The 176,133-nt window shown below is 64.1% G+C and carries 160 protein-coding genes, 1 other RNA gene and 1 pseudogene; 63 read left to right on the top strand and 99 right to left on the bottom strand.

All coding sequences use genetic code 11. From position 1 onward, the window contains the following. Nucleotides 1-324 precede the first annotated feature (324 nt). From ccoG to hemN, 6 genes are all read left to right on the top strand, one after another. Entirely contained in the window at nt 325-1,740 is a 1,416-nt protein-coding gene (gene ccoG / locus DN388_RS22455; protein WP_054915577.1) for a cytochrome c oxidase accessory protein CcoG, read from the top strand. Nucleotides 1,741-1,752: 12 nt separating this feature from the next. Further along, nucleotides 1,753-2,289 (top strand): FixH family protein, encoded by a 537-nt coding sequence (locus DN388_RS22450; protein WP_043862382.1) that lies wholly within the window; start codon nt 1,753-1,755, stop codon nt 2,287-2,289. A gap of 113 nt (nt 2,290-2,402) precedes the next feature. Then, nucleotides 2,403-4,856, top strand: a complete 2,454-nt coding sequence (locus tag DN388_RS22445; protein ID WP_054915578.1) for a heavy metal translocating P-type ATPase — start codon at nt 2,403-2,405, stop codon at nt 4,854-4,856. A gap of 12 nt (nt 4,857-4,868) precedes the next feature. Continuing rightward, nucleotides 4,869-5,084 (top strand): cbb3-type cytochrome oxidase assembly protein CcoS, encoded by a 216-nt coding sequence (gene ccoS / locus DN388_RS22440; RefSeq protein ID WP_054915579.1) that lies wholly within the window; start codon nt 4,869-4,871, stop codon nt 5,082-5,084. Continuing rightward, nucleotides 5,077-5,760, top strand: coding sequence for a sulfite exporter TauE/SafE family protein (locus tag DN388_RS22435; protein ID WP_043862379.1), 684 nt, complete (start codon nt 5,077-5,079; stop codon nt 5,758-5,760). The genes ccoS and DN388_RS22435 overlap by 8 nt, the downstream gene beginning before the upstream one ends. 82 nt (nt 5,761-5,842) lie before the next feature. Further along, the gene (gene hemN, locus DN388_RS22430; RefSeq protein WP_058542025.1) at nt 5,843-7,225 is read left to right on the top strand and encodes an oxygen-independent coproporphyrinogen III oxidase; all 1,383 of its coding nucleotides are present in this window, start codon (nt 5,843-5,845) and stop codon (nt 7,223-7,225) included. 1 nt (nt 7,226) lies between these two features. Here hemN and DN388_RS22425 read toward each other — a convergent pair whose 3' ends face one another. Beyond that, a complete protein-coding gene (locus DN388_RS22425; protein WP_043862377.1) occupies nt 7,227-7,691 on the bottom strand; it encodes a hypothetical protein in 465 nt (154 codons plus the stop codon). A gap of 159 nt (nt 7,692-7,850) precedes the next feature. Between DN388_RS22425 and fnrA the strand changes: the two genes are divergently transcribed. Continuing rightward, on the top strand, nt 7,851-8,585 hold the full coding sequence (gene fnrA / locus DN388_RS22420; RefSeq protein WP_043862376.1) for a Crp/Fnr family transcriptional regulator FnrA: 735 nt from the start codon (nt 7,851-7,853) through the stop codon (nt 8,583-8,585). A gap of 54 nt (nt 8,586-8,639) precedes the next feature. Next, nucleotides 8,640-9,188, top strand: a complete 549-nt coding sequence (locus DN388_RS22415; protein ID WP_054915581.1) for an adenine phosphoribosyltransferase — start codon at nt 8,640-8,642, stop codon at nt 9,186-9,188. Between the two features lie 98 nt (nt 9,189-9,286). Here DN388_RS22415 and recR read toward each other — a convergent pair whose 3' ends face one another. The 3 genes from recR to dnaX form a co-directional block, all read right to left on the bottom strand. Continuing rightward, the gene (gene recR, locus DN388_RS22410; protein ID WP_255002104.1) at nt 9,287-9,889 is read right to left on the bottom strand and encodes a recombination mediator RecR; all 603 of its coding nucleotides are present in this window, start codon (nt 9,887-9,889) and stop codon (nt 9,287-9,289) included. A gap of 98 nt (nt 9,890-9,987) precedes the next feature. Next, entirely contained in the window at nt 9,988-10,314 is a 327-nt protein-coding gene (locus DN388_RS22405; RefSeq protein ID WP_010226011.1) for a YbaB/EbfC family nucleoid-associated protein, read from the bottom strand. Nucleotides 10,315-10,379: 65 nt separating this feature from the next. Then, nucleotides 10,380-12,443 (bottom strand): DNA polymerase III subunit gamma/tau, encoded by a 2,064-nt coding sequence (gene dnaX / locus DN388_RS22400; protein ID WP_236176422.1) that lies wholly within the window; start codon nt 12,441-12,443, stop codon nt 10,380-10,382. 158 nt (nt 12,444-12,601) lie between these two features. Between dnaX and wecB the strand changes: the two genes are divergently transcribed. The 11 genes and pseudogenes from wecB (at nt 12,602) to DN388_RS22345 (ending at nt 28,141) form a co-directional block, all read left to right on the top strand. Then, nucleotides 12,602-13,765, top strand: coding sequence for a non-hydrolyzing UDP-N-acetylglucosamine 2-epimerase (gene wecB, locus DN388_RS22395; protein WP_303627177.1), 1,164 nt, complete (start codon nt 12,602-12,604; stop codon nt 13,763-13,765). 358 nt (nt 13,766-14,123) lie between these two features. Further along, complete coding sequence (locus DN388_RS22390) at nt 14,124-16,334, top strand: hypothetical protein (protein ID WP_255002098.1); 2,211 nt, start codon at nt 14,124-14,126, stop codon at nt 16,332-16,334. 18 nt (nt 16,335-16,352) lie between these two features. After that, nucleotides 16,353-17,999, top strand: a pseudogene (locus DN388_RS22385) (glycosyl transferase family protein); the annotation flags it as partial. A 53-nt stretch (nt 18,000-18,052) separates the two neighbouring features. After that, the gene (locus tag DN388_RS22380) at nt 18,053-20,863 is read left to right on the top strand and encodes a hypothetical protein (protein WP_255002097.1); all 2,811 of its coding nucleotides are present in this window, start codon (nt 18,053-18,055) and stop codon (nt 20,861-20,863) included. Between the two features lie 25 nt (nt 20,864-20,888). Next, nucleotides 20,889-21,884: a twin-arginine translocation pathway signal gene (locus DN388_RS22375; protein WP_123753599.1), complete on the top strand. Its 996-nt coding sequence runs from the start codon at nt 20,889-20,891 to the stop codon at nt 21,882-21,884. A 3-nt stretch (nt 21,885-21,887) separates the two neighbouring features. Then, entirely contained in the window at nt 21,888-23,003 is a 1,116-nt protein-coding gene (locus DN388_RS22370) for a hypothetical protein (RefSeq protein ID WP_255002096.1), read from the top strand. Next, nucleotides 22,993-24,573 (top strand): MBOAT family protein, encoded by a 1,581-nt coding sequence (locus DN388_RS22365; RefSeq protein WP_255002095.1) that lies wholly within the window; start codon nt 22,993-22,995, stop codon nt 24,571-24,573. The genes DN388_RS22370 and DN388_RS22365 overlap by 11 nt, the downstream gene beginning before the upstream one ends. A gap of 25 nt (nt 24,574-24,598) precedes the next feature. Then, nucleotides 24,599-24,838, top strand: a complete 240-nt coding sequence (locus DN388_RS22360; RefSeq protein WP_123753596.1) for an acyl carrier protein — start codon at nt 24,599-24,601, stop codon at nt 24,836-24,838. 35 nt (nt 24,839-24,873) lie between these two features. Continuing rightward, nucleotides 24,874-26,346 (top strand): AMP-binding protein, encoded by a 1,473-nt coding sequence (locus DN388_RS22355; protein WP_255002094.1) that lies wholly within the window; start codon nt 24,874-24,876, stop codon nt 26,344-26,346. Next, entirely contained in the window at nt 26,343-27,005 is a 663-nt protein-coding gene (locus tag DN388_RS22350; protein WP_255002093.1) for an alginate O-acetyltransferase AlgF, read from the top strand. The genes DN388_RS22355 and DN388_RS22350 overlap by 4 nt, the downstream gene beginning before the upstream one ends. 2 nt (nt 27,006-27,007) lie before the next feature. Continuing rightward, nucleotides 27,008-28,141: an acyl-CoA dehydrogenase family protein gene (locus DN388_RS22345; RefSeq protein WP_236176450.1), complete on the top strand. Its 1,134-nt coding sequence runs from the start codon at nt 27,008-27,010 to the stop codon at nt 28,139-28,141. Nucleotides 28,142-28,154: 13 nt separating this feature from the next. Here the strand turns inward: DN388_RS22345 and DN388_RS22340 are convergent, their stop codons facing one another. Then, nucleotides 28,155-29,042 (bottom strand): DUF4434 domain-containing protein, encoded by an 888-nt coding sequence (locus DN388_RS22340; RefSeq protein ID WP_255002092.1) that lies wholly within the window; start codon nt 29,040-29,042, stop codon nt 28,155-28,157. Nucleotides 29,043-29,283: 241 nt separating this feature from the next. Beyond that, nucleotides 29,284-29,613: a hypothetical protein gene (locus DN388_RS22335; RefSeq protein ID WP_123753591.1), complete on the bottom strand. Its 330-nt coding sequence runs from the start codon at nt 29,611-29,613 to the stop codon at nt 29,284-29,286. Between the two features lie 362 nt (nt 29,614-29,975). Between DN388_RS22335 and DN388_RS22330 the strand changes: the two genes are divergently transcribed. Continuing rightward, complete coding sequence (locus DN388_RS22330) at nt 29,976-30,302, top strand: hypothetical protein (protein WP_255002091.1); 327 nt, start codon at nt 29,976-29,978, stop codon at nt 30,300-30,302. 156 nt (nt 30,303-30,458) lie between these two features. On the opposite strand, the gene ffs is transcribed toward DN388_RS22330, so the two are convergent. The 6 genes from ffs to DN388_RS22300 form a co-directional block, all read right to left on the bottom strand. Then, nucleotides 30,459-30,555: signal recognition particle sRNA small type (ffs, locus tag DN388_RS22325), an RNA gene on the bottom strand. 97 nt (nt 30,556-30,652) lie between these two features. Further along, a complete protein-coding gene (locus tag DN388_RS22320) occupies nt 30,653-31,810 on the bottom strand; it encodes a putative zinc-binding metallopeptidase (protein ID WP_078480252.1) in 1,158 nt (385 codons plus the stop codon). 159 nt (nt 31,811-31,969) lie between these two features. After that, on the bottom strand, nt 31,970-34,324 hold the full coding sequence (gene ligA / locus DN388_RS22315) for an NAD-dependent DNA ligase LigA (RefSeq protein WP_255002087.1): 2,355 nt from the start codon (nt 34,322-34,324) through the stop codon (nt 31,970-31,972). A 120-nt stretch (nt 34,325-34,444) separates the two neighbouring features. Continuing rightward, nucleotides 34,445-35,314, bottom strand: coding sequence for a cell division protein ZipA (gene zipA, locus DN388_RS22310; RefSeq protein ID WP_043862361.1), 870 nt, complete (start codon nt 35,312-35,314; stop codon nt 34,445-34,447). 203 nt (nt 35,315-35,517) lie between these two features. Then, the gene (smc, locus tag DN388_RS22305; RefSeq protein ID WP_054915591.1) at nt 35,518-39,006 is read right to left on the bottom strand and encodes a chromosome segregation protein SMC; all 3,489 of its coding nucleotides are present in this window, start codon (nt 39,004-39,006) and stop codon (nt 35,518-35,520) included. Nucleotides 39,007-39,008: 2 nt separating this feature from the next. Further along, nucleotides 39,009-39,668, bottom strand: a complete 660-nt coding sequence (locus DN388_RS22300; RefSeq protein WP_043862359.1) for a GntR family transcriptional regulator — start codon at nt 39,666-39,668, stop codon at nt 39,009-39,011. Nucleotides 39,669-39,947: 279 nt separating this feature from the next. Between DN388_RS22300 and xdhA the strand changes: the two genes are divergently transcribed. The 4 genes from xdhA to guaD all read left to right on the top strand — a co-directional run bounded on the left by xdhA (nt 39,948) and on the right by guaD (nt 46,058). Continuing rightward, nucleotides 39,948-41,402 carry a xanthine dehydrogenase small subunit gene (gene xdhA / locus DN388_RS22295; protein ID WP_043862358.1) on the top strand — a complete coding sequence of 485 codons (1,455 nt, stop codon included), beginning with the start codon at nt 39,948-39,950 and terminating at the stop codon, nt 41,400-41,402. After that, on the top strand, nt 41,395-43,794 hold the full coding sequence (gene xdhB, locus DN388_RS22290) for a xanthine dehydrogenase molybdopterin binding subunit (RefSeq protein WP_078480256.1): 2,400 nt from the start codon (nt 41,395-41,397) through the stop codon (nt 43,792-43,794). Before xdhA ends, xdhB begins: the two co-directional genes overlap by 8 nt. Nucleotides 43,795-43,897: 103 nt before the next feature. Beyond that, complete coding sequence (gene xdhC / locus DN388_RS22285) at nt 43,898-44,743, top strand: xanthine dehydrogenase accessory protein XdhC (RefSeq protein WP_054915594.1); 846 nt, start codon at nt 43,898-43,900, stop codon at nt 44,741-44,743. A gap of 10 nt (nt 44,744-44,753) precedes the next feature. Beyond that, entirely contained in the window at nt 44,754-46,058 is a 1,305-nt protein-coding gene (guaD, locus tag DN388_RS22280; protein WP_058542039.1) for a guanine deaminase, read from the top strand. Here guaD and aqpZ read toward each other — a convergent pair. Next, complete coding sequence (gene aqpZ / locus DN388_RS22275; protein ID WP_054915596.1) at nt 46,055-46,753, bottom strand: aquaporin Z; 699 nt, start codon at nt 46,751-46,753, stop codon at nt 46,055-46,057. The two genes, guaD and aqpZ, sit on opposite strands and share 4 nt — an antisense overlap. 204 nt (nt 46,754-46,957) lie before the next feature. Next, nucleotides 46,958-47,725: a GntR family transcriptional regulator gene (locus DN388_RS22270; RefSeq protein ID WP_043862353.1), complete on the bottom strand. Its 768-nt coding sequence runs from the start codon at nt 47,723-47,725 to the stop codon at nt 46,958-46,960. A gap of 383 nt (nt 47,726-48,108) precedes the next feature. On the opposite strand from DN388_RS22270, the gene DN388_RS22265 reads away from it, so the two are divergent. Next, nucleotides 48,109-49,428 carry an NCS2 family permease gene (locus DN388_RS22265; RefSeq protein WP_213085891.1) on the top strand — a complete coding sequence of 440 codons (1,320 nt, stop codon included), beginning with the start codon at nt 48,109-48,111 and terminating at the stop codon, nt 49,426-49,428. A gap of 162 nt (nt 49,429-49,590) precedes the next feature. Here DN388_RS22265 and uraH read toward each other — a convergent pair whose 3' ends face one another. Next, a complete protein-coding gene (gene uraH, locus DN388_RS22260; protein WP_043862351.1) occupies nt 49,591-49,944 on the bottom strand; it encodes a hydroxyisourate hydrolase in 354 nt (117 codons plus the stop codon). A gap of 383 nt (nt 49,945-50,327) precedes the next feature. Here uraH and puuE point away from each other — a divergent pair, with 383 nt between their 5' ends. The 7 genes from puuE to DN388_RS22225 all read left to right on the top strand — a co-directional run bounded on the left by puuE (nt 50,328) and on the right by DN388_RS22225 (nt 57,255). Further along, complete coding sequence (gene puuE, locus DN388_RS22255; RefSeq protein ID WP_043862350.1) at nt 50,328-51,257, top strand: allantoinase PuuE; 930 nt, start codon at nt 50,328-50,330, stop codon at nt 51,255-51,257. After that, on the top strand, nt 51,254-51,769 hold the full coding sequence (gene uraD / locus DN388_RS22250) for a 2-oxo-4-hydroxy-4-carboxy-5-ureidoimidazoline decarboxylase (protein WP_043862349.1): 516 nt from the start codon (nt 51,254-51,256) through the stop codon (nt 51,767-51,769). The genes puuE and uraD overlap by 4 nt, the downstream gene beginning before the upstream one ends. Nucleotides 51,770-51,844: 75 nt before the next feature. Continuing rightward, nucleotides 51,845-52,348: an ureidoglycolate lyase gene (locus DN388_RS22245; protein ID WP_043862348.1), complete on the top strand. Its 504-nt coding sequence runs from the start codon at nt 51,845-51,847 to the stop codon at nt 52,346-52,348. 47 nt (nt 52,349-52,395) lie between these two features. After that, nucleotides 52,396-53,721 (top strand): urate hydroxylase PuuD, encoded by a 1,326-nt coding sequence (locus DN388_RS22240; protein ID WP_043862347.1) that lies wholly within the window; start codon nt 52,396-52,398, stop codon nt 53,719-53,721. A gap of 117 nt (nt 53,722-53,838) precedes the next feature. Next, nucleotides 53,839-55,194: a nucleobase:cation symporter-2 family protein gene (locus tag DN388_RS22235; RefSeq protein WP_043862346.1), complete on the top strand. Its 1,356-nt coding sequence runs from the start codon at nt 53,839-53,841 to the stop codon at nt 55,192-55,194. Nucleotides 55,195-55,330: 136 nt separating this feature from the next. After that, on the top strand, nt 55,331-56,116 hold the full coding sequence (locus tag DN388_RS22230) for an outer membrane protein OmpK (RefSeq protein ID WP_043862345.1): 786 nt from the start codon (nt 55,331-55,333) through the stop codon (nt 56,114-56,116). 353 nt (nt 56,117-56,469) lie between these two features. Further along, nucleotides 56,470-57,255 carry an outer membrane protein OmpK gene (locus DN388_RS22225; protein WP_043862344.1) on the top strand — a complete coding sequence of 262 codons (786 nt, stop codon included), beginning with the start codon at nt 56,470-56,472 and terminating at the stop codon, nt 57,253-57,255. Between the two features lie 83 nt (nt 57,256-57,338). Here DN388_RS22225 and DN388_RS22220 read toward each other — a convergent pair whose 3' ends face one another. Continuing rightward, entirely contained in the window at nt 57,339-58,247 is a 909-nt protein-coding gene (locus DN388_RS22220) for a DUF808 domain-containing protein (protein ID WP_054915600.1), read from the bottom strand. 155 nt (nt 58,248-58,402) lie between these two features. Between DN388_RS22220 and DN388_RS22215 the strand changes: the two genes are divergently transcribed. Continuing rightward, nucleotides 58,403-59,011: a TetR/AcrR family transcriptional regulator gene (locus tag DN388_RS22215; RefSeq protein ID WP_043862341.1), complete on the top strand. Its 609-nt coding sequence runs from the start codon at nt 58,403-58,405 to the stop codon at nt 59,009-59,011. Between the two features lie 84 nt (nt 59,012-59,095). Here the strand turns inward: DN388_RS22215 and DN388_RS22210 are convergent, their stop codons facing one another. Next, nucleotides 59,096-59,536: a heme-binding protein gene (locus DN388_RS22210; protein ID WP_054915601.1), complete on the bottom strand. Its 441-nt coding sequence runs from the start codon at nt 59,534-59,536 to the stop codon at nt 59,096-59,098. A gap of 257 nt (nt 59,537-59,793) precedes the next feature. On the opposite strand from DN388_RS22210, the gene gcl reads away from it, so the two are divergent. The 12 genes from gcl to DN388_RS22150 all read left to right on the top strand — a co-directional run bounded on the left by gcl (nt 59,794) and on the right by DN388_RS22150 (nt 75,765). Continuing rightward, nucleotides 59,794-61,569, top strand: coding sequence for a glyoxylate carboligase (gene gcl / locus DN388_RS22205; protein ID WP_043859896.1), 1,776 nt, complete (start codon nt 59,794-59,796; stop codon nt 61,567-61,569). Nucleotides 61,570-61,626: 57 nt separating this feature from the next. Next, nucleotides 61,627-62,409, top strand: a complete 783-nt coding sequence (gene hyi, locus DN388_RS22200) for a hydroxypyruvate isomerase (RefSeq protein ID WP_054915603.1) — start codon at nt 61,627-61,629, stop codon at nt 62,407-62,409. 132 nt (nt 62,410-62,541) lie between these two features. Then, nucleotides 62,542-63,435: a 2-hydroxy-3-oxopropionate reductase gene (locus DN388_RS22195; protein WP_116053261.1), complete on the top strand. Its 894-nt coding sequence runs from the start codon at nt 62,542-62,544 to the stop codon at nt 63,433-63,435. A 183-nt stretch (nt 63,436-63,618) separates the two neighbouring features. After that, nucleotides 63,619-64,899, top strand: a complete 1,281-nt coding sequence (locus DN388_RS22190; RefSeq protein ID WP_054915605.1) for a glycerate kinase — start codon at nt 63,619-63,621, stop codon at nt 64,897-64,899. Beyond that, a complete protein-coding gene (gene pyk, locus DN388_RS22185; RefSeq protein ID WP_043859892.1) occupies nt 64,889-66,304 on the top strand; it encodes a pyruvate kinase in 1,416 nt (471 codons plus the stop codon). The genes DN388_RS22190 and pyk overlap by 11 nt, the downstream gene beginning before the upstream one ends. A gap of 169 nt (nt 66,305-66,473) precedes the next feature. Then, complete coding sequence (locus DN388_RS22180) at nt 66,474-67,352, top strand: urea transporter (protein ID WP_058542041.1); 879 nt, start codon at nt 66,474-66,476, stop codon at nt 67,350-67,352. A 31-nt stretch (nt 67,353-67,383) separates the two neighbouring features. Then, nucleotides 67,384-68,208, top strand: a complete 825-nt coding sequence (locus DN388_RS22175) for an ion transporter (RefSeq protein WP_043859890.1) — start codon at nt 67,384-67,386, stop codon at nt 68,206-68,208. Between the two features lie 92 nt (nt 68,209-68,300). Next, nucleotides 68,301-69,302, top strand: coding sequence for a sulfate ABC transporter substrate-binding protein (locus tag DN388_RS22170; protein WP_043859889.1), 1,002 nt, complete (start codon nt 68,301-68,303; stop codon nt 69,300-69,302). Nucleotides 69,303-69,540: 238 nt separating this feature from the next. Further along, complete coding sequence (locus DN388_RS22165) at nt 69,541-71,580, top strand: mechanosensitive ion channel family protein (RefSeq protein ID WP_043859888.1); 2,040 nt, start codon at nt 69,541-69,543, stop codon at nt 71,578-71,580. Nucleotides 71,581-71,634: 54 nt separating this feature from the next. Next, a complete protein-coding gene (locus tag DN388_RS22160; RefSeq protein WP_043859887.1) occupies nt 71,635-72,021 on the top strand; it encodes a DUF2946 domain-containing protein in 387 nt (128 codons plus the stop codon). A gap of 90 nt (nt 72,022-72,111) precedes the next feature. Further along, complete coding sequence (locus DN388_RS22155) at nt 72,112-74,265, top strand: TonB-dependent siderophore receptor (RefSeq protein WP_116053253.1); 2,154 nt, start codon at nt 72,112-72,114, stop codon at nt 74,263-74,265. Between the two features lie 48 nt (nt 74,266-74,313). Then, entirely contained in the window at nt 74,314-75,765 is a 1,452-nt protein-coding gene (locus DN388_RS22150) for a PepSY domain-containing protein (protein ID WP_116053250.1), read from the top strand. Nucleotides 75,766-75,867: 102 nt separating this feature from the next. On the opposite strand, the gene DN388_RS22145 is transcribed toward DN388_RS22150, so the two are convergent. Both DN388_RS22145 and DN388_RS22140 read right to left on the bottom strand, forming a co-directional pair. Further along, a complete protein-coding gene (locus DN388_RS22145) occupies nt 75,868-76,788 on the bottom strand; it encodes a class I SAM-dependent methyltransferase (protein ID WP_196932927.1) in 921 nt (306 codons plus the stop codon). Nucleotides 76,789-76,869: 81 nt separating this feature from the next. Continuing rightward, nucleotides 76,870-77,775: a DMT family transporter gene (locus DN388_RS22140; protein WP_054915609.1), complete on the bottom strand. Its 906-nt coding sequence runs from the start codon at nt 77,773-77,775 to the stop codon at nt 76,870-76,872. Nucleotides 77,776-77,906: 131 nt separating this feature from the next. Here DN388_RS22140 and DN388_RS22135 point away from each other — a divergent pair, with 131 nt between their 5' ends. From DN388_RS22135 to DN388_RS22125, 3 genes are all read left to right on the top strand, one after another. Continuing rightward, the gene (locus tag DN388_RS22135) at nt 77,907-78,344 is read left to right on the top strand and encodes an Lrp/AsnC family transcriptional regulator (RefSeq protein WP_043861856.1); all 438 of its coding nucleotides are present in this window, start codon (nt 77,907-77,909) and stop codon (nt 78,342-78,344) included. Between the two features lie 98 nt (nt 78,345-78,442). Next, nucleotides 78,443-79,339, top strand: a complete 897-nt coding sequence (locus DN388_RS22130) for a hypothetical protein (protein WP_157811456.1) — start codon at nt 78,443-78,445, stop codon at nt 79,337-79,339. Further along, complete coding sequence (locus DN388_RS22125) at nt 79,339-80,016, top strand: hypothetical protein (RefSeq protein ID WP_043861855.1); 678 nt, start codon at nt 79,339-79,341, stop codon at nt 80,014-80,016. Before DN388_RS22130 ends, DN388_RS22125 begins: the two co-directional genes overlap by 1 nt. A 3-nt stretch (nt 80,017-80,019) precedes the next feature. Here the strand turns inward: DN388_RS22125 and DN388_RS22120 are convergent, their stop codons facing one another. The 5 genes from DN388_RS22120 to DN388_RS22100 form a co-directional block, all read right to left on the bottom strand. Continuing rightward, complete coding sequence (locus DN388_RS22120) at nt 80,020-80,682, bottom strand: hypothetical protein (RefSeq protein ID WP_058542044.1); 663 nt, start codon at nt 80,680-80,682, stop codon at nt 80,020-80,022. A 205-nt stretch (nt 80,683-80,887) separates the two neighbouring features. Continuing rightward, nucleotides 80,888-81,475, bottom strand: a complete 588-nt coding sequence (locus DN388_RS22115) for a hypothetical protein (RefSeq protein ID WP_043861853.1) — start codon at nt 81,473-81,475, stop codon at nt 80,888-80,890. 13 nt (nt 81,476-81,488) lie between these two features. Next, a complete protein-coding gene (locus DN388_RS22110; protein ID WP_078480293.1) occupies nt 81,489-82,097 on the bottom strand; it encodes a hypothetical protein in 609 nt (202 codons plus the stop codon). Between the two features lie 83 nt (nt 82,098-82,180). Continuing rightward, nucleotides 82,181-82,519: an FKBP-type peptidyl-prolyl cis-trans isomerase gene (locus tag DN388_RS22105; protein ID WP_043861851.1), complete on the bottom strand. Its 339-nt coding sequence runs from the start codon at nt 82,517-82,519 to the stop codon at nt 82,181-82,183. Between the two features lie 91 nt (nt 82,520-82,610). Further along, nucleotides 82,611-83,543 (bottom strand): DMT family transporter, encoded by a 933-nt coding sequence (locus tag DN388_RS22100; RefSeq protein WP_123753585.1) that lies wholly within the window; start codon nt 83,541-83,543, stop codon nt 82,611-82,613. A gap of 156 nt (nt 83,544-83,699) precedes the next feature. Between DN388_RS22100 and DN388_RS22095 the strand changes: the two genes are divergently transcribed. Then, nucleotides 83,700-84,593: a LysR substrate-binding domain-containing protein gene (locus DN388_RS22095; RefSeq protein WP_054915613.1), complete on the top strand. Its 894-nt coding sequence runs from the start codon at nt 83,700-83,702 to the stop codon at nt 84,591-84,593. Here the strand turns inward: DN388_RS22095 and DN388_RS22090 are convergent. The 12 genes from DN388_RS22090 to ccmA form a co-directional block, all read right to left on the bottom strand. Then, a complete protein-coding gene (locus DN388_RS22090) occupies nt 84,586-84,999 on the bottom strand; it encodes a GFA family protein (RefSeq protein ID WP_043861848.1) in 414 nt (137 codons plus the stop codon). The genes DN388_RS22095 and DN388_RS22090 overlap by 8 nt on opposite strands. Nucleotides 85,000-85,090: 91 nt before the next feature. After that, nucleotides 85,091-86,029, bottom strand: a complete 939-nt coding sequence (locus DN388_RS22085) for a 2-hydroxyacid dehydrogenase (RefSeq protein ID WP_078480268.1) — start codon at nt 86,027-86,029, stop codon at nt 85,091-85,093. Between the two features lie 47 nt (nt 86,030-86,076). Beyond that, on the bottom strand, nt 86,077-86,487 hold the full coding sequence (locus DN388_RS22080; protein ID WP_043861846.1) for a hypothetical protein: 411 nt from the start codon (nt 86,485-86,487) through the stop codon (nt 86,077-86,079). 10 nt (nt 86,488-86,497) lie between these two features. After that, the gene (gene ccmI, locus DN388_RS22075) at nt 86,498-87,682 is read right to left on the bottom strand and encodes a c-type cytochrome biogenesis protein CcmI (protein ID WP_054915616.1); all 1,185 of its coding nucleotides are present in this window, start codon (nt 87,680-87,682) and stop codon (nt 86,498-86,500) included. Beyond that, entirely contained in the window at nt 87,675-88,151 is a 477-nt protein-coding gene (locus DN388_RS22070; RefSeq protein WP_043861844.1) for a cytochrome c-type biogenesis protein, read from the bottom strand. Before DN388_RS22070 ends, ccmI begins: the two co-directional genes overlap by 8 nt. Further along, nucleotides 88,148-88,684 carry a DsbE family thiol:disulfide interchange protein gene (locus tag DN388_RS22065; protein ID WP_043861843.1) on the bottom strand — a complete coding sequence of 179 codons (537 nt, stop codon included), beginning with the start codon at nt 88,682-88,684 and terminating at the stop codon, nt 88,148-88,150. Before DN388_RS22065 ends, DN388_RS22070 begins: the two co-directional genes overlap by 4 nt. Further along, nucleotides 88,681-90,654 (bottom strand): heme lyase CcmF/NrfE family subunit, encoded by a 1,974-nt coding sequence (locus DN388_RS22060; protein ID WP_167400228.1) that lies wholly within the window; start codon nt 90,652-90,654, stop codon nt 88,681-88,683. The genes DN388_RS22065 and DN388_RS22060 overlap by 4 nt, the downstream gene beginning before the upstream one ends. Nucleotides 90,655-90,665: 11 nt before the next feature. Beyond that, complete coding sequence (gene ccmE / locus DN388_RS22055) at nt 90,666-91,121, bottom strand: cytochrome c maturation protein CcmE (protein WP_058542048.1); 456 nt, start codon at nt 91,119-91,121, stop codon at nt 90,666-90,668. Continuing rightward, nucleotides 91,118-91,294 carry a heme exporter protein CcmD gene (gene ccmD / locus DN388_RS22050; protein ID WP_043861840.1) on the bottom strand — a complete coding sequence of 59 codons (177 nt, stop codon included), beginning with the start codon at nt 91,292-91,294 and terminating at the stop codon, nt 91,118-91,120. The genes ccmE and ccmD overlap by 4 nt, the downstream gene beginning before the upstream one ends. Further along, on the bottom strand, nt 91,291-92,067 hold the full coding sequence (locus tag DN388_RS22045) for a heme ABC transporter permease (protein ID WP_100634347.1): 777 nt from the start codon (nt 92,065-92,067) through the stop codon (nt 91,291-91,293). The genes ccmD and DN388_RS22045 overlap by 4 nt, the downstream gene beginning before the upstream one ends. Before the next feature lie 43 nt (nt 92,068-92,110). Further along, on the bottom strand, nt 92,111-92,779 hold the full coding sequence (gene ccmB, locus DN388_RS22040) for a heme exporter protein CcmB (RefSeq protein ID WP_255002083.1): 669 nt from the start codon (nt 92,777-92,779) through the stop codon (nt 92,111-92,113). Then, nucleotides 92,776-93,408: a cytochrome c biogenesis heme-transporting ATPase CcmA gene (ccmA, locus tag DN388_RS22035; RefSeq protein WP_255002082.1), complete on the bottom strand. Its 633-nt coding sequence runs from the start codon at nt 93,406-93,408 to the stop codon at nt 92,776-92,778. The genes ccmB and ccmA overlap by 4 nt, the downstream gene beginning before the upstream one ends. A 182-nt stretch (nt 93,409-93,590) precedes the next feature. Here ccmA and DN388_RS22030 point away from each other — a divergent pair, with 182 nt between their 5' ends. Continuing rightward, nucleotides 93,591-95,162, top strand: a complete 1,572-nt coding sequence (locus DN388_RS22030; RefSeq protein ID WP_255002081.1) for a flagellar hook-length control protein FliK — start codon at nt 93,591-93,593, stop codon at nt 95,160-95,162. Further along, nucleotides 95,159-95,494, top strand: coding sequence for an EscU/YscU/HrcU family type III secretion system export apparatus switch protein (locus tag DN388_RS22025; protein WP_043861835.1), 336 nt, complete (start codon nt 95,159-95,161; stop codon nt 95,492-95,494). The genes DN388_RS22030 and DN388_RS22025 overlap by 4 nt, the downstream gene beginning before the upstream one ends. A gap of 25 nt (nt 95,495-95,519) precedes the next feature. On the opposite strand, the gene DN388_RS22020 is transcribed toward DN388_RS22025, so the two are convergent. From DN388_RS22020 to fleQ, 35 genes are all read right to left on the bottom strand, one after another. Continuing rightward, nucleotides 95,520-95,912 carry a DUF2802 domain-containing protein gene (locus tag DN388_RS22020; protein WP_043861834.1) on the bottom strand — a complete coding sequence of 131 codons (393 nt, stop codon included), beginning with the start codon at nt 95,910-95,912 and terminating at the stop codon, nt 95,520-95,522. 1 nt (nt 95,913) lies between these two features. Beyond that, a complete protein-coding gene (locus DN388_RS22015) occupies nt 95,914-96,393 on the bottom strand; it encodes a chemotaxis protein CheW (RefSeq protein WP_043861833.1) in 480 nt (159 codons plus the stop codon). 64 nt (nt 96,394-96,457) lie between these two features. Beyond that, nucleotides 96,458-97,351 (bottom strand): CheW domain-containing protein, encoded by an 894-nt coding sequence (locus DN388_RS22010; RefSeq protein ID WP_255002080.1) that lies wholly within the window; start codon nt 97,349-97,351, stop codon nt 96,458-96,460. Then, the gene (locus tag DN388_RS22005) at nt 97,351-98,139 is read right to left on the bottom strand and encodes a ParA family protein (RefSeq protein WP_078480275.1); all 789 of its coding nucleotides are present in this window, start codon (nt 98,137-98,139) and stop codon (nt 97,351-97,353) included. Before DN388_RS22005 ends, DN388_RS22010 begins: the two co-directional genes overlap by 1 nt. A gap of 43 nt (nt 98,140-98,182) precedes the next feature. After that, nucleotides 98,183-99,070: a flagellar motor protein MotD gene (gene motD, locus DN388_RS22000; RefSeq protein ID WP_043861830.1), complete on the bottom strand. Its 888-nt coding sequence runs from the start codon at nt 99,068-99,070 to the stop codon at nt 98,183-98,185. A 3-nt stretch (nt 99,071-99,073) separates the two neighbouring features. Beyond that, on the bottom strand, nt 99,074-99,814 hold the full coding sequence (locus tag DN388_RS21995; RefSeq protein WP_043861829.1) for a flagellar motor protein: 741 nt from the start codon (nt 99,812-99,814) through the stop codon (nt 99,074-99,076). Then, a complete protein-coding gene (locus DN388_RS21990) occupies nt 99,814-100,935 on the bottom strand; it encodes a chemotaxis response regulator protein-glutamate methylesterase (protein ID WP_054915622.1) in 1,122 nt (373 codons plus the stop codon). The genes DN388_RS21995 and DN388_RS21990 overlap by 1 nt, the downstream gene beginning before the upstream one ends. Nucleotides 100,936-100,980: 45 nt before the next feature. Continuing rightward, nucleotides 100,981-103,209, bottom strand: a complete 2,229-nt coding sequence (locus DN388_RS21985) for a chemotaxis protein CheA (protein WP_210014308.1) — start codon at nt 103,207-103,209, stop codon at nt 100,981-100,983. A gap of 12 nt (nt 103,210-103,221) precedes the next feature. Then, the gene (locus tag DN388_RS21980; protein ID WP_043861826.1) at nt 103,222-104,010 is read right to left on the bottom strand and encodes a protein phosphatase CheZ; all 789 of its coding nucleotides are present in this window, start codon (nt 104,008-104,010) and stop codon (nt 103,222-103,224) included. 20 nt (nt 104,011-104,030) lie between these two features. Further along, nucleotides 104,031-104,405 (bottom strand): chemotaxis response regulator CheY, encoded by a 375-nt coding sequence (locus DN388_RS21975; protein ID WP_043861825.1) that lies wholly within the window; start codon nt 104,403-104,405, stop codon nt 104,031-104,033. A 104-nt stretch (nt 104,406-104,509) separates the two neighbouring features. After that, complete coding sequence (fliA, locus tag DN388_RS21970) at nt 104,510-105,250, bottom strand: RNA polymerase sigma factor FliA (protein ID WP_043861824.1); 741 nt, start codon at nt 105,248-105,250, stop codon at nt 104,510-104,512. After that, entirely contained in the window at nt 105,247-106,080 is an 834-nt protein-coding gene (gene fleN, locus DN388_RS21965; protein WP_054915624.1) for a flagellar synthesis regulator FleN, read from the bottom strand. Before fleN ends, fliA begins: the two co-directional genes overlap by 4 nt. A gap of 119 nt (nt 106,081-106,199) precedes the next feature. After that, nucleotides 106,200-107,510 (bottom strand): flagellar biosynthesis protein FlhF, encoded by a 1,311-nt coding sequence (gene flhF / locus DN388_RS21960; RefSeq protein ID WP_043861822.1) that lies wholly within the window; start codon nt 107,508-107,510, stop codon nt 106,200-106,202. Nucleotides 107,511-107,521: 11 nt separating this feature from the next. After that, nucleotides 107,522-109,651, bottom strand: coding sequence for a flagellar biosynthesis protein FlhA (gene flhA, locus DN388_RS21955; protein WP_043861821.1), 2,130 nt, complete (start codon nt 109,649-109,651; stop codon nt 107,522-107,524). 164 nt (nt 109,652-109,815) lie between these two features. Beyond that, a complete protein-coding gene (flhB, locus tag DN388_RS21950; protein ID WP_104572217.1) occupies nt 109,816-110,952 on the bottom strand; it encodes a flagellar biosynthesis protein FlhB in 1,137 nt (378 codons plus the stop codon). Nucleotides 110,953-110,954: 2 nt separating this feature from the next. Continuing rightward, on the bottom strand, nt 110,955-111,731 hold the full coding sequence (gene fliR / locus DN388_RS21945; RefSeq protein ID WP_054915627.1) for a flagellar biosynthetic protein FliR: 777 nt from the start codon (nt 111,729-111,731) through the stop codon (nt 110,955-110,957). 7 nt (nt 111,732-111,738) lie between these two features. Continuing rightward, complete coding sequence (gene fliQ / locus DN388_RS21940) at nt 111,739-112,008, bottom strand: flagellar biosynthesis protein FliQ (protein ID WP_043861818.1); 270 nt, start codon at nt 112,006-112,008, stop codon at nt 111,739-111,741. 18 nt (nt 112,009-112,026) lie between these two features. Next, nucleotides 112,027-112,779, bottom strand: a complete 753-nt coding sequence (gene fliP, locus DN388_RS21935; RefSeq protein ID WP_054915628.1) for a flagellar type III secretion system pore protein FliP — start codon at nt 112,777-112,779, stop codon at nt 112,027-112,029. Next, entirely contained in the window at nt 112,779-113,180 is a 402-nt protein-coding gene (fliO, locus tag DN388_RS21930) for a flagellar biosynthetic protein FliO (RefSeq protein WP_229590456.1), read from the bottom strand. Before fliO ends, fliP begins: the two co-directional genes overlap by 1 nt. 54 nt (nt 113,181-113,234) lie before the next feature. Continuing rightward, complete coding sequence (fliN, locus tag DN388_RS21925; RefSeq protein ID WP_043861815.1) at nt 113,235-113,705, bottom strand: flagellar motor switch protein FliN; 471 nt, start codon at nt 113,703-113,705, stop codon at nt 113,235-113,237. Nucleotides 113,706-113,753: 48 nt separating this feature from the next. Then, the gene (gene fliM, locus DN388_RS21920) at nt 113,754-114,722 is read right to left on the bottom strand and encodes a flagellar motor switch protein FliM (protein WP_043861814.1); all 969 of its coding nucleotides are present in this window, start codon (nt 114,720-114,722) and stop codon (nt 113,754-113,756) included. A gap of 9 nt (nt 114,723-114,731) precedes the next feature. Further along, on the bottom strand, nt 114,732-115,229 hold the full coding sequence (gene fliL, locus DN388_RS21915; RefSeq protein ID WP_054915630.1) for a flagellar basal body-associated protein FliL: 498 nt from the start codon (nt 115,227-115,229) through the stop codon (nt 114,732-114,734). Between the two features lie 174 nt (nt 115,230-115,403). Then, nucleotides 115,404-116,720 (bottom strand): flagellar hook-length control protein FliK, encoded by a 1,317-nt coding sequence (locus DN388_RS21910; RefSeq protein ID WP_088515602.1) that lies wholly within the window; start codon nt 116,718-116,720, stop codon nt 115,404-115,406. 71 nt (nt 116,721-116,791) lie between these two features. Next, entirely contained in the window at nt 116,792-117,157 is a 366-nt protein-coding gene (locus tag DN388_RS21905; RefSeq protein ID WP_255002078.1) for an Hpt domain-containing protein, read from the bottom strand. A 25-nt stretch (nt 117,158-117,182) separates the two neighbouring features. Further along, nucleotides 117,183-118,898 (bottom strand): fused response regulator/phosphatase, encoded by a 1,716-nt coding sequence (locus DN388_RS21900; RefSeq protein ID WP_255002077.1) that lies wholly within the window; start codon nt 118,896-118,898, stop codon nt 117,183-117,185. After that, nucleotides 118,895-119,200 (bottom strand): STAS domain-containing protein, encoded by a 306-nt coding sequence (locus DN388_RS21895; RefSeq protein WP_043861809.1) that lies wholly within the window; start codon nt 119,198-119,200, stop codon nt 118,895-118,897. The genes DN388_RS21900 and DN388_RS21895 overlap by 4 nt, the downstream gene beginning before the upstream one ends. 90 nt (nt 119,201-119,290) lie before the next feature. Beyond that, entirely contained in the window at nt 119,291-119,743 is a 453-nt protein-coding gene (gene fliJ / locus DN388_RS21890) for a flagellar export protein FliJ (RefSeq protein WP_043861808.1), read from the bottom strand. 6 nt (nt 119,744-119,749) lie between these two features. Then, the gene (gene fliI, locus DN388_RS21885) at nt 119,750-121,108 is read right to left on the bottom strand and encodes a flagellar protein export ATPase FliI (RefSeq protein ID WP_043861807.1); all 1,359 of its coding nucleotides are present in this window, start codon (nt 121,106-121,108) and stop codon (nt 119,750-119,752) included. Continuing rightward, nucleotides 121,098-121,880: a flagellar assembly protein FliH gene (fliH, locus tag DN388_RS21880; protein ID WP_088515600.1), complete on the bottom strand. Its 783-nt coding sequence runs from the start codon at nt 121,878-121,880 to the stop codon at nt 121,098-121,100. The genes fliI and fliH overlap by 11 nt, the downstream gene beginning before the upstream one ends. Before the next feature lie 131 nt (nt 121,881-122,011). Continuing rightward, nucleotides 122,012-123,031 (bottom strand): flagellar motor switch protein FliG, encoded by a 1,020-nt coding sequence (gene fliG / locus DN388_RS21875; RefSeq protein ID WP_043861805.1) that lies wholly within the window; start codon nt 123,029-123,031, stop codon nt 122,012-122,014. Continuing rightward, entirely contained in the window at nt 123,024-124,802 is a 1,779-nt protein-coding gene (gene fliF / locus DN388_RS21870) for a flagellar basal-body MS-ring/collar protein FliF (RefSeq protein WP_043861804.1), read from the bottom strand. The genes fliG and fliF overlap by 8 nt, the downstream gene beginning before the upstream one ends. 15 nt (nt 124,803-124,817) lie before the next feature. Beyond that, nucleotides 124,818-125,144: a flagellar hook-basal body complex protein FliE gene (gene fliE, locus DN388_RS21865; protein WP_043861803.1), complete on the bottom strand. Its 327-nt coding sequence runs from the start codon at nt 125,142-125,144 to the stop codon at nt 124,818-124,820. A 116-nt stretch (nt 125,145-125,260) separates the two neighbouring features. Beyond that, nucleotides 125,261-126,646, bottom strand: coding sequence for a sigma-54 dependent transcriptional regulator (locus DN388_RS21860; RefSeq protein WP_255002073.1), 1,386 nt, complete (start codon nt 126,644-126,646; stop codon nt 125,261-125,263). Beyond that, the gene (locus tag DN388_RS21855; RefSeq protein WP_054915635.1) at nt 126,643-127,851 is read right to left on the bottom strand and encodes a PAS domain-containing sensor histidine kinase; all 1,209 of its coding nucleotides are present in this window, start codon (nt 127,849-127,851) and stop codon (nt 126,643-126,645) included. The genes DN388_RS21860 and DN388_RS21855 overlap by 4 nt, the downstream gene beginning before the upstream one ends. Nucleotides 127,852-128,057: 206 nt before the next feature. Further along, the gene (gene fleQ / locus DN388_RS21850) at nt 128,058-129,476 is read right to left on the bottom strand and encodes a transcriptional regulator FleQ (protein WP_235384250.1); all 1,419 of its coding nucleotides are present in this window, start codon (nt 129,474-129,476) and stop codon (nt 128,058-128,060) included. Here fleQ and DN388_RS25440 point away from each other — a divergent pair. After that, nucleotides 129,423-129,611: a hypothetical protein gene (locus DN388_RS25440; RefSeq protein ID WP_229590459.1), complete on the top strand. Its 189-nt coding sequence runs from the start codon at nt 129,423-129,425 to the stop codon at nt 129,609-129,611. The genes fleQ and DN388_RS25440 overlap by 54 nt on opposite strands. Nucleotides 129,612-129,705: 94 nt before the next feature. On the opposite strand, the gene DN388_RS21840 is transcribed toward DN388_RS25440, so the two are convergent. From DN388_RS21840 to flgB, 22 genes are all read right to left on the bottom strand, one after another. Continuing rightward, a complete protein-coding gene (locus DN388_RS21840) occupies nt 129,706-130,002 on the bottom strand; it encodes a flagellar assembly protein FliT (protein ID WP_043861799.1) in 297 nt (98 codons plus the stop codon). Between the two features lie 9 nt (nt 130,003-130,011). After that, entirely contained in the window at nt 130,012-130,407 is a 396-nt protein-coding gene (fliS, locus tag DN388_RS21835; protein ID WP_043861798.1) for a flagellar export chaperone FliS, read from the bottom strand. A gap of 133 nt (nt 130,408-130,540) precedes the next feature. Then, nucleotides 130,541-131,950, bottom strand: a complete 1,410-nt coding sequence (gene fliD / locus DN388_RS21830; protein WP_255002071.1) for a flagellar filament capping protein FliD — start codon at nt 131,948-131,950, stop codon at nt 130,541-130,543. A gap of 72 nt (nt 131,951-132,022) precedes the next feature. Continuing rightward, a complete protein-coding gene (locus DN388_RS21825; RefSeq protein WP_043861796.1) occupies nt 132,023-132,388 on the bottom strand; it encodes a flagellar protein FlaG in 366 nt (121 codons plus the stop codon). 72 nt (nt 132,389-132,460) lie between these two features. After that, nucleotides 132,461-133,309 carry a flagellin domain-containing protein gene (locus tag DN388_RS21820; protein WP_054915638.1) on the bottom strand — a complete coding sequence of 283 codons (849 nt, stop codon included), beginning with the start codon at nt 133,307-133,309 and terminating at the stop codon, nt 132,461-132,463. 268 nt (nt 133,310-133,577) lie between these two features. Then, nucleotides 133,578-134,519 carry a ketoacyl-ACP synthase III gene (locus tag DN388_RS21815; protein WP_054915639.1) on the bottom strand — a complete coding sequence of 314 codons (942 nt, stop codon included), beginning with the start codon at nt 134,517-134,519 and terminating at the stop codon, nt 133,578-133,580. A 238-nt stretch (nt 134,520-134,757) separates the two neighbouring features. Next, nucleotides 134,758-138,333, bottom strand: coding sequence for a glycosyltransferase (locus DN388_RS21810; protein WP_255002069.1), 3,576 nt, complete (start codon nt 138,331-138,333; stop codon nt 134,758-134,760). Between the two features lie 37 nt (nt 138,334-138,370). Beyond that, the gene (gene rffA / locus DN388_RS21805; protein WP_058542058.1) at nt 138,371-139,534 is read right to left on the bottom strand and encodes a dTDP-4-amino-4,6-dideoxygalactose transaminase; all 1,164 of its coding nucleotides are present in this window, start codon (nt 139,532-139,534) and stop codon (nt 138,371-138,373) included. 219 nt (nt 139,535-139,753) lie between these two features. Continuing rightward, the gene (locus tag DN388_RS21800; protein WP_255002068.1) at nt 139,754-142,540 is read right to left on the bottom strand and encodes a glycosyltransferase; all 2,787 of its coding nucleotides are present in this window, start codon (nt 142,538-142,540) and stop codon (nt 139,754-139,756) included. A 57-nt stretch (nt 142,541-142,597) separates the two neighbouring features. After that, nucleotides 142,598-146,155 carry a glycosyltransferase gene (locus DN388_RS21795; protein ID WP_255002067.1) on the bottom strand — a complete coding sequence of 1,186 codons (3,558 nt, stop codon included), beginning with the start codon at nt 146,153-146,155 and terminating at the stop codon, nt 142,598-142,600. A gap of 70 nt (nt 146,156-146,225) precedes the next feature. Next, nucleotides 146,226-147,809, bottom strand: a complete 1,584-nt coding sequence (locus DN388_RS21790) for a flagellar hook-associated protein 3 (RefSeq protein ID WP_043861791.1) — start codon at nt 147,807-147,809, stop codon at nt 146,226-146,228. A gap of 13 nt (nt 147,810-147,822) precedes the next feature. Further along, the gene (flgK, locus tag DN388_RS21785; protein WP_054915644.1) at nt 147,823-149,862 is read right to left on the bottom strand and encodes a flagellar hook-associated protein FlgK; all 2,040 of its coding nucleotides are present in this window, start codon (nt 149,860-149,862) and stop codon (nt 147,823-147,825) included. 10 nt (nt 149,863-149,872) lie between these two features. Then, nucleotides 149,873-151,078: a flagellar assembly peptidoglycan hydrolase FlgJ gene (gene flgJ, locus DN388_RS21780; protein WP_043861789.1), complete on the bottom strand. Its 1,206-nt coding sequence runs from the start codon at nt 151,076-151,078 to the stop codon at nt 149,873-149,875. Nucleotides 151,079-151,088: 10 nt separating this feature from the next. Beyond that, a complete protein-coding gene (locus DN388_RS21775; RefSeq protein WP_054915656.1) occupies nt 151,089-152,198 on the bottom strand; it encodes a flagellar basal body P-ring protein FlgI in 1,110 nt (369 codons plus the stop codon). A gap of 12 nt (nt 152,199-152,210) precedes the next feature. Then, nucleotides 152,211-152,906 (bottom strand): flagellar basal body L-ring protein FlgH, encoded by a 696-nt coding sequence (flgH, locus tag DN388_RS21770; RefSeq protein WP_043861788.1) that lies wholly within the window; start codon nt 152,904-152,906, stop codon nt 152,211-152,213. A 53-nt stretch (nt 152,907-152,959) separates the two neighbouring features. Beyond that, complete coding sequence (gene flgG, locus DN388_RS21765; protein WP_043861787.1) at nt 152,960-153,745, bottom strand: flagellar basal-body rod protein FlgG; 786 nt, start codon at nt 153,743-153,745, stop codon at nt 152,960-152,962. A gap of 45 nt (nt 153,746-153,790) precedes the next feature. Further along, nucleotides 153,791-154,531: a flagellar basal body rod protein FlgF gene (locus tag DN388_RS21760; RefSeq protein WP_043861786.1), complete on the bottom strand. Its 741-nt coding sequence runs from the start codon at nt 154,529-154,531 to the stop codon at nt 153,791-153,793. 192 nt (nt 154,532-154,723) lie between these two features. Continuing rightward, nucleotides 154,724-154,966, bottom strand: a complete 243-nt coding sequence (locus tag DN388_RS21755) for a hypothetical protein (RefSeq protein WP_229590460.1) — start codon at nt 154,964-154,966, stop codon at nt 154,724-154,726. Nucleotides 154,967-154,987: 21 nt separating this feature from the next. Then, the gene (flgE, locus tag DN388_RS21750) at nt 154,988-156,349 is read right to left on the bottom strand and encodes a flagellar hook protein FlgE (RefSeq protein ID WP_043861784.1); all 1,362 of its coding nucleotides are present in this window, start codon (nt 156,347-156,349) and stop codon (nt 154,988-154,990) included. Between the two features lie 31 nt (nt 156,350-156,380). Next, nucleotides 156,381-157,085 (bottom strand): flagellar hook assembly protein FlgD, encoded by a 705-nt coding sequence (gene flgD, locus DN388_RS21745; protein ID WP_043861783.1) that lies wholly within the window; start codon nt 157,083-157,085, stop codon nt 156,381-156,383. A 15-nt stretch (nt 157,086-157,100) separates the two neighbouring features. Next, nucleotides 157,101-157,544 (bottom strand): flagellar basal body rod protein FlgC, encoded by a 444-nt coding sequence (gene flgC, locus DN388_RS21740; protein WP_043861782.1) that lies wholly within the window; start codon nt 157,542-157,544, stop codon nt 157,101-157,103. Between the two features lie 3 nt (nt 157,545-157,547). Then, nucleotides 157,548-157,955, bottom strand: a complete 408-nt coding sequence (gene flgB, locus DN388_RS21735; RefSeq protein WP_054915646.1) for a flagellar basal body rod protein FlgB — start codon at nt 157,953-157,955, stop codon at nt 157,548-157,550. Nucleotides 157,956-158,014: 59 nt separating this feature from the next. Here flgB and DN388_RS21730 point away from each other — a divergent pair, with 59 nt between their 5' ends. Both DN388_RS21730 and DN388_RS21725 read left to right on the top strand, forming a co-directional pair. Next, nucleotides 158,015-158,173 (top strand): hypothetical protein, encoded by a 159-nt coding sequence (locus DN388_RS21730; protein WP_156326233.1) that lies wholly within the window; start codon nt 158,015-158,017, stop codon nt 158,171-158,173. Between the two features lie 139 nt (nt 158,174-158,312). Continuing rightward, nucleotides 158,313-160,907: an autotransporter outer membrane beta-barrel domain-containing protein gene (locus tag DN388_RS21725; protein ID WP_255002124.1), complete on the top strand. Its 2,595-nt coding sequence runs from the start codon at nt 158,313-158,315 to the stop codon at nt 160,905-160,907. A 58-nt stretch (nt 160,908-160,965) separates the two neighbouring features. Here the strand turns inward: DN388_RS21725 and cheR are convergent, their stop codons facing one another. Both cheR and DN388_RS21715 read right to left on the bottom strand, forming a co-directional pair. Then, nucleotides 160,966-161,793, bottom strand: coding sequence for a protein-glutamate O-methyltransferase CheR (gene cheR / locus DN388_RS21720; RefSeq protein WP_043861780.1), 828 nt, complete (start codon nt 161,791-161,793; stop codon nt 160,966-160,968). A 49-nt stretch (nt 161,794-161,842) separates the two neighbouring features. Further along, nucleotides 161,843-162,772, bottom strand: coding sequence for a chemotaxis protein CheV (locus DN388_RS21715; protein WP_043861779.1), 930 nt, complete (start codon nt 162,770-162,772; stop codon nt 161,843-161,845). Nucleotides 162,773-162,840: 68 nt separating this feature from the next. Here DN388_RS21715 and flgA point away from each other — a divergent pair, with 68 nt between their 5' ends. From flgA to DN388_RS21695, 4 genes are all read left to right on the top strand, one after another. Then, nucleotides 162,841-163,593, top strand: coding sequence for a flagellar basal body P-ring formation chaperone FlgA (flgA, locus tag DN388_RS21710; protein WP_043861778.1), 753 nt, complete (start codon nt 162,841-162,843; stop codon nt 163,591-163,593). A 175-nt stretch (nt 163,594-163,768) separates the two neighbouring features. Beyond that, entirely contained in the window at nt 163,769-164,080 is a 312-nt protein-coding gene (gene flgM / locus DN388_RS21705) for a flagellar biosynthesis anti-sigma factor FlgM (protein ID WP_043861777.1), read from the top strand. 46 nt (nt 164,081-164,126) lie between these two features. Beyond that, nucleotides 164,127-164,594 (top strand): flagella synthesis protein FlgN, encoded by a 468-nt coding sequence (locus tag DN388_RS21700; protein WP_043861776.1) that lies wholly within the window; start codon nt 164,127-164,129, stop codon nt 164,592-164,594. An 80-nt stretch (nt 164,595-164,674) separates the two neighbouring features. Then, entirely contained in the window at nt 164,675-165,418 is a 744-nt protein-coding gene (locus tag DN388_RS21695; RefSeq protein WP_043861775.1) for a flagellar brake protein, read from the top strand. Between the two features lie 137 nt (nt 165,419-165,555). Here the strand turns inward: DN388_RS21695 and DN388_RS21690 are convergent, their stop codons facing one another. The 3 genes from DN388_RS21690 to bkdR all read right to left on the bottom strand — a co-directional run bounded on the left by DN388_RS21690 (nt 165,556) and on the right by bkdR (nt 169,038). After that, nucleotides 165,556-166,896, bottom strand: coding sequence for an MFS transporter (locus DN388_RS21690; RefSeq protein WP_043861774.1), 1,341 nt, complete (start codon nt 166,894-166,896; stop codon nt 165,556-165,558). 173 nt (nt 166,897-167,069) lie between these two features. Next, nucleotides 167,070-168,311 carry a glutamine synthetase family protein gene (locus DN388_RS21685; protein ID WP_177332976.1) on the bottom strand — a complete coding sequence of 414 codons (1,242 nt, stop codon included), beginning with the start codon at nt 168,309-168,311 and terminating at the stop codon, nt 167,070-167,072. Between the two features lie 235 nt (nt 168,312-168,546). Next, a complete protein-coding gene (bkdR, locus tag DN388_RS21680; RefSeq protein ID WP_043861772.1) occupies nt 168,547-169,038 on the bottom strand; it encodes a Bkd operon transcriptional regulator BkdR in 492 nt (163 codons plus the stop codon). 199 nt (nt 169,039-169,237) lie between these two features. On the opposite strand from bkdR, the gene DN388_RS21675 reads away from it, so the two are divergent. From DN388_RS21675 to lpdA, 4 genes are read left to right on the top strand one after another with little or no spacing between them, the layout of a single operon-like run. Then, on the top strand, nt 169,238-170,470 hold the full coding sequence (locus tag DN388_RS21675) for a 3-methyl-2-oxobutanoate dehydrogenase (2-methylpropanoyl-transferring) subunit alpha (protein ID WP_043861771.1): 1,233 nt from the start codon (nt 169,238-169,240) through the stop codon (nt 170,468-170,470). Nucleotide 170,471: 1 nt separating this feature from the next. Continuing rightward, the gene (locus DN388_RS21670) at nt 170,472-171,530 is read left to right on the top strand and encodes an alpha-ketoacid dehydrogenase subunit beta (RefSeq protein WP_043861770.1); all 1,059 of its coding nucleotides are present in this window, start codon (nt 170,472-170,474) and stop codon (nt 171,528-171,530) included. After that, nucleotides 171,531-172,826, top strand: a complete 1,296-nt coding sequence (locus DN388_RS21665; protein WP_236176446.1) for a dihydrolipoamide acetyltransferase family protein — start codon at nt 171,531-171,533, stop codon at nt 172,824-172,826. Nucleotides 172,827-172,828: 2 nt separating this feature from the next. Then, nucleotides 172,829-174,211, top strand: coding sequence for a dihydrolipoyl dehydrogenase (gene lpdA, locus DN388_RS21660; protein ID WP_104573122.1), 1,383 nt, complete (start codon nt 172,829-172,831; stop codon nt 174,209-174,211). A 37-nt stretch (nt 174,212-174,248) separates the two neighbouring features. On the opposite strand, the gene DN388_RS21655 is transcribed toward lpdA, so the two are convergent. Next, a complete protein-coding gene (locus DN388_RS21655; protein ID WP_236176448.1) occupies nt 174,249-175,253 on the bottom strand; it encodes a sensor domain-containing diguanylate cyclase in 1,005 nt (334 codons plus the stop codon). A gap of 318 nt (nt 175,254-175,571) precedes the next feature. Here DN388_RS21655 and DN388_RS21650 point away from each other — a divergent pair, with 318 nt between their 5' ends. Then, nucleotides 175,572-176,114: a hypothetical protein gene (locus tag DN388_RS21650; RefSeq protein ID WP_058542066.1), complete on the top strand. Its 543-nt coding sequence runs from the start codon at nt 175,572-175,574 to the stop codon at nt 176,112-176,114. Nucleotides 176,115-176,133: the final 19 nt, after the last annotated feature.

The raw sequence follows: 176,133 nt of genomic DNA, 5'->3' as shown, positions 1-176,133 counted from the left end.
CCAGCCAGAGAAAACCGCCGAAGCGCAGTGATCATGCCCCGGCTGTGAAAAGGCCCCGCCAGTGTTGCTGGCGGGGCCTTTTTATTGGCGCAGGCCCCTTCTGCCGGCAAGCCGGCCAAGGGGCCGGATCTGCCACCCACGTGACTCAGGTCAATTGACAAGCTCCACTACACTATCGCCCGCCACTAACCAACGCGACCAAAGGTCGCACTGCACCCTGTACCGCAATGACAGGCGTATCATGCGCCCTAGAGCAGCAACAACTTCTGACTGCGGTCGGCATGTACTGGCCGCGGCACTTTTCCACTGCCGTGGGACTCAATGATGAGCAAACAGATTCCAGTACATGACGTCACCCCACCTGCCAAGAAAGATGCCGGCGGCGTCGACCTCTATGCCGCACGGGAAAAGATCTACACCCGCGCCTTCACCGGCCTGTTCCGCAACCTGCGCATGGCCGGCGGGGCCCTCCTGTTTCTGCTGTACTTCGGTACCGTCTGGCTGAACTGGGGCGGGCACCAGGCCGTGTGGTGGAACCTGCCCGAGCGCAAGTTCTACATCTTCGGCACCACCATCTGGCCCCAGGACTTCATCCTGCTCTCGGGCATCCTGATCGTCGCGGCCTTCGGCCTGTTCTTCATCACCGTGTTCGCCGGGCGCGTGTGGTGCGGCTATACCTGCCCGCAAAGCGTGTGGACCTGGATCTTCATGTGGTGCGAGAAGGTCACCGAAGGCGACCGCAACCAGCGCATCAAGCTCGACAAGGCGCCCATGAGCGCCAACAAGCTGCTGCGCAAGCTGGCCAAGCACAGCCTGTGGCTGAGCATCGGCTTCGTCACCGGCATGACCTTCGTCGGCTACTTCAGCCCCATTCGCGAACTGAGCATCGAATTCTTCACCGGCCAGGCCGACGGCTGGGCCTACTTCTGGGTCGGCTTCTTCACCCTGGCCACCTACGGCAACGCCGGCTGGCTGCGTGAGCAGGTGTGCATCTACATGTGCCCGTATGCGCGCTTCCAGAGCGTGATGTTCGACAAGGACACGCTGATCGTGTCGTACGACCCGCGTCGCGGCGAAACCCGCGGCCCGCGCAAGAAGGACATGGACTACAAGGCCAAGGGCCTGGGCGACTGCATCGACTGCACCATGTGCGTGCAGGTGTGCCCGACCGGCATCGACATCCGCGACGGCCTGCAGATCGAGTGCATCGGCTGCGCCGCCTGCATCGATGCCTGCGACACCATCATGGACAAGATGGAGTACCCGCGCGGGCTGATCAGCTACACCACCGAGCACAACCTGTCGGGGCAGAAGACACACATGCTGCGCCCGCGCCTGATCGGCTACTTCGTGGTGCTGCTGGTGATGATCGGCCTGCTGGCCACCGCCTTCCTCATGCGCCCGCTGGTGGGCTTCGACGTGAGCAAGGACCGCGTGCTGTACCGCGAGAACGCCCAGGGCCGCATCGAGAACGTGTACAGCCTCAAGGTGATGAACAAGGACCAGCGCGACCACGTGTACGTGCTCGATGCCTCCGGCCTGCCGGACCTCAAGCTCGAAGGCGCGCGGGAGATCCGCGTGGCGGCCGGCGATATCGTCAGCCTGCCGGTACAACTGTCGATGGCACCGGAAGATCTGCCTTCAACTGCCAACGAAGTCACCTTCACCCTCAAGGACGCCGACGACAACGGCACCCAGGTCGAAGCCAAGAGCCGTTTCATCGGCCCCAACATTCGCTAAGAGAGTAGAGACATGCCTGCAAACGCCTCCAGCCCCTGGCACCACCACCTCTGGCCGTGGATCATCATCGGCGTGCTGGCCACGTCGGTGACCTTGAGCCTGACCATGGTGACCATCGCGGTGAACAACCCGGACAACCTGGTCAACGACAACTACTACGAGGCTGGCAAGGGCATCAACCGCTCGCTGGACCGCGAGCTGCTGGGGCAGAGCCTGAAGCTCAAGGCCAGCGTGCACCTGGACGAGCTGACCGGCGAAGTGGACCTGCGCCTGAGCGGTGACAGCCAGCCGCAGACCCTGGAGCTGAACCTGATCTCGCCGACCCAGCCGGAGAAGGACCGCAAGATCATGCTGACCCGCAGCGAAAGCGAGCCCGGGCGTTACCTGGGGCAGTTGAGCGACAAGGTCGAGGGCCGGCGTTTCGTCGAGCTGCTGGGTACCGAAAAGGGCCAGGTATGGCGCCTGTTCGAAGAAGAGCAAGTGGCGCACGACACCACGCTGATGCTGGGTGACGAGGCGCTGCAAGGGGCTGAACACCTCGAGAAATGAGTCGACTGCAATCGCGGGTCAAGCCCGCTCCCACAGGGTTTTCGGTGCTCAGACACCCTGTGGGAGCGGGCTTGACCCGCGACAAGGTCACCACCCATCTGCGATAGATAACAATGACCAGCCCCACGCCTTGCTACCACTGTGCCCTGCCCGTCCCGGCCGGCAGCCACTTCACCGCCGTGGTACTCGGCGAACCCCGTGCATTCTGCTGCCCCGGCTGCCAGGCCGTGGCCGAAGCCATCGTCGCCGGCAACCTGGAAAGCTACTACCAGCACCGCAGCGAAGCCAGCGCCAACCCCGACGCGCTGCCCGTGCAACTGGTCGACGAACTGGCCCTGTACGATCGCAGCGACGTGCAGAAGCCTTTTGTGCGCCACACCGGCGAACTCGCTGAAACCACCCTGATGATCGAAGGCATCAGCTGCGCCGCCTGCGGCTGGCTGATCGAAAAGCACCTGCGCAACCTGCCGGCGGTGGCCGAGGCGCGACTGAACCTGTCCAACCATCGCCTGCAGGTGCAATGGGCCGACAGCCAGCTGCCGCTCTCGCAACTGTTGGGTGAACTGCGCCATATCGGCTACGCCGCCCACCCCTACCAGGCCGACCGCGCCGCCGAGCAGCTGGCCAGCGAGAACCGCACCGCCCTGCGCCAGCTCGGCGTGGCCGGCCTGCTGTGGTTCCAGGCCATGATGGCAACCATGGCCACCTGGCCCGAGTTCAACATCGACCTGAGCCCGGAGCTGCACACCATCCTGCGCTGGGTGGCACTGTTTCTCACCACGCCCATCGTGTTCTACAGCTGCGCGCCGTTCTTCAAGGGCGCCGCCCGCGACCTGCGCACCCGCCACCTGACCATGGACGTCTCGGTGTCGCTGGCCATCGGCCTGGCCTACTTCGCCGGGATCTGGACCGCCATCACCGGCAGCGGCGAGCTGTATTTCGATGCAGTGGGCATGTTCGCGCTGTTCCTGCTGGCCGGGCGCTACCTGGAACGCCGTGCCCGCGAGCGCACCGCCGCAGCCACCGCGCAACTGGTCAACCTGCTGCCGGCCTCGTGCCTGCGCCTGGATGCCGACGGCAACAGCCAGCGCATCCTGCTGCGCGAGCTGCAGACCGGTGACCGGGTCCTGGTACACCCGGGCGCGGTGCTGCCCGCCGACGGGCGCATCATCGACGGCCAGTCGAGCGTCGACGAATCGCTGCTGACCGGCGAGTACCTGCCGCAACCGCGCCAGCGCGGCGATGCGGTGACGGCCGGCACGCTGAACATCGAGAGCGTACTGACCGTGCAGGTGCAGGCCCTGGGCCAGGACACCCGACTGTCGGCCATCGTGCGCCTGCTCGAACGCGCCCAGTCGGAAAAACCTCGCCTGGCCGAGATCGCCGACCGTGCCTCACAGTGGTTCCTGCTGTTCTCGCTGGTGGCCGCCGCGGCCATCGGCCTGCTGTGGTGGGAACTGGACCCCTCGCGGGCGTTCTGGATCGTGCTGGCCATGCTGGTCGCCACCTGCCCCTGCGCACTCTCGCTGGCCACCCCCACCGCGCTCACCGCGGCCACCGGCACGCTGCACAAGCTCGGCCTGCTGCTCACCCGCGGCCATGTGCTGGAGGGCCTGAACCAGATCGACACGGTGATTTTCGACAAGACCGGCACCCTCACCGAGGGGCGCCTGACATTGCGCGCCATCCGCCCGCTGGGGACGCTGGACGCCGACCAGTGCCTGACCCTCGCCGCCGCCCTCGAAAGCCGCTCCGAGCACCCGATCGCCCGCGCCTTCGGGCGCACCATCACGGTCGCCGACGACGTGCAGAGCACGCCGGGGCTGGGTCTTGAGGGGCAGGTGGAGAACCGCCGCCTGCGCATCGGCCAGGCCGACTTCGTGTGCGCCCTGAGCCACAGCGCAGTGCCGGCGATGCCCGACGAACCCGGGCAGTGGCTGCTGCTGGGCGACAGCCACGGGCCGCTGGCCTGGTTCGTGCTCGACGACCGCCTGCGCCACGACGCCGCCGACCTGCTGGCAGCCTGCCGTGCCCGCGGCTGGCAGACCCTGCTGCTGTCGGGCGACAGCTCGCCGATGGTGGCCAGCGTCGCCGCCGAGCTGCGCATCGACCAGGCCGTCGGCGGCCTGCGCCCGGACGACAAGCTGCAACGGCTCAAGGCCCTGCAGGCCAAGGGACACAAGGTGCTGATGCTGGGTGACGGGGTCAACGACGTGCCGGTGCTGGCCGCGGCCGACATCAGCATTGCCATGGGCTCGGCCACCGACCTGGCCAAGACCAGCGCCGATGCGGTGCTGTTGTCCAACCGCCTGGAGGCACTGGTGCAGGCTTTCGGCCTGGCGCGCCGCACGCGCCGGATAATCATCGAGAACCTGCTGTGGGCTGGCCTGTACAATGGCCTCATGCTGCCGTTCGCCGCACTGGGCTGGATCACTCCGATCTGGGCGGCGGTCGGCATGTCGGTCAGTTCGCTGATCGTGGTACTCAACGCCCTGCGCCTTACGCGCATCCGCGAGCTGCCTGCCACCGCCCCTATCGTCGACGCCGCACACCCCGCGACGGCCTGACCCGGAGACCCCATGCCCGCGCTCTACGTCATGATTCCCGCCGCGCTGCTGATCGTCGCGATCGCCGTGTACATCTTCTTCTGGGCCGTGGACAGCGGCCAGTACGACGACCTCGAAGGCCCGGCCCACAGTATCCTGTTCGACGACCAGGACCCCAAGCACCAGGCCGCCCTGGACCAGGCCGAGCCGCGCAAGCCCGACGACAGCGGCGCCCCGCCCCATGCTTGACCTGTTGCCGCTGCTGAGTTCGGCGCTGATCCTCGGCCTACTGGGGGGCGGCCACTGCCTGGGCATGTGCGGCGGCCTGATGGGCGCACTCACCCTGGCCATCCCCAAGGCGCAGCGCAGCCGGCGCTTTCAGCTGCTGCTGGCGTACAACCTGGGGCGCATCCTCAGCTATGCCGCTGCCGGCCTGCTGCTGGGCCTGGCCGGCTGGGCGGTGGCGGGCGGCCCGCTGGCCACCGGCATGCGCGTGCTCGCGGCGCTGCTGCTGATCAGCATGGGCCTGTACCTGGCCGGCTGGTGGAGCGGCCTGACCCGCATCGAAAGCCTGGGGCGCGGCCTGTGGCGGCACATACAGCCGGTGGCCAATCGCCTGCTGCCGGTGTCGAGCCTGCCGCGCGCGCTGCTGCTGGGCGCGCTGTGGGGCTGGTTGCCGTGCGGGCTGGTCTACAGCACCCTGCTGTGGGCCGCCAGCCAGGGCAACGCCACCCACAGCGCCCTGCTGATGCTGGCCTTCGGCCTGGGCACCTGGCCGGTGCTGCTGGCAACGGGGCTGGCTGCCGAGCGCACCAGCGCCCTGCTGCGCAAGCGCGGGGTACGCGTGACAGGGGGCCTGCTGGTGATCCTGTTCGGCCTGTGGACCCTGCCGGGGCCGCACCAGCACTGGCTCATGGGGCACTGAACACCCGTTGATACAAATCAACACGCCCTGACACAACGCTCCCTAGACTCCGGACACTGCCGCCATTCCAGGGACTGCCACCATGCTCGACGCCCTCCACTGGGACCCCGACCTTATTCGCCGTTACGATCTGGCGGGCCCGCGCTACACCTCCTACCCGACCGCCGTGCAACTGCACAGCCAGGTCGGCTCGTTCGACCTGTTGCACGCCCTGCGTGACAGCCGCCGCGCCGCGCGCCCGCTGTCGCTGTACGTGCACGTGCCGTTCTGCGCCAACATCTGCTACTACTGCGCCTGCAACAAGGTGATCACCAAGGACCGCGGTCGCGCCCAGCCCTACCTGCAGCGCCTGGAGCAGGAAATCCAGCTGATCGCCTGCCACCTGGACCCGCGCCAGACCGTGGAGCAGTTGCACCTGGGCGGCGGTACACCGACGTTCCTCAGCCACGCCGAACTGCGCCAGCTGATGACGCACCTGCGTCAGCACTTCAACCTGCTGGATGATGATTCGGGCGACTACGGCATCGAGATCGACCCGCGCGAGGCCGACTGGTCGACCATGGGGCTGCTGCGCGAACTGGGCTTCAACCGTGTCAGCCTGGGCGTGCAAGACCTCGACCCGGTGGTGCAACGGGCCATCAACCGTCCGCAAAGCCTGGAGCAGACCCGCGCGATCATCGAGGCCGCGCGCACCCTGCAGTTTCGCTCGATCAACCTCGACCTGATCTACGGCCTGCCCAAGCAGAGTACCGAAGGCTTTGCACGCACCGTCGAGGAAGTGATCAAGCTGCAGCCCGACCGCCTCTCGGTGTTCAACTATGCGCACCTGCCCGAGCGTTTCATGCCCCAGCGGCGCATCGACAGCAGCGACCTGCCGGCGCCTGCGCTGAAACTGGAAATGCTGCACAACACCATCGAGCAGCTGACCGAGGCAGGCTATCGCTACATCGGCATGGACCATTTCGCCCTGCCCGACGACGAACTGGCCATTGCCCAGGAAGAGTCGACCCTGCAGCGCAACTTCCAGGGCTACACCACCCACGGCCACTGCGACCTGATCGGCCTTGGCGTGTCGGCCATCAGCCAGATCGGCGACCTGTACTGCCAGAACAGCAGTGATCTGAACGAATACCAGAACACCCTCGGCGCCTCGCAGTTGCCCACCAGTCGCGGCCTGATCTGCAACGAGGACGACCGCATCCGCCGCGCGGTGATCCAGCAGCTGATCTGCCATTTCGAACTGGAGTTCGAGACCATCGAGCGCGCCTTCACCCTCGATTTTCGCGGTTACTTCAACGCGCAGTGGCCTGCCCTGCTGGGCATGGCCAAGGACGGCCTGATCAGCCTGGATGCCAACGGGATCAAGGTGTTGCCGGCGGGGCGCCTGCTGGTACGCTCGGTATGCATGGTGTTCGATGCCTACCTGGACCTGCACAACCGCCAGCGGTTTTCGCGGGTGATTTGAATCAGCCCATCAACTCGAACACCTTCGCGACCTGATCAAGGCTCAGGTTCTCCTGCTTCATGGCCTTGTTCAGGTTGGCGGTGGCGGTGGTGATTGCCCCCGTCAGCGTGGCGATCTCACCCTGCAGCGATGAGACCTTTTGCCGCATCTGCTCGGGGGTCAGGGAGTTGTCTCGCATGACGGCCTGCATCTGCTGCATCTTTTCAGCCAGTTGCTGCTGCAGCTTGCGGATGGTCTTGAGGGTCTGCTGGATGGTCTGGGGCAGACCGCTTTCCTCGATGTCCTTGTTGCCGCCGCTGCTTTTGGACGCCTGCAGGCCCGCCAGGGACAGGTTGACCCTGACCCCCTCCTTGGCAGGAGCCTCGGCCGGTTGGGCGCTCTGGGCACCGTCGACATTGGTCTTGGCGACAGGGGGTTTGAGCTGGGTTGCAGCGCTATTCAGAGGATTTGAATCGATAGAGAGCATGGACAGTCTTTCCTGTTAAGGACACTATTCCAGGTCATCGGCCAAACATCGCCGATCTTGAGCCCAGCACGCACCAAAAGCGCGCACGCTGGCCTGAACCCGGCCGTCTGAGTTACCCTTACGGCTTATGTGTGCTTTCCCCAGAAGGATCGAATGAAAATGTCCGAGCCAGTTAAACTGCGCCCTCACAACCAGGCCCATTGCAAGGATTGCAGCCTGGCGCCCTTGTGCCTGCCTCTTTCGCTGAATCTGGAAGACATGGACGCGCTGGACGAAATCGTCAAGCGCGGGCGTCCGTTGAAAAAAGGCGAGTTTCTGTTCCGCCAGGGCGACAACTTCGGCTCGGTTTACGCCGTGCGCTCCGGCGCCCTGAAGACCTTCAGCCTGAGCGACGCGGGCGAGGAGCAGATCACCGGCTTCCACCTGCCCAGCGAGCTGGTCGGGCTGTCGGGCATGGACACCGAGGCCTACCCGGTATCGGCGCAGGCCCAGGAAACCACTTCGGTGTGCGAGATCCCCTTCGAGCGCCTGGACGAGCTGTCGGTGCAACTGCCGCAGCTGCGTCGCCAACTGATGCGGGTGATGAGCCGCGAGATTCGCGACGACCAGCAGATGATGCTGCTGCTGTCCAAGAAGACTGCGGACGAGCGCATCGCCACCTTCCTGGTCAACCTGTCGGCGCGCTTTCGCGCACGCGGCTACTCGGCCAACCAGTTCCGCCTGAGCATGTCGCGCAACGAAATCGGCAACTACCTGGGCCTGGCGGTGGAAACCGTGTCACGGGTGTTCACGCGCTTCCAGCAGAACGGCCTGATCGAAGCCGAAGGCAAGGAAGTACGCATCATCGACCCGATCCAGCTGTGCGCCCTGGCGGGCGGCTCGCTGGACAGCTGACACCTGGCGCAGCAGGTATACTGGCTGGCGTTTGCCCTTCAGGATACCTGCCCCATGCCGACCGATGCGTTCGACCTCAAATCCCTGATCCGCCCGGTAACGGACTTTCCCAAGCCGGGGGTGATCTTTCGCGACATTACCCCGCTGTTCCAGTCCCCTCGGGGCCTGCGCCACGTTGCCGACCAATTCATCGAACGCTATGTCGAGGCTGACTTCAGCCATGTCGGGGCGCTGGATGCGCGCGGCTTCCTGATCGGCTCGATCATTGCCCACCAGCTCAACAAGCCGCTGATCCTGTTTCGCAAGCAGGGCAAGCTGCCGGCCGATGTGCTGGCCGAGGGTTACCAGACCGAATATGGCGAGGCGTTTCTGGAAGTGCATGCCGACAGCCTGTGCGAGGGCGATGCGGTGCTGATCATGGATGACCTGATCGCCACCGGCGGCACCCTGCTGGCAGCGGCCAGCCTGATACGGCGCATGGGGGCGGCCGTGTTCGAGGCGGCGGCGATCATCGACCTGCCGGAGCTGGGCGGCTCGCAGAAGCTGCAGGCGGCAGGGGTGCAGACGTTCTGCCTGACCGAGTTTTCGCTTAGCGAATATTGATGGGGCCGCTGCGCAGCCAATCGCGGGTCAAGCCCGCTCCCACAAGGTGTTACGCAACCCCTGTAGGAGCGGGCTTGACCCGCGATTGGCCGGCACGGTCACAGCGTGATCGGCTTGCGCCCCGCGAACGAATGCGCCAGCGTTCCGCCATCCACCAGTTCCAGCTCCCCGCCCAGCGGCACACCATGGGCGATGCGTGAAGCCACCAGCCCCTTGTCCGCCAGCAGCTGCGCGATGTAATGCGCCGTGGCCTCCCCTTCCACCGTGGGGTTGGTGGCCAGGATCACCTCGGTGAAGCTGCCCTGCTCCGCAATACGCGTCAGCAACTGCGGAATCCCGATGGCCTCCGGCCCCAGGCCGTCCAGTGGCGACAGATGCCCCTTGAGCACGAAGTAGCGGCCGCGATAACCGGTCTGCTCCACCGCGTACACGTCCATCGGCCCCTCCACCACGCACAGCAGGGTGTCGTCACGCCGTGGATCGGCGCACTGCGGGCACAGCTCCTGCTCGGTCAGGGTGCGGCACTGACGGCAATGCCCCACCCCCTCCATGGCCTGGCTCAACGCCTGGGCCAGGCGCACGCCGCCGCTGCGGTCACGTTCCAGCAGTTGCAGGGCCATGCGCTGGGCGGTTTTCTGACCCACACCCGGCAGCGTGCGCAAGGCGTCGATCAGTTGGCGAATCAAGGGGCTGAAGCTCATGGTAAAAGGCCTGGCAGATCATCGGTTGAACGGAAAAACGACGATGGGAGCGACAACCGACTGGCTGTGCTCCCACCGAGGGTCACGCAGGCAATGCCTCAGAACGGCATCTTGAAGCCCGGCGGCAGTTGCATGCCGGCGGTCATGCCACCCATCTTTTCCTGGCTGTTGGCCTCGACCTTGCGCACCGCATCGTTCACGGCCGCAGCGATCAGGTCTTCCAGCACTTCCTTGTCTTCCTGCATCAGGCTGTCGTCCAGGCTGATGCGCTTGACGTCATGGCGACCGGTCATCACCACGCTGACCAGGCCGGCGCCCGATTGGCCGGTCACTTCGGCGTTGGCCAGCTCTTCCTGCATCTTGGCCATTTTTTCCTGCATCTGCTGTGCCTGCTTCATCAGGCCGGCCATGCCACCTTTCATCATGGGAATCACCTCGGTATCAAGTTACTTGGCACACCGCGGCAGACCGCGGTGCTGGGGTAAACGGGTTATTCGCCCTGGGCCACCAGGGCGTCGACAGGTTCAATAGTATCGTGACGCACGGTGGCGCCGAACTGCTGGATCATCTGCTGGATGAACGGATCGTTCTCGATCGACGCCTCGGCCTCGCGCTGACGGTCGGCACGCTTGCGCGACGCGGCCTGGGCCGGGGTTTCCTGCTCGGGGCGGATCAGCTCGATGCTCAGGTTCAGGGTACGCCCAAGGTGCTGGTTGAGCGCATCGTTCAGGCGCCGCTGCTGGGTGGCGTTGAACAGGGCGCTGTGCGCCGGGTCCAGGTGCAGCAGCCAGTTGTCGCCGTCCATCGCGATCAGCGTGCAGTTGGCGGCGATGCTGGCGGTCATGCCCGAAATCGGCAGCAGCGGGAACATCTCCAGCCATTGCAACGCCAGGCCGGTGGCCGGTTGCGCAGCAGGCTCTGGCTCGGGCTCCGGTGCAGGCTCCGGCGCGGTCTCGCTGGCCAGCTCGTCCAGGTAGCTGTAGCCCACCGGGTCGATCTCGGCGTCGTAGTAATCTTCGTCCAGCGGTGGCTCGTCGTCGCGCTCCATGCCCGCCGGGCTATAGCTGGCGTGGTCGGCGATCGGTGGCTCATCGTGATGCGCGATGGCCGGCGCGGGCGCGGCTGGCACGGGCGCAGCAATCGCCTCGGGTTCAGGTTCGGGCTGCGGCTCGGGTTCCGGCTCGGGTTCAGGCGCCGCAGCAAGCTCGGGCGCAGGCGCGGCCGGCTCGTTCCAGGGCAGGTCGACCTCGGGCACGGGCGGCTCGGCAACCTGCGCTTGCAGCACTGGCGCAGCCTGCACCGGCGGCTCGGGTTCGGGCTGCGGGCGGGCAACAGGTTCGGCAACGGGCGTGGGCACGACCGGTGCAGCCACCACCGGCGCGGCGACCGCTGCCACCGCGGGTGGGGAGTCAGCTGTGGCCTGGCTGATCCCCGTCGACTTTAGCGTCGGTGTCGGCGCATCGACGGTGTCGGCCGGGCGGAACGCCAACATGCGCAACAGCACCATCTCGAAGCCGCCACGCGGGTCGGGGGCCAGCGGCAGATCGCGCCGGCCGATCAGGCCCATCTGGTAATAGAACTGCACATCTTCGGCCGGCAGAGCGCCGGCCAGCGCCAGCACGCGGTCACGATCACCCTGGCCGTTGTCCACCGCCTCGGGCAGCGCCTGGGCCACCGCCACGCGGTGCAGCACATTGAGCATTTCAGACAGCACGCCGTTCCAGTCCGGCCCCTGCTCGGCCAGGTGCCGCACGGCTTCGAGCAGGGCTCGTGCGTCCCCTTCGAGCAGGGCCTGGAGCACGCCATAGACCTGGCCGTGATCGAGGGTGCCGAGCATGGCGCGCACATCCGCCGCCAGCACCTTGCCTTCGCCAAAGGCGATGGCCTGGTCGGTGAGGCTCATGGCATCGCGCATCGAACCGTCGGCGGCGCGGCCCAGCAACCACAGGGCGTCGTCTTCGAACGGCACGTTCTCGACCCCGAGCACATGGCTCAGGTGCTCGACCACCCGCTCGGGGGTCATGTTCTTGAGCGAGAACTGCAGGCAGCGCGACAGGATGGTGGCGGGCAGCTTCTGCGGGTCGGTGGTGGCAAGAATGAACTTGACGTAGGGCGGCGGCTCTTCAAGCGTCTTGAGCAAGGCGTTGAACGAGTGGCTGGAGAGCATGTGCACTTCGTCGATCAGGTAGACCTTGAAGCGCCCGCGGCTTGGCGCGTACTGCACGTTGTCGAGCAGCTCGCGGGTATCCTCGACCTTGGTGCGGCTGGCGGCGTCGATCTCGATCAGGTCGACGAAGCGCCCCTCGTCGATCTCGCGGCACACCGAACAGGTGCCGCACGGTGTCGAGGTAATGCCGGTTTCACAGTTGACGCATTTGGCGATGATGCGCGCGATGGTGGTCTTGCCCACCCCGCGGGTGCCGGTGAACAGGTAGGCGTGGTGCAGCCGCTGGTTGTCCAGCGCGTTGATCAGGGCCTTGAGCACATGGGTCTGGCCGACCATTTCGCGGAACGAGCGCGGACGCCATTTACGTGCAAGAACCTGATAACTCATCGAAAACCGTCGGATAGATAGACCAAAGACCGCTAATCCTAGCGGAGCAGGGGCAAAAATGCATCCGCCGTACGCTGGCAAGCCGGCCCGGCGATCAGGTAGGCTGCGCGCACTCCCCCGCTTGCGGCCCATCCTCACGTCTGGCGAAACTGAAAATCATGAAAGTATTGTCCTTATTCGGCACCCGCCCCGAAGGCATCAAGATGGCGCCGCTGGTGCAGGCCTTGGCCGGCACCCCTGGGATTGAAAGTATTGTCTGCACCACTGGTCAGCACCGCCAGATGCTCGACCAGGTGATGAACCTGTTCGATATTCGGGCCCACCATGACCTCGACGTGATGCTCCCCGGCCAGCAACTCAACGGCCTGTTCGCACGCCTGATGACGCGGGTAGATGCCCTGCTCGAAGAGGTCCGCCCAGACTGCGTGCTGGTGCACGGTGATACCTCCACTGCCGCTGCCTGCAGCCTGGCGGCGTTCCACCGGCGCATAGCCATCGGTCACGTCGAGGCAGGCTTGCGCACAGGCGACCTGAGCCAGCCCTTCCCCGAGGAGATGAACCGTCGAGTAGTCGATGTGATGGGCAAGTGGCTGTTCGCGCCGACCGTGACTTCGCGCGACAACCTGCTGCAAGAAAACCTGCAAGGCACCATCTATGTCACGGGCAACACAGTCATCGATGCGCTGGAACTCAGCGTGCAGAAGCTTGACCACCGCTCGGACCTGCAGGCCGACCTGGCTGCACGCTACCCATGGCTCGATGCATCACGGCGCATGGTGCTGGTTACCGGTCACCGTCGGGAGAACTTCGGTGAAGGCTTCATGCAGATCTGTTCGGCACTCGCGCAATTGGCCAAGCGCGACGATGTACAAATCGTCTATCCGGTGCACCTCAACCCGCAGGTGCGCGACGTGGTGATGGCAACGCTGTCCAACCTGCCGAACATTCACCTGATCGAACCACTGGATTATCTGGACTTCGTGTGGTTCATGCGCCGCGCCTACGTAATCCTTACCGATTCGGGCGGCGTACAGGAAGAAGCCCCGCACCTGGGCAAACCGGTACTGGTGATGCGTGACACCACCGAGCGCCCCGAGGCGCTGATAGCTGGCACAGTAACCCTGGTTGGCACCCACAGCGAACGCATCGTGCGTGCGGTCAATCAGTTCCTTGATGATGCCGAACACTATCAACACGTTGCCCACAGCGTGAACCCGTATGGGGACGGGCATGCCAGCGCACGCATCATCGCGGCACTGAGCGGTCGCGAATTCGAGGAGTTCGACCCACAGCCCATCGAACAACTTATTTCCGTCAGTTAACTCAAATCACGAGTCAAAAAAATGGCGAAAAATCCTAAGGCGCGGCAAAAAGCCGCGCCAAAGGCTAAAATTACAACAAAATCTTGACACATGGCGTTGCAATACTACACAGTGCGCCTGCCTTTGTAGGACGGATCCTAAATCGACACCCCTTCGTACGCTATCGTTCACTTTTCGAGCTCATGCCGGCCCGTCTTTTGAAGGTCTATTGCTAGCCTCTTTCGAGGTTGAGCACCGTTACTGAGCCAAAACACATCGCCTGCACCCTGCTGCGCAAACACCGACCTCGCCTTCCGGTGCATGTGCGTGTATGGGACAGCCATGACCTTTACTTTGTCAGAGACCGCCGTTAACACGCATGAATACTCTTTTGAATTGCCTGCCCCGCGCCGCCCTGATCAAACGCATTCTGTTGGTTGCGCCCTTTGCCGTGCCGCTGTTCGCCATGGCCTCGCCTGGCAGTGAAGCCCTGCGAGCCCTGGCGCAAAACGACTGGGTAGAGCGCAGCGTTTCGCTGGCCGACCTGGGTATCACCAACCCGGTGGTGCTCGAGGAGAGCGACAACCGCCAGGCGTTCTTCCTGCCGGTTCCAAAAGGCGTGACGCTGGATTCGGCATCGATCAAGGTGCAAGGCAATTTCATCAAGGGCGAGACCGCCGACGCAGCACTCAAGTACTCCGTCGATGGCCTTCCTTTATATGCACGACGCGTGACCGACCGCGACGGCGACCTGACCCGAGTGCTGCCGGTAGAGGCGCGCCAGTATGAATCCGGCTTCGTAAACTTCACCATCGACTGGAGTTCGCCCAGTGGCCAGCGCCTGTGCGAGCCGACCCGCCAGACCAGCAACATTCTGACCCTGTCGCCGCAGACCGAGCTGAGCTACCGCTATTCGATGCAGGCCATGAATACCCTGGCCGATGCCTGGAGCACCCTGCCCGGCAAACCAGTGATTCTGATTGCCGCCGGCACCCTGGAGCAATCCAGCTTCGACAGTGCATGGCGTGTGGGCGTTGCCCTGGAGCGCGCCGCCAAGCGTGCCCGGGTTCGCGCGTTTCCGGCTGTGGGCGATGTGGTCGTAGTCGATGGTTTGAACATCCCAGCCGCGTTGACCGGCATGGCACCCTTCTCCAACCTGGTCGGCAAGGCCCGGCATACGATCGCCAACAGCGCAGAAATCGGTGCACTGATGGTGCTTGACGCCCCCGCCACGCGCGCCGATCTGGCGATTGCCGACACTGCCCTGACAGGACAGATCAATACCGCCCTGGATGCCTTGCGCACCCAGTTGCAGAGCGACAGTGATGCGGCCAAGGCCCTGGACGAATGGCGTGCACGCCATGCCACGCTGAGCCAGAGCCCACTGGAAAGCCAGCAGGTCAAGCTGGTCAGCCTGGGTCATCAGGCGGTCATTGCGGTGGCCTCCGATGCAGGCGCCGAGGCTGCGGGTGTGTTCGACTCGCACTGGCGCAATGTCCTGATCCGCCCGGACGCGGTAGTGCACGCGGTCGATGAGAACGACGGCGATGACGACCGTCACCTGCGTATCGCGTCGCTTGGCGGTTCCCAGACCGCCTTTGATGTAGTGACGCGCGGTGAATGGAATGCGGTGTTCCCGCTCAGCGCAGTAGCTGTCGATGGCCGCATGCCTGGCGAACTGGTTCTGGATGTAGCGGCTGCGCCGGGAGCTTCGAGCACCCTGCCGGTAGCCTCGGTACTGTGGAACGGCATTCTGCTCAATGCCAAGCAACTGACCGCAGATGGCACGCCGCAACGCCTGACCGCGCGAGTACCAGGCTATGCTCTAGGCGTGACCAACAACCTGCAGGTGCGCTTCCAGCGCCAGCCAGTATCGCCAAACTGCGCCGAGATTCCGCAGGGGTACCCTGTGGAGGTACTGCCGACCAGCTTCCTGCGCTCGTCCGAGGCTGAGCCGGACGGCACCTTCGTCGGCTTGCTGCCGCTGCTGGCCGGCGACGCCCAGGTAATCGTGCCCAACACCGCGCTGGCCGCACCCGCTGCCCATTTGCGTCAGGTGATTCGCCTGAGCACCGCCGCCTCGGTGTCGCCGGTCAATGCCGAGTTGAGCCTGGTCGATCCGGCGCAGGCATTCAAGCCGAGCAAGCCCTTTGTGTCGGTGGGCGTGAACCTGGCAGGCGCCAAGCCCCTGATCGAAGTCAAAGACCTGGAGCGCCTGCGCGCAGGCAACGACGACAATGCCTGGCTCGATATCCAAGGCCCGCAGCCATTGAGCGCGGTGTCGGTGGTCGACTCCAATAGCCAGCACGGCGTGGTCTGGTATGCCCTGGGCGAGCAGGTACTCACCCCGCGCGAAGCTTTCGTGCTCAACCGTGGCAATGCCGTGGTACTGGGTGAAGACGGCCCGCTGACCTGGGTCGACAGCACCGATCCGGAACTGAGCCAGAAACTGGGCCTGGCCGGCACACCGTTCCACCAGTGGCGCCAGTATCTGGCCTGGGCGCTACCGTTGTTTGCCGCGGCACTGCTGGGCATGTTGATCCTGGGTGTCATTGCCCGCCGCAGCCGCCTGAAAAACAAAGGCAAGTAACGACTACGGGAACAGACCATGTCCTCGCTCTATCTGCCCTACCTGCTGGCGGACTACTACCGCGTGCTGGAGATCGTGACGGTTATCGTCGGGATCATGATCATGCTATCCAGCCTCGATGACCTGTTCATCGACGGCTGGTACTGGGTGCGCCAGGTTTATCGCAAACTGTTGGTCAAGCGCCGCCGCTATGCGCCGCTGACCGCCGAGCAGTTGCGCGCCAAGCCCGAGCAGCCGCTGGCGATCATGATTCCGGCGTGGCTGGAGTACGACGTGATCGCGCCAATGCTGGAGAACATGGTCGGTTCGCTGGAATACAAGAACTACTACATCTTCGTCGGCACCTACTGCAACGACGCGCGCACCATCGAAGAGGTGGAGCGCATGCGGCGGCGCTACAAGCAGCTGATCCGCGTGGAGGTGCCCCACGACGGCCCCACCTGCAAGGCCGACTGCCTGAATTGGATCATCCAGGCGATCTTCGCCCAGGATGCACGCCAGCCCGAGCCGTTCGCCGGGGTCATCCTGCATGACAGCGAAGACGTGCTGCACCACCTGGAGCTGCACTACTTCAACTACCTGCTGCCGCGCATCGACTTCATCCAACTGCCTGTGACCTCGCTGGAACGGGACTGGTACGAACTGGTGGCCGGCACCTACATGGACGAATTCGCCGAATGGCACACCAAGGACCTGGTGGTGCGCGAAAGCATGTCCAAGATGGTGCCTTCGGCGGGCGTGGGCACCTGCTTCTCGCGCCGCGCACTGGTAGAGCTGTCGGCCGAGACCAACAATCAGCCGTTCAACACCGATACCCTGACCGAGGACTACGACATCGGCGCACGCCTGGCGCGTCGCGGCATGAAGCAGATCTTCGGCAAGTTCCCGGTTGACTACGTGGCCAAGCGAAGCACCTGGTTCGGCAACGGCCCGGAAAAGATGGTGGCCATCCACATGCCACTGGGCGTGCGCGAGTACTTCCCAGACACCTTCCGCACCGCCTACCGGCAAAAGGCGCGCTGGACCCTGGGCATCGGCCTTCAAGGCTGGAGCCAGGTGGGCTGGGCCGGTTCGCTGGCCACCAAATACCTGCTGTTCCGTGACCGCAAGGGCCTGCTGACCTCGTTCGTGGCGATCCTGGCCTACGTGCTGCTGTTCCAGCACCTGGCCTTCATGCTGATGGGCGCGATGGGCTGGTGGACGCTTTACTTTCCGTCCGCGTTCACCCCCAACAGCGGGCTGTTGAGCCTTATGTGGGTCAACAGCATCCTGCTCAGCCTGCGGATACTGCAGCGCGCGTACTTCGTTGGCCGTCTGTATGGCTGGGAGCACGCCATGCTGTCCGGGCCGCGGATGATCATCGGCAACTTCATCAATGCCATGGCCGCCGCCCGCGCCTGGCGCCTGTACCTGGGCCATCTGTTTCTGGGCAAGGCGCTGGTGTGGGACAAGACCATGCACGACTTCCCCTCATCCGACCAACTGGTGCAGCAGCGCCTGCGCCTGGGTGACCTGCTGATGTCTTGGCGCGCGATCGACGAGGCGTCGCTGGCCAAGGCACTGGAAGCCCAGGCCCAGGAGCACAAGCCACTGGGGCAGATTCTGCTGGAACACGGCTACCTGGATGAAGACACCCTGAACGAAGCAATCAACTTCCAGAAGGAAACGGGCGGGCCTGCGGCCCCCGGCACACCTGAACAACGGTCCCCTGAACTCTCATGACGCCGACTTCGCGCACCCTTCTGCTCACCGCGGCCCTGTGCTGCGGCGCAAGCCTCCTGCCGCTGCCAGCCCTGGCCGCGGCGTATGAAGCGCCGCTGGAAGGCGAAGCCTGGCAGCAGGCAGACCTTGCCTATAAAAGCTACCAGGCCGGCCGCTACCGCGACGCCCTGACCCAGGTGAACGCCGCGCTCAAACTGCGCCCCGACGTGGGCCGCCTTAACTTGCTGCAGGTGTACACCCTGCAAAAGCTTGGACGCATCAGCCAGGCTCGCCAGGCCGCCCAGGCGGCGCTCAAGCGCGGCGTGCAGGAACCTGGCCTGCGCACGGCACTGACCAATCTGCAAAACACCCCGGCGGCCACGGGCGCCAAGGCGCCGTCAGCGGCCTACCAGCGTGGCTTCCCGCTGGCCACCAAGGGTTATGCCGCCTATAACGCCGGCGACATGCCGAGTGCCGAGCGCGACGGCGAAAAGGCCTTTCGCATCGACCCAACCCAGGGCGCGTGGGCCATGCTCTGGCTCGACGCACTGGAGGCTCAGCAAAAGTGGGGCGAAGCCGAGCAGGCTGCCGGTAGCGCCATCACCCTGGGTGCACCGAATGCCAGCGACCTCAATGCTCGCCGCCAGACCCTCAAGCGGCGCATGGCCGTGCGCCCGGCCGAACAGGCCTACCAGGCGCTGATCGCCAACCGACCGGGCGATGCCGCAACGCTGGCCCACGAAGCCGTAAGCCTGGCGCCTGACATCGCCAGCCACCGGCTGCTGCTGGTGACTGCCCTGCTGCAGGACAACCAGCTCGGCGCTGCCGAACAGGCCGCCGACCAGGCGCTGGAACAAGATGACGAAAGCACCGTGATGCTGGTGATGCGCGCCTACCTGCGTCAGTTGCAGGGCAACGCTGCGGCAGCCCGCAGCGACTTCGACGCAGCCTTGGCGCAGGACTGGCTGGACGACGAACAGCGGCGCAACGTGCGCCTGATTGCCGCCGACGGCGCGTTGGCCGCCGGCGATCAAGCCCGTGCAGTGGCGCTGCTCGGCAGCCTGGAAGAAACCGACGAAGCCGCCCACAAGCGCCGCGAGCAGCTGGGTGAACGCGCCCCGGCCAGACTCACCGTGGCCAACTACCCGGCGCCGCTGCAGTCCTGCCAGGACACGCCTTACGGCACCCAGTGCGAGCTGTTGCCATCGGATGCCCAGGCCGGTCCCGCCGGCCCGGCCACCGATGCCTATGCCGCCTATGCGCGCCAGGACTATCAGGAAGCGATCCGCCAGGCCCGCACAGCCGTCGAACAGGCCCCCGACAACCTCGACTTCCAGCGCCTGCTGACCACCGCACTGGCCTCTGGCGACACCGTGCAGGCCGCCGAGGCCGAACAGCGACTGACAGATGCGATTGCCCGCACCCCCACCGATGCGCAACTGCTGATGCAGCGCGGCTACCTGCGCCAGCGCACCGGCCAGCCGGCGCGGGCTCGCCAGGATTTTCGCGCCGCGCGCCAGACGGGCAACGCGCCGCCCACCGCGATACTCGACGAGGCGTTCGCCACCTCAGCCATGGGCGACAACCCGGCCGCCGTGCGCCAGCTCAAGCACGCGATCGACATGGACGATGCCAAGACACTCGACCTCGACGAACAGCAGCGCTACAACACGCGCAACGCGATTGCCGGGCTGGACCGTGAATGGGGCGCGACAGTGTCGCTGGGTTACCGCGGCGCGCAACCGACCGTCAACGTCGACGGCGCCGGCCTGTCCACCTCCGGCGACTCGGTGTTCAGCACCGCCGAGCTGTATTGGCGGCCGACCCAGTTCAACAACCAGAACGGCATTCTCGAAGTCTATGGGCGCCTGACCAACACGCTGTACGACGAGGGCGGCAAGTTCAAATCCAGACAGATCGTCAACCCATGCGACGGCACCTCGGCGATCGACACCAGCGGGCGAACCAACGACTCGCGCTCGGTGACCGGCTTCCCGAGCACTATCGGCGCCCTGGGTGTGCGCTACATGTTGTCCGATACCGGCTTTACCTTTGGCCTGGAGCGACGCTTTTTCATCGGCTCAGCGACGCGTGAAGGCACGGCGTACCCGGCCTCCAATGCGGATCGCTGCGCAATCCAGGAGGCTGTTCGTGAGGCCAATCAGCTTCGCGCCCCGCAGAATCAGATCAATGGCGTGCTCACCAAGTACAAGCTGGGCAGCAGTGCCGGCGGCTGGCTGGCGTACACGACCTACGGCTTCTACAAAGGCACCGAGTTTCGCAACGACGTGACCGACTGGTTCACCCTGGATGCCTATTCGCAGTTGGGCTATGCACTGGATGACAACTCGGCCAAGTACACGGTTCACGATGTGACCACCGACGGCAAAGCGGCGCAGACACTGCTTGAAGCCAATGGCCGGCTGCGTCGCGAGCAACTGTTCCTGACCAATGAGCTGCGAATCGGGCGCAGCTTCCGCGTTCCCGCGCTGTCGCCTAACATCGTGGTGTTCCCGCATATCGTCGGGGCGGCGGACTGGATCTGGCAGAAAGATCAGGCCACCGACCTGAAAGTCACCAGCGACACGGGCGAGTTCAGCGATATCGTCAACGGCCTGCCCGACAAGAACTACTCCCTCACCAGCGATGCACGCTCGTGGTCGATGGGCGTGGGCCCCGGCGTGAACGTGCGCTACTGGTTCCGCGAAGACCACTACAATACGCCACGCTCCTATCTGAACTGGTCGATGCAGTACCGCTTCCCGATTGGCGGCGGCGCGACCGAACGAGCCAAGGGCCTGTTCATGAACCTCACACTGTCCTATTGAGACCGGCATTCACAAGGATTTACGCATGACGATTTCGCTGTTGCTCGCCCCTTCCTTCAAGCGCCTGGGCAGCGCTCTGCTTGGCGCGGCGCTGAGCATGTCGCTGGGCACCGCGCAGGCTGATGATTCGTCCATCGTGATCAATGGTGCCGATGGCTGGCTATTCCCCGGCTGGGGCAGCCTGACTGAAGTCGATACCAAGGGCATCGACGCCAACACCGCACTCATCAATGAAGCCCGACAGGCCCTGGCCGCGCGCAATGTGCAGTTGCAGGTGCTGGTGCTGCCGGACAAGACCCTGTTCTATCAGGACAAGCTGCCCGCCGGCAAAACCCTCAGCCCGCAGGTACAGCAGCGCTACCAGACCATCCTTGGCAAGCTCAAGCAGGCCGGGATTCCGGCGTTTGACGACTACGCCGTGCTCAAGAAACTCAAGGACAGCGGCCAGGAGGTGTTCTACCGCACCGACCAGCACTGGACGCAGGCCGCCGCCGATGCCACTGCCGTGGCCACTGCCGAGCAGATCAAGCGCGACGTGCCCAGCCTCAAGGGCAGCGCCGGCACCGGCATGGCGCTGGGCAGCGAGTTCAAGGAACGGCGTTTTGGCGACCTGGCCGAGCGCTTCCTGACCCCTGAGCAACGCAAGGCGACCGGCCGCGAAACCTTTACCGTGCGTCGCCAGGCTGCTGGCGGCGGGCTACTCGATGCCGCACCGGCACCGGTTCACGTGACCGGCCACAGCATGGTGCAGCCGTACTTCGGCTACCCGCAAAAACTTTCCAACACACTCGACCGCCCGGTTTCGGTGAACTGGAAGCCGGGCAACGTCGGTCACTGGATCATGCTGCTGGAGTACCTGGAGTCGGCCGACTTCAAGCAGAACCCACCGCAGGTGCTGGTGTGGCAGATGTTCGAGCCCACCTATGCCCAGGGCCCTCAGGCCACCGGCTTGTGGGACAACGCCTCGATCATGAGTGCCGATGCCTGGCGCAATCGCCTGCACGGTGCCCTGGGACGCTGATCGATGGCCACTGTGCAAAAACCGCCGTCGCACCGCCTGAGCGCCGCCGCGATCATCGCCTTGCTTGTGGTGGGCCAGGCCGTGGGTGTGGACATGCTCCTGCATGCCAAGCTCGAACCTTCCCAGCTCAAACCCTCGGCCTGGGCAGACGGCTCGGCCGGGCAAGTGCTGGGGCAGGCCTTGAAGCTGCCGCTGCAGGAAGATGCCGACACGCTCACCGCCGCAGTGCGCTACCGCTTTTTCGGCAACCTTGGTGCCCAGGTGGTGCAGGGCTGCCCGGGCTGGCTGTACTACCGCGACGGCTTGCGCGCGCAGCCCGGCGTGACAGGGGCCTATGAGGCGCGCCTGCGCCTGATGCGCCATTGGGTTGGTGAGTTGCGTGCCCAGGGCCTGCAGGTACTGGTGGTGGCAGTGCCAGACAAGTCGCGAATCCAGACCGAAGGCCTGTGCGGCCTGCAACAAAGCGCGCAACTGCAGGCGCGCCTGCAGCACTGGCAGGCCAGCCTGGCCGGGAACGGGGTGGCCTACGCCGACCTGTATCCGGCACTGGCCAAGGGTGACGAACCGCGGTTTTTCCACACCGACGTGCACATGACGGCCAGCGGTGCGCAAGCGGCCGCCGAGGCGGTCGGCGCACGTGCGCTGAGCCTGCTCGGGCACAAGGGCGCACAAACCTTCAGCAGCACAGAACCCGGTGCCGCAGTGGCGCGCATGGGCGACCTGATCAGCCTGGCGGGCCTGGAAAAAGCCCCACCCGCCTGGCGCCCGCCGCTGGATATCGAGCACCCGGTACACATCACGCCAATCCGAAGTGGCGGCCTGCTGGACGACACACCGCCCGTGGAAGTACTGCTGGCAGGCAGTTCCAATGGCCGACGCAGCGAATTTGCCGAACGCCTGGGCATCCAGCTCGGCCGGCAGGTGTGGAACCAGAGCATGGACGGCGGCCAGTTCTGCGGCGCCCTGCTCGCCACCCTGAAGAAACGCGACACGTGGCCCACCAGCCTGAAGCTGGTGATCTGGGAGTTTTCCGAGATGGCCCTGTCCCTGCCGCTGACGGCCGACGAACGCGCCGTGCTCGCCACATTGCCTGAGCAACAGGACGACCATGCTCTTTAACTCCTACCTCTTCCTCTTTCTGTTCCTGCCGCTGACCCTGGCTGCGCACTACCTGATCAGCGCGGTGAGCCTGCGCATGGCCGCCGTATGGCTGTGCATCACCTCATTGGTGTTCTACGGCTGGTGGAACCCGCAGTTCGTGCTGCTGCTGATCGGCTCCATCGCATTCAACTACCTCATCAGCCAGGTCATCCTCAGCACCAGCAGCCGCCCGCGCCTTCAGATGGCGGTGACCACGTTCGGGGTCGGGGCAGACATCGCCCTGCTGTTCCACTACAAGTACTTCGTTACCCTGGTCAACTTCGCGGCCGACTGGGGCCTGGGCAGCGGGCGCCTGGACGACATCATCCTGCCGCTGGGCATCTCGTTCTTCACCTTCACCCAGATCGGTTTTCTGCTGGATTGCCGCGCCGGCATCGTCAAGGAACGCAGCCTGCTCAGCTACGTGCTGTTCGTGACCTTCTTCCCACACCTGATCGCCGGCCCGATCCTGCACCACAAGGAAATGATGCCGCAGTTCGCCCAGCGCGATAACTACCGCTTCCGTGCCGAGAACCTCAGCGTGGGCGGCATGCTGTTCGTCATCGGCCTGGCCAAGAAGGTACTGTTGGCCGACCCGATCGCGGGCTATGCCGATGCCGGCTTCGCCCAGCCCGGCGAGTTGCAGTTCTGGGCCGCCTGGGGCACCGGGCTGGCCTATGCGCTGCAGCTGTACTTCGACTTTTCCGGTTATTCGGACATGGCCCTGGGCCTGGCCAAGATGTTTGGCATCCGCTTTCCGCTGAACTTCAACTCGCCGTACAAGGCCAGCAGCATCATCGACTTCTGGGCGCGCTGGCACATGACGCTGACGCGCTACCTGACCGCCTACCTGTACTATCCGGTGGCCATGGCGGTATCGCGCTACCGTACCAAGCATAATTTGCCCGTAGGCACGCAGGGGGTGTCCAGCCCCGGCGGCTTCGCGGCCACGATCATCCTGCCCACGGCCTTCACCATGGGCCTGGCGGGTATATGGCACGGCGCGGGCCTGCAATACCTGATCTTCGGCCTGTTGCATGCGGCGTACCTGTCGATCAACCATGCCTGGCGCATTTTCGTGGTCGGGCGCAAGCCGCTGGCCCAGCGCACCAGCAGCCGTTTGAAAAAGGCCGGCTACGTACTGCTGACCTTCGCCGCCGTGATCATCGCGCAGGCGTTTTTCCGCGCCGCCGATACTCAGGATGCGCTGCTGCTGGTAGAAGGCATGCTAGGGTTGCGGGGTTTTGACAGCCTGCCTGTGGTGCAGTACCCGGCCGAAGTTGCGCTTGGCGATGCCTGGCGGATGTTCATGGGCCGCCATCTGGAGATCTTCCATGTGCTGGCAGCACTGGCCGTGGTCTGGTGCCTGCCCAATTCGCATCAGATCATGGGCGTGTTTTCCCCTGCGCTGGCCAAGCCGCAACCCACCGGCCCCGTGTTCCTGCGCTGGCAGCCAACGTTCAAGTGGCTGGTGATTCTGGCCGCGCTGCTGTTGCTGTGCCTGATGAACCTGCACAAGGAAGCGCGCTTCCTTTACTTCCAGTTTTAATGATTGATTACCGGAGCATTGCATCGTGACCAACCAAGCCCTCATCGCCGAGCTGAGCGAAATCGTCGGCAACGTCATCCAGACAACGGTCGAACCTGACGATCTGCTGATCGAGTCCGGTCTGGTCGACTCGCTGACGGCCGTGGATATCGTGCTGGCCGTACAGAGCAAGTTCGGCTGCAAGATCCCGCCGACCGAGATCGAGGAACACCTGGAGTCGGTAAATGCGCTGGCCGATTTCGTCGAAGCGCATCAGGCGGCCTGACGCACACCGCTGTTCTGTGAGACTGAGGGGCCTGCATGTATTTCGATTTCGATCGCTGTGAATTCGCCGAAACCGACCACGCCGACGACGCGCCCGCGCTGAGCGACGCCCAGCGCCAGATGAACTGGGGCGAGCTGTTGCACGCCACCAATGCGTGGCAGTTGCGCGCCCAGGCTGCCGGCGTGCTGCCGGGGCATGCGCTGGTGATCAGCGGGCACAAGCAGATCGACTTCGTGGTGGCCATGCTCGGCTGCCTGCGCATGGGCGTGACCTATGTGCCGGTAGACAGCATCAACCCGCCCGAGCGCCTGCAGCGCATCACCGAGCGGGTTGGCGCAGCGCAGCGCTACAACGCCGCGCTGGACTGCTTCGAGGCCGGCGCCGCAAGCCCAGCACCGCTGGATGAAGCAGGTCTGGCGTACATCATGTTCACCTCCGGCAGCACCGGCGAGCCCAAGGGCGTGCAGATCGGCCGCGAAAGCGTGGCGCTGTTCGCTGGCTGGATCCGCGATTGCCTGGCGCTGGGCCCCCGCCCGGCGTTCATGAACCAGATGCTGTTCAGTTTCGACTTCTCGCTGTTCGACCTGTGCGGCGCGCTGGCGCTGGGCGGCACCTGCGTGCTGTGCCCGCGTGAGACCATCGCCGACCCCGAGGCATTCGTGCACTACCTGGCAGACACCCGGGTGCAGGTATGGGCCTCGACCCCGGCGTTCGTGCGCCAGCAGTTTCTCAATGACACATTCGACCAGGCGCACCTGCCGTCGCTGGGTGTATTCGTGTTCGGCGCCGAGTCGCTGACCACGGTAATGGCCGAACAACTCTGGGCACGCTTTCCGGACGCAAGGATCATCAACTCCTACGGCCCCACCGAAGCCACCTGTTCGACAACCTGGGTGGAAATCGTGCGGCCACTGGACGGTGCACGCAATCCGTTGTCCATCGGCCGCGCCAAGCCGTACGCCGAGCTGTTTCTGGAAGACGGCGAGCTGTGCATCGCCGGCGATCACGTGATGCGCGGCTACCTGGGGCGCCCGGACCTGACCGCCAAAAGCCTGTTTCTGCACAAGGGCAAACGCACTTACCGCAGCGGTGACCTGGCAGAGATCGACGCGCAGGGCCTGGTGTATTTCCATGGCCGGCGCGACGATCAGATCAAGCTCAACGGCTACCGCATCGAGCTGGGCGAAATCGACGCGGCGCTTGGCCGATTGCCTGGCGTGCAGGCGGCAGCCACCGTGGCACTGCGCCGTCCGGACGGCAGCCTGGTCCGCATGATCGGCTTCGTCTCCACCCCGCACACCCTGGCGCCGGGGCTCATCGGCCCGCTGCCCGACGCGCTGGGCCAGTGGAAGGCGCAGCTGGCCGAACACCTGCCGCCCTACATGATCCCTTCGGAGCTGGTGGCCTGCGGCCTGTTCCCCACCACAAGCTCGGACAAGATCGACCGCAAGCGCCTGGAGTCCCAGTACCTGGACGCGCGCCTCAAACGAACCAAGGAGAAAGCATGAAACAGCGCTCCCCTGCCCTGCGCGCCGCCCTGTTGCTGGGCGCCTGTCTGAGCGGATCGGCCCAGGCCGAAGGCGTCCTGGCGCAACTGTATGCCCCGCGCCCGGCCGCTGGCTCGGCATTCGTGCGGGTAGTCAACCCGGGCACCCAGCCGCTCCAGGTGCAGGTAGCCCGCAGCAGCGTGCAGACACTTGGCCCTGCCCAGGTGGCGGGCAGCTATGCCATCGTCAAGGGCGGCGAAGACTTCACCGTCACTGTCAACGGCAAACCGGCCGGCACACTCAAGGTTGCACCCGACAGCTTCAATACGCTGGTGCCTCACAAAGGCACGTGGAAGGTGGTGGATGACGTCGCCAGCAGCGATGATGCGCTCAAGGCCGAGCTGCGCTTCTACAACCTGGCCGACGATTGTGCCAAGGGCACGCTGAGCGTTGCCGACGGCCCCACACTGTTCGAGGACGTGCCGGCGCAAACAAGCACGGCGCGGGCCATCAACCCGGTGACGGCGCTGCTGACCGCCGGGTGCGGCGAAGCGTTGGCCGAGCGCTGGCCATTGCCGCAACTCAACCCCGGTGATCACTACGCGCTGTTCCTCACCGGCGATTCGAAGAAACCGGTGTTGCGCGGCCAGCTCAGCAGCACCGACACCTACGCCCAATAGGCCTGACGATGCGTACGATCTTTCGCGACGACCACCTGATGTTTCGCGACCAGGTGCAGCGTTTCATTGCCGAGCGCATCCTGCCCCGCTACGACGAGTGGGAAGCCGTCGGCCTGACCCCGCGCGAGCTGTGGCGCGAGGCCGGCGCACAGGGCCTGCTCAACTCGGCGCTGCCGGCTCCCTACGGCGCTGGCGGCGACTTCGGCCATGCGGTGGTGGTGATCGAGGAATTGGCACGGGCCAACTGCCTGGGCATCGGCTTCTCGATCCATTCGGACATGGTCGCGCCCTATATCCTCGGCCTTGGCACCCAGGCCCAGAAGGACCGTTGGTTGCCGGGCATGGCGGCCGGTGAAATCATCGGCGCCATCGCCATGACCGAGCCCGGTGCAGGCAGCGACCTCAAGGCCATCCGCACCCGCGCAACCCGCGAGGGTGAACATTTCGTGCTCAATGGGCAGAAAACCTTCATCACCAACGGGGTCAACGCCGGGCTGGTGATCGTGGTGGCCAGCACCGAGCCGGACCTTGGCGCGCGCGGGCTGTCGCTGTTCTGTGTGGAGGAAGGCCTGGCCGGGTTCGACAAGGGCCCGGCCATGCGCAAGATCGGCCAGCATGCCCAGGACACCTGCGAGCTGTTTTTCAACGATGTGCGCGTACCCGCCGACTGTTTGCTGGGCGAGCTCAATGCCGGCTTCGAGTACCTGAGCCGCGAGCTGGCCCGCGAGCGGCTGGCAATTGCCCTGCGTGCTGCGGCGTCCACCGAAGGCATGCTGGAAGAGACCAAGGCGTACACCCGCGGGCGCAAGGTGTTCGGCAAGCGCGTGATCGATCACCAGAGCAACCGCTTCATCCTGGCCGACGCGCAGTCGCGCCTGACCATGCTGCGGGTGTTTCTCGATGACTGCGTATTGAAACTGATGGCCGAACAACTGGACCCGACGGTGGCGGCGATGGCAAAGCTCAATGCCACCGAGATGCAGGGGCAGATTCTCGATCAGTTGCTGCAACTGCATGGTGGTTACGGCTACAGCAGCGAGTACGGGATCGGCCGCGCCTGGGCCGATGCACGAGCGCTACGCATATTCGGCGGCACCACCGAGGTCATGCGCGAGATCATCGGGCGCTCGCTCTGAGCGCCCGCCCCATTCAGGAACGTGAGCGAAGCCACTGGCGCCGCAGGCCCTGGGCCTGCGGGTCGCTCCCCAGTGCCCACGGGTCCACGGCGAACGCCACGACATGCTCGGCCCCGGTGGTTTCGGCCCATTCGAGCTGACGCTCTACCCGCGCATAGTCGGCCGAGCGCGCCTTGAAGTCGGTGCCGTCGTTGCGTTCGGACGGCAATTGCTCGAACAGCTCGACAATCACATCGAAGGTCACCTTGCGCTGGCGCAGGTACAACAGCAGCGGTTCGATGGCCTGGATGTTGGGCCAACCGGCCACGCCCACCCCGTCCTGCACCATGGGGCGCAGCTGGGCTCGATCGAGCAGCGACTGCCAGAGCTGCACCAGGCTGCCCTGGGTCGTCAACGTGCTGAAGTAGGTGGAAATGGCTGGCACACCATGCCCGGCCTGTTGCGAGACGCTGGACAAATCTGCCAGCCAGGTACCCAGGCGTTGCTGAGCAGGCGCCTCGGCCCAGTGGTACTGCTCGATTTCGTACGGGATGTACCACCCGGCAAACTGCCGGTGCCCGGACCAGGGCGACTCGCGCATGTAGCGCGTTGCGCCCTGCAGCGAGCGGTCGAAAAACGCCGCCTGTGCAGCTTCGTCCTTGGCCGAGAGGGCCTTCCACCAGCCGTTGTCGTAGGGCAGGCCGATGCGTACGCGCATACCATTGCTGCCGGCGGTATCGAGCACGGTCTGCATGACCGCGTCCGGCAACATCCAGTCGGGCTCGTCGCCCCCGTGCAAGCCCACCCACTGCAGCAGCAGCTCGTCACAACCAAATTCACGCATGCCTACCATGCGCGTCATCCACTCATCGCGGCTGAGCTGGAAGTGGCTTTTCCAGATTTGCAGGAACGTGGCGTCCAAGCGCGGCTTGTGGGTGCAACCGGCCAGGGGTGCGAGTAACGCAAGTGCCGGTGCATAGGCAGCCAGTCGCAACAGCTGCCGCCTTGCGACGCATGGGTTTTCAAGTGTCTTGGGCATTGGGCTTTTATCAACAGGAGCGGTGAAAGCAACTCGCAAGCGATCAGAGTGCCGGGCGCCCATCATAGCCTCTAAATAGAGCGCCCGCTGTGGCAAAGGGCTACGGCGGGCACTGATGGAACATTCAGGCAAGTTTCAGATCTGCTGCCGATTCGAACGTGGTGAAGTGGTAGATGCCGTGGATCTTCTCCAGCTGGCAACACCAGCCCTCCTGCTCGCCGGCTTGCACCACGAACCTCAGTTCTTCGATACCCGCCATATTGGCGGCAGCTTCGAGCAGGGTCTTGACGCGCTTTTCGACAAGGGCGTCGTAGGCCAGTTCGTATGACTTCTCCCAGGTGGCGTCGGCATTGCGAAATCGCTTCCAGTTATCGTCCTTGAGCACCTTGCAAAAGGCCACGCGCTGAACTTCGCCGGTATTGGACAGGTCGAGGGACAACAGGCAGAGGGTCATGGTGGGCTCCCATAAGCAGTGAAATTCCCTTGCAACCTAGTCACTCGCTTTTCATCCATCAATGCTAAATGGCCATCACCTGAGAGTTAAAATAATTCAAGAATTTACCAAAAAACAGCAACTAAACAACTTAACCAAGACCATGTAGGAAAGTTACTACGCAAAGAAACACGAGCTATAAAGTCTTTTTATGGAACAAAGGGCTTTCAGGTACTTTAAAATAAACAGAAACATTCAAAGGCGTGCCGTTTCTGCGCAATTACAGCGTCTTGAAGCGAGCGCTGCGCTTCTGCAATCATGCCCGCCGGGCGCTGCCAGCGGGCAGCGTCGTCCCTTAGCGCACCGCACAAAGGAATGACTCAATGATCAGGGTATTGCTTTCGCTGGACCTCACTAACAAGGAATCGGAACGAGACAACTTCAACAACTTCCTGGCAGAACAACAATGGAAGAAGTTGAAGGATGTGGATACCGTCTGGGCCATCGAGTACGACGATTTCAGCCAGACCAACGAGCAACATGTGACAAACGTCAAAAGAGACCTGTCCAAAGTGCTGCTCACCGCGGCACGGGAATTCAAACCGGACCGTATTACCTACGTTGCACAGATAGCCAACATTGAATGTATCGGGCGCTATATCTACCGGGAGGGTGGCGATTACAAGGCGCTCATTTACGAGCCCTGCTGATAGCGCTGAAGAGAGTGAGGTGTCTGCGACAGTGATAAGGTCGCAGGCATTTTTCGTGCGCGCGAAGGGAAAGCAGTGCACTGCATGCGTATTCGGGGGAAAGGGAACTGGATAGAGGCGGCCCCTGGCAGACAAGGGCTTGCGTTATGGAGGCAACCCCACCAGCCACACCCCGGCACACGATGTTCCCGCTGTGGCTGCTCCCTTCCGGGCCTGACCAGGTTTACGGGTAATCGTTGCGGGGGGACCGATGGGGTCACCATAACGATGCTCGCCTGGCAGCGAGCGGGGCCATTGTACCGGTCTGACGCGAAGTTACAACCTCTGTACCGTGAAAAAACCACTCTGGCTCAAGGACTTGTGACTGCCGCCGGGGCATCGCCCTGGATCACGCAGTGAATGAAGTGCAGCTTGGCCACCACCGGCGCACTCAGCACGAACGGGTAGAAGTCGGTCTGGCCCATGCTGCGTGACAGCTCGTTGAGCATCGCCGACAGCTCCACCCAGGCATTGATGAACGCCAGGAACGCAGGCGCCCCAGGGTGCTCGGGCTGGTACAAGCTGCGGGCATCGAACGGCGGATAGTCCAGGTCCATCACCGAGGCGTCCATGCCCAGCGCAAGGGCGGTGTCCACCGCATCGGTCATGTGCAGGTAGTGCGCCCAGGTTTCGGCCCAGTCCTCCCAGGGGTGCATGGTGGCATAGGCGCTGACGTGGGCGACGGCCCAGTCCAGCGGAGCACCTTGCTGGTAGTGGCGCTCCATGGCCTGGGCGTAGCTGGCGCGCTCGTCGCCGAACAGGCGGCGGAAGTCCTGCAGCCAGGCGCTGCTGGCCACCAGTCGGTCCCAGTAGTAATGCCCGATCTCGTGGCGCAGGTGGCCCAGCACGGTCCGGTAGGGCTCCTGAAGCTGCACGCGCACCTGCTCGCGCCAGTCGTCGTCGGCTTCGCGGATATCCAGGGTGATCAGGCCGCCAGCGTGGCCGGTGGTGGGGGGATTGCCGGCAATGTCGATGCCGATGAAGTCGAAGGCGATGCCCTCGCCGGCTGCGCCTTGCTTGGGCGTGACCGGCAACCCCAGGTGCAGCAGTTGCGCAATCAGGCGGCGCTTGGCGGTTTCCAGCTTGCGCCAGCGCAGGTGGTTTTCGGTGAACGACAGGTCGGGGATGGTGCGGTTGAGGCGACAGGCCAGGCAGAACACTTCGGGGTCGTCGACAGCCAGCAGCCAGTTGCAGCAAGCCGGGGTGTCGAGGTTGGCGCAACGCTTGAGCGGGCCGAGTTCTGGCTGGCCGTCCAGGTACCACTGGCCGTCCACAGCGGCCGGCAGCAAGGTACCGACATGGTGGGTATCGGGCCAGTAGCCCAGCGACGCCTGGCAGGCCAGGCATTGGCTGTTGCGAAAGAACACGGACTGTCCGCACTCGCATTGCCACACGCGCGTGCTGCGGCGTGCCTGGCTGACGAAGGGTGCGGCGATACGGGCGACGAGCTGTTCGAAGAATGGGTACATGGGGCCACCTCCTGGCTGGAGCCTAGCCTACACCATGTGCGTGACAGCGCTTGCGGTGTGCCTGACGCACCGTGCGCTCAGGTGTTGCGAGCGCTTCGCGCTCGATCGCGGGTCAAGCCCGCTCCCACGCCCTTCGGGCAGAAGCGGGCCGCGTGACCGCTACACCGCTATGCCCTGCTCCGACAGAAACGCCACGAACGCATCCTCATCCAACACCCTGAGCCCCAGCTCAGTGGCCTTGGCCAACTTGGAGCCTGCCCCCGGGCCCGCCACCACGCAGTGGGTCTTGGCCGAAACAGACCCCGCCACCTTGGCCCCCAGGCTCTCCAGCTTGTCCTTGGCGACATCCCGGCTCATGCGCTCCAGCGAACCGGTCAGCACCCAGGTCTGCCCCGCCAGCGGCAAGCCCTGGGCAACCTTCTTCTCGCTCTCCCAGTGCATGCCGAACTCGCGCAGTTGCGCCTCGACGCTGCGCGCCAGCGCCTGGTTGGCCTCGACCAGGAAGAACTCGCGCACCGCATCAGCCTGCTTGGCTGCCAGCGCCTGACGCAGGTCGATGCCGTCGGCGGCAATGATGCGCTCAAGGCTTTGCAGCTTGGCCACCAGCTTCTCGGCACCCGTCGGGCCGACAGAAGGGATGTCGAGCTTGGCGATCAACCCGGCCAGGGTCGTACTGGCCGCGAACTCGGCGGCCAGCTCGCCCTCCTCCTGCAACTGCAGGCCGTTCTCGAGCAGTTGCGCGATGACGCTGCGGTTATGTTCGTCCTCGAAGAAGTTGTGGATCTCGTACGCCACTTCCAGGCCGATATCCGGCAGGTAGGTCAGCACCTGCGGCAACGCCACCATCACGCGCTGCAACGAGCCCAGCGAGCGCGCCAGCACCTTGGCGGTCTCCTCGCCCACATCCGGGATGCCAAGGGCGTAGATGAAGCGTGCCAGGCTCGGGCGCTTGCTGTCGGCAATGGCAGCCAGCAGCTTGTTGCTGGACACCTCGGCAAAGCCTTCGAGGTCGACGATGTCTTCGAATTTCAAGCGGTACAGGTCTGCCGGCGAGGCAATCAGCCCTTCATCCACCAACTGCTCGACGCTCTTCTCGCCCAGGCCCTCGATGTCCATGGCGCGGCGCGACACGTAGTGGATGATCGCCTGCTTGAGCTGCGCGCGACAGGCCAGGCGGCCGACGCAGCGGTACACCGCGCCTTCGCTGACGGTTTCCTTGCCCTTGCTGCGCTTGACCAGCTGGGTGCGCTCGACCTGCGAGCCACACACCGGGCACTGGGTAGGGATGTGCACCGCACGCGCATCGGCCGGGCGACGCTCGGTGACCACCTGCATGACCTGCGGGATGACATCACCGGCACGGCGGATGATCACCGTATCGCCGATCATCACCCCCAGGCGCGCCACTTCGTCCATGTTGTGCAAGGTGGCATTGGCCACGGTCACGCCGGCCACCTTGACCGGCTTGAGCCGTGCGACGGGGGTTACCGCACCGGTGCGACCAACCTGGAACTCGACGTCGAGCACCTCGGTCAGCTCTTCCATGGCCGGGAACTTGTGCGCTATCGCCCAGCGCGGCTCACGGGCACGAAAGCCCAGTTCGCGTTGCGAGGCCAGGCTGTTGACCTTGAACACCACCCCGTCGATCTCGTAGGGCAGCGCGTTGCGCCGCTCGCCGATGTCACGGTAGTAGTCCAGGCATTCCTTGATGCCGGCGGCATGCCGCAGTTCGCGGCTGATGGGCATGCCCCAGCCCTTGAGCTTTTCGAGGGTGCCGATGTGGGTGTCGGCGATCGCCTCGGACACCTGGCCCACGCCATAGCAGCAGAACTCCAGGGGGCGGCTGGCGGTGATCTTCGAATCGAGCTGGCGCAGGCTGCCGGCGGCCGCGTTGCGCGGGTTGGCGAAGGTCTTGCCGCCGATCTCGGCCTGGGCTGCGTTCAGCCGTTCGAAGCCCTCCTTGCTCATGAACACTTCGCCGCGCACCTCGAGCACCGCCGGCCAGCCCTTGCCCTGCAGCTTGAGCGGCACGTTGCGGATGGTGCGCACGTTGACGCTGATGTCTTCGCCGGTGGTGCCGTCGCCACGGGTGGCACCCTGCACCAGCAGGCCGTCACGGTACAGCAGGCTGACCGCCAGGCCGTCGAGCTTGGGTTCGCAGCTGTAGTCCACCGCCGCCCCTGCGCCGAACAGGTCGCCGGTCGGCAGGTCGAGGCCTTCGACCACGCGCCGGTCGAACTCGCGCAGGTCATTTTCCTCGAAGGCGTTGCCCAGGCTCAGCATCGGCACCTCGTGACGCACCTGGGTGAAGGCCGAGAGCGCCGCGCCGCCCACCCGTTGGGTGGGGGAATCGGGGGTGACCAGCTCGGGGTGTTCGGCCTCCAGGGCCTGCAGCTCGCGGAACAGGCGATCGTATTCGGCGTCCGGGACGCTTGGCTCGTCGAGCACGTAGTAGCGGTAGTTGTGCTGGTCGAGTTCGGCGCGCAGTTCGAGGATGCGGGTTTGGGCGGTCATGTGTGTCGTCTCTTGCAAAGCAAAAGAGCAGCTCGGGGCTGCTCTTGGCGTTCAAATCGGTGGATCGGCGGGGCAGCTTTCGCCGGCAAGGCCAGCTCCTGCAGGGAGCGGCCATACCTGTCAGCGTTTCTGGGTCAGGGCGCGGCGCTCGAACTCGACGATGCGCTGGCGGTAGTGTTCGATGGTCTGCGCGGTCATCACGCTGCGCTGGTCATCCTTGAGCTCGCCGTTCAGTTCATGGGCCAGCTTGCGCGCCGCCGCCACCATCACGTCGAACGCCTGCTTGGGATGGCGCGGGCCCGGCAGGCCAAGGAAGAAGCTGACCGCACGGGTGCTGAAATGGTCGATGTCGTCCAGATCGAACACCCCAGGCTTGACCGCGTTGGCCATGGAGAACAGCACTTCGCCATTGCCGGCCATGCTTTCGTGACGGTGGAAGATGTCCATCTCGCCAAAGCGCAGGCCGCTTTCCAGGATGTTCTGCAGCAGTGCAGGGCCCTTGAAGCCGCTCTCGTCGCGGGCAATCACGCTGATCACCAGCACTTCCTCGACCGGCGGCAGGTCCTTGCCTTCGCTGGCACCGAAGCCGGTGCTCTTGGGGCTTTCGTCCGGGAAGTCGTCGTCGGCATTGCCGAACAGGTCAGGCTCGCGTGGCTCGGCCGCCAGGTTCAGGTCGCCCTGCTGCGGCTCGCTGGTACGTTTGGCGCGCTTGGACCCCTTGCCCACCTTCGGCTCGCGCTGCTCGCGCGCAGCCGTCATCGACGGCAGGTCGTGCTCGTCGAGCTGGGGCTCCTTGTGGTCGTCAAGCACCCGCGGCGGGCCCAGCACTTCGGCGCTGGTCTCTTCGTCCGGCAGGTTGGAGAAGCTGCGGTCCAGACGGAATTTCAACTTGCCCTTGCCGCCGCGCATGCGACGCCAGCCGTCAAAAAGAATACCGGCAATGACTATGATGCCGATGACGATCAGCCACTCGCGCAGACCGATTTCCATGTAATCCCGTGCCTCTGTGAAAAATGCTGAAAAATAAAGGGTTTAAACCCCTTTAAAACGTGGCGCCAACTCTATGTTCTGACAGGCGTTTTACCCACGCATAGAAAAATTTACATTAAGCTAGCACGACCAAAGATAACTTTACACCGTCTGTCGCAACTGACAGGGGCATTTGCTGCAAGTTCGTGCGTTATATCCGTTTTTCAGGCGTCGACCATGGCCATCGCCTCCTCCACGTCCACCGCCACCAGCCGCGAGCAACCGGGCTCGTGCATGGTCACCCCCATCAGTTGATCGGCCATTTCCATGGCGATCTTGTTGTGGGTGATATAGATGAACTGCACGGTCTGGCTCATCTCCTTGACCAGGCGCGCATAGCGTCCGACGTTGGCATCGTCCAGCGGCGCATCGACTTCGTCGAGCATGCAGAACGGTGCCGGGTTCAACTTGAAGATGGCAAACACCAGGGCCAGGGCCGTCAGCGCCTTCTCGCCGCCCGAGAGCAGATGGATGGTGCTGTTCTTCTTGCCCGGCGGGCGCGCCATGATCGTTACCCCTGTATCGAGTAGATCTTCGCCCGTCAGTTCCAGATAAGCGCTGCCACCACCGAAAACTTTTGGGAAAAGTGCCTGTAATCCGGCATTTATCTGATCAAAGGTATCCTTGAAGCGGTTGCGGGTTTCCTTGTCGATCTTGCGAATCACGTTTTCCAGGGTATCGAGGGCCTCGACCAGGTCGGCATCCTGGGCGTCGAGGTAGCGCTTGCGCTCGGACTGCTGCTGGTACTCGTCGATGGCCGCCAGGTTGATCGCGCCCAGGCGCTGGATGCGCGCATCGATGCGCTCCAGCTCAAGTTCAGCCTCCTGCTCGCTGGCCTCGGCCAGCAAGGTCGCCAACACGCCTTCCAGATCATAGCCGTCAGCCTGCAACTGTTCCTGCAGGGCCTTGCGCCGCACACTCAGCCCCTGCCATTCCATGCGGTGCTGTTCGAGCTGACCGCGCAGCAGCTGGGATTGCTGTTCGGCCTGGGTACGACGCTTTTCGGCCTCGCGCAGTTCGCGGTCGGCCTCGTCCATGTGCAGGCGCGCCTGACGCATTTCCTCGTCGACACTCATGCGCTTTTCCAGCAGCGCCTCAAGCATCATGCGCAGCTCTTCGAGGGGCGCCTCGCCCTCCTCCAGGTTCAGGCTCAGTTGTTCACGCTTTTCGTTCAGGCGCTCCGACTGCAGCTCCAGGCGCTCGAGGGCCTGGCGCGTGGAGTCGTGCTGGGCACGCAGCGAACCCAGGCGTACCGCCAACTGATGGGCGTGGTCCTTGTGCTGGCGGGCTTCCTGGCGCACGCGGTCGAGGCGTTCGCGCAGGTTGTCGCGCTGGGCCAGCAAGGCCTCGCGTTGTTCGGTGTCGTGGGCCATCAGGTCGAGGGCTTCCTGCAGGTGCAGGCGCGACTCGCCCAGGCTTTCGTGTTCGATGGCGCGCTGTTCCAGCAGCTCGGCCAGCTCTTCTTCAAGGCGCCGGCGGCGCAATGTCAGCTGCTCGGCGCGGGCCTTGCCGGCCGACAGACGGGCCTTGAGCTCACCTTGCTGGCGGGCTTCTTCCTGGGTGCGACGACGCAGTTGTTCACGGCTGTCTTCCTGCACGCGCTGCTGTTCACGCAGGGCCAGCAACTGCGCTTCGAGCTGCTCCAGGGCAGCTTCCTGCTCCAGACGCTCCAGGCCCAGCAGCTCAAGCTCCTGCCCGCGGGCCAGCACGCCGCCCTGGGCATCGTTGCCTCGGCTGACCCGCAGAAAGTGGCGCCCCACCCAGTAGCCGTCGCGGCTGATCAGGCTTTGGCCGTCGGCCAGCTGGCCGCGCAGGCTCAATGCCTGCTCGAGGCTCTCGACCGGCTTGACCTGGCCCAGCCAGGGGGCCAGGTCAACGCCGCCCTGTACTTTGTCCAGCAGGCTGCCGGCAAGGCGCTTGCCGGTGCCGGCGGCCTCCAGCAGACGCAACTCGCCCTGCTCGAAGCCCGTCAGGTCGAGCCCGGCCAGGTCGTCCACCAGTACCGCGTGCAGGTCGGCGCCCAGCACGGTTTCCACCGCCAGCTCCCAACCCGGCTCCACGCGCAGGCCTTCAGCCAGGCGTGGGCGTTGCTCCAGGCCCTGCGCGCGCAACCAGTCGAGGGTACCGCTGCCTGGGTCCAGCGCGGCCTGCTGCAAGGCTTCGAGCGATGCCAGCCGGCCACCCAGGCGCTGCAGTTCACCCTGGGCCTGCTGCTGCGCCTGGGCGGCCTGCTGCAATTGCTCGCGCAGCGCGTCGAGGCGCTCGATCACCTGCTGTTCTTCCAGGTGCAGGTCTTCGAGCAGCAATTCGCTGCTGGCCAGTTGTTCGTTCAGTTCCAGGATGGCCGCATCTTCAGGGTCGGCGCTCAACTGGTCGCGTTCTTCGCCCAGCTTGCGCTGGCGCTCCGAGACGCGCTCCAGGCTCTGCTCCAGCTGCTGGATGCGTGACTGCTGCACCTCGGCCTGGCGGCGCGGCTCGGCGGAGCGGGTGTTGAAGCTGTCCCACTGCTCCTGCCAGCCATGCATGGTGGTCTCGGCTTCCTCAAGGGTCGCGGCGGCCTCCTCGGCTGCCGCCAGCGACAGTTCCTGCTCGGGCTCGATCATCTCCAGCTCTTCGCCCAGGGTCGCCAGCAAGGTACGGTCGTGGCCCAGGTGCGATTCGGTTTCCAGACGCGCGCGTTCGGCTTCCTTGAAGTCATCCTGCAACTGGCGCAGGCGCTGCTGGCCATGCTGGATGTTCTGCTCGACCCGGGCGATGTCGCCGCCTACCGAATAGAAGCGCCCCTGGACCAGGTTGAAACGCTCCGACAGGTCGTGGTGACCGTCGCGCAGGCGCTCGATGCTCGCATCGGCATTGCGCTGCTCGGCCACCAGGGCCTCGAAGGCCACTTCCTGGTCGCCGATGATCGCCTCGCGCTGGCCCACCTGATCGTTCAGCGCACGCCAACGCAGGGCCGCCAGCTGGGCCTTGAGCTGACGCTCCTCGGCCTTGTATTCCTTGTATTTCTCCGCTGCCTGGGCCTGGCGGTGCAGGCGTTCGAGCTGACGCTCCAGCTCTTCGCGCAGGTCGGTCAGGCGTTCCAGGTTCTCGTGGGTGCGGCGGATGCGGTTTTCGGTTTCGCGGCGGCGCTCCTTGTACTTGGAGATGCCGGCGGCCTCTTCGATGAAGTTGCGCAACTCTTCGGGCTTGGCCTCGATCAGCTTGGAGATCATGCCCTGCTCGATGATCGAGTAGCTGCGCGGGCCCAGGCCGGTACCCAGGAAGATATCGGTGATGTCGCGCCGACGGCACTTGGTGCCGTTGAGGTAATAGGTGTTCTGCGCGTCGCGGGTCACCTTGCGCCGGATCGAGATCTCGGCATAGGCGGCATACTCGCCCACCAGGGTGTTGTCACTGTTGTCGAACACCAGTTCGATACTGGCCTGGCTGACCGGCTTGCGGCTGGTGGAGCCGTTGAAGATGACGTCGGTCATCGACTCGCCACGCAGGTTTTTCGCCGAGCTTTCGCCCATCACCCAGCGCACCGCATCGATGATGTTGGACTTGCCGCAGCCATTGGGGCCGACCACGGCCGCCATGTTGCTGGGGAAGTTGACGGTAGTCGGGTCGACGAACGACTTGAACCCCGCCAGGCGAATGCACTTGAGGCGCATGCTCAGCCAGCAACCAGCGAGGACAGCACCAGCGTGCAACTGCGCTCGCAGTACTGCGTCAGCACCTCGCGGATACGCGGCAGGTCGCCACCCACCACCGCTTCTAGCAGTTGGGCGAACAGCACCAGGAAGTCGTTCATGTTGGCCTTGCGCTGGTCCAGCGCCAGGTAATAGGTGCGGCTCATGGCCGGCTGCAGGTTCTCGACGGTTTCCTGCAGGTAGGGGTTGTTGGCGAACGGGTACGCGGCGCGCATCACCGCGAAGCTCTCTTCGACGAAGGCCTTGATGTCCTGGCGCGCACTGGCGGCGTGCAGACGCTGCTGGATGACCAGAAACGGTGCAAGTTCGGCTTCGCTGCGCGGCGCGCTGGCCACGGCATTGCCCAGCAGGATGTACAGCTCGCTCATCAGGGTGCAGAGGCTGCGCACGTTGTGCTCGTTGAGCGCCGTAACCTGCGCGCCACGGCGCGGCAGGATGGTCACCAGGTGCCGGCGCTCGAGTATAAGCAGTGCCTCGCGCACCGAGCCACGGCTGACATTGAGCGCCTGGGTGACCTTCTGTTCCTGGATGCGCTCGGCAGGTTTGAGCTCACCGCGGATGATCCGCTCGGCCAGGTAATGGGCAATTTGCTCGGAGAGGCTGTCCGGCGCCTTGAACGTCATGGTTTTCCTTCAAAATCATTGAACTGTGCACAAGCGCCGATTGTAGCGCACTTGCCTGCACCTCGCGCAGCGGCACAGGCACGCAGTTGGCACGATTGAAGCAAAACAATCGTCAACCCGGCCCCGGTTCTATGCTGAATACAGAGGCTATCGAGGATGACAGGATCAGCACGCACAAAAAGCTGACCTTGAAGTCAGAAAGCAGTTGACCGGCAAGTCAAGTCTGCCTACAGTCGACCCCGTCCACTCAACAACAATAATTCGCTTGTGAGGCCTTCCGTGATCCAGTTTCTACTCAACCAGGAGCTGCGCAGTGAGCATGCCCTGGACCCCAACCTGACGGTGCTCGAGTACCTGCGCGAGCACTTGGGCAAACCCGGTACCAAGGAAGGCTGCGCGAGCGGCGATTGCGGCGCCTGCACCGTCGTGGTCGGTGAACTGGCTGCAGATGAACACGGCCGGCAGCACCTGCGTTATCGCAGCCTCAATTCGTGCCTGACGTTCGTCTCGTCGCTGCATGGCAAGCAGCTGATCAGCGTCGAAGGGCTCAAGCACCAGGGCAAGCTGCACAGCGTGCAGCAGGCCATGGTCGACTGCCATGGCTCGCAATGCGGCTTCTGTACCCCGGGCTTCGTGATGTCGCTGTTCGCCCTGCAGAAGAACAGCGACGCCCCCGACCTGCACCGCGCCCAGGAGGCCCTGGCCGGCAACCTGTGCCGCTGCACCGGCTACCGGCCGATCCTGGCAGCCGCCGAGCAGGCTTGCTGCCAGGCCGCCCCCGACCAGTTCGACAGCGCCCAGGCACAGACCATCGCCCGGCTCCAGGCGATTGCGCCCAAGGAAACCGGCGAACTCAACAGCGGCGACAAGCGCTGCCTGGTGCCGCTGACCGTGGCCGACCTGGCCGAGCTGTACGGCTCGCACCCCGAAGCCCGCCTGCTGGCCGGCGGCACCGACCTGGCGCTGGAGGTCACGCAGTTCCACAAGACCCTGCCGGTGATGATCTACGTGGGTAACGTCGCCGAGATGAAGCGGGTCGAGGCCTTTGACGATCGCCTGGAAATCGGCGCCGCCACGTCACTCACCGACTGCTATGACGCGCTGAGCCGTGAATACCCCGACTTCGGCGAACTGCTGCACCGCTTCGCCTCGCTGCAGATCCGCAATCAGGGCACCCTGGGCGGCAACATCGGCAACGCCTCGCCGATCGGCGATTCGCCGCCCCTGCTGATCGCCCTGGGTGCGCAGATCGTGCTGCGCCGGGGTCAGGACACACGCACCCTGGCGCTGGAAGACTATTTCATCGACTACCGCATCACCGCACGCCAGGAAAGCGAGTTCATCGAGAAGATCATCGTGCCGCGGGCCAACCTGGCCTGGGCGTTCCGGGCCTACAAGGTGTCCAAGCGACTGGACGACGACATTTCGGCGGTGTGCGCCGCCTTCAACCTGCGCATAGACAACGGCGTGGTGGCCGAGGCACGTATCGCCTTCGGCGGCATGGCCGCCATCCCCAAGCGCGCCCGCGCCTGTGAAGCCGCCCTGCTCGGCAAGCCGTTCAACCAGGCCGGTATCGAGCGCGCCTGCCAGGCGCTGGGCGAAGACTTCACCCCGCTGTCGGACTTCAGGGCCAGCAAGGAATACCGCCTGCTCGGCGCGCAGAACCTGCTGCGCAAGTACTTCATCGAACTGCACACGCCGCACATCGAAACCCGGGTGACCGCCTATGTCTAACCATCCTCACGTGGCCAGGAGCCAGGCCGAACTGGCCGAGCTGTTCGCCCAGGGCCTGACCAGTGGCGTCGGGCGCAGCATCAAGCACGACAGCGCCGACAAGCATGTGTCCGGCGAGGCGGTGTATATCGATGACCGCCTCGAATTCCCCAACCAGTTGCATGTGTACGCTCGCTTGTCGGACCGCGCCCATGCACGGGTGCTGAGCATCGACACCCGCCCGTGCTACGCCATCGAGGGCGTGCGTATCGCCATCACCCACGAAGACATCCCGGGCCTGAAGGACATCGGCCCGCTGCTGCCGGGCGACCCGCTGCTGGCCATCGACACCGTCGAGTTCGTCGGCCAGCCGGTGCTGGCCGTGGCCGCCTGCGACCTGGACACCGCCCGCCGCGCAGCGATGGCCGCAATCATCGAATACGAAGACCTGGAGCCGGTGCTGGATGTGGTTCAGGCCCTGCGCAAGAAGCATTTCGTGCTCGACAGCCACACCCACCAGCGCGGCGATTCGGTCACCGCGCTGGCCAGCGCCCCGCATCGGGTGCAGGGCACCCTGCATATCGGCGGCCAGGAGCACTTCTACCTCGAAACCCAGATCTCCTCGGTGATGCCCACCGAGGATGGCGGCATGATCGTGTACTGCTCCACGCAGAACCCCACCGAGGTGCAGAAGCTGGTGGCCGAAGTGCTGGACGTGCCGATGAACAAGGTCGTGGTGGACATGCGCCGCATGGGCGGCGGCTTCGGCGGCAAGGAAACCCAGGCCGCCAGCCCCGCCTGCCTGTGCGCGGTGATCGCGCGCCTGACCGGGCAGCCGACCAAGATGCGCCTGCCACGGGTCGAGGACATGCTGATGACCGGCAAACGCCACCCCTTCTATATCGAATACGACGTGGGGTTCGACGACAGCGGCCGCCTGCATGGCATCAACCTGGAACTGGCCGGCAACTGCGGCTGCTCGCCGGACCTGTCGGCCTCGATCGTCGACCGTGCGATGTTCCACTCCGACAACGCCTACTACCTGGGCGACGCCACCATCAACGGCCACCGCTGCAAGACCAACACCGCCTCCAATACCGCCTACCGCGGCTTTGGCGGCCCGCAGGGCATGGTTGCCATCGAAGAGGTGATGGACCGCATCGCCCGCCACCTGGCACTGGACCCGCTGGCGGTACGCAAGGCCAACTACTACGGCAAGACCGAGCGCAACGTCACCCACTACTACCAGACAGTCGAGCACAACATGCTCGAGGAGATCACTGCCGAGCTCGAAGCCAGCAGCGACTACCAGCAGCGCCGCGAGTCGATCCGCCGCTTCAACGCCAACAGCCCGGTGCTGAAAAAGGGCCTGGCGCTGACCCCGGTGAAGTTCGGCATCTCGTTCACCGCCAGCTTTCTCAACCAGGCCGGTGCGCTGGTGCACATCTACACCGATGGCAGCATCCACCTCAACCACGGCGGCACCGAGATGGGCCAGGGCCTGAACACCAAGGTGGCCCAGGTGGTGGCCGAAGTGTTCCAGGTGGACTTCAGCCGCATACAGATCACCGCCACCAACACCGACAAGGTGCCCAACACCTCGCCCACGGCGGCGTCCAGCGGCGCCGACCTGAACGGCAAGGCGGCGCAGAACGCGGCCGAAATCCTCAAGCAGCGCCTGGTGGAGTTTGCCGCGCGCCAGTACAAGGTCAGTGAAGAAGACGTCGAGTTTCGCAACGGGCACGTGCGCGTGCGCGATGAAATCCTCACCTTCGAGAGCCTGGTGCAGCAGGCCTACTTTGCCCAGGTGTCGCTGTCGAGCACCGGCTTCTACAAGACCCCGAAGATCTACTACGACCGCAGCCAGGCGCGCGGGCGCCCGTTCTACTACTTCGCCTTCGGCGCGGCGTGCGCCGAGGTGATCGTCGACACCCTGACCGGCGAGTACAAGATGCTGCGCACCGACATCCTGCATGACGTGGGCGCCTCGCTGAACCCGGCCATCGACATTGGCCAGGTGGAGGGCGGGTTCATCCAGGGCATGGGGTGGCTGACCACCGAGGAACTGGTGTGGAACGCCAAGGGCAAGCTGATGACCAGCGGCCCGGCCAGCTACAAGATCCCGGCGGTGGCGGACATGCCGGTGGACCTGCGGGTGAAGCTGGTGGAGAACCGCAAGAACCCCGAGGACACGGTGTTCCATTCCAAGGCGGTGGGCGAGCCGCCGTTCATGCTGGGGATCGCGCCGTGGTGCGCGATCAAGGATGCAGTGGCCAGCCTGGCGGATTATCGCGAGCAACCGCAGATCGATGCCCCGGCCACCCCCGAGCGGGTGCTGTGGGGCTGCGAGCAGATGCGCAAGGTGGTGGCGGGCCGGCAGGCAGCTGCCGAGGTGGAAACCGTTACACCGTAGTGCGCCCTTCGCCGGCAAGGCCGGCTCCTACAGGGCGTGATTGCTGTAGGAGCCGGCCTTGCCGGCGAAGAGGCCCGATCAGGCACTGAAGAGGCAACCGACTATGCACACCTGGATCAACGCCCTGTCCGACCTGCACACCCGGGGCGAACCCTGCGTGCTGGTGACCATCATCGAAGAGCTGGGCTCCACCCCGCGCAATGCCGGCTCGAAGATGGTCGTCAGCGCGACCCAGCTGTTCGACACCATCGGCGGTGGGCACCTGGAATACAAGGCCATGCACATCGCCCGGCAGATGCTTGCCGAAGGCCGCGAAACCACCCACCTGGAGCGCTTCAGCCTCGGCGCCAGCCTTGGCCAGTGCTGCGGCGGCGCCACCGTGCTGCTGTTCGAGCCCATGGGCGGCGTGCAGGCGCAGATCGCGGTATTCGGCGCAGGCCATGTCGGCCGCGCTCTGGTACCCTTGCTCGCCGCGCTGCCCTGCCGGGTACGCTGGATCGATTCGCGCGAGCAGGAATTCCCCGACACCATCCCCACGGGGGTGAGCAAGGTCGTCAGCGAGGAACCGGTCGACGAGGTCGATGAACTGCCCGCCGGCAGCTATTGCATCGTCATGACCCACAACCATCAACTGGACCTGGAACTGACCGCCGCGATCCTCAAGCGCAACGATTTCACCTGGTTCGGCCTGATCGGCTCCAGGACCAAGCGCGTGAAGTTCGAGCACCGCCTGCGCGAGCGCGGCTTTGCCGCCGACAGCCTGGCACGCATGCGCTGCCCGATGGGCCTGGCCGAGGTCAAGGGTAAGCTGCCGATCGAGATCGCCGTGTCCATCGCCGCCGAAATCATCGCCACCTACAACGCGAACTTCGGCCAGCATACCGGCTCGGCCACCACCCAACCCATTGCCAAACTGCTGCCGCCGTCACGGCGCAGCCAAGCCATTTGACGAGAGCCACATGAGCGCAACCCGCAAAGCCTACCGTGCCGCCCTGCTGCACAGCCTCGCCGACCCTGCCGAGGTGGGCGTCGAAGCATCGTATGAATATTTCGAAGACGGCCTGCTGGTCATCGACCAGGGCAAGATCAGCGCCATCGGCCACGCCAGCGAACTGCTGCCAGGCCTGGACGCCGACATCGAAGTGGTGCACTACCAGGACGCATTGATCACCCCGGGGTTCATCGATACCCATATCCACTTCCCGCAGACCGGCATGATCGGCTCCTACGGCGAGCAGTTGCTGGACTGGCTGAACACCTACACCTTCCCGTGCGAGCGCCAGTTCGAAGACAAGGCTCACGCCGACAAGGTGGCCAAGCTGTTCCTCAAGGAGCTGCTGCGCAACGGCACCACCTCGGCGCTGGTGTTCGGCAGCGTGCACCCTGCCTCGGTCAACGCCCTGTTCGAGGAAGCCGAGCGCCTGGACCTGCGCCTGATCGCCGGCAAGGTGATGATGGACCGCAACGCCCCCGACTACCTGACCGACACCGCCGAGTCGGGCTACGCCGACAGCAAGGCGCTGATCCAGCGCTGGCACGGCAAGGGCCGCCTGCACTATGCGGTGACCCCGCGCTTTGCGCCCACCAGCACCCCGCAACAGCTGGCCCTGGCCGGCCAGTTGCTCAAGGAGTTCCCGGACCTGTACCTGCACACCCACCTGAGCGAAAACCTCAAGGAGATCGAGTGGGTCAAGGCGCTGTTCCCCGAGCGCAGCGGCTACCTGGATGTGTACGACCATTTCGAACTGCTGGGCGAGCGCTCGGTGTTCGCCCACGCCGTTCACCTGTGCGATGCCGAATGCCAGCGCCTGGCCGAGACCGGTTCGGCCGTGGCGTTCTGCCCGACCTCCAACCTGTTCCTGGGCAGCGGCCTGTTCAACCTGCCCCAGGCCGAGCAGCACAAGGTCAAGGTCGGCCTGGGCACCGACGTGGGCGCCGGCACCAGCTTCTCGCTGCTGTACACCCTGAACGAAGCCTACAAGGTCATGCAGTTGCAGGGCGCACGCCTGAGCCCGTTCAAGTCGCTGTACCTGGCCACCCTGGGCGGTGCGCGGGCATTGAACCTGGAGGAGCGCATCGGCACCCTGCAACCGGGCAGCGACGCCGACTTCATCGTGCTCGATTACAAGGCCACCCCGCTGCTGGACTACCGTCTCCAGCAGTCCGGCAGCATCGAGGAGACCCTGTTCGTGCTGACCACCCTGGGCGACGACCGTACCATTCGCGAAACCTTTGCCGCCGGGCGCAGCGTGCACCAGCGCTAAGGCGTTCGAAACAGGCCGCGGTACAACGCGCCGCCGATCACTGCCCCGATCAGCGGCGCCACCCAGAACAGCCACAGCTGATGCAGCGCCCAGCCACCGACGAACAGCGCCGGCCCGGTGCTGCGTGCCGGGTTCACCGACGTGTTGGTAACCGGTATCGACACCAGGTGGATCAGCGTCAGCGCCAGCCCGATGGCGATCGGCGCAAAGCCGGCCGGCGCCCGTGAATCGGTGGCGCCCATGATGATCAGAATGAACATCGCGGTCATCACCACCTCGCTGACAAAACCTGCCCCCAGCGAGTACTGCCCCGGCGAATGCTCGCCATAGCCGTTCGAGGCAAGCCCGTTCGACAGCTCGAAGCCGGCCTTGCCGCTGGCGATGAGGTAGATCACACCGGCAGCCAGGATGGCGCCCACCACCTGGGCGATCACGTACGGCACCAGGTCCTTGAGCGGAAACCGCCCGCCCACGACCAGGCCCAGCGATACCGCAGGGTTGAGGTGACAACCGGAGATATGACCGATGGCGAATGCCATGGTCAGCACAGTCAGCCCGAAGGCCATGGAGACACCGACCAGGCCAATGCCGATCGGAAAAGACGCAGCCAGTACCGCGCTGCCACAACCCCCCAACACCAACCAGAACGTCCCTATCAATTCAGCTCCCATGCGTTTGCTCATGGGCATCGACATCAGTCAGTCCTCAAGAAGTGGTACGCCTGAAGCGCAAGCCCAACTGCTTGATGAAGGTTTGCGGGAGTGCAACAGATAGAAATCTAGCAGAGGTTGGCTCAAGTGCCAGCAGCCCTGAAAGCATCGCGGGTCAAGCCCGCTCCCACAAGGACCGAGACAATCCTGTGGGAGCGGGCTCGACCCGCGATTGCAGGCGACGCGGTATCAGCCCTTTGCCGGCACCGAACTGCCGCGCTTCTTGGTTTGCAGCAGGTGCGAAAACACCGCGTGCAGGTCATCCGACGCACTCTCCTCGTCGAGGTTGAGCTTGCTGTCGATGTGGTCCATGTGGTGCATCATGAGGCTCACCGCCTGGGCCGCATCACGCGCCTCGATAGCGTCGATCAGTTGCATGTGCTCGTCATACGAGCAGTGCGAGCGGTTGCCGCTTTCGTACTGGGCAATGATCAGCGAAGTCTGCGATACCAGGCTGCGCTGGAAGCTGATCAGCGGTGCATTGCCCGCCGCTTCCGCCAGCTTGAGGTGAAACTCGCCAGACAGGCGAATGCCGGCACCCCGGTCGCCGCGCGAGAAGCTGTCGCGCTCGTCGCGCACCATCTGGCGCAGTTCGTTCAACTGCTCGGCGGTGGCGTGCTCCACTGCAAGTTCGGTGATGGCACGCTCGACCATGCGCCGCGAAAAGAACACCTGACGCGCCTCTTCGACGGTCGGGCTGGCCACTACCGCACCGCGATTGGGGCGCAGCAGCACCACGCTTTCGTGGGCCAGGCGCGACAGCGCACGCCGGATGATGGTGCGGCTGACGCCGAAGATCTCGCCCAGGGCTTCCTCACTCAACTTGGTACCCGGCGCCAGGCGTTGTTCGAGGATTGCCTCGAATATGTGCGCGTAAACGATATCGTCCTGGGTGCCGCTACGACCGGCCTTGCCGGTGCGCGTGGGTTTCTTGAGGGGTTGCAGCTGTTCGTTCATGGGCGCTCGAGCACGGAGATCCACCTATCGGACCCTGACTGTAATACCAGCCAGTAGGGCGATGGCAAGTCCTGGATAGAAAATTAGACGTTCATGGTATTGACGCATTGTACACAGGCTTGGCGATTTCTGCAGAGTGCCATCACGTTATAGCCGTGGCGACAATTTACCTGCACACACCGACAAAAACATTATTTGCATTATTTGTATACAAACGCATAATCCAGCCGTGCAACTTCCTGACCCGCAGGTCAACAACAGGTCCGGTCGCCATGCCCTCCCCCTCGCAGAGCCCCCAGTCAATGCGCAGGACAAGCTCTGAACAACAAGAAAAGACGTGAGGAGTACACGCTGTGGAAAGCCGCAAACCCCAAGCCCCTACGCTGGATCTTGCCCCACCGCTCGAAACGAGCTGGCTGGAGCGGATTTTCAAACTCAAGCTGCACGGCACCACTGTCAGGACCGAACTGATCGCGGGTGTAACCACCTTCATCACCATGGCCTACATCATTTTCGTCAACCCCAACATCATGGCCGACGCCGGCATCGACCACGGCGCCGCGTTCGTGGCCACCTGCATCGCGGCGGCGCTCGGCTGCCTGCTGATGGGCCTGTATGCCAACTGGCCGGTGGGCCTGGCACCCGGCATGGGGCTGAATGCCTTTTTCACCTACACCGTGGTCGGCACCATGGGCTACACCTGGGAGGCCGCGCTGGGTGCGGTGTTCGTATCGGGTGTGCTGTTCATGCTGCTGACGCTGTCGCGGGTGCGCGAATGGCTGCTCAACAGCATCCCGCTGAGCCTGCGTCACGCCATGGGCGCGGGTGTGGGGCTGTTTCTCGGGGTGATCGGTCTGAAGACGGCCGGCATCATCGTCGCCAGCCCAGCCACCCTGATCAAGCTCGGTTCGCTGCACGAGCCTGGCCCGCTGCTGGCGGCGGCGTGCTTCCTGATGATTGCCGTGCTCAGCTACCGCCGGGTGTTCGGCGCGATCCTGATCAGCATCATCGCCGTGACACTGGCCGGCTGGGCCCTGGGCCTGGTGGAATATGGCGGCGTGTTCTCGCTGCCGCCGAGCCTGGCGCCCACCTGGATGGCCATGGACGTGGCGGGCGTGTTCAACGTCAGCATGATCAGCGTGGTACTGGCATTTCTGTTCGTGCACATGTTCGACACCGCCGGCACGCTGATGGGCGTGGCCCAGCGCGCCAACCTGGTGAACGCCGAGGGGCGCATCGAAAACCTGTCACGGGCGCTTAAGGCCGACAGTGCATCGAGCGTGTTCGGTGCAGTGGTGGGTGTGCCGCCAGTAACCAGCTACGTGGAAAGTGCTGCAGGTGTGGCGGCCGGCGGGCGCACGGGGCTCACGGCCGTGGTGGTCGGCCTGCTGTTCGTCGCGGCGATGTTCTTTGCGCCGCTGGCGGGCATGATCCCGGCGTATGCCACCGCCGGCGCACTGATCTATGTGGCGATGTTGATGATGGGCAGCATGGCGCACATCAACTGGGATGAAGCCACCGATAGCATTCCGGCGATCGTCACGGCGATCATGATGCCGCTGACATTCTCGGTGGCGGACGGCATTGCGCTGGGCTTCATCACCTATGTGGTGCTCAAGGCCGGCACCGGGCGCTACAGGGAGATCTCGGCGAGCCTGTGGGTGCTGTGTGCGATCTTTGTGGCCAAGTTCGTGTTCCTGTAAGCACTGCGTCGGTTCAAGGAGCCTCGCCTTCGGGCGGGGCTTTTTGTTGCCTGTGCCGCTCTGCCAGCGAACAGCCCTGCAGGCACGCCCTCGAATCCGAGGCAAAAAAAAGCCCGCCAGTGAGAGCGGGCAAGGACCTACGAAGATTCATCTAGCGACCAACTAGCTTCCGCGATAGGTCGAGTAACTGTACGGCGAGATCAGCAACGGCACGTGGTAGTGATCCTGCTCGGCGCTGATGCCGAAACGCAGCACCACCACATCCAGGAACGCCGGCTCCGGCAACTGCACACCACGGGCACGATAATAGTCACCGGCACTGAACTGCAGCTGGTACACACCGCTGCGGTAATCCTCACCCTGCAGCAGTGGCGCATCGCAACGGCCATCGCTGTTGGTCAGCGCCGTGTTCACCAGCTCAAGCTGCTGGCCTTCGACCCGGTACAGCTCGACCTTGATCGAGCTGCCAGGGCAGCCATGTGCGGCATCCAGTACATGCGTGGTCAAACGTCCCATTGCGTGCGCCTCGTTTCAATCTATGGGCAAAAAATACCCGCACGGCACCGGGATGAAGCAGGGCAGCGTGCGGCTGTCGGATTATTAAGACATTTTCAGCTAAAATTGTACACAATAAATTCGACGATTTTGTTAGCCTGCCGAGCGTGCCCTGTAAATACGCCATCAGTCGCAAAGCCGCGCGCCTGGCGGACGCTATCGTCATTTACTGACCAATCAGGCAGGTTTCTTGCAACCTTTTTCAAGGCCAAATGGCGGAAGAAATGCGAAAAAACAGGCTTACAAATCGTCAATAAAGTTGTATACAATCACTCCATCGTTGTGGCCGATGACCTGACTCAGACACCACACCCCCGTTTTCACGTACAAGAAGGAAGGCTGCAGTGAGCGCTGATTATCCTCGCGACCTGATCGGTTACGGCAACAACCCACCCCATCCGCGCTGGCCGGGGAATGCCCGCATCGCTTTGTCTTTCGTGCTCAACTATGAAGAAGGTGGCGAACGCAACATTCTTCACGGGGATAAGGAATCCGAAGCCTTCCTTTCCGAGATGGTCTCGGCGCAGCCCCTGCAGGGCGCCCGCAACATGAGCATGGAATCGCTTTACGAGTATGGCAGCCGCGCCGGTGTGTGGCGCCTGCTCAAGCTGTTCGAAGACACCGGCGTGCCGCTCACCGTGTTTGCCGTGGCCATGGCCGCCCAGCGCCACCCCGACGTGATCCGCGCCATGGTCGCCGCCGGCCATGAGATCTGCAGCCACGGCTACCGCTGGATCGACTACCAGTACATGGACGAGAACCAGGAGCGCGAGCACATGCTCGAGGCCATCCGCATTCTCACCGACCTCACCGGCGAGCGCCCCCTGGGCTGGTACACCGGCCGTACCGGGCCCAACACCCGCCGCCTGGTGATGGAGGAAGGCGGCTTCCTCTACGACAGCGATACCTACGACGACGACCTGCCCTACTGGGAACCCAACAACCCCACCGGCAAGCCGCACCTGGTGATCCCCTACACCCTGGACACCAACGACATGCGCTTCACCCAGGTGCAGGGCTTCAATTGTGGCGAGCAGTTCTTCCAGTACCTCAAGGACGCCTTCGACGTGCTCTACGCCGAAGGTGCCGAGGCGCCGAAGATGCTCTCGATCGGCTTGCACTGCCGCCTGATCGGCCGCCCGGCACGCATCGCCGCGCTCAAGCGCTTCGTGGAGTACGCCAAGAGCCATGAGCAGGTGTGGTTCGCCCGGCGCGTGGACATCGCCCGCCACTGGCATGCCACCCACCCTTTCCAAGCCGAGAGCGCCAAATGACCGACTTCAAGACCCTCAAGCCTTCGACCCTGGACCGTGCCGCGTTCGTCGCCGCCTTCGCCGACATCTACGAGCACTCGCCGTGGGTCGCCGAAAAAGCCTACGACCTGGGCCAACTGCACGAGCTGGACCAGATCGAAGCCCTGCACCAGCGCATGAGCGACATCCTGCTCAGCGCCGATCACGCCAGCCAGCTGGCCCTGATCAATGCTCACCCGGACCTGGCCGGCAAAGCCGCCGTCCAGGGCGAACTGACCGAATCGAGCACCAACGAACAGGCTGGCGCCGGCATCCACCAGTGCACCGCCGAAGAGTTCGCCCGTTTCACCGAACTCAACGACGCCTACAAGGCCAGGTTCCAGTTCCCGTTCATCATGGCGGTAAAAGGCAGCAACCGGCACCAGATCCTCGCCTCGTTCGAGAAACGCATCCACAACTCGGTCGAGGCCGAGTTCAAGGAAGCCCTGGCGCAGATCAACCTGATCGCCCTGTTCCGCCTGCAGCAGCTGTAACCGGCGCGCCTTGGCAGGCACTGGCCTGCCGGCAATCGCCAAAGCCCCGACAACACATAATTAGAGAACACCCGCATGCGCACTTTAGTGATTGAGCCCCTGACCAAAGAAGCCTTCGCCCCTTTCGGTGACGTGATCGAAACCGACGGCAGCGACCACTTCATGATCAACAACGGTTCGACCATGCGCTTCCACAAGCTGGCCACGGTAGAAACCGCCCAGCCCGAGGACTCCGCCATCATCAGCATCTTCCGCGCCGACGCGCAGGACATGCCGCTGACCGTGCGCATGCTGGAGCGCCATCCGCTGGGCAGCCAGGCCTTCATCCCGCTGCTCGGCAATCCCTTTCTGATCGTGGTCGCGCCCGTTGGCGATGTACCTGTATCGGGTCTTGTCCGCGCCTTTGTCAGTAATGGCAGGCAGGGCATCAATTACCATCGCGGCGTCTGGCACCACCCGGTGCTGACGATCGAAAAGCGGGATGACTTCCTGGTGGTTGATCGCAGCGGTTCCGGCAACAACTGCGACGAACATTTCTTCAATGAGGATGAGCAACTGATCCTCGCACCCCACCAATAAGAGAAGGTCGGTCACTGGCCTGCGGTGACCGGCAAGAGGTAAAGACTGTGGAAGCACATCTGTTGGAATGGCTGAACCTGAGCGTGCGCTGGGTTCACATGATCACTGGCGTGGCCTGGATCGGCGCGTCGTTCTATTTCGTATGGCTGGAGAACAACCTCAACCGGGCCAACCCGCGCGACGGTCTGTCGGGCGACCTCTGGGCGATTCACGGTGGCGGTATCTACCACCTGGAAAAGTACAAGCTGGCCCCGCCGAAAATGCCGGAGAACCTGCACTGGTTCAAATGGGAAGCCTACTTCACCTGGATGTCGGGTATTGCCCTGCTGTGCCTGGTGTTCTACTGGAACCCCAGCGTCTACCTGCTGGCCCCCGGCAGCACCCTGAGCGGTGGTGAAGGCATCGCCATCGGCGTCGGTTCGCTGATCGCCGGCTGGTTCATCTACGACGTGCTGTGCGACTCGCCCCTGGGCAAGCGCCCCGGCCTGCTCGGCCTGGTGCTGTTCGTGCTGATCATTGCGGCCTGCTACGGCTTCAGCCAGGTGTTCAGCGGCCGTGGTGCGTACCTGCACACCGGCGCGATCATCGGCACCATCATGGTCGGCAACGTGTTCCGCATCATCATGCCGGCCCAGCGTGCACTGGTCGCCGCCATCGAGAAGAACGAAACCCCCGACCCGACCCTGCCGGCCAAGGGCCTGCTGCGTTCGCGCCACAACAACTACTTCACCCTGCCGGTGCTGTTCATCATGATCAGCAACCACTTCCCGAGCACCTACGGCAGCCAGTACAACTGGCTGATCCTGGCCGGGATCGCGATTGCAGCGGTGCTGGTGCGTCACTACTTCAACACCCGCCACGACAGCGCCAAGTACGCCTGGACCCTGCCCGTCGGCGCCCTGGCGATGATCTGCCTGGCCTACGTCACCGGCCCCAAGCCGATGCCGACCGCCCCTGAGCAGGCCGCTGCCAAGGTCCAGTACCAGCCGCTGCCGGAAACCGCACTGGGTGGCAAGACCGCTGCCGAGAAAGCCGCCGAACAGGCCGCCAACCCGGCACCTGCCGCCACCCCGGCCGAAGCGCCCGCCACTGCCACCGCTGCGGCGGACAGCGGCAACTTCGACAAGATCCACAGCGTCATCCAGGAACGCTGCACCGTGTGCCATTCGGCCAAGCCGACCAGCCCGCTGTTCAGTGCCGCCCCGGCCGGCGTGATGCTCGATACCCCGCAACAGATCCAGCAACTGGCCCCACGCATCCAGGCACAGGCCGTCGCCAGCCAGATCATGCCCCTGGGCAACATCACCCAGATGACCCAGCAGGAACGTGAACTGATTGGTGCATGGATCGCCAAGGGTGCTCCAACCAACTGATACAAGCTTCAAGCGGCAAGCTACAAGCTGCAAGCCAGGCGCGGCCTCCTGCTTCTTCGCAAGCAGGGCGCCTGAGCCTGCAGCTACCCAGAATAAAAACAAAACCTGAGGTGCTGCATGTCCGAGTCACGCAAGGCGTACATCCCCGTTGCGCCGCCACGACAGCCACTGCCCCTGCTGCAACTGATCCTGGTGGGTTTGCAACATGTTCTGCTGATGTACGGAGGTGCCATTGCGGTGCCGCTGATCATCGGGCAGGCCGCCGGGCTCTCTCGTGAAGAAATCGCATTCCTGATCAATGCCGATCTGCTGGTCGCCGGTGTCGCCACCGTGGTCCAGTCGCTCGGCATTGGCGCACTGGGCATCCGCATGCCGGTGATGATGGGCGCCAGCTTCGCCGCCGTCGGCAGCATGGTGGCCATGGCCGGCATGCCCGGCGTGGGCCTGCAGGGGATTTTCGGCGCGACCATCGCCGCCGGCTTCTTCGGCATGCTGATCGCCCCGTTCATGTCCAAGGTGGTGAGGTTTTTCCCGCCACTGGTCACCGGCACGGTGATTACCTCCATCGGCCTGTCGCTGTTCCCGGTCGCCGTCAACTGGGCCGGCGGCGGCGCGGCGGCCGCGCCGTTCGGCTCGCCGATCTACCTGGCCGTGGCCGGCCTGGTGCTGACCACCATCCTGCTGATCAATCGCTTCATGCGTGGCTTCTGGGTGAACGTGTCGGTACTGATCGGCATGGGCCTGGGCTACATCATTGCCGGCGCCATCGGCATGGTCGACCTCAGCGGCCTGGCCCAGGCCCCCTGGGTACAGGTGGTCACCCCGCTGCACTTCGGCATGCCCACCTTCAGCCTGGCGCCGATCCTGTCGATGTGCCTGGTGGTGGTGATCATCTTCGTCGAGTCCACCGGCATGTTCCTGGCGCTGGGCAAGGTCACCGAGCGTGAAGTGACCCCGGGCATGCTGCGTCGCGGCCTGTTCTGGGACGCCGGCGCCTCGTTCGTGGCAGGCTTTTTCAACACCTTCACCCACTCCTCGTTCGCACAGAACATCGGCCTGGTCCAGATGACCGGCGTGCGCTGCCGCTACGTGACCGTGGTGGCCGGGCTGTTCCTGATCGTGCTCAGCCTGCTGCCCAAGGCGGCATTCCTGATTGCCTCGATCCCGCCGGCGGTACTGGGCGGCGCCTCCATCGCCATGTTCGGCATGGTCGCGGCCACCGGCATCAAGATCCTGCAGGAGGCCGACATCGGCGACCGACGCAACCAGTTGCTGGTGGCCGTCAGCGTCGGCATGGGCCTGATCCCGGTGGTACGTCCGGAGTTCTTCGCGCAGATGCCGCAATGGATGGAGCCGATCACCCACAGCGGCATCGCCATGGCCACCGTCAGTGCCTTGGTACTGAACCTGCTGTTCAACGTATTGGGCGGCGCCGAACGCGCCGCGCACAACGACGCCGTGCACCAGCACTGATACACGGGGCGGCGCCTGCCGCCCCGATCAACCCGAGCACCACGCAGTACCGTCGGCCCCTGGGAGTGGGCCGCTCGGGGCGCGTTTGCGCCGAAAAAACCGCAATCCAACAATAACAATAGCCGGGAATAACCACATGAAACGCATCACCTCTTCCCTCTTGCTGGGCAGCAGCTTGCTGGCCACGCTTCCTGCGGTAGCGGAGGACCTGCTTCTCTGGCACACCAACAGCCTGACGTATCTGTACGGCAAGGACTTTCAGGTCAACCCGCGGATCCAGCAGACGGTGACTTTCGAGCACGCCAACAAATGGAAGTACGGCGACAACTTCCTGTTCGTCGACAAGATCTTCTACAACGGCGGCCAAGACCGTAACAAGGGCAAGAACACCTACTACAGCGAGATCAGCCCGCGCCTGTCGTTCGGCAAGATCTTCGACCAGAAGCTGGAGTTCGGCCCGATCAAGGACGTGCTGCTGGCCATGACCTACGAAACCGGTGAAGGCGACAACGAGGCTTACCTGATCGGCCCGGGCTTCGACCTGGCCATCCCCGGCTTCAACTACTTCACCCTCAACTTCTACCAGCGCAACACCGAAGGCAGCCGCCCGGGTGATCGCGTGTGGCAGATCACCCCGGCGTTCTCCTACACCATCCCCATGGGCCGGTCCGACCTGCTGATCGATGGCTACATGGACTGGGTGGTGGACAACGACGAAAGCCGTCGCGGCACCTACCACGCCAACCTGCACTTCAACCCGCAGGTCAAGTACGACCTGGGTAAGGCGCTGAACATCGGCGCCAAGCAGCTGTACGTGGGTATCGAATACAGCTACTGGAAGGACAAATACGGCATCGAGGACAGCGATCGCCTCAAGACCAACCAGAGCGTGACCAGTGCGCTGATCAAGGTTCACTTCTAAAACCTGATCGAACGCACAGTTTTTGTCGCACACGCTCCATAACGGAGCACTTGAGGGACGGCGCGCAAGCCAGTAATCTGCGCGCCCCCTCGCTCAGGGTAGGACCCCTCCTACCTGCGTTTACTGACCGCTCAGTCAATGAATTCGGGCGGTTGGTAAGCGTATTGCCAGCCTCACACCCCTTGTTCAACTGTTCAGAAAGACGTCGAGCAGGCCCGTTGCGCCAACCCGCCAAGGTTGGCTCAGCTCTTGCGAACGCGCTGTGGCCGATCGAAAAAAGCTGACCAAAAAGACAACACGTTGAACCAGAACGGCGCCGACACAGAGTGCCGAATCAATCAAGGGAGCACGCAATGCGCATTACCAACAGCCTGATGCTTGCAGGCGGCCTGCTGGCGGCAAGTACCGCCACCGCCGGTGACCTGCTGCAGTGGCAGAACAACAGCCTGACCTACCTCTACGGCAAGGACTTTACGGTCAACCCGCAGATCCAGCAGACCTTCACTTTCGAGCACGCCGATGCCTGGAAGTACGGCGACAACTTCCTGTTCATCGACAAGATCTTCTACAACGGCAAGAAGGACGGCAACGTCGGCCCGAACACCTACTACGGCGAGTTCACCCCGCGCCTGTCGTTCGGCAAGATCTTCGACCAGAAACTGGAGTTCGGCCCGGTCAAGGATGTGCTGCTGGCCATGACCTACGAGTTTGGCGAGGGAGACAACGAGTCGTACCTGATCGGCCCAGGCTTCGACCTGGCCATCCCCGGCTTCGACTACTTCCAGCTCAACTTCTACCAGCGCCACACCGAGGGCAGCCGCGCCGGTGACAACGTATGGCAGATCACCCCGGTGTGGTCGTACACCATTCCCGTGGGCAAGTCGGACATCCTGATCGACGGCTACATGGACTGGGTGGTGGACAACGACGAAACCCGGCGTCGCGGCACCTATCATTCCAACCTGCACTTCAACCCGCAGATCAAGTATGACCTGGGCAAGGCCCTGAACCTGGGCGAAAAACAGCTGTACGTCGGTTTCGAATACGACTACTGGAAAGACAAGTACGGCATCAAGGACAGCGACGCCTTCGATACCGACCAGAACACCGCGAGCCTGCTGGTGAAAGTGCACTTCTGACCGGGTTGCGTTCTTCGCCGGCAAGGCCGGCTCCTACAGACGGCTCACTCCTGTAGGAGCCGGCCTTGCCGGCGAAGAGGCCATCAGCCCCGGATGGCCTTCCAGAGCTTGCCCACCACGGCAACCACCGCCAGCACCGCAGCCCCCGCCACTACGCCCACGCCGGCATTGAGCAAGGCCGTCGTCAGCGCCCCGCCACGCCCTTCGCCGAAGGCCTCGATGGCATGATGCAGCGGCGCGATGCCATGCACCAGAATCCCGCCACCTACCAGGAACATCGCTGCGGTGCCGATCACCGACAGGCTTTTCATCATGTAGGGCGCCGCACTCAAAATGCCGTTGCCGATGGCCTTGGCTGCACGCGAGGCTTTTTGCGTCAGCCACAGGCCCAGGTCATCCAGCTTGACGATCCCCGCCACCAGCCCGTACACGCCGATCGTCATCACGATCGCGATGCCCGACAGCACGATGATCTGCTGGGGCAGTGGCGCATCGGCCACGGTGCCCAGCGTGATGGCGATGATCTCGGCCGAGAGAATGAAGTCGGTACGCACCGCGCCCTTGATCTTGTCTTTCTCGAACGTCACCAGGTCGACCGCCGGGTTGGCCACTGCTTCGGTCAATGCCGCATGCCCGGCCTTGGCCTCCTCGGCGCTGTGCAGAAACCTGTGCGCGAGCTTTTCGAACCCCTCGAAGCACAGGTAGGCGCCGCCGAGCATCAGCAGCGGGGTTACCGCCCACGGGATGAATGCGCTGATCAGCAACGCAGCCGGCACCAGGATCAGCTTGTTCAGGAACGAGCCCTTGGCCACCGCCCACACCACCGGCAGTTCCCGCTCGGCGCGCACACCCGTGACCTGCTGGGCATTGAGGGCCAGATCATCACCCAGTACGCCGGCGGTCTTCTTGGCCGCGACCTTGGTCATGACCGAGACATCGTCGAGTACCGTGGCGATATCGTCGATCAGTACCAGCAAACTGCTTGCAGCCATGATTCATGTTCCATTGAGGTGAGATGGCGCCAAGCTTAGCCTGTCGATGGGCAAAAGGGGCGACCTTGAGCGCTTCGCGAACGCGGTGCTACCATGCGCAACCGCCTGCCCAGGCCTGTTGCCGCACGCGGCCAGATACAAGGAACAGCGCCACCATGAGCACCATTCGCGAGCGCAACAAAGAACTGATCCTGCGGGCCGCCAGCGAGGAGTTCGCCGACAAGGGCTTCGCTGCCACCAAGACCAGCGACATCGCGGCCAAGGCCGGCCTGCCCAAGCCCAACGTCTACTACTACTTCAAATCCAAGGAAAACCTCTACCGCGAGGTGCTCGAAAGCATCATCGAGCCGATCATGCAGGCCTCCACCCCGTTCAATGCCGACGGTGAGCCGCAAGAGGTGCTCAGTGCCTACATCCGCTCCAAGGTGCGCATCTCCCGCGACCTGCCCTTCGCGTCCAAGGTGTTCGCCAGCGAGATCATGCACGGCGCGCCGCACCTGAGCGCCAGCCAGGTCGAGCAGCTCAACGTGCAGGCACGTCACAACATCGAATGCATCCAGGGCTGGATCGAACGCGGCCTGATCGCGCCGGTCGACCCGCACCACCTGATGTTCAGCATCTGGGCTGCAACCCAGACCTATGCCGATTTCGACTGGCAGATCTCGGTGGTCACCGGCAAGGCCAAGCTCGAGGACAGCGACTACGAGGCGGCGGCGCAGACCATCATCCGGCTGGTGCTCAAGGGCTGTGCGCCGGACGCCTGATCGCGTTGACTGCTTCGCCGGCAAGGCCGGCTCCTACAAGGCTCGCGCAGACATGTAGGAGCCGGCCTTGCCGGCGAAAGGGCCCTACGCCGCTACCCCCGCATCCGCCGTCAACCCCGCCTCTTCGATCGCACTGATCGCGCACTGCTCGTCGATATCCGACGTATCACCGCTGATACCGATCGCGCCCAGCACTGCCCCGCTCTGATCCCGAATCAGCACCCCACCCGGCGCCGGCACCACCGGGCTCTGGCCCAACCCGTTGAGCGCGGCAAAGAACGCCGGGCGCTGCTGCGCGTCCAGCGCCAGCAGGCGCGAGCCCTTGCCCAGCGCAATCGCGCCCCATGCCTTGCCCATCGCCACCTGCGGACGCAGCAGGCTGGCGCCGTCCTCGCGCTGCAGGGTCAGCAGGTGCCCACCGGCATCGAGCACCACCACGGTCAGCGGCGCCGCCGAGATCCTGCGGCCGGCCGCCAGCGCGCCATTCACCAGGCTCACCGCTACTTTCAAGCTCAGAACGTTCATCCAAAGGTCCTCTTGTTGTTAGAAGCCCACGTGGGCAAGTGAAAAACCAATACAACAAATAGAACACAATGAAGAATATTTTTGTATACAATAATTCACTCCATCCGACCAAAACCCGTCACAACCCCTTTTTTACGGGGTAACGACGAAAGCACCCGGTGGCGGATGAAAATGGATTGACCAGAGTCGCCTGCCGTGAATACACTCTGTCGAAAAGCAATTTGTATACAATTACAAAATCTAAGAGGCACAAAACCATGAGCAAAATGAGAGCAATCGATGCAGCCGTGCTGGTCATGCGCCGTGAAGGCGTCGACACCGCATTCGGCATCCCGGGCGCCGCGATCAACCCGCTGTATTCGGCCCTGAAGAAAGTCGGCGGCATCGATCACGTCCTTGCTCGTCACGTGGAAGGTGCCTCGCACATGGCCGAGGGTTACACCCGTACCAAGGCCGGCAACATCGGCGTGTGCATCGGCACCTCCGGCCCTGCCGGCACCGACATGGTCACCGGCCTGTACAGCGCCTCGGCCGACTCCATCCCGATTCTGTGCATCACCGGCCAGGCGCCCCGCTCGCGCCTGCACAAGGAAGACTTCCAGGCCGTCGACATCACCAGCATCGTCAAGCCGGTCACCAAGTGGGCCACCACCGTGCTCGAACCTGGCCAGGTGCCGTATGCGTTCCAGAAAGCCTTCTATGAAATGCGCACCGGCCGTCCTGGCCCGGTACTGATCGACCTGCCGTTCGACGTGCAGATGGCCGAGATCGAATTCGACATCGACGCCTACCAGCCGCTGCCGGTGAGCAAGCCGTCGGCCAACCGCGTGCAGGTCGAGAAGGCCCTGGCCATGCTCGACTCCGCCGAGCGTCCGCTGCTGGTGGCCGGTGGCGGCATCATCAACGCCGATGCCAGCGACAAGCTGGTGGAATTCGCCGAACTCACCGGTATCCCGGTCATCCCGACCCTGATGGGCTGGGGCACCATCCCTGACGACCACCCGCTGATGGTGGGCATGGTCGGCCTGCAGACCTCGCACCGCTACGGCAACGCGACCATGCTCAAGTCGGACGTGGTGCTGGGCATCGGCAACCGCTGGGCCAACCGCCATACCGGCTCGGTGGATGTGTACACCGAAGGCCGTCGCTTCATTCACGTCGACATCGAACCGACCCAGATCGGCCGTGTGTTCACCCCGGACCTGGGTATCGTGTCCGACGCCGGCGCCGCACTGGACGTGTTCCTGGAAGTGGCCCGCGAGTGGAAAGCCGCCGGCAAGCTCAAGGACCGTGGCGAGTGGCTCAAGGACTGCCAGCAGCGCAAGGCCAGCCTGCACCGCAAGACCCACTTCGACAACGTGCCGGTCAAACCGCAGCGCGTGTACCAGGAAATGAACCAGGTGTTCGGCAAGGACACCTGCTACGTCAGCACCATCGGCCTGTCGCAGATCGCCGGTGCGCAGTTCCTGCACGTGTACAAGCCGCGTCACTGGATCAACTGCGGCCAGGCCGGCCCGCTGGGCTGGACCATTCCTGCGGCACTGGGCGTGGTCAAGGCCGACCCGTCGCGCAAGGTCGTGGCACTGTCGGGCGACTATGACTTCCAGTTCATGATCGAAGAGCTGGCGGTGGGCGCGCAGTTCAACCTGCCGTACATCCACGTGGTGGTGAACAACTCCTACCTGGGGCTGATCCGCCAGGCCCAACGCGGCTTCGAGATGGATTACTGTGTACAGCTGGCGTTCGAGAACCTCAACGCCCCGGAACTGAACGGCTACGGTGTGGACCACGTCGCGGTTGTAGAAGGTCTGGGTTGCAAGGCACTGCGCGTGTTCAAGCCGGAAGAAATCCAGCCGGCCCTGCGCAAGGCCCAGCAGATGGCCGAAGAGTTCAAGGTGCCGGTCGTGGTCGAGGTGATCCTCGAGCGCGTGACCAATATTTCCATGGGTACCGAAATCAACGCGGTCAACGAATTCGAAGACCTGGCGCTGGTCGGCAACGACGCGCCAACCGCGATCTCGCTGCTCGACTGACTGTTGTAGCGGCCCTGCTGCCCCGCGCACAGGGCCCACTTTTGCAAGGAGACAACCATGCCTCGTTTCGCCGCCAACCTGTCCATGCTGTTCACCGAGCAGGACTTTCTCGCCCGTTTCAAGGCTGCTGCCGACGCCGGCTTCAGCGGGGTCGAGTACCTCTTCCCGTACGATTTCAGCTCGGCTGAAATCAAACAGCACCTGGACAGCAACGGCCTGACCCAGGTGCTGTTCAACCTGCCGGCCGGCGACTGGGCCAAGGGTGATCGCGGCATCGCCTGCGACCCGTCCCGTGTCGAGGAATTCCGTGCCGGCGTGGACCTGGCCATTGCCTACGCCCAGGTACTGGGCAACACCCAGGTCAACTGCCTGGCCGGTATTCGCCCACAAGGCCCGGACTGCGCCACGGTGCGCAAGACCTTCGTCGACAACCTGAAGTTCGCCGCCGACAAGCTGCAGGCAGCAGGCATCAAGCTGGTGATGGAGATGATCAACACCCGCGACATCCCGGGCTTCTACCTGAACACCACCAAGCAGGCGCTGGAGATCCAGGCCGAAGTGGGCAGCACCAACCTGTTCCTGCAGTACGACATCTACCACATGCAGATCATGGAAGGTGACCTGGCCCGCACGATGGAAGGCAACCTGGCCAAGATCAACCACATCCAGCTGGCCGACAACCCGGGCCGCAACGAGCCGGGCACCGGCGAGATCAACTACCGCTTCCTGTTCGAGCACCTGGACCGTATCGGCTACCAGGGCTGGGTAGGCTGCGAATACAAGCCGCTGACCACCACCGAAGCGGGCCTTGGCTGGCTCAAGACCCACAACGCGATCTAATCATCTTTCTGCCGGGACGCATTTCCTGTGGGAGCGGGCCTGACCCGCGATGCGATAGCGCGTTCACCGCCGCTATCGCGGGTCAAGCCCGCTCCCACAGGGTCCCCACAACAAATACAAGAGGCAACTCTCATGGCTAAAATCGGATTCATCGGCACCGGCATCATGGGCCTTCCAATGGCTCAGAACCTGCAGAAGGCAGGTCACAGCCTGTTCCTTTCCTCGCACCACGGCGCCGCGCCAACCGACCTGATCGCCGCCGGCGGCGTGGCCCTGGCCAACCCCAAGGAAGTGGCCCAGGAAGCCGAATTCATCATCGTCATGGTGCCGGACACCCCCCAGGTCGAAGCCGTGCTGTTCGGTGAAAACGGCGTGGCCCAGGGCATTGGCCCGAACAAGGTGGTGATCGACATGAGCTCGATCTCCCCTACCGCCACCAAAGCCTTCGCCGAGAAGATCAAGGCCACCGGCGCCACCTACCTCGACGCCCCGGTGTCCGGTGGTGAAGTCGGCGCCAAGGCCGCGACCCTGAGCATCATGGTCGGCGGTTGCCCCAAAGCCTTCGAACGTGCCCAGCCGCTGTTCCAGGCCATGGGCAAGAACATCACCCACGTGGGTGGCAGTGGTGACGGCCAGACCGCCAAGGTCGCCAACCAGATCATCGTGGCCCTGAACATCCAGGCCGTTGCCGAAGCCCTGCTGTTCGCCGCCAAGAACGGCGCCGACCCGGCCAAGGTGCGCGAAGCACTGATGGGCGGCTTTGCCTCCTCGAAAATCCTCGAAGTGCACGGCGAGCGCATGATCAAGGGCACCTTCGACCCGGGCTTTCGCATCAGCCTGCACCAGAAGGACCTGAACCTGGCCCTGCAGGGTGCCAAGGAGCTGAACATCAACCTGCCCAACACCGCCAATGCCCAACAGGTGTTCAGCACCTGCGCGGCCATCGGTGGCGCCAACTGGGACCACTCGGCGCTGGTCAAGGGCCTTGAGCACATGGCCAACTTCTCGATCCGCGGCGACAAGTAAGCGTCAAGCGGCAGGTTTCATGCGGCAAGACCGGCAGACCGCGCATCGGTCCGCTGTCTCTTGCAGCTTGTAGCCTGAAGCTTGCCGCGCTAAAGAGCACCACCCGCCCTTGGGCCCGTCTGCACGGAGGCAGGCCCAGGGGCGTTTTCGATTCTGCAAAACAATAAGATTTGGGAGCCTGCCATGTCGGTCGATCCGCAACACTTTCTGCGCGAGCTGTTCGCCACGGCCATCGATGCCGCGCATCCACGCCAGGTGCTCGAAGCCCACCTGCCCAGCGACCGCAGCGGCCGCGTCATCGTCATCGGCGCCGGCAAGGCCGCCGCCGCCATGGCCGAAGTGGTCGAGCGCAGTTGGCAGGGCGAGGTCTCGGGCCTGGTCGTGACCCGCTACGGCCACGGCGCCAGCTGCAGCAAGATCGAAGTGGTCGAAGCCGCCCACCCGGTACCGGACGCCGCCGGCCTGGCCGTGGCCAAGCGTGTGCTGGCGATGGTCAGCGACCTCAGCGCCGACGATAGGGTGATCTTCCTGCTCTCCGGCGGAGGTTCCGCCCTGCTGGCCCTGCCCGCCGAAGGCCTGACCCTGGCCGACAAGCAGCAGGTCAACAAGGCCCTGCTCAAATCCGGCGCTACCATCGGCGAGATGAACTGCGTGCGCAAGCACCTCTCGGCGATCAAGGGCGGCCGCCTGGCCAAGGCCTGCTGGCCGGCCACGGTGTACACCTACGCGATTTCCGACGTACCCGGCGACCTCGCCACCGTGATCGCCTCCGGCCCCACCGTGGCCGACCCGAGCACCTCGGCCGAAGCGCTGGCGATCCTCAAGCGCTACAACATCCAGGCCCCGGCCGCCGTCACCGCGTGGCTGAACAACCCGGCCTCCGAAACCGTCAAGGCCGATGACCCGGCCCTGGCCCGCAGCCACTTCCAGCTGATCGCCCGCCCCCAGCAGTCGCTGGAGGCCGCTGCGGTAAAGGCGCGCCAGGCCGGCTTCAGCCCGCTGATCCTGGGTGACCTGGAAGGTGAGTCGCGTGAAGTGGCCAAGGTGCATGCCGGCATCGCGCGCCAGATCGTGCAGCACGGCCAGCCACTGGCGGCGCCCTGCGTGATCCTGTCGGGCGGCGAAACCACCGTCACCGTGCGCGGCAATGGCCGCGGCGGGCGCAACGCCGAGTTCCTGCTCAGCCTCACCGAAAGCCTGAAGGGGTTGCCCGGTGTGTACGCACTGGCCGGTGACACCGACGGCATCGACGGCTCCGAAGACAACGCCGGGGCCTTCATGACCCCCGACAGCTATGCGCGTGCCCAGGCCCTGGGCCTGTCGGCGGCAGACGAGCTGGACAACAACAATGGCTACGGTTACTTCGCCGCGCTCGACGCCTTGATCGTTACCGAGCCCACGCGCACCAACGTCAACGATTTTCGCGCCATCCTGATCCTCGAGACCGCACAACATGACGCCTGACAAGAAAGTCAAAATCCTCGCCACCCTCGGCCCCGCGACCAAAGGCATCGACGACATCCGTCAGCTGGTCGAAGCCGGGGTGAACATCTTTCGCCTGAACTTCAGCCACGGCGAGCACGCCGACCACGCCATGCGTTTCGAATGGATCCGCGAAGTGGAGCGCCAGCTCAACTACCCGCTGGGCATCCTCATGGACCTGCAGGGCCCCAAGCTGCGTGTCGGGCGTTTTGCCGAAGGCAAGGTGCAACTGCAACGCGGCCAGGCCCTGCGCCTGGACCTGGATGCCACACCAGGCGATGCACAGCGGGTCAACCTGCCCCACCCGGAGATCATCGCCGCGCTGGAGCCGGGCATGGACCTGCTGCTCGATGACGGCAAACTGCGCCTGCGCGTGACCGCCAAGCACGCCGACGCCATCGACACCGAGGTGCTCAACGGCGGCGAACTGTCCGACCGCAAGGGCGTGAACGTGCCCCAGGCGCTGCTCGAGCTCAGCCCGCTGACCGAAAAGGACCGTCGCGACCTGACCTTCGGCCTGGAGCTGGGCGTGGACTGGGTGGCCCTGTCGTTCGTGCAGCGCCCTGAAGACATCATCGAGGCGCGCCAGCTGATCGGCGACCGGGCCTACCTGATGGCCAAGATCGAGAAGCCCTCGGCGGTCACGCAACTGCGCGAGATTGCCCAGTTGAGCGACGCGATCATGGTCGCCCGTGGCGACCTGGGCGTGGAAGTGCCGGCCGAAAGCGTGCCGCAGATCCAGCAGCGCATCATCACCACCTGCCGCCAGCTGGGCCGCCCGGTGGTGGTGGCCACGCAGATGCTCGAGTCGATGCGCTTCAGCCCGGCCCCGACCCGCGCCGAGGTCACCGACGTGGCCAACGCCGTGGCCGAGGGCGCCGATGCGGTGATGCTGTCGGCCGAGACCGCCTCGGGCGACTACCCGCTCGAAGCGGTGCAGATGATGAGCAAGATCATCCGCCAGGTCGAAAGCGGCCCAGACTACCAGGCCCAGCTGGACGTGGGCCGGCCACAGGCCGAGGCCACGGTGTCGGATGCGATCAGCTGCGCGATCCGTCGCATCAGCGGCATCCTGCCGGTGGCGGTGCTGGTGAACTACAGCGAGTCGGGCAACTCGACCCTGCGCGCAGCGCGTGAACGGCCGCGTGCACCGATCCTCAACCTGACCCCCAACCTCAACACCGCACGGCGCCTGAGCGTGGCCTGGGGCGTGCATTCGGTGGTCAACGATCGGTTGCGCCAGGTGGACGAAGTGGTGTCCACGGCACTGGAGATTGCCCAGGCCCAGGGCATGGCCAGCCGTGGCGACATCCTGTTGATCACTGCCGGTGTGCCTTTTGGCAAGCCGGGGTCGACCAATACGCTGCGGATCGAAACCCTGCTCTGATTTGATTGGGGCGGCTGCGCCGCCCATCGCGGGTCAAGCCCGCTCCCACAAGGATCACATCGGCCCTTGTGGGAGCGGGCTTGACCCGCGATGGGCGCACTGACACACCACACCGTGGGACAACAAAGCCCGAAGAGGCGCCCCACTCCACCCACCCTGACCCACTGCCATGTACACCAAGAACTTCGTCAACCCGTGCCCCGACTGGGCCACCGCCTTGCTCAACGGTTTCAGTCAGGTGCTGCTGCAGCGCAACCCGCTGTGCGGCCTGCTGTGCCTGCTGGCCATCCTGATCACCGCCCCCGAACTCATCGGCGGTGCGCTGCTGGGCGCCCTTGCCGGGCTGCTCACCGCGCAGCGCCGCGGCTACAACCGCGCCGACCGCCAGGCTGGCCTGTACAGCTACAACGGCGTGCTGCTGGGCCTGCTGCTCAGCCACGCACTGCCCTGGTCGGCCCTGCTGCCCCCGCTGATCATCGCCGCCGCGGGCCTGAGCAGCATGCTGGTGCACCAGTGGCTCAAGCGCAAAAGCCCTCGCCTGCTGCCCGCCTACACCGCGCCCTTCGTGCTGATCGGCTGGGCGGTACTGGCGCTGGCCGAGCCTTCCAGCGCCGGCTACGCCCCGGTCGCGGCCAACCCGCTGTTCGCCCTGGGCCGCGGCCTGGGCCAGATCTTCCTGCTCGACCAGCCGCTGGCCGGCCTGCTGATTGCCCTGGGCCTGCTGATCGCCAACCGCTACGCCGCCGCCTGGGCGCTACTGGGCGCCGCCCTGGGCGGCAGCGTGGCGCTGCTCGGTGGCGAGGCCGGCGCCGGCTACTACGGCCTGTACGGCTTCAATGCGGCGCTGGCCGCGCTGGCCTTCAGCCAGACCCGCGCACAACCCTGGCGGCCGTTGCTGGCCATCGTTCTGGCCATCGTGCTGCAACCGCTGCTGGGCCTGTTGCCGGTGCCGGGCCTGACCGCGCCGTTCATCCTCGCCTGCTGGCTGCTGCAACTGGGTACCGCTGCCCGACGTCGCCCGCTTGCACAGCTGCGGGCCAGCCCCTAGGCTCTGCTCCATCTTGTAATGGAAAGCGCCCATGAGCACCCCTTCGAGCTGGCGCGAGCGGCTCTACGTCATCGTCTTTCAAGCCGACACCGTGGCCGGCCGGCGCTTCGACAGCATTCTGCTGCTGATCATCCTGGCCAGCCTGATCACCGTCATCCTCGACAGCATCGACGAGGTCCACCAGGGCTACGCCGGGCTGCTGGCCTGGATCGAGTGGGGCTTTACCGCCATCTTCCTGGCCGAATACCTCACCCGCCTGTACTGCTCGCCCAAGCCGCTGCGCTATGCCTTCAGCTTCTACGGGCTGGTGGACCTGCTGGCGATCGTGCCGGGCATCATCGCCATCTACTACAGTGATGCGCAGTACCTGCTGATCATCCGCGTGATCCGCATGCTGCGCATCTTCCGCGTGCTCAAGCTCGGCCCGTACCTCAAGCAGGCCAACTACCTGATGTCGGCGCTGCGCGGCAGCAAGCAGAAGATCATCGTGTTCCTGGTCAGCGTGTCGACCCTGGTCACGGTGTTCGGCACCCTGATGTACGTGGTCGAAGGCCCGGAACACGGCTTCACCAGCATCCCCAAGGGCATCTACTGGGCCATCGTGACCCTGACCACCGTGGGCTTTGGCGACATCGTGCCCAAGACCCCGCTGGGCCAGGTGATTTCCTCGCTGGTGATGATCACCGGCTACTCGATCATTGCCGTGCCCACCGGCATCTTCACTGCCGAGCTGGCCAACGCCATGCGCGGCGAACAGCTGCAGCACGCCTGCCCCACCTGCCACAAGGGCAGCCACGAGCAGAGCGCCGCGTTCTGTTCACGCTGCGGCAATGCGCTGTTCAAGAAAATGGAATAACCACAGCACTTTTTAATCTTTAAGCGACTAAGGCCGAGCCGCTATAGTCGCTGGCATAATGCCTTTCTCCCAACTCGAACAAGGAATGCGCAGTGAAAAAACTCTTTGGTGCCTCGCTTCTGGCCGCAGGCCTGGCCCTGGGCAACCTCGCCCAGGCCGCCCCGACCACCCTGCTCAACGTCTCCTACGACGTGATGCGCGACTTCTACAAGGACTACAACGCCGCGTTCCAGAAGCACTGGGAAGCCGAGCACAAAGAGAAGATCAACGTGCAGATGTCCTTCGGCGGTTCGAGCAAGCAGGCGCGCTCGGTGATCGACGGCCTGCCGGCCGACGTCATCACCATGAACATGGCCACCGACATCAATGCCCTGGCCGACAACGGCAAACTGGTGCCGGACAACTGGGTCACCCGCCTGCCCAACAACAGCGCGCCCTTCACCTCCGCCACCGTGTTCATCGTGCGCAAGGGCAACCCCAAGGCCCTGAAGGACTGGCCCGACCTGCTCAAGGACGGCGTACAGGTGATCGTGCCCAACCCCAAGACCTCGGGCAACGGCCGCTACACCTACCTGTCGGCATGGGGCTATGTGCTCAAGAACGGCGGTGACGAGAACAAGGCCAAGGACTTCGTCGGCAAGCTGTTCAAGCAGGCGCCGGTGCTCGATACCGGTGGCCGTGCCGCGACCACCACTTTCATGACCAACCAGATCGGCGACGTGCTGGTGACCTTCGAGAACGAAGCCGAGATGATCGCGCGCGAATTCGGTCGCGACCAGTTCGAGGTGATCTACCCGAGCGTGTCGGCCGAAGCAGAGCCGCCGGTGAGCGTGGTCGACAAGGTGGTGGACAAGAAGAAAAGCCGTGCCACCGCCGAGGAGTACCTGAAGTACCTGTGGTCGCCTGAAGCCCAGGAAATTGCCGCCAACAACTACCTGCGCCCACGCGATGCGACCGTGCTGGCCAAGTACACCGACCGCTTCCCCAAAGTCGACTTCCTGTCGGTGGAAAAGACCTTCGGTGACTGGCGCACCGTGCAGAAGACCCACTTCAACGACGGCGGGATCTTCGACCAGATCTACACCGGGCAGTAAGGCCGGGTGACGAATCCGGGGCCTGTGACGGGCCCCGGATTTTTTGTGGCCGGCGTTCGGGCCTGTCGCGGGTCAAGCCCGCTGCCACAAGGTGATGTGCCGATTTCAAGGGCGATGTCGCACCTGTGGGAGCGGGCTTGACCCGCGATGAATTCACCTCGGTTTCGAACTTGCCCGGCAAATACCGATCAGTTCCTTGGACTACCCTTTCCGTCATTCACGGCTCAAGGAGTGCCCAGTGACCCGATTGCTCACCCTGTTGCTCGGTTGCCTGCTCAGCACGCAACTGCTCGCCGCCAGCCTCATCCCCGGCACCGACAGCGCCGAAACCGCCGAAAAAGCCCCGGAACCCGTGGTTCAGGGCGGCCTGCTCGGCGCCCTGGCCAACAGCCTCGACAGCGTCACCCAGGAAATCGACGTCGACGGTCACCTGGTCGACGCCTGGCGCCTGCGCGCCAATCGCGCCAGCAAGGAGGCCAACCAGCTGGTCGACCGCCACGCCGAAGACTCCTTCGACCTGCTGGTGGACTTTGCCCTGCTCAGCCTCACCTGGCTGGTGGTGTTCGGCGTGCTCACCAGCCTGGGCCGCGTGCTGTCCCACCACATCAATCGCAGGCGCCCGCTGCGCGAACGTCCGCGGTTGCAGAAACTGCTCGGCTACCTGCTGCCCTACACCCTGCCGGCCCTGGCCAGCCTGCCCGCCACCCTCTACGCCAGCACGCGCCTGCTCGACCCCTCGATCGGCCGCGCGCTGGGCCTGAGCCTGGCCTACGCCACCAGCAGCGGCCTGTTCTCGACGTCGATCATCCTGTGCCTGATCACCGTGTTCGACACCGGCCACAAGCGCACCGCCGTGCGCATCATCCGCAAGATCGCGCCACGCCCGTTGTTCATGATCGGCTTTCTCGCCGCCTGGGCCGACGCCCTGACCAGCCCGCAGATCACCCGCCAGATCGGTGGCAACCTCACCAGCAGCATCGCGGTGATCACCGGCCTGCTGGCCACCTTCGCCTTCGCCGCGCTGGTGATCCGCCTGCGCCGCCCGGTGGCCCACCTGATCCGCAACCGCGACCTGCACGACCGCCTGCAGCACCGCGCCCTGCAGGAAACCCTGCGGATCTTCTCGTGGCTGTGGTACCTGCCGATCCTGATGATGATCCTGGTATCGGCGATCAACCTGATCGGCGCCGGCGAAGAAAGCCAGAAGGCCCTGCAAAAGGCCCTGCTGACCACGGTGCTGCTGGTGGGCACGGTGTTCCTGAGCACGGTGCTGCAGCACCTGTTCAAGTCCCGCGAGGTCGACCCCGGCCAGCGCCTGCGCCCCTACAAGGAACTGGTGCGCAACCTCGCCCACGCGCTGCTGCGCATCGGCATGGCCATCGCCTTCATCGAGCTGCTGGGGCGCATCTGGGGTTTTTCGGTGCTCGAATTCGCCGTGCGCAACAGCCTGGGCCGGGCAATCAGCGATTCGCTGAGCAGCATCGGGTTGATCTTGCTGGTCACCTGGCTGCTGTGGGTGGTGATCGACACCGCCATCCAGGAAGCCCTCAAGCCCAGCGCCGGCCGGCGCGCTTCGCGCCAGCCCAGCACACGGGTGCGCACCATCCTGCCGATGCTGCGCAACGCGGTGAAGATCGTGCTGGTGGTGATCTGCACCATCACCACCATGGCCAACCTGGGCATCAACGTGGCGCCGCTGCTGGCCGGTGCCGGGGTGGTCGGCCTGGCCATCGGTTTCGGTTCGCAGCAGCTGGTACAGGACGTGATCACCGGCCTGTTCATCCTGATCGAGGACACCATCGCCATCGGCGACTGGGTGGTGCTCGACTCCGGCCACGCCGGCACCGTCGAGAGCCTGACCATCCGCACCCTGCGCCTGCGCGACGGCAAGGGCTTCGTGCACTCGGTACCGTTCGGCCAGATCAAGGCCGTCACCAACCAGTCGCGCCAGTTCGCCTATGCGTTCTTCTCGGTGCAGTTCAGCTACCAGACCGATGTCGACAGCGCCCTGCACCTGATCCGCGAGGTGGGCCAGTCGATCAGCGAGGACCCGGTGCTGCGCCACAGCCTGCAAGGGCCGCTGCAGGTGTTCGGGGTGGACGCCATGAACCTCAACGGCATCACCCTCACCGCCCAGTTCCGCACCACCTCGGGCGGGCAGTACGCGGTGAACCGGGCGTTCAACGAACGCCTGAAAAAGCGCGTGGACCAGACCGACGACGTGAGCTTCGCGCAGTATTACCCGCAGCCGGCCCACGTACGCGACGAAACGGTGTAGACACTGCGGCGTTCAACCTTCCCGGCATGGGAAGGTGGTGCTAAAGTCGCCGCCATGAAATTTACCCGTGCCGACCGCTCGCTGATTGCCTGGACGCTGTACTTCAGCGTCCTGTTCAATCTGTTCGCCTGCGGTATCGGCCACGGGCAGATGATGGGCCTGCAGCTCAACGGCATCGGCGGAGCCTTCTGCTCGGCCATGGGCACCCCGGGCCCGACCCTCAAGACCGATTACAGCGACGCCTCCATCGCCGGCTGGGACAGCCTGCAAACCTGCCCGGTGTGTGCCGCGGCCGTGGTGTGCCTGGCCCTGAGCCTGGTGATCGGCTGGCTGCTGGCGTTCACCCGCACGCGACGCTACCACCGCGAACTGCGCAGCAAGGCGCCACCTCGCTACTGCTGGCCCTCGGCCAACCCGCGCGCCTCCCCCCTGCTGGCCTGATCCAACCCGGCAGCCTTGCCGCTGCCCGTACCGGCACACGCCTGCGCCACTGCGCGGGGGTGCCGTTGGCTCACCTGCAGAGTTCGCTCAATGACCCCTTTCCCACGTTTGCAGGGCTGCACTGCCCTGCTCTGCGCCCTGTCGCTCAACGCCGTTGCCGACGAGGCACTCGTGCTGCCCGATGTACTGGTCAGCGACCGGCCGATTCCGGTGGACGGCGTTTTGCTCGACACCCCCTCGCAAACCGGTTCGCGCCTGGGCCTCACGCCCCGAGAAACCCCGGCCTCGATCAGCATCGTCAACCGCCAGCAAATCGAACAGCGCGGCGCCAGGACCACCCAGGACATGCTCGCCGGCGTACCCGGCCTGAACGCCGCCTCCCCGCCCGGCTCGGCCGGCTCGGTGTCGTACCGGGGCTTTTCCGGGGCGCAGATCACCCAACTGTTCAATGGCATCAGCGTGCAGTACGACTCGATCGCCGCACGCCCGGTCGACAGCTGGATCTATGACCGCGTCGAAGCGGTCGGCGGCCCGTCCAGCTTCCTGTTCGGCGCCGGCGCCGTAGGCGGCTCGATCAACTACATCACCAAGCTGGCCAACCGCGACGAAGACTTCAACGAAGGCCGCGTCAGCTATGGCAGCTACGACAGCAGCGAGACCTCGTTCGGCTTCAACCACGCACTCAACGACACCAACCATGCGCGCCTGGATTTCAGCCATACCCGCAGCAATGGCTACGTCGACCGCGAGGAGCGCGATGCCTGGAGCGTGGCGTTCTCGCTGCTGACCGACATCAACGACCAGCTGTCCCACACCCTGGCACTCGAATACCAGAACGAGAGCGTCGACAGCCCCTACTGGGGCAGCCCGGTGCTCAACCCGCTGGGCGGCCAGATGAAGGTCGACAAGAGCCGGCGCTTCGAGAACTACAACGTCGAGGACGGGCGCTACGAGCAGCGCGTGCGCTGGCTGCGCTCGATCAGCGAGTACCGTTTCGACGACGCCACCTCGCTGCGCAATACGCTTTACCACTACAACGCCGAGCGCAATTTCCGCAATCTCGAGACCTACACCTACAACGCCGACAACAGCCGCGTGCAACGCGCCGGCAGCCTGCTGCAACGGCACGACCAGGAGCTCAACGGCAACCGCGTGGAACTGCTGCATGACGGCCAGCTGTTCGGCCTGCGCAGCCAGTGGTCGACGGGCCTGGACTACAGCCACAACGTGCAGATGACCTACCCGCGCTCGGGCACCGCTGCCGGCAGCGTCGACCCCGACCACTTCGACCCGGGACACTTCTACGACCTGCCAGGCATGTTCCCCGGCTACGAGAAGAACCGTCAGAACACGGTCGACACCTGGGCCGGCTTTTTGGAGAACCGCCTGACCCTGACCGATCGCCTGACCCTGCTGACCGGCCTGCGCCACGACAGCATCGACCTGCAGGTACGCAACTACCGCGCCGTCAACGAGGCCAACCCGGCGCAGTTCAAACGCCGCTACCAGCCCACCACCGGGCGTGTGGGCCTGGTGTTCGAGCTGACCCCGTCGGCCAACGTGTATGTGCAGTACAGCACCGCCGCCGACCCGCCCGCCGGCATGCTCACCACCGCCAGCTTCGGCCAGGTGCGCGACTTCGACCTGAGCACCGGCAAGCAGCTGGAGGTGGGCAGCAAGTTCGACTTTCTGGACGGACGCGGTTCGGCCACCGTGGCCGCCTACCGCATCGAGCGCGACAACCTGGCCACCGCCGACCCGGCCAACCCCGGCTTCACCCAGCCGGTGGGCAAGCAGTCGTCACGCGGTATCGAGGTGGCGGCGGCGCTGCGCGTCACCCCGCAACTGCTGGCCGAAGGCAACTTCGCCTATGTCGATGCGCAGTACGACGCGTTCAACGAAAACGTCGGCGGCCAGTCGTTCTCGCGCAAGGGCAACACCCCCACCAACACCCCGGACCGGGTGGCCAACCTGTGGCTGACCTACGACCTGGACCCGCAGTGGCAGGTGGGCGGCGACAGCCGCTATGTGTCGTCGGTGTACGCCGATGCGGCCAACACCCGCTACGCGCCGTCGTACACCCTGTTCGGGGCCTTCGTCGGCTACAAGGTGGATGCCGACACGCGCATCACCGCGCGGGTGCGCAACCTGACCGACGAGGTGTACGCACGCTGGACTTCGTCGAGCATGCTCTACCTGGGTGCACCGCGCACCTTCGAACTGGCGGTGCAGACCCGCTTCTGACTGGGCCGGGCCGGGGCGTTCGCGCCCCGGCCCTGATGGAGCGTTGCAATGAAGCGTTATCTGTACCTGTGGCATCGCTGGCTGGGGATCGTGACCTGCGTGTTCATGGCGCTGTGGTTCGTCTCGGGCATGGTGATGCTGTACGTGGGCTACCCCAAGCTGACCCCGCGCGAGCACCTGGCGCACCTGCCGGCGCTGTCGGCGCAGGGCTGTTGCGTCTCGCTGGGCGAGGCGCTGGCGGTGGCCGATCCGCAACCTGCACGCATACGCCTGAGCAGCGTGGCGGGGCAGGCGCTTTACCTGTTCGACTATGCCAGCGGCAAGGCCCTGGCGGTGGACGCAACTAGCGGCCAGCGCATCGCCCCCACCACCCGCGAACGGGCGCTGGCCAGTGCCGGGCAATACGACCCGCATGCGCCGCTGACCTATCGCGACGCGGTGCAGGAAGACCTGTGGAGCCATTCGCGCGCACTGGATGCGCACCGGCCGCTGCATCGCGTGCAGTTGAGCGATACGGACGGCACCTTGCTGTACATCAGCGGCCCGACCGGCGAAGTGGTGCGCGATGCCAGCGCCAGCGAGCGCGGCTGGAACCTGATCGGCGCCTGGCTGCACTGGCTGTATCCGTTGCGCGGCATCGGCGTGGACGGGCTGTGGAGCAACCTGGTGATCTACCTGTCGCTGGCGGCCAGCATGATGGCGCTGCTGGGCGCGGTGGTGGGGGTGATGCGCTGGCGTTTCAGCCGGCCCTACCGCAGCGGTTCGCGTTCGCCGTACAAGGGCTGGGCACGCTGGCACCATGTGGGCGGGTTGCTGTTCGGTGCCCTGGCCATCACCTGGATTTTCAGTGGGCTGATGTCGATGAACCCGTGGCGGCTGTTCAGCAGTGCGCAGCCGCTGGATACCTCGGCATATCAGGGCGGGCCGCTGAATGCGGCGGCGTTCCCGCTGTCGGTGCCCCAGGCACTGGCGCGCTTTGCCGACCAGGGCTTCACCGCCCGCGAGCTGGAGTGGCGGCTGATCGGGGGCGCGGGGTATGTGGTGGGCCAGGACGGCGCGGGACGCACGCGGGTACTGTCGATGCACGACGGCCAGGTGCTGCAGCGTCTGCCACGGGCGGTGCTGGAGCAGGCGGCGCGGGCGATCGGGCCGGCGATGCAGGTGCAGCAGTTGGAGGCCTACGACTTCTACTACTACGCACGGGCCGAGCAGAGCATGCTCGGGCATCTTGAAAAGCGTCTGCCGGTGCTGCGGGTGCGCTTCGACGACCCGGCGCAGACCTGGCTGCATCTGGACCTGTACACCGGTGAAGTACTGGGGCAGCTGGACCAGCCACGGCGCGTGTCACGCTGGCTGTTCGCGTTGCTGCACAGCTGGGACTGGCTACCGCTGCTGACGCGGCGGCCGTTGTGGGATGGGTGGATGATCGTGCTCAGCCTGGGTGGGCTGGTGCTGAGCGTAAGTGGTGTGGTGATGGGGTGGCGGCGTTTGCGGCGCTAGCCTTCGGATCGCATCGCGGGTCAAGCCCGCTCCCACAGGGTTAGCGCCAATCCTTGTGGGAGCGGGCTTGACCCGCGATAGGCCAGCACTGGCACAACAGATTCACCCCTGGCGAAACACCAGCGCCTTCAGCCCGCCCACCGGATCACTGTCCGCAAACTCCGGTGGGTTGGCCAGACGCTCCACGAACACCAGCCCCGGCGCCTCGGCTGCCATCCCCTCGATCAGAAAGTCAGGCCCGATGGCCGGGTCGTTCACGCACGCCAGCACCGTGCCGCCTTCACTCAACAGCTCCGGCAGGCGGCGCAGGATCTTGCTGTAGTCCTGGGTCAGCACAAAGCTGCCCTTCTGGAACGTCGGCGGGTCGATGATGACCAGGTCATACGGCCCGCTCTTGCGCACCTTGCCCCATGACTTGAACAGCTCATGCCCCAGAAACCCCACCCGGCCCAGGTCATGCCCGTTGAGCCGATGGTTGTCGCGCCCGCGGCTCAGGGCCGAGCGCGCCATATCGAGGTTGATCACCTGCTCGGCCCCCCCGGCAATCGCTGCCACCGAAAACCCGCAGGTGTAGGCGAACAGGTTGAGCACCCGCTTGCCCGCCGCCTGCTCCCGCACCCAGCGCCGGCCATAGCGCATGTCCAGGAACAGCCCGGTGTTCTGCTTCAGGCCCAGGTCCAGCTGATAGCGCAGGCCATCCTCGTCGATCACGCGGTGCTCGCTCGGCTCGCCCAGCAACCACTGGCCGGGGCTGTCGGGCAGGTAGCGGTGCTGAATCAGGATCGCCTGCCCGGGCCAGCCAGGGCTGGCGGCCAGGGTGCGCAGCATCTGCTCCAGCGTGGCCAGTTGCCCTTCGGGCGGTTCGCGAAACAGCGAGACCAGCAGCACGCCCTGCAGCCAGTCCACGGTGATCTGTTCAAGCCCCGGCCAGCAGCGCCCACGCCCATGGAACAGGCGCCGGGTTTCGGCAGGCGCAGGGTTCAGGGCACCGAGCAGGTGGGCGTGAAGGGTGGCAATCGGCATGGCAGGATTCACTGGGACAAAAAGGGCTATTTTAGCGGCAAGCTTCACGCAGCAAGCGACAAGTTTGCGCCGGGCGCCTGTTTACTTGTCGCTTGTGGCGTGCAGCTTGCCGCTCGCCCTCCACCACCAGCCCTGCTGCATGCCGGCAGCCGCCAGCAGAATCGCCGCCACCCCCAGCCATTGCAGCGCGCTCAAGCGATGGCCAAAGGCGAACCAGTCGACGAAGATCGCCGCAATCGGGTAGATGAACGACAGCGCCCCGGTCAACGCGGTCGGCAGTTTCTGGATGGCGCCATACAGCAGCACGTACATCAGGCCGGTGTGCACGATACCCAGCGTCACCAGGCTGGCCAGCGCCCCCGCAGTGCCCGGCAGGCCGCCGGTATTGGCAAAGGGCGCCAGCAACAGGATGCCGGTGCTCACCTGGATCAGCGCGATCAGGTGCGGCGGCGTGCCACTCAGGCGCTTGATGATCAGCGCGGCCACCGCGTACAGAAACGCCGCGCCCAGCGCCAGCGCGATGCCCAGCAGGTAATCCTCGCCACTGCCCTGCCCGCTGCCGTGGGCACTCACAATGGCCAGCATCCCGGCAAACGACACCCCCAGCCAGAACAGCTTGGGCACACTGAGCTTTTCACCCAGAAACACCGCCGCCAGCCCCACCAGCATGAACGGCTGCACGTTGTACACCGCCGTACCGATGGCAATCGAGGCCCGTGAATAGGAGCCGAACAGCAGCACCCAGTTGCCCACGATGGCCACCCCGCTGAGTACCGCCAGGGCAAAGCTGGCACGTGTGAGGATGCCCGGCCGCAGAAAGCCCAGCACGGCGCACACCAGCAACAGCGTGCCGGCGCCGAACACGCAGCGCCAGAACACCACGTCCAGCACCGGTTGCCCCGACACCAGCACGAACCAGCCGATGGTGCCGGATATCAGCATCGCGGCGACCATTTCCAACGACCCACGGCGTATTGAATTGTCCATCTCTCACCTCCCAGACGATGGACAGATTATGCGAGCGAGAAGCCAGGGCACTCCATAGCAAAAACAAGGCTAGACTCAAGCCTTGCCTTTTTTATCAAGGCAATTTCATTGATCTGCCTGACGAGGATTGCATGACTGACGATATCGACCAGCTGTTGATCAAGGCGCTGATGGAAGACTCGCGGCGTTCGCTCAAGGCGCTGGCGCACCTGAGCGGGCTGTCGGCGCCCAGCGTCAGCGAGCGCCTGCGTCGCCTGGAAGAACGCGGCGTGCTCAAGGGCTACACGGTCGACATCGACCCGCGCAGCTTCGGGTACCAGTTGCAGGCCATCGTGCGCATTCGTCCGTTGCCGGGGCAGTTGCAGGAGGTGGAGCGCCAGATCATCGCCATCCCCGAGTTCACCGAGTGCGACAAGGTCACGGGTGACGACTGCTTCATCGCGCGCCTGCATGTACGCTCGATGGAGCAGCTCGACACCTTGCTCGACAAGCTCAACAGCCACGCCGAAACCAACACCGCCATCGTCAAGAAAAGCCCGGTGAAGCGACGGCTGCCGCCGATGGCATAAGCGCCATACTGGCGGGCGGCGCGGGATTCGCAGAGCAACGGCACGTTCCACACATATGCTAGCCTTGCGCCCCTCTCCCGCAAGGACGCACCGTCACCATGTTCGCTTTCCCAAGGCCCCTCTGCATGCTGGGCCTGGCGCTGGCCTTCACCAGCGCCCACGCCACCGACCCGATCAACCTGTACCAGGGCACCCTCGGCGAGCGCAAGGTCGAGGTCGCCCTGCAATACACCTCGCAGTACGAGTACGTGCAAGGCTACCTGCTGGACACCGAGCACCACACCAGCCAGCCACTGGAAGTGACGCCCTACAGCAAGGACGTGCCACTGCTGATCAACATCATGGACAACCCGCGCATGCCCGCCGCAGCATTGCGGGTGCGCCCCTTCGTGTTCACGCACGATCGCGACTTCAGTGGCGAATGGATCGACCTGCGCACCCGGGAACGTGTGCCCTTCAGCCTCACGCGCCAGACTCGCTTCAGCGACGAGCAGCGCTCCAGCTGGCAAGGCGCGCTGCTGCAACAGCCGCAGAACCGCGGCAAGAGCTTCTATGTGCACGCCAGCAAGGCCGAGGGCGAATACACCGGCAAGGTCGATCGCATCACCATCATCGACCTCGCCAGCGGCAGCACACTGCAGGTGCTGGACAATCTGGCGCTGGCGTTCAACGGCACCCGGACCCTGACCTTCGCCGACTACAACGGTGACGGCATCATCGACTTCAGGGCCTCGCCCATCGGCCAGCGCGCCACCGGCGGCGCCAACCAGGAGCCGGACCAGTTCTACCTGTACCAGCCCACCAGCAATACCTACCAACGCCACACCGAACTCGAAGCGCTGGGCGACAAGGGCGCGCTCAAGTTCCCCGCCCCCGGCTGGGTAGCCCAGCGCCAGGGCAGCAACTACGACACCGGGACCAGCGACTGGCAGTACTACCACTTCGTCGACCCCAAGCAACTGGTGTGGCAGCGCCACAGCGTGGAGCCTTTCTGATGCCGTTTCGTACCCTGTTCGCCTGCCTGCTGCTGTGCCTGAGCGCCAATGCCCTGGCCTACCATTCCGTGTACCAGGGCAAACTCGGCGGGTTGCCGGTGACGCTGGTGATCGAGCGCACCAACGACTACGTGACCGGTATCTACTACTACGAGCGCTACCACACGCCGATCCGGCTCAAGCCCACGCGCAACACCGACACCTACAACTTCGCCATGGACGAACTGGACAGCGGCGGCCTGCCCACCGCGCGCCTGCATTTCCAGAAAGCCGATTTCAGCAGCCGTGCCCAGCCGCTGCAAGGCACCTGGACCGCCTACGCCAGCGGCAAGCAGCTGCCCTTCACGCTCAAGCTGGTGGCCGACATCGGCCTGCAGACACCCTCGCCGGGCGCGGTACTGCCCCAGGCCGCATCCACCGAACGCTTCTACTTCCAGTTGCCGATGGACATGGACTATGCCGCCCTCGAAACCATCCAGGTGATGGACAAGGCCACCGGCAAGCTGCAGCAGACGCTGGAGGTGAAGGTGCCGGGCTGTCGCAGCAAGGGTATCGACACCGTCCAGGTACGCCTGCAGGGTGGCGCCACCCAGGTGCTCATCCCTTCCAGCCCGTATTGCCTGGGCAAGACGTTCGAGTGGCGCGAGGCCAGCGCACGCTTCGAGGTGGTGAACTAGCCCTCAGCTCGGGCAGGCGAGGTCGCCGTTGTCCAGCCCCTGCTTGTAGTTGCGGCTGAGCAGGCTGGCCTTGCCGTCGTGCCAGGTCAGGGTCAGCACATACAGCGAGTCGAAATCCTCACCGTCCCAGTCGTCGGTGATGGTGCGTTTTTCGCCCAGCGCCTTGCCGGCCACGGTGTTGATCAGCTCGGGCAGGTAGCCGTGTGACCACGCGGTGTAGACCGTGGCGTTGCGGTACTTGTCCTGCAGCAGCTCGTCGGCCAGGTCGCCGGTGTCGTTGGCGCCGAAGTCGATGTTCACCGGCAGGCCGAGCTTGATCGCGCTCGGGCTGATGGTCATCAGCGGACGGATATAGCTGTAGGCATTGTCGTTGCTGCCCTCCTCCACTTCGCGGCTGGGGTTGGCGGCAAACACGTAGTCGGCGGGGCCGAATTTTTCCGGGAGCAGAGTGGCCAGGTCCAGGGCGCGGTTGAGGCCCTGGCAGTTCAGTTGCCCGAGGCCTTCGCCGGGCTTTTCTGCGTGGCGCAGGAAGACCAGGGTCTGGGTGCCGTCCACCGGCTGGGCTCGGCTTTCGAGCGCTTCGAAGGTCAGCAGGGTGGCGCCGACGACCAGCGGAACGGAAAACAGCGCAGGGCGATAACGCCGAAAAAAGGAGGGCAACTTCATGGCACGGGCTCTTTGCGACAAATAGGGTTGAGGCTGACCCGCCTGTGCCACCCCGCAGCCGAGGCTGCGGGGTGATCCCTGTCTGTCGTTCCATCCGTGGAAACGGGCGTGCTTGAGAGTGTCGCAAACCCGTTTGGTTCATCCGTGCCGGCTCTGCCTTGAGCCCGCGCCAGTCTGGCGCAGGGATGTTTCGCGATGATGACGCTCAGATCAGCTTGCGCCGGATCGCTTCTTCAACCGAACTGCGGCTCAGGTGCTCGATGATGGCATCGCCCGAATCGTTGAACGGCACCGCGAAGATCAACAGCAATTGCATCCAGGTGGTGATGGTTTCGCTCTTGCTGACCTTGCCGATGAGTTTGCCTTCACGGTCCTTGTACAGCGTCTCCAGGGTCAGGGTGTTGTCGAAGGTGGACGGGATGATGAACAGCGTCGCACCGGTCAGCGTCGCCGCCAGCACGTTGCCTTGCTCGTTGTTCCTGAGCGTGACGTAGGCGTACACGTCGGAGTCGACCTTCTCGCTGGTCACCCGTGTGAAGCGCTCGCTCTGTTCATAGCTCTGCACCAGGGTCTTTTCGAAACGCATCAGGTTGGCGTTGCTGGCGCGCGGCTGGCCGTTGAACTCGTACAGTGTATTGAAGCGCACATAGGCGGTCTTGTGCGCGGGCGCCGCATCGGCGGCAGGCAGCGGCGGCCAGGCTTCGACCACCGGCAACTGGTGCTGGGAGTAGCTGATGCAGCCGGTCAGGGCCGTGCTGAGGGCCAGCAACAGGGCCATTAGGCAATGACGCATGGTTGAATTCCTTTCAGTGAGTGGCCAATTGCGGGGCAGCCGTCGCGGTGTCGAGCAACCTGGTGATCAGCTGACGCAACTGCACGCCCCCCAGGCTGCCGTTGGCATAGTCGTTGTCGTACAGGCCGACATTGTTGTCGAGCTTGACCTGCTCGGTGACGCGGGTGAGGCGCTTGCCGTCGCGGTCTTCGATCACCAGCTCGCCGGCCAGGTCGTACTTGTCGACATAGATCGGGCCGTTGAACCAGATCCAGAACGTCAGCGTCACCAACGCGCCGGGAACGTAACCGGGGTGCGTGGTGCGCTTGCCCTTGAGCGAGGTGATGGTGAACTTGAGCACTACATCCTGCTCGCCCAGGGTGGCGGGAAATTCCACCAGTTTGGTGAAGTACTCGCCGCGGTCGACGTAGTGGCTGATCTGTGCGGTGAGCTGGCGGCTGATGTTCAGGCGCACGTCATCCTTGAGGTCGGGCGCGGTGATGGCCACGTCGGCGATCTGGGCGCCCCGCTGTGCAGTGTTGTCGGCCACGGTGACCGGTTCGCCGATCGGGCCCACCGGTGTGAAGGAGTAGCAACCGGTAAGGCCGAGGCAGGCCAGGAAAAGAAAACAGAAAGTACGCAGCACGCAAAATGTCCTTGCTTCGGGTGAGAGACAGGCTGTTATCGGCATCAGGGCCAAAGACTGTAATGAGAATGACTCAGCCCTCAATCGTCGCGGGTGAGGACCTCGAGCAACTCGATCTCGAAGGTGAGGGTCGAATTCGGCGGGATGCTGCCCACGCTGCGCGCGTCGTAACCCAGGTGCGCCGGCACGATCAGCTTGCGCTTGCCGCCCACCTGCATGCCCATCAGGCCCTGGTCCCAGCCCTTGATCACGCGGCCGGTGCCGATCACGCACTGGAACGGCTTGCCGCGTTGGTGGGAGGAATCGAATACGCTGCCATCGTCCAGCCAGCCGGTGTACTGGGTGGTGATCAGCGCCCCCTTGACGGCCGCCTTGCCGTCGCCCAACTGGAGGTCGATGATTTGAAGTTCGTTGCTCATGGGTGATCTCTGACGGCTATGGGACGTTTTCTGCCGATGCGTTTTCGCAGCAATGGCCGGGTTTTGCAAGGCTGTGGGGAGCGAACTCGGCTCATGAGGTGGCGCTGGCTGTCACCGGCTCGTGCTGGCGCATCGACCAGCACACCCCGCCCACCACCAGCACGATCGCCGCGCCCTCCAGCAGGTTCGGCCCGCTCTGGCGCCAGATGAACGCATACAGCAAGGCAAACAGGGTCTCGAACACGATCAACTGCCCGCTCAGGGTCAGCGGCATGCGCTTGGCTGCCGCATTCCACAACACCCCCGCCAGCCACGAGCCAAACAGCGCGCAACCCAGGCTGAACGCCCAGAACAGCTGCCAGCGCTCAGCAGTGGCCTGCACCTGCAACTGCTGCGGCTGCCACACCCACAGCAGCGCCACCAGCACCAGGCTGAACACGCCGGTCACCACCCCGGTGAGCACCGACCACTGATGGCTGTCCAGGTGCCGGCACTGCTTGAGATAGCGGCTGTTGTAGGTGGCGTACCAGGTCCAGCAGGCCAGCGCGGCCAGCGCATAGAGCAGCCCGGCGAGCTTGTCCTGCACCGCCCCCGGCTCCACCGCGAAGGTCTGCAGGTTGATGCACAGCATGCCCGCCAGGATCAGCGCCAATGGCCCGGCCAGGCGCGACAGGGCCACCGCGCCGCTGTCATTGCGCCCGTACAGGGTGATGGTCAGCGGCAGCACACCAACGATCAGCGATGCCGGCGCCACGCCCAGGCGCTGGATCGCCGCCACCAGGCACATGAAGTACAGCAGGTTGCCGATCAGCGCCAGGCGCGCCAGCATCCACACGTCTGCCCGTTCGAGCTGACGCAGCGCCTTGCGCATTGGCAGCAGCAGCGCGAGCGATACCGCCCCCAGCAGGACGAACCGCGCACAGGCCAGCAGCACCGGGCTGAACTCCGGCAGCAGTTGCGGCACCATCAGCACCATGCCCCACATCGCACCAGCCACGCCGGCATACGCCACACCCCGTTTCACTTGCCTGCTCCTCGTTTTTCAGAGCACGCAGGCTAGCCAAATGCAGGCGTCCAGGCAAAAGATCATTCGGCATGCAGGCATTCCCATGGGGAATACCTTTAAAGCGTAAAGCACCGGGTTTACCATCCAGCCATTCCCTGAACCGAAGACACCGCAATGAGCCGCTTCAGCCGTCACCTGCCCCCGCTGGATACCCTGATCGCTTTCGAGGCGGTGGTACGCACCGGCAGCTTCACCCGCGCCGCCGCCGAGCTGTCGCTGACCCAGAGCGCGGTGAGCAAACAGATCAAGCTGCTTGAAGAACACCTGGGTGCGCCGCTGTTCGAACGCCGCGCCCGCGGCATCACCCTGACCGCCGCCGGCAGTGGCTTCAATGCCATCGTCGAGCCGATGCTCGACAGCCTGCTGGCCAACGTATTGCGCCTCAAGAGCGGGCACGGCAGCCGCAATGTCAGCGTGATCTGCACCCATGCGGTGGCACAGTACTGGTTGTTCCCGCGGCTGCTGCGCTTCAACGCACAGCACCCCGAGCTGACAGTGAACATCCATGCCAGCAACGAGATGGATGAACGCGTGGTGGGCAACTATGACTTCGGCGTGCTGTACGGCCATGGCCGCTGGAGTTCACTGCAGGCCGACAAGCTGTTCGATGAATGCATCTACCCCATCGTCAGCACCCAGCGGGCCCTGCCGCCAGCCGATTCGCTGGCGGCGCTGCAGGCCCTGCCGCTGATCCAGCTGGATGCCTCGGCCTGGAACTGTCTGGATTGGCCCGACTGGTTCGCGCACCTGGGGGTGCGCTACAAGGCGCCGGCCGATGCGGTGACATTCAATCAGATCACCCTGGTGTTCGACGCGGTGATGCAGGGTATGGGGGTGGGGTTGGGCTGGGAGTTCATGGCCCGCGAGCGTATCGCCAGCGGGCAGGTGCGGCCGGTGTCGGAGTTCGTCGTGCACACCGGCCAGGCCGACTACCTGGTGCATGACAGGCAGCGCGTGTGCTCGCCGGCGGCCCAGGTGTTCAGGGACTGGTTGCTGGCGCTCAACTGAACTGCGCTTGCACCTCCGCGCCGGTGAGGGTCCGGGTCTGGTTGGCGAAGCAGTAGTAGCCCGGCTTCTGATCGATGTAGATCTGCAGTTCCAGCGCCCAGTCACTCTCGCCATCGAGCACGCCCACCGGCACGGCGTCGAAGCCGCCGGCCTTGAGGCGATAGAACAGGTGGGTGCCGCAGGTGCCGCAGAAGCCGCGCTGGGCCCACTCGGAGGAATCGTAGATGCGCGGGGTGTCGCCGCTGAGCCTGAGGGTCTGGGTGCTGTGCACCACCATCAACGGGCCACCGGACCATTTGCGGCACATGCTGCAATGGCAGGCGCTGACACTGGCGTTGTCGAGGCTGACGCTGAGGTGAATGGCGCCGCACAGGCAGCTGCCGTGTTTTTCCTGGGGTTGGGACATGGTGCAGGGTCCTTGCGGTGAGCGGTAGGGCTGAAGTCTAGCAGCAGTCGGCCCCGGCCCTTTCGCCGGCAAGGCCGGCTCCTACAACGGATTACGCCGTCACCGGGGTCAACACCGGTTCCCCGGCAAAGAACGCCTGCAGGTTGCGCAGCACCAGCGCCACCGTATCGCGCGCCGCTTCCGGCGACTGTCCGGCCACATGCGGGGTCAGCACCACGTTGTCCAGCGCCTTGAGTGCCTGCGGCACTTCAGGCTCGGCATCGAACACATCCAGCCCGGCCCCGGCAATACGCCCTTCGCGCAACGCCGCCACCATCGCATCGGTGTCCACCACGCTGGCCCGCGCAATGTTCACCAGAAAACCCTGAGGCCCCAGTGCGTCCAGCACCGCCGCGTCGACCAGGTGGCGCGTACCGGCCCCGCCCGGGGTGGCAACGATCAGAAAGTCCACCTCCCCCGCCAGCGCCAGCGGGCTTTCGCACCAGGTGTAAGGCACGTCGGTGCGTGGCCGGCGGTTGTGGTAGCTGACCTGCATGTCGAAGCCCAGCGCCGCACGCCGGGCAATCGCCAACCCCGTCGCGCCAAGGCCCAGTACCCCGAGGCGCTTGCCGCTCAGCGACGGGCTGATCACACGGTTCCACTGCCCCTGGCGGGTGGTGGCATCGGCACGGGGAATATCGCGCACGATGGCGAACAGCAGCGCCAGGGCATGGTCGGCCACCGCCGTGGCGTTGGCACCGGCGCCATTGGTCACGGTGATGCCACGCGCAGCAGCCGCTGCCAGGTCCACTTCCTCGTAGCCGGCGCCGATGACGCAGATGATTTTCAGATGGGGCAAGGCGGCGATTTCGTCGGCTCGCAAGCCCAGCGGCCCGCGGGTCAGTACCGCATCGATTGCGCCGCCGTGGCGGGCGATGGCCTCGGCACGCAGGGCCGGGGTCTGTGCCCGAATCAGCTCGAAGCCGGCCTGTTCGAGCAAGGGCAGGTAGTCATCCACCGTTTCTACCAGCACCAGTACCTTGTGTGTCATGCCCTGCCCCCTGGCCATTCGCAAAGGGGCATTATGCCGGCTTGGGCTTACTGGGCGAAAGCCCGTCCCAGGCCGCCCGGCACGCCGCTGCTGTCGGTGTCCTGCCAGGGGCCGTCAGGGCTGGTGGCCCAGCTCCAGCCATTGCTGAAGCGGTAGTAGGTGCGTTGGCGGTAGAAGGTGTTGGTCTTGCCTTCGAGCACGTACACCCCGAGTTTCGGGTCCCAGTGGCTGGCGCCACCCGGCGGCGGCGCGAAGCTTGCCGAGGTGCGTGGCATCGGCTTGGGCGTCGGCAGCGTGGCCGGGGTACCTGGCTTGGGCCCCGGCACCGGCTTGATCACCGGCCCGGTCGGCGGCAGGGTTTCGATCGGCGGCACAGTGGGCTCGCTGGGCCGATGCACCGTACACGCACTCAAGCCCACGGCCAGGGCGATCAGGGTGAGGCGTGCGATGCTGTTCATAGTGAGCTCTCTACGGGTCCGGGCTGTCGATGGTCAGGTGCTGCGGCGCCTCGGTGCTGCTGGCCAGCGGGCTGCCACGGCCGATCCACTCGCCCTTGGTCGGCTGGCCGGCACGGGAGACGCGCGCAACCAGTTGGACTTCGGGGAAGCTCGACAGTTTCATGTTCGGCATCATCGCATCACTGTCGCTGAGCTGAACCTCGATCGGCAGGTCGGCCACGGTCACGCGCTTGGCCGCCAGCGGCATCGGCGGCCCGGAACTGGCGCGGGCAAATATGAACACGCTGTCATCGGGACGCACCTTGTCCTTGAGCGCCGGCGCCAGCTCGACCCGCACCGTCAGGCGTGCGCTGGTGGCCGGCGCCTGGCCCGCGGCCTTGAGCCGTTCGCCAGCACGCTCGATGCCGCCCTGCAGCGCGGCACGCGAGGCATCGCCCTCGGGCAGTTGGGCAATCAGACGGTTCCAGTAGTCGATGGCCTGCTGGTAGCGCCCGTCCTCGAACGCGGCGATACCCAGCAGCCCCAGGCTGGTGACTTCCGCCGGATCGGCCTTGAGCGCTTCGTCGGTCAACGCCTGCATCTGCGCTGTCCACTGCTTGCCGTTACCGAAGTACAGCGCCTGCGCCCATTGCCCAAGCAGCTCAGGCTGACGCCCGGCCAGGGCAGCAGCGCGCTCGAAGGCCTTGGCAGCATCGGCGGCGCGTTCCTGGGCCATGTAGGCACGGCCCAGCAGGTACAGGCCTTCGGCCGAGTCTGGCTGGGCCTGCACCGCACGCTCCAGGCGCGAGGTCATCTCCTGCACCGACTGCGGCGCCTGGGCGAACTCGCGGGTCAGCTCGACCTTGTCGCTGGCGCCAAAGTGCAGGTACAGCCCGAGGCCCATCACCGGCACCAGCACCGCAGCCAGCAGCGGCAAGGTCTTGCCCAGGCGCGCACTGCGGTCGGGTTCGGCGTTGTCGGTGTCGGCCAGCAATTCGCGGGCGGCCTCGTCGCGGCCACGGTCCAGTTGCTCGGCGGTGAGCACACCGGCCTCGCCCTGGGCCTGCAGTTCGGCCACGCGCTCCTGGTACAGGGCCACGTTCAACGCGGTACGGTCTTCTTCCTGTTGCGCACGACGCACGCGCAACACCGGGATCAGGAGAAAGCTCAGGGCTACCAGTAACAGCAGGCCTGCGGGAAGCCAGAATTCAGTCATGGGTGCGTTCTTTGTCCAGCAGTTTGGCGAGGCGCTCACGCTCCTCGGGGGAAAGGTCGACGGTGCCGCCCGCCGCCTGGGTACGGCGCTTGCGCACGATCAGCGCCAGCATGCCGAAGCCGCCCAGCAGCAGGATGCCCGGGCCGAACCACAGCAGCCAGGTACGCGCCGTCAGGGCCGGCTTGTAGCGCACGAAGTCGCCATAGCGGTCGACCATGAAGTCGATGATCTGCTGGTTGTCCTTGCCTTCGCCGAGCATGCGGAAGATCTCGCGGCGCAGGTCGGCGGCAATCGGTGCGTTGGAGTCGGCGATGTCCTGGTTCTGGCACTTGGGGCAGCGCAGTTCCTTGGTCAGCACGTGGTAACGCTCGCGCTCGGCGTCGTCGGCGAACTGATAGGTGTCGATGGCCGCGTGGGCCACGCCGGCGATGCTCAGGCCCAGCAGCGCGCCTGCCAGCCAGCGCCTCATTGGCCGGCCTCGTCGAGCAGGCCCTGGTACAGCGGCGCCAGTTGCTCGCGCCACACGGTCTGGTCGACCACGCCGACGAACTTGTGCCGGATGATGCCCTTGGCGTCGATGATGAAGGTCTCCGGCGCGCCGTACACACCCAGGTCCAGGCCGAGGGTGCCGTGCTCGTCACGGATGCCGATCTGGTAGGGGTTGTGGAACTCGGTCAGCCACTTGATCGCAGCCGCGTTCTCGTCCTTGTAGTTGACCCCGTAGATCACCACGCCCTGCTCGGCCAGCTTGTTCAGCACCGGGTGCTCGACCTTGCACGAAGGGCACCAGGTGGCCCACACGTTGACCAGCGCCGGCTTGCCCAGCAGGTCGTCGCGGGTCAGGGTCCGGTCGCCTTCCACGGTCGGCAGCGAGAACGCCGGGAAGGGTTTGCCGATCATCGCCGAGGGCAGTTCGGACGGGTCCAGGTACAGGCCCCGGTACAGAAACACCGCCACCAGCAGAAACACCGCCAGCGGCAGCACCATGATCCAACGCTTCATGCAGTTGCTCCCGACATGCCCAGTACTTCACGTACCCGGCTTTTCACCTTGACCCGATACCGCTTGTCCATCGCCGCCATCAGGCCGCCCAGGCCGGTCAGCAGGCCGCCCAGCCAGATCCAGCGCACGAACGGCTTGACGTGCACGCGCACGGCCCAGGCGCCGTTGTCCAGCGACTCGCCCAGCGCCACGTACAGGTCGCGGGTGAAACCGGCATCGATGCCGGCCTCGGTCATCACCGACTGCTGCACGGTGTACAGGCGTTTTTCCGGGTGCAGCACGCTGATTTCACGACCGTCCCGCAGCACGCGCACGGTGCCCTTGTCGGAGGTGAAGTTCGGCCCTTCGAAATGCTTGGCGCCTTCGAACACGAACTGGTAGCCGCCCAGTTCCATCGACTCGCCCGGCGCCAGGCGCAGGTCGCGTTCGGCGCTGTTGTTGCTCGACAGCACCACGCCCAGGGCGCATACCGCGATGCCCAGGTGCGCCACGTGCATGCCCCAGTAACTGCGGCTCAGGCCGCGCATGCCCTTGAGCAGGCCCTTGTGACGGGTCTTGTCGAGCAGGTCGCGCACGCCGGCCAGCAGGATCCACGCCGCCAGGGCGAAGGTGGTCAGTACCTGCCAGTCGAAGTCGTCCACCAGCAGCCCGCCGATGGGTGCCAGCACCACGCTGCCGATCGCCACCGGGGTGAGCATGCTCACCAGCCATTTCGTCGGGGTGTCCTTCCAGCGCACGATCACGCCGACCGCCATCACCACCATCAGCAGGGCCATCAGCGGGATGAACAGCGCATCGAAGTAAGGCGGCCCCACCGACAGCTTGGCCCCGGTCAGTGCATCGAGCACCAGCGGGTACAGGGTGCCCAGCAGGATCATCGAGGCCGCCACCACCAGCACCAGGTTGTTGGCCAGCAGCAGGGTTTCCCGCGACCACAGGGCGAACCCGACCTGGCTCTTGACCACCGGGGCGCGCAAGGCGAACAGGGTCAGCGAACCGCCGACCACGAACAGCAGGAAGATCAGGATGAACACGCCGCGCTCGGGGTCGGCGGCAAAGGCGTGCACCGAGGTCAGCACGCCGGAACGCACCAGGAAGGTGCCCAGCAGGCTCAGCGAAAATGCAGCGATCGCCAGCAGCACGGTCCAGCTCTTGAACACGCCGCGCTTCTCGGTGACGGCCAGCGAGTGGATCAGTGCGGTGCCCACCAGCCACGGCATGAACGAGGCGTTTTCGACCGGGTCCCAGAACCACCAGCCACCCCAGCCGAGTTCGTAGTAGGCCCACCACGAGCCCAGGGTGATGCCGATGCCCAGGAACGCCCAGGCCACGATGGTCCAGGGCCGCGACCAGCGTGCCCAGGCCGCGTCCAGGCGCCCGCCGAGCAAGGCGGCGATGGCGAAGGCGAAGGCCACCGAGAAGCCCACGTAGCCCATGTAGAGCATCGGCGGGTGCACGATCAGGCCGATGTCCTGCAGCAGCGGGTTGAGGTCGCGACCATCGGCAGGCACCTGCGGCAGCAGACGCTGGAACGGGTTGGAGGTAACGATCAGAAACGACAGGAAGCCCACGCTGATCATGCCCATCACCGCCAGCACCCGGGCCAGCATCACCTGCGGCAACTGGCGCGAGAAGATCGACACGGCGAAGGTCCAGCCGCCCAGGATCAGCGCCCACAGCAGCAGCGAGCCTTCGTGGGCGCCCCACACGGCGCTGAACTTGTAGTACCAGGGCAAGGCGCTGTTGGAGTTGCTGGCCACATACGCCACCGAGAAGTTGTCGGTCATGAAGGCATGGGTCAGGCAGGCGAAGGCAAACGCCAGAAAGGCGAACTGGCCCCACGCCGCCGGGCGTGCCAGGCTCATCCACAGGCTGTCGCCCCGCCAGGCGCCGAGCAGCGGCACGCTGGCCTGAACGCCGGCAAAACAGATGGCCAGGATCATCGCCAACTGGCCCAGCTCGGGAATCATCAGTGCAGCATTCATGGCTTGGCTCCGCCGTCGGTGGACACCTGGCCGCTTTCCTTCAGGGCCTTGGTGACCTCGGGCGGCATGTATTTTTCGTCGTGCTTGGCCAGCACCTCGTCGGCCACCACCACGCCCTCGGCGTTGAGCTTGCCCAGGGCGACGATGCCCTGCCCTTCACGGAACAGGTCGGGCAGGATGCCGCGGTAGGTGATGGGCACCGACTTGTTGAAGTCGGTGACCACGAAACGCACGTCCAGCGAGTCGCCGGAGCGTTGCAGGGAACCGGCCTCGACCATGCCGCCGGCCCGGATGCGGGTATCGAGCGGGGCTTCGCCGTTGGCGATCTGGGTAGGGGTATAGAACAGGTTGATGTTCTGCTGCAGCGCGCTCAGGGCCAGGCCGACGGCGACGCCGACACCCACCAGCAGGCCGAGGATGATGAACAGACGCTTCTTGCGTTGCGGATTCACTTGGACTTCTCCCGGCGCAGGCGGCGCGCTTCTTCTTGCAGATACCGGCGCTTGCTCAGTACGGGCGCGGCGACATTGATGGCCAGCACCAGCAGGCAGATGCCATAGGCCGACCAGACATAGAGGCCGTGATGGCCCATGGCGAGGAAATCATTGAAGCTGGCAAAACTCATCGTGCGGTCTCCCGCCCCAGGTGGCCCAACACTTCATCCTTGACCCAACTGGCGCGTGCCTCGCGCCGCAGCACTTCAAGGCGCATGCGCAACAGCAGCACCGCCCCGAAGAAGCAATAGAACCCCAGCACGGTCAGCAGCAGCGGCAGCCACATCTCGGCAGGCATCGCCGGCTTTTCGGTGAGGGTGAAGGTGGCGCCCTGGTGCAGGGTGTTCCACCACTCCACCGAGTACTTGATGATCGGAATGTTGATCACGCCGACAATCGCCAGTACCGCGCAGGCCTTGGCCGCGCTCTCACGATTGCTGATCGCCTGGCCCAGGGCAATCAGACCGAAGTACAGAAACAGCAGGATCAGCATCGACGTTAGTCGTGCATCCCAAACCCACCAGCTGCCCCAGGTCGGCTTGCCCCAGATGGCACCGGTGCTCAGGGCCACCACGGTCATCCAGGCGCCGATGGGCGCGGCGCATTGCAGTGCCACGTCGGCGATCTTCATCTTCCAGACCAGGCCGACCACGCCGGCCACCGCCAGCATCACGTAGCACGACTGCGCCAGCATGGCCGCCGGCACGTGGATGTAGATGATTCGGAAACTGTTGCCCTGCTGGTAGTCCTGCGGGGCGAAGGCCAGGCCCCAGACCACGCCCACGCCGATCAGCAGGATGGCGGCGATGCTCAGCCACGGCAGCATGCGGCCGCTGATGGCATAGAACCATTTGGGTGAACCCAGCTTGTGAAACCACGTCCAGCTTATTGCGCTGCTTTTCATCACGGTACATCCAGGGTCTTTGCTGGGCGGGGCCCAGACCTCATTATTCGCCGACGCTGATCTTCAGGCCAGCCGCTATTGCAAAGGGTGCCAGGGTTACTGCAAGGGCGGTCAGGCTGCCAAGCCAGAGCAGGTAACCGGTCGCCGGCATAGCTTGCAGTGCCGCCTGCAAGGCGCCACTGCCCAGGATCAACACCGGGATATATAACGGCAAAATAAGCAGTGCCAGCAGCAGGCCACCGCGCTTCAAACCCACGGTCAAGGCTGCGCCCACTGCACCCAGCAGGCTCAGTACCGGGGTACCGAGCAGCAGCGAGGCCAGCAGTACCGGCAGGCATTGCACCGGCAAACCGAGCATCAGTGCCAGCAGCGGCGACAACAATACCAGTGCCAGACCGGAAAAGACCCAGTGTGCCAGCACCTTTGCCAATACCAGAAGCGCCAGGGGGTGCGGCGAAAGGACCCACTGCTCGAGGGATCCGTCCTCGAAATCACTGCGAAACAGCCCGTCCAGCGAGAGCAGAACGGATAAAAGGGCGGCCACCCAGACTAACCCAGGGGACAAGTTTTGCAACAATTGCGTCTCCGGCCCGACCGCCAACGGGAACAACGCGATCACGATCGCGAAGAACACCAATGGGTTGGCAAGCTCGGCCGGCCGGCGGCACAGCACCTGCGCTTCTCGGCGCAGCAAATGAACGAACACACTCATGCCGCGTACTGCCCCAGGTTCAGTTCTCGGTAGCCGGACGGCGTCTGCGCCAGCGTGTGGTGGGTGGTCAGCACGACCATGCCGCCGCGCTCGCAATGCGCCGCCAGGTGCGCTTCGAGCTGGGCCACGCCCTGCTTGTCGAGGGCGGTGAAGGGTTCGTCGAGAATCCACAGCGGCGGGCTGTCCAGGTACAGCCGCGCCAGCGCCACGCGGCGCTGCTGGCCGGCCGACAGGGTATGGCAGGCAACATCTTCGAAGCCGCGCAGGCCCACGGCCGCCAGTGCCTGCCAGATCGCCTCGCGGCTGGCAGGCTGATGCAGGGCGCACAGCCAGGCCAGGTTTTCCTCGGCGGTGAGCAGGTCCTTGATGCCGGCCGCATGACCGATCCACAGCAGCATCCTGGCCAGTTCGCTGCCCTGCTCGGCCAAGGGCTTGCCGTCCAGGCGGATTTCACCGCCGGTGGGCCGCATCAACCCGCTGAGCAGGCGCAGCAGGCTGGTCTTGCCGCTGCCATTGGGGCCGCTGATCTGCAGCATGTCACCGGCCGCCAGCTGCAGTTCGAGGTGTTCGAAAAGCATTCGCCAGTCGCGCTCGCAGGCCAGGCCCACAGCTTCGAGTCGAGGGGTCACAGGTTCGCCTTATGGTTCGGTCTCAAGTCGGTCCGGGCCTGGCCGTTATACTGAGCAACAGCTGTACGGCATGGCCGGTCGCATCGGGCACGCCACAGGACGTGCGCACCCGCCAGGAACGGGCGGCATTATACATGGCATGTCCTACTGCAAAGAGGGCTATTTCCACAGGTTGCAACGTGATGACAGGCGAAATCAACAGCCTTGGCCCGCAGGCCCTGGCCAACCCCCAGGCGCGCAGCGCGGCGATGACCGGCGAACTGCTCAAGCTGCTGCAACCCCAGCCTGCCCTGCTCGCCCCGGGCGAGACCGCGCAGGCGCAGGTACTGTCGTTGCGCCAGGTCGGTCAGGACTTCCAGCTGCTGCTGCAACTGACCCAGACCAACGGGCGCCAGACCACCGTACAGACCAGCGCCAACCAGCCCCTGCCCCAGGGCAGCGAGCTGACGGTCAGCCAGCCCAATGCCGGCAACCTGAGCATCACCGTGCAGCAGGCCATCGCGCGCAGCGTGGCCACCCTCACCCAGCTCGACACCCGCCAGTTGCCGTCGGGCACCCTGCTGCAGGGCAAGGTACTGACCACCCAGGCGCTGCCCCAGGCCGCCGGGCAGCCGGCCTTGTTCCGCTCGTTGGTGACCCTGCTCAACACCGCCCAGGCCGGCGCCACCCTGAACATCGACAGCCCTCGGCCACTGGCGCTGGGCAGCCTGCTCAGCGCACGGGTACAGAGTGAACAGTCGATCAGCTTCGTGCCCCTGAGCGGGCGCCAGGAACAACTGGCGATCACCCAGCACCTGAGCGCGCAGCTGAGCCGCCAGGCCTCGCTGCCGGGCCTGCTCGCCAGCCTGCAACAGATGAGCGCCGAGCAGCGCCTGCCGGCCGATGTGCGGGCCAGCGTGAGCACCCTGCTGGCCAGCCTGCCGGACATGGAACAGCTCGGCACGGCCAAGGGCCTGGCCCAGGCCCTGAACAACAGCGGCGCGTTTCTGGAAGCCAAGCTGCTGGCTGGCGCCCCCGCCGCCCTCGCCCCCGACCTCAAGGCCCAGGTGATCCGGCTGGTGGCGCAGTTGCTGCCCGGCCTCCCCGGCAGCACCCAGTTCAACCCGGCCGTGGCCGCCAGCACCCTGGCCCAGGTGCTGCCGGGCATGGTGCGCAACGCCCTGGGCATGCTCGGCCAGGTAAGCCCGCGCCCGGCCCCGGGAAGCTTTCCGCTGCCCTCGCGGCTGCTGCAAAGTGGCGACGAGGAAGGCGACCTGGAACACCTGCTGCGCCTGGCAGCGGCAGCCATTTCACGCCTGCAGAGCCACCAGCTCGCTGGCCTGGAGCAAACCCGCACCACCGCCGACGGCAACCTGCAGACCACCTGGCAACTGGAGATACCGGTGCGCAACGGTCAGGAGTTCATGCCGCTGCAAGTGAAGCTGCAGCGCGAGGAAACCCCCGAGCAGCAGGCCGACCCGGAACGCGAACAGCGCGACCCGCTGGAGATGCTCTGGCGCGTGGAGCTGGCATTCGACCTCAGCCCGCTGGGGCCCTTGCAGGTGCAGGCGCAGATCAGCCAGGGCAACCTGTCCAGCCAGCTGTGGGCGGAGCTGCCGAGCACCGCGCAACTGATCGACAGCCAGCTCGGCAAGCTGCGCGCGCGGTTGGTGGAGCGCGGGCTCAACGTCGGTGAACTGCTGTGCCATCACGGTACGCCGCCACAGGGGCCGCGTACGCATCTGGAACAACGCTGGGTGGATGAAAACGCATGAGCCAGACCCCGCCACGTCAGGCCATTGCCCTGACCTACGACGGCCAGCAGGCCCCGACCTTGAGCGCCAAGGGCGACGACGAGCTGGCCGAGGCGATCCTGGCCATTGCCCGCGAACACGAAGTGCCGATCTACGAAAATGCCGAGTTGGTACGCCTGCTGGCGCGCATGGAGCTGGGCGATCAGATCCCGGAGGCGCTGTACCTGACCATCGCCGAAATCATCGCCTTCGCCTGGCAGCTCAAGGGCCAGGTGCCGGAGGGGTTCGTGGACAACGCCCCGCAGGAGCGCGACATTACCCCGAACCTGTACAGCCTGCCTGCGCCGGACTGACGCCGCGCAGGCCGGGTGCCTTGCATCAGCTGCGGTGCAGTTTGCTCATCAGCTCGGCTTCGGCCTGGGTCAGGCCGCAGGACTGGGTCAGCTCGTCGACGCTGGCGCCCATGCCCACCAGCCGCGCCGCCTGGGCGAACGACAGGCTGTTGGGGTCGCGCTGCTCCAGTTGCATCAGCTTGTCCGGCAACGGCGCCACCACGGCGCGCAGCTCGTGCAATGCGTCGCCCATGCGCACCGTACCGTTCTGGTAATCGTCCACACGCTTGGCCAGGTCCTTGATGCGCTGGTCACGCAGCGCATCGCCCTGAGCCTGCTGCGAGGCCAGCTCGCGCTGGCGCTTGCTGTAGCCGTAGAACAGCCACAGGCTGAGGATCCAGACCAGCGCCAGAAATATGACAGCACCCTCGAGAATCAACTCAGATATTCTCCAGCTCGGACCACTCTTCCTCGGTCATCATCTTGTCCAGCTCGACCAGGATCAGCAGTTCGTTGTTCTTGTTGCACACGCCCTGGATGAACTTGGCCGATTCCTCGTTGCCGACATTCGGCGCGGTCTCGATCTCCGACTGACGCAGGTACACGACCTCGGCCACGCTATCGACCAGGATGCCGACCACCTGCTTGTCCGCCTCGATGATCACGATACGGCTGTTGTCGGAGATTTCGGCAGACATCAGGCCGAAGCGCTGACGCGTGTCGATCACGGTCACCACATTGCCGCGCAGGTTGATGATGCCCAGCACATAGCTCGGCGCGCCCGGCACCGGAGCGATTTCGGTGTAGCGCAGCACTTCCTGGACCTGCATCACGTTGATGCCGTAGGACTCGTTGTCCAGCTTGAACGTTACCCACTGCAGAATCGGATCGTCGGAACCCTGCGCAGTCATGTTTTTCATTCCCCTAACCCTCAAAAGCCGTTCTCGGCGGTGTACTCAGTGCGGTCGCGGCAGTTGCGACCGATTATTTATGCGTACCGTGCATCTGCTTGACGGCGCCGCTGGCGATCAGCTCGGCCAGCTCAGCGACATCCAGCAGCGCGCACATGTGTTCGATGACGGTACCGGCAAGCCACGGACGCTGCCCACGCTGGCTGCGCCACTTGATCTCGCTCGGGTCCAGGCGCAGCGAGCGGCTGACCTGATGCACCGCCAGCCCCCACTCGTAGCCCTGTACCGAAATAACGTATTGCAGCCCCTGGCGGAAGTCGTCGCGGTAGCGGTCGGGCATGACCCAGCGCGCCGTGTCGAGCACCTTCAGGTTGCCCGCCTGGCTGGGCAGGATGCCCAGGAACCACTCGGGCTGGCCGAACAGCGGCGTGAGCTCCTGGCCGGCCAGCGAGTAGATCGAGCCCAGGCACACCAGCGGCACCGCCAGGGTCAGCCCGGCCACGTCGAACAGCAGGCATTCGAACGGCTCGGCGGCCCAGGCCGGGCGACCGTCGCCCGTCAACGGCGGCACCGGCTGGTCCGGTGCTGCGGGCAGGTGCACCTGCACCAGCGGCTCGACCGGGGTCGGCACGTCGGCGATGACCGGGGCGACCACCGGGGCCGCCTCCACCACCTTGGCCACCACCGGTGGCGCCATCACCGGCATGACCAGCCGCGTAGGCTCGGCGAATGCCGGCGCTGCGGTCTTGAGCCGGGCGTCACGGGCCTGTTCTTCGAGCACGGCGGCCTGGAACTCGTCGATCGCTTCAGGCGCCGTGACGACCACCGGGGCCGGGGCCACTGTGACGCGTTCGGCCACCGCCAGGGGCAATGGCTGCAGCTCTTCGGTGGCCTCCTGCAACAGGCCGTCCAGGTACGACTGCAAGGCCAGTTGAGGCTTTATGGTGACCTGCTGCGGGCTGTTCATCAGGCCACCTGCGCAACGGCATTCTGCGCCAGCAGATGCTTGAGCAATGCCCGGTAGGCAATCACACCACGGCTCCTGCCATCGAACTGCGACGGCGTGAGCCCGGCACGGCTGGCGTCGCGCAGGCGCGTATCGACCGGAATGTAGCCCTGCCAGATGGTGTCGGGATAAGCGTCGCGCAGCACCCGCAGGGTGCCCATCGAGGCCTGGGTGCGGCGGTCGAACAGGGTCGGCACGATGTGGTACGGCAAGGCCTGCTTGCGCGAGCGATTGACCATGCTCAGCGTGCTGACCATGCGCTCGAGGCCTTTCACCGCCAGGTATTCGGTCTGCACCGGGATCACCAGTTGCTGGCTGGCAGCCAGCGCATTGACCATCAGAACGCCCAGCAACGGCGGGCTGTCGATGATCGCGTAGTCGAAATCCTGCCACAGCTGCGCCAGACTCTTGGCGATCACCAGGCCCAGGCCACTCTGGCCCGGGGACTGACGCTCGAGCACCGCCAGGGCGGTGCTCGAAGGCAGCAGCGAGATGCGCTCGTCGCTGGTGGGCAGCAACAGCTGGCCCGGCAGCCCTTCGGGCACCGTGCCCTTGTGCAGGAACAGGTCGTAGCTGCTGTGCTCGAGGGTGTCCGGGTTGTGACCGAAGTAGCTGGTCATGGACCCGTGCGGGTCGAGGTCGACCACGACCACACGCTTGCCCGCCTCGGCCAGCAGGCCGGCCAGGGCGATGGATGTGGTGGTCTTGCCGACACCACCTTTTTGATTGGCTACTGCCCAGACTCTCATTGCGCTGCTTCCTCCCGGTCGGGTCGGACCCTGCCGGGATCGATTAAAGGGTCGACGACGGGGAATTGACGGGATTGCGCCCGGCCGTCGGTGCTACGGCTGGCGGTGCAGTTTGTGTGCCAGCACGCTTGAGCGCCGCATCGGGTGTGGCATTGGCGCTGCCGGTACCGGTCAGGCTGCGGCGCACCTCCAGATTGCGCGAGATCACCAGCACCACCCTGCGGTTCTGCGCGCGCCCTTCAGGGCTGGCATTGCTGGCGATGGGCTGGAACTCGCCGTAGCCCACAGAAGCCATGCGTGCCGGGTTGACCCCTTCCATCGCCAGCAGGCGCACGATGCTCGCCGCCCGTGCCGACGACAGCTCCCAGTTGGTCGGGTACTGCGCCGTGCGGATCGGCTGGTCATCGGTGAAACCTTCGACGTGCACCGGGTTGGCGAACGGCTTGATGATGTGCGCCACCTTGTCGATGATGTCGAACGCCTTGTCGCTGGGCATGGCATCGCCACTGCCGAACAACAGGGAGGAATTGAGCTCGATCTCGATCCACAGTTCGTTGCCGCGCACGGTCATCTGGTCGGACTTGATCAGGTCGCCAAAGGCATCGCGCACATCGTCGGCGATGGTCTGCAGCGGGTCGCTGGAGCTTTGCCCCAGGCCCGCATCGACCTGCTCGCTGTCCTTGATCAGCGGTTCGGCCGGCTTGACGCTGAGGGGGCGCTCGTCGCCTATCGGAATCGGCTTCATGCTGCGCTCGGGATCGTTGAACACGCCGATCAGCGCCTGCGAGATGACCTTGTACTTGCCCTCGTTGATCGAGGAAATCGAATACATGACCACGAAGAAGGCGAACAGCAAGGTGATGAAGTCGGCATACGACACCAGCCAGCGTTCGTGGTTTTCATGTTCCTCGGGTTGACGACGACGGGCCATGGCTTACTCCATGAAGCCCTGAAGCTTCAGTTCGATTGAACGTGGGTTCTCGCCTTCGGCAATCGACAGCAAGCCTTCCAGGAGCATTTCGCGATAGCGCGACTGGCGCATGGCCAGGGCCTTGAGCTTGTTGGCGATCGGCAACAGGATCAGGTTGGCACTGGCCACGCCGTAGATGGTGGCCACGAACGCCACGGCGATACCGCTGCCCAGCTGGGTCGGGTCGGCCAGGTTGCCCATCACGTGGATCAGGCCCATCACCGCGCCGATGATGCCGATGGTCGGCGCATAGCCGCCCATGCTCTCGAACACCTTGGCAGCCTGGATGTCGCGGCTTTCCTGGGTGTAGAAATCCACCTCGAGAATGCTGCGGATGGCTTCGGGCTCGGCGCCGTCGACCAGCAGCTGCAGGCCCTTGCGGGCATACGGGTCGGGCTCGGCATCGGCCACGCCCTCAAGGCCCAGCAGGCCTTCCTTGCGTGCGGTGAGGCTCCAGTTGACCACCCGGTCGATACCACCGGCCAGGTCGACCCGCGGCGGGAAGAGGATCCAGCGCACGATCTGCAGGGCGCGCTTGAACGCGCTCATGGGGGCCTGCAGCAGCGAGGCCGCCAGCGTCCCGCCGATCACGATCAGCGCCGCCGGGCCGTTGATCAGGGCCGACAGATGGCCGCCTTCGAGGTAGTTGCCGCCAACGATGGCGACGAACGCCAGGATGATCCCGATAAGGCTCAACACGTCCATCAGATGCACGCCTCTACCAGGTGCCGGCCGATCTCGTCCAGGCCGTACACCGCATCGGCCAGGTTGGCCTTGGCAATGGCCATGGGCATGCCATAGATCACGCAGCTGGCTTCGTCCTGGGCCCACACCTGGCTGCCGCCCTGCTTGAGCAGGCGCGCGCCTTCGCGGCCATCGGCGCCCATGCCGGTCAGCACCACGGCCAGCACCTTGTCGCCATACGACTTGGCCGCCGAACCGAAGGTGATGTCCACGCAGGGCTTGTAGTTGAGGCGTTCGTCACCCGGCAGGATCTTCACCGTGCCGCGCCCGTCGACCATCATCTGCTTGCCGCCCGGTGCCAGCAGGGCCAGGCCGGGGCGCAGCACGTCGCCGTCCTCGGCTTCCTTGACGCTGATGCGGCACAGCTTGTCCAGGCGCTCGGCGAAGGCCTTGGTGAAGGCCGCCGGCATGTGCTGGATCAGCACGATCGGCGCCGGGAAGTTGGCCGGCAGCTGGGTCAGCACGCGCTGCAGCGCCACCGGACCACCGGTGGAGGTACCGATGGCCAGCAGCTTGTAGGCCTTGCGCTTGGGCGCCGGCGAGCTGGGTGCAGCGGCCCGCGCAGGGGCTTGCGGGGCAACCGGGGCGGCGCGCATGGACGCTGCCGGGACGCTGCTGCCGGCGCTGTGCGACGGTGCAGGCGCTGCGGCCGGTGCCGGGCTGGCATAGCTGCTGAAACGGCGGTTGCTGCGCGAAATGGTATGCACCTTTTCGCACAGCATCTGCTTGACCTTCTCGGGGTTGCGCGAGATGTCCTCGAAGTTCTTCGGCAGGTAGTCCACCGCACCGGCGTCCAGTGCGTCGAGGGTGACGCGGGCGCCTTCGTGGGTGAGCGAGGAGAACATCAGTACAGGCGTGGGGCAGCGCTGCATGATATGACGCACGGCGGTGATGCCATCCATCATGGGCATTTCATAGTCCATGGTGATGACGTCGGGCTTGAGCGACAGCGCCTGATCGATCGCTTCCTTGCCGTTGGTCGCGGTACCGACCACCTGGATAGTCGGGTCCGCTGAAAGAATTTCCGAGACACGGCGGCGGAAAAAACCGGAATCATCCACCACCAGGACCTTGACTACCATAAACACTCCATTACGGGGCGCGGCCACCTGGCCACGCCACCGGGATCAGATACGCCGAGCGGCGTAACGCTTGAGCATGCTCGGCACGTCGAGGATCAGCGCAATGCGCCCGTCACCGGTAATGGTGGCGCCCGACATGCCCGGGGTGCCCTGCAGCATCTTGCCCAACGGCTTGATGACCACCTCTTCCTGGCCCACCAGCTGGTCGACCACGAAGCCGATGCGCTGGGTACCCACCGACAGGATCACCACGTGGCCTTCACGCTGCTCCTCGTGGGCTGCCGAGCTGACCAGCCAGCGCTTGAGGTAGAACAGCGGCAAGGCCTTGTCACGCACGATCACCACTTCCTGGCCGTCGACCACGTTGGTGCGCGACAGGTCCAGGTGGAAAATCTCGTTGACGTTCACCAGCGGGAAGGCGAAGGCCTGGTTGCCGAGCATCACCATCAGGGTCGGCATGATCGCCAGGGTCAGCGGCACCTTGATGACGATCTTCGAGCCCTGGCCCTTGGTCGAGTAGATGTTGATCGAGCCGTTGAGCTGGGAAATCTTGGTCTTGACCACGTCCATGCCCACGCCGCGACCGGACACGTCGGAGATCTCGGTCTTGGTCGAGAAGCCCGGGGCGAAGATCAGGTTGTAGCAGTCGCTTTCGCTGAGGCGATCGGCGGCGTCCTTGTCCATCACCCCGCGCTTGACCGCAATGGCGCGCAGGACATTGGCATCCATGCCCTTGCCGTCATCGGAGATCGACAGCAGGATGTGGTCGCCTTCCTGTTCGGCAGCGAGGATCACCTTGCCATTGCGCGACTTGCCGGCGGCTTCGCGCTCTTCCGGGGTTTCCACGCCATGGTCGACAGCGTTGCGCACCAAGTGCACCAGCGGGTCGGCCAGGGCCTCGACGAGGTTCTTGTCCAGGTCGGTCTCTTCGCCGACCAGCTCCAGGTTGATCTCTTTCTTGAGCTGGCGGGCCAGGTCGCGAACCAGACGCGGGAAGCGCCCGAAGACCTTCTTGATCGGCTGCATGCGGGTCTTCATCACCGCGGTCTGCAGGTCGGCGGTCACCACGTCCAGGTTCGAAACGGCCTTGGACATGGCTTCATCGCCGCTGTTCAGGCCCAGGCGCACCAGGCGGTTACGCACCAGCACCAGTTCGCCGACCATGTTCATGATCTCGTCCAGGCGCGCGGTGTCGACCCGCACGGTGGTCTCGGCCTCGCTGGCCGGATGCTTGTCGGCAGCGGGAGCCGCTTGACGGGCTGGCGCGGGGGCGGGTGCCTTGGCCGGTGCCGGTGCCGGTGCCGCTGCGGGCTTGGCCGCCGGCTTGGCCGCAACCGTCGCCGCAGCAGCAGGCGCGTTGGCAGCGCCAGCGCCGCTGACGGCGTCGGGCGCGAACTTGCCCTTGCCGTGCAACTCGTCGAGCAGGGCCTCGAATTCGTGTTCGGAAATATGGTCACCCGCCGCTGCGGGTGCGGCAGCGGCCGGTGCGGCGGCCGCTACAGCGCCGGGCAGTGCATCGGCGGCAAAGGTGCCCTTGCCGTGCAACTGGTCCAGCAGTGCTTCGAATTCATCGTCGGTAATATCACCGCTGGGCGCCGCGTCCGCGCCAGGTGCAGCAGCAGATGCCGCCGCCACGCTGTCGGGGGCGAACTGGCCCTTGCCATGCAACTGGTCCAGCAACGACTCGAACTCGGCGTCGGTGATTTCATCGCTGGCAGCGTCCACGGCCACCGGCTCGGGCGCCTCGGCCTGGGCCTTGGCGGCATTGAGCGAGTCGAGCAACTGCTCGAACTCGCTGTCGGTGATATCACCCCCGCTCGCCTCGGCCTCAGGCTCCGGCTCGGCAACCGCCGCCACCGGCGCAGGCGCCGCCGCTTCGGCACTGGCAGGTTCGGCCAGGCGCGCCAGGGCGGCCAGCAGTTCCGGAGTGGCTGCGGTGATGTCGGTGCGCTCGCGCACCTGGCCGAACATGCTGTTGACGGTGTCCAGGGCTTCCAGGACCACGTCCATCAGTTCGGCGTCCACACGTCGTTCACCCTTGCGCAGGATGTCGAAGACGTTTTCGGCGATGTGGCAGCACTCCACCAGCTCATTGAGCTGGAGGAAGCCGGCGCCCCCTTTTACAGTGTGAAAACCGCGAAAAATTGCATTGAGCAGGTCGGCATCATCCGGGCGGCTTTCCAGCTCGACCAGTTGCTCGGACAGTTGCTCAAGAATTTCGCCGGCTTCTACCAGAAAATCCTGGAGGATTTCTTCATCGGCGCCGAAGCTCATTAAACGTGCTCCCTAAAAACCCAGGCTGGACAGCAGATCGTCGACATCGTCCTGACCGGACACAACGTCTTCACGTTTATCGGCATGAATCTGTGGTCCTTCACCCCGAGTCGGATGTTTTTCTTGATCTTTTTCGGCACGCAGCTGGTCGTGGTCATGCTCGATGCCGGCGAACCGGTCGACCTGACTCGCCATCAACACGAGCTTCAGAAGATTGCTTTCTACTTCGGTGACCAGTGCCGTGACGCGCTTGATCACCTGGCCGGTCAGGTCTTGGTAGTCCTGAGCCAGAAGAATGTCGTTGAGATGGCCGGCGACCTTGCGGTTGCCCTCGGCGCTGTGCGTCAGGAAACTGTCGACGCGCTTGACCAGCTCGCGAAACTCCGGAGCCTCGACTTCGCGGCGCATGAAGCGCTGCCAGTCGCCACTCAGGCTGGCCGCCTCGGCACTGAGGTCATTGAGTACCGGCGTGCTTGCCTCCACCAGGTCCATGGTGCGGTTGGCAGCGCCCTCGGTCAGCTTGACCACATACGACAGGCGTTCGGTGGCGTCGGTAATCTGCGAGACTTCCTCGGCCTGCGGCATGTGCGGATCGATCTGGAAACTGACGATCGCACTGTGCAGCTCGCGGGTAAGCTTGCCGACTTCCTGGTACAGGCCAAGGTCACGGGTCTGGTTCAGCTGATGGATCAGTTGCACCGCGTCGCCGAACCTGCCTTTTTCAAGGCTGCTGACCAGCTCCTGGGCATGTTTCTTCAGAGTCGACTCGAAGTCGTCCAAAGATGATCTTTTTTGCTCCATAAGCGCCCCCGTGGCGTACCTCAGCTATTGACGCGCTCGAAGATCTTTTCGATCTTTTCTTTCAGCACCTGGGCGGTGAACGGTTTGACCACATAGCCGTTGACGCCCGCCTGGGCGGCTTCGATGATCTGTTCGCGTTTGGCTTCGGCCGTCACCATCAGCACCGGCAGGTGCTTGAGGCGTTCATCCAGACGTACCTTGCGCAGCAGGTCGATACCGGACATGCCGGGCATGTTCCAGTCGGTCACCAGGAAATCGAAGTGACCGCTTTCGAGCATCGGCAACGCGGTGTTGCCGTCGTCGGCTTCCTGGGTATTGGTAAAGCCCAGGTCACGCAACAGGTTCTTGATGATCCGCCGCATCGTCGAAAAATCGTCGACGATGAGGATTTTCATGTCTTTGTTCAATTAGACCTCCAAGCAGTCTTTAACGCGCTCAGCGCTGAACGCGCATTCAATCAATTCGGGCACTACATTTCACGACTGTATGGAACGGCTGCTCAACGCGCCCGCCATTCCCCCAGGCGACCGCGCAAGCGTGCGGCGCACTGGCTGTGCAACTGGCTGACACGCGACTCGCTGACCCCCAGCACCTCGCCGATTTCCTTGAGGTTCAGCTCTTCGTCGTAGTACAGCGCCAGCACCAGGCGCTCGCGCTCGGGCAGGTTGGCGATTGCATCCGCCAGGGCTGCCTGAAAGCGCTCGTCTTCCAGATCGCGCGATGGCTCGAGCTGGGCACTGGCGCCGTCCTCGTGCAGGCCTTCATGTTCGCCGTCCTGCAACAGGTCGTCGAAACTGAACAGGCGACTGCCCAAGGTATCGTTCAAAATCCCGTAATAATCATCGAGACTCAATTGAAGTTCGGCAGCAACCTCGTGATCTTTAGCATCACGACCGGTTTTTGCTTCAATTGCACGAATCGCGTCACTCACCATGCGGGTATTGCGGTGTACCGAACGCGGCGCCCAATCCCCCTTGCGCACCTCGTCGAGCATGGCCCCACGGATGCGGATACCGGCATAGGTCTCGAAACTGGCACCCTTGCTGGAGTCGTACTTGTTGGAGACCTCGAGCAGGCCGATCATGCCGGCCTGGATCAGGTCTTCCACCTGCACACTGGCTGGCAGACGCGCCAGCAGGTGATAGGCAATGCGCTTGACCAAGGGTGCGTACCGCTCGATCAGCTCGTACTGGGCATCACGCGAAGCCTTGCTGTACATCCGATAGCCGCTTGCACTCATAGCACTGGTCCCGCACTGGTCGGTTGCACCAGCCGTTCGACGAAGAACTCCAGATGACCACGCGGGTTGGCAGGCAACGGCCAGCTATCGACCTTCTGAGCAATGGCCTTGAAGGCCAGCGCGCACTTGGAACGCGGAAAGGCTTCGTAGACTGCTCGCTGCTTCTGCACTGCCTTGCGGACACATTCGTCGTAGGGCACAGCACCGACGTATTGTAAGGCGACATCCAGGAAGCGATCCGTGACCTTGGTCAATTTGGCGAACAGATTGCGACCTTCCTGAGGGCTTTGTGCCATGTTGGCCAGCACCCGGAAACGGTTCATGCCGTAATCGCGGTTCAGCAGCTTGATCAGGGCATAGGCGTCAGTGATGGACGTGGGCTCGTCGCACACCACCAGCAGCACTTCCTGGGCCGCGCGCACGAAGCTGACGACCGAATCGCCGATGCCGGCCGCGGTGTCGATGACCAGCACGTCGAGGTTGTCGCCGATCTCGCTGAACGCCTGGATCAGCCCGGCATGCTGGGCCGGCGCCAGGTGCACCATGCTCTGGGTGCCGGAGGCCGCAGGCACGATGCGTACCCCGCCAGGCCCCGGCAGCAGCACGTCGCGCAGCTCGCAGCGGCCCTCGATGACATCGGCCAGTGTGCGTTTGGGGGTCAGGCCGAGCAAGACGTCGACGTTGGCCAGGCCCAGGTCGGCGTCCAGCAGCATGACCCGACGGCCAAGCTCAGCCAGCGCCAATGACAAGTTCACTGACACGTTGGTCTTGCCGACGCCACCTTTGCCGCCTGTCACGGCGATCACCTGTACGGGATGCATGCTGCCCATGTTTGTTCTTTACCTTGTCTTACTTAGACCGAGGCCACATGACTGGCTGCGCTTTCAACACCTGAAAAATGCCTGGCAGACCATTGATGTAGGTACTTTGCAACGTATACACATTTACCTCAGCCGACACGCTTGCCGTCGCTGTGGTACAGATCGGCGAACATGTCGGCCATGGCCTCTTCGCTGGGATCGTCCTGCATTTGTACACTGACCGCGCGACTGACCAGATGGTGCCGGCGCGGCAAGTGCAGATCGTCCGGAATGCGCGGCCCATCGGTCAGATAGGCCACCGGCAACTCATGCGTGATGGCCAGGCTCAGCACCTCGCCCAGGCACGCCGTTTCGTCGAGCTTGGTCAGGATGCAACCGGCCAGCCCGCAGCGCTTGTAGCTGTGGTAGGCAGCGGTCAGCACCTGCTTCTGGCTGGTGGTGGCCAGCACCAGGTAATTCTTGGCCTGGATGCCGCGCCCGGCCAGGGTTTCGAGCTGCATGCGCAGTGCCGGGTCGCTGGCCTGCAGGCCGGCGGTATCGATCAGCACCACGCGCTTGCGCAGCAGAGGGTCCAGGGCCTGGGCCAGCGACTGGCCGGGGTCGACGTGGGTCACCGACACATTCAGGATGCGCCCCAGGGTCTTGAGTTGTTCCTGGGCGCCGATGCGAAAGCTGTCCATGCTCACCAGCGCGATGTTCTGCGCGCCGTACTTGAGCACATAGCGCGCCGCCAGCTTGGCCAGGGTGGTGGTCTTGCCCATGCCGGCCGGGCCGACCATGGCGATCACGCCGCCCTCTTCGATCGGCTCGATTTCCGGCACCTGGATCATGCGGGCCAGGTGCGCCAGCAGCATGCGCCAGGCCTGGCGGGGCTCTTCGATGTCGGCAGTGATGTCCAGCACCTCGCGGGCCAGCGGCCCGGCGATGCCGATGCGCTGCAGACGGCGCCAGAGGTTGGCCTGGTGCGGCTTGCTGCCCTGCAGCTGGGTCCAGGCCAGCGAGCCGAGCTGCACTTCGAGCAGCTCGCGCAGGCCCGAGAGCTCCGAGCGCATGGAATCGAACAGACGCTGATCGACCGGCGCCGGGGCCGCTGCCTGAGGCCGCACGGGGGCCTCGACCTGCGGCTCTACCAGCGGCTCGGAGGCGGTCAGCGGCAGGCCGGCGAACAACTGGCGGTTGCCCTCCTCGCCTTCGACCCGGCTGCTGAGCTCGGCCTGCGCGGTGACGATGCGCGACTGGGTCTTGCGCAGTTCGTCCTCGAGCTCGACGTTCGGCACCCGCGGCGCAAGCGCGGACAGCTTGTAGTCCAGCGCCGCCGTCAGCTCGACACCGCCAGCAATCCGTCGGTTGCCGATGATGGCGGCCTCTGCCCCCAGCTCATCACGAACCAGCTTCATGGCCTGACGCATATCAGCGGCGAAAAAACGCTTAACTTGCATATCCCACTACCTCAGCCGTTGGGGCCTACTGTGGCAACGATGGTAACTTGCTTGTTGTCAGGTATTTCCTGATACGCCAAAACATGCAAATTCGGTACAGCCAGGCGGCCAAAACGCGACAGCATCTGTCGAACGGGTCCTGCGACCAGCAGGATTGCAGGTTGCCCTTGCATCTCCTGACGCTGGGCGGCCTCGATCAACGAACGCTGAAGCTTTTCGGCCATGCTCGGCTCAAGAAGAACACCATCTTCCTGACCCTGCCCGGCCCTTTGCAAACTATTGAGCAAAATCTGTTCCAACCTTGGCTCAAGCGTGATCACAGGCAGCTCGGACTCAGTTCCTACAATGCTTTGCACGATTGCGCGGCTCAATCCTACGCGCACCGAAGCCACCAGCGCGGCGGTATCTTGACTCTTGGCGGCATTGTTGGCGATGGCTTCGGCAATGGTGCGGATGTCGCGCACCGGCACCTGCTCGGCCAGCAACGCCTGCAGCACCTTGAGCAGACCGGACAGCGGCAGCACCCCCGGCACCAGTTCCTCGGCCAGCTTGGGCGAGCCCTTGGCCAGGACCTGCAGCAGTTGCTGTACCTCTTCGTGACCGATCAGCTCGTGGCAATGCTTGTAGAGGATCTGGTTGAGGTGGGTGGCGACCACGGTGCTCGCGTCCACCACGGTGTAGCCCAGCGATTGCGCCTGGCTGCGCTGGGCCACATCGATCCACACTGCCTCCAGGCCGAAGGCCGGGTCCCTGGCGGCGATGCCGTTGAGGTTGCCGAACACCTGCCCCGGGTTGATCGCCAGTTCGCGGTCGGGGTAGATCTCGGCCTCGGCCAGGATCACCCCCATCAGCGTCAGGCGGTAGGCGCTGGGGGCCAGGTCGAGGTTGTCGCGGATGTGCACGGTGGGCATCAGGAAGCCCAGGTCCTGGGACAGCTTCTTGCGTACCCCCTTGATCCGCGCCAGCAACTGCCCACCCTGGTTGCGGTCCACCAGCGGGATCAGCCGGTAGCCGACTTCCAGGCCGATCATGTCGATCGGGGTAACGTCGTCCCAGCCCAGCTCCTTGGTTTCCTGAGCACGCTGCGGCGACGGCAGCAGGTCCTGCTGGCGCTGCACTTCCTGCTGTGCCTTGACCTTGGCCTGGTTCTGCTTGCGCCACACCAGGTAGGCGCCGCCCGCGGCCATCAGGCCGAGGCTGAGGAATGCCACGTGCGGCATGCCCGGCACCAGCCCCATGACGATCATCAGGCCGCCGGACACGGCCAGCGCCTTGGGCGAATCGAACATCTGCCGGTTGATCTGCTTGCCCATTTCCTCGGAGCCCGAGGCACGGGTAACCATGATCGCGGCGGCGGTGGACAGCAGCAGCGAAGGCAGCTGCGCCACCAAACCGTCACCGATGGTGAGCAGCGCATACACGCGACCGGCGTCGCCGAAGGTCATGCCGTGCTGGAAGATACCCACGGCCATGCCGCCGATCAGGTTGATGAACAGGATCAGCAGGCCGGCGATGGCGTCACCGCGCACGAACTTGCTGGCACCGTCCATCGAACCGTAGAACTCGGCCTCCTGGGCCACTTCGGTACGCCGTGCCTTGGCCTGGGCCTGGTCGATCAGGCCGGCGTTGAGGTCGGCGTCGATGGCCATCTGCTTGCCAGGCATGGCGTCGAGGGTGAAGCGCGCGCTCACCTCGGAAATGCGCCCCGCACCCTTGGTCACCACCACGAAGTTGATGATCATGAGGATCGCGAACACCACGATACCGACCACGTAGTTGCCGCCGATCACCACCTCGCCGAAGGCCTGGATCACCTTGCCCGCGGCTTCGTGGCCGTCGTGGCCGTGGAGCATCACCACCCGCGTGGACGCCACGTTCAGCGCCAGGCGCAGCAGCGTGGCCACCAGCAGGATGGTCGGAAACACGGCGAAATCCAGCGGGCGCAAGGCGTACACGCACACCAGCAGCACGACGATGGACAGGGCGATGTTGAAGGTGAAGAACACGTCGAGCAGGAACGGCGGGATCGGCAACATCATCATTGCCAACATCACCAGCAGCAACAGCGGCACCCCCAGGTTGCCCCGGCCGAGCCCGGACAGGTTGCTACGGGCGCTGTTGATTAACTGAGAGCGATCCACCGATATTCCTCTTCAAGCAAACTTTTGACGCCATGCGGGCGCTTGGCGCTGCTATTGCAAGAAGCTTTCCAACTTTGGATCAGTGACGCGACCTTCGCCGACACTGCCGGCTCCTGCAGCGAAGGGGGCGGCACCTCGGCGCCGACGGGAAGAGCTCAAACGGTTCAGGAATCGCGGCGCAGCTCCGGCGGAATCGGCAGATCCTTGAGCGGCTCCGGCGCCTTGCCCTTGCCCGCCCGGTGCTGGCGAATCTGGTACACGTAGGCCAGCACCTGGGCCACGGCCAGGTAGAGGCCGGCCGGGATCTCTTCCTCGAGCTCGGTGGAGTAGAAGATCGAACGCGCCAGCTCCGGCGATTCCAGCACCTGGATGTTGTGGGCATTGGCGATTTCGCGAATCTTCAGCGCCAGGAAATCGGTGCCCTTGGCCAGCAGCGTCGGCGCATTGCCCTTCTCGGGGTCGTACTTGAGCGCCACCGCATAGTGGGTCGGGTTGGTGATGATCACGTCGGCATCGGGGATCGCCGCCATCATGCGCCGCTGCGACATCTCGCGCTGCAACTGGCGAATACGCTGCTTGACCTCCGGCTTGCCCTCGCTGTTCTTGTACTCGTCGCGCACCTCCTGCTTGGTCATCAGCAGCTTCTTGTGCGACTGGTACAGCTGCAACGGCACGTCCACCAGGGCAATCAGCAACAGGCCGGCGGCCATCCACAGGGCACTCCAGCCCACCACCTGCACGCTGTGGATGATCGCCTGCTCCAGCGGCTCGTTGGCAATGGCCAGCAGGTCGTCACGGTCCGACGACAACACCACCAGCGCCACGATCAGGATCACGAAGAACTTCGCCAGGGCCTTGAGCAGCTCGGTCAGTGCGTTCAGGGAAAACATGCGCTTGATCCCCGACAGCGGGTTCATGCGGCTGAACTTGGGCGCCAGGGTGCCGCCGGCAAACAGCCAGCCACCCAGCGAGATCGGCCCGATGAAAGCCACGATCAGCGCCACCAGCAATACCGGCTGCAGCGCCATCAGGGCCATCTTGCCCGAGGCCAGCAAGAAGGTGCCCATCGAGCGCTCGTCGATCAGCGTGTCGCGCGACAGGGTGAAGTTGATGCGCATGATGTCCATCAGCACTTCGGCCAGGCCACCACCGAACACCAGCAGGCCACCGGCCCCGGCCAGGGTCACCACCACCGTGTTGAGCTCCTTGGAACGGGCGATCTCGCCCTTCTCGCGGGCGTCCTTCTTCTTTTTCTCCGTGGGGTCTTCTGTCTTGTCCTGACCGCTTTCGCTCTCTGCCATGCTCAGCTCGCCCTCGCCAGCTCACGCAGCCACTGCAGGGCCTCGGAGGCCAGCGCCTGGTAATGGGAAAGGATGTCGGCCAGGACAACCCAGAAAATCCCGAGCCCCAGCACCAGGGTCAACGGGAAACCGATGGAGAAGATGTTCAGCTGCGGCGCTGCACGGGTCATCACGCCGAAGGCGATGTTCACCACCAGCAGCGCGGTGATCGCCGGCAGCACCAGCAGCAGCGCCGCGCCCAGCACCCAGCTCAGCCGCCCGACCAGGTCCCAGTAGTGGTTGACCATCAGGCCGGTGCCCACCGGCAAGGTGGTGAAGCTCTCGGTGATCACCTCGAACACCACCAGGTGCCCGTTCATCGACAGGAACAGCAGCGTCACCAGCATGCTCAGGAACTGGCTGACCACCGCCACGTTGACGCCGTTGACCGGGTCGACCATGGAGGCGAAGGCCATGCCCATCTGGATGGCCACCACCTGCCCGGCCACCACGAATATCTGGAAGAACAGCTGCAGCGACAGGCCGAATACCGCACCGATGAGGATCTGCTCGGCAATCAGCAGCAGCCCGCTGAGCGACAGCGGATTGACTTCGGGCATCGGCGGCAGGCCCGGCACCACCACCACGGTGATCGCCAGGGCCAGGTACAGGCGGATGCGCCCCGGCACCATCTTGGTCCCGATGATGGGCATGGTCATCAGCACGGCGGCAATGCGAAACAGCGGCAGGATGAAGCTCGCCACCCAGGTGGCGATCTGCGCATCGGTCAACTGGAGCATCGCGCGCTCAGCCGATCAACTGGGGAATGCTGCCGTACAACGACAGGATGTATTCCATGAACTTCTGCACCAGCCAGGGCCCGGCCACGATCAGCGTGATCAGCATCACCAGCAGGCGCGGCAGGAAGCTCAGGGTCTGTTCGTTGATCTGGGTGGCGGCCTGGAACATGGCCACCATCAGGCCCACCAGCAGGCTCGGCACCACCAGCACAGCCACGATCATGGTGGTCAGCCACAGCGCATCGCGGAACAGGTCGACAGCAACTTCTGGGGTCATGTTGTTCTCCTCGGCGCGCTAGACGCCACCGAAACTGCCGGCCAGGGTGCCCATGATCAACGCCCAGCCATCCACCAGCACGAACAGCATGATCTTGAACGGCAGGGAGATGATCAGCGGCGACAGCATCATCATACCCATGGCCATCAGCACACTGGCCACCACCAGGTCGATGATCAGGAACGGGATGAAGATCATGAAGCCGATCTGGAACGCGGTCTTGAGTTCGGAGGTGACGAAGGCCGGTACCAGAATGGTCAACGGCGCCTCGTCCGGCGTGGCGATATCGGTACGCTTGGACAGGCGCATGAACAGGTCGAGATCGCTCTCGCGGGTCTGCGCCAGCATGAAGTCCTTGAGGGGCACCTGGGCCTTGGCCACCGCGTCCTGGGCCGACAGGGTCTCGGCCAGGTACGGCTGCAGGGCATCCTTGTTCACCCGGTCGAATACCGGCGCCATGATGAACAGGGTCAGGAACAGCGCCATGCCGGTGAGGATCTGGTTCGACGGCGTCTGCTGCAGGCCCAGGGCCTGGCGCAGGATCGAGAACACGATGATGATCCGGGTGAAGCTGGTCATCAGGATCACGAACGCCGGAATGAAGCTCAGCGCCGTCATGATCAGCAGGATCTGCAGGCTGACCGAGTACTCCTGCTGCCCATCCGCCCCGTTGGACAGGGTGATCGCCGGAATCGACAGCGGGTCGGCGGCCAGGGCCAGCGGCGCTGCGAACATCAGCAGCAGGGTCAACAGCATGCGCAATGCGCCCATCACGACTTGTCCTTTTGATCCTTGCCCAGCAGCTCCATCAGGCGCTGGGCGAATTCGGGCGTAGCCTGGCGGGCGCTGGCCGGTACCTGCACCGGCTCGGCCAGCACATGCAATGCGGTAAGGCTGCCCGGCGTATGACCGATCAGTATCTGTTCGTTGCCCACCTGCACCAGCAGCAGCCGATCACGCGGGCCGACCACGCGCGTGCCGACGATCTCGATGACCTGCTGGCCACGCGGCGTCACGTTCTGCACCCGGCGCAGCAGCCAGGCGAGAAAGAAGATCAGGCCCAGCACCAGCAGCAGCCCCAGCACCAGACGGCCCAACTGCCCGCTGGCACTGCCGGCTGCTGCCGTGGTCGCCGCGGCTGTCGTGGCCGCGGGCTGTGCCGCCAGTGCCAGGTCGAGCCAGAGCAGGCCGACCCCGGTCAGCCCCGCTTGCAGAAGACGCTTCACTCAGCGCAGCTTCTTGATGCGTTCGCTCGGGCTGATCACGTCGGTCAGGCGGATGCCGAACTTCTCGTTCACCACCACCACTTCGCCGTGCGCGATCAGGGTGCCGTTGACCAGCACGTCCAGCGGCTCGCCGGCCAGGCGGTCCAGCTCGATCACCGAACCCTGGTTCAGTTGCAGCAGGTTGCGGATGTTGATTTCGGTGCTGCCCACTTCCATCGAGATGCTCACCGGAATATCCAGGATCACGTCCAGGTTCGGGCCGTCCAGGGTCACTGCATCGTTGCCCTTGGGCGAGCTGCCGAATTCTTCCATCGGCAGGCGGTTGGGCGAGCCGGCACTGCTGCCGCCGTCAGCCGCCAACAGCGCGTCGATGTCGGACTGGCCGGCGTCGCCGGTCTCGCTCAGGGCTGCTGCCCACTCATCGGCCAGGGCCTGGTCTTCCATGGAGGTGATATCGTTTTCGTCAGCCATCTTGTCCTCGACGGGGCAATCAATTCGGAGTTAAAGCCAGGGTACCGATCAGCGGCGCTCGATCGGCTCGGTTACTTGCAATGCCAGCGTGCCCTTGTGCGAGCCCAACTTGGCCTTGAACGACGGTACGCCATTGGCGCGCAGTACCAGCTCGTCCGGCAGTTCGACCGGGATCACATCACCCGGCTGCATGTGCAGGATGTCGCGCAGGCGCAGCTCGCGGCGTGCCACGGTGGCGCTGATCGGCACGCTGACGTCCAGCACGTCTTCGCGCAGGGCCTTGATCCAGCGTTCGTCCTGGTCGTCCAGGTCGGACTGGAAGCCCGCGTCGAGCATTTCGCGCACCGGCTCGATCATCGAGTAGGGCATGGTCACGTGCAGGTCGCCGCCACCGCCATCGAGTTCGATGTGGAAGGTGGACACCACCACCGCCTCGCTCGGGCCGACGATGTTGGCCATGGCCGGGTTGACCTCCGAGTTGATGTACTCGAAGTTGACCGGCATGATCGCCTGCCAGGCTTCCTTGAGGTCGACGAAGCACTGGTCCAGCACCATGCGCACCACGCGCAATTCGGTGGGCGTGAACTCGCGACCCTCGATCTTGGCGTGACGACCGTCACCGCCGAAGAAATTGTCCACCAGCTTGAACACCAGCTTGGCATCGAGGATGAACAGCGAGGTGCCGCGCAACGGCTTGATCTTCACCAGGTTGAGGCTGGTGGGCACGTACAGCGAGTGCACGTACTCACCGAACTTCATCACCTGCACGCCCCCCACTGCCACATCCGCCGAGCGGCGCAGCAGGTTGAACATGCTCACGCGGGTATAGCGGGCGAAACGTTCGTTGATCATTTCCAGGGTCGGCATGCGCCCGCGCACGATCCGGTCCTGGCTGGTCAGGTCGTAGCTCTTGATGCTGCCGGGGTCGGCGCCGCTATCGGTTTGCACCAGCCCGTCGTCGACGCCGTGCAGCAGGGCATCGATCTCATCCTGGGACAGCAGGTCCTGCATGGCCATCTTGGGCTCCTACTGCAATACGAAATTGGTGAACAGCAACTGGTCGATCACCAGCTTGCCGACTTCTTTCTGGGCCACTTCCTGCACGCTGGCGGTGGCCTTCTGGCGCAGCATCTCCTGGCCGACCGGGGTCGCCAGGGAGTCGAACGGCTGGCCGGAGAAGAGCATCACCAGGTTGTTGCGGATCACCGGCATGTGCACTTTCAGCGCATCCAGCGCAGCCTGGTCGCGCCCCTGCATGGTGATGCTCACCTGCATGTAGCGCTGACGACCGTTCTGGTTGAAGTTGACGACGAAGGCTGGCGCCAGCGGCTCGTAGATGGCCGCAGGCCTGACGTTGCTGACGGTTGCCGGGTCGACCTGAGGTTTGCTGTCGCCCCTTTGCAGGAAGAACCAGGTGGCGCCCACCGACAAGCCGATGGCCAGCAGCAATGCCAGCACCAGCAGCAGGATCAGCTTGAGTTTGCCTTTTACGGCGGGGTCTTTCACTGCTTCGCTCTTCGCCATGCCAATAATCCGTCACTCACAAGAGGTTTGTCCCACATGGCGAGGGTTGAGCAAGTGTTATGCCAGATTTGCGGGCCACACCGGCCCGATTGAGGAAGGCGACGAACGCAGGGGCAGATTCATCCGTGAAGGGCTGGGCAGCCGCCCCGCAACCGCCCAGCCCTACCCGTGCAATCAGGCGTAGAAATCGACCGCGCTGGACCCCAGCACCACCGGTCGCTCCACCGGCTGGGCCGCCGCGTCGGCGTCGGCCTCTTCGCCGCCCGCGCCTTCATTGCGACGCGCGGCCACGCCGCTGAGCTTCGAGGTGCCGTCCTGCGAGCCCTGCTGCTGCTCGCGGGACTGGTCGGCCACGTTCACGTCAGGTTGCGCCAGGCCCTGTTCGGCGAACATTTCCTTGAGCCGGCTGGCCTGGTTTTCGAGCGCTTCGCGCACCACCACGTTGCCACTGGTGAAGGTGATCTGCGCCTGCTGCTCGGGTGTCATGTGCACGCGAATGTCCAAGCGCCCCAGCTCGGCTGGCTCCAGCTTGATTTCAGCCGACTTCAGGTTCTGGCTGGACAGGTACATCACGCGATTGACCAGGCCCTCGGTCCAGCCACCCTGGTGCATCGCCAGCGGCTGGTTCAGCGGCATCGCCACCGGCACCGCATTGGCGGTCTTGGGCGTCGCGGCCTGGGTCAGCGCGCTGAGGCGCTCGGCAAAGTCATCGACACGGGTATCGCTGGAGGCGCCCTTGAGGTCCTTCAGGCCGTCATCGAGCAGGTTGCTGAAGCCCTTCTCGCCCGGCTCGCTGTCGCCCGGATCGGCCTGACGCGGGTCGAGCATGGCCGCCAGGGTATTGACGGCAGGCTGGCCCTGGGTGGCTTCGGGTTGCGCCGTGGTCGGCTTGCTGGCATGTGCAGAGGTGGTGCCCTGGGCCTGGGCGTTCTGCTCCAGGGCCAGGCGCAATGCCGGCAGGTCCTCGAGCACGTCGCCGGCCGGGTCGAAAGCGGGTTCTTCCGGGGCCGGTGGCTGCGGCGCGACGGCCGGGGCCTGCACCTGGGCCTGCAACTGTGCGGCAGCCGCCTGCACCACTGGGGCCACCGCTTCGGCCTGAGCCTGGATCAGCTGTGCGCCGGCCTGGGCGTCAGTAACCTGACCCGCCACCAGGCTCGAATCGAGCAGTTGAAGGTCATCGGCAACTGGCGTCGACTCGTCCGATGCCGGCTTCTGTTCAGGCAATGAATTGCCGCTGTCGGCAACAGTGCGCTCCTGATCGGTCGCCGTCTTGCCGGCATTTGCCGCCCCGGCTGCAACGCCCGCCTTGTCGGCATTGGGCACATCCGCCTTGGCCGGCAGCTTGTCGCGGGACTGATCGGCATACACCTTGGAGAAGCCCGCAGCCTTGTCATTGGCGACCTGGGGCACCTTTTCGGGCGCTGGCGCAGCCGTGCGCGAGGCCTTGGCCACGGCGGACGGTTGCAGCAGCGGGTTTGAAGCGACAGGCATGGGAAGGGTCTCCACTACAGAAGCGCGAACTTGAATAGCGAAGAGACTGCAAGAGTCGCGCCAGGTTTGCGCTACACAGGATGCCTGACCGCCTGCGGCGACACGCGCTCCAACTCGGCGACATAGAAGGGACGCACTTCGAGGTACTCGCACCTGATCTGGCTGATCAGGTCCTCGATGCCGTGTGCCGGCTGCTCCATCACGCGCACTTCCAGCTGCCGACACAACTCGGCCAGGTGGGTGGCGCCCATGTTGCTGCAGCTACCCTTGAAACTGTGGGCAGCCTCACTCAGCTGCCGGGGGGAGCGGGCGTCGCGCAGTTGCACCATGCGCTTTTCGCAATCGGCCAGGAAGGTCTCCAGCAACTCGGCATACTGGCTACCCATGACCTCCCGCAACTCGCCCACTACCTTGTTATCGATACGCTGATCGGACACTTGCTCACTCCTTGATCAAGTTCAATTATGCCAGAGCCGCCCAGGCGAACTCCACGCGGGCCCTGCGCCCTCCGTCGGCCCATTCGGCGTGACGGCTCAAACGCCGGATCAGGCTCAGGCCACGCCCGCACAACCGCTGCTCCAACACCGGTCGGGCCAGCACTGTACCCACATCGAAGCCACTGCCGCTATCTTCGATCTCAATCACCAGACGCCCGCCACCCGCTACGGGTTCAACCTGAAGGTGCAAGCGTATGTAACCTTCCTGCAATGCCTGCAGGCGTCGGCTGCGCTCCTGATAATAGGCGGCAAACCCCTGGGCGTCGCGCTTGAGGGCAGAGTCGAGGGCCAGCACACCGTGCTCCAGTGCATTGGTGTAAAGCTCGTTGAGCACGCTGTGCAGCGCACCGCTCTGGGGGCGCAGGCCGTGTATTTCCTGCAGTACCTGCAACAGATAGGGCAAGGGGTTGAAGCGCTTGAGGGTCTGCGCGCGAAACTCGAACGACAGCGACCAGTCCAGCGGGCTGGACTGGCCGCTGTCCGAATACACCAGCGGCGGCGGGGCCAGTGTCTGTGGCTCGACCACACTGATCTCGAGCATGCTGACATCGTCGCGGGACTGGCCGCGAAAGTCTTCGAGCGCCTGCAGTACATCCTCGAACAGGTGCTGCGGCGCACGGTTGCGCGCAAACACCTGGCGCAGGCGTTCCACCCCGAACAGCTGCTCATCCTGGTCGCAGGTATCCACCACCCCATCGGACAGCAGGAACAGACGATCCCCCAACGCCAGCGATACCACCTCGGGGTGCTCGTCGAAACGCTCCGGCGCCAGCACCCCCAAGGGCAAGTGCCGCGACACCAGCGCCTGGGGCTCGCCACCGGCCGCGGGCAGCAGGTAGCCGTCCGGCATGCCGCCGTTCCATACCTCGGCCAGGCGTCGTTCGAAACTCAGGCTGAGCATCATTGCGCAGCAGAACATGTCGACCGGCAGGATGCGCTTGAGCTTGGCGTTCATCTCGCGCAAGGTTTCGGCCAGGCCGTAGCCCTTGGCGGTCATGCCGTAGAACACCTCGGCCAACGGCATGGCGCCCACTGCAGCCGGCAGGCCATGGCCAGTGAAGTCGCCCAGCAGCACATGCATTTCACCGGTCGGCGTGAACGCCGCCAGCAGCAGGTCGCCGTTGAACAGCGCATAGGGAGATTGCAGGTAGCGGATGTTCGGCGCATTCAGGCACCCCGAATGCGTGACCTGATCGAACACCGCCTTGGCCACCCGCTGCTCGTTGAGCAGGTGACCGTGGTGGCGCGCCAGCTCGTCGCGCTGCTCCAGCACGGTCGCCTGCAGGCGACGCAGCCGATCCATCGCCTTGATCTTGGCGGCCAGGATCACCGGGCGATAAGGCTTGGGCAGAAAGTCGTCGCCACCGGCCTCCAGGCAACGCACCAGGGCCTGCTCCTCACTCAGCGAGGTAAGAAAGATGATCGGCACCAGCGCCTGGCCAGCCATCAGCTTGATCTGGCGAGCCGCCTCGAAGCCGTCCATCACCGGCATCAGCGCGTCGAGCAGCACCAGTTGCGGGCGCAGCTCGGCAAACAGCGCCACTGCCTGCGCACCGTTCTCGGCCGTGATCACCGAATGCCCCTGCTCGCGCACGATGCGCGCCAGCAACAGGCGGTCGGTGGCGCCATCTTCGGCAATCAGCACGGTCAGCGACGACTGCTCGTTCACGAGGTCGCTCAAGTGATCTCGAACAGCTTGTCGAAATTGGAGATGGCGAGGATCTTGCGAACGTCGGAGCTGGCGTTGATCACCCGTATATACGCATCGTCGCCGCCGGCGTGGTCACGCAGCAGCAGGAGCATGCCCAGGGCGGAGCTGTCGAGATAGGTGGCGTCCTTCAAGTCGACGACCACGCCCTTGGAAGGTACTGGCTCGCGCTCGTAGCATTCACGAAACGCCTGGTGCTTGCCGAAATCGAACCGTCCCTTGACCCTGATCGTCAGGCTGTTCCCATCCGGCGATAGATCGTGCTCCACGGCCATATGCTCGACTCCTTCGATCATGGCGATTGCAGACACCACAGGTTTAGCAGCCCGCCCGCCCCTGGGCAACCTGCGCCGACCAATGCCGTGCTAGAAGCGATCGTGGCGCGGCAATCGCTGGGACAATTCGTCGAGCAGCTTCTGCTCGCGCTTGTCCTCGAGCATGCGGGCTTCATCGCGGTAGCGCTGTACCAGCTTGCGCAGGCCTTCGACCCGGGCGTAGGCCTGCTGCCAGGTGGCCCGTGCGTTGTTGAGGTTGGTCTGGTGCCACACCAGGCTCTGGTGTTGCTGGGCCACGGCGGTGTCCAGCTGGCTGAGAAAGCGCTGATAGCCCAGCAGCCAGCTGCCTGAAACGCCCTGGCCGCCCTTTTCCATCCACTGGTTCTGGTACTCGCTGCGAAACTGATCCAGCTCCCGGAGCTTGGTTTCGGCCATGCTCACCTGCTGCTGGAAATGCCCGAGGCGCTGCACGGCCTTGCGCTCGGCCTCCTCGGCCATCTCCACCACCGGCACCAGGCGCGCGGCACGACTTGGCAGGGCCATCGGTTATCAGCCCGAAGCCGCTGGGGCGAAGACCGCCGCCAGTTCATCGCGGCTCTGCTCATGGCTGACGTTTTCATTGAGCCCCTGGCGCAGGTACTGCACCAGCTTGGGTTGCAGGGAAATCGCCAGGTCCGTCTCGCGGTCGCCGCCAGCCACATAGGCACCCACGCTGATCAGGTCGCGGCTTTGCGAAAGGCGCGACCAGAGCTGCTTGAACTGCTGGGCCTGGGTCATCTGCTCGGGGCTGACCACCTGCGGCATGACCCGGCTAATCGAAGCCTCGATATCGATGGCCGGGTAATGCCCCTCTTCGGCCAGGCGCCGGGACAGCACGATATGGCCGTCGAGTACACCCCGCGCGGAGTCGGCAATCGGGTCCTGCTGGTCGTCTCCTTCGGACAATACGGTGTAGAAGGCGGTGATCGAGCCACCACCGGCCTCGCCGTTGCCGGCGCGCTCAACCAGCTTGGGCAGCTTGGCGAACACAGAAGGTGGATAGCCCTTGGTGGCTGGCGGCTCGCCGATGGCCAGGGCGATTTCCCGCTGGGCCTGGGCGAAACGGGTCAGCGAATCCATCAGCAACAGCACGTTCTTGCCCTTGTCGCGAAAGTACTCGGCGATCCGCGTGCAGTACATGGCGGCACGCAGGCGCATCAGCGGCGCATCATCGGCAGGGGATGCCACCACCACCGAACGCTTGATGCCCTCCTCGCCCAGGATGTGCTCGATGAACTCCTTGACCTCACGCCCCCGCTCACCGATCAGCCCCACCACGATGATGTCGGCCTCGGTGAAACGGGTCATCATGCCCAGCAGCACACTCTTGCCCACGCCGGTACCGGCGAACAGGCCCAGGCGCTGGCCACGGCCCACCGTCAGCAGGCCATTGATGCTGCGAATGCCCACGTCCAGCGGCTGGCTGATGGGGTCGCGGTTGAGTGGGTTGATGGTGGGGCCGTCCATCGGCACCCAGTCCTCGGCCTTCATCCCGCCCTTGCCATCCAGCGCCCGGCCGGCACCGTCCAGCACGCGACCGAGCATGCTCATGCCCATCGGCAGGCGGCCGCTTTCGGCCAGCGGCACCACCCGCGCACCGGGCGCGATGCCGGCAACGCTGCCCACCGGCATGAGAAACACCCGGTCACCGGCAAAGCCCATGACCTCGGCCTCGACCTGCACCGGATGGTAGCTGTCATCGTTGATCACCAGGCAGCGGCTGCCGACGGCAGCGCGCAGGCCCTCGGCCTCCAGGGTCAGGCCGACCATGCGCAACAACCGCCCCTCCACCACCGGCTGCGCCGGCAGGCTCACGGCCTCGGCATAGGTGCCCAGGCGCTTGCCGAAGCTGGTGCGGTCAAGGCGCATCGGGCGTGGCCTCGCTAGTGCCCGGGTCGCCAGCAAGGTCGACGTGCAAGTCTGGTGCGGCAGGGTGCAGGCCCTGGTCATGCAACTGGTCGAACAACTGGGTCATGGCCTTTTCGATGCGGGTCTCGACGGTGGCGTCGATACGGCTGTGCAACGTCTCGATGCGGCAACCACCGGGCAACAGGGCGTCGTCTTCGAGCAGGCGCCAGTTTTCCTCATGACGCTCGCGCAGGGCCTTGGCCAGCTCGAAGTCCTGCGGATTGACATGAATGCGGATGTTTTCGGCGCCCATCGGCAGCAGCTTGAGGGCCTCGCGCAGCACGTGGGTGATCTGGCTGGAGTCGGTGGCCAGCTCACGCCCGATCACCTCGCGGGTGATGCGGCTGACCATGTGCACCAGGGCCTTCTCGATCTGATTGTCCTGCTCGGCGATCGGGTCGAGCAGGTGGCCCATCAGCTGCTCCAGGCTCGCCAGCTTGGCGCTCAGGGCCACTTCGGCCTCCTGGCGGACCTTGAGCTGGGTGCTGTGAAACCCTTCGCGCTCGCCGGTGGCAAAGCCTTCGTTGTAGGCTTCCTGGCGAATGCTTTCGAGCTCTTCGAGGGTCAGCGGCTGGACTTCTTCCAGCGGCACTTCTTCGACTTCCTCGACGATTTCCGGCTCGGGTTCGGGCTCGGGTTCCGGCTCCGGGTCGAAGCTGGGCAGCGCCCAGCGGTCGAAGCCCTCGACGTCGCGGGCGGGGATCAGTTCACTCAGGTGCTCGTTGGTCGACATGATTCCACGCGTTCAATTGGGTAGGCGCCGGGGTGGTCGGCGATGCGGCTGCCAGGCACCGGCGTGTACCGCGTTGAGGCATCCGCCGGCAAGGCCGGCTCCTGTGGAGGAGCCGGAACCGGCGAACGGCTTTAGATCATTTCTTCGGCGCCCTTGCCGCCAAGCACGATCTCGCCGGCTTCGGCCATGCGCCGGGCAATGGTGAGGATCTCTTTCTGCGCCGTTTCCACGTCGCTGACCCGCACCGGGCCCTTGGCCTCGAGGTCGTCACGCAGCAGCTCGGAAGCCCGCTTGGACATGTTCTTGAAGATCTTGTCCTTGACCTTCTCGTCGGCGCCCTTGAGCGACACCACCAGCACGTCCGAGGACACTTCGCGCAACAGCGCCTGGATACCGCGGTCGTCGACATCGGCCAGGTTGTTGAAGACGAACATGAGGTCTTCGATCTGCTCGGACAGCTCGCCGTCGACGTCGCGAATCGCGTCCATCAGCTGGCCTTCGACCGAACTGTCGAGGAAGTTCATGATGTCGGCCGCGCGCTTGATACCGCCCAGTGTGGTGCGCGCCGCGTTGGAGTTGCCCGAGAACTGCTTCTCCAGAATCTGGTTGAGCTCCTTGAGCGCCGCCGGCTGCACGGTGTTGAGCGAGGAGACGCGCAGGATGATGTCCAGGCGCACCTTGTGATCGAAGTTGCCCAGCACCTCACCAGCCTGGTCGGGGTCCAGGTAGGCCACCACGATGGCCTGGATCTGCGGGTGCTCGTAGCGGATCACGTCGGCCACGGCACGCGGCTCCATCCACTTCAGGCTGTCCAGGCCGCTGGTGTTGCCACCCAGCAGGATGCGGTCGATCAGGCCGTTGGCCTTGTCCTCGCCCAGGGCCTGGGTGAGCATCTTGCGGATGTAGCCGTCGGAGCCGACACCCAGGCTGGTCTGGTCGCCGACGATCTCGACGAACTCGCTCATCACCTGCTCGACCTGTTCACGATGGACGTTGCCCATCTGCGCCATGGCCACGCCGACCCGCTGCACTTCCTTGGGGCCCATGTGGCGCAACACCTGCGCCGCGTCGGTTTCACCCAGCGACAGCAGCAGGATGGCCGCCTTGTCAACACGGGTCAGTTTGGCGGTAAGGGCTCGATTATCACTCATCGGCGTTGATCCACTCTTTCACGACCTGGGCCACACGACCCGGGTCTTCGGCCACCAGGCTCTTGATTGCGTTCAGCTGAGCGTCGTAACCCTCGCTCGGGCTAGGCAACAGAATGCTTTGCGGACCACCCAGGCTGACGCGGTCGTTGGCCAGATCGCCATCCAGACCGAGCATGCCGCCCAGTTCCATGTCGCCATCGGCACCGGCGCCCTGCTTGCCGTTGCCGGTGATGTTGTTGAGCACCGGGCGCAGCACGCCGAACACCAGCACCAGGATGAACAGCACGCCCATGACCTGCTTGATGATGTCCCAGAACCACGGTTGCTGGTAGAACGGAATCTCGGTGAACACTTCGCCACGGTCGGCGGCGAATGGCACGTTGATCACGCTGACGCTGTCACCGCGGCTGGCATCGAAGCCGACGGCGTCCTGCACCAGGCGCGTGAAGCGCGCCAGGTCTTCGGCCCCCCATGGAGCGCGGGTCGACTCGCCAGTGGCCGGGTCGAGCTTGACCTGGTCGTCGACCACCACCGCGACCGACAGGCGGCTCAGGCGCCCCTGCTGCTGGCGGGTGTGGCTGATGGAACGGTCCAGTTCGAAGTTCTTGGTCGACTGCTGACGCTTGTCGGCCGGGTACGGTGCGAGCATCGGCTGGCCGGTGGCCGGGTCCATGATCTGCTGGCCGTTGGCGTCCAGCAGCGGCTGGCCTGGTTGCACCATGCCCGCGGCAGCCTGTGCCTGACCGGTCTGCTGTGGCGCAGTGGCCGGGCCGGGTGGCTGGTTGCTCAGGGCACCAGGCACGCCCTGCGGGCCCATGCTGCTGGAGCGTTGTTCGTTCACCGACTGCTCGCTGCGCAAGGCAGGCTGGTCGGGGTTGAACTGTTCGGAGGTGGACTCGACCGCACTGAAGTCGACGTCGGCGGAGACTTCGGCCTTGTAGCGGTCGTTGCCCAGCACCGGCAACAGAATGTTGTGCACGCGCTGGGTGAGCATGCCTTCCATGCGGCGGCTGTAGTCGAACTGCTTGCCGGCCATGGTCAGCTCGGAGTTCTCGCCCTGGTCGGACAGCAGGTTGCCCTTCTGGTCGACCACGGTCACCTGGGACTTGTTCAGTTCCGGAACGCTGGACGCCACCAGGTTGACGATGGCCGCCACCTGGCCGGGCTCGAGGCCACGCCCCGAATACAGCTCGACCAGTACCGAGGCACTGGGCTTGCGCTCGTCGCGCACGAACACCGAGCTTTTCGGAATGGCCAGGTGCACGCGGGCACCCTTGACGTTGTTCAGGCTGGAGATGGTACGCGCCAGTTCACCTTCCAGGCCGCGACGATAACGGGTGGCCTCCATGAACTGGCTGGTGCCCAGCCCCTGCTCCTTGTCGAGCAGTTCGAAGCCGACGTTGCCATCGCCTGGCGCCACGCCGGCCGCGGCAAGTTTCAGGCGCGCACGGGAGAGGTCTTCGGACTTGACCAGCAGCGCCCCGGAGCTGGGCTCGACGTTGTAGGCGATGTCGGCGGCGGACAGGGTGTCCATGACCTGCTTGGTGTCCATGCCGGCAAGGCTTGGGTACAGCGGGCGGTAATCGGGCTGCTGCGACCACAGCACCACGGCAAAGCCGATCGCCACGCTCGCCGCCAACCCGACCAGCAGGCCGACCTGACGCAGCATGGGCATCTCTGCGATGTTTTCCAGAAAGGACATGCCGAACAGCGGCGGCTTGGGCGCCGGGCTGCCTTTGGCGGGCACGTTATCAACGACTGCTTCGGCCATGACTCAATCTCGCCCTTATACCGGCATCTGCATGATGTCTTGATACGCCTGCACCAGCTTGTTGCGCACCTGGGTCAAGGCCTGGAACGACACGCTGGCCTTCTGCGAGGCGATCATCACGTCGGTAAGGTCGACGCCGCTCTTGCCGATCTCGAAGGCGTTGGCCAACTGGGTGGACGCCTGCTGGGTATCGCTGACCTTGTTGATGGCCTGGCCAAGCATGTCGGCAAAACCGCTCGAGCCAAGCTCTGGCGCAGGGGCAGCCTTCGACATCGACATGGCGTCCGCCTGCATGGCCCGCATGTCCAACATCAATCGATTAAATTCAACACCTTGGCTCATTGACTCTTCTCTCCGACGACCCGCATTTTTTTGACACTACGCAGCGGACAGGCAGAACTTAGCAACAAGAGTGCCAGCTCTACCCCCAGGACCAACAAAAACGACCGGTTATGGCGTCACACGCCGCTGGCGTAGAGACTCGCCTCCACATCCAGGCCGGCATCACGCATCTGTGCCAGCTTGTAGCGCAAGGTGCGCGGGCTGATGCCCAGACGCTCGGCAGCCTCCTTGCGGCGCCCGCGCTCGGCGCGCAGGGTATCTATGATCATCTGGAACTCGTGGCGGCGCAGGTCATCCCCCAGCCCGGCTGGTTCGGCCGGCTCGGCCAGCACCGGCACCGGCTCTACGGGCGATGCCGCCAGCAACGGGAGCACCCCGGCCAGGCAGAAGTCCGCCGCCTCGATCACCCCGCCCTGCTGCAGGATCAGCGCCCGCTGGATGGCGTTGTCCAGCTCGCGCACGTTGCCCGGCCACGGATAGCCTTGCAGGCAGGCCTGGGCCTGGGCCGACAGGCGCACGGGGGCATGCTTCATTTTATTGACGTGTCGCGCCAGCAGACGCTCGGCCAGCGGCAGAATGTCGGCGCTGCGCTCGCGCAGCGGTCGCCAGGCCAGCGGGAACACCGACAGGCGATAGAACAGGTCTTCGCGAAACCGCCCCGCCGCCACTTCGCCGGCAAGGTCGCGGTTGGTGGTGGCGACCACGCGGATGTCCAGCGCGATCGGCTTGCGCCCGCCTACCCGCTCGACCTCGCGCTCCTGCAGCACCCGCAGCAGCTTGGCCTGCAGCCCCAGCGGCATTTCGGAAATCTCGTCGAGCAGCAGCGTGCCACCGTCGGCCTGCTCGAACTTGCCTGGCTGGGCGGCTATCGCCCCGGTGAACGAGCCCTTTTCATGTCCGAACAACGTGGCTTCGAGCATGTTGTCGGGGATGGCGGCGCAGTTGATGGCCACGAATGGCTGGTCGGCACGCAGGGACTGCTGGTGAATGTAGCGCGCCAGCACCTCCTTGCCGGTGCCCGATTCGCCGGAAATCAGCACGGTGGAATCACTGCGCGCCACCCGCGCGGCCAGTTCGAGCAACTGCGCACTGGCAGGCTCGCGCGCCACCGGACCGTCGGCGTCCGCGCCGCTGGCAACGCCCAGGGCATGACGGGCCACCAGGTCGAGCAAAGCGCGCGGCTCGAAGGGCTTGACCAGATAGTCCGCAGCGCCCTGGCGCATCGCATCCACTGCACGCTCAACGGCGGCGTGCGCGGTCATCAGCAACACCGGCAACTGCGGCTGGCGGGCCCGCAACGCGGCCAGCAACTGGTGGCCGTCCATGCCCGGCATGTTGACGTCGCTGACCACCAGGCTGAAGGGCTGACTGGCCGCCACTTCCAGCGCTTCTTCGGCCGAGCCCACCGCGTGATAGGCAAAGCCACCCAGCTCCAGGGTATCGGCCAGGGCCTGGCGCAGTACGCGGTCATCCTCGACCAGCAGAACCTTGATCGCCCTCATGCCGTTGCCTCCAGCGGTGCGCCGATCAGCGGCAGGGTCACCAGCGCGCAGGTACCGCGCCCGGGGCGCGAGCGCAGCTGCACGGTGCCCTGGTGTGCTCGGGCAACCGCCATCACCACCGCCAGGCCAAGCCCGGTGCCAGTGGCCTTGGTGGTCAGGAACGGCTCGCCCAGGCGCGCCAGCAATGCACTGTCGATGCCCGGCCCGGCATCGCTGATGCACAGGCGCAGGCTTTGCCCGCGACGATACAGGTGTACCTTGAGCCGAGCAGCGCCGGGCGCGGCCTGCAGGGCGTTTTCAATGAGATTGAGCAGCGCCCCCACCAGGGTGTCGCGGTTGCACAGCAATTCACCCAGGTGGCTGTCGCACTGCCAGCGCACAGCATGCCCCTGTACATGTACCTGCGCGGCCTGCTGCAGCGCCTGGAACAACGCCTTGGGGGTCACGCGGTCGGTCAGCGGCAGTTCCCCGCGGGCGAACACCAGCATGTCGCGTACCTGGTGCTCGAGTTCGTGCAGACGCTCCTTGAGGCTGCCGGCAAAACGCTGACGGGTGTCCAGCGGCAGGTCCTGCTCGGCCAGGTGACTGGCATACAGCAAGGCGGCCGACAGTGGCGTGCGGATCTGATGCGCCAGCGAGGCCACCATTCGCCCCAGGGTCGACAGGCGCTCGTGCCGCGCCAGCTGGCTTTGCAGGTGGCGGGTTTCGGTGAGATCGGTCAACAGCACCAGCTGGCCCGGCTCGGCATCCAGCGAGCGGGTAGCGATCGACAGGCGGCGACCATCGCGCAGCGACACTTCGTGGCCGTCGTCCTCGCGCGGCGCAAAGCTGCGGGCGATCACCTGACGCCACAGCTCGCCCACCAGCGGCTGGCCCAGCAGTTCGACGGCGGCCGGGTTGGCCTCGCGCACGCGGCCCTGGCCGTCGATCACGATCACCCCGCCGGGCAACAGCGACAGCAGGTTCTGCAGGCGGTTGGCCAGTCGCTCCTTCTCCGCCAGCTCCGCCATGCGCTGCGCACTGACCACGGCCAACTCCCCCTTGAGCTCGGTGACACGGGCCTCGAGCAGGTTGTAGGACTGGCTCAGTTGGGTCGACACCTGGTCGAACAGGGCAAACGCCTGCTCGAGCCCCTGACGACTCTGCTGTTCGGCGGCGTCAGAACGCCTGGGCTCGGCGGCGGGGATGTGGGCGGCGTGGGGCATGGGTTGCTCTCTCGCATGGCTCACCGTCATAAAACGGTATGTTGCCAGCGGTATAGCAATAGACGTGCCGGATACTTTGACGGGGGGTTGCCAGCAGCAGCGGCGCGCCGCCCAAAGCCAGCAAGGGCAGGCTTTACAGCCCTGTGGAAAATAGGGGTATTGCGTTCGGCAGGCCCCGGTCGGGGCCTGCCGGCAGGAAGCAGGCGTCAATCCTCCGCCTGTTCGTCTCCATCGCGACGGCTCATGCCGTACTTGCGCATTTTTTCCACCAGCGTGGTGCGGCGGATGCGCAGGCGCTCTGCGGCACGCGCCACGATACCGTTGGCATCGTCCAGCGCCTGCTGGATCAGGCCCTGCTCGAGGCTGCCCAGGTAGTCCTTGAGGTCGAGACCTTCGGGCGGCAACATCGCATGGTTGCTGAAATTGGGCGTATGGCCGTTGATTGCCACGCGCTCTTCCAGGTCCGAGCGCAGGCTGTCGACCAGTTGCTCGTCTTCATCATCGACGTAGCGGAACTTCTTCGGCAGCTCGGACACGCCGATCACGCCATACGGGTGCATGATCGCCATGCGCTCCACCAGGTTCGCCAGCTCGCGCACGTTGCCCGGCCAGCCATGGCGGCACAGCGACATGATCGCGGCGGAATTGAAGCGGATCGACCCCCGCTTCTCGTGCTCCATGCGCGAGATCAACTCGTTCATCAGCAGCGGAATGTCTTCGACCCGCTCACGCAGCGGGGCCATCTCGATCGGGAACACATTGAGGCGGTAGTACAGGTCTTCGCGAAAGCTGCCCACCTCGATCATGCTCTCGAGGTTCTTGTGAGTGGCGGCGATGATGCGCACATCGATGCTCTGGGTCTTGTTGCTGCCCACACGCTCGAAGGTGCGTTCCTGCAGCACGCGCAGCAGCTTGACCTGCATCGGCAGCGGCATGTCGCCGATTTCATCGAGGAACAGGGTGCCGCCATTGGCCAGCTCGAAACGCCCGGCACGGCTGGTGATGGCGCCGGTGAACGCCCCCTTCTCGTGACCGAACAGTTCGCTTTCGAGCAGCTCGGCCGGGATCGCGCCGCAGTTGACCGGCACAAACGGCGCTTCACGGCGCTTGGAATGGTAGTGCAGGTTGCGCGCGACCACTTCCTTGCCGGTACCCGACTCGCCGAGGATCAGCACGCTGGCGTCGGTGTCGGCCACCTGCTGCATCATCTGGCGCACATGCTGGATGGCGCGGCTGGTACCGACCAGGCTACGGAACAGGTTGGGCTCGCGCTGACGACCGCGCTCGCGGGCCTGGTCGTACATCTCGCGATAGACCTGGGCACGGTGCAGCGAATCGAGCAGCTTGCTGTAGCTGGGCGGCATCTCCAGGTTGGAAAGCACCCGGCGGCGCAGGTCCTCGGGCAACTCGGCAGAAGATATTTCACCCAACAGCAATACCGGAAGGAACTCATCCCAGGCAGCCACGGTCTTAAGCAAGCCCAAAAGGCTTGCCGGAGCGTTCACGGTGCCGACCAGGACACAGAGTACTTCACGGCTGGATGACAACGACTGAACGACCTGCTGCCAATCGTGGCTGGAGCAGGAAAGATTTTCTTCGCCAAGAAAATTCAGCACCACCGCCAGGTCGCGGCGGCGAGCGTCATCGTCATCGATCAGGAGAATTTTGGTTTCACGCCACATGCAATCGAAACTTCCCTAGTCAACTCGACACCCAATGTGGGCATGCTCGACATCCATTCCGACTGGAGCGGTCAGTGATCGGACGTCTGAAATTAGAAAACAGCCACTAGTTAAGTCAAAAAATCGTACACAGTCAAATTTATGGCGCACTGCATTTTCGAACCGTCCAGCGTCAGCTGAACAGATGGTATACCTTTGCGGCGTTTTTCGCTTGGCGGATCTGCGTCATCTCGTCGACTATTGTTTGACGTTCACCACTTGCAACATCAATTAGTTGGCGGTAGACGTCGAGCAACTCCTCAAGACTGGTGCGCAGAACCTGTTCATTGGTCGATGCCTCGGCCAGTACGTCCTCGACGCAAACACGGCAGCTCAGGTCCAGTTCGGTGATCGTTTCCCAGTCGCGGCTGGCCAATGCCCCGAGCAGGGCTTCGCGGGTTTGTTCGATACGTTCGAGCACGGCACTCATGGCGTTCTCCTAGACGTCGGCGACCTGATCGCCGATCGCGTCCCAACCTTCCTTGACGGTAATCAGCAGGCGTGCGACTTCATTGAGGATCTCCGGGTCGTTCTGCACGTTGGCCTCGACCAGGCGCCTGCTCATGTAGGCGTACAGCCCATCGATGTCGGCCAGTGCCTCGGCCTGGTTTTCGAGGTCGAGCCCTTCGCGCAGACCGCCGATGATCCCGATGGCCTTGCCGATCAGGATGCCCTTCTGGGCCAGGTCATTGCGCGCGATTGCACCTTTGGCCTGCGCGATGCGATCCAGCCCGCCCTGCATGAGCATCTGCACGAGACGGTGCGGGCTGGCCTCGGAGGTCTGCGCCACGCCGTTGACTTTCTGGTACTGCCGAAGGGCCAACATAGGGTTCATGTTCTACCTCGTAACAAACGAAAAGGTTCATATACCGCCTGTATCGCCTGCGGGTCAAAAAACTTTAACCCCGAAAACGAAAAGCCCGGAGCACCCGAAGGGGTGCTGCCGGGCTTTTTTGCGGCCCCTGCTATCAGGAGTTCTTCTGCTGCGCTTCGATCGAGGCGAACATCGAGGCAATGTTCTTGCGCTGCGCCTCGAGCTTGCCGACCAGGGTATCCATGGCCACGTAGCGTTTGGTCAGCGACTCGGTCAGCGACGCAATGCGCCGATCCAGGGCCTCCTGCTGGTTCTCGAGGTCTTTCTGCAGCCTGTCCAGGCCGTTCTTTCGCGAGTCGAGAATGCCACCGGTCTGCAGGTACGGTTCGATCGCCTTGTTCATGTGCGCGAACACGCCATTCTTGCCGGTGAAAAGCTCCTGCACGTCGGCACCGAGCTTCTTGTCCTTCATCGCTGCGTCGTACTTGACGGAGTTGAACTCGAGGGTACCGTCCTTCTGGGTGTTGATACCCAGCTGGCTGAGGGTGGTCAGGCGGGTACCGTCCGACTCGGTCGCCAATTGGCTGCGCAGGTCGCTCAGCAGCGAACGGGTGGTCGGGTCGTTGGTCAACGGGCCCAGCACGGTGTTGCCATCGGCATCCTTGCTCACGGAGGTCAGGTTGGTGACCGCCTTGATCAGGGTGTTATAGGCATCGACATAGGCCTGCACCGATTTTTTCAGGCCATCGGTGTTCTCACCCACCGTAACCTGTACAGCCTTGCTGGCGTCGGGGCCGGTTGCCTGAAGCAGGTCCAGGCTGATGCCACTGATGGCACCGGTGACGGTATTGCTCTTGCTCGTGACCGGCAGGCCGTCGACGTACAGTTTTGCGTCCTTGGCCGGCTCACCGATGTAGCCGGCACCGTCACCAACCATCTTCTCGCCCGGCGCGATCTTGAGCGCGTCGATGGTGCCGTCGACGGAAATGTCCGTACCCTCACCGGTCTTGGTCGAACTGAACACCAGGCGCGAACCGTCTGCACCATTGACCAGGTTGGCAGTGATGCCTTTCTCGGACAGCGACGAGTTGATGGTGTCGCGCACGGACTGCAAGGTTGCACCAGGGCCGACCTTGACGGTGTGGGTGACACCGTCCTGGGTAATCAGCAGGTCACCTTCGGGAATCGGCGTGGTGGCACCGGTGTCGAAGTTCTGGCTGGCCACCTTGGACGAGGTGGCCAGGTTGTCGACACGGATCGTGTAGGTACCAGGCACCGCGGTATTGTTGGAGGTTGCCTTGATCGCGGCGTCGTTGCTGGACGTTGCCGCATAGGCATTGAACGACGGCGCGAGGGGATCATTGAGCTTCTTCATCGCCGCCTGATAGACAGACAGCGCGCTCTTGAGCGATGCGACACCAGAAAGCATGGCCGAGTTGTTGGCAGTCTGGCGTTTGATCTGGTTGGCTTTCGGATCGGTTTCAGACGCCACCAGCGTGCTGACGATCTTGTTGATATCGACCCCAGAACCCAGACCGGTGCCCGGTAAAATTGAACTCGCCATTGCTATTCCCTCTTGGTTGCGCGCCGCCCCTAGCCGATCAAGGCTAGCGAACGTGCTGCTCGGACGCCAGCATCAGACCTTGGCGTTGAACAGCAGGCTGTTAACATCGCTCAGACTGTGGGCAATTCTCAACGCCTCTTCCGAAGGAAGTTGGCGGATCAGCTCACCGGTTTCACTGGCGATGACTTTAACTACAATTCGGCCGGATTCTTCATCCGTGGAAAATTCGAGATTGCGACGCGACGAGGCGAGAAACTTCTCGATGTCCTTGAGCGCGTTCTTGACCTTCTCAGCTTCGGTCAGGCCGCTGTCGGCGCTTTCCTTCGCTGGCTTGATGGATTCGACAGCCTCCACGGGCTTGACCGCAGGGCGCTCGGTGGGCTGCTCCACAGGCTTTGCAGCCTGGTAGGACAGGTTCAGCTTGACGCTCATATCCATGCCAACCACCTCTCAATGCAAAAGGCGGGGGAGCGCCACAGGTGCACTCCCCCGCCGATAACCATCAGGCGATTACTGAAGCAGTTTCAGTACGGCGGATGGCAGTTGGTTGGCCTGGGCCAGAACCGAAGTCGAAGCTTGTTGCAGAGTCTGCTGCTTGGTCAGCTGAGCGGTCTCGGCAGCGAAGTCGGTATCTTGTACACGACCACGGGCAGCGTCGGCGTTTTCGTTGATGTTCTGCAGGTTGTTGATGGTGCTGGTCAGACGGTTCTGAACGGCACCCAGTGCAGCACGGCCTTCACCGATGGTCTTGACCGCAGCATCGATCGCGTCCATTGCAGCCGAGAAGTTGGTCTCGGCAGTGGCGCTGTCGCTACCGGCGATGGTGATGGCGTTGGTGATACCCAGGTCGCTGGCCAGGTACTTGCCGGTCAGGTCGATGCTGATCTGGTTGATGCCACCGGTTTCCGAACCGACCTGGAAGGTCATGGTGCTGGCGGAACCGTCCAGCAGGTTCTTGCCGTTCAGCTGGGTGGACTGAGCGATACGGGTCAGCTCGTCACGCATCTGAGCGAACTCGGAGTTCAGCGAGTCACGGTTGTCCGAATCGTTCGAGTCGTTTCGCGATTGCAGAGCCAGTTCACGCATACGCTGCAGGATGTTGACCTGCTCTTGCATCGCGCCTTCAGCGGTCTGGGCGATCGAGATACCGTCGTTGGCGTTTTTGATTGCCATGGTCTGACCGCGGATCTGCGAGGTCATACGGGTAGCGATCTGCAGGCCAGCGGCGTCGTCTTTGGCGCTGTTGATTTTCAGGCCGGAAGACAGGCGAGTCATCGAGGTGCTCAGGGCGTCGGAAGCGCGGTTCAGGTTTTTCTGAACGTTCAGCGACGTGACGTTGGTGTTTACGGTTAATGCCATGACGAATTCCTCGTTTGTGGGTATTGCGGCTTCCGGCCCTGGCAAGCGCCGGGTGTGGCCTAGAGAACCTTCGTAATAGTTATCGTCGTCTGTGCAGGTTGCTTTAGGGGTTTTTTGAAAATTTTTACTGGCACCCTGCCACTCCAATGAAATCAAGGGTTTGACGCCAGCTTTATGGCCCCTGCGGCACAGCCTTGGTTGTGGCATACCGCAAAGGCAAAAAAAAGCGCCACCTTCAAGGCAGCGCTTCTGTAGACGGGAGGTCGGTTCAGTCCCGACGCTCGATGATTGCCGAGCCCCACGACAGGCCCACGCCAAAACCGCTCAAGGCCACACGCCTGTGCTGGGTGCCCAGTACGTGCTTTTCCAGCAGCAACGGAATGCTCGAGGACACCGTGTTGCCGGTCTCGACCATGTCCTTGACGAATTTCTCGATGGTTTCGGGCTTGTCTTCCTCGAAGCGGCGCGCCACGGCATCGACGATTGCCGCACTGCCCTGGTGAATGCAGAACAGGTCGATGTCGTTGGCCCCCAGATTGCTCGCCTCGAGCAACTGACGCAGGTGCGCAGGTACCTTGAGCAACGCGAAGTTGAACACCTGGCGACCGTTCATGAAGAACACCCCGTCATTCACCTTCAGGTGCTCTGCGCCGCCACCGTCGGTGCCAAAGCTCGATTTGCCCAGTTGCCAGGCCGCGTCCTCGCCCATCCAGGTGACCGTGGCAGCATCACCGAACAGCATGGTGGTGTTGCGATCTTCCGGATCGACGATCTTGGAATAGGGATCGGCGGTGATCAGCAGGCCGTTCTTCAGCCCCGCCGCCTCCATGAAGCCCTTGATGGCATAAAGGCCGTAGACGTAACCGGAACAGCCCAGGGAAATGTCGAAGGCCGCCACATGGGTGGGCAAGCCAAGCTTGTGCTGGACGATCGCGGCAGTGTGCGGCAACCCTTCGGCGTCGCCGTTCTGGGTGACCACGATGAGCACATCGATCGACTCCGGGGACAACGAAGGATTGGCAGCGAACAGGACCTTGGCGGCCTCTACACACAAGTCCGAGGTCTCCTGACCTGCCTCCTTGCGCGGCAGAAAGGTCGAACCGATCTTGCCCAGAATGAAGTCCTGATCCTTGCCGAATTTCGCACCCTGGGCGTAATTGTTCAGACCCTCGACAGGTACGTAACTCGCGATACTTTTGATGCCAATCATTGTGGCTTCCCGATAGATATGCGGATTTTCACGGGCCTCACTCCCCTGCAGGCAAGGGATCTCACGCAGCGCCGCTCCAGGCCACCTGCACCGCCCGCTGATTCATTAGCTTAGAGATGCACGTTTCGACTGCCAAGTCACGGCATTGTACGCGAACCAGGGCGATGCTTGTGCACAGCACTTCACGGTCACGTGAGGACGGCCAGGTCGGGAAGGCCCGACCGCCCTGCAAAACCACTCAGCCCGCCAGCCAGGCCGCGCGCCACAGCGCCAGGCGCTCGCCCTCGAGCAGCCAGTCGCGCCGCACGCTGGCCTGCAGCACCTCGCCCAGGCTGGCGGAAGCCTGCGGGTCGCCCAGGTGCAGGCGGATCGCGGCCAGCCAGTCGGCCGTGGTGTTGGCCACGCGGGTCAGCGGCAGCACATCGACACCGGCAAAGCCCGGCACATTGCTGCAGATGATCGGGTAGCCACAGGCGGCGTACTCCAGCAACCCCGGGTTGCCCGAGCAGGCATTGAGCAGGCTCTGGGCCATGGGCGCCAGCGCCAGGTCCAGGTTGAGCGCGGCCAGCGCTGCGGCCTGCCGTTCGGGGGCGACGGCGGCGTGTACCTCCTTCATGTAGGGGCGCAGGGCCTCGGGGCAGTCGCCCAGCGCCACCCACTCCACCTCCGCGGCCAGCGTCCTGACCACATCGACCAGCAGGTCGGCATCCACCGCCCCGGCCCAGCCGACACGGGGCTTGCTGCCCATGCCACGCTTGCCCTGGAGATTGCGCCACCATCGGCCCGGCAAGCTGGCCTCCAGCACACGAATATCGTCGTGCTGGCCTGCCAGCACCTCGGCCAGCGCGGGCGCAGGCACGATGATGCGATCGGCGAGGATCACCGCGCTCTGCAAGCGCTGGCTGATTTCGTCGGCGCCAAACCCGGCATGCGCGCCCTGCAAGCGCATCTGCGGCAGATAGCCGTCCACGTCGAGCACCTTGAACGCCCGCGAGAACGCCCGCAGGCGCCGCATGGCCAGAAGTTGCGCGTCATCGAGCGGGCGCTGCAGCAGCACGGTGTCCGGTGCGTAGCGCTCCAGCTCCACGGCAGACAGCAGGTGCGGCGTGACCAGCCCGTCCACCCACCCCGCCTCGCGCAGCGCCTTGAACGGCTCGACGATGCGCTGCTGGCCGGCGCCCTGCAGGTCGGCCGGGTGAGCCAGCAACATGGGCAGCGGGTGCCAGCTTTTCAGCGGGTTCCACACCAGCGAGTTGTTCGCCCGGACAAAGCCACCCGGCACCTGCAACGACAGGTTGGCGTTGTATGCCGGATCGCGGGCCAGGCGTGGCAGCCAACGGGCCAGCAGAGCGTCCTCCTGCTCCGTGGTCGCCGCGTCGCGCTCGCAAGCGTCCATCAGCAATTGCACATGGGGCGTCCAGACGTTCAGGTAACCGGCCTCCTGCAGCTTCAGGCACAGGTCGACATCCACCCAGCGGGCCAGCAGCGGATCTTCGGCAAAGCCGCCGGCCTCGAGGAACAGCGCCCGGCGCAGCATCAGGCATTCGCCACTGAGCGCCGAACAGTCCTGATCGACCTGCAGCCGCCCCATGTAACCGGCCTGCTGATGATCGACCCCGTCGAATGCCGAGCCCACCAGGCCGGTGAGCCCCAGCACCAGGCCGGCATGCCGGACCTTGCCGTCGGCCGCCAGCAGCTTGGCCCCCACCGCGCCCACCTCGGGCCGCTGGGCGTGATTGAGCAATTGCTGCAGCCAGTCGCGCGCGAGGATCCCCGCACGCGCATCCAGCCACAGCAGGAAATCGCCACGGGCCTGCTGCGCCGCGTGATTGCACATGGCAACCCGCGACTGGCCGGCAGCATAGTGCAGGACCTGAATCTGCTCACCGCCGATCTGCTCGACCATCGCCAGCCATTCACGGGCAGCCTCGTCCAGGGCAGACGGCGCCAGCAACAGCACTTCGAAGCCGCCAGCCAGCGTCGTGTTCTCCAGCAAGGTTTCGATGCAGCGCTGGAAGTGGCCGACGCTGCCTTCCAGGGCGATCAGGATACTCACCGAGGCGGCCTGGGCATGCCCGTAATCGAGACGATAACGGCCCGGCGACGACGCCAGCACCGCGACCTGCCCCTGCGTGTAACCGCGGGCCTGGAGGTGGCGTTCCAGCACCGCGCGCTCGTGGGCGCAATCACGCAACGGCAGGGCCTCGCCGATCAGCAACGGCTCGGCGACATGCCCCACGCAGCCCAGGCCCTGCTGTTCGACCAGACGCAGCTGGTACTCCAGCTCGAAGGCCCGAGCGCAGTCGAGGGCGAAGCCGCCCCGTTGCAACAAGGCCTGGCGCTGGTACAACCAGTGCCGCGACAGACTCGCCGGGAAACTCAGCAGCAGGTCGAGGTTGAAATCCGGTCGCAGTGCGATGTCGGTGCTGCCGTTGGTCGCGCGCATCGCTTCATCAGCCATGTACGCCAGGCAACCGGCCTCGGCACCGACAAGCTCGAGTGCCGCGATCAGCAGGCCCGAGGCCGTGAATTCGACGCCCGCCTCCACGATCAGGAACCAGTCGCACCGGCTGTGCTGCAGCGCAGTATTGATGGCTTCAGCTTGCCGCTCCCGGGCACAGGGCACATGCCGTACCTGCGGGTCGGCCAACGACTGGTTGCCAAGCACGCTGACCTCAAGGTGCGGGTACAGGCAGCGCTGCGTACCCAGGCTGGCCAGGGTGGCGGCCAGGCGCTGGCGATCATCACCGTCATCCAGCACAAGCACACCGATGACCGGCATCGGCTGGCTGTCGAGGCGCTCGTTGATCAGGCGCAGCTGCTGGGCATCAGGGTGGCGCTCGCGCAACCAGGGCAGCACGCCCAGGTTCAGGTCCGCCGCTTCGAGCGCGGCCGCGGCCTGGGTCTTGGCAATGAACGTATCCAGCTGCTGCCAGAACGGCAGCGTTGCCAGCACGTAGCGCTGCAATGCCCCCTCCACCCCTGCCCTGGCGGTGGCCAGCGCGTCCGGCTGGTCAAGCAGGGCAAAGCCGGCGCTGCCAAGGAAGCCGGTTTCGAGAAACGCCTGGTCGACACCACTACCGGGCATGAAGATCACCGGGCAGCCACACAGCACGGCGATCACGCAGGTCATCGACCATTCGTAGCTGTACATCACCTCGGCCGAGCGCAGCACCTGGGCCAGTTCATGAAGCGGCAGCGCATTGGCGATGCGCAGCAGCTGGATACCCTCGGGCAACAGCGAGTAGTCGATCTGCTCCAGGGGATGACGGTTCTGATACAGGTAGCAACCCCTGCGTGGCGTGCCCGCCGGCGGCGCCTTGAACAGGTCGATGTCGAGCACCGGCAGGCCCAGCAGGTCGGGGTTGGCGTGGCCGCGTTTTTCAGCCAGCGCCGGGCCGTAGTAGAACAGCAGGTCGGTGGGCGCGGCCTCCATCGACTTGCCGTTGATCAGCCCTTCGAAGTTAAGCAAAAAGCGCGAAACCACCCTGCGCCCCAGCGGGTTGCCGACCACCACCTCCGGATACACGGCGATGGCCACCTTGCCCTGTTGCTGATGCCGCTGCTCGGTGGCGGCGTCGAGCAGCGGCGTCTTCAGGTTGGGGTTGACCACCTTGGGCCCGCACAGGTACGCCTCGCGCCCGTTCAGGTTGAGCACGTGACACAGGTAGTGCAGCGACACGATGCCCGAGGAGGTGTCCCGGTAGTCGGGCGCCATGATGTAGTAAGGGTGTTCGGGCTTGGCGAACATCAGGGTGTGTCGAAACAACGCCTGCTCAAGGACCTGCGCGTCGACCTGCGAGGCATGCGACATGGTGAAACTCCAATCTCTGATTAGGGGCGTGCTGCTGTCAGCGCGAGGCGCTCGAAGGCTTGTCCTGGAAAAAGCGCGCGATGCACGCACACACATGCGCCACCTGGCGGCTACGCATGTCGGAAAACAACGGCAGGCGCAACAGGCGCTGCGAGACATCCGTGGTGATCGGCAACTGGCCGCTGCTGCGCGCATAACGCAGGCCGGCTGGCGAGTCATGCAATGGCACATAATGGAACACCGCATTCACCCCATGCTCGCGCAGAAACGCGATCAACGCCGTGCGCTCTTCGACACTGCGCATCAGCAGGTAGAAGATGTGCGCGTTGGCCGGCTTGTCGTCCAGGGTACGCGGCAGCTGGAACAGACCATCGGCGGCCAGCGGTCGCAGCAGGCTGAAATACTTCTCGTACAGGGTCCGACGGTGCTTGTTGATGCGCTCGCCATGCTCGAGCTGCGCGTACAAAAATGCGGCCGTCAGCTCGCTGGGCAGGAACGACGAGCCGACATCCACCCAGGTGTACTTGCTCACTTCGCCGCGGCTGAAGGCCTTGCGGTTGGTGCCCTTCTGCCAGATGATCTCGGCCCGCTCGACCAGCCGCGGATCGTTGATCAGCAGGGCACCGCCCTCGCCGCTGATGACGTTCTTGGTTTCGTGAAAGCTCAGGCAGCCCAGGTGCCCGATGGTGCCCAAGGCGCGCTTGCGGTCGCGGGCCAGGATCGCCTGGGCGGCATCCTCGATCAGGAACAGGCCATGCTTTTCGCAGATCTGCGCCAAGACATCCATGTCGCACGGCTGCCCGGCGTAGTGCACTGCCACCACGGCCTTGGTCTTGTCGGTGATGGCCGCCTCGACCAGGCGCTCGTCCAGGTTCAGGGTGTCGTCGCGAATGTCCACGAACACCGGTACCGCACCGCGCAGCACGAAGGCATTGGCCGTGGAGACAAAGGTGAAGGACGGCATGATGACTTCGTCGCCCGGCCCGACGTCGGCCAGGATCGCGGCCATTTCCAGCGCAGCGGTGCACGAATGGGTCAGCAGCGCCTTTTCACAGCCCAGGTTGTTTTCCAGCCAGCCCTGACACAGCGTGGTGAATTCGCCGTCCCCCGCAATGGAGCCGTTCATGACCGCCTGGGCAATGTAGAACAGCTCTTTGCCAACCACGAACGGCTTGTTGAAAGGGATAACCTGTTTGCTCACGGTAACGCCTCCATCGCACGGCCCTGGGGCCGATACGATCTGTGTAGGTTTTTCAGGCGATCACAACGGCGCACCTGCGGCTTGAAAAGCCCGCCCGCCCTGCGATGGCTGTCAATAAACTGCCGTACCCCGGCATGATCCTGACGCGGCGCTCATGCCTGAGCGGGTCGGGCACAAAAAAGCCGGGCACGAAACCCGGCTTTTGCAAAACCCGCGCCATCAGCCCAGGTCGGCGAGCCACTCCAGCACCGGCGAACCACCGGCAGCGACCGAGCGCGACACATCGACACCAAACCGGCCGTCGATGATCACCCGGCTGCTGAACGCAGCCGGCCAACGGCCTTCCAGCGCCTGACAGGCCTGGGCATCCGGCATCGGCACCTGGTCGCTGAGCAACTGCGCCTGTGGCGCCCAGATCACCAGCAGGCCGGCATCGGCTGCCTTCAGGCACAGCTCGATGTCGGCACCGCCCTCGGCAGACAGGCCATCGCACTGCTCGAACAGTGCCTTGCGTACCATCAGGCAGTCAGCCGACACCGCCGCACAACTGCGGACCACGCCCGACCACAGCGACGCCTTGCTGTCGCGCGTCGACACCCCCAGCCAGGGCGACTGCACCTGGGCGCCGGCAAGCAGTTCGTAACCGGCATGGCTGATGGCGGCTTCGCGGTCCACCAGACGCGCACCCACCACGCCCACTTCAGGGCGCTGGGCCTGGTTGAGCAGGGCTTCGATCCAGGCCGGCGTCACCACCTGGCAACGGCTGGAGAGCAGCACCAGGTACTCGCCACTGGCGTTGACGGCAGCCAGGTTGATGAGCTGCGAGGCTGACTGCACGTGTTCGCCGGCCAGCAGCTTGACCCGCCCGCCAAACCCTTGCAGCGCAGCGACCGTGAGGTCTGCCAGGGTGTCGCGGCAGGCCACCAGCACTTCGTAGCGCGGGTAGCGGGTACGTTGCAGCACACTGACCACGCAGGCCTTGAGTTGCTCGAGGTCATCGTCGGCCGCGATCAGGATGCTCACCAGTGGCGTGGACTGATGGCGGAAGTCGATCTGCAACTGCCCCTCGCCTGCGTCATTGACCTGGCCACGGTAGCCCAGCGCCGCCAGGTGACGGTTGAGCGTGGACAGCGCGTCCTGGGCCATGCCCTCACGCCCGCCCCGACCGATCACCAGGTACTCGTCCATGTGTGCCAGGCAGTTCAGGCCGTTGTGCTCGACCAGACGCAGCAGCAGGTCGAACTCCACCGCCTGCGGGTAGGTTTCGCTGTAGCCGCCCAGCTCGACCACTGCCTCGCGACGTACCAGCCAGTGCTGCGACATCAGGTCGGGACGGCTGCGCAGCAAGTCCAGGTTGCCACCCTGGCGCACCACGCTGACCAGACGCCCGTCGGAGTCGCGCTGCACTTCGTTGGCGCAGATGGCCAGGCAGCCCGGGGCTGACGCCAGCTCCACCTGCAGGCGCAGCAAGCCGCCCACGGTCAGCAGGTCGCCGGCCTGCAGCAGCAACAGCCATTCGCTTGGTACCTGACGCGCCACCTGGTTCAGGTGGGAGACGAAATTGCCCGGCGTCACCTGGATGAAATGCAGGGTATCGCGTGGCGTGGTCACCACCGGCGGCTTGCCGGCCTTGAGCACGACCAGCTTGAAGTCGCGCAGGCCACTGGCCAACAGGCTGTCGAAGGTGTTCTGCAGTGCGCCGTTGTCGTCTTCCAGGTCGACAACCACGAAGGCGATCTGTGCAGCACGCTGCTTGTTCAGGTGGGCGACGATGCGCTGCTGGGTGGCGGCGTCCGGCGTGGCAGCGGCAATCGACTCCTGCACCAGGCCCGAGGCGGTGGCCCTGAGCCACGCGGCCGGGTCGATGCCCGGCAGACCATCCAGGCGTTCCAGCCATGCCTGCAGCTCGCGGGCATCGGCCTGGACGTCCTCATCCACCAGGGTCGCAAGCAGACGGCGGCAAACCTCGGGGGTGAACACCCCCAGGTCCAACGCTTGCCAGTAGCGTGCCCTCAGGGTATCGACGGTGTCGTTGGGGTGCTCGCGCAACAGCTCGAACTGGCTCACCCAGGTACCCTCGACCGCCTGCCGATGGGCCTGTCCCACAGGCCAGGCGTGCAACAGGAATTCCAGACCGGTCAGTACCTCGAACAACGGCGCATTGTAGTAAGGCAGCTCGACAAACTGGCGCGGCTCGAACCTGCGCTCGGGCGCTGCATTCATGCCGCTCCAGGTGGAGGTGAACAGCAGATCGGTAGCAACACCACCCTGGGTGGCGCCAACGAACCGGTCGATGACGGTGAAGCCCTCATCGTCGGCGCATAGCCGAAGGTGGTCGGCGTCCCACTGGCGCAGCACGCGCACCGCACGCACTCGCTGCTCTTCGCGTTCGACCTGGCTCAGCCGGCTTTCGGCGTACTGCACCAACGCATCGGTCTGGTCCAGCCGCTTGAGCGCGCCCTGGCCGAGCATCGAGTACGACACCACCACCAGCCAGGTATCGAAATCGAGCCCGGCGGGCAAGCTCGACAGCACAGCCTGCAGCGTCGGCACTCGCACGAGCGCACGCCAGGCCGACTGTCCGCTGGCGGCATACTGCTCGATGGCAACACGTGCGTTTTCGCCAACGGCGGCATCAAGTGCATCGCCGATCTTGTGGTAGGCCACCTGCTTGCTGCCGGGGGCGTAGCCCAGCACGTAGCCCTGGGCCAACTGGCACTGCGGGTGCGCATGAAGATGCTCTGCCGCAGCCTCCAAGGCCTGAACACGGACAAAGTCGGTATCCAGCGCCAGGCTCACGAACGGCGTTGCAAGCTGCGAAAGCAGCGCCTGCAGCCCCTGGGTGCAGGCATCGCCAGTCAGGTTCGACGAGGCGTGCTCGACCACTGCACACGCGAGACCCTGCGTCTTGTAGTAATGCAGTGCGCGCTCGCGATAGCCCTGCTCTTCATGCCCCAGCAGCACGACCGTAACGTCTTTGCCCAACCCGGTTGCGTTGTCAGTCATAAAGCACCTACCTCTGTTGTTGGATGCCCGGCCAGGCGACTTGCCGGCCGGTGGAGGTCAATCGGCCAACCAGCCGTTGGCCCATTGCTGCAGATTGTGTGTATTGAGTACGTAGTCACGCAGTACCGCTTCGCGTAGCGCATCGCCCTGGCGATAACTGGCCTGCGGATCTGCCAGGTGCATGCGGATCGCGTCCAGCCACTGCTCGGTGGTGTTACTGGCGACCCGCGTACAGGGCAGGTAACCACCGTAGGCCTTGGTCTGGGTGCAGATCACCGGGAAACCGCAAGCACCGTATTCCAGCAGGCGCAGGTTGCTCTTGCAGTCGTTGAACAGATTCTGCTCGAGCGGCGCCAGCGCCAGATCGAGGTTCAGGCCCGCCAGCTTCTGCGGGTACAGGTGCAGCGGCACGCCGGCATGAAACTCCTTGATGTAGGGACGCAGCAGCGGCGGGCACATGCCGAAGAACACCCAGTCGACCTCATTGGCCAAGGTCTTGACCACCTCGGCCAGCAGTTCGAGGTCGCCGCGGTGACTGGTGCCGCCCGCCCAGCCGACACGCGGACGCGCCGACGTCTGGCGGCGCCCCTTCAGGCCGCCCCACAACGAGCGCGAGAGCATGTTGGGGACCACGCGAATATCCCGGTGCATGCTCGACAGCGCGTCGGCCAGTGGCTCGGTGGAGACCACCACCCGATCACACAGGGCGATACCGCGGCTGACCATTTCGCGCATGTTGCCGGGCATGTTGCGCCGGTGTTCATTCTTCTCGGGCACATCGATGATGTAGTCATCGATCTCGTAGATGCGCCGAGCCGAAGAAAGTCTCTGAATGCGCGCCATCTCCTCAAGCGAGCCGGTGGTATAGCGGCACTGCAGGATGATCACATCCGGCTTGCAACGCTCAAGCTCCACCATGCTCGGCAGCACATAGTTCAACTGTCCCTGTATCCAGCCGGCCCGTTCCAGCTCCTTGAACGGCTGGCTGACGCGATAGTGTCCGACCGCAGTGGTGTTGATTGGCAAGGCCATGACAAAAGGCAGCACCGGCTGGATGAACGGCACCCATCCCTCGCGCAGGCCCGGCTCCAGGTTGAAACTGGCCATGCGCAAGCTGAGGTTGTGGTTGTACGCCGGGTCATTGGCCACGCGCGGCAGCCAGCGCTCGTAGAAGCTGTCCTTGTGCTGCTCGTCCAGGGCCACCGTCTGCGAGGTGGCCTTGGCAACCACCGCAAAGGGAGTCCAGACGATCAGATAGCCATGGTCGCGCATACGCAGGCAAAGGTCGGCATCACTCAAGCCGGTCGAGAAGGTTTCGCCGTCCAGACCGCCAAGCTGGTCGAACAGCTCGCGACGTACCATCAGGCAGACGCCACTCACGGCGCTGTAGTTCTGCACGCAGGCCAACCGATTCATGTAGCCATTGGCGTCTGCGGGCTGGCCGAAAAACGGACTGCTGGCAACACCGTGCAGCCCCAGCACCAGGCCTGCTCCGGTCACGTTGCCAGTCTGGTTGCACAATTTTGGCCCGACGATGCCGACCTCTGGACGCTGGGCCTGACCTACCAGTTCATCAAGCCATTGCGCGTCGAAAAACACGCAGTCCGAATCGAGCAACAGCAGGTAGCTGCCACGTGCCTGCAGGCTGGCCTGGTTGTAAAGCGCCGGGCCATTCGCCGAGGCTACCGGCACAATGCGCAACTGCTCGCTGCCAAGCCCCTGCATTGCAGCCAGCCAGCCTTGTACCGGCATCGACTCACGACCACTGACAGCAATCAGGATCTCGTAGTTGCGGTAGGCGGTGTGCTCGAAAATCGATTCGACGCAGCGCGTCAGTGCCTTTACGTCATCGCCTGCGGCAACGATGATCGACACCGCCGGCGTATCGGCATGTCGATACTGCACGTGGGCAAACATCGAGCCTTCGGCGCTGACCACCTCGGCCTCGACGCCCAGGCGTGCCAGATGCGCACGCAGCACCCTGGGTGCCTGTACGGCACAGGCCGCTTCCCGCTGCCAGGCCTCATAGCCGTAGCGACATTGCACCAGCAGCTCGGCGACATGCCCCACCGCGCCCAACCCCTGACTCTCGACCAGTTTCCAGAGCATGTCGTGGGGGGCCAACGACTCGAACTGCGGGTCGAAACCGCCCTGCTCACGCACCCGGGCGGTATCGAAGGCCAGCAGCCTGCCTACGTAGGGAACACTGCGCATCAGGTCCAGGTTGAAGTCCGGCTTGAAGATCGGCTGGCTGGGCTGCAGGTTGTCGTGGGTGCCTTCATCGGTGTACAGGCACGCGCAGTCGGGTTGCAGTGCCATGCGCTCGGCCATGATGACCAACGCATGCGGGTGCAGGCAGTCGCCTGCACGCAGCAGGAATACCCAGTCACCCGCCCCATCGCGGGTCACGCAGTCATTGAGCTGCTCGATGGCATGGCCCTGGGCGTGCACCTGCACGAACTTGGGGTTCAACGGTTGCAGCGCTGCCGGGCCCAGCACGCAAATGGCCGCAGCGGCATAGGACTGTTGCTCAAGGCTGTCCAGCGTGGCCTTGAGTGCCACGCCATCGTCTTGGGCAGCGAGCACCAGCACGTCGATGCGCGGGCGACGCGGCCATTGCGCAATGCGCTTGGGCACCAGGTCAAGCTGCGCCGCCGACAATACCCGACACCCCAGCCACTCGCCGTACAGCTCGGTGAAGCTCAGGCTGCTGGTGCCGACCTGTTGCTGAAAACTGGCGACCTGGCGCGCATACAGGCGCGTCAGCTCGAACTCTTCCCAGGCCTTGTCAGCGCCGGCGGTGTAGAGCTCCAGTGGTATGTGCCGCACCCAACCGCTGGCCGGCGCCGGTTCACTGGTGCGCGAGGCGAGCATCTGGCGCAACCACTCGCTTTCGGTAGCGAAAGCCAGGGTCATGCTGGGGTGATGGCTCAAGCGCCCGGGGTGAACGCGCTCCAGGCTGAGCATGGTGTTCAGATAAGCCAGATGGCCATGGCGCAGCAGGCAGATGAACAGCGCCTCGACCAGACGCGCGCGAAAGCCCTCGCCGTCCTGCACCAGTTGCGGCAGCAATGCCTGAACCTGGGCGCGGCGCACCAGGGCATGGCTGATGCCACCGAACAGGTTCGGCAGGCTGCTCTCCAGCGCTTCCAGCAAATCGCCGCCGTTGATCACCGCACTGCTGGGGGAAATCATGCAGTTGGCCGGGCGCATGGGCAGCAGCGTCTCGTCCGCCGCGCAGATCAGCCGATGGTGAACCAGCACATTCACATCCGGGCAGTCGAGCATCACCTGCACCGACTGAGCGATGCAGTCACTCACCAGCCAGTCGTCATCGCAGAGAAACTTGATGAATTCACCCTGCGCCTGCTCCAGGCACATCAGCACATTGCGCGAAAAGCCCAGCGTCGACGGGTTGCGCACATACCGCAGCGCGCACGTGGCCTGGCCTGCCCACAGGTCGAAAATCGCCTTGATCTCGTCACCCTGGCTGTCGTCGCACACGACCACTTCCACATTGGCATAACGCTGGGTAATGGCACTGTGCAGGGCGCGGCTGAAAAATTCGGGGTTGAACGCGGGGATGGCGATGCTGACGAGCGGCAGTTCGTTCATTGAGATAGACCTGGAGAAAACCCCGGGGGCGACTGAGCGCCCCCGGGTGGGTACTGCAGAAAAGGGTCAATCAGAGCCGGTTGAACAGCCCGAGCGCGGCCAGCTTGCTGAAGGCCAGTTGCGAGGCTTGCAGCATGTTCTGCTGAAGCGTGAGACGGATCATCGTCTCGGCAGGGTCGGCGTTGCGGATCGAGTTCTGCGTGATGGTGTTGGCCGACTGCAAGGCTTCGTTGGTTTCTGCCTGCACATCCAGTGCCGCACCGCGTCCACCGATGGAGCTGATGGATTCGGCGATCTTGTCCGCTGCGCTGGCCAGGTTGGAGATAGCCGAGTCCATCGACGCGAGGAAGTTGCGGCGGGCTGTCGGATCGTTGTCGACAGGTGTCAGCAGCGCGGTACGCAACTGATGGATGGTGTCGAGCACGTTCTGGTTCTGGTGGTTGTTGACCTGCACCGAGTACTGGTCGCCATCTTTCGGAGTACCAGTGAAGGTGAAGTCGACGCCGGCCACACGGGTCGGGCTGACGGTGGTATCACCGCTGCCCACAGGACGGCTGTCGGCGGTCATCGGCTGCGCATAGACATCGAACGTGGTGTCGCTGGTGAACTTGACGATCGCACCGCCACCGGGGAACGCAGCGTCGTATTTTGCCTTGTCCGCGATCGACAGGCCGCTGAGCTGGCCGTCGGGCGACACGTTGCCGGGGCTGCGGGTGCCGGTGATTTCGTCGGGCTTGGAAGCGAGGGTGAACTCGTGCCCGCGCACCGCGTCGTCAGCGGCGGTGGGGTCGGTCAATTCGTCGCCCTGCAGGCCGACTTCCATGCGGATGTCGACGCCGCGGAAATTGATGGTGGTGTTGCCGCCCTTCGGGTTGAAGACCCCGCCATTGGTGGCTTCCAGGGTACGGTCGACGTTGTTGACGTCGGTGATCTTGAATTCGGTGGCGCTGACGAACTCGATCTTGTACGGCTCGCCGCTGCGGAACAGGTCGTTGTAGGTCGAGCTGCCGGAGACCTGGCCATTGGACAGGTTGACACGCACGTCGGCCGGGTTGGCAGGCGCGGTCATGGTGGTCTGGCTGCGGCTGGTGTTTAGCGCCTTCTGGAACACGTCGTAGCCGGTCTCGTTGGTGGCCACGCTGAGCATGTCACCGACCTGCAGGTTGGTGGTGCTCTGGTCGCCCTTGTACGAGTAGGTGCCATCGGCATTGCGTTCGAACGGCTGGGTGTCACCACGCGAACCCGAGAAGATGTACTTGCCGTTCTCGTCGCGGCTGTTCATCAGACTGAACAGTTGCTCTTCGAGCTGCGACAACTCCTGCTCGTTGGCCTTGCGATCATTGTCGGTCATGTTGCCGCTGCCGGCGCCGATCGCCAGCTCCTTCACCCGCGACAGCACATTGGTGATGCTGTTGAGGGTGGCCTCGGAGGTGCCCAGGCTGGAGCGTGCACTGGAGATGTTGCCACTGTACTGGGTGATCAGGTTGTTCTGCTGTTCCAGTTGCAGCAGGCGCGCGGCACCGACCGGGTCGTCCGCGGCGGTACGTACGCGCAACTGGTCACTGGCCTGCTGCTGGGACTCCACGGCCTTGGCGAAGTTAGCCTGATAGTTGGAGGTGCTGGTCTGGTAGAACTGGGCGGTGGAAATGCGCACGATCTACGACTCCTTAAAGGCTGTTGATCAGCGTGGAGAAAATTTCCTGCGCGATCTTGATGATCTGCGAGGAGGCCGTGTAGTACTGCTGGAACTTGATCAGGTTGCCGGTTTCTTCGTCCAGGTCGACGCCGGACACCGAAGCGCTGGCGGCTACCGCAGACTTCTGCAGGGCTCCGGTGGCCTCGGTATCGAGCTTGGCCTGGGCCGCCTTGCCGCCGACGTTCTCCACCAGCTTGCCGTAGGCGTCGGTCAGGCTGATGCCCTTGCCATTGGGGCCGACGTCGACGGTGGCCTTGGTCTGCAGATCGATCACCGCCTGGCCGTTGCGGTTGTCGGCCGAGCCGGCACCGGTCATGCCCACCGTGTAGTTGTCGCCCTGCTTGGGCGAACCTGCCACGGTCATTTCAAAGGTGATGTTCTTTTGTGGCGTACCCACCGGGTTGCCGCTGGCATCGACCATCGGCACGTTGATCTGCAGCTTGTTTTCCTGGCCCGGAATGATAGTACCGCTGCCGATTTCATCGCCCTGGGCGTTGTGGATCTTGTAGGTCTGCGGGTTGGTGCTTTCATCACCGAACACCAGCTTGACCGGCGTCGAGTACTTCAGGCCGTTCTGCAGCTCGATGCGCTGGGCCGAGTCGTAGATGTCGATCATCGAAGTCAGGTTGGGCTGACCGATGATGCCGGTACCCTGGTTGCCTGCACCACTGGTGCCGGTCAGCGGCGCCGCCAGCGCGATGCGCTTGGGGTCGGTGAGCACGGTGTCGAGGCTGCCCGCGGCGCCGCGGGTCGGGGTGATCTTGAACGAGTCGCCCTTGCTGGGCAGGCCACCGTTCATTTCCAGGGTGAAGCCGTCTATCACCGGCGGTGGGGTCTCGTCCAGCTTGTAGGAGCCCACTGCAGTGCCACCCGGGAGCCGGGTGACGGTGTAGTTGTTGTCGTCGGTAAAGGTCACCTGGTAGTCGCTGGTGGTCAGCTTGCCGGTGTCCTTGATGTTGACGTTAAGGCTGCCGGTGGCGGCGTTGTTGCCCGCCTTGGCGATGCTACGCTGGGCCATCATGGTGGCGTTGTTGATATCGTTGAACAGGGTCGCGCCGAAGTCACCGTTCTTGTCGATACCTTGCGCCAGCTGGCTGTTGATCCGGTCGGCCACCACCAGGGCCACACGGCCGAGTTCGTTGAGCGCCGGTTCCAGCACGTCATTGCGGTAGGTGATCAGGCCGCCGATCTCGCCACCGCTGACGCTGTTGGTGATGTCGATCTTGGTGGTGCCGCGGTTGAGCACCAGGTTGGAACGGGTCGGGTCGGTCGGGCTGTTCACCGTCTCGAGGGTGTTGGTGGTCTTGCCGAGCACCAGCGACTGGCCGTTCTTGAGGTACACGTCGAGGTTGCCCTCGCGCTCGACCACATCCACGCCCACCAGGTTGCTGAGCTGGCGCACCGCTTCGTTGCGCTTGTCGAGCAGGTCGTTGGGGCTGCCCTGCAATGACGACACGCGGGAGATCTGGTCGTTGTAGTTGGCAATGGTGGCCGTCAGGTTGTTGACCTGGGTGGCCATCGACGACAGGTTGCCGTTGATGTTGGTGTTCTGCTGGTTGAGCTGCGCGGCGATGGTGTTGAAGCGCTTGCTCAGTGCCTGGGCGCTGGTCAGCAGCAACTGGCGAGAGGCGTCTTCGGTCGGCTTGGCGCCAGCGCTCTGCAGGGCGGTGAAAAAGCTCTGCAGGGCGCCAGTGATACCGGTGTCCTTGTCGGACAGCAGCTTGTCGGTGGGGCTGACCTGATCGAGAAAGGCGTTGGCCTCGCTGCTCAGCGAATTGGTGGTACGCAGCTGGTTTTCCAGGAAGTTGTTGTACACGCGGCGCACATCGGCCAGCGTGGTGCCGGTGCCGATGAACACCTGGCCTTCGCGGATCGAACTCTTGGAGTTTTGAATGTTCTGCTGGCGCGAGTAACCAGCGGTATCGACGTTAGCGATGTTGTTACCCGTGGTGTGCATGCCCGATTGGGCAGCGCTGGCACCGGATAAGCCGATATTGATCAAACTCGCCATAATTCAAACCTTATAGTTTCGTTGTAGTAGCGACAGCTGCGTAGCTCTCGTACGACTTCATCTGTTTTGCGATCTGCGAGATCTTGCTGGCGTAGTCCGGATCGGTTGCATACCCGGCCTTCTGCAGCTCTCGCACAAACTGTTCAGGCTTATCGGCCGCATTTACCGCATCTTTATAGCGAGCATTGTTTTGCAACAGGCTCACCAGGTCGTGGAAGCTGTCCTGGTAGGAGTCATAGGAACGGAACGCAGCGGTTTCCTTGACGAACTGCCCGTCACGGAACTCGCTGGTGATCGCACGTGCCTGATCGCCTTTCCAGTTGCCGGTGGCCTTGATGCCGAACAGGTTGTGGCTGCTGCTGCCATCGGCCTGGCGCATCACCGATTTGCCCCAGCCGGTTTCCAGGGCGGCCTGTGCCACCAGGTACCGCGGGTCGATGCCGATACGCTTGGCGGCCTGCTCGGCCATCGGCAGCATGGTGGTGACGAACTCGTCGCTGGAATCGAACGCGCGCTTGGCCGGGGCCAGTGGCGGCTGCGCCACGGCACGTCCGTAGATACGCATCGAGCCCGGCGCGGCAAAAGTCTGGGCCGGGGCCCAGTCGCCCTTGACCAGCGCATCGGTCATGGCCGTGGTGCGCTGCGGCAACGCGGCGGTATTGGTGGTGGCTGGCGTGCCGTCTGCCGACGGCACGATACCGGCCAGCAGGCGATCGGTGAGCTTGCCGGGCAATGCCAGACGCCGCGAATTTAGCGCCGCCATGTCGTTGCGGTGGCTGGTGCTGGCGGCATCACGCAGTGGCTCGGCCACCTTGGTCGCCCACAGGCTGCGCTGCTGCAGATCGACCCGCGGGAACGGGCTGCTGGCCGCCGCTGCAGCGTTGGTGGCCTTCTGCTTGGACAGCTGGCGCATCAGCACATCCTGCAGGCCGATGCCGCCGCCCTCGCGGGACATGCTCACCGCCAACTGCTGGTCGTACATCTGCTGGTACTGCTTGGTGGTTTCGGTATTGAGCGGGTTGTCCTTGGCCAGCACATCGCTGGCCGAGCGCATCGACTTGAGCATCTCGTTGAGGAACAGCGACTCGAATTCCTGGGCGACCTTGCGCAGGTTGGCGTCGCTGTCGCGATCACCCACCTTGAGCGAGTTGAGGCGGTTGAGGTCGGTGTAGGCACCACTGTCGGCGGCACTGATGCCGCTTTTAGGCATATCCATGACCAGCCCCTCAGATCACGATCAGGTCGGCTTGCAGCGCGCCGGCCTGTTTGAGGGCTTCGAGAATCGCCATCAGGTCACCGGGGGCCGCGCCCACCTGGTTGACCGCACGCACGATCTCGTCGAGCGTAGTGCCCGGCCCGAACTTGAACATCGGCTTGGCTTCCTGCTCGGCGTTGACCCGCGAGCGCGGCACCACTGCCGTCTCGCCATTGGAGAACGGGCCGGGCTGGCTGACGATCGGGTCTTCGGTGATGGTCACGGTCAGGCTGCCGTGGGTGACCGCCGCTGGCGATACCTTGACGTTCTGGCCGATCACGATGGTACCGGTACGCGAGTTGATGATGACCTTGGCCACTGCCTGGCCGGGGTCGATCTCGAGATTCTCCAGGATCGACAGGTAGTCGACGCGCTGGCTCGGGTCCAGAGGCGCGGTGACGCGCACCGAGCCACCATCCAGCGCCTGGGCCACACCCGGGCCGAGCAGTTCGTTGACCTTGTCGACGATACGCTTGGCGGTGGTGAAGTCGGGGCGATTGAGGTTCAGGGTCAGGCTGTTGCCCTGGTTGAAGCCGCTCGGCACCGAGCGCTCTACCGATGCACCGCCCGGAATACGCCCGGCCGATGGCACGTTGACGGTGATCTTGGAACCATCACGGCCCTCGGCATCGAAGCCGCCCACCACCAGGTTGCCCTGGGCAATGGCGTAGACGTTGCCGTCGATACCCTTGAGCGGGGTCATCAGCAGGCTGCCGCCGCGCAGGCTCTTGGAGTTGCCGATGGACGACACGGTGATGTCCACTACCTGGCCCGGCTTGGCGAACGCCGGCAGGTCGGCGTGCACCGACACTGCCGCGACGTTTTTCAGTTGCACGTTGCCCGAGCCCGGCGGCACCTTGATACCGAACTGCGAGAGCATGTTGTTGAAGGTCTGCAGGGTGAACGGGGTCTGGGTAGTCTGGTCACCCGTGCCGTTGAGCCCCACCACCAGGCCGTAGCCGATCAACTGGTTGGTACGCACGCCGGAAATGCTGGCGATGTCCTTGAGGCGCTCGGCATGTACGCCGAACGCGGTGGACAACAGGACAGTCGCGGCAATCAGCTGCTTGATGTTGAACATGATCATCCGAACCTAGAAAGGCCAAAGCGGGCTGATGAAGAAGCGGTCCAGCCAACCGGGCTGGCTGGCATCGGCAAACGAGCCGGTGCCCGAATAGGTGATGCGCGCATCAGCGACCCGGGTCGACGGCACGGTGTTGTCGGTGGCGATGTCGTCGGCGCGCACCATGCCGGCAATACGCACCAGCTCGTCGCCGGTGTTGAGGGTCATCCACTTCTCGCCGCGTACCGCGATGATGCCGTTGGGCAGCACGTCGGCCACGGTGACGGTGATCGAACCGGTCAGGGTATTGCCCTGGGCCGCCTTGCTGTCGCCCTTGGTGGCGCGGTCGCCGCTGTAGCCGGCGCTGAGGCTCAGGTCACCGTCGCCAAACGGATTGTTGGTGTTGACCCCGGCACCGAACAGCGAGGTCAGGCCAAGCTCGGCCTTGCTGTTCTTGGCGATCTGCGAGTTGGCGTTCTTGCTCGCCTGGGTACGCTCGTTGAGCGTGATGGTGATGATGTCGCCCACCCGGAACGCCTTGCGGTCGCTGTACAGGTTCTGCTCGAAACCGGCCTGGTAGATGGAGCCGTTGTTGGCCGCTGCAGGCAGGGGTGTACGCGGCAACACAGGCGCGTAGTACGGGTCGTTGGGCTTTGGCGTCGGCGCGACGCAACCGGCCAGCAACACCACCCCACCCAGGGCGAATACGGACAACAAACGGCTCATGACTCTGACCTCACGGTGTAACAGGCGCCGCATCAGCGCCCCTGGGGCTTCACTTACAGGTTCTGGGTAACGAACGAGAGCATCTGGTCGGCGGTGGAAATCACCTTGGAGTTCATCTCGTAGGCACGCTGGGTTGTGATCATGTTGACCAGCTCTTCCACGGTGCTCACGTTGGAGTTTTCCAGGGTCTGCTGCAGGGTGGTACCGAAGCCGTTCAGGCCCGGCGTGCCGATCTGCGGCGCACCGCTGGCGGCGGTTTCCAGGAACAGGTTGTTGCCCATGGCCTGCAGGCCGGCCGGGTTGATGAAGTCGGCGGTCTGGATGTTGCCGATGATCTGCGCGGCCGGGTTGCCGGCGGTGGTGATCGATACGGTGCCGTCCTGGCCCACGGTGAAGGTCTGCGCGTCTGGCGGCACGACCACGGCAGGCTCCAGGGCGAAACCGTTGGCGGTGACCACCTGGCCATCGGAGTTCAGGTGGAAGGTACCGTCACGGCTGTACGAAACGGTGCCGTCTGGCTGCAGTACCTGGAAGAAGCCGCGACCGTTGATGGCCATGTCCAGCGGGTTCTCGGTGGTTTGCAGGCTGCCGGTGCTGAAGTTTTTCTGGGTGCCGACGATGCGCACACCAGTACCCACCTGCAGACCCGATGGCAGCTCGCTGTCCTGGGTCGACTGGGCACCTGGCTGGCGCTTGATCTGGTAGAGCAGGTCCTGGAACTCGGCACGATCACGCTTGAAGCCGGTGGTCGAGACGTTGGCCAGGTTGTTGGAAATGGTGGTCAGGTTGGTGTCCTGGGCGGACAAACCGGTTTTACTGACCCAAAGAGCCGGAAGCATGCTGTTCTCCTCGTGCGCCTGTTTTACGGCGCTACGTCTGTGTAATTAGCCGATTTGCAAAACCCGAGCCATGGCTTCGTCGCCTTCCTTGGCCGTGGTCATCATCTTGACGTGCAGTTCGAATTGACGGGACAGCGCCAGCACCGAGGTCATTTCCTCGACAGCGTTGACGTTGCTGGCTTCCAGGAAACCGGACACCACCTGCACGTTGGCATCGGCATCGGCAGGCTGGCCGCTCTTGGTGTGGATCATGCCGTCCAGGCCCTTGTTGAGGGTCTTGACGTCGGGGTTGACCAGCTTGATGCGATCGACCTCGGCCATCACCCGCGGGCCTTCACCCATGGCGCGAATGCTGATGGTGCCGTCCTGGCCGATCTCGACCTTCTGCTCAGGCGGCACGGCAATCGGGCCACCATTGCCCATCACCGGCATGCCGTTGCCCGCGCGCAGCACGCCCAGGGCATCGATGTTGAGGCTGGCGGTACGCACGTAGGCTTCGCTGCCATCCGGGGCCTGCACGGCGATGAAGCCGTCGCCACCAATGGCGATGTCCAGGTCGCGGCCGGTCTCCTGCATGGCACCGGGGCTGAAATCGGTGGCAGGACGTTCGGTCATGGCATAGGCACGCGCCGGAAAGCTGTCACCAAACACCGGCATCGAGCGCGCCTGCTCCAGGTCGCGCTGAAAGCCGCTGGTGGAAATGTTCGCCAGGTTGTTGGCATGCGCCCGTTGCGCCAGTGCGTTCTGGCTGGCACCGGTCATGGCCACGTAAAGCATCTTGTCCACAGATCATCCTCCGCTGCGCTGGCGAACACTTGCCGTTCACCGCTGCTTTGCCGGTCACTCAAGCAAGTTTCAAACCAACTCTGCAAAATAGGGGTAAAGCCCCGTCAATGCGGGGGCTGGAGCACAGGCCAGCGCCTGCGCGTGCGATGCACCGTCGAAAATACGGCGCCAGCTTGCCGCTAGCGGCAAACCTCAGTTGTCACGGCAAGCGCCATTGTTGAAAGGCCCGGCAAACCGACGCCAGCCCTCGCCCGGCGAAACCTGCGAACAGACGAGCCGGCCATCGGCCTGGCTTTCCCAGCGATACCAGGCGGCCATGTCGGCGCCGACCTGCACAGCCACCACCAGCAAGGCGAAGCCCACGATTGCGAGTGCGCACTTCATTTCTACTGCCTCCGAAACAACGAACCCCTTCCGAGAAAGGGGTTCGTCCATGCTCATTCCATCAGGCGATCATCAGGTCATCTGGATGATGGTCTGCATGATGGTGCTTTCGGTAGAGATGGTCTTGGAGTTCGCCTGGAAGTTGCTCTGCGCCTTGATCAGCTCGACCAGCTCCATGGTCAGGTTGACGTTGGACGCTTCCAGTGCGTTGGACTCGATCGAACCCAGGGTACCGGTCTTCGGGGTGTCGATGCCCGGGATGCCCGAGGCGTAGGTCTCTTTCCAGCGGGTACCACCCAGCTGCTCCAGGCCCTGCTCGTTGGCGAAGCTGGCAATCGCGACCTGGCCGATGGCGCGGGACTGCTGGTTGCTGAAGCTGGCGAACATCACACCGGTGGAGTCGATGCTCAGGCTGGACAGGATGCCGGTGGCATAGCCGTCCTGCGCCTGGGACATGCGGGCAGTGTCGGTGTTGTACGACGTGGTGCTGGTCATGTTCATACGGATGCCGTCGGCATTGCCGGCCGAACCGTTGGATGCCCACTTGTCGGTGGCCTTGTCGTAGGACGCCGGCACCCAGCCTTTCATGGTGAAGTTGTTGTTGACCACGGTGAATTCGGAGCCCGCCGGGTGACCGGTATTGTCGGCAGTCATGGCCTTGACACTGCCATCAGGATTGAAGCTGATGGTGCCGGACAGTGGCTTGGTGCTGGCAGGGTCGAACGGGTTGCGACCATCGACCAGCGTGTAGGTGGTCCACTGGTTGTCGCCGGTCTTGCGATAGAACTGCTCCATCGTGTGCTCGTTGCCCTGACTGTCGTAGATCTTGGTCGGGAACGATTTGGTGTAGGTGCTCTCGTCCGAAGGGTCGAACGTCTTGTTGTCCACCAGCACCGGCGGCGTGCTGTCATCCAGTACCTGCAGCGGGATCGACGGCGCCGAGGAGTTCAGGTTGATGCCCTGATCGATCAGCGTGGTGGTCTTTGGCGCCAGCGCGGAGGTGTCGATCTTCAGGTCGGTCAGCACGCCCTTGATGATCTTGCCGTTGACGTCGGCCGCGTAACCTTGCAGACGGATACCGTCCGAGGTCACCACGTAGTTGTCCTTGTTGGTCTGGAACGCACCGGAACGGGTGTAGCTCAGCGAGCCGTTGTCGCTCAGGACGAAGTAGCCCTGGCCCTGGATACCCATGTCCAGTACGTTGCCGGTGTTGTTGATGTCACCCTGACCGAACTGCTGGGAGACTGCAGCCAGACGCACCCCGTTGCCGACGGTCTTGCTGCCCACGCCCAGTTTGCTGGCCGAGTACACATCGGCGAACTCGGCGCGCGAGGCCTTGAAGCCGGTGGTCGAAACGTTGGCGATGTTGTTGCCGGTGACAGCCAGTTGCTTGTTGGCTGCATAGAGACCGCTAAGGCCGATATTGAAAGACATCTTTCCACTCCTTGTGCCGCGTTAGCCGGCTCTATATACCGATAGTTTGGACTTTGGACAGCGCAACGCTGCCCAGGCCAGCGAGGTTGAGCATCAGCTCGCCGCCGGTCTGACTGATGGTGACGCTGCTGACGGTGGCCGGCAGCAGGGTGTACATCTCGGCCGACTTGCCATCGACGGTGGTCTTGGCCGTGAAGGTGTAGGTACCCGGGTCGACCTTTTCGCCCTTCTCGTTGGTACCGTCCCAGATGAAGTCGGCATTGCCGGCCTTCTGCTCGCCCAGGTCGATGGTCTTGATGGTCTTGCCATCCTTGTCGGTGACAGTGACGGTGCCCGAAGTGATCGACTGCGGGACCACCACCTGGCCAGTGAAGCTCTTGGTGGTGTCGACCACGGCCTTGTCGGCCTGGGTGATCACCGAGCGACCGACCAGCCCGGAGGCCTGCAGCGCCTGCGAGGAACCCATGGCCCCCGTGATGGCGTTGACCGAATCGTTCAGCGAGGTGATGCCTTCGAGGCTGGAGAACTGCGCCAGCTGGGCCACGAACTCGCTGTTGTCCTGCGGGTCGAGCGGGTTCTGGTGCTGCATCTGGGTAACCAGCAGCTGAAGGAACGCGTCCTTGCCCAGGGTCTGGCCGTTGGCGGTCTTGCCGCCCAGGCCGCTTGCCGCGTTCGTATTGCTGGACTTCTTGACGCCGGAATTGGAAATGACGTCGTTCAGGTTTACATCAGCCATAAAAAACGCCCCTTATCACTGACCCAGGGTCAGGACCTTCTGCATCATGGTTTTGGCCGTGTTCATCAGTTCGGCGTTGGTCTGGAACGAGCGGCTGGCGGAGATCATGTCAGCCATTTCCTCGACCACGTTGACGTTCGGGTAGTAGACGTAGCCGTCCTTGTTCGCCGCCGGATGGTTGGGCTGATAGCGTGCCTCGAGGTTGCTCTGGTCTTCGACCACACCCAGTACCTGAACGCCCTGCCCGGCTTCGCCCTGGTCCTGGAACAGCGACTGGCTGACGCCATTCTGGGCCTGCTGGAACGTGGTGGCGAACACCGGGTGGCGGGCACGGTAGGTCTGGTCGATGCTCGAGGAAACGGTCTCGGCGTTGGCGATGTTGGAGGCAACGGTGTTCAGGCGCGTGGTCTGCGCGCTCATGCCGCTACCGGCAATGTTGAAAACGCTGGCAAGGGACATGACTTACTCTCCGCGCAGGGCTGACACCAGCCCTTTGAATTTACTGTTGAGCAGCGTGAAGCTGGCCTGGAAACCCACGGCGTTCTCGGCATAGCTGGATTGCTCGAGCTGCGCGTCAACGGTGTTCTGGTCGATCGAGGGCTGCATGGGCGTGCGGTACTGCAGGGTTTCGTCACCCATCGCCAGGCCTTGGGCCTCGATGTGCCGGGTGTTGGTGCGCTCGAGGGAGAAATGGCCGTTCTTGACCTTGTCGGTCTCGGCCGCCAGCACGGACGAGAAGTCCATGTCGCGCGCCTTGTAGTTGGGCGTGTCGGCGTTGGCGATGTTGTTGGCCAGCACTTCGGCACGCTGGGCGCGAAAGCCCAGTGCCTTTTCGTGAATGCCAAGCGCTTTGTCGAAACTGATGCTCATGTCGGGGAAACCTTTGAAGGTTGACCGTAGGGTTCGTTGCCGGTGATAGAGCAAGTCCCGTGCCAAAACACAAAACCCAGCAAAGCCGGGGCTTTGCCGCGCTTGCCAGCGATGGCAATGCCAGAAAAGCGGCAACGGATTTCCGCCAGACACCGGCAAAGCGGCAATTGCCTGGCAGCGGCAACCCCACCCTGCGCCCTTTTGGCGTCAAATTTTAATGTCAATTCGCCATCTCTCATCTAAGATCCGTCCCGCTCCGCTACGTGGCATCTGGCTATCACCGCACAGCCGTCACGCCACGCAGGCAAGCGCCGAATTCAATACGCTGTGTTTAAGGAATAAACCGTGACTCCTGTGATGTTTCGCAAGACCCTGCTCGCCCTGGCAATCACTGCCACCGCCCTGCCTGTCGGCGCCCAAACCATCGAGTTGACCGATGCCGGCTTCATCAGCGAGCACAAGACCTACGAAGGCAACCTCGAATTCACTGGCGCCTACACCGGCAGTGCCGCCGAAGACGCGATCGAATTCAACGGCAACCACGTCAAGGGCGACCTGATTCTCAACACCACGATCAACAGCAGCGGCGACTTTGCCGGCGGCATCGACCTGGACGCCTGGGAAGACGGCAGCAGCTGGGCCAGCAACCAGATCGACGGCAACCTGATCAACAAGGGCAGCATCAGCGCCGTGGGCGGCGGCTCCAATGCCCTGATGATCGACCCGGCCACCATCAATGGCAGCGTCATCAACCAGGGCCTGCTCAGCGCCACCGGCGAACCGCTGCTCGACGGCAGCGAAATGGACGTGGCCCGTGCACTGGACTTCACCGGCACGATCAAGGGCGACCTGCTCAATGACACCACTGGCCGCATCATCGCCAAGGGCACCAGCGCCAAGGGCATCAACCTGGAAGGCGGCCGTATCGACGGCAAGCTGATCAACAACGGCCTGATCCAGGTTACCGGCGACGGCGCTACCGCCATCGACGCCACTACCAGCTTCAACGGGCAGAATGTGGACATGGTCGACCTGGCCGGCATCGTCAACAACGGCACCATCATCGCCACCGGCGATGACGCCGAAGGCATCCGTGTGGACGGCGCCAGCTTCACCACCGCCGAGCGCCAGATCGTCAACACCGGCACCATCAAGGCGACCGATGCGGCCATCGTGATCGGCAACTTCGACATCGATGCCTACGATGACAACCGGCTGTACAACAGCTATGCAGGGCTGGAAATCGTCAACAGCGGCACGCTGATCTCCGAAGACGAAGCGGTCGATGCCTCCGAAACCGAGCGCAGCGTGTACCTGACCTTGCTGGACGGCAGCAAGATCACCGGCAACCTGATCGACCTGACCACCGTCGAGGTGTACGGCAAGGTGGACTTCAGCGGCACCGACAGCAGCAGCGACGGTGCCAACATCCGTCTGCGCCAGGGCGGCTGGATGGACGTGGGCAGCGTCAGCCGCAATGCGCCAGCGCACCTGAACTTCGTGCAGCCGCACACCACCATCGACGGCAACCTGTACGTGGCCGGCAACTCGTCGCTGGACTTGAACCTGAGCAGCGCCACCCGTGCCGACACCGCCGTGGTGGCCGTCAGCGGTACTGCCGAGTTCGGCAAGGGCGCACAGATTCGCCTGGCCGCACAGGGCAGCGACTTCAGCGCCCAGGGCAGCACGTACAACCTGTTCCAGGCCGGGCGCATCGATCTGCTGGACGCTTCCGACAATGTCGACGCCAACGGCAAGCTGAACCTGGTGAGCAGCTCGGCCCTGCTCAAGATCGACAGCTACAGCCTGCAGGACAACAAGCTGGTGGCTACCGTCACCGGCAAGGGCGCCGAAGAAGTCACCGACATCCTGGTCGGCCAGGGTGCCTCGGCCAATAGCCAACTGGCCCTGGGCAGCCTGAACCGCGACAGCATCCTGAGCAAACTGAGCGCCCACGACCCGCTGCTGCAAGCTTTCGCCAATGCCGACGAGGCCCAGCTGGCCAAGCTGGCCGAGCAACTGACACCTGAAGTCAACGGCGGCGCCACCCAGGCAGCCACCACCAGCCAGAACCTGGTGAGCAATGTCACCGGCAGCCGTACCAGCAGCCTGCGTGGCGCCTCCTCGGGCGAAGCGTTCAAGGACACCGGCGTGTGGGTGCAGACCCTCTACAGCGATGCCAGCCAGGACCTGCGCGACGGCGTGGCCGGCTACAACGCCTACAGCCGCGGCATCGCGGTGGGTGCCGACGGCAAGCTCAACGACAATCTGACCCTGGGCCTGGCGTACAGCTTCATCAACACCGACGTCAACGGCAAAAGCGGCAACCAGACCAAGGTGGACAGCCACGCCTTCACGCTGTACGGCGGCTTCGAGCAGGGCAACTACTTCGTCGATGCCAGCCTGAGCTATGGCTTGAACGACAACGACAGCAAACGCAAGATTGCCGGCACCTCGGCCAAGGCCGATTACGACAGCGACCTGCTGGGCCTGAACGTGGTGGGTGGCTACACCTATCACATCAACCCGCAGATGCTGGTCGAGCCGCGCATTGCCGCACGCTACAGCCTGGTGAACATCGACGGTTACCGCGAGAAGGGTTCGTCGGCTGCACTGAAGGTCGAAGACCAGCGCTACGAGGCCATCGAGCTGGGCGCAGGCCTGCGCGTTGCCGGCGAGTATCCGCTGGGCGCCGGCACCCTGCAGCCACAGGCTCGCCTGATGGCATACCATGACTTCGCGGCGGACGAAGCCAAGAGCACCTCGACCTTCCTGCTGGGTAGCACCCCGTTCGTCACCAGCGGCGCCAAGGCCGTGCGCAACAGCTACGAAGCCGGCGTAGGCGCCGACTACAAGCTGGGCGCGGTGACCCTGGGCGTGAACTACGACTACATCGGCAAATCGGGCTTTGACGCCGATGTGTTCTCGGCCAAGGTGCGTTACGACTTCTGATCGATGACAGCAGCTGCATGAAAAAGGCCGGTGTCTCGCGACACCGGCCTTTTTCGTTTCACTTGGCCTGGTAGATGATCCCCGGGCTGCACTGCACCATCTGGTAATGGTCGGGCAGCCCGTTGAGCGCCTCGGACGCCCCCAGGAACAGGTAACCGCCGGGCTTGAGCGTGCCGTGAATGCGCAGCAGGATGTCCTTCTTCACCTGGGCGGAGAAGTAGATCAGCACGTTGCGGCAGAACACGATGTCGAACTTGCCCAGGCTCGCGTAGCTGTCGAGCAGGTTGAACGAACGAAACTCGACGCGGCTGCGGATCGGGGCCTTGACTGCCCAGCGCCCCGGCCCCTTGGGGTCGAAATAGCGTTGCAGGCGCTCCTGGGACAAGCCACGGGCAATGGCCAGGCTGTCGTACTCACCGGTCTTGCAGTTGGCCAGCATCGAGCCGGACAGGTCGGTGGCGACGATCTGCGCCCCCATCTTCAATTGCCCGATGTTGCTGCGCTCGAACTCATCGATGGCCATGGAGATCGAGTACGGCTCCTGCCCCGACGAACAGGCCGCCGACCAGATGCGCAGGCGCTGGCCAGGGTTGGCCTTGATCTGCTCGGGCAAGACCTTGTTCTTGAGCACCTCGAACGGATAGTTGTCGCGAAACCACAGGGTTTCGTTGGTGGTCATCGCATCGACCACCTGCTCGCGCAAGCCGCTGCGCGGCTGGGTCTGGATCCGCTGCACCAGCTCGCTCAACGATTTGATGCCCTGCTGTTCCATCAGCTTGTTGAGACGGCTGGAGACCAGATACTGCTTGTTTTCGCCCAGCAGGATGCCACAGGCTTTTTCCAGGAAGACCCGGAATTGTTCGAAATCCAAATTACCCGTAGACAATGATGCCGCCTCTTAAATCATGTGTAACGCCAGGGACGAGCCCTGGCCGTTAGTGGGTGGCCTTGATCCGGTCGACCACGCGTTGCGCCAGGTCATCCGGCCGGAACTTGGCGAGAAAATCATCCGCGCCCACCTTCTTGACCATGGCCTGGTTGAAGACGCCGGAAAGCGAAGTATGCAGGATGATGTGCAACTTTTGCATGCGCGGGTCGTTGCGGATTTCTGCAGTCAGGGTATAGCCGTCCATTTCCGGCATCTCGATGTCGGAAATCATCATCAGGAATTCCTCTTCCGGATGCTTGCCCTCATCGACCATCTTGCGCAGGTAGTCCAGCGCCTGCCGGCCGTCGTTGAGCGCCACCACCTCGACCCCCACCGTCTGCAGGCAACGGCTGACCTGCTTGCGTGCCACCGAGGAGTCATCCACGGTGAGCACGCGCAGCGACACGGCCTTGACCTGCACTTCTTCGTCGACCACACCCAGGGAGATCGCCTCGGAGGTCGGCGAGACCTCGGCGAGGATCTTCTCCACGTCGATGATCTCGACCATCTTGCCGTCCACCCGGGTCACGGCCGTCAGGTAATGGTCACGACCGGTGCCCTTGGGTGGCGGATGGATCTCCTCCCAGTTCATGTTGACGATGCGTTCGACCGAGTGCACCAGAAACCCCTGGGTCTTGGTGTTGTACTCGGTGATGATCACGAAGCTCTTGCTGACATCTTCACTCAGACCGGGCATGCCGGTCGCCATCGCCAGATCCAGGATCGGGATGGTTGCCCCACGAATATTCGCCACACCGCGCACCACCGGGTTGGACTTGGGCATCACGGTCAGGTTCGGGCATTGCAGCACCTCCCGCACCTTGAACACGTTGATCCCGTACAGCTGCTCGCCATTGAGGCGGAACAACAGCAGTTCGAGACGGTTCTGCCCTACCAGTTGTGTGCGCTGGTTAACCGAATCCATTACACCAGCCATGCCAGACTCCTCGACCAAATGCTCGAGCGTCGTACCGCAGTCGGCACGCGCCTTGCTTTTTTAACTGTATGAACACGAAAACGACATTTTTCCGACGCCTGACCCGCCCCTTGCCCGGCATCCTTGCTGCGCTGTGCCTGCTGGCCCCCGGCGTTCGAACTCTGGCTGACGCTTTCACCTTGCCTGAACAGCTTATCGGTGTCACTCAGGGGTTTCTTGAATTCACGGTCGAGGATTACCTGGCGACCAGCCAGACCGAAGGGCGCTTCGAGATCCAGGTCAACAGCCTCGACCCGCGCCTGCGCATGCCACTGTGCGACCAGCAACTGGGCGCCACCCTGGAAAGCCCGGCGCAACCGCTGGGCAGGGTGACCGTGCGCGTACGCTGCGATGGCAGCTCCCCGTGGACGGTGTTCGTGCCGGCCCAGGTGCGGCTGTTTCGCAATGTGGTAACCGTGGCGCGTCCGCTCAAGCGCGACAGCGTGGTCGGCGAACAGGACGTGAGCCTGCGCGAGCGGGACGTGGGCATGCTCAACCAGGGCTACCTGACCAGCCTGGAGCAGGCCGTGGGCCTGAAGGTCATCCGACCGACGGTCATCGATCAGGTGCTCACGCCGCTGCATCTGGAGCAGGCCGAAGTGGTCCGCAAGGGCGATCATGTGGTCATCATCGCCCGCAGCGGCACGCTGAGCGTGCGCATGCCGGGAGAAGCCTTGAGCAAGGGCGGCATCAGTGAACAGATACGGGTACGCAATCTGAACTCCAAACGGGTGGTGAAGGCACGGGTCACTGGACCAGGGCAGGTGGAAGTCGCGATGTGAAGCGGGTCACGACGCCAGAACAAACAAGGCTGGCGATCAGGAACCGCTTTTCCTAAACTGTGTCGAACCGGGTTGATGGGCTGGCCGCGCAAGCTGCACTGCATTTGCGTCTAAAGTTTCTTTCGGGTTGGCCGAAAACAAGGCAAGCGTCCAAACACCCAGAGGTTTTCTGATCATGGTCATCGACTTCAGTCGTTTGAATAATTCCCCGTCCGTGACGGGCGCCGTGCGCACTGGCAACAGCCAGGAAAGCACGGCCACTGCTCGCACCGCCACCAGCGCTACCGAGGCTGGCCAGAGCGGAGAAGCCGTACACCTGAGCCACGAGGCCCAGCAGTTGCAACAGGTCAGCGACAAGCTGCGCGATCAACCGGTTGTCAACAGCGCCCGCGTGGCCGAGTTGAAACAGGCCATCGCCGACGGCAGCTACCAGGTGGACGCCCAGCGCGTCGCCAGCAAACTGCTTAATTTCGAAGCCCAGCGCTAGCCCTCTGGCGCGCTGACTTCAGGACGCTAGAACCAAGAGCCAGCCAATGCACGACACTACTCTGCTGCAACTGATCGAAGATGATATTGCTCCAGCGCAACAACTGCTCGAGTTGTTGCAGGCTGAAGCCGTGGCCCTGCATGGCCGCGACATGCCCTTGCTGGAAAATATTCTGGCCCGCAAGCAATCGCTGGTGGTGCTGCTCGATCAAGGCGGACAACGACGTAGTGCGCTGCTTGCGAACCTGGGCCTGCCGCAAAGCCGCGAAGGTGTAGTGGCCATGGCCGAGCAATCGGACCTGGGCTCCCTGCTCATCGAGCAGCTCGATGTGCTGGCTGCGCTGATGAATGATTGCCAGGCGGTCAACGCACGCAACGGCCAGGCGATCCAGCTTCAGCAGTACACCACCGAAAACCAGATCAAGATCCTCATGGGTGGCGAATCACCGTCGCTCTACGATGCCCGTGGCACTACATCGCCGCTTTCAAAGCCTCGTGCACTCAGCCAGGCGTGACCCCCTCTATCAAGGCACGATTCATGCTGGCAGAATGCCAGCAATTGCCTGTGTCGTTTTTGCCTGGAGATTCATCAACCGTGTTCAATGACGAAGAAGCTCCTCAGCCTCCGAAGGTGCTGACTACGCCTTTGGAAATTGCCGCTCATTTGCGGATGTTGCTAGAGAGCCATGACCCACTGATCATCACGTTCCCCGAACGCAGCCAGCGCTTCCAGAGTTATGTGGTGGAGGTAGACCGGGACAGCAACAGCATGGCCCTGGACGAAATGATCCCGCGCGATGGCGAACGCTTCCTCGAAAATGGCGAACCATTCCGTATCGAAGGCTTCCATGACGGCGTGCGCATTGCCTGGGACTGCACTACCCCGCTGAGCATCAGCACCTCTGACGGCTCACGCTGCTACCGCGGCAGCCTGCCCACAGAAGTTACCTATCACCAACGTCGCAATGCGTTTCGCGCAGCACTGAAGCTGTCGCAACTGGTCGACGTGATTTTCGACGGCGAGAAACTGCGTGGCGAGCACCCGCTCAAGGGCAAGCTGCTGGATATTTCGGCTACTGGCTGCAAGCTTCGCTTCGAGGGCGATATCGAGGAGCGGTTGCAGCTGGGACAGGTCTACGAGAAGTTTGCTACCGGCCTGCCGCTGGGGCTTTCTCAGGTAATGGTCGAGCTGCGCCACCTGCACTATGAAGAGCGCCTGAACGCCACCTTCGCCGGCATTCGCTTTCATAACGTGACAGGACAGATGGCGCGCAAGATCGAAAGCTTTGTGTACCAGCTGCAACGTGAAGCGCGACGCTTCGACAAAGACGATTACTGATAGACATCACGCTTCACATTTCCAAGGGTCGCTACCCATTCAGCGGCAACGGATTCATCCGCAAAGGGGCGCCTGGCGCCCCGCCTGCCAGCGGAACTCAGACGCAGCCCTTCGCCACTATCTGCCCCCCACGCCACTCACACTTCTGGCGCAGGCTTGACAGGTTCGACGCCCTCAGCCTCCCCGGGCGTGCCCTCCTCCTCGGTATCTTCGGCACCTACCGGTGCCTGCATCTGATCCTGCACCACCTGCTCATCAACCCGCGGGTCGAGCGCCGCAGACAGCGGTGAACCTGCCGCCGGCATCGCTACGTGAAGCAATGGCGCATCCTCGACCTGATGCAGGTTGGTAACCGCTTTGGGACGGATGCGCCACACCAGCACCAGCGCGAAGAAACAGAAGAACGCGTACAGCATCTGGTCGCCCAGGGTCTTCATCAGCACACCGGCCACCAGCGGCCCGATGCTCGCCCCCACGCCATAGGTCACCAGCAGCATCGCGGTGAGCGAGACCCGTCGCTCGCTTTCAACGTGGTCGTTGGAAAACGCCACCGCCAGCGGGTAGAGGCAGAACTGCAGCAGCGAGACCGCAAAACCGGTGATGAACAGCACCTCGAGCGGCACGCTCGGCAGCAGCGCCAATGGCAGGGAGGTGACGGCCAGCCCCACCGCCACACTGCGAATCAGCACGGCCCGGTCGTAACGGTCCGACAACCAGCCCAATGGCCACTGCACGAGCAGGCCGGCAAAGATGCAGCAGCCCATGAACACACCGACCTGTTCTGTACTGAGCCCCTGCTTGGAGGCGTAAAGAGGCGCCAGACCATAGAACGACCCCACGATCAGCCCCGCCCCGAGTACCGTACTCAGCGACTGGGGGACGCGCTTGATGAAGAACCGCGGCTCCATGGGGGCCGGACGCAGCGGTGCGGGGTGGATGCGCCGGGTCAGGGCCACCGGAACCAGGCACAGCGCAAAGCACATGGCCACCAGCATCAGCAGCTCCAGGCCCAGCTGCGGGTGAACCACCAGAATCAGCTGGCCCAGTACCAGGCCCAGATAGGAGGCGATCATGTAACCGCTGAACACCGCCCCACGCTGCTTGGCGTCGGCCTGTTCGTTGAGCCAGCTCTCGATCACCATGTACTGGCACATCATGCCCAGGCCGACGATCACCCGCAGCAGCAGCCAGGCCGGCAACCAGCTGACCAGACCATGACCAAGCACCGCTGCGCCGACGATGCCGGCACACGTAGCGTAGGCGCGGATATGCCCCACTCTGGCGATCAGCCGGTGCCCGATCTTGCCCCCCAGCGCCAGGCCGAAATAGTTGGCCGCCATCAGCGCACCGACCCACAGGCTGTCGACCTGATCGGCCGCCAGGCGCAGGGCCAGGTAGGTGCTCAACAGGCCGGAACCGATCAACATCATCAATGCGGCGAAATACAGCGCGCGAAAAGACTTCCAGATACTTCGCATCGACGTCCCTGAGGGCCCCTTGAGCAGGTGAAAAAACTGCTTGAAAGCATAAGTGAAAAAAACACCGACGCGGCGGGCCGGGCATAAAAAAACAGGTGACAAACCATGATCTCGATCATGGCTGCCACCTGCCTCTGCTTACCCTGGCGCCAGGCGGCATTGCCGCGCCGCAGTTACGCCTGTGCCGCCAGCACGCGCCGCTCCCACGGGGTGATCTCGTCGAAGAAGCTGGTCAGTTCCAGGGTCTTGGACGCGATGTAACCTTCGATGAACTCAGTCCCGAACAGTTCCCTCGCCAACTGGCTGCGCTTGAGACGCTCCAGTGCCGCGTGCAGCGTGCAGGGCAGTGACAGGTTGTCGGGCACCTCGAATTCGCCCTGGATCGCCGGCGCCGGCTCCAGCTGCTGTTCGATACCGTACAAGCCGGCCGCCAGGCTGGCGGCGATGGCCAGGTAGGGGTTGGTATCGGCCCCGGGCAGGCGGTTCTCGACCCTGCGCGCTACCGGTGCGCTGGCAGGAATACGCAGGCCCGCAGCGCGGTTGTCTTCAGACCAACAGGCATTGTTGGGCGAGGCATAGGGGTGACACAGGCGCTGATAGGAATTGACGTTGGGCGCGAACAACGCGGTGAAGTCGGCCATGCACGCCTGCTGGCCGCCGATGAAGTGATAGAAGGCGGGCGTGGGCTGCCCCTGGGCGTCGCTGAACACGTTGCGGCCGTTGTCGATCTCGACCACGCTCTGGTGAATGTGCATCGAACTGCCTGGAGTTCTGGCCAGCGGCTTGGCCATGCACACCACATTCAGGCCATGCTTGAGCGCAACCTCCTTGAGCAGGTGCTTGAACAGGAAGGTCTGGTCGGCAAGCAGCAGCGGGTCACCGTGCAGCAGGTTGATCTCGAACTGGCTGACGCCCATCTCGTGCATGAAGGTGTCGCGCGGCAGGCCCAGGGCCTCCATGCAACGGTAGACCTCGCTGAAGAACGGGCGCAGGCCATTGTTGGAACTGACGCTGAACGCCGAATGGCCGTCCTCGCGCCGACCGTCCAGCCCGGTGGGCGGCAGGAACGGCTGGCTCGGGTCGGGATTGGGAGCGAACACGAAGAACTCGAGTTCGGTGGCCACCACTGGCGCCAGGCCGTGCGTGCGATACCGCTCGATCACCGCCTTGAGCTGGCCGCGGGTGGACAAGCCCGAACTCTGTCCATCGAGCTCATTGGCATCGCAGATCGCCAGTGCCCTTGGTTCGTCGCTCCAGGGCAGGCGGTAGATATGCAGGGGGTCGGCCGCCAGGGCAAGGTCGCCGTCGTCGCTGCCATAGAAGCGTGCCGCAGGGTATCCGCCCATGATGCACTGCAGCAGCACGCCGCGTGCCATCTGCAGGCGCCGCCCTTCCAGGAACCCCTCGGCGGTCATCACCTTGCCGCGAGGCACGCCATTGAGGTCGGGGGTGACGCATTCGATTTCATCAATGCCCGTCAATCGCTCGGCGAGAGAACGTTGGCCATTGGTCGTCATGACTTGATCCTTGTTATTTTTAACAAGCCGCGAACGGCGACCCGAACAACATAGTCCGGGGGTGTTAAAAATATCAAGCACCATATAGTCCCGATCGCTGGACGAACGCCGCCAGCCAACCCGTAGAAGCTGTCTACACTGTGCCTGGCAGCGTAATACCGTTGGCCGGCAGCGGCAGCGCAGTCTTGTAGCGCACCTGCTTGAGGGCGAAGCTGGAGCGAATATTGGCCACCCCGGGCAAGCGGGTGAGGTAGTCCAGAAACCGCTCCAGGGCCTGGATGCTCGGCAGCAGTACACGCAGCAGGTAATCCGGATCGCCGGTCATCAGGTAGCACTCCATCACTTCCGGGCGCTCGGCGATTTCCTCTTCGAAGCGGTGCAGCGATTGCTCCACCTGTTTTTCCAGGCTGACGTGGATGAATACGTTCACGTCCAGCCCCAGCACTTCGGGCGACAGCAAGGTCACCTGCTGGCGAATCACGCCCAGTTCCTCCAGCGCCTTGACCCGGTTGAAACAGGGGGTGGGCGACAGATTTACCGAACGGGCCAGCTCGGCGTTGGTGATGCGGGCATTGTCCTGAAGGCTGTTGAGAATGCCGATGTCAGTACGATCCAGTTTGCGCATGAGACAAATTCACCTGCTTCTTGTTCTTTTGAAGAATGTTTATCCGCAAGCCAGCCCAAAGGCAATGAACTTGAGAAAAATATTCTTCCGCCAGCGGAATATGATGTAGGCAAGACTGACTCTCCGGTCACAAGCCGGGTTCAGTAGCGACCGCTTCAAAGCTCAACAAAAACACAAGACAGAGCGAGCGTAAAAAAGCATGAACGAGTACGCCCCCCTGCGTCTGCATGTGCCCGAGCCTACAGGCCGGCCAGGCTGCCAGACCGATTTTTCCTACCTGCGTCTGAATGACGCCGGTCAGGTCCGCAAACCCGCCATCGATGCCGAACCCGCCGGTACCGCCGACCTTGCCTACGGGCTGATCCGCGTGCTCGACGAACAGGGCCGTGCGCTTGGCCCCTGGGCCGAGGACATCGGCCCCGAAGTGCTGCGCCAAGGCATGCGCGCGATGCTCAAGACCCGGCTGTTCGACAGCCGCATGGTCGTGGCGCAGCGCCAGAAGAAGATGTCCTTCTACATGCAGAGTCTGGGCGAGGAAGCCATCGGCAGCGGCCAGGCACTGGCCTTGAACCGCAGCGACATGTGCTTCCCCACCTACCGCCAGCAGAGCATCCTGATGGCCCGCGACGTGTCGCTGGTGGAAATGATCTGCCAGCTGCTGTCCAACGAGCGCGACCCGCTCAAGGGTCGCCAACTGCCCATCATGTACTCGGTGCGCGAAGCCGGCTTCTTCACCATCAGCGGTAACCTGGCGACCCAGTTCGTGCAGGCGGTCGGCTGGGCCATGGCCTCGGCCATCAAGGGCGATACCAAGATCGCTTCGGCCTGGATCGGCGATGGTGCTACGGCCGAGTCGGACTTCCACACCGCGCTGACCTTCGCACACGTGTACCAGGCCCCGGTGATTCTCAACGTGGTCAACAACCAGTGGGCCATCTCCACCTTCCAGGCCATCGCCGGTGGTGAATCCACCACCTTCGCCGGCCGCGGCGTTGGCTGTGGCATCGCTTCGCTGCGGGTCGACGGCAACGACTTCATCGCGGTGTACGCGGCCTCGCGCTGGGCCGCCGAACGTGCCCGCCGCGGCCTGGGCCCGACCCTGATCGAATGGGTGACCTACCGCGCCGGGCCGCACTCCACGTCGGACGACCCGTCCAAGTACCGTCCGGCCGACGACTGGAGCCACTTCCCCCTCGGCGACCCGATCGCCCGCCTCAAGCAGCACCTGGTGGCCATCGGGCACTGGTCGGAGCAAGAGCATCAGGCGGTGACTGCTGAGCTGGAAGCCGAAATCATCAGTGCGCAGAAGGAAGCCGAGCAGTACGGCACCCTGGCCGGCGGGCAGATGCCCAGCCCGGCGAGCATTTTCGAGGATGTGTACAAGGAAATGCCGGAACACCTGCGGCGCCAGCGCCAGGAACTGGGGATCTGACATGAACGATCACAACACCACTATCCAGTTGGAAACCGCCATGGCGACTACCACCATGACCATGATCCAGGCCCTGCGCTCGGCGATGGATATCATGCTTGAGCGCGATGACAATGTTGTCGTCTATGGCCAGGACGTCGGTTACTTCGGCGGCGTGTTCCGCTGCACCGAAGGGCTGCAGAACAAGTACGGCAAGTCGCGGGTGTTCGACGCACCGATCTCCGAAAGCGGTATCGTCGGCACCGCCGTGGGCATGGGTGCCTATGGCCTGCGCCCTGTGGTGGAAATCCAGTTTGCCGACTACTTCTACCCTGCCTCGGACCAGATCGTCTCGGAGATGGCCCGCCTGCGCTACCGCTCTGCCGGCGAGTTCGTGGCCCCGCTGACCCTGCGCATGCCGTGCGGTGGCGGCATCTACGGCGGCCAGACCCACAGCCAGAGCCCGGAGGCGATGTTCACCCAGGTCTGCGGCCTGCGTACCGTGATGCCTTCGAACCCCTACGACGCCAAGGGCCTGTTGATCGCCTCGATCGAAAACGACGACCCGGTGATCTTCCTGGAGCCCAAGCGCCTGTACAACGGCCCTTTCGACGGGCACCACGACCGGCCGGTAACGCCCTGGTCCAAACACCCCGCCAGCGCCGTACCGGATGGCTACTACACCGTGCCACTGGACAAGGCTGCCATCACCCGCCCAGGCAATGCGGTGACGGTGCTGACCTACGGCACCACGGTGTATGTATCCCAGGTGGCTGCCGAAGAGACCGGCATCGACGCCGAGGTCATCGACCTGCGCAGCCTCTGGCCGCTGGACCTGGAGACCATCGTCGAGTCGGTGAAGAAGACCGGCCGCTGTGTGGTCGTGCACGAAGCCACCCGCACCTGCGGCTTTGGCGCCGAGCTGGTGGCGCTGGTACAGGAGCACTGCTTCCATCACCTCGAAGCCCCGATCGAACGCGTCACCGGTTGGGACACCCCCTACCCGCACGCGCAGGAATGGGCGTACTTCCCCGGCCCATCGCGAGTGGGTGCGGCATTGAAACGGGTCATGGAGGTCTGAATGGGCACGCACGTCATCAAGATGCCGGACATCGGCGAAGGCATCGCACAGGTTGAGCTGGTGGAGTGGTTCGTAAAGGTCGGCGATACCGTCACAGAAGATCAGGTGGTCGCCGACGTCATGACCGACAAGGCCACCGTGGAAATTCCTTCGCCGGTCACCGGCAAGGTGCTGGCCCTGGGCGGCCAGCCCGGTGAGGTCATGGCCGTAGGCAGCGAGCTGATTCGCATCGAGGTCGAAGGGGCCGGCAACTATCAGGAAGGCGCCGGCAAGCCGGCAGCAGCCACGCCGCCTGCGGTAGCTGCCGCACCGAAGGCCAGCGTACCCGAAGCCCAACCCCAGCCCGCCGTCGTGTCTACCCCGGCAGCGGCACCTTCAGGCAACGCACAGCGTTCACCGACGATCGTGCCACGTGAGGCCAACGAGCGTCCGCTGGCCTCCCCGGCGGTGCGCAAGCGCGCGCTGGATGCGGGCATAGAGCTGCGCTATGTGCATGGTAGTGGCCCTGCCGGGCGCATCCTGCACGAAGACCTGGACGCTTTTCTCGTTCAACCGATTACCAGCAGTGCATCGGGCCCCGGTGGCTATGCAAGGCGTGACGACAGCGAGCAGGTGCCTGTGATCGGCCTGCGCCGCAAGATCGCGCAGCGCATGCAGGATGCCAAGCGCCGCGTCGCGCACTTCAGCTATGTCGAGGAAATCGACGTGACCGCGCTGGAAGAACTGCGCGTGCACCTGAACAAGAAGCATGGTGACAGCCGCGGCAAGCTGACCCTGCTGCCCTTCCTGGTACGGGCAATGGTGATCGCCGCGCGCGAATTCCCGCAGATCAACGCCACCTATGACGACGAAGCCCAGCTCATTACCCGCCATGGTGCAGTGCATGTGGGTATCGCCACCCAGGGCGACAACGGGCTGATGGTACCGGTGCTGCGCCATGCCGAGGCCGGCAGCCTGTGGAGCAATGCCAGCGAGATCGCCCGGGTAGCCAACGCCGCCCGCAACAACAAGGCCAGCCGTGAAGAGCTGTCCGGCTCGACCATTACGCTCACCAGCCTCGGCGCACTGGGCGGCATCGTCAGCACACCGGTGGTGAACACGCCGGAGGTGGCCATTGTCGGGGTCAACCGCATCGTCGAGCGGCCAATGGTGGTCAACGGCCAGATCGTGGTGCGCAAGATGATGAACCTGTCCAGTTCGTTCGACCATCGTGTGGTCGACGGCATGGACGCCGCGCTCTTCATCCAGGCCATCCGCGGCCTGCTCGAACAACCTGCCAGCCTGTTTGTGGAGTGACCATGCAGACTCTCAATACCACCCTGCTGATCATTGGGGGCGGCCCCGGCGGTTATGTCGCGGCGATTCGTGCCGGTCAACTGGGCATCCCCACTGTACTGGTCGAAGGCCAGGCACTGGGCGGCACCTGCCTGAACATCGGCTGTATTCCATCCAAGGCACTGATCCATGTAGCGGAGCAGTTCCACCAGACTTGTCAGCACAGCCAGCACTCCAGCCTGGGCATCAAGGTACAGGCTCCCAGCCTGGACATTACCCAGAGCGTGGCCTGGAAGGACGGCATCGTCGACCGCCTGACCAGCGGCGTTGCCGCCTTGCTGAAGAAACACGGCGTGACGGTGATTCATGGCTGGGCAAAGATCGTCGACGGCAAAACCGTCGACGTCGAAGGCCAGCGCATTCAGTGCGAGCACCTGCTGCTCGCCACGGGCTCCAGCAGTGTGGAGCTGCCCATGCTTCCACTGGGCGGCCCGATCATCTCGTCCACCGAAGCCCTGGCCCCGCAACGCCTGCCAAGGCGCCTGACGGTGGTGGGTGCAGGCTATATCGGCCTGGAGCTGGGTATTGCCTACCGCAAGCTGGGGGTCGAGGTAAGCGTGGTGGAAGCGCGCGAGCGTATCCTGCCTACGTATGACAGCGAGCTCACTCAGCCGGTAGCCGAGTCGCTGAAGAAACTGGGCATGACGCTGTACCTCAAGCACAGCGTCGAAGGCTTCGATAACGCCACCCAGTGCCTGCAGATCAGGGACCCGCATGGCGAACAGTTGACGCTGGAAACCGATCAGGTGCTGGTTGCCGTAGGACGTCGGCCACGCACTCAAGGGTTCAACCTGGAAACCCTGGAGCTCAAGATGAATGGCTCTGCCATTGCCATCGATGAGCGTTGCCAGACCAGCATGCGCAATGTGTGGGCAATCGGCGATCTGAGCGGCGAGCCGATGCTGGCCCACCGCGCCATGGCCCAGGGCGAGATGGTGGCCGAACTCATCGCCGGCAAGCAGCGGGTTTTCGATCCGGTGGCCATCGCGGCAGTGTGCTTTACCGACCCCGAGGTGGTGGTGGCAGGCAAGACACCCGAGGCCGCACAACAGCAAGGCCTGGATTGCATCGTTGCGCAGTTCCCGTTCGCGGCCAATGGCAGGGCCATGACGCTGGAATCCAAAAGCGGCTTCGTACGCGTGGTGGCGCGTCGCGACAATCACCTGATCCTGGGCTGGCAGGCTGTCGGCGTGGGGGTTTCGGAACTGTCTACCGCGTTTGCACAATCACTGGAGATGGGCGCCCGGCTCGAGGATGTGGCCGGAACCATCCATGCCCACCCTACCCTCGGGGAGGCTGTGCAGGAGGCTGCATTGCGTGCCTTGGGGCACGCGTTGCACCTGTAGCCAGAACCACTGGGCGTCGATCATCGACGCCCAGGCATCAGGCGATCTGGTTCTTGCCGCCGGCCTTGGCGCGATAGAGCGCCTGGTCGGCACGGGCGACCAGTTGCTCCGGGCGCTCGCCGCCACGCCACTGGGCGATGCCAAAACTCAATGTGACGCGGTGCTCGCCAATTGGGGGCAACCTCAACACCTGCTGGCGGATGGCATCGGCTACCGCCATTGCTGCCTGCAGGTCACTCCCTGGCATCAACACCATGAACTCGTCACCCCCCCATCGGGCAAGCAGGTGCTCGGGGCCGACACACTTACGAATCTGTTCGACCACCTCTACCAGGGCGGTATCGCCACGGGCGTGGCCGTAACGATCATTGATCGGCTTGAAATCGTCGAAATCCATCAGGATCAGGCTCAAGGGCAAACGAAAGCGGCCGGCACGTTCGCATTCCTGAAGCAGGGCCTTTTCCAGGCGATAACGATTGGCCGCCAGGGTCAACGAGTCGCGCTCGGCCAGGTCACGGTTCTCATCGAGCTGACGTTTCAGTTGCTCGTTCACCCAGCACAGTTCCCGGGTCCGTTCGGCTATCAGTGATTCCAGCGAGCTGTTGCGCTGCTCCAGATGGGCAACCAGGCGCTTGCGGTCGTCGATGTTGCGGTGTGCACCGAACATCCTGGCCACCGACCCATCAGGGTTGCGCGCAACCACATGCCCGCTGTCCTCGATCCACAGGTAGCTGCCATCCTTGCAACGGCAACGGTACTCCACCTGGTAGCTTTGCGCGCGCTGGCTCAGGTAGTCCTCGAAGCAGGCCATCACCCGCGAGTAGTCCTCGGGGTGAATGACGTTTTCCCAGGTGAACACCGTATTGTCCAGCGAGTGGCTGGGGTAGCCCAGCATGCGATACCAACCCGGGTTGCGATAGACATGGCCGGTGTTGGCGTTCCAGTCCCAGATGCCATCACTGACCAGGTCCAGGAGGGTTTGCAGTTGCTCTTGCCCCAGGTCGCTCAATGGCGCCATCACGCAAGCGGTATTCTCACTCATGGACACTCTCCCCTGTCCAGCAACTACGCCCCAGCTCAATGATGGTGCTGCCGATTGTTATGCGCCAAAGCCTGCGCGAAATTTCGAACAATATACTCGCGAAAGAATGGAAGCGGCAGGCGGAACCGACCGCACGTCCAACTGCAAGCCTTGGCTGTTGCCGCCTGCGGCAATCATCCTCCTCTTTGGGGCAACAGCGTGCCAGAGTTAAAAGGCCGAGCATTGCTGCCCCCTTGTAATGCAGAGGGTTCAGAGCGTGAGGTAACTGGCACAGCCCTTGCTCTTCCCTTGCTCTGCACAGTATCGGGAGACCTTCAGGTGAGCATCATCAATGATTATGGCTGGCAGGTAGCCGCTACCACTCAGCAACGTAGCAGTGTTTCTACAGACAGCGATGCTGTGCCGTATGTACCTGTTTCAGTTGCCATTCAGTCGACGTCCGACACGCGCGGGAGTGCCAGTCACTCCGAGCAGCGCTTTCACGACAACCAGCAAGAAGCGTTCGCAAAGTTCAAGGTCAGTCTGCAGAACCTGGAAGAGATCTTCGACACGAAAGAACCAGAGAGCACTGCCTTGCAAGAGTTTCGCGACTACATGGCACTGTCTCCCGAGCAGAAAATTCGCGAAAAGATGCTGCGCGAACTTGGGCTGAGCCTTGAAGAATACGAAGAGTTACCCCCTGAGAAGAAAGAACTGATCGACAAGCAGATCGCTCAACGCATCAAGGAAGAAATGGAGATAAAAACCATGGCCAAGCTGCAACCGCCTCAACAGATGGATGCGGTCAATGCACTGGCAGGTTCACAGACACTGTCGGCAGAAGGCACCGACGAGAAGGACAGGACGGACCCGCTGGCCTGAATCGTATTACGTAAAAAAA

Source organism: Pseudomonas sp. S12(2018) (assembly GCF_024355235.1).
Taxonomy (GTDB): domain Bacteria; phylum Pseudomonadota; class Gammaproteobacteria; order Pseudomonadales; family Pseudomonadaceae; genus Aquipseudomonas; species Aquipseudomonas palmensis.
This window is presented reverse-complemented; position numbering and strand designations above follow the sequence as displayed.

Coding starts and splice junctions, on each gene's coding strand:
- DN388_RS21910 (WP_088515602.1), bottom strand. CDS start 116,720: ATGCCTGTCGCTTCAAACCCGCTGCTGCAACCGTCCGCCGTGGCCAAG.
- DN388_RS22080 (WP_043861846.1), bottom strand. CDS start 86,487: ATGAACAGCATCGCACGCCTCACCCTGATCGCCCTGGCCGTGGGCTTG.
- DN388_RS21810 (WP_255002069.1), bottom strand. CDS start 138,333: ATGTCGCATGCCTCGCAGGTCGACGCGCAGGTCCTTGAGCAGGCGTTG.
- DN388_RS22120 (WP_058542044.1), bottom strand. CDS start 80,682: ATGAAGTTGCCCTCCTTTTTTCGGCGTTATCGCCCTGCGCTGTTTTCC.
- fliQ (WP_043861818.1), bottom strand. CDS start 112,008: ATGACCCCAGAAGTTGCTGTCGACCTGTTCCGCGATGCGCTGTGGCTG.
- DN388_RS21855 (WP_054915635.1), bottom strand. CDS start 127,851: ATGCCCCACGCCGCCCACATCCCCGCCGCCGAGCCCAGGCGTTCTGAC.
- DN388_RS22130 (WP_157811456.1), top strand. CDS start 78,443: ATGTTCGCTTTCCCAAGGCCCCTCTGCATGCTGGGCCTGGCGCTGGCC.
- DN388_RS22195 (WP_116053261.1), top strand. CDS start 62,542: ATGGCTAAAATCGGATTCATCGGCACCGGCATCATGGGCCTTCCAATG.
- fliD (WP_255002071.1), bottom strand. CDS start 131,950: ATGGCGAGTTCAATTTTACCGGGCACCGGTCTGGGTTCTGGGGTCGAT.
- wecB (WP_303627177.1), top strand. CDS start 12,602: ATGAAAGTATTGTCCTTATTCGGCACCCGCCCCGAAGGCATCAAGATG.
- DN388_RS21820 (WP_054915638.1), bottom strand. CDS start 133,309: ATGGCATTAACCGTAAACACCAACGTCACGTCGCTGAACGTTCAGAAA.
- DN388_RS22415 (WP_054915581.1), top strand. CDS start 8,640: ATGCCGACCGATGCGTTCGACCTCAAATCCCTGATCCGCCCGGTAACG.
- DN388_RS22085 (WP_078480268.1), bottom strand. CDS start 86,029: ATGACACACAAGGTACTGGTGCTGGTAGAAACGGTGGATGACTACCTG.
- flhB (WP_104572217.1), bottom strand. CDS start 110,952: ATGGCAGAGAGCGAAAGCGGTCAGGACAAGACAGAAGACCCCACGGAG.
- DN388_RS22015 (WP_043861833.1), bottom strand. CDS start 96,393: ATGAAAAACATGACTGCGCAGGGTTCCGACGATCCGATTCTGCAGTGG.
- flgJ (WP_043861789.1), bottom strand. CDS start 151,078: ATGGATATGCCTAAAAGCGGCATCAGTGCCGCCGACAGTGGTGCCTAC.
- DN388_RS21975 (WP_043861825.1), bottom strand. CDS start 104,405: ATGAAAATCCTCATCGTCGACGATTTTTCGACGATGCGGCGGATCATC.
- DN388_RS21995 (WP_043861829.1), bottom strand. CDS start 99,814: ATGGACGTGTTGAGCCTTATCGGGATCATCCTGGCGTTCGTCGCCATC.
- DN388_RS22095 (WP_054915613.1), top strand. CDS start 83,700: ATGAGCCGCTTCAGCCGTCACCTGCCCCCGCTGGATACCCTGATCGCT.
- flgD (WP_043861783.1), bottom strand. CDS start 157,085: ATGGCTGATGTAAACCTGAACGACGTCATTTCCAATTCCGGCGTCAAG.
- DN388_RS21700 (WP_043861776.1), top strand. CDS start 164,127: ATGCACGACACTACTCTGCTGCAACTGATCGAAGATGATATTGCTCCA.
- ccmI (WP_054915616.1), bottom strand. CDS start 87,682: ATGACTGAATTCTGGCTTCCCGCAGGCCTGCTGTTACTGGTAGCCCTG.
- motD (WP_043861830.1), bottom strand. CDS start 99,070: ATGGCCCGTCGTCGTCAACCCGAGGAACATGAAAACCACGAACGCTGG.
- guaD (WP_058542039.1), top strand. CDS start 44,754: ATGAGCGCAACCCGCAAAGCCTACCGTGCCGCCCTGCTGCACAGCCTC.
- DN388_RS22450 (WP_043862382.1), top strand. CDS start 1,753: ATGCCTGCAAACGCCTCCAGCCCCTGGCACCACCACCTCTGGCCGTGG.
- DN388_RS22190 (WP_054915605.1), top strand. CDS start 63,619: ATGTCGGTCGATCCGCAACACTTTCTGCGCGAGCTGTTCGCCACGGCC.
- ccmB (WP_255002083.1), bottom strand. CDS start 92,779: ATGAGTGTGTTCGTTCATTTGCTGCGCCGAGAAGCGCAGGTGCTGTGC.
- DN388_RS22135 (WP_043861856.1), top strand. CDS start 77,907: ATGACTGACGATATCGACCAGCTGTTGATCAAGGCGCTGATGGAAGAC.
- xdhC (WP_054915594.1), top strand. CDS start 43,898: ATGCACACCTGGATCAACGCCCTGTCCGACCTGCACACCCGGGGCGAA.
- ccoS (WP_054915579.1), top strand. CDS start 4,869: ATGCCCGCGCTCTACGTCATGATTCCCGCCGCGCTGCTGATCGTCGCG.
- ccmD (WP_043861840.1), bottom strand. CDS start 91,294: ATGAGTTTTGCCAGCTTCAATGATTTCCTCGCCATGGGCCATCACGGC.
- hyi (WP_054915603.1), top strand. CDS start 61,627: ATGCCTCGTTTCGCCGCCAACCTGTCCATGCTGTTCACCGAGCAGGAC.
- fliN (WP_043861815.1), bottom strand. CDS start 113,705: ATGGCTGACGAAAACGATATCACCTCCATGGAAGACCAGGCCCTGGCC.
- DN388_RS22150 (WP_116053250.1), top strand. CDS start 74,314: ATGAAGCGTTATCTGTACCTGTGGCATCGCTGGCTGGGGATCGTGACC.
- DN388_RS22145 (WP_196932927.1), bottom strand. CDS start 76,788: ATGCCGATTGCCACCCTTCACGCCCACCTGCTCGGTGCCCTGAACCCT.
- flgK (WP_054915644.1), bottom strand. CDS start 149,862: ATGGCGAGTTTGATCAATATCGGCTTATCCGGTGCCAGCGCTGCCCAA.
- DN388_RS21775 (WP_054915656.1), bottom strand. CDS start 152,198: ATGTTCAACATCAAGCAGCTGATTGCCGCGACTGTCCTGTTGTCCACC.
- zipA (WP_043862361.1), bottom strand. CDS start 35,314: ATGGAAATCGGTCTGCGCGAGTGGCTGATCGTCATCGGCATCATAGTC.
- DN388_RS22445 (WP_054915578.1), top strand. CDS start 2,403: ATGACCAGCCCCACGCCTTGCTACCACTGTGCCCTGCCCGTCCCGGCC.
- DN388_RS22390 (WP_255002098.1), top strand. CDS start 14,124: ATGAATACTCTTTTGAATTGCCTGCCCCGCGCCGCCCTGATCAAACGC.
- DN388_RS22090 (WP_043861848.1), bottom strand. CDS start 84,999: ATGTCCCAACCCCAGGAAAAACACGGCAGCTGCCTGTGCGGCGCCATT.
- DN388_RS22215 (WP_043862341.1), top strand. CDS start 58,403: ATGAGCACCATTCGCGAGCGCAACAAAGAACTGATCCTGCGGGCCGCC.
- smc (WP_054915591.1), bottom strand. CDS start 39,006: ATGCGCCTCAAGTGCATTCGCCTGGCGGGGTTCAAGTCGTTCGTCGAC.
- DN388_RS22175 (WP_043859890.1), top strand. CDS start 67,384: ATGAGCACCCCTTCGAGCTGGCGCGAGCGGCTCTACGTCATCGTCTTT.
- DN388_RS22140 (WP_054915609.1), bottom strand. CDS start 77,775: ATGGACAATTCAATACGCCGTGGGTCGTTGGAAATGGTCGCCGCGATG.
- DN388_RS22005 (WP_078480275.1), bottom strand. CDS start 98,139: ATGAGAGTCTGGGCAGTAGCCAATCAAAAAGGTGGTGTCGGCAAGACC.
- DN388_RS22245 (WP_043862348.1), top strand. CDS start 51,845: ATGCGCACTTTAGTGATTGAGCCCCTGACCAAAGAAGCCTTCGCCCCT.
- ligA (WP_255002087.1), bottom strand. CDS start 34,324: ATGACCGCCCAAACCCGCATCCTCGAACTGCGCGCCGAACTCGACCAG.
- DN388_RS22365 (WP_255002095.1), top strand. CDS start 22,993: ATGCTCTTTAACTCCTACCTCTTCCTCTTTCTGTTCCTGCCGCTGACC.
- dnaX (WP_236176422.1), bottom strand. CDS start 12,443: ATGAGTTATCAGGTTCTTGCACGTAAATGGCGTCCGCGCTCGTTCCGC.
- DN388_RS22180 (WP_058542041.1), top strand. CDS start 66,474: ATGTACACCAAGAACTTCGTCAACCCGTGCCCCGACTGGGCCACCGCC.
- ccoG (WP_054915577.1), top strand. CDS start 325: ATGAGCAAACAGATTCCAGTACATGACGTCACCCCACCTGCCAAGAAA.
- DN388_RS21840 (WP_043861799.1), bottom strand. CDS start 130,002: ATGAGTGCCGTGCTCGAACGTATCGAACAAACCCGCGAAGCCCTGCTC.
- flhF (WP_043861822.1), bottom strand. CDS start 107,510: ATGCAAGTTAAGCGTTTTTTCGCCGCTGATATGCGTCAGGCCATGAAG.
- DN388_RS22370 (WP_255002096.1), top strand. CDS start 21,888: ATGGCCACTGTGCAAAAACCGCCGTCGCACCGCCTGAGCGCCGCCGCG.
- flgE (WP_043861784.1), bottom strand. CDS start 156,349: ATGTCTTTCAATATCGGCCTTAGCGGTCTCTATGCAGCCAACAAGCAA.
- DN388_RS21715 (WP_043861779.1), bottom strand. CDS start 162,772: ATGGCTGGTGTAATGGATTCGGTTAACCAGCGCACACAACTGGTAGGG.
- DN388_RS22350 (WP_255002093.1), top strand. CDS start 26,343: ATGAAACAGCGCTCCCCTGCCCTGCGCGCCGCCCTGTTGCTGGGCGCC.
- DN388_RS22375 (WP_123753599.1), top strand. CDS start 20,889: ATGACGATTTCGCTGTTGCTCGCCCCTTCCTTCAAGCGCCTGGGCAGC.
- DN388_RS22405 (WP_010226011.1), bottom strand. CDS start 10,314: ATGATGAAAGGTGGCATGGCCGGCCTGATGAAGCAGGCACAGCAGATG.
- DN388_RS22435 (WP_043862379.1), top strand. CDS start 5,077: ATGCTTGACCTGTTGCCGCTGCTGAGTTCGGCGCTGATCCTCGGCCTA.
- DN388_RS22270 (WP_043862353.1), bottom strand. CDS start 47,725: ATGAACGAACAGCTGCAACCCCTCAAGAAACCCACGCGCACCGGCAAG.
- DN388_RS21755 (WP_229590460.1), bottom strand. CDS start 154,966: ATGGACGAACCCCTTTCTCGGAAGGGGTTCGTTGTTTCGGAGGCAGTA.
- DN388_RS21690 (WP_043861774.1), bottom strand. CDS start 166,896: ATGCGAAGTATCTGGAAGTCTTTTCGCGCGCTGTATTTCGCCGCATTG.
- DN388_RS22070 (WP_043861844.1), bottom strand. CDS start 88,151: ATGAGGCGCTGGCTGGCAGGCGCGCTGCTGGGCCTGAGCATCGCCGGC.
- DN388_RS21860 (WP_255002073.1), bottom strand. CDS start 126,646: ATGAGGGCGATCAAGGTTCTGCTGGTCGAGGATGACCGCGTACTGCGC.
- DN388_RS22010 (WP_255002080.1), bottom strand. CDS start 97,351: ATGAACAGCCCGCAGCAGGTCACCATAAAGCCTCAACTGGCCTTGCAG.
- DN388_RS22330 (WP_255002091.1), top strand. CDS start 29,976: ATGATCAGGGTATTGCTTTCGCTGGACCTCACTAACAAGGAATCGGAA.
- DN388_RS22065 (WP_043861843.1), bottom strand. CDS start 88,684: ATGAAGCGTTGGATCATGGTGCTGCCGCTGGCGGTGTTTCTGCTGGTG.
- DN388_RS21795 (WP_255002067.1), bottom strand. CDS start 146,155: ATGAACGAACTGCCGCTCGTCAGCATCGCCATCCCCGCGTTCAACCCC.
- fliR (WP_054915627.1), bottom strand. CDS start 111,731: ATGCTCCAGTTGACCGATGCGCAGATCGCCACCTGGGTGGCGAGCTTC.
- DN388_RS21980 (WP_043861826.1), bottom strand. CDS start 104,010: ATGGAGCAAAAAAGATCATCTTTGGACGACTTCGAGTCGACTCTGAAG.
- gcl (WP_043859896.1), top strand. CDS start 59,794: ATGAGCAAAATGAGAGCAATCGATGCAGCCGTGCTGGTCATGCGCCGT.
- DN388_RS22355 (WP_255002094.1), top strand. CDS start 24,874: ATGTATTTCGATTTCGATCGCTGTGAATTCGCCGAAACCGACCACGCC.
- fliS (WP_043861798.1), bottom strand. CDS start 130,407: ATGAACCCTATGTTGGCCCTTCGGCAGTACCAGAAAGTCAACGGCGTG.
- DN388_RS22125 (WP_043861855.1), top strand. CDS start 79,339: ATGCCGTTTCGTACCCTGTTCGCCTGCCTGCTGCTGTGCCTGAGCGCC.
- DN388_RS21685 (WP_177332976.1), bottom strand. CDS start 168,311: ATGACCGCCGAGGGGTTCCTGGAAGGGCGGCGCCTGCAGATGGCACGC.
- DN388_RS22380 (WP_255002097.1), top strand. CDS start 18,053: ATGACGCCGACTTCGCGCACCCTTCTGCTCACCGCGGCCCTGTGCTGC.
- xdhB (WP_078480256.1), top strand. CDS start 41,395: ATGTCTAACCATCCTCACGTGGCCAGGAGCCAGGCCGAACTGGCCGAG.
- DN388_RS22230 (WP_043862345.1), top strand. CDS start 55,331: ATGAAACGCATCACCTCTTCCCTCTTGCTGGGCAGCAGCTTGCTGGCC.
- aqpZ (WP_054915596.1), bottom strand. CDS start 46,753: ATGTCGATGCCCATGAGCAAACGCATGGGAGCTGAATTGATAGGGACG.
- flgG (WP_043861787.1), bottom strand. CDS start 153,745: ATGCTTCCGGCTCTTTGGGTCAGTAAAACCGGTTTGTCCGCCCAGGAC.
- pyk (WP_043859892.1), top strand. CDS start 64,889: ATGACGCCTGACAAGAAAGTCAAAATCCTCGCCACCCTCGGCCCCGCG.
- uraD (WP_043862349.1), top strand. CDS start 51,254: ATGACCGACTTCAAGACCCTCAAGCCTTCGACCCTGGACCGTGCCGCG.
- DN388_RS21895 (WP_043861809.1), bottom strand. CDS start 119,200: ATGGCCGTGGAGCACGATCTATCGCCGGATGGGAACAGCCTGACGATC.
- DN388_RS22210 (WP_054915601.1), bottom strand. CDS start 59,536: ATGAACGTTCTGAGCTTGAAAGTAGCGGTGAGCCTGGTGAATGGCGCG.
- DN388_RS21665 (WP_236176446.1), top strand. CDS start 171,531: ATGGGCACGCACGTCATCAAGATGCCGGACATCGGCGAAGGCATCGCA.
- recR (WP_255002104.1), bottom strand. CDS start 9,889: ATGAGCTTCAGCCCCTTGATTCGCCAACTGATCGACGCCTTGCGCACG.
- fliM (WP_043861814.1), bottom strand. CDS start 114,722: ATGGCCATGCAGGACCTGCTGTCCCAGGATGAGATCGATGCCCTGCTG.
- DN388_RS22060 (WP_167400228.1), bottom strand. CDS start 90,654: ATGATTCCCGAGCTGGGCCAGTTGGCGATGATCCTGGCCATCTGTTTT.
- DN388_RS21725 (WP_255002124.1), top strand. CDS start 158,313: ATGTTTCGCAAGACCCTGCTCGCCCTGGCAATCACTGCCACCGCCCTG.
- hemN (WP_058542025.1), top strand. CDS start 5,843: ATGCTCGACGCCCTCCACTGGGACCCCGACCTTATTCGCCGTTACGAT.
- fliP (WP_054915628.1), bottom strand. CDS start 112,779: ATGGGCGCATTGCGCATGCTGTTGACCCTGCTGCTGATGTTCGCAGCG.
- DN388_RS22235 (WP_043862346.1), top strand. CDS start 53,839: ATGTCCGAGTCACGCAAGGCGTACATCCCCGTTGCGCCGCCACGACAG.
- DN388_RS22335 (WP_123753591.1), bottom strand. CDS start 29,613: ATGACCCTCTGCCTGTTGTCCCTCGACCTGTCCAATACCGGCGAAGTT.
- bkdR (WP_043861772.1), bottom strand. CDS start 169,038: ATGCGCAAACTGGATCGTACTGACATCGGCATTCTCAACAGCCTTCAG.
- DN388_RS21670 (WP_043861770.1), top strand. CDS start 170,472: ATGAACGATCACAACACCACTATCCAGTTGGAAACCGCCATGGCGACT.
- lpdA (WP_104573122.1), top strand. CDS start 172,829: ATGCAGACTCTCAATACCACCCTGCTGATCATTGGGGGCGGCCCCGGC.
- DN388_RS22160 (WP_043859887.1), top strand. CDS start 71,635: ATGAAATTTACCCGTGCCGACCGCTCGCTGATTGCCTGGACGCTGTAC.
- DN388_RS22425 (WP_043862377.1), bottom strand. CDS start 7,691: ATGCTCTCTATCGATTCAAATCCTCTGAATAGCGCTGCAACCCAGCTC.
- flgH (WP_043861788.1), bottom strand. CDS start 152,906: ATGAGCCGTTTGTTGTCCGTATTCGCCCTGGGTGGGGTGGTGTTGCTG.
- DN388_RS22220 (WP_054915600.1), bottom strand. CDS start 58,247: ATGGCTGCAAGCAGTTTGCTGGTACTGATCGACGATATCGCCACGGTA.
- DN388_RS21800 (WP_255002068.1), bottom strand. CDS start 142,540: ATGACTGACAACGCAACCGGGTTGGGCAAAGACGTTACGGTCGTGCTG.
- DN388_RS22300 (WP_043862359.1), bottom strand. CDS start 39,668: ATGACGTTCAAGGCGCCGGACAGCCTCTCCGAGCAAATTGCCCATTAC.
- fliI (WP_043861807.1), bottom strand. CDS start 121,108: ATGCGCCTTGACCGCACCAGCTTCGGCAAGCGCCTGGGCACCTATGCC.
- fliJ (WP_043861808.1), bottom strand. CDS start 119,743: ATGGCCCTGCCAAGTCGTGCCGCGCGCCTGGTGCCGGTGGTGGAGATG.
- DN388_RS22155 (WP_116053253.1), top strand. CDS start 72,112: ATGACCCCTTTCCCACGTTTGCAGGGCTGCACTGCCCTGCTCTGCGCC.
- fliG (WP_043861805.1), bottom strand. CDS start 123,031: ATGAGTGATAATCGAGCCCTTACCGCCAAACTGACCCGTGTTGACAAG.
- flgB (WP_054915646.1), bottom strand. CDS start 157,955: ATGAGCATCAGTTTCGACAAAGCGCTTGGCATTCACGAAAAGGCACTG.
- fleN (WP_054915624.1), bottom strand. CDS start 106,080: ATGGGCAGCATGCATCCCGTACAGGTGATCGCCGTGACAGGCGGCAAA.
- flgM (WP_043861777.1), top strand. CDS start 163,769: ATGGTCATCGACTTCAGTCGTTTGAATAATTCCCCGTCCGTGACGGGC.
- flgA (WP_043861778.1), top strand. CDS start 162,841: ATGAACACGAAAACGACATTTTTCCGACGCCTGACCCGCCCCTTGCCC.
- DN388_RS21985 (WP_210014308.1), bottom strand. CDS start 103,209: ATGAGCTTCGGCGCCGATGAAGAAATCCTCCAGGATTTTCTGGTAGAA.
- fliH (WP_088515600.1), bottom strand. CDS start 121,880: ATGTCGACCAACGAGCACCTGAGTGAACTGATCCCCGCCCGCGACGTC.
- DN388_RS22225 (WP_043862344.1), top strand. CDS start 56,470: ATGCGCATTACCAACAGCCTGATGCTTGCAGGCGGCCTGCTGGCGGCA.
- DN388_RS22320 (WP_078480252.1), bottom strand. CDS start 31,810: ATGTACCCATTCTTCGAACAGCTCGTCGCCCGTATCGCCGCACCCTTC.
- DN388_RS22030 (WP_255002081.1), top strand. CDS start 93,591: ATGACAGGCGAAATCAACAGCCTTGGCCCGCAGGCCCTGGCCAACCCC.
- fliE (WP_043861803.1), bottom strand. CDS start 125,144: ATGAGCCAAGGTGTTGAATTTAATCGATTGATGTTGGACATGCGGGCC.
- DN388_RS21675 (WP_043861771.1), top strand. CDS start 169,238: ATGAACGAGTACGCCCCCCTGCGTCTGCATGTGCCCGAGCCTACAGGC.
- DN388_RS22115 (WP_043861853.1), bottom strand. CDS start 81,475: ATGCGTCATTGCCTAATGGCCCTGTTGCTGGCCCTCAGCACGGCCCTG.
- fliL (WP_054915630.1), bottom strand. CDS start 115,229: ATGGCGAAGAGCGAAGCAGTGAAAGACCCCGCCGTAAAAGGCAAACTC.
- flgC (WP_043861782.1), bottom strand. CDS start 157,544: ATGTCCCTTGCCAGCGTTTTCAACATTGCCGGTAGCGGCATGAGCGCG.
- fliF (WP_043861804.1), bottom strand. CDS start 124,802: ATGGCCGAAGCAGTCGTTGATAACGTGCCCGCCAAAGGCAGCCCGGCG.
- fnrA (WP_043862376.1), top strand. CDS start 7,851: ATGTCCGAGCCAGTTAAACTGCGCCCTCACAACCAGGCCCATTGCAAG.
- DN388_RS21990 (WP_054915622.1), bottom strand. CDS start 100,935: ATGGTAGTCAAGGTCCTGGTGGTGGATGATTCCGGTTTTTTCCGCCGC.
- DN388_RS21655 (WP_236176448.1), bottom strand. CDS start 175,253: ATGAGTGAGAATACCGCTTGCGTGATGGCGCCATTGAGCGACCTGGGG.
- DN388_RS21825 (WP_043861796.1), bottom strand. CDS start 132,388: ATGGATATGAGCGTCAAGCTGAACCTGTCCTACCAGGCTGCAAAGCCT.
- DN388_RS22045 (WP_100634347.1), bottom strand. CDS start 92,067: ATGAAAAGCAGCGCAATAAGCTGGACGTGGTTTCACAAGCTGGGTTCA.
- DN388_RS21815 (WP_054915639.1), bottom strand. CDS start 134,519: ATGATTGGCATCAAAAGTATCGCGAGTTACGTACCTGTCGAGGGTCTG.
- fliA (WP_043861824.1), bottom strand. CDS start 105,250: ATGAGTGCAAGCGGCTATCGGATGTACAGCAAGGCTTCGCGTGATGCC.
- DN388_RS22105 (WP_043861851.1), bottom strand. CDS start 82,519: ATGAGCAACGAACTTCAAATCATCGACCTCCAGTTGGGCGACGGCAAG.
- DN388_RS22025 (WP_043861835.1), top strand. CDS start 95,159: ATGAGCCAGACCCCGCCACGTCAGGCCATTGCCCTGACCTACGACGGC.
- uraH (WP_043862351.1), bottom strand. CDS start 49,944: ATGGGACGTTTGACCACGCATGTACTGGATGCCGCACATGGCTGCCCT.